General features: G+C 62.0%; 210 protein-coding genes and 9 pseudogenes (2 of these 219 running past the window's edge). 122 read left to right on the top strand and 97 right to left on the bottom strand.

Going from position 1 to position 230,686, the window contains the following annotated elements; translation table 11 throughout:
- The 3 genes and pseudogenes from AB7G19_RS12175 to AB7G19_RS12165 all read left to right on the top strand — a co-directional run.
- A protein-coding gene (locus AB7G19_RS12175; RefSeq protein ID WP_028154208.1) for an aspartate:alanine exchanger family transporter crosses the window boundary here: on the top strand, positions 1-1,567 show its 3' portion. The gene continues 122 nt to the left of window position 1, outside the view; the window shows 1,567 of its 1,689 coding nt (coding positions 123-1,689); its start codon lies beyond the left edge, outside the window; its stop codon occupies positions 1,565-1,567.
- Positions 1,568-1,682: 115 nt separating this feature from the next.
- Positions 1,683-2,007, top strand: a pseudogene (locus tag AB7G19_RS12170) (dienelactone hydrolase); the annotation flags it as partial.
- Positions 2,008-2,037: 30 nt separating this feature from the next.
- Entirely contained in the window at positions 2,038-2,256 is a 219-nt protein-coding gene (locus tag AB7G19_RS12165) for a hypothetical protein (RefSeq protein ID WP_193375960.1), read from the top strand.
- Positions 2,257-2,338: 82 nt separating this feature from the next.
- On the opposite strand, the gene AB7G19_RS12160 is transcribed toward AB7G19_RS12165, so the two are convergent.
- A complete protein-coding gene (locus tag AB7G19_RS12160; RefSeq protein WP_084795347.1) occupies positions 2,339-3,490 on the bottom strand; it encodes an AI-2E family transporter in 1,152 nt (383 codons plus the stop codon).
- 340 nt (positions 3,491-3,830) lie between these two features.
- On the opposite strand from AB7G19_RS12160, the gene AB7G19_RS12155 reads away from it, so the two are divergent.
- Complete coding sequence (locus tag AB7G19_RS12155; RefSeq protein ID WP_354096862.1) at positions 3,831-4,214, top strand: GNAT family N-acetyltransferase; 384 nt, start codon at positions 3,831-3,833, stop codon at positions 4,212-4,214.
- 383 nt (positions 4,215-4,597) lie between these two features.
- Here the strand turns inward: AB7G19_RS12155 and AB7G19_RS12150 are convergent, their stop codons facing one another.
- Both AB7G19_RS12150 and AB7G19_RS12145 read right to left on the bottom strand, forming a co-directional pair.
- Positions 4,598-5,218: a hypothetical protein gene (locus AB7G19_RS12150; protein ID WP_409364023.1), complete on the bottom strand. Its 621-nt coding sequence runs from the start codon at positions 5,216-5,218 to the stop codon at positions 4,598-4,600.
- 166 nt (positions 5,219-5,384) lie between these two features.
- Positions 5,385-5,576, bottom strand: coding sequence for a hypothetical protein (locus tag AB7G19_RS12145; RefSeq protein ID WP_080586686.1), 192 nt, complete (start codon positions 5,574-5,576; stop codon positions 5,385-5,387).
- 149 nt (positions 5,577-5,725) lie between these two features.
- Here AB7G19_RS12145 and AB7G19_RS12140 point away from each other — a divergent pair.
- The 4 genes and pseudogenes from AB7G19_RS12140 to AB7G19_RS12125 all read left to right on the top strand — a co-directional run.
- Positions 5,726-6,059 (top strand): annotated as a pseudogene (locus AB7G19_RS12140) (outer membrane protein); the annotation flags it as partial.
- 1,355 nt (positions 6,060-7,414) lie between these two features.
- A pseudogene (locus AB7G19_RS12135) lies at positions 7,415-7,893 on the top strand (PH domain-containing protein).
- A gap of 306 nt (positions 7,894-8,199) precedes the next feature.
- Entirely contained in the window at positions 8,200-8,529 is a 330-nt protein-coding gene (locus tag AB7G19_RS12130; protein WP_346283407.1) for a DUF3551 domain-containing protein, read from the top strand.
- 289 nt (positions 8,530-8,818) lie between these two features.
- Positions 8,819-9,040: a hypothetical protein gene (locus tag AB7G19_RS12125; RefSeq protein ID WP_038946060.1), complete on the top strand. Its 222-nt coding sequence runs from the start codon at positions 8,819-8,821 to the stop codon at positions 9,038-9,040.
- A 116-nt stretch (positions 9,041-9,156) separates the two neighbouring features.
- On the opposite strand, the pseudogene AB7G19_RS12120 reads toward AB7G19_RS12125, so the two are convergent.
- Positions 9,157-9,369 (bottom strand): annotated as a pseudogene (locus AB7G19_RS12120) (SOS response-associated peptidase); the annotation flags it as partial.
- Between the two features lie 263 nt (positions 9,370-9,632).
- Here AB7G19_RS12120 and AB7G19_RS12115 point away from each other — a divergent pair.
- A pseudogene (locus tag AB7G19_RS12115) lies at positions 9,633-9,819 on the top strand (hypothetical protein); the annotation flags it as partial.
- A gap of 741 nt (positions 9,820-10,560) precedes the next feature.
- Here the strand turns inward: AB7G19_RS12115 and AB7G19_RS12110 are convergent.
- Positions 10,561-10,824 carry a hypothetical protein gene (locus tag AB7G19_RS12110; RefSeq protein ID WP_085398219.1) on the bottom strand — a complete coding sequence of 88 codons (264 nt, stop codon included), beginning with the start codon at positions 10,822-10,824 and terminating at the stop codon, positions 10,561-10,563.
- Between the two features lie 238 nt (positions 10,825-11,062).
- On the opposite strand from AB7G19_RS12110, the gene AB7G19_RS12105 reads away from it, so the two are divergent.
- The 10 genes and pseudogenes from AB7G19_RS12105 to AB7G19_RS12060 form a co-directional block, all read left to right on the top strand.
- The gene (locus tag AB7G19_RS12105; protein ID WP_071913258.1) at positions 11,063-11,329 is read left to right on the top strand and encodes a hypothetical protein; all 267 of its coding nucleotides are present in this window, start codon (positions 11,063-11,065) and stop codon (positions 11,327-11,329) included.
- 166 nt (positions 11,330-11,495) lie between these two features.
- A pseudogene (locus tag AB7G19_RS12100) lies at positions 11,496-11,939 on the top strand (outer membrane protein); the annotation flags it as partial.
- A gap of 87 nt (positions 11,940-12,026) precedes the next feature.
- Positions 12,027-12,461 carry an IS66-like element accessory protein TnpA gene (gene tnpA / locus AB7G19_RS12095; RefSeq protein WP_085399365.1) on the top strand — a complete coding sequence of 145 codons (435 nt, stop codon included), beginning with the start codon at positions 12,027-12,029 and terminating at the stop codon, positions 12,459-12,461.
- Positions 12,458-12,814 carry an IS66 family insertion sequence element accessory protein TnpB gene (gene tnpB, locus AB7G19_RS12090; protein ID WP_007606730.1) on the top strand — a complete coding sequence of 119 codons (357 nt, stop codon included), beginning with the start codon at positions 12,458-12,460 and terminating at the stop codon, positions 12,812-12,814. The genes tnpA (AB7G19_RS12095) and tnpB (AB7G19_RS12090) overlap by 4 nt, the downstream gene beginning before the upstream one ends.
- A 69-nt stretch (positions 12,815-12,883) precedes the next feature.
- A complete protein-coding gene (tnpC, locus tag AB7G19_RS12085) occupies positions 12,884-14,413 on the top strand; it encodes an IS66 family transposase (RefSeq protein WP_283018506.1) in 1,530 nt (509 codons plus the stop codon).
- An 87-nt stretch (positions 14,414-14,500) separates the two neighbouring features.
- Positions 14,501-14,926 carry an IS66-like element accessory protein TnpA gene (gene tnpA / locus AB7G19_RS12080; RefSeq protein WP_283017312.1) on the top strand — a complete coding sequence of 142 codons (426 nt, stop codon included), beginning with the start codon at positions 14,501-14,503 and terminating at the stop codon, positions 14,924-14,926.
- Complete coding sequence (tnpB, locus tag AB7G19_RS12075; RefSeq protein ID WP_283017311.1) at positions 14,923-15,270, top strand: IS66 family insertion sequence element accessory protein TnpB; 348 nt, start codon at positions 14,923-14,925, stop codon at positions 15,268-15,270. The genes tnpA (AB7G19_RS12080) and tnpB (AB7G19_RS12075) overlap by 4 nt, the downstream gene beginning before the upstream one ends.
- Positions 15,271-15,339: 69 nt before the next feature.
- Positions 15,340-16,989: an IS66 family transposase gene (gene tnpC / locus AB7G19_RS12070; RefSeq protein WP_283017310.1), complete on the top strand. Its 1,650-nt coding sequence runs from the start codon at positions 15,340-15,342 to the stop codon at positions 16,987-16,989.
- On the top strand, positions 16,986-17,237 hold the full coding sequence (locus AB7G19_RS12065) for a hypothetical protein (RefSeq protein ID WP_283017309.1): 252 nt from the start codon (positions 16,986-16,988) through the stop codon (positions 17,235-17,237). Before tnpC (AB7G19_RS12070) ends, AB7G19_RS12065 begins: the two co-directional genes overlap by 4 nt.
- Positions 17,238-17,261: 24 nt before the next feature.
- Positions 17,262-17,575, top strand: a pseudogene (locus AB7G19_RS12060) (outer membrane protein); the annotation flags it as partial.
- A gap of 89 nt (positions 17,576-17,664) precedes the next feature.
- Here AB7G19_RS12060 and AB7G19_RS12055 read toward each other — a convergent pair.
- The gene (locus tag AB7G19_RS12055; protein ID WP_038945731.1) at positions 17,665-18,348 is read right to left on the bottom strand and encodes a helix-turn-helix domain-containing protein; all 684 of its coding nucleotides are present in this window, start codon (positions 18,346-18,348) and stop codon (positions 17,665-17,667) included.
- A 469-nt stretch (positions 18,349-18,817) separates the two neighbouring features.
- Positions 18,818-19,273 carry a hypothetical protein gene (locus AB7G19_RS12050; protein WP_049808110.1) on the bottom strand — a complete coding sequence of 152 codons (456 nt, stop codon included), beginning with the start codon at positions 19,271-19,273 and terminating at the stop codon, positions 18,818-18,820.
- A 478-nt stretch (positions 19,274-19,751) separates the two neighbouring features.
- Here AB7G19_RS12050 and AB7G19_RS12045 point away from each other — a divergent pair, with 478 nt between their 5' ends.
- The 7 genes and pseudogenes from AB7G19_RS12045 to AB7G19_RS12015 form a co-directional block, all read left to right on the top strand.
- Positions 19,752-20,273 carry a Spy/CpxP family protein refolding chaperone gene (locus AB7G19_RS12045; protein ID WP_038945733.1) on the top strand — a complete coding sequence of 174 codons (522 nt, stop codon included), beginning with the start codon at positions 19,752-19,754 and terminating at the stop codon, positions 20,271-20,273.
- Positions 20,274-21,073: 800 nt separating this feature from the next.
- Complete coding sequence (locus tag AB7G19_RS12040) at positions 21,074-22,126, top strand: SphA family protein (protein WP_166086967.1); 1,053 nt, start codon at positions 21,074-21,076, stop codon at positions 22,124-22,126.
- A 1,007-nt stretch (positions 22,127-23,133) separates the two neighbouring features.
- On the top strand, positions 23,134-23,898 hold the full coding sequence (locus AB7G19_RS12035) for an outer membrane protein (RefSeq protein ID WP_038953383.1): 765 nt from the start codon (positions 23,134-23,136) through the stop codon (positions 23,896-23,898).
- A gap of 321 nt (positions 23,899-24,219) precedes the next feature.
- A complete protein-coding gene (locus AB7G19_RS12030) occupies positions 24,220-24,420 on the top strand; it encodes an STAS/SEC14 domain-containing protein (RefSeq protein ID WP_085398422.1) in 201 nt (66 codons plus the stop codon).
- A 229-nt stretch (positions 24,421-24,649) separates the two neighbouring features.
- Positions 24,650-24,913, top strand: a complete 264-nt coding sequence (locus tag AB7G19_RS12025; protein ID WP_038945657.1) for a hypothetical protein — start codon at positions 24,650-24,652, stop codon at positions 24,911-24,913.
- Positions 24,914-25,299: 386 nt separating this feature from the next.
- Positions 25,300-25,758, top strand: coding sequence for a hypothetical protein (locus AB7G19_RS12020; RefSeq protein ID WP_283018505.1), 459 nt, complete (start codon positions 25,300-25,302; stop codon positions 25,756-25,758).
- Between the two features lie 472 nt (positions 25,759-26,230).
- Positions 26,231-26,571, top strand: a pseudogene (locus tag AB7G19_RS12015) (phosphate acetyltransferase); the annotation flags it as partial.
- 187 nt (positions 26,572-26,758) lie between these two features.
- Here AB7G19_RS12015 and AB7G19_RS12010 read toward each other — a convergent pair.
- Positions 26,759-27,694, bottom strand: a complete 936-nt coding sequence (locus AB7G19_RS12010) for a transglycosylase SLT domain-containing protein (RefSeq protein ID WP_283018504.1) — start codon at positions 27,692-27,694, stop codon at positions 26,759-26,761.
- Between the two features lie 769 nt (positions 27,695-28,463).
- Between AB7G19_RS12010 and AB7G19_RS12005 the strand changes: the two genes are divergently transcribed.
- Positions 28,464-29,636, top strand: a complete 1,173-nt coding sequence (locus tag AB7G19_RS12005) for a L,D-transpeptidase (RefSeq protein WP_135217228.1) — start codon at positions 28,464-28,466, stop codon at positions 29,634-29,636.
- A gap of 616 nt (positions 29,637-30,252) precedes the next feature.
- Here the strand turns inward: AB7G19_RS12005 and AB7G19_RS12000 are convergent.
- A complete protein-coding gene (locus tag AB7G19_RS12000; protein ID WP_283018503.1) occupies positions 30,253-30,543 on the bottom strand; it encodes a hypothetical protein in 291 nt (96 codons plus the stop codon).
- Between the two features lie 450 nt (positions 30,544-30,993).
- Here AB7G19_RS12000 and AB7G19_RS11995 point away from each other — a divergent pair.
- Positions 30,994-31,236 (top strand): annotated as a pseudogene (locus tag AB7G19_RS11995) (recombinase family protein); the annotation flags it as partial.
- Positions 31,237-31,277: 41 nt separating this feature from the next.
- On the opposite strand, the gene AB7G19_RS11990 reads toward AB7G19_RS11995, so the two are convergent.
- The 7 genes from AB7G19_RS11990 to AB7G19_RS11960 form a co-directional block, all read right to left on the bottom strand.
- Complete coding sequence (locus AB7G19_RS11990; RefSeq protein WP_346283430.1) at positions 31,278-31,466, bottom strand: hypothetical protein; 189 nt, start codon at positions 31,464-31,466, stop codon at positions 31,278-31,280.
- Between the two features lie 160 nt (positions 31,467-31,626).
- Positions 31,627-31,947, bottom strand: coding sequence for a hypothetical protein (locus AB7G19_RS11985; protein ID WP_038945181.1), 321 nt, complete (start codon positions 31,945-31,947; stop codon positions 31,627-31,629).
- 58 nt (positions 31,948-32,005) lie between these two features.
- Positions 32,006-32,278 carry a hypothetical protein gene (locus AB7G19_RS11980; RefSeq protein WP_283018502.1) on the bottom strand — a complete coding sequence of 91 codons (273 nt, stop codon included), beginning with the start codon at positions 32,276-32,278 and terminating at the stop codon, positions 32,006-32,008.
- Positions 32,279-32,459: 181 nt separating this feature from the next.
- Positions 32,460-32,951 carry a hypothetical protein gene (locus AB7G19_RS11975; RefSeq protein ID WP_212479564.1) on the bottom strand — a complete coding sequence of 164 codons (492 nt, stop codon included), beginning with the start codon at positions 32,949-32,951 and terminating at the stop codon, positions 32,460-32,462.
- Positions 32,948-34,798, bottom strand: a complete 1,851-nt coding sequence (locus AB7G19_RS11970) for a hypothetical protein (protein ID WP_354095935.1) — start codon at positions 34,796-34,798, stop codon at positions 32,948-32,950. The genes AB7G19_RS11975 and AB7G19_RS11970 overlap by 4 nt, the downstream gene beginning before the upstream one ends.
- Positions 34,795-35,685: a DUF7146 domain-containing protein gene (locus tag AB7G19_RS11965; protein ID WP_038945178.1), complete on the bottom strand. Its 891-nt coding sequence runs from the start codon at positions 35,683-35,685 to the stop codon at positions 34,795-34,797. Before AB7G19_RS11965 ends, AB7G19_RS11970 begins: the two co-directional genes overlap by 4 nt.
- Positions 35,686-35,732: 47 nt before the next feature.
- Entirely contained in the window at positions 35,733-35,948 is a 216-nt protein-coding gene (locus AB7G19_RS11960; RefSeq protein ID WP_080586812.1) for a helix-turn-helix domain-containing protein, read from the bottom strand.
- A 74-nt stretch (positions 35,949-36,022) separates the two neighbouring features.
- Here AB7G19_RS11960 and AB7G19_RS11955 point away from each other — a divergent pair, with 74 nt between their 5' ends.
- Both AB7G19_RS11955 and AB7G19_RS11950 read left to right on the top strand, forming a co-directional pair.
- Positions 36,023-36,502 carry a hypothetical protein gene (locus AB7G19_RS11955; RefSeq protein WP_157791232.1) on the top strand — a complete coding sequence of 160 codons (480 nt, stop codon included), beginning with the start codon at positions 36,023-36,025 and terminating at the stop codon, positions 36,500-36,502.
- 103 nt (positions 36,503-36,605) lie between these two features.
- The gene (locus tag AB7G19_RS11950) at positions 36,606-36,887 is read left to right on the top strand and encodes a helix-turn-helix transcriptional regulator (RefSeq protein ID WP_049807994.1); all 282 of its coding nucleotides are present in this window, start codon (positions 36,606-36,608) and stop codon (positions 36,885-36,887) included.
- 71 nt (positions 36,888-36,958) lie between these two features.
- Here AB7G19_RS11950 and AB7G19_RS11945 read toward each other — a convergent pair whose 3' ends face one another.
- Both AB7G19_RS11945 and AB7G19_RS11940 read right to left on the bottom strand, forming a co-directional pair.
- Entirely contained in the window at positions 36,959-37,276 is a 318-nt protein-coding gene (locus AB7G19_RS11945) for a hypothetical protein (RefSeq protein ID WP_157790252.1), read from the bottom strand.
- A 33-nt stretch (positions 37,277-37,309) separates the two neighbouring features.
- The gene (locus AB7G19_RS11940; protein WP_240537792.1) at positions 37,310-37,483 is read right to left on the bottom strand and encodes a hypothetical protein; all 174 of its coding nucleotides are present in this window, start codon (positions 37,481-37,483) and stop codon (positions 37,310-37,312) included.
- Between the two features lie 700 nt (positions 37,484-38,183).
- On the opposite strand from AB7G19_RS11940, the gene AB7G19_RS11935 reads away from it, so the two are divergent.
- Together AB7G19_RS11935 and AB7G19_RS11930 are read left to right on the top strand one after the other, a co-directional pair.
- A complete protein-coding gene (locus AB7G19_RS11935; RefSeq protein ID WP_155258249.1) occupies positions 38,184-38,747 on the top strand; it encodes a hypothetical protein in 564 nt (187 codons plus the stop codon).
- Positions 38,748-39,139: 392 nt separating this feature from the next.
- Positions 39,140-39,274, top strand: a complete 135-nt coding sequence (locus tag AB7G19_RS11930) for a hypothetical protein (RefSeq protein WP_256376473.1) — start codon at positions 39,140-39,142, stop codon at positions 39,272-39,274.
- 946 nt (positions 39,275-40,220) lie between these two features.
- Here the strand turns inward: AB7G19_RS11930 and AB7G19_RS11925 are convergent.
- Positions 40,221-40,610, bottom strand: coding sequence for a nuclear transport factor 2 family protein (locus tag AB7G19_RS11925; RefSeq protein ID WP_157790253.1), 390 nt, complete (start codon positions 40,608-40,610; stop codon positions 40,221-40,223).
- A gap of 729 nt (positions 40,611-41,339) precedes the next feature.
- On the opposite strand from AB7G19_RS11925, the gene AB7G19_RS11920 reads away from it, so the two are divergent.
- The 8 genes from AB7G19_RS11920 (at position 41,340) to AB7G19_RS11885 (ending at position 46,607) form a co-directional block, all read left to right on the top strand.
- Entirely contained in the window at positions 41,340-41,624 is a 285-nt protein-coding gene (locus AB7G19_RS11920) for an HdeA/HdeB family chaperone (RefSeq protein ID WP_223153946.1), read from the top strand.
- A 25-nt stretch (positions 41,625-41,649) separates the two neighbouring features.
- Positions 41,650-41,943, top strand: a complete 294-nt coding sequence (locus AB7G19_RS11915; RefSeq protein WP_084795025.1) for an HdeA/HdeB family chaperone — start codon at positions 41,650-41,652, stop codon at positions 41,941-41,943.
- A gap of 533 nt (positions 41,944-42,476) precedes the next feature.
- Complete coding sequence (locus AB7G19_RS11910; protein WP_084795024.1) at positions 42,477-42,683, top strand: hypothetical protein; 207 nt, start codon at positions 42,477-42,479, stop codon at positions 42,681-42,683.
- Complete coding sequence (locus AB7G19_RS11905) at positions 42,680-42,868, top strand: hypothetical protein (RefSeq protein ID WP_283018500.1); 189 nt, start codon at positions 42,680-42,682, stop codon at positions 42,866-42,868. Before AB7G19_RS11910 ends, AB7G19_RS11905 begins: the two co-directional genes overlap by 4 nt.
- 8 nt (positions 42,869-42,876) lie before the next feature.
- A complete protein-coding gene (locus tag AB7G19_RS11900) occupies positions 42,877-43,254 on the top strand; it encodes a hypothetical protein (protein WP_155258276.1) in 378 nt (125 codons plus the stop codon).
- Between the two features lie 272 nt (positions 43,255-43,526).
- Positions 43,527-43,790, top strand: a complete 264-nt coding sequence (locus AB7G19_RS11895) for a hypothetical protein (RefSeq protein ID WP_080586857.1) — start codon at positions 43,527-43,529, stop codon at positions 43,788-43,790.
- A gap of 110 nt (positions 43,791-43,900) precedes the next feature.
- Positions 43,901-44,161 (top strand): hypothetical protein, encoded by a 261-nt coding sequence (locus tag AB7G19_RS11890; RefSeq protein WP_080586859.1) that lies wholly within the window; start codon positions 43,901-43,903, stop codon positions 44,159-44,161.
- 1,285 nt (positions 44,162-45,446) lie between these two features.
- The gene (locus AB7G19_RS11885) at positions 45,447-46,607 is read left to right on the top strand and encodes an MFS transporter (RefSeq protein WP_283017267.1); all 1,161 of its coding nucleotides are present in this window, start codon (positions 45,447-45,449) and stop codon (positions 46,605-46,607) included.
- Positions 46,608-46,613: 6 nt separating this feature from the next.
- On the opposite strand, the gene AB7G19_RS11880 is transcribed toward AB7G19_RS11885, so the two are convergent.
- Positions 46,614-47,603, bottom strand: coding sequence for a Bug family tripartite tricarboxylate transporter substrate binding protein (locus AB7G19_RS11880; RefSeq protein WP_283017268.1), 990 nt, complete (start codon positions 47,601-47,603; stop codon positions 46,614-46,616).
- Between the two features lie 298 nt (positions 47,604-47,901).
- On the opposite strand from AB7G19_RS11880, the gene AB7G19_RS11875 reads away from it, so the two are divergent.
- A complete protein-coding gene (locus AB7G19_RS11875) occupies positions 47,902-50,742 on the top strand; it encodes an ATP-binding protein (RefSeq protein ID WP_283017269.1) in 2,841 nt (946 codons plus the stop codon).
- A 45-nt stretch (positions 50,743-50,787) separates the two neighbouring features.
- Here the strand turns inward: AB7G19_RS11875 and AB7G19_RS11870 are convergent, their stop codons facing one another.
- The 3 genes from AB7G19_RS11870 to AB7G19_RS11860 all read right to left on the bottom strand — a co-directional run bounded on the left by AB7G19_RS11870 (position 50,788) and on the right by AB7G19_RS11860 (position 54,441).
- Complete coding sequence (locus tag AB7G19_RS11870) at positions 50,788-51,726, bottom strand: aldo/keto reductase (RefSeq protein ID WP_283017270.1); 939 nt, start codon at positions 51,724-51,726, stop codon at positions 50,788-50,790.
- A gap of 82 nt (positions 51,727-51,808) precedes the next feature.
- Entirely contained in the window at positions 51,809-53,302 is a 1,494-nt protein-coding gene (locus AB7G19_RS11865; RefSeq protein ID WP_283017271.1) for an MDR family MFS transporter, read from the bottom strand.
- Positions 53,299-54,441, bottom strand: coding sequence for an HlyD family secretion protein (locus AB7G19_RS11860; protein ID WP_283017272.1), 1,143 nt, complete (start codon positions 54,439-54,441; stop codon positions 53,299-53,301). Before AB7G19_RS11860 ends, AB7G19_RS11865 begins: the two co-directional genes overlap by 4 nt.
- A gap of 139 nt (positions 54,442-54,580) precedes the next feature.
- Here AB7G19_RS11860 and AB7G19_RS11855 point away from each other — a divergent pair, with 139 nt between their 5' ends.
- Complete coding sequence (locus AB7G19_RS11855; RefSeq protein ID WP_283017273.1) at positions 54,581-55,222, top strand: TetR/AcrR family transcriptional regulator; 642 nt, start codon at positions 54,581-54,583, stop codon at positions 55,220-55,222.
- Between the two features lie 94 nt (positions 55,223-55,316).
- On the opposite strand, the gene msrA is transcribed toward AB7G19_RS11855, so the two are convergent.
- From msrA to AB7G19_RS11820, 7 genes are all read right to left on the bottom strand, one after another.
- On the bottom strand, positions 55,317-55,832 hold the full coding sequence (gene msrA / locus AB7G19_RS11850; RefSeq protein ID WP_283017274.1) for a peptide-methionine (S)-S-oxide reductase MsrA: 516 nt from the start codon (positions 55,830-55,832) through the stop codon (positions 55,317-55,319).
- Between the two features lie 29 nt (positions 55,833-55,861).
- Positions 55,862-56,317, bottom strand: a complete 456-nt coding sequence (locus tag AB7G19_RS11845) for a cupin domain-containing protein (RefSeq protein WP_441267835.1) — start codon at positions 56,315-56,317, stop codon at positions 55,862-55,864.
- Between the two features lie 21 nt (positions 56,318-56,338).
- Positions 56,339-56,761: an OsmC family protein gene (locus AB7G19_RS11840; RefSeq protein WP_166343305.1), complete on the bottom strand. Its 423-nt coding sequence runs from the start codon at positions 56,759-56,761 to the stop codon at positions 56,339-56,341.
- Positions 56,762-56,881: 120 nt separating this feature from the next.
- Positions 56,882-57,730, bottom strand: a complete 849-nt coding sequence (locus AB7G19_RS11835) for an enoyl-CoA hydratase/isomerase family protein (RefSeq protein WP_283017276.1) — start codon at positions 57,728-57,730, stop codon at positions 56,882-56,884.
- A 65-nt stretch (positions 57,731-57,795) separates the two neighbouring features.
- The gene (locus AB7G19_RS11830) at positions 57,796-59,109 is read right to left on the bottom strand and encodes an epoxide hydrolase family protein (protein ID WP_283017277.1); all 1,314 of its coding nucleotides are present in this window, start codon (positions 59,107-59,109) and stop codon (positions 57,796-57,798) included.
- A gap of 260 nt (positions 59,110-59,369) precedes the next feature.
- Positions 59,370-60,071, bottom strand: coding sequence for a VOC family protein (locus AB7G19_RS11825; protein ID WP_283017278.1), 702 nt, complete (start codon positions 60,069-60,071; stop codon positions 59,370-59,372).
- Positions 60,072-60,104: 33 nt separating this feature from the next.
- On the bottom strand, positions 60,105-60,773 hold the full coding sequence (locus tag AB7G19_RS11820; RefSeq protein WP_283017279.1) for a sensor histidine kinase: 669 nt from the start codon (positions 60,771-60,773) through the stop codon (positions 60,105-60,107).
- A gap of 326 nt (positions 60,774-61,099) precedes the next feature.
- Between AB7G19_RS11820 and AB7G19_RS11815 the strand changes: the two genes are divergently transcribed.
- The 7 genes from AB7G19_RS11815 (at position 61,100) to AB7G19_RS11785 (ending at position 68,766) form a co-directional block, all read left to right on the top strand.
- On the top strand, positions 61,100-63,943 hold the full coding sequence (locus AB7G19_RS11815; RefSeq protein WP_283017280.1) for an ATP-binding protein: 2,844 nt from the start codon (positions 61,100-61,102) through the stop codon (positions 63,941-63,943).
- A gap of 118 nt (positions 63,944-64,061) precedes the next feature.
- Positions 64,062-64,769 carry a hypothetical protein gene (locus AB7G19_RS11810; protein ID WP_283017281.1) on the top strand — a complete coding sequence of 236 codons (708 nt, stop codon included), beginning with the start codon at positions 64,062-64,064 and terminating at the stop codon, positions 64,767-64,769.
- A gap of 196 nt (positions 64,770-64,965) precedes the next feature.
- Positions 64,966-65,664 carry a type 1 glutamine amidotransferase domain-containing protein gene (locus tag AB7G19_RS11805; protein ID WP_283017282.1) on the top strand — a complete coding sequence of 233 codons (699 nt, stop codon included), beginning with the start codon at positions 64,966-64,968 and terminating at the stop codon, positions 65,662-65,664.
- 30 nt (positions 65,665-65,694) lie between these two features.
- Positions 65,695-65,856, top strand: coding sequence for a hypothetical protein (locus AB7G19_RS11800; protein ID WP_283017283.1), 162 nt, complete (start codon positions 65,695-65,697; stop codon positions 65,854-65,856).
- Between the two features lie 46 nt (positions 65,857-65,902).
- Positions 65,903-66,859 (top strand): alpha/beta fold hydrolase, encoded by a 957-nt coding sequence (locus AB7G19_RS11795; protein WP_283017284.1) that lies wholly within the window; start codon positions 65,903-65,905, stop codon positions 66,857-66,859.
- Positions 66,860-66,897: 38 nt separating this feature from the next.
- Positions 66,898-67,941, top strand: coding sequence for an alpha/beta fold hydrolase (locus AB7G19_RS11790; protein ID WP_283017285.1), 1,044 nt, complete (start codon positions 66,898-66,900; stop codon positions 67,939-67,941).
- A gap of 105 nt (positions 67,942-68,046) precedes the next feature.
- Entirely contained in the window at positions 68,047-68,766 is a 720-nt protein-coding gene (locus AB7G19_RS11785) for a hypothetical protein (protein WP_283017286.1), read from the top strand.
- A gap of 6 nt (positions 68,767-68,772) precedes the next feature.
- Here the strand turns inward: AB7G19_RS11785 and AB7G19_RS11780 are convergent, their stop codons facing one another.
- Positions 68,773-71,655, bottom strand: coding sequence for an ATP-binding protein (locus AB7G19_RS11780; protein ID WP_283017287.1), 2,883 nt, complete (start codon positions 71,653-71,655; stop codon positions 68,773-68,775).
- 348 nt (positions 71,656-72,003) lie between these two features.
- Between AB7G19_RS11780 and AB7G19_RS11775 the strand changes: the two genes are divergently transcribed.
- Positions 72,004-72,981 carry a helix-turn-helix domain-containing protein gene (locus AB7G19_RS11775; protein ID WP_283017288.1) on the top strand — a complete coding sequence of 326 codons (978 nt, stop codon included), beginning with the start codon at positions 72,004-72,006 and terminating at the stop codon, positions 72,979-72,981.
- Positions 72,982-73,372: 391 nt separating this feature from the next.
- Here the strand turns inward: AB7G19_RS11775 and AB7G19_RS11770 are convergent, their stop codons facing one another.
- Positions 73,373-75,694, bottom strand: a complete 2,322-nt coding sequence (locus AB7G19_RS11770) for a molybdopterin guanine dinucleotide-containing S/N-oxide reductase (protein WP_354096541.1) — start codon at positions 75,692-75,694, stop codon at positions 73,373-73,375.
- A gap of 308 nt (positions 75,695-76,002) precedes the next feature.
- Between AB7G19_RS11770 and AB7G19_RS11765 the strand changes: the two genes are divergently transcribed.
- Positions 76,003-76,350, top strand: coding sequence for a RidA family protein (locus tag AB7G19_RS11765; RefSeq protein ID WP_039157651.1), 348 nt, complete (start codon positions 76,003-76,005; stop codon positions 76,348-76,350).
- A gap of 17 nt (positions 76,351-76,367) precedes the next feature.
- On the opposite strand, the gene AB7G19_RS11760 is transcribed toward AB7G19_RS11765, so the two are convergent.
- From AB7G19_RS11760 to AB7G19_RS11735, 6 genes are all read right to left on the bottom strand, one after another.
- Positions 76,368-76,832, bottom strand: coding sequence for a hypothetical protein (locus AB7G19_RS11760; protein ID WP_063981868.1), 465 nt, complete (start codon positions 76,830-76,832; stop codon positions 76,368-76,370).
- On the bottom strand, positions 76,816-77,727 hold the full coding sequence (locus AB7G19_RS11755) for a DUF2950 domain-containing protein (protein ID WP_441267834.1): 912 nt from the start codon (positions 77,725-77,727) through the stop codon (positions 76,816-76,818). Before AB7G19_RS11755 ends, AB7G19_RS11760 begins: the two co-directional genes overlap by 17 nt.
- Positions 77,724-79,448 carry a DUF3300 domain-containing protein gene (locus AB7G19_RS11750; RefSeq protein ID WP_283018917.1) on the bottom strand — a complete coding sequence of 575 codons (1,725 nt, stop codon included), beginning with the start codon at positions 79,446-79,448 and terminating at the stop codon, positions 77,724-77,726. The genes AB7G19_RS11755 and AB7G19_RS11750 overlap by 4 nt, the downstream gene beginning before the upstream one ends.
- A gap of 141 nt (positions 79,449-79,589) precedes the next feature.
- On the bottom strand, positions 79,590-81,479 hold the full coding sequence (locus tag AB7G19_RS11745) for a sensor histidine kinase (RefSeq protein WP_283017291.1): 1,890 nt from the start codon (positions 81,477-81,479) through the stop codon (positions 79,590-79,592).
- Positions 81,480-81,622: 143 nt separating this feature from the next.
- Complete coding sequence (locus AB7G19_RS11740; RefSeq protein ID WP_283017292.1) at positions 81,623-82,855, bottom strand: HlyD family secretion protein; 1,233 nt, start codon at positions 82,853-82,855, stop codon at positions 81,623-81,625.
- The gene (locus AB7G19_RS11735; protein WP_063981864.1) at positions 82,848-83,258 is read right to left on the bottom strand and encodes a hypothetical protein; all 411 of its coding nucleotides are present in this window, start codon (positions 83,256-83,258) and stop codon (positions 82,848-82,850) included. Before AB7G19_RS11735 ends, AB7G19_RS11740 begins: the two co-directional genes overlap by 8 nt.
- Before the next feature lie 174 nt (positions 83,259-83,432).
- Between AB7G19_RS11735 and AB7G19_RS11730 the strand changes: the two genes are divergently transcribed.
- A complete protein-coding gene (locus AB7G19_RS11730) occupies positions 83,433-83,885 on the top strand; it encodes a hypothetical protein (RefSeq protein ID WP_028149181.1) in 453 nt (150 codons plus the stop codon).
- 2 nt (positions 83,886-83,887) lie between these two features.
- Positions 83,888-84,688 carry a polyphosphate kinase 2 gene (gene ppk2, locus AB7G19_RS11725; protein WP_231142794.1) on the top strand — a complete coding sequence of 267 codons (801 nt, stop codon included), beginning with the start codon at positions 83,888-83,890 and terminating at the stop codon, positions 84,686-84,688.
- A gap of 55 nt (positions 84,689-84,743) precedes the next feature.
- Here the strand turns inward: ppk2 and AB7G19_RS11720 are convergent, their stop codons facing one another.
- From AB7G19_RS11720 to AB7G19_RS11700, 5 genes are all read right to left on the bottom strand, one after another.
- Complete coding sequence (locus tag AB7G19_RS11720) at positions 84,744-85,178, bottom strand: hypothetical protein (protein ID WP_063981862.1); 435 nt, start codon at positions 85,176-85,178, stop codon at positions 84,744-84,746.
- 35 nt (positions 85,179-85,213) lie between these two features.
- A complete protein-coding gene (locus tag AB7G19_RS11715; RefSeq protein ID WP_063981861.1) occupies positions 85,214-86,911 on the bottom strand; it encodes an aspartate:alanine exchanger family transporter in 1,698 nt (565 codons plus the stop codon).
- 12 nt (positions 86,912-86,923) lie between these two features.
- Positions 86,924-89,677, bottom strand: coding sequence for a decarboxylase (locus tag AB7G19_RS11710; protein WP_283017293.1), 2,754 nt, complete (start codon positions 89,675-89,677; stop codon positions 86,924-86,926).
- Between the two features lie 183 nt (positions 89,678-89,860).
- Entirely contained in the window at positions 89,861-91,558 is a 1,698-nt protein-coding gene (locus tag AB7G19_RS11705; RefSeq protein WP_231142797.1) for a SulP family inorganic anion transporter, read from the bottom strand.
- Positions 91,555-92,229: a YoaK family protein gene (locus AB7G19_RS11700; RefSeq protein ID WP_231142798.1), complete on the bottom strand. Its 675-nt coding sequence runs from the start codon at positions 92,227-92,229 to the stop codon at positions 91,555-91,557. Before AB7G19_RS11700 ends, AB7G19_RS11705 begins: the two co-directional genes overlap by 4 nt.
- A gap of 135 nt (positions 92,230-92,364) precedes the next feature.
- Here AB7G19_RS11700 and AB7G19_RS11695 point away from each other — a divergent pair, with 135 nt between their 5' ends.
- From AB7G19_RS11695 to AB7G19_RS11685, 3 genes are read left to right on the top strand one after another with little or no spacing between them, the layout of a single operon-like run.
- Positions 92,365-94,053: an aspartate:alanine exchanger family transporter gene (locus AB7G19_RS11695; RefSeq protein WP_231142799.1), complete on the top strand. Its 1,689-nt coding sequence runs from the start codon at positions 92,365-92,367 to the stop codon at positions 94,051-94,053.
- Between the two features lie 11 nt (positions 94,054-94,064).
- Positions 94,065-94,952 carry an alpha/beta hydrolase family protein gene (locus AB7G19_RS11690; protein WP_428841237.1) on the top strand — a complete coding sequence of 296 codons (888 nt, stop codon included), beginning with the start codon at positions 94,065-94,067 and terminating at the stop codon, positions 94,950-94,952.
- 22 nt (positions 94,953-94,974) lie between these two features.
- Positions 94,975-95,559 (top strand): invasion associated locus B family protein, encoded by a 585-nt coding sequence (locus tag AB7G19_RS11685; RefSeq protein ID WP_231142801.1) that lies wholly within the window; start codon positions 94,975-94,977, stop codon positions 95,557-95,559.
- A gap of 14 nt (positions 95,560-95,573) precedes the next feature.
- Here AB7G19_RS11685 and AB7G19_RS11680 read toward each other — a convergent pair whose 3' ends face one another.
- Positions 95,574-95,942 (bottom strand): response regulator transcription factor, encoded by a 369-nt coding sequence (locus AB7G19_RS11680; protein ID WP_441267833.1) that lies wholly within the window; start codon positions 95,940-95,942, stop codon positions 95,574-95,576.
- Between the two features lie 183 nt (positions 95,943-96,125).
- On the bottom strand, positions 96,126-96,749 hold the full coding sequence (locus AB7G19_RS11675) for a response regulator transcription factor (protein WP_135216474.1): 624 nt from the start codon (positions 96,747-96,749) through the stop codon (positions 96,126-96,128).
- Positions 96,750-96,970: 221 nt separating this feature from the next.
- On the opposite strand from AB7G19_RS11675, the gene AB7G19_RS11670 reads away from it, so the two are divergent.
- On the top strand, positions 96,971-97,654 hold the full coding sequence (locus tag AB7G19_RS11670; RefSeq protein ID WP_166100662.1) for a helix-turn-helix domain-containing protein: 684 nt from the start codon (positions 96,971-96,973) through the stop codon (positions 97,652-97,654).
- A gap of 195 nt (positions 97,655-97,849) precedes the next feature.
- Here the strand turns inward: AB7G19_RS11670 and AB7G19_RS11665 are convergent, their stop codons facing one another.
- From AB7G19_RS11665 to AB7G19_RS11640, 6 genes are all read right to left on the bottom strand, one after another.
- Positions 97,850-98,293 (bottom strand): potassium channel family protein, encoded by a 444-nt coding sequence (locus AB7G19_RS11665; RefSeq protein ID WP_063981851.1) that lies wholly within the window; start codon positions 98,291-98,293, stop codon positions 97,850-97,852.
- 40 nt (positions 98,294-98,333) lie between these two features.
- Positions 98,334-99,446 carry an acetate kinase gene (locus AB7G19_RS11660; protein WP_354096559.1) on the bottom strand — a complete coding sequence of 371 codons (1,113 nt, stop codon included), beginning with the start codon at positions 99,444-99,446 and terminating at the stop codon, positions 98,334-98,336.
- 170 nt (positions 99,447-99,616) lie between these two features.
- The gene (locus AB7G19_RS11655) at positions 99,617-100,705 is read right to left on the bottom strand and encodes an AI-2E family transporter (RefSeq protein WP_283017295.1); all 1,089 of its coding nucleotides are present in this window, start codon (positions 100,703-100,705) and stop codon (positions 99,617-99,619) included.
- Positions 100,706-100,955: 250 nt separating this feature from the next.
- Positions 100,956-101,828, bottom strand: coding sequence for an ABC transporter permease (locus AB7G19_RS11650; protein WP_028149198.1), 873 nt, complete (start codon positions 101,826-101,828; stop codon positions 100,956-100,958).
- Complete coding sequence (locus AB7G19_RS11645; RefSeq protein WP_028149199.1) at positions 101,825-102,766, bottom strand: ABC transporter permease; 942 nt, start codon at positions 102,764-102,766, stop codon at positions 101,825-101,827. Before AB7G19_RS11645 ends, AB7G19_RS11650 begins: the two co-directional genes overlap by 4 nt.
- A 57-nt stretch (positions 102,767-102,823) precedes the next feature.
- Positions 102,824-104,335 carry an ABC transporter substrate-binding protein gene (locus AB7G19_RS11640; protein ID WP_283017296.1) on the bottom strand — a complete coding sequence of 504 codons (1,512 nt, stop codon included), beginning with the start codon at positions 104,333-104,335 and terminating at the stop codon, positions 102,824-102,826.
- A 231-nt stretch (positions 104,336-104,566) separates the two neighbouring features.
- Here AB7G19_RS11640 and AB7G19_RS11635 point away from each other — a divergent pair, with 231 nt between their 5' ends.
- From AB7G19_RS11635 to AB7G19_RS11615, 5 genes are read left to right on the top strand one after another with little or no spacing between them, the layout of a single operon-like run.
- Positions 104,567-105,775: an ROK family transcriptional regulator gene (locus tag AB7G19_RS11635; protein ID WP_354096543.1), complete on the top strand. Its 1,209-nt coding sequence runs from the start codon at positions 104,567-104,569 to the stop codon at positions 105,773-105,775.
- The gene (nagB, locus tag AB7G19_RS11630; RefSeq protein WP_231142809.1) at positions 105,772-106,548 is read left to right on the top strand and encodes a glucosamine-6-phosphate deaminase; all 777 of its coding nucleotides are present in this window, start codon (positions 105,772-105,774) and stop codon (positions 106,546-106,548) included. The genes AB7G19_RS11635 and nagB overlap by 4 nt, the downstream gene beginning before the upstream one ends.
- The gene (ggt, locus tag AB7G19_RS11625) at positions 106,545-108,140 is read left to right on the top strand and encodes a gamma-glutamyltransferase (protein WP_283017297.1); all 1,596 of its coding nucleotides are present in this window, start codon (positions 106,545-106,547) and stop codon (positions 108,138-108,140) included. The genes nagB and ggt overlap by 4 nt, the downstream gene beginning before the upstream one ends.
- 36 nt (positions 108,141-108,176) lie before the next feature.
- Positions 108,177-109,802 (top strand): dipeptide ABC transporter ATP-binding protein, encoded by a 1,626-nt coding sequence (locus tag AB7G19_RS11620; RefSeq protein ID WP_231142813.1) that lies wholly within the window; start codon positions 108,177-108,179, stop codon positions 109,800-109,802.
- Between the two features lie 33 nt (positions 109,803-109,835).
- Positions 109,836-111,065, top strand: coding sequence for a Gfo/Idh/MocA family protein (locus tag AB7G19_RS11615; protein WP_028149204.1), 1,230 nt, complete (start codon positions 109,836-109,838; stop codon positions 111,063-111,065).
- A 92-nt stretch (positions 111,066-111,157) separates the two neighbouring features.
- Here AB7G19_RS11615 and AB7G19_RS11610 read toward each other — a convergent pair whose 3' ends face one another.
- The 4 genes from AB7G19_RS11610 to madL all read right to left on the bottom strand — a co-directional run bounded on the left by AB7G19_RS11610 (position 111,158) and on the right by madL (position 114,661).
- A complete protein-coding gene (locus AB7G19_RS11610; RefSeq protein WP_283017298.1) occupies positions 111,158-112,306 on the bottom strand; it encodes an ABC transporter substrate-binding protein in 1,149 nt (382 codons plus the stop codon).
- 466 nt (positions 112,307-112,772) lie between these two features.
- On the bottom strand, positions 112,773-113,459 hold the full coding sequence (locus tag AB7G19_RS11605; RefSeq protein ID WP_085402438.1) for a GntR family transcriptional regulator: 687 nt from the start codon (positions 113,457-113,459) through the stop codon (positions 112,773-112,775).
- Positions 113,460-114,224 carry a malonate transporter subunit MadM gene (gene madM, locus AB7G19_RS11600; RefSeq protein WP_063981840.1) on the bottom strand — a complete coding sequence of 255 codons (765 nt, stop codon included), beginning with the start codon at positions 114,222-114,224 and terminating at the stop codon, positions 113,460-113,462.
- Positions 114,221-114,661, bottom strand: coding sequence for a malonate transporter subunit MadL (madL, locus tag AB7G19_RS11595; protein ID WP_028149209.1), 441 nt, complete (start codon positions 114,659-114,661; stop codon positions 114,221-114,223). The genes madM and madL overlap by 4 nt, the downstream gene beginning before the upstream one ends.
- 193 nt (positions 114,662-114,854) lie before the next feature.
- On the opposite strand from madL, the gene mdcA reads away from it, so the two are divergent.
- The 7 genes from mdcA to AB7G19_RS11560 are packed head-to-tail and all read left to right on the top strand — an operon-like array spanning position 114,855 to position 120,886.
- Positions 114,855-116,501, top strand: coding sequence for a malonate decarboxylase subunit alpha (gene mdcA, locus AB7G19_RS11590; protein ID WP_283017299.1), 1,647 nt, complete (start codon positions 114,855-114,857; stop codon positions 116,499-116,501).
- 9 nt (positions 116,502-116,510) lie between these two features.
- A complete protein-coding gene (mdcC, locus tag AB7G19_RS11585; protein ID WP_071911406.1) occupies positions 116,511-116,828 on the top strand; it encodes a malonate decarboxylase acyl carrier protein in 318 nt (105 codons plus the stop codon).
- A complete protein-coding gene (locus tag AB7G19_RS11580; RefSeq protein WP_283017300.1) occupies positions 116,825-117,739 on the top strand; it encodes a biotin-independent malonate decarboxylase subunit beta in 915 nt (304 codons plus the stop codon). The genes mdcC and AB7G19_RS11580 overlap by 4 nt, the downstream gene beginning before the upstream one ends.
- Entirely contained in the window at positions 117,726-118,466 is a 741-nt protein-coding gene (gene mdcE / locus AB7G19_RS11575; RefSeq protein ID WP_354096545.1) for a biotin-independent malonate decarboxylase subunit gamma, read from the top strand. Before AB7G19_RS11580 ends, mdcE begins: the two co-directional genes overlap by 14 nt.
- A complete protein-coding gene (gene mdcG, locus AB7G19_RS11570) occupies positions 118,459-119,106 on the top strand; it encodes a malonate decarboxylase holo-[acyl-carrier-protein] synthase (protein WP_283017302.1) in 648 nt (215 codons plus the stop codon). Before mdcE ends, mdcG begins: the two co-directional genes overlap by 8 nt.
- Positions 119,103-119,966 carry a triphosphoribosyl-dephospho-CoA synthase MdcB gene (gene mdcB / locus AB7G19_RS11565; protein ID WP_283017303.1) on the top strand — a complete coding sequence of 288 codons (864 nt, stop codon included), beginning with the start codon at positions 119,103-119,105 and terminating at the stop codon, positions 119,964-119,966. Before mdcG ends, mdcB begins: the two co-directional genes overlap by 4 nt.
- Entirely contained in the window at positions 119,966-120,886 is a 921-nt protein-coding gene (locus tag AB7G19_RS11560; protein WP_354098183.1) for an acyltransferase domain-containing protein, read from the top strand. Before mdcB ends, AB7G19_RS11560 begins: the two co-directional genes overlap by 1 nt.
- Here the strand turns inward: AB7G19_RS11560 and AB7G19_RS11555 are convergent.
- Positions 120,826-121,851 (bottom strand): hypothetical protein, encoded by a 1,026-nt coding sequence (locus AB7G19_RS11555; protein ID WP_283017305.1) that lies wholly within the window; start codon positions 121,849-121,851, stop codon positions 120,826-120,828. The two genes, AB7G19_RS11560 and AB7G19_RS11555, sit on opposite strands and share 61 nt — an antisense overlap.
- Before the next feature lie 348 nt (positions 121,852-122,199).
- Between AB7G19_RS11555 and AB7G19_RS11550 the strand changes: the two genes are divergently transcribed.
- The 4 genes from AB7G19_RS11550 to AB7G19_RS11535 all read left to right on the top strand — a co-directional run bounded on the left by AB7G19_RS11550 (position 122,200) and on the right by AB7G19_RS11535 (position 127,692).
- A complete protein-coding gene (locus tag AB7G19_RS11550; RefSeq protein ID WP_354096549.1) occupies positions 122,200-123,636 on the top strand; it encodes a hypothetical protein in 1,437 nt (478 codons plus the stop codon).
- A 145-nt stretch (positions 123,637-123,781) separates the two neighbouring features.
- The gene (locus tag AB7G19_RS11545) at positions 123,782-124,345 is read left to right on the top strand and encodes a hypothetical protein (protein WP_244623098.1); all 564 of its coding nucleotides are present in this window, start codon (positions 123,782-123,784) and stop codon (positions 124,343-124,345) included.
- A 141-nt stretch (positions 124,346-124,486) separates the two neighbouring features.
- Positions 124,487-126,223 carry a type I secretion system permease/ATPase gene (locus tag AB7G19_RS11540; RefSeq protein WP_354096550.1) on the top strand — a complete coding sequence of 579 codons (1,737 nt, stop codon included), beginning with the start codon at positions 124,487-124,489 and terminating at the stop codon, positions 126,221-126,223.
- A gap of 50 nt (positions 126,224-126,273) precedes the next feature.
- Positions 126,274-127,692, top strand: a complete 1,419-nt coding sequence (locus AB7G19_RS11535) for an HlyD family type I secretion periplasmic adaptor subunit (protein WP_354096551.1) — start codon at positions 126,274-126,276, stop codon at positions 127,690-127,692.
- A 55-nt stretch (positions 127,693-127,747) separates the two neighbouring features.
- Here the strand turns inward: AB7G19_RS11535 and AB7G19_RS11530 are convergent, their stop codons facing one another.
- From AB7G19_RS11530 to AB7G19_RS11515, 4 genes are all read right to left on the bottom strand, one after another.
- Complete coding sequence (locus AB7G19_RS11530) at positions 127,748-128,530, bottom strand: response regulator transcription factor (protein WP_354120297.1); 783 nt, start codon at positions 128,528-128,530, stop codon at positions 127,748-127,750.
- Between the two features lie 212 nt (positions 128,531-128,742).
- On the bottom strand, positions 128,743-129,327 hold the full coding sequence (locus tag AB7G19_RS11525) for a hypothetical protein (RefSeq protein WP_224580844.1): 585 nt from the start codon (positions 129,325-129,327) through the stop codon (positions 128,743-128,745).
- 296 nt (positions 129,328-129,623) lie between these two features.
- Positions 129,624-130,247 carry a hypothetical protein gene (locus tag AB7G19_RS11520; RefSeq protein WP_441267832.1) on the bottom strand — a complete coding sequence of 208 codons (624 nt, stop codon included), beginning with the start codon at positions 130,245-130,247 and terminating at the stop codon, positions 129,624-129,626.
- 366 nt (positions 130,248-130,613) lie between these two features.
- Positions 130,614-132,407: a caspase family protein gene (locus AB7G19_RS11515; RefSeq protein ID WP_354096553.1), complete on the bottom strand. Its 1,794-nt coding sequence runs from the start codon at positions 132,405-132,407 to the stop codon at positions 130,614-130,616.
- Positions 132,408-132,618: 211 nt separating this feature from the next.
- On the opposite strand from AB7G19_RS11515, the gene AB7G19_RS11510 reads away from it, so the two are divergent.
- The 3 genes from AB7G19_RS11510 to AB7G19_RS11500 all read left to right on the top strand — a co-directional run bounded on the left by AB7G19_RS11510 (position 132,619) and on the right by AB7G19_RS11500 (position 136,776).
- Complete coding sequence (locus AB7G19_RS11510) at positions 132,619-133,389, top strand: methyltransferase family protein (RefSeq protein ID WP_354096554.1); 771 nt, start codon at positions 132,619-132,621, stop codon at positions 133,387-133,389.
- 382 nt (positions 133,390-133,771) lie between these two features.
- Positions 133,772-135,649, top strand: a complete 1,878-nt coding sequence (locus AB7G19_RS11505) for a caspase family protein (protein WP_231142830.1) — start codon at positions 133,772-133,774, stop codon at positions 135,647-135,649.
- Positions 135,650-135,789: 140 nt separating this feature from the next.
- On the top strand, positions 135,790-136,776 hold the full coding sequence (locus AB7G19_RS11500) for a hypothetical protein (RefSeq protein WP_063981828.1): 987 nt from the start codon (positions 135,790-135,792) through the stop codon (positions 136,774-136,776).
- A gap of 17 nt (positions 136,777-136,793) precedes the next feature.
- Here AB7G19_RS11500 and AB7G19_RS11495 read toward each other — a convergent pair whose 3' ends face one another.
- From AB7G19_RS11495 to AB7G19_RS11485, 3 genes are all read right to left on the bottom strand, one after another.
- On the bottom strand, positions 136,794-137,351 hold the full coding sequence (locus AB7G19_RS11495; protein ID WP_224580845.1) for a DUF4384 domain-containing protein: 558 nt from the start codon (positions 137,349-137,351) through the stop codon (positions 136,794-136,796).
- A 108-nt stretch (positions 137,352-137,459) separates the two neighbouring features.
- Entirely contained in the window at positions 137,460-139,241 is a 1,782-nt protein-coding gene (locus AB7G19_RS11490) for a caspase family protein (protein ID WP_441267831.1), read from the bottom strand.
- 57 nt (positions 139,242-139,298) lie between these two features.
- Positions 139,299-141,023: a hypothetical protein gene (locus AB7G19_RS11485; RefSeq protein ID WP_063981825.1), complete on the bottom strand. Its 1,725-nt coding sequence runs from the start codon at positions 141,021-141,023 to the stop codon at positions 139,299-139,301.
- Between the two features lie 157 nt (positions 141,024-141,180).
- Here AB7G19_RS11485 and AB7G19_RS11480 point away from each other — a divergent pair, with 157 nt between their 5' ends.
- Both AB7G19_RS11480 and AB7G19_RS11475 read left to right on the top strand, forming a co-directional pair.
- Entirely contained in the window at positions 141,181-141,462 is a 282-nt protein-coding gene (locus AB7G19_RS11480; RefSeq protein WP_028156828.1) for a hypothetical protein, read from the top strand.
- Between the two features lie 98 nt (positions 141,463-141,560).
- Entirely contained in the window at positions 141,561-142,544 is a 984-nt protein-coding gene (locus AB7G19_RS11475; protein WP_063981824.1) for a DUF4424 domain-containing protein, read from the top strand.
- A gap of 9 nt (positions 142,545-142,553) precedes the next feature.
- Here AB7G19_RS11475 and AB7G19_RS11470 read toward each other — a convergent pair whose 3' ends face one another.
- The 9 genes from AB7G19_RS11470 to AB7G19_RS11430 are packed head-to-tail and all read right to left on the bottom strand — an operon-like array spanning position 142,554 to position 156,143.
- The gene (locus AB7G19_RS11470) at positions 142,554-144,362 is read right to left on the bottom strand and encodes a serine/threonine-protein kinase (protein WP_063981823.1); all 1,809 of its coding nucleotides are present in this window, start codon (positions 144,360-144,362) and stop codon (positions 142,554-142,556) included.
- Positions 144,359-145,135, bottom strand: coding sequence for a PP2C family protein-serine/threonine phosphatase (locus AB7G19_RS11465; protein ID WP_014493500.1), 777 nt, complete (start codon positions 145,133-145,135; stop codon positions 144,359-144,361). Before AB7G19_RS11465 ends, AB7G19_RS11470 begins: the two co-directional genes overlap by 4 nt.
- Before the next feature lie 6 nt (positions 145,136-145,141).
- Complete coding sequence (gene tagF, locus AB7G19_RS11460; protein ID WP_063981822.1) at positions 145,142-145,843, bottom strand: type VI secretion system-associated protein TagF; 702 nt, start codon at positions 145,841-145,843, stop codon at positions 145,142-145,144.
- Positions 145,840-149,382 (bottom strand): type VI secretion system membrane subunit TssM, encoded by a 3,543-nt coding sequence (gene tssM, locus AB7G19_RS11455; RefSeq protein ID WP_063981821.1) that lies wholly within the window; start codon positions 149,380-149,382, stop codon positions 145,840-145,842. Before tssM ends, tagF begins: the two co-directional genes overlap by 4 nt.
- Before the next feature lie 43 nt (positions 149,383-149,425).
- Positions 149,426-150,952 carry a type VI secretion system protein TssL, long form gene (tssL, locus tag AB7G19_RS11450; protein WP_063981820.1) on the bottom strand — a complete coding sequence of 509 codons (1,527 nt, stop codon included), beginning with the start codon at positions 150,950-150,952 and terminating at the stop codon, positions 149,426-149,428.
- Positions 150,949-152,286: a type VI secretion system baseplate subunit TssK gene (tssK, locus tag AB7G19_RS11445; protein ID WP_014493496.1), complete on the bottom strand. Its 1,338-nt coding sequence runs from the start codon at positions 152,284-152,286 to the stop codon at positions 150,949-150,951. The genes tssL and tssK overlap by 4 nt, the downstream gene beginning before the upstream one ends.
- Positions 152,287-152,334: 48 nt before the next feature.
- Positions 152,335-153,693: a type VI secretion system-associated FHA domain protein TagH gene (gene tagH / locus AB7G19_RS11440; RefSeq protein ID WP_441267830.1), complete on the bottom strand. Its 1,359-nt coding sequence runs from the start codon at positions 153,691-153,693 to the stop codon at positions 152,335-152,337.
- A 12-nt stretch (positions 153,694-153,705) separates the two neighbouring features.
- Positions 153,706-154,269, bottom strand: a complete 564-nt coding sequence (locus AB7G19_RS11435; protein ID WP_063981818.1) for a DUF6931 family protein — start codon at positions 154,267-154,269, stop codon at positions 153,706-153,708.
- 5 nt (positions 154,270-154,274) lie between these two features.
- Positions 154,275-156,143 carry a type VI secretion system Vgr family protein gene (locus tag AB7G19_RS11430; protein WP_063981817.1) on the bottom strand — a complete coding sequence of 623 codons (1,869 nt, stop codon included), beginning with the start codon at positions 156,141-156,143 and terminating at the stop codon, positions 154,275-154,277.
- A gap of 352 nt (positions 156,144-156,495) precedes the next feature.
- Here AB7G19_RS11430 and AB7G19_RS11425 point away from each other — a divergent pair, with 352 nt between their 5' ends.
- The 9 genes from AB7G19_RS11425 to AB7G19_RS11385 all read left to right on the top strand — a co-directional run bounded on the left by AB7G19_RS11425 (position 156,496) and on the right by AB7G19_RS11385 (position 168,572).
- On the top strand, positions 156,496-157,809 hold the full coding sequence (locus AB7G19_RS11425; protein WP_085402486.1) for an ImpA family type VI secretion system protein: 1,314 nt from the start codon (positions 156,496-156,498) through the stop codon (positions 157,807-157,809).
- Between the two features lie 127 nt (positions 157,810-157,936).
- Positions 157,937-158,464: a type VI secretion system contractile sheath small subunit gene (tssB, locus tag AB7G19_RS11420; protein ID WP_028156839.1), complete on the top strand. Its 528-nt coding sequence runs from the start codon at positions 157,937-157,939 to the stop codon at positions 158,462-158,464.
- Positions 158,465-158,480: 16 nt separating this feature from the next.
- Positions 158,481-159,983: a type VI secretion system contractile sheath large subunit gene (tssC, locus tag AB7G19_RS11415; protein WP_071911365.1), complete on the top strand. Its 1,503-nt coding sequence runs from the start codon at positions 158,481-158,483 to the stop codon at positions 159,981-159,983.
- Positions 159,984-160,031: 48 nt separating this feature from the next.
- The gene (locus AB7G19_RS11410; RefSeq protein WP_014493489.1) at positions 160,032-160,517 is read left to right on the top strand and encodes an Hcp family type VI secretion system effector; all 486 of its coding nucleotides are present in this window, start codon (positions 160,032-160,034) and stop codon (positions 160,515-160,517) included.
- Positions 160,518-160,697: 180 nt separating this feature from the next.
- The gene (gene tssE, locus AB7G19_RS11405) at positions 160,698-161,246 is read left to right on the top strand and encodes a type VI secretion system baseplate subunit TssE (protein ID WP_094184183.1); all 549 of its coding nucleotides are present in this window, start codon (positions 160,698-160,700) and stop codon (positions 161,244-161,246) included.
- A 1-nt stretch (position 161,247) separates the two neighbouring features.
- The gene (tssF, locus tag AB7G19_RS11400; RefSeq protein ID WP_085402421.1) at positions 161,248-163,215 is read left to right on the top strand and encodes a type VI secretion system baseplate subunit TssF; all 1,968 of its coding nucleotides are present in this window, start codon (positions 161,248-161,250) and stop codon (positions 163,213-163,215) included.
- Positions 163,179-164,243 (top strand): type VI secretion system baseplate subunit TssG, encoded by a 1,065-nt coding sequence (tssG, locus tag AB7G19_RS11395; RefSeq protein WP_063981814.1) that lies wholly within the window; start codon positions 163,179-163,181, stop codon positions 164,241-164,243. The genes tssF and tssG overlap by 37 nt, the downstream gene beginning before the upstream one ends.
- A 97-nt stretch (positions 164,244-164,340) precedes the next feature.
- The gene (tssH, locus tag AB7G19_RS11390) at positions 164,341-166,980 is read left to right on the top strand and encodes a type VI secretion system ATPase TssH (protein WP_063981813.1); all 2,640 of its coding nucleotides are present in this window, start codon (positions 164,341-164,343) and stop codon (positions 166,978-166,980) included.
- Between the two features lie 5 nt (positions 166,981-166,985).
- On the top strand, positions 166,986-168,572 hold the full coding sequence (locus tag AB7G19_RS11385) for a methyltransferase regulatory domain-containing protein (RefSeq protein WP_063981812.1): 1,587 nt from the start codon (positions 166,986-166,988) through the stop codon (positions 168,570-168,572).
- Between the two features lie 87 nt (positions 168,573-168,659).
- Here the strand turns inward: AB7G19_RS11385 and AB7G19_RS11380 are convergent, their stop codons facing one another.
- Positions 168,660-169,268 (bottom strand): hypothetical protein, encoded by a 609-nt coding sequence (locus tag AB7G19_RS11380; RefSeq protein ID WP_231142835.1) that lies wholly within the window; start codon positions 169,266-169,268, stop codon positions 168,660-168,662.
- Between the two features lie 222 nt (positions 169,269-169,490).
- On the opposite strand from AB7G19_RS11380, the gene AB7G19_RS11375 reads away from it, so the two are divergent.
- On the top strand, positions 169,491-170,369 hold the full coding sequence (locus AB7G19_RS11375) for a hypothetical protein (RefSeq protein WP_063981811.1): 879 nt from the start codon (positions 169,491-169,493) through the stop codon (positions 170,367-170,369).
- A 212-nt stretch (positions 170,370-170,581) separates the two neighbouring features.
- Entirely contained in the window at positions 170,582-171,580 is a 999-nt protein-coding gene (locus AB7G19_RS11370; protein ID WP_245328577.1) for a hypothetical protein, read from the top strand.
- A 120-nt stretch (positions 171,581-171,700) separates the two neighbouring features.
- On the opposite strand, the gene AB7G19_RS11365 is transcribed toward AB7G19_RS11370, so the two are convergent.
- Positions 171,701-172,603, bottom strand: coding sequence for a hypothetical protein (locus tag AB7G19_RS11365; protein WP_085402418.1), 903 nt, complete (start codon positions 172,601-172,603; stop codon positions 171,701-171,703).
- 117 nt (positions 172,604-172,720) lie between these two features.
- Positions 172,721-173,287, bottom strand: a complete 567-nt coding sequence (locus AB7G19_RS11360; RefSeq protein ID WP_063981809.1) for a hypothetical protein — start codon at positions 173,285-173,287, stop codon at positions 172,721-172,723.
- A gap of 373 nt (positions 173,288-173,660) precedes the next feature.
- Between AB7G19_RS11360 and AB7G19_RS11355 the strand changes: the two genes are divergently transcribed.
- Positions 173,661-174,689: a hypothetical protein gene (locus AB7G19_RS11355; RefSeq protein WP_063981808.1), complete on the top strand. Its 1,029-nt coding sequence runs from the start codon at positions 173,661-173,663 to the stop codon at positions 174,687-174,689.
- A gap of 227 nt (positions 174,690-174,916) precedes the next feature.
- Here AB7G19_RS11355 and AB7G19_RS11350 read toward each other — a convergent pair whose 3' ends face one another.
- On the bottom strand, positions 174,917-176,026 hold the full coding sequence (locus tag AB7G19_RS11350) for an IS630 family transposase (protein WP_231142782.1): 1,110 nt from the start codon (positions 176,024-176,026) through the stop codon (positions 174,917-174,919).
- A 189-nt stretch (positions 176,027-176,215) separates the two neighbouring features.
- Between AB7G19_RS11350 and AB7G19_RS11345 the strand changes: the two genes are divergently transcribed.
- Positions 176,216-176,587 carry a hypothetical protein gene (locus AB7G19_RS11345; RefSeq protein ID WP_063981807.1) on the top strand — a complete coding sequence of 124 codons (372 nt, stop codon included), beginning with the start codon at positions 176,216-176,218 and terminating at the stop codon, positions 176,585-176,587.
- Between the two features lie 147 nt (positions 176,588-176,734).
- Positions 176,735-177,127: a hypothetical protein gene (locus AB7G19_RS11340; protein ID WP_063981806.1), complete on the top strand. Its 393-nt coding sequence runs from the start codon at positions 176,735-176,737 to the stop codon at positions 177,125-177,127.
- A 278-nt stretch (positions 177,128-177,405) separates the two neighbouring features.
- On the opposite strand, the gene AB7G19_RS11335 is transcribed toward AB7G19_RS11340, so the two are convergent.
- Entirely contained in the window at positions 177,406-177,669 is a 264-nt protein-coding gene (locus tag AB7G19_RS11335; protein WP_085398219.1) for a hypothetical protein, read from the bottom strand.
- Positions 177,670-177,907: 238 nt separating this feature from the next.
- On the opposite strand from AB7G19_RS11335, the gene AB7G19_RS11330 reads away from it, so the two are divergent.
- Entirely contained in the window at positions 177,908-178,189 is a 282-nt protein-coding gene (locus tag AB7G19_RS11330; RefSeq protein WP_084795344.1) for a hypothetical protein, read from the top strand.
- Here AB7G19_RS11330 and AB7G19_RS11325 read toward each other — a convergent pair.
- Together AB7G19_RS11325 and AB7G19_RS11320 are read right to left on the bottom strand one after the other, a co-directional pair.
- Positions 178,176-178,727, bottom strand: coding sequence for a hypothetical protein (locus tag AB7G19_RS11325; protein WP_063981805.1), 552 nt, complete (start codon positions 178,725-178,727; stop codon positions 178,176-178,178). The two genes, AB7G19_RS11330 and AB7G19_RS11325, sit on opposite strands and share 14 nt — an antisense overlap.
- A 27-nt stretch (positions 178,728-178,754) precedes the next feature.
- A complete protein-coding gene (locus AB7G19_RS11320) occupies positions 178,755-179,102 on the bottom strand; it encodes a hypothetical protein (RefSeq protein ID WP_187387974.1) in 348 nt (115 codons plus the stop codon).
- A 607-nt stretch (positions 179,103-179,709) separates the two neighbouring features.
- Here AB7G19_RS11320 and AB7G19_RS11315 point away from each other — a divergent pair.
- Positions 179,710-179,922 carry a hypothetical protein gene (locus AB7G19_RS11315; RefSeq protein WP_144030618.1) on the top strand — a complete coding sequence of 71 codons (213 nt, stop codon included), beginning with the start codon at positions 179,710-179,712 and terminating at the stop codon, positions 179,920-179,922.
- 268 nt (positions 179,923-180,190) lie between these two features.
- Here AB7G19_RS11315 and AB7G19_RS11310 read toward each other — a convergent pair whose 3' ends face one another.
- Together AB7G19_RS11310 and AB7G19_RS11305 are read right to left on the bottom strand one after the other, a co-directional pair.
- Positions 180,191-180,400 carry a hypothetical protein gene (locus AB7G19_RS11310; RefSeq protein ID WP_135216245.1) on the bottom strand — a complete coding sequence of 70 codons (210 nt, stop codon included), beginning with the start codon at positions 180,398-180,400 and terminating at the stop codon, positions 180,191-180,193.
- A 557-nt stretch (positions 180,401-180,957) separates the two neighbouring features.
- The gene (locus AB7G19_RS11305) at positions 180,958-182,718 is read right to left on the bottom strand and encodes a B12-binding domain-containing radical SAM protein (protein ID WP_063981802.1); all 1,761 of its coding nucleotides are present in this window, start codon (positions 182,716-182,718) and stop codon (positions 180,958-180,960) included.
- Positions 182,719-183,043: 325 nt separating this feature from the next.
- On the opposite strand from AB7G19_RS11305, the gene AB7G19_RS11300 reads away from it, so the two are divergent.
- Positions 183,044-183,805, top strand: coding sequence for an IS5 family transposase (locus tag AB7G19_RS11300; RefSeq protein ID WP_063981801.1), 762 nt, complete (start codon positions 183,044-183,046; stop codon positions 183,803-183,805).
- 278 nt (positions 183,806-184,083) lie between these two features.
- Positions 184,084-185,001, top strand: a complete 918-nt coding sequence (locus tag AB7G19_RS11295) for a lipid A biosynthesis lauroyl acyltransferase (RefSeq protein WP_063981800.1) — start codon at positions 184,084-184,086, stop codon at positions 184,999-185,001.
- On the opposite strand, the gene AB7G19_RS11290 is transcribed toward AB7G19_RS11295, so the two are convergent.
- The 6 genes from AB7G19_RS11290 to AB7G19_RS11265 all read right to left on the bottom strand — a co-directional run bounded on the left by AB7G19_RS11290 (position 184,981) and on the right by AB7G19_RS11265 (position 190,928).
- Entirely contained in the window at positions 184,981-186,597 is a 1,617-nt protein-coding gene (locus AB7G19_RS11290) for a B12-binding domain-containing radical SAM protein (protein WP_063981799.1), read from the bottom strand. The genes AB7G19_RS11295 and AB7G19_RS11290 overlap by 21 nt on opposite strands.
- A 216-nt stretch (positions 186,598-186,813) precedes the next feature.
- On the bottom strand, positions 186,814-187,209 hold the full coding sequence (locus AB7G19_RS11285; protein ID WP_144030620.1) for a Rap1a/Tai family immunity protein: 396 nt from the start codon (positions 187,207-187,209) through the stop codon (positions 186,814-186,816).
- Positions 187,210-187,920: 711 nt separating this feature from the next.
- Complete coding sequence (locus tag AB7G19_RS11280) at positions 187,921-188,610, bottom strand: hypothetical protein (RefSeq protein WP_063981798.1); 690 nt, start codon at positions 188,608-188,610, stop codon at positions 187,921-187,923.
- 88 nt (positions 188,611-188,698) lie between these two features.
- Positions 188,699-188,896 carry a hypothetical protein gene (locus AB7G19_RS11275; protein WP_071911340.1) on the bottom strand — a complete coding sequence of 66 codons (198 nt, stop codon included), beginning with the start codon at positions 188,894-188,896 and terminating at the stop codon, positions 188,699-188,701.
- Between the two features lie 209 nt (positions 188,897-189,105).
- Positions 189,106-189,690 (bottom strand): protein-S-isoprenylcysteine O-methyltransferase, encoded by a 585-nt coding sequence (locus tag AB7G19_RS11270; protein WP_063981797.1) that lies wholly within the window; start codon positions 189,688-189,690, stop codon positions 189,106-189,108.
- Positions 189,691-189,695: 5 nt separating this feature from the next.
- Positions 189,696-190,928, bottom strand: coding sequence for a hypothetical protein (locus AB7G19_RS11265; protein WP_231142839.1), 1,233 nt, complete (start codon positions 190,926-190,928; stop codon positions 189,696-189,698).
- A gap of 266 nt (positions 190,929-191,194) precedes the next feature.
- On the opposite strand from AB7G19_RS11265, the gene AB7G19_RS11260 reads away from it, so the two are divergent.
- The 4 genes from AB7G19_RS11260 (at position 191,195) to AB7G19_RS11245 (ending at position 193,909) form a co-directional block, all read left to right on the top strand.
- Positions 191,195-191,836, top strand: a complete 642-nt coding sequence (locus tag AB7G19_RS11260; RefSeq protein WP_231142840.1) for an SGNH/GDSL hydrolase family protein — start codon at positions 191,195-191,197, stop codon at positions 191,834-191,836.
- Positions 191,837-192,018: 182 nt separating this feature from the next.
- Complete coding sequence (locus AB7G19_RS11255) at positions 192,019-192,279, top strand: hypothetical protein (protein WP_063981794.1); 261 nt, start codon at positions 192,019-192,021, stop codon at positions 192,277-192,279.
- A 1,067-nt stretch (positions 192,280-193,346) separates the two neighbouring features.
- On the top strand, positions 193,347-193,520 hold the full coding sequence (locus AB7G19_RS11250; protein ID WP_166343440.1) for a hypothetical protein: 174 nt from the start codon (positions 193,347-193,349) through the stop codon (positions 193,518-193,520).
- Positions 193,521-193,528: 8 nt separating this feature from the next.
- A complete protein-coding gene (locus AB7G19_RS11245; protein WP_231142841.1) occupies positions 193,529-193,909 on the top strand; it encodes a hypothetical protein in 381 nt (126 codons plus the stop codon).
- A gap of 188 nt (positions 193,910-194,097) precedes the next feature.
- On the opposite strand, the gene tenA is transcribed toward AB7G19_RS11245, so the two are convergent.
- The 5 genes from tenA to AB7G19_RS11220 form a co-directional block, all read right to left on the bottom strand.
- Positions 194,098-194,772 (bottom strand): thiaminase II, encoded by a 675-nt coding sequence (gene tenA, locus AB7G19_RS11240; RefSeq protein WP_063986180.1) that lies wholly within the window; start codon positions 194,770-194,772, stop codon positions 194,098-194,100.
- A gap of 499 nt (positions 194,773-195,271) precedes the next feature.
- A complete protein-coding gene (locus tag AB7G19_RS11235; protein ID WP_231142842.1) occupies positions 195,272-196,132 on the bottom strand; it encodes a carbohydrate ABC transporter permease in 861 nt (286 codons plus the stop codon).
- Positions 196,129-197,016 (bottom strand): carbohydrate ABC transporter permease, encoded by an 888-nt coding sequence (locus AB7G19_RS11230; protein WP_063981792.1) that lies wholly within the window; start codon positions 197,014-197,016, stop codon positions 196,129-196,131. Before AB7G19_RS11230 ends, AB7G19_RS11235 begins: the two co-directional genes overlap by 4 nt.
- 65 nt (positions 197,017-197,081) lie before the next feature.
- On the bottom strand, positions 197,082-198,425 hold the full coding sequence (locus AB7G19_RS11225) for an ABC transporter substrate-binding protein (RefSeq protein ID WP_231142843.1): 1,344 nt from the start codon (positions 198,423-198,425) through the stop codon (positions 197,082-197,084).
- A gap of 113 nt (positions 198,426-198,538) precedes the next feature.
- On the bottom strand, positions 198,539-199,576 hold the full coding sequence (locus AB7G19_RS11220) for a LacI family DNA-binding transcriptional regulator (protein WP_441267829.1): 1,038 nt from the start codon (positions 199,574-199,576) through the stop codon (positions 198,539-198,541).
- Positions 199,577-199,708: 132 nt separating this feature from the next.
- On the opposite strand from AB7G19_RS11220, the gene AB7G19_RS11215 reads away from it, so the two are divergent.
- The 5 genes from AB7G19_RS11215 to AB7G19_RS11195 are packed head-to-tail and all read left to right on the top strand — an operon-like array spanning position 199,709 to position 203,991.
- The gene (locus tag AB7G19_RS11215; protein WP_231142847.1) at positions 199,709-200,488 is read left to right on the top strand and encodes a glucosamine-6-phosphate deaminase; all 780 of its coding nucleotides are present in this window, start codon (positions 199,709-199,711) and stop codon (positions 200,486-200,488) included.
- Positions 200,485-201,633 carry an N-acetylglucosamine-6-phosphate deacetylase gene (locus AB7G19_RS11210; protein WP_063981789.1) on the top strand — a complete coding sequence of 383 codons (1,149 nt, stop codon included), beginning with the start codon at positions 200,485-200,487 and terminating at the stop codon, positions 201,631-201,633. The genes AB7G19_RS11215 and AB7G19_RS11210 overlap by 4 nt, the downstream gene beginning before the upstream one ends.
- Before the next feature lie 10 nt (positions 201,634-201,643).
- The gene (locus AB7G19_RS11205) at positions 201,644-202,690 is read left to right on the top strand and encodes a Gfo/Idh/MocA family protein (protein WP_063981788.1); all 1,047 of its coding nucleotides are present in this window, start codon (positions 201,644-201,646) and stop codon (positions 202,688-202,690) included.
- A complete protein-coding gene (locus AB7G19_RS11200) occupies positions 202,680-203,720 on the top strand; it encodes a Gfo/Idh/MocA family protein (protein WP_439035411.1) in 1,041 nt (346 codons plus the stop codon). Before AB7G19_RS11205 ends, AB7G19_RS11200 begins: the two co-directional genes overlap by 11 nt.
- Complete coding sequence (locus AB7G19_RS11195) at positions 203,677-203,991, top strand: hypothetical protein (RefSeq protein WP_063981786.1); 315 nt, start codon at positions 203,677-203,679, stop codon at positions 203,989-203,991. The genes AB7G19_RS11200 and AB7G19_RS11195 overlap by 44 nt, the downstream gene beginning before the upstream one ends.
- 563 nt (positions 203,992-204,554) lie before the next feature.
- Here the strand turns inward: AB7G19_RS11195 and AB7G19_RS11190 are convergent.
- Both AB7G19_RS11190 and AB7G19_RS11185 read right to left on the bottom strand, forming a co-directional pair.
- Positions 204,555-205,190 (bottom strand): response regulator transcription factor, encoded by a 636-nt coding sequence (locus AB7G19_RS11190; protein ID WP_028152046.1) that lies wholly within the window; start codon positions 205,188-205,190, stop codon positions 204,555-204,557.
- Between the two features lie 313 nt (positions 205,191-205,503).
- Positions 205,504-206,721: a sensor histidine kinase gene (locus AB7G19_RS11185; protein WP_354102843.1), complete on the bottom strand. Its 1,218-nt coding sequence runs from the start codon at positions 206,719-206,721 to the stop codon at positions 205,504-205,506.
- Positions 206,722-207,281: 560 nt separating this feature from the next.
- Between AB7G19_RS11185 and AB7G19_RS11180 the strand changes: the two genes are divergently transcribed.
- From AB7G19_RS11180 to AB7G19_RS11150, 7 genes are all read left to right on the top strand, one after another.
- A complete protein-coding gene (locus tag AB7G19_RS11180) occupies positions 207,282-208,880 on the top strand; it encodes a DcaP family trimeric outer membrane transporter (RefSeq protein ID WP_283017315.1) in 1,599 nt (532 codons plus the stop codon).
- A 411-nt stretch (positions 208,881-209,291) separates the two neighbouring features.
- Positions 209,292-210,857, top strand: a complete 1,566-nt coding sequence (locus tag AB7G19_RS11175) for an AbgT family transporter (protein WP_166343451.1) — start codon at positions 209,292-209,294, stop codon at positions 210,855-210,857.
- 201 nt (positions 210,858-211,058) lie between these two features.
- Positions 211,059-212,057, top strand: coding sequence for a glutaminase A (gene glsA / locus AB7G19_RS11170; RefSeq protein ID WP_441267828.1), 999 nt, complete (start codon positions 211,059-211,061; stop codon positions 212,055-212,057).
- A 74-nt stretch (positions 212,058-212,131) separates the two neighbouring features.
- Positions 212,132-213,790 carry an MFS transporter gene (locus AB7G19_RS11165; protein ID WP_441267827.1) on the top strand — a complete coding sequence of 553 codons (1,659 nt, stop codon included), beginning with the start codon at positions 212,132-212,134 and terminating at the stop codon, positions 213,788-213,790.
- A gap of 96 nt (positions 213,791-213,886) precedes the next feature.
- Positions 213,887-215,269, top strand: coding sequence for a M20/M25/M40 family metallo-hydrolase (locus AB7G19_RS11160; protein ID WP_439037082.1), 1,383 nt, complete (start codon positions 213,887-213,889; stop codon positions 215,267-215,269).
- A 54-nt stretch (positions 215,270-215,323) separates the two neighbouring features.
- Positions 215,324-217,153, top strand: coding sequence for an SLC13 family permease (locus AB7G19_RS11155; RefSeq protein ID WP_439037083.1), 1,830 nt, complete (start codon positions 215,324-215,326; stop codon positions 217,151-217,153).
- Positions 217,154-217,205: 52 nt separating this feature from the next.
- Entirely contained in the window at positions 217,206-219,035 is a 1,830-nt protein-coding gene (locus AB7G19_RS11150) for an SLC13 family permease (RefSeq protein ID WP_439037084.1), read from the top strand.
- A 6-nt stretch (positions 219,036-219,041) separates the two neighbouring features.
- Here the strand turns inward: AB7G19_RS11150 and AB7G19_RS11145 are convergent, their stop codons facing one another.
- Both AB7G19_RS11145 and AB7G19_RS11140 read right to left on the bottom strand, forming a co-directional pair.
- Entirely contained in the window at positions 219,042-222,107 is a 3,066-nt protein-coding gene (locus AB7G19_RS11145; RefSeq protein ID WP_439037085.1) for an efflux RND transporter permease subunit, read from the bottom strand.
- On the bottom strand, positions 222,104-223,207 hold the full coding sequence (locus tag AB7G19_RS11140; RefSeq protein WP_063986176.1) for an efflux RND transporter periplasmic adaptor subunit: 1,104 nt from the start codon (positions 223,205-223,207) through the stop codon (positions 222,104-222,106). The genes AB7G19_RS11145 and AB7G19_RS11140 overlap by 4 nt, the downstream gene beginning before the upstream one ends.
- 366 nt (positions 223,208-223,573) lie before the next feature.
- On the opposite strand from AB7G19_RS11140, the gene AB7G19_RS11135 reads away from it, so the two are divergent.
- The 7 genes from AB7G19_RS11135 to AB7G19_RS11105 all read left to right on the top strand — a co-directional run bounded on the left by AB7G19_RS11135 (position 223,574) and on the right by AB7G19_RS11105 (position 228,408).
- On the top strand, positions 223,574-224,095 hold the full coding sequence (locus AB7G19_RS11135; protein ID WP_166343463.1) for a Na+/H+ antiporter subunit E: 522 nt from the start codon (positions 223,574-223,576) through the stop codon (positions 224,093-224,095).
- Positions 224,088-224,378: a monovalent cation/H+ antiporter complex subunit F gene (locus tag AB7G19_RS11130; RefSeq protein WP_071911305.1), complete on the top strand. Its 291-nt coding sequence runs from the start codon at positions 224,088-224,090 to the stop codon at positions 224,376-224,378. Before AB7G19_RS11135 ends, AB7G19_RS11130 begins: the two co-directional genes overlap by 8 nt.
- On the top strand, positions 224,375-224,668 hold the full coding sequence (locus AB7G19_RS11125; RefSeq protein WP_028152034.1) for a cation:proton antiporter: 294 nt from the start codon (positions 224,375-224,377) through the stop codon (positions 224,666-224,668). Before AB7G19_RS11130 ends, AB7G19_RS11125 begins: the two co-directional genes overlap by 4 nt.
- Positions 224,665-225,609, top strand: a complete 945-nt coding sequence (locus tag AB7G19_RS11120; protein ID WP_166100931.1) for an MnhB domain-containing protein — start codon at positions 224,665-224,667, stop codon at positions 225,607-225,609. The genes AB7G19_RS11125 and AB7G19_RS11120 overlap by 4 nt, the downstream gene beginning before the upstream one ends.
- Complete coding sequence (locus tag AB7G19_RS11115; protein ID WP_135214208.1) at positions 225,606-225,947, top strand: NADH-quinone oxidoreductase subunit K; 342 nt, start codon at positions 225,606-225,608, stop codon at positions 225,945-225,947. Before AB7G19_RS11120 ends, AB7G19_RS11115 begins: the two co-directional genes overlap by 4 nt.
- Entirely contained in the window at positions 225,947-227,719 is a 1,773-nt protein-coding gene (locus tag AB7G19_RS11110; RefSeq protein ID WP_441267826.1) for a complex I subunit 5 family protein, read from the top strand. Before AB7G19_RS11115 ends, AB7G19_RS11110 begins: the two co-directional genes overlap by 1 nt.
- A gap of 185 nt (positions 227,720-227,904) precedes the next feature.
- Positions 227,905-228,408, top strand: a complete 504-nt coding sequence (locus tag AB7G19_RS11105) for a DUF1269 domain-containing protein (RefSeq protein WP_028152030.1) — start codon at positions 227,905-227,907, stop codon at positions 228,406-228,408.
- A 6-nt stretch (positions 228,409-228,414) separates the two neighbouring features.
- Here the strand turns inward: AB7G19_RS11105 and AB7G19_RS11100 are convergent, their stop codons facing one another.
- The gene (locus AB7G19_RS11100; protein WP_441267825.1) at positions 228,415-229,125 is read right to left on the bottom strand and encodes a Bax inhibitor-1/YccA family protein; all 711 of its coding nucleotides are present in this window, start codon (positions 229,123-229,125) and stop codon (positions 228,415-228,417) included.
- Between the two features lie 240 nt (positions 229,126-229,365).
- Here AB7G19_RS11100 and AB7G19_RS11095 point away from each other — a divergent pair, with 240 nt between their 5' ends.
- The 3 genes from AB7G19_RS11095 to AB7G19_RS11085 form a co-directional block, all read left to right on the top strand.
- The gene (locus AB7G19_RS11095) at positions 229,366-229,563 is read left to right on the top strand and encodes a DUF6894 family protein (protein ID WP_441267824.1); all 198 of its coding nucleotides are present in this window, start codon (positions 229,366-229,368) and stop codon (positions 229,561-229,563) included.
- Between the two features lie 232 nt (positions 229,564-229,795).
- Entirely contained in the window at positions 229,796-230,032 is a 237-nt protein-coding gene (locus AB7G19_RS11090; protein WP_441267823.1) for a hypothetical protein, read from the top strand.
- A 51-nt stretch (positions 230,033-230,083) separates the two neighbouring features.
- Positions 230,084-230,686: the 5' portion of an AI-2E family transporter gene (locus tag AB7G19_RS11085; RefSeq protein WP_441267822.1), read on the top strand. The gene runs 534 nt beyond the window's last position; 603 of the gene's 1,137 nt are visible here — the first part of the coding sequence; its start codon is at positions 230,084-230,086; its stop codon lies off the right edge, out of view.

Genomic DNA, 230,686 nt, shown 5'->3' with positions numbered 1-230,686 from the left:
CATACTGGTGGTGGCCGTTCTTATCGGTCAGCTCGGAACCTTTACATTCCCGTCGCTGCTGCGCGTGCTTCTGTTCAGCCTGTTCGTGTTCACGATCGGCTACCGGTCCGGCCCCGAATTCTTCGCCTCCTTGAGCATCCGCACCCTGGCGCAGGTCGCCATGGCGCTCGTGCTCGGCGGCACGGGTCTCATCCTCGTTTTGATATTTGCATTCGCGTTCAAGCTCGATCCGGGCACGGCCTCGGGACTTGCCGCCGGTGGGCTGACGCAATCTTCCATCATCGGCACGGCGTCCGGAGCGCTCGCGCAAGTCGGCTTGTCCGGTGATGCTTTGAAGCAGCAAGAAGCAAACATCGCAGCTGGATACGCCGTCACCTATGTCCTCGGCTATATTCTCACGCTCCTTTACGTGCCGTTTGTCGCACCGAAACTGATGCGGATCGATTTGAAGGCGGAGGCGGCGAAGCTGGAGGCGGAGCTTGCCGGCGGCAACCCGCCACAGAGTGAAAATCTGCACTATCGCAAATTCCAGGCGCGCGCCTACCGGGTATCGGCCGCCGCGGGACGCACGGTCAAGGACGTCGAAGAGGAAATCGGCAGCCGCACTGTCGTCGAGCGAATCGTGCGGCAGGGAGCCGATATCGAGCCGCGCCTCGACAGCATCCTCGAACCCGGCGACGACATCGTCGTCGCCGGGCGAACCGCTGCCCTCGTCGCGGCAAAGTCGGTCATCGGCAAGGAAATCGATGCCGACGAAATCCTGAAGGCAATTCCGGGCAATGTGATCGACGTCCTCGTCGACAGCCGCCATCTCCATGGCCGATCGATCAAGGAGATCGCTGAACGCGTCGGCAACGACGCACGCGGCGTCTATCTCCGCACGCTGACCCGGATGGGCCGCGAGGTCCCGTTGGGCCCGGACACCCGCGTCTATGTCGGGGACGTCATGACGCTGGTCGGCAGCACTCGCAACATCGAGCGTGCCGCCACGAAGGTCGGGCAGATCCTGCGCTCCGGCGACCGCGCCGACATCGCCTTTCTCGCAACCGGCATCGCCGCGGGCCTCCTCGCGGGTCTCGTCAGCCTCAGGGTCGGCGGCATCCCGCTGACCTTGGGCGGCGGCGGCGGCGCGCTGATCGCTGGCCTCGTCTGCGGCTGGATGCGGTCGCGCCGGCCGACCATCGGAGCGTTACCACGCGCGGCACAGCAGACACTGAGCGATCTCGGGCTCGGTGGCTTCATCGCAGCCATCGGGCTCGGCAACGGAGCCGCGGCCTGGGCTGCGATACAGGCGCACGGGGCGTTGCTGGTGGGCATGGGCCTGGTCGTCACGCTGGTGCCGCTGATCGTCGCGACACTGTTTGCGCGCTATGTGTTGCACATGAATCCGGTCATCACCTGCGGGGCGCTGGCCGGCGCCATGACCGTCGATGCTGCGGTGACCGGAGCCTGCGAAGTCGCCGAGAGTCAGACCCCAGTACTCGGCGTCGCAGTGCCCTACGCCATCGGCAACGTCGTCCTGACTGTGCTCGGCCCGATCATCGTGGCGCTCACTTATACCGGCTGACGGAGGCGACGATGCGTACGCAGTTGGCCGCAATCTTCCGACCGCTCTTGACGGCTTTGGTTCTCCTTGCCGCCTTCGGCTTGCCGGCCCTCGCCGAAGACAATGTCCGTCTCCAGCGATCATCACCTTTGCAGCAGGTCGCGGCGGTCGCGTCGACGGCAAGCCCAACAACAACTGCGCGCCGGACAGACTGGTCGAAGCGACCGCGGATTTCGGCCGTACCTCGCGGGTGCCATGCTGTGGTTCTATATCGAGAACGACACGTTCTTTGGCCCGGCGTTGTTGAAGCGCATGCATGAGGCTTTCACTGCGGCCGGCGGCAGGGCCGATATCATCTGATGCCGCCCTTCGGCAATGAGGGGCATTTCTTCGTCGGCTCGACCGACACAATTCCGATGTGGTCACCGCTCGTCGAAAAATCCCTCAACGCGCATAAATAGTTACGGAGGGTGGCGCCTGGAGACGCAACCATGATCAACGCCCCTTCAACGCCATGGCCCGGGCACGCTCGCACCTTCCTGTTGATTTTGTTCGCAGCGGCCATTGCCGGACCAGCTTCGGTCCAGAACGCCGCGGCGCAAAAGCAGGCCTCTGAGGCGAAGCCCGCCGAGATCGCCCCTCGCGGGCAGCGCGAAGCCAAAGACATCACCTTCGGAGACTGGCAGAAGCTCTATGTTGATCACTGTTGATCACGCTGATGACGGTGCCGAGGAACTGGACTGCCATCGCGTGCTCCCATGGCGGACTCGGCCATGCTCCTGGTTTCGTCGGTCAGCGATTGTTATCCGGCGAAGGGGATGATGAGACGCCTTGATGCAGATCAAGAGAGCGCGGCGGCCCATAGCCAACATCTCCCCGCTGCGGAGCGCGTTCGGTACGGATCCAGGCAACCGTCAGCTCCCAAGCCACCGACAGAATGATCGGTCCGATGAAGAGGCCGATGATGCCGTGGACGAGGGTTCCCCCGATCACCCCGATCAGGATGACGAGCGCGGGTGTGGTCAGGCCTCGCCCCATGACGAGCGGCTTTAGGATGTTGTCGAGCACAGATACGATCGCGAGAAACACCGTCAGCAGAAGCGCGATCGGGAATTCCTTGTCAGTCCAGATCCAGATAATGACCGGCAGGATGACGATCGTTCCGCCGATCTGCACGATCGACAGCAATAGCACCACGAACGCCAGTAGTCCCGCGCTGGCGATACCGGCCAGCTTGAACCCAATGCCGGCGAGCAAGGATTGGACGATCGCGACGCCGATCACACCCTGCGCGACCGCACGGATGGTGGTACCCGCGAGGTCCAGAAAGTGCTCGCTCTGGTCGGGCACGATCTGTGACAGAAAGTCACGACCCGCGGCCACGAGTTGCGGGCCATATGGAAACACGACGCCAGCCACGACCACGGACAGCAGGAACTTCACGGTCCCCACACCGGCATTGCCGGCAAATCCGAGCAAGGTCGTCGCGAAGGGCTTGAGATACGGCACCACTTCGCGCAGAAGCGAACGCAGATTGGTCGAGGCCTGATCCCAGAGATCGAAGAGCCGAGGCCCGACGAGTGGCCAATCCTTGATCGATTGAGGTGGCGACGGAACCAACACCTCGCCGGCGGTCATTTGGCCGGCAAGATCCCTGATCCCGTCGACTGCGCCCATGCCGAGCCACGTCGCGGGCCCAATGACAACGGCGAGACTGATAAGGGTTAGGATCGCTGCCGCAAGTTTCGGCCGGTCGCCGAGGATTTTGGCAAGGCGCTGAAACACCGGATTAAGCGCGACGGCGAGCACGACACTCCAGGCCAGGATTGGCACGAACGGACGGATCAGGAGCAGTGTCCAGACGATCAGGACCGCGAGCAACCCCAGCCGGATCACAAGCTGGATGACCTCGTCTCCGAAGATGATCTGGCGGAGTGTTCTCACGGACGCGCCTTCAGCCTTGGCCACGCATGTTGCGGGTGAGTGAGCTAGTTCCCCCTCTCGCGCGGAGGTCTTGATCCAGATCAAGCGACCACGACCGGCCGGGAGGCCCTTGGGCGGGATCGGGCAAGTGCGTCGCCCGGCCTCTCGACACCGGAGTCCGCATGTCGGTCACCAGTGCACGAGAGCACTTGCGCGACGGCAGTCCGGTCGAAGTTCGCGCGCTTCGGCCGGAGGACGAGGCCGACATGCTCGCCGCACTAGACCAAGCGAGCCCGCAGTCGTTGCAGCGCCGATTTTTTGCGATGAAGCGCCATTTCTCCGACAAGGAGCGCGCCTCTTCATGGACGTCGATTTTAAGAATCAAATCGCCTTGGTTGCGCGCGCGGAGGAAGCAGGCCGGAAGGCTGTGGTTGGCGGCCGCCGATATATTGTCTCCGAGCCCGGCCGGGCCGAGATGGCTTTCATGGTGGTCGATGCATGGCAGGGGCGCGGCGTTGGCTCGATGCTAATGCGGCACCTCGTCGACATCGCGAGGGAAACGGGACTGAAGGAATTGACGGCGGAAGTCCTGCCCGAGAACACATCAATGACAGACAGTCCTGGTAGCATGCTTTCCATGGGATTTTGCCCTCCCCCGAGGCCGCACCAAGTTTCCGTTGCAGGGACGCGCGCGCAACCGATCACTCCGCAAGCGCGCGATAAACTGACGCGTGGCCTATCTTGAGGGCCTTTGCAATGGCAGACGGGCCAGCGCCGCTGGCCTTCATTTGCCACTGTGTTCGCCGTATTGGTTGGCGGCTGGATGTTCCGCTACGAGCCAATCGGGCAAGGCTTCGAACACAGAAACCGCTTCACGGGCGCGACCAGTAGAGTTTCCTTGGAATGCTGGACAGATAAAGATTAGGCCGCCACTTGGACATTGCTCCTCCGCGGCCGCCTCAGTTGGCGGCCTTTTCGGTTAGGCGAGACTGGCCGAGCAGTGCGGCCCCGTGTGTATGCCGCCATCGCGATACACGTTACGCGACGCGCTCATCCCGTCCGGCTCGTTGATACGCCATCACGCAAGCTCGGATGGCACCTCGAGTTTGGCCCGCCATTTCCCGGGGTCTACCGGTCGGCAACCAATTGCACCGTTTGACGTCCACCGTTTAGCGCTCTGAGTTTGTTTATGTATTCTTCAGGCTTCAACAAATGGAATGGAGCCTTCAAACCCATAAAACTCGCTATGCGACCGATGAAATTGGTGCAGTTGGTTGTTCCCGCGTTCCACACCGGCGAGGTCGCCTGAAGACGTTTGATGTAAGCAAATACCTTTTTGGCGTCAGCCTCATTCAAGTAGACTCGATAGCTGGCTGTCAAATATTGCTCATCGAGGTCGCCGTAGCTCGCGCCCGTTTCAGAAGGCACAAACATGAGATGTCCCAATACGTACGGCAGTGTGTCGCCTGCTGGATGCAGGCCGGCAACTTCGACCGCCCTTTGGCTCGTCTTGCCGTACCAGACAAATGCGTGTCCGTAGGATGCAGCAGTGCGGGCACGAAAATCAACGTAGTAGGGTCCTTTAACTGAAGATACCCGGGCCGGCTTTGCATCCGACGTGGCTGGCGGGCTGCCTGGCGCAGCTGCGGCCGTTTTCGTAGCGGAGTTGATTGAGGTCTTGGGGGAAGTGTCCGGTCGCTGCTGAAGATCAGCACGCGCCGCGAGTTGCTGTGCACTAGCGCTTCCCACGGAAGCCGCAAAGATTGCGACTCCGACAATAAATCGCAGATCGCGGTATTCCCAGATCACCCTTGCCACGTTCAACCCTTCTTGGGCCCAACACAGCCCAAGCTAAACATTACTGGAGGTGAACGCCTCCGGCCCCGACGGGCCGAAGGCGCTTCAATCTTCGGGATTAGCCCTTGGTGACTAACGGAGCTGGCGCCGGAGCCTTGCCGATCGGGTATTTGCCGACTGGAGTTTTGCCGACGGGATATTTACCAACCGGCGCGGTCTGGACGACGGGCTGCGGACGAGGCAGATCCGCGGCAACTGCCGCTCCCACCAAAGCCAAAGACGCAGCACCCGCAATTACGAATTTCAGCATCAATCTCCCCTGAAGTTGCCCACTCCCCCTTACCGAATCTGACCCTAGCCGGACGCTCTACCCACACAACAAATAGATGCCGGTGCGGACAGTCGCGCGATCCCTTTTTTGGCGAATGTTGCAGAAGGGGCACGCTTTCTTTCAGCATATTGATCTACGTGAAGGGCGGCGCCGCCGTGACGCGCAAATCGATTCGATATATTCAACAACATCACCGGGGTCGGCCTGGCATCGGCAGGCCACACACGCTGGGGCGGCGCCCTCGGTGTCGGCTGGGAGTACGGCTTCACGCCCAACTGGTCGCTCGGTATCGAATACGACCATCTCTGGATGGGGCGTGATAATGCCAGCTTCGCAGGCGTGGTTACTCCCGGAGGGTTCATCCTCACCGGCAGCGGGGTCAGCCAAGATGTTGACATGGTCACGCTTCGGTTGAATTATCGCTTCGGTGGATACGGCGCACCGGTCGCGGCCAGATACTGATCTCACCCACCTTCGCAAACCAAAGCCCAGGCTCGCCGGGGCTTTTTTGTAGTTATGAATTTTCTGGCCTTTGCTACCTTGCGGTGGCCGCGTGCCGTTCTCTTCCAGTCTACCCCTGTGAACGGACATAGTCAGACCGCCCCGGCATGTCTCACACGGGTTTCTTGGAGTGTTCTTGCCACGCAACTCCGCGGATAAGAGAAAGCAGGCCGAAGCCGCTATGGTCTGGAGTTGGCCCCGACCGTTCACGACTAAGCCAGTGGCTGGAAAACTGGTGCGGCTTGCCGGTGTCCGGTAGCCCGGCGCTGGCGGCGCGCTGTAGGGCCTTCTAATGGCCTCACCCTTGACGCCGGTTCTGTGTCGTCGTGGCGACGGATGCCTAGCACAGCGAAATGACGCGACGTGCCAACTCTACGAACCCACAGACCAAGAAAAAGGACGTGGTGTGGCTCGCGCTCAACAGTCGCACGCCATCCGCTTCAACGAACACCTGACCGGCGGCGGACCCGACGATCTTCAAGCACGTCTGCCAGATGGGGCTGGAAGGGATCGTGTCGAAGCGGACGGCGGACTATCGAAGACGTGGCTCAAGTCGAAAGAACTCGGCGAGCGAGGCGGTGCGCCGGGAGCGCGTGGAGGATGGCGTTAGTCTCGGCGCACCCCGGCCTTCATAGTTCTGCCCAAATGGAAAACCCGACGAAGGCGAGTACAGCCACGCTGAGAACGATAATCGTAATCGCCCCCACTTCGATAATGGAAAGCCGTCTTGCCATGCGCCAATTTTTTCGGCAGTCGAGCGACAGCGTTGATCTGGATTATGTGCGGCGACCATCACGCCCAGCAGCCGCTCCATCAGCGGCTTCGGGCAACCTTGATCGCAGAATGCCGCTAGTGACAGTTTCGGGTCGTCTCAGCCTTCGTGGTTGCACCGCTTAAACCATCGGCGCGCTAGCAAGTCATTCCGGTCGCACATCTGCGGACGGCTCGACGGGTATGGCGGACGGTGGTTCTTGCGACGCACACACCGTTAACTCGTGTCCTACCCGCGCCGCAGGCAGCAGCGACTTCAGTGATCATGCCGTTGGGCGGAGGAGTAATCGGCGCAGGTGTCATGGCTTGCGCCGATACTGCGACCGATAAGGCGAAGCCGGCAATAGCAATCAACCTGATCATTCTGCACCTCCCTTAACCGTCCAAACATCCCGACCTCTCACGGCAGGGGATGGGTCCGGCTCTCGTGTGAAAGCATGCGAGCTTCCGGCGCTGGCCGTTGGAAGGCTTGAGATAGATCAAGGTCTTTCTCCGTTTAAAATGGCGCATATTACCGCGGTGATAGGTAAACTCCGGGTAGGCGTATGGGGCGCTATATCGACGAAATCCTACAGCCTGGCGAAAGGGTGCTGTATTCGACCAACGAACACTGGGTGTACTTTCTGCCTGCAATCGGGGCGTGGATCGCGGCGGTCGCATTTCTGGTGCTGTGGCGCTTGGTCGCCGTCGACGCGCTGACGTTGGTTTACTTGATATTGGCGGCGGTCGCTGGGCTTGCGGCCTTGTACTGGACGGCGACGGCTTGGTTCCACCGCTGGACCACCGAGTCCGACGTTACCAACATGCGGGTCGTCCACAAGGCCGGTTTCATTGAGAGGCGGACCTTTGAGATGCGCCTCGACAAGGTTGAGAGCGTCGATGTCAATCAAAGCTTCTTGGCCGCCTTTTGAACTATGGCGACCTCACCATTCAGGGCGTCGGCGAGGGTACGCAAACCATTTCCACCGTTAGTTCGCCTCTCGCGTTTCGCAGCGCCATCACGACAAGACCGGTTGGCACGTAAATCGCGGCATGGTTTGACAGCCGCCGCCCCAACAACGCCCCCGGAGCCCCCCCGCGCTGGCGATTTTGCGGCGGCGCTCGCGGGGGATCCGGTGGCGCTGCGGCTCTGGCTTGACCGGATTACCCTGCCCCAAAGATCAACTCGTGGCGTTCGCGCTGCTGCCCATCAATCATCGTCAGCTTTCCGCGCGGAAACCCATCTTCGCCCCTCATTTGGCGAGCAAGCCCGAGGTGGCGCCCGTTGCAGCGTTGAACCACCACAGCCGTAGCCCCAGCCACTCGCGCGAATGTGAATTGATCTGAAGCAATGGGCTTTGTCTGGCTTCGATACGCTGACGCGATGGAGTCGATCCGTAAGGAAATTCTGATGCGCATTCCAACTTTGGCGATTTGGGCAACGATCTCGGTTTTGGCGGCCGCGCCAACTCAGGCCCAAACATATGGCGGGAATGCTCCGATCTGCCTACAACGTTGGTACTGGGGCGGAGGCGAAACTTTCTACTGCGGCTATAGCTCGATGGCGCAGTGCCACGCCAATGCATCGGGCCTCTCCGCCATGTGCGTTACCAATCCATATTTTGCAAACGCACAAGTGCCACGGGAACCAGCCTATCGGCAGCCTCGTCGCGCCTACTAGATCGGACAGGGGCGCGACGACTCGGGTTGAGATGGCTGACGCCTCTGGAGAGCCCGCCCCTCGATCCGATCTCGCACGAGCCGCATACGCTGGCGCTGAAGCGAAAATCCGCTGATTGGAGGCCTGCGGCGCTGTAGGTGCATCGATCTGCGACAACCAAACGACTGAACGGGTATGAAATCCGGACAATTCTTGATCTTCAGTGTGACCGCGGCCGTAAAGAGGCCAAACGGACCCAGCGTCCTTTGGCAGTCATCTCACTGTTGTCAGCGTCGGCTACACGACCGACATGAGCTACGATCCATCCACGATAGCCACATTGCGCCGCGCGTTGGACGAGGTGCTGCTTGACGCCCGTTTCCATCAGCGGAAGTCGGCTTCGGCGCTTGAAATTGCTGAACATCTTCTGGCGCGTGCGGCGGACGGAGAACGGGACCTAGAGCGCCTGAAATGCTCGGCTTTCAAGAAATTAATCGGCGATGCCGCGCGCTTGCCGAGCTGGACTGCGTAGCGATCTCAAGACTCTTGCGGGCAGCTCTTGGGGATCGGTAAGGTCGATCGACGGCGACTTTCACTTGACGGCCTTAGTTCTCCTTCGGCGCCACGCGCCACGATCCTCAGCGCGTCATCCGGCAGCGGACGTTGCTCGGAGAAGCTGTTAGCCGGGACAAGGCGGCGGTTCTCCGGCTTCAGGCAGCCTGGCCAGTGCGGTGACGGCATTGCGGATGTTGGTGACCGGTGGCCCGCCGAACTTTGGTGGCGGCGGCATGCCCCAGCGCATCATGGCCAGCTCGCGGCCGGTGTCAGTGTTGCCGGGTAACCCGGAAACACGACCGGCATCGGTGCGAGGTTGCCGGCATAGCGGTTGACGACGCGGAACAGCGCGATGATCGCGGCTTGGTTGGTTGTGATGCTGTAGAGGTTTCACGTGCGCTTTGCGGACTACCGCTTCTTAAAGTCCGTTAGCTTGCGCATGTAGTAACCCTGTCTCTGAACGGCGAGCTTAATGTCCTCGCTGACGCTCGCTACTTCTAGCGCAATGCCCACCCGGCGGTGAGGCAGAATTCTTTCAGCATGGGGCAAGCCAGTAATGGAGCAAGTTCATGAAAAAGATGCATCTAACAAAACTTGCAATTGCGGGCTCAACTGTCGCATGCGCGGCACTGTTCTCGTTTAGCTGGTCCGAACAACGCGGTGTCTCTATGTCAGTCGAGAGTGCCCAAGCACGGGTCGGTCGACCACTGACCCCAATGAGCGTTGCAGGTGTTGCTCGCCGGCAAGACCGACGGGCTGCGTACCGGTATGGAGCCGAGGTAGTCGGCGCTAGCGTCGCCGGCGCGGCCGCCGTCGGCGGCGCTGCTGCTGTGGCGGCTACATCTCCCAACTGGGGATGGGGAGGCGGCCCTTACTACACAGGCGGAGCTCGGGCAGCCAACGCCTACTATGCGGCGTCCACGGCCAGCTCCAGCAATGGCTGGTACATAACTCCTACCGGCATGGCCTGCACATCGGAGACTTTGGTCACAGGCACCAACGGTTTGCCGTTCCGCTGCCCGTAAAACACACGCGAAGGCCGGTGAAGCGGGCATCGACTTCGGCGCGTCAGCATACCAGCGACGTTATGGCACCCTGATCTGCTGCAGACTAGCGGAATTGATCGCACGCCCGGCACACCGAGTCAGCAAGGAAACGACTAGGAGGCGGTCCAAACGGCTGCCTCCTGATCAAGCTCTTTCTGATTCTGCACGCGGATTGATGTTTCCTTTCAAAGGGCACCAACGGAGGGTGACGGTGATCAGGTTATTGGCTGTCCATCGCGATATCGATGCAGGTGATGCCACGCGCGCCGATTCAACCAGACGGCTTCATCACGCGTTGGAAAATAGATGACAGCAATTTGGTGGCCTGCTCCTGAAGCCGAGAAGTCCCCTCGAAACGAAGACGCTCCATGGCCGAAAAGTTGTGTTGAATGCTACCGCGGGCCACGATGTTGGTTTATGCACCAAGGCTAGGGGCCCGCCGGCAAATCCTCTATCGACGCACTCCGACGCGATTAACGCCGCCATTGGCATTACCGCCGACGTTATGACGGACTGCAGCGCGCGCAACGGGCCGTGGCCGGAGGGCAACGCCAGCCCGGGCAACGCAACCCACCGGATAGTCGACGTACTGGCAATACACGATCGCGCGGGCCGGTGATGGAGCAAGCGTGGCCCCTGCAAGTCCCAGAAGTGCGCTGGCAGCGATTCCTGTAACCGTCACTGACTTTATCGAAAGTCGCATCTTAGCCTTCATGATGTCCTCCTAAGGGTAGCAGAAGCCGCATTCCTACGGCTTACGATAGCGTGTGCGCGGAGAGATGAGCGACATTGACGTACATCAAGGGTGAGCTGGGCTGTGCGTTAACTCCGTCGAACATTATCCGTGTTTCCTGCCGCCCGTCACCGCGACCTTGATTCAGATCAACCAGCTTCGTGATACCCGCACCAAAATAAGAGACCGACTGGGCTAGGGCGATTAGTTGGTGCGTGCGATGACGCCGACTTGGTATGTCACCTTCGAGGTTCGTAAACGCGGCACGCTGCCGAAGCAGCGGAGCCCTCGGGAAACAAGGACCTTCGCTACGGAAGCAGAGGCCAAGGCATTCGTTCGTGCAAAGCTCGACGAAGGTCTCGTTGTATTTGCGGGCACGATCAATCCGCATGTCCCCAGGCAACTCATTCCGTCGCCCCGCATCCAAGCTTGGCTTGTCGATGAACAATGGAACGCTGAGCCAGATACAGGTCCCGACGCGGAATAAGCACGTTCCCATGCACATACACCGCTCTCAAGTGGTGCCATCTTGTTACGGGCTTAGGGTCTCATCGCTCTTAGACTTGTGGACGTTCGCAGCACTTCATAAGAGCTCGCGTTCTCTGAACGAGAGAGATCTGAGCAAGGGGATAGGGACGCTGAAAAGGCCTTCGATGGCTGCGCTCAGTCTCGCAGCGCTGAGCATGACGGCTCCTGCCATGGCCGCCGATATGGCCGTCAAGGCGGCGCCGCCGGCACCGGTGGTGGCGATCTACAACTGGAGCAGATTCTACATTGGCGCCAACGGAGGCTGGGGGCAGAGCCATGGTTGCGTGGATTTCCTGACGCCCGCCGGGACAGTCGCAGGTGGTTGCGCTGATCGTTCGGGCGGCCTTGTTGGCGGGCAGATCGGGTACCGCTGGCAAACGAACCAGTCTGTGCTCGGCTTGGAGGCGCAGGGCGACTGGGCCGAGATCAAGAACACACGCGTCAGCTTGATCGATCCATTGATCTCAACCACAGGCAAGATTGATGGCATTGGGCTGTTCACGGCTCAATTCGGATGGGCATGGAAAGCGTCGCTGTTCTATGTGAAGGGTGGCGCTGCGGGTAAGCGCTGTTTCGGTCCCACCTTCCATTGAAGGCGTCGAGCGAGGAATGATCGATCTCTGATTGGAGATCGGCTTGTGTCTAAGCTTGAACATATGCTTGAGCCCAGGACCTCGGTTCGTCTGGTCGAGGTCATCACGGAGAGCGGCCGACGCCGGCAGTTCTCGGCCGACGACAAGGCGCGGTTCGTCGAGGAGACGCTGGCCCCGGGAGCCGTGGTATCGGAGGTCGCGCGGCGGCACGGATTGTCGCCGCAACAGCTGTTTACGTGGCGCCGGCAAATGCGACAGCCGGTTGCGATCCCTGTGGCTCCCGAGCCGCAGACGTTCGTGCCCGCTGTCGTTACCCCATCGTCCACGCCGCCGGAGCGCTCACCGCGGCAGCGCCGACGCCTCCGGAAGGCGCTCGAGGGCGCCGAGAACAGCAGCATCATCGAGCTCGAGATCAACGGCGTCGCGGTCCGGGTCGGCCGCGGCGCGGATGCCGCGACGATTGCGGCCGTGATCCATGCGCTGAAGACCTGCACGTGATCGGTCCGACGGGCGCGGTGCGGGTGATGGTGGCGACCAGGCCGGTCGACTTCCGCAAGGGTGCCGAAGGGCTCGCGGCCCTGGTGCGTGAGAGCATCCAGGCCGATCCGTTCTCCGGCGCCGTGTATGTGTTCCGCGCCAAGCGCGCCGACCGGGTAAAGCTGATCTATTGGGACGGCACGGGTGTGTGCCTGTTCGCCAAGCGGCTTGAGACCGGTTCGTTCTGCTGGCCCAACGTGCAGGACGGCGTCATTCGCCTGACCGCGGCGCAGCTGTCAGCCTTGCTCGAAGGACTAGACTGGAAGCGCGTCCACGCCGCGCGCGAGACACCGTCGCCGATCCAAGCGAGTTGAACTGCGGCACAGTGAATCAGTATGCATGTCGCGCTCGCGGGATGCCGCGACGCATGGTGTAATCGCATCATGGCGACGACGGCCGACACGCTTCCGGACGATCCCGGCACGCTCAAGGCGATGCTGCTGGCCGAACGGGCGCGCGCCGCGCGGCTCGAGCAGATCATCAAGGAGTTGCAGCGTCATCGCTTCGGCCGCCGGGCCGAGACGCTGCCGGAGGACCAGTTGCTGCTCGGCCTGGAGGAGGTCGAGCAGGTCGAGGCGAGCAGTGATGCGGCGACCGATGCAGCCAATGCTGCCGAGCGATCGAGCCGAGCCGCACGGCGCCGCAGGAACAGAGGAGCGTTGCCGGCGCATCTGCCGCGGGTCGAGATGCTGGTCGACCTCGACGATCACGCCTGCCCGTGCTGTCAGCAGGCGCTGCACCGGATCGGCGAGGATGTGAGCGAACGACTGGATATCGTCCCGGCCCAGTTCCGGGTCCTAGTCGTAAGGCGGCCGAAGTATGCCTGCCGGGCCTGCGAGACCATGGTACAGGCACCGGCGCCAGCGCGGCTGATCGAGGGCGGGCTACCGACCGAAGCCACCGTGGCGCAGGTACTCGTCGCCAAATATGCCGACCATCTGCCGCTGTATCGGCAGGCTCAAATTTACGCCCGCCAGGGCCTCGAGCTGGATCGCTCGACCCTGGCCGATTGGGTCGGGCGGGCAGCCTTCCTGTTGCGGCCGGTGCATGAGCGACTGCTCGCGAGGCTGAAGCAGTCGCCAAAACTGTTTGCCGACGAGACCACCGCCCCGGTGCTCGATCCCGGACGCGGCCGCACCAAGACCGGCCAGCTCTGGGCCTATGCCCGCGACGACCGGCCCTGGGGCGGCACGGACCCGCCCGCCGTCGCCTATGTCTACGCTCCCGATCGCAAGGCCGAACGGCCGATCGTCCACCTCGCGGGTTTTGCCGGCATCCTCCAGGTCGACGGCTATGCCGGCTATCGGGTCCTGGCCGAGCGCGGTGACGTAGAACTGGCGTTCTGCTGGTCCCATGTGCGCCGGCGCTTCTACGAACTCGCCGCGGCCGGTCCCGCACCGATCGCCAGCGAGGCACTCGAACGTATCGCCGGGCTCTACGTCATCGAAGCCGAGATCCGCGGCCGCACCGCCGACGAGCGTCGCGCCGTCCGCCAAGAGAAGAGCCGGCCGATCGCCGACGAGTTCGAACCCTGGCTGCGCGCCAAGCTTGGTCTGATTAGCCAGAAGACCAAACTCGCGGAGGCCGTCCGATATGCGCTGTCGCGTTGGGACGGGCTGACGCGCTTCATTGCCGACGGCCGCGTCGAGATCGATTCCAACGTCGTCGAGCGCGCTATCCGCCCAATCGCGCTCAACCGCAAGAACGCCCTGTTCGCTGGCTCGGACGGCGGCGGCGAACACTGGGCCGTCATCGCCTCACTGATCGAAACCTGCAAACTCATCGGCGTCGAACCCCACGCCTATCTCGCCGACGTCATCACCCGCATCGTCAACGACCACCCGAACAGCCAGATCGACGAACTGCTACCCTGGGCCTATCTCGCTACCCAAGAACGCTGGCGCGTGGCCTGAGAACATCGCTTACCGCTGCGGTGACGCGCGTATCGCTCCGGCGGGGACCGCCTTGCGCGGTTCGATGGAGGATGAAGACATAGGCGTATGACTGATCATATGCCTATGCCGAAGGTTTCCCGACTTGAAGTCGTTTCGACGGGCGCTCGACGCCGTTGGACATTGCAAGAAAAGCAGCGGATCGTCACCGAGAGCTATGGCGGGCCGCGTCTGGTGTCGGTGACGGCACGACGCAACGGGCTGTCGACAAGCCAATTGTTCACGTGGCGCCGGTTGGCGCGCGACGGCAAGTTGAGCGGGGATACCGCGCCGGCGCTTGTTCCGGTTGAGATCACGCCTGGGGCGGCTCCGCTCTCGAGTGACGTGCCACAACCAGTGTCTTCACCGCCTGCGCAGCGTCCAAGGGCCGGCATTATCGAGATCGAGCTTGGCGAGGGCTGTCGCGTGCGCGTTGACCGGGACGTGGACACGGAGGCGCTGCAGCGGGTTCTTGAGCTTCTGAGACGGCGATGATCCCGATCCCGAGCGGCGTCAGGGTCTGGATTGCCACCGGCCACACCGACATGCGCCGCGGCATGCAAAGCCTGGCGCTTGCGGTCCAGGAGAGCCTGAAGCGCAATCCTCATGCTGGTGATCTCTACATCTTCCGCGGTCGCCGCGGCGATCTGGTCAAGATCCTCTGGCATGACGGGCTTGGCATGTCGCTCTACGCCAAGCGCCTGGATCGAGGCAAGTTCATCTGGCCGTCGGCGTCGGACGGCGCGGTATCAATCTCGGCGGCGCAGATGGCCTATATGCTGGAAGGAATCGACTGGCGGAATCCGCAGCTGAGCTGGCGGCCGCGGAGCGCGGGCTGAGCGCAAAATCCGCAGCTTTTTGCATTGTGGGGAGTCCCATCGCATCCAATCTGTGATTCACTGCGTCTCATGGATGCCGACCGCGACGCTGTTCCGGATGACATTGCCGCCCTGAAGAAGGCGCTGGCAGTCGAGCGCGCGAAGGGTTTGGAGATCGCCGCCGAACTCGCGGTCGCCCGCGCGAAAGCGTCGGAAGATGAAGCGCTGATCGCGCAGCAGAAGCTGCAGATCGCCAAGCTAAGGCATCAGATCTACGGCCAGCGGTCGGAGCGTTCGTCGCGCCTGATCGAGCAGTTGGCGCTGACGTTCGAGGAGCTGGAAGCCGACGCCACCGAGGACGAGCTCGCCTCGGAGCGGGCCGTGGCGAAGACGACGACGGTGCGCGGATTTACCCGCAAGCGCGCCGAGCGCCAGACCTTCCCCGAGCATTTGCCCCGGGAACGGGTGGTGGTTGATCCGCCGACGGCGTGCGAGTGCTGCGGTTCCAATCGCCTGCGCAAGCTTGGCGAGGATGTGACGCGCACGCTGGACGTGGTGCCGCGCCAGTGGAAGGTGATCGAGACGGTTCGGGAGAAGTTCTCCTGTCGCGACTGCGAAAAGATCAGCCAGGCACCTGCACCGTTCCATGCCGTCCCCCGGGGATGGGCTGGCCCGAGCCTCTTGGCGATGATCATGTTCGAGAAGTTCGGTCAGCATCAGCCTTTGAACCGCCAAGCCGAGCGCTATGTGCTGGAAGGCGTGCCAATAGCACTGTCGAGCATGGCAGATGCCGTTGGGGCGGTCTGTGCCTCGCTGGATCCCCTGCTGCGCCTGCTGGAAGCCCATGTCATGGGGGCCGAGCGCCTTCATGCCGATGACACGACCGTGCCGGTGCTGGCCAAGGGCAAAACCGATACGGGACGATGCTGGATCTACGTTCGGGACGACCGGCCGTTTGGGGGCACGGACCCGCCGGCGGCGATGTTCTATTACTCACGCGACCGCAAGGGCGAGCATCCTCAGGGGCATCTGGCCCGGTATGCCGGCATCCTGCAGGCCGACGCCTATGACGGGTATAACCAGCTCTATCTGGCGGGACGCCAGCCTGGACCGATCCGGGAGGCTGCCTGCTGGTCGCACGGACGGCGTCCGTTCTTTGCCATGGCCGACATCGAAGAGAATGCCCGGCGCAAGGCCACCGGCAAGAAGGAGATCCCGCTCTCGCCGATTGCGATCGAGGTCGTGAGGCGGATCGATGCGTTGTTCGAGATCGAACGCTCCATCAACGGCAGGAGCCCCAAAGGCCGTCTTCAGGTGCGGCAGGCGCTGAGCCGGCCTCTGGTCGAGGAGCTTCAAGTCTACATGCGGGAGCAGCTCGCCAAGCTGTCCCGGGGACACGACCTGGCCAAGGCGTTCAACTATATCCTGAAGCGTTGGGCGAGCTTCACCCTGTTCCTCGAGGAGGGGCGGGTATGCCTGTCCAACAATGCCGCAGAACGAGGCCTAAGAGGCATCGCCCTTGGACGGAAGTCCTGGCTGTTCTGCGGCTCTGATCGCGGAGGGCGGCGCGCGGCAGCTATGTACAGCCTCATCATCACCGCGAAAATGAACGGCATCGACCCGCAAGCCTGGCTGACCGACGTCCTCGCGCGGATCGCCGCCCATCCGTCGCATCGGCTTGACGAACTGCTGCCCTGGAATTGGACGCCGGCGTCAGCGAACTCCGCTCGAGCGGCATGACCACCCGCGTCAACAAGGTCCATCACGTCACCACCATCACCCGGGTCGCGAAAGACCTCGGCGAAGATGAAGATTGGCTACGAGACGTCGCCAACGAAATGGAGATCGAGGACGGCGCCATTTGGGTGTTCGGCGTTGGCGAAGACGGCGTTCAAGCGTTCACCGACTTCGGCATCGAGCGCCTCATCGAGCTCATCCAAATCTATAAAGAAAATCCGAGGTTGCTTAAGCGCTGGCCACCAGAATAATCCAATCAGGTCGCGGCCTACGCCGGATGCTTACTGACGCGCAATCGCTTTGATGTCTTCAACAACCTCACCGGAGTCGGCCTGACTCCGCAGGTCACACGCGCTGGGGCGGTGCCCTCGGTGTCGGCTGGGAATACGGTTTCTCGCCGAATTGGTCGTTCGGCATCGAATACGACCATCTCTGGATGGGGCGTGACAACACGTCCTTCGCGGGCGTGGTCACGCCAGGGGGCATCACCCTTCTCGGCAACGGGGTCAGTCAGGATGTGGACATGGTCACACTTCGGTTGAACTATCGTTTCGGCGGTTATTCGGCACCGGTCACCGCTCGCTATTGAACCGTACTTCCGCGCAGATTAGAGGTCCCGGCATGGCACCGGGGCCGCTCAATTAGGAACGGCAAAGGGTCTTCGCTTCGACCCGGCTGTCAATTCTGACGATCGAAGCCGGCGAGTTGCTGCCGGTCCAACAGTACGATCTGGCGGTGGGTGGCACCGATGAAGCCGAGGATGCCAAGCTTGCGCAGATGCGATAACGCCCGCGAAACGGTTTCCAGCTTGAGTCCAAGGTAGTCCGCGATATCACGCCGTGACATTGGCAGTGCCAAAATGCCGGCGTCGGTGAGCCGCTCGTCCATCTCAAGGATGAAGGCCGCGACGCGCTCGATCGAAGTTTTGCGTCCAAGGAGCAGCATATGGTCTTCCGCATGCTTCAGATTGCTGGTGGTCATGCGGAGCAGATGCTTGGCCAGCGCGCCATCACTGCCGGAAATTACATCGAGATTCTGTCGCCGAATGAGGCGAACCGTCGTGTCCACGACGGCTTCTGCCGTAGAACGGTGCAGGCTTCCATTCTCCAGTCCGAAGATATCGCCGGAAACGTAAAAGGCGCCGATTTGCCGGCGGCCATCACGAAGCAGCTTGTAGCTTCGTACCGCGCCTGACTTGACCTGATAGACATAATCGGCGGGTTCCTTTTCGCCGTAGATCTTGTTGCACTTCCGATAGGTAAGTTGGCTCAGGCTGACGATCGGATTGGTTTCGGTCGGTATCCCCAGTTCGCAAAGGGAGTGCGGATGAGGCACCGACACTGAGGTGATATGCATCAGCATTGGACCCATTCCTTAATCTTGTGATGATGGGCCTGGTAACCGTGCAATTCCGGTGCCGGGTTAGGGGCGTGCATGGTGACAAGATTTTCAGGGATAGTGCATTCTCGGTATTGTCCTAAAGTTCATTGCACCAAAGAACAACAATGCCCGAGTTCGGATCTGTTTGGTTGCGGCGCTGCGGCGCAGAAATCTGCCATCGGTCTGCAGCTTAAGACCGGCGCTACGGTGATTGTTGGTGGACGTGTTCAATTTGCTCCCCGACGCTTCCCCAATCCGAGAGCCTGAACACGCCGGTCGCGGCCGCCTGCGGAGTGGGCAGAACGCGGATCAACGGCGTCTGCGTTGCAAGGACGACGATCCGCCAAACCCGGCGTGCAGTGCGCAGGTGTCTCCGTTGGCAGGGAAATGTCTGTGCGATGTACGAATAGGAGCCGCGAGACTCGGCGTTTGGATCTTATCCGGACGCCGATCACCAGGTTCTGAAGCCGAACCAGCCGAACTGTCCTTGTCGTGCCGCCAGAAGCATCTGCGGCTGGACGTTTCGCCTCGGTCGAGCCGCAACATGCAACATCTTGCGTTGTCGCTTGCGATCGACGGTTTCAGGCGGGCGTGTATCCTGTTTCGGCAGCATCGCGAAAGAATTCGCCACCGCCGGGCTCAGTGGGACGGTAACGGGCGGTTCGGCCACATCCGATGAAGTTGCGACCTCGGTCGCCTCGGCCACGGGCGCAGCGGCGACGATCACCGGCGACTGGGTATCGAAGACAATACGCTCGGGCCATTTGCGATCTGAGTGGATAAGTACGGCCGGCCGGTCCGCAGCCGCCTGATCGACGGTCGGGGCCCTCGGCAGCCAATAATCTGCAACAAAGAGCAGTGCGAGCAACACTGCTCCGACCTTCCAGAAATATGCCGCCAGTGGCATGCCGGTCGCTCCGGTGCGCCCCGAAACATTGACCTGGGCTCTACGTCGTCTGTTACCTGCAGCAAGATGGCCACGAGCTGCTTGATATAGATCAAGCGCGTTCGATCGCTCGCGAACGCGCTCTAACTGCAGCCGGTAATGCGCGCAACTGCCTTCATGTACTTAAGATCAAGTGCGCGTCACCTCCGTCTGACCGATAGTTGCGAGCGGTCAGGCGATCCGAATTCAAGCAGGTCTCAAGATCGAACCTGATATGCGAGCACCATCCCAGGGCGCTCTTCTCTGCCTCTTCCTTGGAGGGGCCAAACCCCACAAAGGTCTGAACGTGCCCGGCCTCGCCGTCGGCCCTCGATACGAGATTGATTTCTGAGATGTAAAAGGACGAACACTGGGCGGCGCTGGTTCCCTGATTTAGATCAACGTAACCGCGCAGTGCGTCACCATTGTGGAGTGGGGCAACTCGCCTAGGAGATGGCCGATGTTGAAAATAGTAGTTGCCGGAACAACCGCACTCTTCCTTGCTGCATCCCCGATTGCCAACGCGCAAACCTCGCAAACCTCTTCTGCGACTCCGGAACGGTTAAATGCAGCCGACCGGAATACGCTGACGGACATGAGGATTGATCTGGTAAAGGCCGCGTTGCAGCTGACACCTGACCAGGAGAAATACTGGCCCGCTGTAGAGAGCGCCATTCGTGCCAGGGCGGAGGACCGGAAAGCCCGCCTTGCAAAAATCGGAGAAACAGTGGGTAGACGGGCCGACGAAAACCGTGTCGAAGCCCTGCGCAATCGTGACCCTATCACCTTCTTGCAGCGGCGCTCGGAAGCATTGGCTCAACGATCAGCCGATTTGGATAAACTCGCCGAGGCGTGGCAGCCACTCTACAAAACGCTTAATCCCGAACAGAGGCAGCGCATGGCGGCCATCGCGATTCTGGTACTCCACGATATGAGTGATGCCGTAGACCGGCGCCGTGCGCTGTCCGAGGACGAGGACTGAGCCAAAGCAGTTCAATTCGAACCTAATGCATAATGGTCGGAGCATACGCAGCTAACTGACTGTATGCCTAGACGATGTTTGCTAAGGGTCTTGGCTGTAGAAGCACACTTTTGTAGATGAGCCGATAGCAAGCCAAGACCGGCTCGGCCTCAGGCCGCGATCACATAGATCAGCGGCTTGATCCCGACGATGTTGATGACCCGTGTCAGGCCAGAACCGAGAGTGCCATCTCGGCGGCTACTTTTGGGAGCGTTCTAGTGAGGAAGTGGGTCCCTCCCATGCGTGCATTCATCGTGCCGAACGGATGCTCGACTGTCTCGCGACGTTGGCGCATAGCGAGCGGGTTCAGGCATTCAGGCAATAGTGTCCATTGCCCACGATCCGCCTGCTCAACGAAGCGCCTCTCTGCTTCCCCCGCAGAATCACGAGAGAATCATGGCAAAGCAGCAGCGTTTCCACACAGCCAGGGTCACGAGCCGCAATACTTGCGGTGAGCAAAATCAAGTCGGCTCTGCCGCCAACAGCAGACCTCAGCAAGACCTCCCACACTTGTCGCGATGACCCAGGAAAAGACCTCGCTCCGGCAAAGAAAACCGAATATCTCCAGCGCAAGCAACTCTTGGTCGAGCCGAGACTGCGTCATCGCCGTAATACAAATATCCCCCGCTGTTACCATTCTGTCACGGATTTCGACGCTGCTTGTGCCCTAGTATTGAATGCCGTCTAACTTGGGGCCCCGCGGTTCGCGGAGCGCTTTGCAGTAGCCGCCACTGGTTGCAAATGCCGCCCAGAGGTTTGCAATGAGATCAAACAAACCGGGAAGCCGCGTCATCAACTATGCGGCAGCGGTTGCTGCTCTCGTGCTTTGCGCTGATGTTTCGCATGCCGACCAGGGCGGTAGCTCGTTCTGGTTTCCGGGTCAGTTTGCGAGCCTCGTGGCCATGCAGCAGACACCGGGCTGGGCGCTCAGTGTCATCGATTACCATTCCGGCGTCGCCGCAACCGGGGGCGCTGCTGCGGCCAAAGAGATCCTGGCCGGCAAAATCCCCGCGAACGTCAACGTTAATCTAAATCTGAGTCTGAGCGGGCGGGCCGACCTGATCGCCCTTGCGCCATCGTATACTTTCACGACGGCGGTGCTTGGCGGGCAGTTGGTCGTAGGCATGTCCGGCCAGTACGGCAGAGCCGCCACCAGTATCGCCGGAACACTGACAGCGATAGCCGGACCGATTGTGATGACGCGCACCGGAATGCTCGAAGGCTCACTTACCTCCTACGGCGACCTCGCGCCATTCGCGCAACTGCTATGGAGCCATGGCGTCGACAATTACATGGCTTACGTCACGGGCAATATTCCCGTCGGCGACTATGATCCGACGCGGATTCCCAACATCGGGCTCGGGCACGGCGCGATCGACATTGGAGGCGCCTATACCTATTTCGACCCGGCGGCAGGAAACGAAATCTCGGGCGTCGCCGGCCTTACCTACAATTTCAGGAATCCTGATACCCTGTACCGGAGCGGCATCGATTTCCACTTCGACTGGGGCGCATCGCACTACCTCACCAAGCAGCTTTTCCTCGGCATTGTCGGATATGCCTACCAGCAAATCACCGACGATTCCGGCCAGAACCCGATCCTCGGTGGCTTCAGGTCACGCGTTTTCGGTGTCGGTCCGCAAATCGGGTACGGCTTCCCGGTCGCAGACATGCAGGGCTCCCTTAGCCTGAGGGGATACGGCGAATTCGGTGCAGCCAACCGTCCGTCAGGATGGAATACCTGGCTGACGTTCACCATTTCCCCGTCCGCGCCTGCCGCCATAGCGCGCACGAAGCATCTGGTTGTGAAATAAACCTCGTGCCAACCGGACGTCGGCTGCGATCGGCCGATGTCTCAAATGGGTCTAAATGCGAAGGACTCAACGTAAGCAAGTCGGCCTCGTTGAACGGACCTCAATGAGGCGTGTCACCACTTCGCTGAGGGGCCAGACCTGGACTCATCGCCGCAGCAAACGACATGCACGAACCGCAGTGATTTACTCAATCAATCGTCGGCGCGGGCGAGTGATCGAGCACTTTGATCACCGTCTCGTACCTTGTCGGCGCGCATCGCGCTCCGTTAGTAGACACCACGCCGCACGGCACGACGCGTATGGCGGTAATCGCGACGGTCGACACGACGCGCAGTCACGCGGGCGCGCCGATACGTGTAGGCCTGCGCTTGATCAACGCTTAACTCCACGACGCCACGCGATGTAACCTGCGGCGAGACTGGAATCGTCGCCAACACCACTGCCGCAAACAGCAGCCCGACAATTGAGTAAGCCCTCATTGCACCTACTCCTATTATCTACCATGGCCGTCAATGTCGGCCACTGTCACCAGATGTCAATGAATATGTGCAGCGCATCGAGCGACATAGTTTTCGCCAAAGCTTTGCACATGACTGCTCCAGATACTCAGGCCAGCAGGAAAAGGCGTCGAGGGGAATGGTGCACTGCGTTCATGCGCGCTGCACAAATCATGGAATGCTCATGTCTCAATTGGGTCAAAAGCAGCGGTGGACGCCAAGTTGGATCGGCGTCCGGTTTGCCCCTGACAGCCGACATGACACGCGCTCAATCGACCTTCGGCTAAGGGGCCAACAAACCGCCGCTGCCGCAAATTCTAAGACGCAAATTCCTTCGTTGATTGGTCAATAGCGCTTACTCAACTAGAGCGCGCACATTTCCAAATTTTCCCGACTGTTGCCGCTTAGGCACATCGAATGCCAGTCGGCTCAGCTAGGTTCGAGCTGGAACGCCGGACATCCAAAAAAGAACCGGCATCGTTCGGGTGAAACGTGGATGGAGCGAGAATAATGAGGAAGATTTTGTTAAGTGGCGTGGCCTTGCTGGCAGTGAGCATGGCGGCCCCCGCGTCGGCGGCTGATATGGCGGCACGCCCCTACACCAAGGCGCCGCCGCCGGTGGTCGCTCCGATCTATGACTGGACCGGTTTCTACATCGGCGCCAACGGCGGATGGGGCCAAAGCCACAATTGCGTGGATTTCGTCACGCTCGCAGGCACAGTTGCAAGCGGTTGCCGGGATCGGTCGGGTGGCGTTGTCGGCGGGCAGGTCGGGTATCGCTGGCAATCCAATCAATTTGTGTTCGGATTGGAAGCGCAGGGCGATTGGGCCGACCTCAGCAACACGCGCGTCAGCCTGTTCAACCCGACGCTTTCAACCACAGTTAAGACCGACGCCATCGGTCTCTTCACGGGCCAACTCGGTTGGGCGTGGAACGCGTCACTGCTCTACGTGAAGGGCGGCGCGGCCGTAACCAGCAATCGCCTGACAATATTCGACAACACCACCGGGATCGGTCTGGTCTCGGCAGATAACACGCGCTGGGGCGGCGCGCTGGGTGTCGGCTGGGAGTATGGCTTCGCACAAAACTGGTCGGTCGGTGTTGAATACGATCATCTGTGGATGGGACATGCGAACAACTCCTTCTCCGTGGCCGATCCGCGGCTTGCGGCCGTACTCAACGACCGGATCAGCCAAGACGTGGATATGGTCACTGTGCGCTTCAACTATCGCTTCGGCGGGTATGGAAAAGCTCCTGTCGCGGCGAGATACTGATCGCTCCAGTCTGCGCAAACCAAAGCCCCGGCTCGCCGGGGCTTTTTTGCGGGCTATGTATGGCTAGCGGTTGCTGCATCTTTGCAATGTCTGAGGTGGGTGAGAGCGCCGGTTTACAGATGTTGCGGCTGCTTTCGGTCAGCCCAATAAGCCGACGATAGTTGAGCGGCCTCGAACTTCTCAGGCCGGAGTTGCTGCGAGACCGACGCATCCTCACTCTCTCGCCGGTAGGGGCGCTCGCGAGAAAGCTAACTTTGAGCGGCTCGCCCAGGAAATCGATCCCTTTGTCGCGGCGAATGGAGAGCTGGCCGGCCTAATGATATTCGCAAAGGCCTTTCCGGGCTGGGACAGCTCAAGCTCGTCGGAGGCTATCATCGACAGGTGAAGCGCGTGGTCGTCGTGACTGACAGCGAGCTCTTCAAGGCCATACCGCGGATGGCGAAGCACTTTGTCTCGGCGCAAGTTCGTCGATTTTCGTCCGATCAAAAAGCGGAGACGCTGGCGTGGCTGGAAGCGCAATGATCCATATCGGCGTGATCCGCCCATAGTGCGCCCGCCAGGACAAGCCCCGGCTCATAGGATGGAAGTATCGGGCTTCTGTTTGATCCAGATCAACCTCCCTTTGTTAAGCAGCGCTGCACTAACACGGCCTGTGGCAAGCACCGACGCAGGCGAGACGTGCCCCTCTTATCGACGATGGCCTTGAGGGCGCAGGCTTTCACTGCCGTCGCGTCACAGATGGAGCCTTCCGATGTGGATCCTGATGTACGTCTTCTCGTATTCAGTTAGTCCGGCCGCCACAAATGACAGAGCGGAATGGAGGGTCCTTCCGACCGTGGTATTCCAGGAATTTTCCAGTGAAGAGCGCTGCCTGGCAGCGAAGTCCAAACTGGAGGAGCGCTTGAAGGAGGCGGGAGCCAGGATGAGAAGCGGTTTGGAAGACTTGAAGAGCCTGGGTCAGGCTGACCCAGCGCAGATCATCATTGCCTTCAACGTCGAATGCGTACCGAAGTAGAGGCAGTGAACCACGACCGCGCCGCGCGCCAGACGGGAAGTCCTTGTCGAAAGCAACAATCGTTCGCAGGCTAGTTCTTCGACAAGTTTGGACGGGGGAAGGGAATCGAACCCTCGTATTCAGCTTGGAAGTCAGACGCGGCCGCCGGGTACGGCAAACTGTCAGAAACCATTCGGCGGTCGCAAGAAATGTAAGCGCATAGCCGTCCGATAACTGCGGGTGTCCCACGATCGCCTCAGATTGCCGCTCCAAACCTACGAAGGGTTCATTCCGGAGGCAGGCTGCCGAGTCCTGCTACCCGCTACCCGAACGCCCAGTGACGTCGTTCCTGCCGCAACACATTCGAACGTAGTACCGGGGTCAATGCAATGTTGAGAGGCACAAACATGAAATTCCTGACGGCATTGCTCGCTGCAGCATTTTCACTGGGATACGCGGGCCCAAGCGATGCCGTGGTGAGGATTACCAACGATCGGGGTGGGTTGATCCAACGTTACTTCGATCGGTACGAAAACTTGAAGAACACGGGCCAGACTGTGATCATCGATGGCCTCTGCGCCTCGGCCTGTACGATCGTCCTAGCTAAGATCCCTTCGGAAAGAATCTGCGTAACTGAAAGGGCAAATCTTGCCTTCCACGCAGCCTGGGACCTGGGGGCTGGCGGACGCCAAATTACAAATCCAGAAGCCACACGAATAATGTATTCAATGTACCCGGCTCCGGTTCGGAATTGGATCGCAACGCGTGGTGGTTTGTCTCGTCACACAATCTTCCTGCGCGGCGCGAGGCTTAAGGCGATATTTCCTCCTTGCTATCTAGACGCTGCGGTTTTCCTGCGCTCGTAGTTGATCAGATGCTGGTCTAACCCAGCCGTTCCGCGCGAGGCGTTAACATATTGGCGACGAACCACTGTGCACCCTGAATGGGTATTGTGCCGCCGGCAGCGAACTTCATTCGATCATGCAATGAGGAGGACAAGGATTCAGGCGAGGGTCTGCGGGGCAGAGACTTCCTCAATTCGAGCGACCTCGTAACTTCCCAACGTCGGCATATTGCTGCGCGAACCGCCGGGCCTCCTCTGCGCATGGCTTAGGCTCAGGTACGTTTTTGCCTGGGTCGTCGTCAGAGTTGTCCGTAGATCTCACGGTATAAGGTGGTAATGGTTCAAGCCTATCCGGCCCACTGCGGATTCAACTAGGCCCTTGAGGTCAAAAACCGCCCAGTAGCCCTGAAAGGCGTGAATGAAACGCCAGCGATGAGTCAGTCGACCAGGCTACCGCAAACGCCCACACGAGCACTCCGAGCAAGTACGATACTCTGATCGCAGCGCCCGCTCGATCGATCCCGTTCAGACCGTCGTGGTGCACCCCTGCGACGAGACCTCCCTGCGCTGCGGCGTCCTCGACAGCGCCAGCGCGGGCATCATCCGACCGATCCTGGTGGGTCCGGAGGGAAAGATCAGAGACACGGCCGACACTCACGGGCTCGACATCGCGAGAATCGAAATCGTCGATGCGCCGCACAGCGAGGCGGCCGCCGCTAATGCCGTCGAACTGATCCACGCTGCCCACGGCGAGATGCTGATGAAAGGCAGTCTGCACACCGACGAGCTGATGTGTAGCATCACGGCCAAGGCCGGCGGTCTACGCATGGACCGGGCCACAACCAGACATCGGCATCTGATCGATCACCTCGTTAGCGCGCAGTAGGAATGGTCCGAGCGAGTCGTTGAAAACGTAAAGCGCGTCCTGCGCGACCACTGAGCGACACCACGTCTCGCGGCGGCGGTGAGGCCCCCGCTCGGCCCGCGCGTGCGGCAACTCCTACCAACCACTCAACGGAAATCTACTGGTTCGCCCGTTCGGCGTCGGCGGTAGCCATGTATTTCGATTGGAAATGCGCAACCCGCTCGCGCCACATTCCGACGAACGCCCCCGATGTCAGCTTATCCACCGATTTCCACTCGGCTTTGACGGCCGGAAGGGTATTCCGCCAGATCGCGCGTTTGCACCATTTTTCGCGTTTCTCCCTCCCTTCGCTGGTGGCACACATGGATTTCCAAGCGATGCGATCGGGTTGGCTGATGTGCTCGGCGGCGCCTTCCCAGCCTTGTTGATGGATCAAGTAAAGATCACTCAAGGTCGGCTTCTTCTGCGTCACCCACTCGAACAGAATGCCTTCGGTAATGACCTTGTAGGCTGCCGCAATGGCATTGTCGCGGGGATCAAGAATCTGCCCGGAGCCGAATTTGTTGAACTCGTACTTGCTCAGTTGAAACAGGCCGATATACGACCCCGTGCGCTGCTTGGGGTCGAAACCGGACTCGATCTTGGCAACCGCTTTCATGAAATGGAAGTCCAGACCGAAAGCGTCGGAAGCGCGCTTGATCTCCTCGACCGGCGTTCCGACCGGGATGTCCTTGAGTGACTTTAAGACGATCTCCGCCGGTTTCTCGGCAGGAGGCAGTTCGGACCAGACGTAATAGATGAGATAGCGAAAATCCTGCGTCACCGGCGCCGAGTTGGAGGCATTGCGCGTTGTCGGCCCCGGTTGGGCGACATCATGGTGGCCCAAGTCCACCGATTCCTGCACGGGCGGTAAATCGGCCGACAGCATCTGCGACGGATCGGGCAACGCAGCCACGACGATCGATTCCGGCTTATCCGAAGCCGCCGTCGTGTCGGTGGCCGTCCCCGCCGCGGGTTCGGCGGCCGTCGCCACTTCGGCGCCAGCCACAGCAGCGTTCGCGACAACGGTGTTAGCGACAACGGCGTTGTCCATTGCGATTGCCTGCGGTTCATCCGCGAGCCTGGCGTTGGCGGCGAGCGATGCTGCGCGATCCTCGATTGGCACTGCGCCGATGTTTCGGTGCCGGCCGAACCGAAGCCAGCCAGCCAGCCAACGATCCCCCCGCGAGAACGACCGTTCCGCAAAACGTCGGCACCACTGCCGTAAATCGCCGCGGGTTCATCATCCCGTCGCCTCCAAAGGCCCCACCCGAGCAATGCTGCACAGCCAAGCACGCGACGGGTGAATTTTCGGGTCGAGACATGGCCGCGCAATGGCGCAAACCGCGGTTCATCATCTTTTCCACGAAGTGTTGCCCGCATGCAACGCGCCGGCGGCAAGCAATTGTTCTGCGACGTAAGCGTGTTGGGAAGTTTCGGACCCATGCGACGCATGCGGCTAGTTCGCGGCGAGCCGGTCATGGTGAATGTCGGACCAACAGGTGCGCTTGAGTGGCCGTAGTCGGGGATGCCGTCCCTTCGAGCGGTCTGTCGTTGACGATTTATGGGATCATCTGAGCGAACCGAACCCATTGCCCAAGATCAAAGCGTCCGTCGCAACGGCCCTCACACCGTACATTGATCGGCCCGGCGATCAGCGCGACGGCTATTGCCGATTGTCTTCTTCCGGCAGATTGGCCTCGTCATTGGAATTGGTCCAATTTTCGACCCACTGCGACCAGATTTGAAGACGAGGCTATGGTCGGTAACGCCACGCTTTTTGCGTTGGACCTCGCATGCAACTTCACTGCATGAGGCACTGAATGAGGAGGCAGACTCCAATAATAGCTTTCGCCGCTTTCATGCTCTCTACAGGGATCGCACACGCTCAGTTTCCGTTTTGGCCGCAGGACAGGTTCTGGCCAGGCCACTACGCTCCGTTCAAACACAAGCACTATCACCGGCAGACAAACTCTGGATCTGCGAAGAACGCTCGGCCCGAGGCCCCTCCGAAGGGCCCGCTCCAGATCATCATCTCGATCGCTGACCAACGGGTCTCGCTTTTTGACAACGGGGCACTGATCGCACGCTCGACGGTGTCCACGGGAACTCAGGGGCATCCTACACCCCTGGGCGTATTCAGCGTGATCAGCAAACAACGATGGCACCGCTCAAATATTTATAGCTCTGCCCCCATGCCCTACATGCAGCGCATCACCTGGTCAGGGATTGCGTTGCATGCCGGTGTCGTGCCTGGGCATCCGGCGTCACACGGCTGCATCCGTTTGAAAAATGACTTTGCCATTCGACTCTGGCATCTCACGAAGCGCGGCACGCGCGTGATCATTGCGCACCACGATGTCCAGCCGGTCGAGATAACCAGTCCGCACCTCTTTAAGCCGAAAGCAGTGTCCGGTTCGCCGGAATTTCAGGCTGCCACAGTCGTGGGTAAGAGCGTTAGCACAGCCGCGGCAACGCATGGATCACCGGTGTCCAAGACCGAGACTCCAGAAGCCACTAGTCTCCAGGTTCCAAACTCGGCTGCCGCTGAAGGCACACCCAGAAAGATGGCCCCGATCTCCGTCTTCGTGAGTCGTAAGTTGAGCAAGCTCTTCGTGCGTCAGGGCTTCTCGCCGTTGTTTGATGTTGCGGTCAAGATCGAAAATCCGGAGGAGCCCCTTGGAACGCACGTGTTTACTGCAATGGAATTCCAGAGCGAGGGAGCGGCTATTCGCTGGACCGTCGTGTCGATTCCGGACGAATTTCCTCGCATCGAGGATGCCACAAAAGAACGCGAAGCGCCCGTGAAGCAAACCGCCCTATCGGTACCGTCTCCCGATAAAGCCAACGCTGTCCTCAACCGCATCGAAATACCGCGGGATACCGTTGAGAGGATCTCTAAACTTCTGACGCCGGCCTCTTCATTGATTATTTCCGACGACGGATTTAGCCACGAGACGGGAAAAGACACGGATTTCATCGTTGTAACGCATTGATGCGGCGGCGCAACCCACCGACATACGATGCCGCTGCGCAACCCGCTGGAATTGTTCGACCGCAAATCTGGTGCAAGATTCTTGACCTCCGCACCTAACCCAAAGCAGCGCGGTCCGTTCTGGGTCCAATCGCGTCAGTTTGGGCGATGACTGCGGACTTCTGCTCCCCCACATGAACAGACATCGTCACCGCCCGCCATTAGCGACGGGTTGAAGAATGTTAGCCCCCAGTGGCAATTATTTCGTTCGCCCGTCGTGCCGGACGAGGATGCCTCGTCCCAACTCGGCGATTGCAGACTAAAGAAGCTGCGGGACTCCAGAGCACATTAGTCGGGATTGTTTTGGCGGTCGGTCTTGTGAGGGCTTTGCTGAAGCATGCTTTCCAAGGAATATTCCCTCCCGTCGGGTGCCAGGAAGCAAGATCCGCGAGCCGCACGCCAGAGCGGGTTCACTCGACGAGTACGCGATAAACCGAGGCTCGGCCGATCTTCAACGTCTTCAATCGCAGACGCCTCACGGCGGAGGCATCAACAGCCGAGAGACCGGTGCGGCCTAGTCCGCTCGACCATCCATCGCAATCTGCATCAATTCGGCATCGCTCAACTGCTCGACCATCCTACTTGATCGTCGCGTGCACTGTGATGACCGACGTGCCAGAAGCCCTCGGCCCCTTACCTGTTGCCCTAATGGCAAAGGTGTCATTTCCTTTGTATCTGGCCTTTGTCTTGTATTCGTAAGTTGCAACGTTGAGCTTTTTCAGCTTGCCGTGTGCCGGCTTTTGCGAGATTTCCGAGCTACTCGCCGCGCCGCGCAACGTGATCGGGAAGATGCAACTATCTCCAGACGCGACGCTGATGTCGCCGGTCGAGTTCTCGCCCAATCCGCCAGCTCCATTGATCTGGAACATTCCGGAGCTGCCAACGCGATAGAAAAATAAGTGGGGCTGGAAGCTCCCACGATAAGCGCCACAATAAGCCAAACTGGACAACCGCATCACGGGCTCCTCGATATGCGAGCCGCTGACCATGGCTTGGTGCAGTCTTCATTCAGACCAGACGTCACGACGGTCGTTGACCTGCGCAGGCGTCCAGTCGGGGCGATCCTATTCACATAAGCATGCTTTCCGCACACTTTTTCCCTCCCCCACCCCTTTGGTCAGAATTCTTGGGCTGGTCTGATCTTGCAGCCCCATGCTTGCAAACGCGCCATCGTGCTCGGCGATGAGCTGTGAGTCATTGCACGACGAATTGGATTTCCGAAGAAAGTGGATTCCGATTTGCGGGTCCATCCGATATATTGATCCGCGTTTACAGATAGACGCTCGATCACGTGTAATTCTCGGGAGGACAAATATTCTATGCGCGCAGCCGTTTCTTACATTCGCGTATCAAAGCCGAAGCAAGGTCGCAGTGGTCTCGGCTTGGAGGCGCAGCAAGCTGCAATCAGATCCTTCTGCACACAACATGGCTTCAACATCGAAGCCGAGTATCGGGAGGTCGAGACCGGAAAAGGCGCTGATGCACTGGAGCGCAGGCCCGAGCTCGCAGCCGCGATGAAGTACGCTCGCAAGCTTGGTCGAGGCGGCAAGGCAGGCGCGGCTCCGATCATCATTGCCAAACTGGACCGTCTCAGCCGTGACGTTCACTTCATCAGCGGCCTGATGGTGCAGCGCATCCCCTTCATCACGCCGCGGTGGCCGAGAAAGAGCGCGAGCGCATCGCTCAACGTACCAGAGAAGCTCTCGCAGCCGCCAAGGCTCGCGGCCAGGTGCTCGGCAATGCCGCAATCGGGGAAGCCCGCAAGGCCGAAGCGGACCTGCACGCCGAGCATTTCCGGCCCATTATCGAGCCGCTACGCGACCTCCCCGCCAAGCGCATCTCCGCGATCCTGAATGAGCGCGGGATCGTCACCGCGCGTGGAGGTACGTGGCAAGCTACTCAGGTCATCAGAATGCTCAGTCGCTTGCGTCTTTCAGGCGACGACCTTGGGCTCAGATCGGATCATCCGACCTAACCTTCACCGGCGGGATCAGCAACATCGTCTCTACGCTCGACCCGCCGCCCGCCGCGATGCGATACAGCTCGGCGTCGGTAAGCTCGTGGATCGGTACATCTTGCCGATCAACGACCTGCACGGCCTTGCCATCCAGGCGATCGATCAGCTCATGGATGTAGGCGAGATTACCCTGCTCCGCCTTGTCGAGCAGTTGGTCTGCGACCCTCCGCAGAGCGAGCGGACGACTGCGCAGTGCCATCCGGAGTGCGTCGTTGAACGGCTTTTCCCTGTTCACACTTCCGATGGGCCGTCCCATGGCATCCCTATATCCGCTCTGACATCATTATGATTCTATACTCATTTTTTCAGTGGAACTACTGCCTGCCGCGGCCTTGCGCCTCACTCACCGGTCCGGCATTCAGAAGCTCCCCACCTGCAGGTTCGACAATCGTCTCCACCCAATCAAAGAAGCTGTCATCGTCGAGCTCGCTCAGTGTCCAGGCGTTGACCCAAACCGTTGGGCCATAATCGTCTATCCAGTCTTCAAGATACTCCACGTCGAAATCGCGTTCTATCAGTTCGGCAATTCCACCGTTCATGTCATTGGGGTTATAAAACATCACTTGGGCGAGCATTTTTCTCAGCATAGCCGGCCTCCGGCGTAAACGCACCCCGGACCCGGCTTTTTGAGGTGTCGGACTAAATCCCCTTTGCCCAAGCAAGGCTCGGCAAAGATATGAACGAGGCTGTGGGATCAGCGGCACGTCAGCGCCTCGAGGTATCGGGCAGAGGTCGGCGGACGATGCTCGAAGTTGGATCGCTTGCCCATCAGCCGGTCCTCAAGAACGTCGACAAGATGGCAACGGCCGTAGCCTTCCGATTTGCATGCCACGCCTCCCAGCAATCCGAATGCAGCCAGGCATGGCTTGTTGTTGCGGTGCCATACGGCAGGGGCTTATCAGTGGCGCCTGCGCTGCCACCGCAGTGATGACAGCTGTCGGGCTCAGAGCGAGCCGGATTGCGGTTCAACCACTCGACCACGCAGCATTCGAAGGCACGAGCTTCTGCAACGGCCCGCGGCAGGCCACCGTCGAACTCGACAATGCCGGCCCGCTCATTGAAAAAGACCAACCAGTCCTCGCCCGACCAGTTGTCACGGCCGGGCCGCAGCAGCGCCACGATCTCGGGCTTGTGCAGGGAGAGTGCGCTCACCACCGCGCGCGGCGGAGCTGAGGCTGCGCTCAGCACAAGATCTTCTCCGTCAACAACGAATTTGACGCCGGCGGCGTGAGCCGCCTTCAGAGCTTCGAATGCACTCACAGCCTTGTGCTCCAGCCCACAGTCTCGGACTTTTCCAGCGTAGGAGGCGCCGAGGAATCTGCGACCTCCACATCACCCGCCACGCTGGGTTTTGCTGACACCGCACCATCACTTCCCGACGGACCATCCATGATGACGGTGCGGCCGCCATAGGCATAGGATGCATAGGGGGCATAGGGGGCATAGGGGGTGTCGCGAAGCTCCGGGGGCAAATCGCTCCCCCTATGCCCCCTATGCCCCCTATGCCTTTCCTCCTCGCCGGTCTGTTTGAGCGAATACGTAGCCGCGCCCCATTTCCCGGACGGTGCCTGCCGGGAGAGGACAAAGCCGGCCATGCGAATGCCCGCCAGCTTTTCGGCTTGGGATGCGACATACTGACGACCCCGCCCCTGCGGGTCCAAAGCCTGCCTCACCTCATCATGCAGTTCGCGGACGGTCACCGGGCGATCCTGATGCTTGGCCCACCAGATCACGAAAAGATCTGCGACGACCTGGCGGCGCCCGTCGCGCTGTTTCGATTCACTGAGCCGCGCGACCGGGTCCTGGCAACCAAGAGCCAGCAGCGGGTCGCGGACCCACCGACACCATTGTGCAAAGCTCCCAATCGGCAAGCCGGGCTTGATGCCGCCGGCCGTCCGCCCCCACCGCCAGATCGTCAGCGTCGCGGCCAGCAGTTCCTTACGCCGCTGCGTCACCTCAAGCCGGATGTCCGCCGCAAAAGGCCGCAGTTCCGGATCTTCCGTACGCGCGTCGAACTCAACCGTCACAAACCGGCGAGCCAGATCTTCGGAAACCGTCAACCCGTTGCCGGTCAGGATCACGAACGCAGATGCGTTCAACGCGACCATCTGCGACTGTCCAAGCAACCGCACCCGCGCTGGCCGTTCCGTAATAGCGCTGGCGAGAAGGTCGGACTTGAAAGCCGTATTGTTGAGGTTGTCGAGGAACAGGGACGGACCGCCCCGCATCAGCTCGGCGGAGATGCGCTTCTCCAGTTCCTCGGCGCTTGCACCGCCCGTCACTGCATGCGGCTCCCGTCCGAAGGCAACAATACTGATACAGCGGGCCAGCAATCCTTTGCCGGCTCCGGCACCCGACACCGGAGCCGCTCGCAACAACACACCAGGAGCGAGGTGCAGGCTTGGCCGGCAAACCGCCGTGAGCAATGCGGCAAGGAACGAGGATTCGTCTCGTCCCGGCGCCTTCGATGTATCGACCGTGGCCACGCCGCCCGGCGCGGGTCCGATGGTCTCGGCGTCAGCGAAGCAAAACGTCTTGAAGGTCTCGCGGATCAGCCGCAGGGCGGCCGCCGCCTCGCCCAGGCTCGGCTTCGCGGGAACCAGATCACTGAGATCAGGGACGTTCTCGCACCACATGCCGGTGGCAGTGTCATACCCCTCGGTGCTGTTGATTGTGCCGTCTTCCCTCAACTGGGGCGCCGAGGCGATGCCGTTGAGCGGGGGCAATTTCCATTCACCGCGCCAGTCGAGATACATAACCGCCAGCGACCGCGGCAGGCGAGCATCAACCTCCTCGACCTCGCCGTCCCGCCTCGTCTTAAGAGCATACGGGCGGCAGATCATGTGTGCCGTCAGCACGAGCGCGTCGGGCGTCATCATCTGCGCGACCGTGCCCTGCTGGAGCTGGTCGAAAGCGAGGCGAACCGGGAATCCGCGGTCATAGAGACAGCTGACGCCTGCAAGCAAGTCGCGCAGTCCCGCAACCGTTCGATCGGGATTGCAGTTTTCGACAAGGAGGCGGGGCTTTGCACCGCTTAAGGATGCGGTCGGGCCACAAACCTCTTCGGCGCGCTCGATGAGCTCGACGATCTGGCGCTCGGAGGTCATGTCGCGAACTCCGTCACGGCGTGTGTGCGATCCATGAGCAGGTCGTTGAAATCCATTCCCGCAGGAGGACGTGCGACCCGGACCCGACGCCCCTCGCGCGCCCAGCGGCGCGCCGCGTTCATGGCCGCCGCCTCACCTGCCGCGTCGCCGTCAGCGAGGACGACAATATCCCGCTCGTCGTCAGGGAGAGCGAGCTTCCGGAGCCCGGACGTCGAAAGCGCCGCACACGTCCGATGTCCCGTCGCCTGCATGGCCGAGAGGCAGGTTTCGATTCCCTCGCCGATCAGCAGCACACGACCTTCCCCACCGAGGCGAACAATCCCGCCGCCGCAGGGTCCAAGCATCATTTTTGCGGTCCCAACCGCCGCCTTAGACGTACCATCGCGCGAGAGGAACGTCCGATGGATGGCAGCCGGGGCGTTATCAATCGCACCGGCCACCAACGCAACCATGGCGGGCCAGCGCGATCCCTCAGGGTGCAGCAAACCATGGTGAAAACGAATGGATGGCGGGATCGAAACAGTTACGCCGCGCCGCCGCAGATAGATCTCGACATGCGATCCCCTCGCGCTGGACGAGCTGTTCCAGACGCGTGCGGCCCACGAAGCAGACGAGCCGACGTTGGCGTCCTTCAGCCGCCGCTCAATAACACGTTCACGCCGTTCGACCTGATAGAGGTTGAACCGGAGACCCAGGCACCGGAGAGCGTCAATAACCGACCTCTGATCGCAGCCGGCGAAGCAATGCACCAGCATCTTGCCGTCGGAGCTGTATCCAATCGACAAACTCGGGGTCTTGTCTTCATGCGCAGGACAACGGCAGACGAAGCCGCGGAGGGTCCTCTTGGCCCCCCCACACGCAAGAGCAATTTGCTCAATAGAATTCACCTGCGCTCTCCCTTTAGCGCCCGAGAAATTTCCCCCTGCCCGCTTAGTTAGCCGCTCAACATTCGTTCCAGCGCGTGCCGCGGGACGATCCAGCGTCGTCCCACTCGAATTGCAGGCAACTCGCCGGAGTTGGCGGCTGCGTACGCACTGCACTTCGAGAGACCCAGAATCTTGCATCCCGCTTCTTCGACGGTGAACGTCGAGCGACCGTCCCAGCGTCGGTCAAGGACACGCGGGGCAGTCGTGTTTTCCGAAGTAGTCATATTCAGTCTGTTCCAGTTGACCCTTTATGTCAACTATTGTAGGGCTATATTCCGTCATAACGAGGGCTACGACATTGAAGCAACAGCAATTCAAAATCACCCTCGGGGACGATCTTCGCGCTAAACTTGATCGCTCCAGCTCACTCAACCTCAGGTCGACTGCGGAGGAAATTCGCCAGCGACTGGAAATGTCGTTCGACATCCAAGGTGACGGTCACACGCTCGACCTGATCTACGCGATCTTGTTTCTCGCGCATGAGATCATGCGCGACTTCGGCACGACGTGGTGGGGTGATGAGAGGGCGCGATCTGCGTTCATGGCGGCGATCGCCGACCAGGTGATGAGCTATCCGATCAATCCCGCCGATCTGGCTGCAAGTCCCCTGGTAACTTTGGGAACACCTGAGCAGCAGGCAGGGCCCGAAGATCCGCCGGAGGTTATCGGGCGCGCTATCGCTCGAAACTATCGCCGGAGAGTTCGGCCACTAGGTTTCCGATCCGACAATTTCGACATCAGCCGCTTCCGCGAGCTGATGCAAAGCGACAAAAAATGAATCGCTTCGCTTGCGGCGTGAAACCACACAACACGCCTCGCGCGGGCGAATGACGAAAGACCTGCCGGAAATTCCGCAGACCGAGCTTTAAGGGAAGTTCGTAATGACCGCAGCAAAGCCAGCACTCACCGAGACGAGCGTTGACGCGACGCCGAAGTCCGCTCCTCGCCGCATGCTCAACGAGACCCAGGTGCTGGAGATCATCCCCGTCAGCCGCACCACGCTCTATCGTATGGAAAAGACAGGTCGGTTTCCGAAGTGCACGTACATCAGCCCGAACCGGCGCGTGTGGTACGAGGATCAGATTGTGGCGTGGCAGAATGCGGTGAATGAATTTGATCCGCGTCGGGGGCGCGGTCAGGGGCGTCGGCGACGGGTTGCCTAGTTCTTCGTGCGGCCCGCACCTCCGAGAACACCATGCCAGGACATGTCGGCTCTATTCGGCCCTCATGATAATCATCGACGTGGCTCCTCATGTTTTCGCGGCAAACTGAACCCAATTCCGGTGACGAGATAAACAGCATCGCTTTCATCCACGAGTACGTCGCCGATTGTCATCGTTGTGTGCTGTAGTCCCTTGCTCTTAAGCAAATCTAGAGCCTCACCATTCGGCGACCAGTTCTCCGCTCGCATGCGAGACAAAGCATCTTCCTGACTATCAGCTTCGATATCCTTCAAGTGAACATGAGTAGCCGAGAGGTTATTGGGATCGGGCGAGGTTCCAACGACGTCGCGAAGAAACGATGGCTTCATATACCAGAGTTGATATTTCATCGTGTTCCCCTGCATAGTCGGCCGGTGCATCTATCAAGTCGACCTCTTCACGATCTCAAACCCCTTTGCCTCCAATTCCAGCAGAATGCCCTGCGCCAAGTGCGTGCATTCTTCGGGCTTGATCCAATGCGGACTTCGCCAATCCGGGTCATCTTCCCTTGGGTAACTGGTGAATGCAGAGCGAATGGCGGCTTCGATCACGTCCATGGGATTGTCTGACATCTGCATCCCTCACGCATTTGACGAAATAGATCAAAATCCCCGCAAAAGAACGAGCCCAGCCGGGGCGTTCGCCCGCAAGCCTTATCCCTTCAGAAGAACCTCACCACCATCAATCGCTTGATCTAGGTCAACGGTTCCGCTCTCGGGCTCAGGCACGTCAACAGCTTTGTAGAAGAGAAGTTAGAGATGAACTGGCTCATCCCCTTGTTCGGCGTTGCAATCGCATTGTCTGGTCAGAATGCTTTCGGCAAAAACAGGTTGACCGACCCCGTTAAGGTTGCACGGGAATGCAAAAGCGATGTGGAGCACTTGTGCAGAGGACTTCGGCCCGGTGGCCATCGCATCCTACGCTGCCTCAAGGCACGGGTGGCCGAATTGTCGCCCGTGTGTTCGGCCGCACTTAAGTCAACGGAATAACGCAACCAACGCGGTCCGCGTAGAACGCGGGACCAAGGACGCGTGACCACTCCCACTACGCCGTGTTGACCGGCGCACAACGTACTCTGGCGGCCGCAGAATATCTCCCGCAGAGCCTCCTGCGCTCTGCGGGCCGCGCCGGGCTGCACGAATTGATCGCTTACTCGACGCGGCATGGAGCGCGAAGCGATGGAGTTCGCCTGCGAACTGATCCACCCCAGCAAGGCATTCCACAGCATGGTCTGCACTCGGCTGGAGGTCATTTGTCATGAAGACCTCGACACCATTGCCCGCGCCGCACGTCGCCCCCTTCGTCGCGACGGCATTGGCGCAAGTCGAGGGAGCGCTATCGATCGGCGAAGCCCGCCTGATGGTGGGGCATCGCGATCCGCATGATGGCGTGCGCGCCGAAGTCCCGCGCGGGCTACCACTTCGCTGCCGCCATCGGCTTCGATCCTTGCTTGAGGACTACGCGCCGACGATCCCGACCGGGCCAACGATCAACACACACTCGCCGGGAGAAGCTGGGCCGCGGTCTCGAACACTTCCGCAAGGAAGGCGCGAGGTTGATCCCGCCACCGACCGCGACGATCCTTACGAGGACGAAGCCTACCGGCTGTGGGCGATCAAGCAGCAGAGCAAGTGTCCGAGAGGCCCGCGTCATTTTCGTCTGCGCCGTATCCGTTTGCTGCTGAGCCGTTTGGCGTTTGCCGCCACCTTTCTTCGATACTGCTCAACAATCTTGTTTCCAGATGCGCCAGCCATCAGGCTTGTACCGGCCTTCGCCGCCGCCAAGACCTTTTCACTCACCATGCGCTGGGCTTCTCGTTGAGCCGCTTTGCCGCCGCGCATCAGCTTCGCGATCCGAAGTCCGATCACGCGATTGCTTTCTAGCCCTAGCATCATCCAGTTCCACATGGTGCGATATTCCCAGTCGTTCGAACGGCGTACCATCAGGGATGCCATCAACGGCCACGGTGTGCGCGATGTTCAATCAAACCTGCGTGGCTGGTCAACGAGCGCAATCTGCTCGCTCATTCCCTCCTGAGCCCGCCTCGGCAACACACGTCACCAACGGACTAGCAAGAGTTCCTTCACCTTCATTCACGGATACATCCGAATGGGCGATAGCCGAAGATCACTTGATGCTGAAGAGTGAGACCGCTGCTGCTGGGGGCCAAACGGGGATGTCCGATGGGTGCGGCAGGCTCGCGCTTTGCGCACATGAAGAGAAGTCTCCGCGTTCGGGCGGTCGTTGTCGGCGTTCTGGAGGAGTTGCCGTTTATCTGCCCGGTGGCGGTCGCGATCGGCTCGCTGATCATGATCGGCATCACGCTCTATATGGATTGGTCCCAGTGAGCGGGAAGTGACGAGCGATCTTACCATGGCGGCTTCTGCAACTGACCGATCTCGAATTGCGTCGGTATTCAAATGCAGGTCAGCATTGGTGGCTTGAGCCTCAGTCCGGAAGCTGGGGATATGTCCCCTTGGGTTCTACCAGAACGAGCGAGTAGCTCATTCGAGAGACGACCAGAACACTCACGCCACCACCGCGCCCCTCAAGGAGGCCCCCCGACACAAGGCAGCTCAAACTCTTCAAGTAGCAGACGATCAGAGCCAGACTGTGCCACGGGCGGAGCGGCCATCCCGCTTTCGCTTTTGTGACGCTTTAGCCACGCTTACCGGTGAGGACCTGATCTTGAAACGTAGGAGAGTACGTCATGCCGCCGACCGATCAGTCGCGAAATCATGTTGGCGAACTGAACGAGAGAAAGAATTGCGAGAAATTCCAAAATCATTTCGAAAAGCCTCCGGGTTCGAAAATTCGCTGTTGTAAAACACGCCCCAGCCCGGAGACCGCAAATCTAGAACTGTTTGTTGCGGCGTAAACGCAAAATGGAACAGTTCAACGAAGAAACAATAAATCAGTTGCCTTTCGGCAACAGCATGAGGAGATTGCAGCGTTCTCGAAAACACGCTTTCATTGCCGCGACGTGCGCAGCATCGGCTTCACTGCGCGACGATTGCCGCCGCTCCCGCCGCAGGTATCGCAAGTAAGCCACGCGGCTCTGATCTAGCGGGAAGCCGTCACCTTGCCGCCTTGCCGATGTAGGCCCGGCTGCAATCGAGGTGCAGCGTCATTGGCCCGACGCGCTGACGGTCGTAGCCCTCTGGCGATGAGGGCAATCAACGGTGACGGTCTCGGACATCAGCCATTCCTGTTGCGCCGCGCCGCTTTTGAAGGATCGTCGATCTTAGCGTCGCCCTCATTGTGCCGTCTATCGCTTGAGGAAATGACGGCGTCTCAAGACCAGAATTGGTCCTCCCGCTGCTCATCGCCTTGATACTCGCGGAAGTCGGTCGCCTTTCCGTTCTTCATCTGCCAGACGTGGATCTCCGGAAACGACGCGGACAGCCCGTTTCGTTCTGCGTTCACGGTAACCAAGGCGACAACGAGATCGTCTTCAGCCAGCACATTGTGCACATCCATGCTGAACGCGCCTCCCGAAAGCTCCATCGTGCGTTGAAAGAAGCCTCCGACCTGATCGTGACCGGTATAGTCGCCTGATAGGGGACTATGACCGGGAACGTGCCATGTGATGCCGGCGTCGAAAACCGCGAAAACCGAGGGGATGCTTCCTATCGCAAAGTCTTCGTAGGCCTTGCGGATAATCACCGAATTCAAATCGCCCATTGTTGTCTCCCCTAAAAGGGTTAGCACTCCTACGGGACTAATCGTAGTCACGGTGAAGTACAAAGCCCGAATATAGCAACCAATCGGTCGCCTCGAAATGTCTCCTCTTGGGCCCAGCGTCATTTTCATACGGAGCGAAAGTTCGTCGCTGTCAGGCCAAGGCGGACGTTCGCCTTCGCCTGCAACTGCAACAACGGTTTTTCTCGCAGCAAATATCCAGACCTCCCGGCGTCGCGCGGTCCCCGCGTTTTCTACACGCCTCACAGGACCCGGACGACCTCGCGCAACTCCGTTCAATCCGAACTGGCAGGCGCAAAGAGCGGCGACGGCGGAGCGGCGATGAGGCACACGATGGGCTGTAAGCTTGGCGCGCGCGCCGAGATCTTCGCAAGGCGCTCGGGCGCGGCCTCGATCACTTCCGCAGCGAAGGCGCGAAGCTGATCCCGCCGCCGACAGAGCGGGACGCCTACGAGGCCGAAGCCTATCGGCTGTGGGCGATCAAGCAGCAGGGCAAGTGACCGCGACCTAGTGCAACGATATGTCCGGTGTTGGATGGAAACCGGAAGTAGTCAGCGCAGGGTCAAAACGACGCGAATGACCCCAAGCGGACTTCTGTTGATTTAGATCAACATGAGCGGCGCGAGACTTCGTTTTCTTGCGTCCTTGTAGTGGCAGCCCTCTCCAGATCCCTGTAGATCAGCATCAAGGACAACCTCGATGAGATGTAGATTGATCAGTCTGACGTTTGCTGTCTCTTTAATTCCAATCGTTGCGAATGCGCAGGTAACCATTGATATGGGCAAGATCATATGTAGCCAATATCTTGCTATGCCGCAGTCACAGTCAGATAAGTTTTCTGCCTGGATGAGCGGTTGGTTCAGTTATCAGAACAACAGGACCTTTGTGGACCTTGCTTTGCATCAACAAAATATCGCCAACGTAAAGGCATGGTGCCAATACCATCCGGCGGAAAGCGTTATGTATGGCTTGCAACAATCGGTAGGCAAAAATTGACGGCTCGGGACTTTGGAGGATCGCTATGAAATGCAGGGCTCTTGTCGTTTCTGTGATTTTGATAGGCGCGGCATCAGCGCCAGCCGCGGCTCAGATCAAGCTGGACATGAACAAGATCACTTGCGGAAATTGGCTAGGATACGGTTCAGCAGACCGAGATTTCGTAAGGTATTTCATGAGCGGCTACTATAACGCGGCTGCAAATAATAATGTTTTGGACTACGACCGCCTGCAAAAGAATTCCGAAAAAGTTGTCGCCTATTGCAAAAAGCACAAATCCGAAACGCTGCCAACCGCCATTCAAAAAAGCGCCAGCTAGGTTGTGGGCCCCGACGGCGGCGTCGCGGCCGGAGTCTTGGCCGGCCACATTGCCACTCCTCGACCGAGAGTTGAACGGGCCACTGGAACTGCGCAACCGCCTCATTGTTGCGCGCATAACCGCGCGTGCTTCAGTACGTCTCCTTTTGTTGGCCCCTTTCGGACTCGACAGACTTGGCTGATAATGTCCGCTCACGCGGCTGAAGCGGGCATTAAACATTCGCAGTTTGCGGCCTGCTTATGGCCAATCGGCGCACACGGAATTTGTGTACCAATTCGCACAAATAAAGCCGGGATTGCGCGATTGCAAATACGCTTGCGCGGGGCCGTCGCGCGGTCCCCGCAGGAACTCGCGCCCTCCACAGGACCCTGACGACCGATTGGTCATGGCCCCGGTCCTCTTTGACTGAGCGGGCCCGGAACAGACTTGCTCGAAGAGTGTTGGTCCTGCATCACCGCCCGGTCATAGGCTCTTATCGGTGATGTGAACGCCGGTTGCGCTTCCCGCCTTCCTCTTGAAGAAAGGAGCGCGCCATGAAACGGCGTCGTTTCAAGCAACAAGTGCCGCTGCAAGATCGTCTTGCGTCATTCGCCAAGACGGCGCGCGAAGTTGCGGCGCTTCTTCCCCCCGGGGCAGAAAAAGACAAACTGCTCCGCAAGGCGTCCGGGGCCGATACGGCGGACTGGCTGAACGAAAGCTTAGGGTCAACCGCCCAGCGGCCGCCCAAAGCAACTCCATGAGGGATTATCAAGCGGCTCTTGAAAAGCTTCGGAAGGATGCTGCTGAGGCCGCGCTACTCCGCGATCTTGCCACTGTCCCGACCAAGCGGGAAATGTTCGATATGTTGGCCCTGCATCTGACCAGCCTTGCCGATCATGTTGAGCTTGCGATGATCGAAGCTTCCAAGACGGCGAAGCGGGCGTAACGCCCTCAGTGCCTTGGTTCACACGGGCAGCGGCTCGCACCGGCAGCGCCACCGCGTCACCATCGCCAGCCGCCGCGCAACGCAAGCGCAGTTCTGTTCTTGGGACAAAAGCGCAAAATCTGCAACTTGATCGAAGCCGCGCGCTCGACCGCGCCAGCATCACGGCGCGGACAGGCGACCGACAGCGGACGGCAACCAACGGAGCATGGATGATGATGGATAAAATCCAACGCGCCATTTTAGAAAATCAAGTCATCCTTGCCGAAGCCCTGTGGATGCTCCTGCATTCGCAAGGTATCAGTTCGGACGCAACGCTTCAGAACGTCTCCGCCCGCATCAGGGCTACCCGGAAGCTGCTCGAAGAACACAGCGAGGAGAACCCTTAGCGCGGCGTCGCCTCATCACCCGTCGAGCGCGGCAGCACGTCACCGCAACGGCGACAGGCGGCCTACGGCACCGCCAAGGCCCGGCAGAAGGCCGTACAGCGCGCCGCCAGCGCCGGGCCATAGGGCGGACACCGGGAGGGGCAACAGCGCACAGACCCTCCGTTGATCTAGGTCAACGTCAGCGATCCTTTAGCGCTCATGCCATGTTCAGCCGCACCTGAGGCGGCTCCCGTCACCTTTCAGTGACGCAAGCGCGAAGAGGGAGGTCCAACATGCATCCGGAGAAGCGTCTTTCGATCAAGTCAGCGACTGTTGCCGGGATTGCTGCTAGCGCCCTGTTGGGGCTTGCAGGTGTCACGCTCAATCCAGCGCCAGCCCAGGCGGTCGTGTACTGCCAGTACGTTGAATATCCAGTGGGTTGCGTTGCCCGGGCAGGCGTCGTGCTGAGGCCTCGTCCGGTGGCGCGCGCTGCGGTCCGTCATAACGCCGGTGGCAATGCAAATGGCGGCGTCAATCGCGTTGGGGCGGGGCGGTAAAGACTTGTTTCGCGGTCACGAGCGAGAAAGAAGCCGTCACCGCTTCGTCCCGGTGGCGGCTTTTTTATCGCCCCCGGCGCGGGCGCAGGCGACCGATGCGGCATCACGGCATGAAACACACTTGGTACGTCACTTTTGAAGTGCCGCCGGATGGCACGCTGTTAAGACGGCGACATCCGCGCTTAACCAAGACGTTTGAAACCGAAGCAGAAGCGAAGGATTTTGCGCGAACCAAATTCAACGAGGGATTGGTCGTCACCGCGGGGACCATGATCCCCCACCTGCCGAGAACGTCAATCCCGTCGCCGGAAATTCCAGCGTGGCTTGAAGCTGACCAAGTAAATGAGAGCAGCGGGCCGACCAAAAAGTAATCTTAGACGACGTTGGCACGCTGCCGGGTGCAACTGCGCCTATTTGATCTAGATCAAGCGCCGGCTCTCGACCTCAGGTGCCATGCTCTGGGGCAACAGCAACCGGGAGCCTGACGATGAGTGAACGTTCGGAGCCGAAACAGGTCTGTCGTCGCAACGCACTCACTTTCCTTGGATACGCGGCCGTGTTTGGGCTTATGGCCTCGCCCGCAATTTTGGCGGTGTCAGAGGCGGAAGCTCAGACCACCACGGCGCCCGCCACGCCCACGACGCCGCCCGCAGACGCGCCGATGTCTGGGACAGAGCGCCGTCAGGAGCGGCGAAGCGGGCGAACAGAAAGGCGCCAGGAACGCCGGACCGGACGCACAGAACGGCGTCAAGACCGGCGCACAGGACGCGACGAGCGACGGGACGCGCGCGACGGCACCCCGACCACTACAACCACCACCGAGCAGAAAAAGTAGTCCGTTCATTAGGGCCAACCACGGCAACCGGGCCGCAGCGCAGGCCCGGGAAGGCCGTACAGCGCGCGCGGATCGCAGGGCCACCGCATGGGGCGCGCCGCGATCCTCAGGCCGTTCGAGCGGCTTAAGCTTCCCGAACTCCAACTCGCGCCCAACGGCAGGATGTGAAACTAGGGCCTAATAGGGCCCGGCAGGTTCGGGCGGGCCTTTCGTTAGTGCGACTAAAACCGAAATATACCTTTAGTTTCAGGTACTTTCACCGCTTTTAACCGGCCGAAAACAGCGCTTGCGGAAAGGACCACACGGTTTTGCCGTACGCACGGCCCGCCATGTCGCCGCAGTTTTTCCAGCCCTGTCGACGGAGCCGGAAACTTACAGACGAGACGAACCTGACAGCGCCGCTCATCCAGCACGAAGTTTTGGGCTCACGGAGAGCAATCCGCCCCGCCCTTAACCTCTCGCGCCCGACGCTGTCGCGTCCACCGCAAGCCCGGCTCGCGACAGTGACGACACAAGATCGCCCCTCTTGGTGAGCCGGGATGGACGACACATACGCCATTTCCGAATTTCGGTAAAGTGGAATATTCTTGCAAGCGCGGCTTGACACCGGCGCAGCTCGGAATGACCCGGTGTTTTGCCCTACGGCCGCGGCCGGCGGCGTGATTACGAATATCGTCCCGAACGCAACACGCTTCGGAACCCAGGTTGACGTCGCGCCGTTCTTGAGCACTATCTGCGACAATTCGAGCACGCCTCGGACATAAAGGCGCGGCAATCTCAGGGCTTGTCGATCCGCCCCGCCCTGCTTCCCCGGAGTTCCCATGCATTCTGCCGACCGGCCGGCAACGCGCCTCGCGACGCGGCTCGCCTTTCTCGTCGCGGGCTTCGGCATCGCGTGCTGGGCGCCGCTGGTGCCGTTCGCAAAGACGCGGCTCGGCGTCGATGACGGCGTTCTTGGATTGCTCCTGCTCAGCCTCGGCATCGGCTCGGTCGTCGCGATGCTTCTGACCGGAGTCATGAGCGCGCGCTACGGCAGCAAGCCGATCATCATTGCGGGCGGGCTCGGTCTGGCGCTGGTGCTGCCCCTGCTGGCGATCGCAAGCTCGCCGGCAACGCTGGCGCTGGCCCTGTTCGCCTTCGGCGCCGCGCTCGGCTCCATCGACGTCGCCATGAACATTCATGCGGTCGAGGTGGAGCGCGACGCGGGCCGCCCGCTGATGTCCGGCTTCCACGCGCTGTTCAGCATCGGCGGCTTCGCGGGATCCGCCTTGATGACTGCGCTGCTCTCGTTGCAACTCGGCGCGCTCGCCTGCACGCTGATCTGCTCCGTGCTGATGCTGGTCGCGATGCTGGCGGCCTGGCCGCGCCTGCTTCGTTCGGTGCAGGTGCAGGACGGACCGCTCTTCGTGCTGCCGCATGGCTCCGTGCTCCTGCTGGCGCTGCTCGCCGCCATCACTTTCCTCGTCGAGGGCGCGATGCTCGATTGGGGCGCGCTGCTCGTCATCGGCGCCGGCCTCGTCTCGGAGACGCAAGGCGGGATCGGCTACATCGTGTTCTCGATCGCGATGACCGCGGGGCGGCTCGGCGGCGACGCCGTCGTCGCACGCATCGGGGATCGCGCGACATTGTTCTGGGGCAGCATCATTTCGATCGCGGGCTTCGTAGTCCTGCTCAGGGCGCCCGTAGCGGCGGTCGCCATCGGCGGCTTCCTGCTGATCGGCCTCGGTGCATCGAACCTCGTGCCGGTGCTGTTCCGCCGGGCGGCCAGGCAGACCGTGATGCCCACGGGGCTCGCCGTCGCCGCCATCACGACCGCAGGCTACGCGGGCATCCTCATCGGTCCCGCCGGTGTCGGCTTCGTCGCACGGCTTGGCGGATTGCCGACAGCGTTCTGGCTGCTGGCCGCGCTGATGTGTCTCGTCGCGCTGTCGGCGCGCATGGTCACGGCGGAGGGCCGGCAGACGTCGCGCGTGGAGGCCTGAGCGGCCTCACAAATTGCTCAGCCCGATCGACTTGATCACGGGCGCCAGGCTTGCCGTTGTCACGTCGATGATGCGCTGGAATTTGTCGGGACTCGAATCGATGTCGGGCTCGATGCCCTGGGCACGGTAGTTTGCCTGCATCGCCGGATCGGCCATCGCGACCAGCGTCGCCTGTGCGATCCGGTCGATGATCGCATCGTCGGTGTGCCTGGGTGCGAAGATGCCGAACCAGCCCTCATAGCGGAGATCCGGCATGCCGGATTCGACCGCGGTCGGAATCTCCGGCGCGCCGCTCAACCGCTTTTCGCTGCTGACCGCCAGCAGCCTGACCTTCCCGGCCTCGCCCAGTTGCTTCAACTGGTCGGACATGACGCCGATGACGAGCGATATCTGGCCACCGGCGAGGTCGTTGGTCGCCTGCGAAATGCCCCGATACGGCACGTGGACGATGTCCAGCGCGCCGGCCTGCTGCTTGAAGGATTCGCCGACCAGATGGTTGCCAGTGCCGATGCCTGGTGTCCCGTAGGACAGTTTTCCCGGATTATCCCTAGCGTAGGCAATCAGCTCACGCAGATCCGCGGCAGGCACCGACGGATGGACCGCGAAAACCAGCGCGGTGCTGATCAAGCGATAGATGGCGCGAAAATCGTCGACCGAATAGCCGGGATTTTTCGAGGTCAGGGGAATGATGACCTGCGTGCTGCCATTGCCGAGCAGCAGCGAATAGCCGTCGGGCTCCTCGCGCGCGACCGTCGCAGCCCCGATCGCGCCGCCCGCACCGCCGATATATTCCACGAAGGTCGGCCCAAGCAGCGATGACATCTTGTCCACCCAGGGACGCCCGATCTGGTCCCCCGCTCCGCCGGCTCCATACGGAAGCACGAGGCGAATGGGACGAGACGGATAATCAGCGGTTTGTCCGCTGCGCGGGATCGCCGCCAGCGCCGCTGCGCCCGATAGCGCATGGACGAATCGTCGCCGCGAGAAGGAAGCCATGTTCGAATTCCGGAAGTCGGTGGTCACTGTCGAGGCGGGACCGGCTCCCGAACCATCCAGTCTCAGCAATCTGCTACCGCCGTCAATTCGCCATCCGGGTGAGAGCACCGGTGTCATCGCCCTGTCATGTCACCATAACCCTTTACTTCTTAAGGGTTATTTCGGCGGACCGACCGATCGAAGCCATGCGCGCAGGGCTACCAGCTCTGCCCACTGCTTTCGGCCAGTTTACTGTACGCCTCGTTCTGATAGACCAAAAAGTAATACATTTTGACTCCCGTTGCGGGGGCAATGGCGCGTGCCAGATCGTACCGAAGACTCGGCCATTTCTTTTGGGCCATTTCGACTATTTCCGAAGTCGCGGCTCTTGGAGAAGGAGGGCTCGCCGCTTCACGTCGGCGGCCGCGCGCTCGATATTCTGATCTTCCTCGCCGAGCGCCCCGGCGAAGTCATCGACAAGAGAGAGCTGGTCAAGCGCATCTGGGCCGACGTCAATGTCGACGAGGGCAGCCTGCGCTTCCACGTCGCGGCACTGCGCAAGGCGCTGGGCGATACCGGCAAGTCGGCCCGTTATGTCGTCAATGTGCCCGGCCGCGGCTACTGCTTTGTCGCCTCGCTCGCTCACGCGGCCCCGCCGGCCGCTCAGCCCGCCGTGAATATCGCACCTCCCCGTTCCCTTCCCTCGCCGCTCTCGAAAATGGTCGGACGGGAGGAGATCGTCGAGAAGATATCGAACGGGCTTTCGTTGCATCGCTTCATGACGGTGGTCGGCCCCGGCGGCATCGGCAAGACCGCCGTCGCCGTCACCGTCGGGCATCGCAGATCGGCGGATTTCGGCGGGCGCGTATTCTTCGTCGACTTCGGTCCACTGAGGGATGCCAGCCACATCGCGACCACCATCGCCTCCGCACTGGGACTGACCATCAGCGCGGAGGATCCGACGCCGGCCCTGCTGACATTCCTGAAGACCGGCCCAGCCCTGCTGATCTTCGACAGCTGCGAGCATGTGCTGGATGCGTTGGCGCCGCTCGTCGAGCGCATCGTTCGCGACGCACCGCAGCTTCGCGTTCTCGCAACCAGCCGCGAGTCGTTCCGGAGCGACGGCGAAAGGATTTTCCGCCTGTTCCCGCTGGATTGCCCGCCGGAGCGCGAGGACCTGGGTGTCGCCGAGGTCCTCGCTTACCCCGCGGCCCAGCTCTTCGTCGAGCGCATTGCGCAGAGCTCGGGTCCGTTCCAGCTCAGTGCGGAAGAAGCGCCGCTCGTCGCGAGCATTTGCCGGCGCCTCGATGGCATTGCGCTCGCAATCGAGCTCGCGGCCGGCCGTGTCAATGCGTACGGCATTGCCGGCACGGCGTCGCTGCTCGACAGCCGCTTCTCGTTGCAGTGGCGGGGTCGGCGCACCGCCGTGCCACGACACCAGACGCTCGCCGCGGCGCTCGACTGGAGCTACGATCTGCTACCTCCCGCCGAGAGTGCCACGCTGCGACGCCTGTCGGTCTTTGCCGGGGCCTTCGCGCCGGAGGCGGCTGCCGCTGTGGCCGCCGGCGACGGCCTCGGCGCGTCCGAAACGCTGGAGGCGATCGACAGCCTCGTCACCAAATCGCTGATCTCGCCATCCGGCTCGCGAACGCTGCGCTATCGCCTGCTCGACACCACACGCACCTATGCGCATGGAAAGCTGAACGAGCTCGGCGAGACCAGTCAGTTCGCGCGCCGTCATGGAGAGCATTTTCGCGACTTCTTCGAGCGCGCGGAGGCCGATACATCGACGCCGCTGCCGGAATGGCTGAGCATCTATGGCGCGGAGCTGGACAATGTGCGCGCCGCATTGAACTGGGCCTTCGGGCCCGACGGCGACGCCGCACTCGGGATCGCGCTGACGGCGGCTGCCGTCACGCTGTGGGTCCGCCTGTCCCTGTTCGCCGAATGCCGCGAGCGCGCCAAGACGGCGCTCACCGCGCTCGGCGACAGCGGCGGCGATGATCGCATTCGCATGCAACTCCTGTCGGCGCTCGGCTGGTCGCTGATGTATGGCGAGGGCCGCGCCCGCGAGGCGCGTCCGATCCTCGAGACGACCCTGGAGCTGGCTGACAGGCTCGACGACAAAGACTTCCGGCTGCGCGCGCTCTGGGGCTTGTGCATCGACCAGTTCAACAACGGACAGTTCGGCAAGGCCCGTGCGCTCGCCGACCGGTTTGCGAATGCAGCGGCGAACTCGTCGGACAGGACCGATCTCATGCTGGGCGACCGGCTAATGGCGGTGGCGCTGCACTATCTCGGCGATCAGAACGACGCACGGCTCCGCATCGAGCGCGTGAACGCGTCGCTGCACGTGCTGGCGGAGAAGCCGAAGATCTTCCCGCTCGACCTCAGGATATCGACGCAATATTTCCGGGCCCGCATCCTGTGGCTTCAGGGCCTCGCCGATCAGGCCCAGGCGCTCGCCGCCCGAAACATCGAGGAAGGTCGCGCCAACGGCCACGCGCTGACTTTCTGCAGCGTGCTGGGGCAAGCCGCCTGCCCGATCGCCTTCTGGTCCGGCGATTTCGAGGCCGCGGAGCGCCACGGCGCCGAGCTGCTCGAACACACCGAGCGCCACGCCATCCGGCTGTGGGGCCTGTGGGCACGGGCCTTCAACGCGGCGGTCGTCGTAAGGCGTGGCGACGTCGCGACCGGCCTGCCGCTGCTGCGCGAAGAGCTCAATCGCGCCGGCGATGCGCGTTTCCTGCCGCGCTTTCTTCCGCTGCTCGGCGAACTCGCCGCATGTTCCGGCGAGGCCCACCAGGTCGACCGTGGCCTCGACGTGATCGAGGACGTCCTGACCCGCTGCAACGACCGGCAGGAGCTGTGGTATCTGCCGGAACTGATCCGCATCAAGGGCGAGTTGTTGCTCAAGAGCCCGCGGCATGCGGGGGACGCCGAGGCGCGCTTTCGCGAGGCCATGGACATTGCCAACCAGCAGGGCGCGCGATTCTGGGAGCTGCGCGGCGCGATCAGCCTTGCGCGGTTCATGATCGGAGCCGGCCAGAGTGCAGAGGCCCTGGCAATTCTCGAACGTGCATGCGGGGCGTTCAGCGAGGGCGCCGGCATCGCCGATATCCGCAGCGCACGCGATTTGATCGCGCAACTCCGGATTTGACGAGGCCGGCCGAAGGCCTTCGGTCTTCGTACCACACCGCTCGCTTCATCCTGCCCGCGGAATGAATCCGGGCACGCCGGTCTCGACCACTGTGTTGAAGCGGACATTCGTCGTGATGTGGTCCCGCATCTCCCGCATGGCGTCTTCAGGCAGCGTCGAAATATCGAAGTTTTCCTCGATCCGCCGAGGATTGGTTGAGGTCATCAGGAAAGCCGTGCCGCGCTGGACGGCCCAGGCCAGGGCGACTTGAGCCGGCGTCTTGTGCAGGCGCTCCGCGATGGCGGTGATCACGGGGTCAGCGAGGAGGTTCGGCTTCATGGCGTGTCCCAGCGCGGCAAACGCCTGCAGCACAATTCCATGCTCCCGACAGAAGTCGAGCAGGTCCCATTCGGGCAGGTACGGATGCGATTCGACCTGCACCATGGCAGGCCTGATCCGCGCGACCTCGACGATCTCGCGCAGCTTCTCCAAGGTGATGTCCGACAGCCCGATCGACTTGCAGTGCCCCTCGTCGACGAGGCGCTCTAGCGCCCCCCATGTCTCCGCCAACGTCACGCCTGAATCATAGATCACATGGCCACTCGCGTCCCTCGGGTCCTGCTCGTCACCGGGTTGAAAGGCGAAGGGGGTATGGATGATGTAGCAATCGATCTCGTCGAGTTGCAGCCGCCGGCGACTGGCGTCGAAGGCGGGCCTGACCCGCTCCGGCCGATGATTGGTGTTCCACAGCTTCGTCGTAACGAACAGGTCCTGGCGCTGAAGCGCGCCCGCCCTGAACGCATCCTGTAGCGCATCGCCGACGGCCGCTTCGTTGCGATAGCGCTCGGCACAATCGAGATGTCGAAATCCGGCCTCCAATGCAGCCCTGGTGGCCTGCCTCGTCACGAGCGGATCCGGAATGAGCGTGCCAAATCCGACTGCGGGAATCGTCACGGCCTCATGCGTGGGAATTCTCGTGTAACGAAGTGAATCCGAGGTCGTCATGGTGATACTCCTTGTTGACTGCTGGCCGCGCGATGCGGAGGAAGCGATCGAGATTGCCGACACATTTCACGACTCTCCGGCGTTAGCCGGCGGGACGCGGCTTACGAAGAAAGAACACCAGCGGGATCACGACGAGCATGGCGAACATCAGGATCTCAAACTGATCGATGACCGCAACCGTGGCCGCCTGGCGCGTGACCATGCCGTTGAGGGCGGCGAGACCTGACTTCCCGATCGGGCCCGTGACATTCGCCGCGACACGATAAGGCATGAGATGCTTGGCGAGCGCGATATGCACGGCCTGGGTGTTGGCATAGAAGAAGAGCTGGACCACCGCGATGCCGATGGTGCTGCCATAAAGGCGCGACAGGTTGATCAGCGCACTGCCTTCAGGGCGAAGCTTCGGATCGAGCGTTCCGAAAGCGGCCCTCACCAGCGCCGGCAACAACATGCCGAGACCTGCGCCCTGGAGGAAACCTGCTTCGACGACCGGCCGCCAATCCATCGCCGGCGAATAGCCGAGCATCAGCCAGTTGGCATAGACCACCAGCGCCATGCCCCCCATGAGGAACGGCCGGTAGTCGACCTGTCCCGGAACCAGGCTCGTCAGCACCAGCGCTCCCACCAGCGCCACGCCGCGTGGAATGCTCATGTAGCCGGTGGTGTCGACAGGGTAGTTGAGCAACTCCTCCAGCATCGGGGACGTCAACGCCAATGTCGGCAGCAGGACGAAGCCGAGCGCAAAGGAGATCACCGTCGAGAGGACGAGATTGCGATCCCTGAACAGCGCCGTGCGGAGAAAATGTTCCTTCTTCGTCAGAACGTGCACGATGAAGAGATAGAACCCCAGGACCGAGGCGATCGCTTCGACCCAGATCTCCGTCGAGGCGAACCATTCGAGGCGCTCGCCGCGATCCAGCAGCATCTGCAGCCCGATCATGCCGGCGGAGAAGGTCGTCAGGCCGAAGACGTCGAAGGGCTGGCTCCGCTCTGCCCGCTTCTCGCCCAGGAACAGGGCCATCGTCAGGGCGATGAAGGCCGTCATGGGCAGGCTGACATAGAAGATCGACGGCCAGCCGTAATATTCGCTGAGCCAGCCACCAAGAGCGGGACCGGTGCTGATGCCGAGCAGCGAGCAGACCGTCAATGCCAGGCCCATGCGCGCTTGCCGCGCCGCCGGCGTCGCCTCGAGCAGAATCGCCAATGAGAGCGGCGCAAGTGGTCCGCTCGCCGCGCCCTGGAGAATCCGCGCCAGCACGAACTGGATCGACGTCGTCGCCAGCGTGTCGAGGACAAGACCAAGCGTGAAGACGGCAAGGGCTGCCTGATAGACCGCCTTGCGGCCGTAGCGTCCCGCGAGCCATTGCGCGATCGACATGGTCACGGCGCTTGCAGCGATATACGAGGAGAACACCCAGCCGACCTCGTCATTGGCCATCGAGAGCGTGGCCTGGATGTGCGGCAGCGCGGCGTTCGGTATTGAAATGTTGACGGCCTGCATATAGGTCGCCATCAGGGCGGCCGCCGAGATTGCATGATGACCGCCGGTCGCGGTCGATGGGAGGGGCGTACTCATTTGACCTCCGTCGCAAGCGCAGGCTGGAGCAGATGCAACCAGTTGCGACGATGGCCGGTGTCGACCCGCGCCGTCACGCTGATGCCGGAGAACAGTGGCCGGGTCGGATCGGGATCGTCGAGCTCGAGGCGCACCGGCAGCCGCTGCACGACCTTGACCCAGTTCCCGGTCGCATTCTCCGGTGGCAGGATCGAGAAGTCCGACCCGGTTCCGGGGCTCATGCTGACGATACGCGCCTTGAATTTTCGATCCGGATAGGCGTCGACGTCGATCGTCGCCTCCTGGCCCGGCCGCATGTGGGTCAGGCCCGTCTCACGAAAATTCGCCTCGATCCAGACGTCCCGGCTCGACATCAGTGAGAACGTGGGCGCGCCTGCGTTGACGAAACCGCCGATTTGCAGATCGTCGACCTTGGTCACGATACCGTCGTCGGGCGCCTTCACCGTGGCGTAGGAGAGATCGAGCCGCGCGCGATCGAGCTGCGCCCTGGCCGCGCGGACTGTCGGATGGCGGTCGACATCGATGTCGGGGTCACCGTTGAGCGCGACGACCGTATTGGCGATCTGCTGTTCGATCGATGCCATCCGATGGCGCGCGACCTTGAGATCGGTCTCGGCCCGCTCGTAGACCGCACGCGGCGTGAAGTCGGAGGCGACCAGCATCCTTTTGCGGTCGAACTCGCGCTCGTCGAAAGAGGCCGAGTCCTTCGCCGATTGCAGCTCCGCCTGCTGCTGGCGGTAGGTCGCCTTGAGGGAGTCGATCTGGAGCCGCGCGCTGCCGAGCCGGGCCTCGGCCTGATCGACGGCGATCTGGTAGGGCTCCGGGTCAATTCGAAACAGGACCTGGCCCTGCCGGACACGCTCATTGTCGCGCACGGCGATCTCGACCGCCTGGCCCGGCACCCGCGCGTTGATGGTGACTTTCGCGGCGCGCACGAACGCATCGTCGGTCGAGACATATTGTTCCTGCGCCAGATACATGAAGGCGCCGAACACGGCAGCCGCGGCGGGCACCACGAGCATCAGGGGCCGGCGCAGCCGCCTGGCAAGATCCGCTCCGAACAACGGCGCCGCCGCCTCGCTCCCGCGGAAGCTGCGATCGCCCAGCCAGCCGGCGATTGGCGCAAAGTTCAAACCCATCGTCCTCGTCCTTATCTCATTTACTAACGTTCGTTACAAATATTGTACCCCGATGCGGCGATCAAGCCGCGCGGCCATTGATTTTTATAACGATCCATACAAATATACGTGTGGAGCATGGCAACCAGGTTCGGACGACATGGCACGGAAAAAGAGCGAGACGGGACCGGCGCGCCGGGGACGGCCACCCGCCTACGACACTGAGACGGCCCTCAAGCGGGCAACGGAAACGTTCTGGAGGACGGGCTATTCCGGCACGTCCCTGGACAAGGTCGCGGCCGCGACCGGCATGAGTCCACCGAGCCTCTACGCGGTGTTCGGCAACAAGCACGCGCTCTATCTCGAGGCGTTGGCGCGCTATTGGGAGATCAGCCTCGCGGCAACGCGCGAGGCTCTCGCAGGGGACCATCCCTTGGACGAAGCGCTGATGCTGGCCTATGACGCGGCGCTGTCGATCTACTTTTCCGGCAAGGGATCAGCGCGTGGCTGCTTCGTGGTCGGTACCGCGGTGACCGAAGTCGCCGAGGATGCGGCGATCCGGAGCAGCGTTGCGACGGGACTGCGGGCGATCGATGCCGATTTCGAGGCCCGCTTCCGCCTGGCGCAGGACAAGGGCGAGCTGGATCGCGAGGCCGATCCGGCTGCACTCGCGATCCTTGCCGCCGCCACGATGCAGACCATCGCCATCCGCGCCCGCGCCGGCGCACGCCGCGCCGATCTGAGGGAGATTGCCCGCAAGGCGGTGGCTGTGATCTGCCGACGCCGACCGGAGACGCGTTGAGCCGCGAGGCATTCTCGTGATCGTACGATGAGGGGAGTTCGCACATTTGCACTCCTCGTCAAAAGGCCCTCGGCGGCCGTGCGCGACAATCCGGCTAGCCTCCCACGGCGGCCGCGCGCCTTGGCAGCTTCCAGTCGGGCCGGATGAAGTGGCAGGTGTAGCCATCGGGATAGCGCTCGAGATAATCCTGATGCTCGGGCTCGGCTTCCCAGAACTCCGCTGCGGGCGCAACCTCGGTCACCACCTTGCCGGGCCAAAGACCTGACGCCTCGACATCGGCGATGGTGTCTTCCGCGACTCTCTTCTGCTCGTCACTCGTATAGAAGATTGCCGAGCGGTAGCTCGTGCCCAGATCATTGCCCTGGCGGTTGAGCGTGGTGGGATCGTGGATCTGGAAGAAGAACTCCAGCATGGTCCGGAAGCTCGTCTTGGCGGGATTGAAGATGATCTCGATCGCCTCGGCGTGGCCCTCGTGATTGCGGTAGGTGGCGTTCTTCACATGCCCGCCAGTGTAACCAACACGGGTGGAGATCACCCCCGGTTGCCTGCGGACCAGATCCTGCATGCCCCAGAAACAGCCTCCGGCCAAAACTGCGCGCTCTGTCGTCATCTGATGCTCCATTGATTTCGTCGAGATAGTCAGCGCTTGTCCGCTGCCGGATGCAAGCGCGGGTCATCGTGGTCATCGTGATATTCGAGGCCCAGCGGCCCGATGGCGGAGACCTGTGTGACGTATTCGCCGGACTTCGCCCAGTGAAAATGCCAGGTCTCGCCGGGCAGCACGATGACGCTGCCCGGCGGATAGGCTTTCACCTGGTTGCCATCAAAACGTTCGCCGAGGCCGATGTAGAACACACCCGACATGACCGTGTAGATGCGATCTTCCGGATGCTTGTGCGGCATCAGTTTCGTGCCCCCGGGCACCTTCACCCGGACCACGTAAGGTCCGGGTTCATTGGGATGGCCGACCATCACCGCCAGCCGCGCGCCCGGCGGGAACGCAGGGAACGGTTGCCAAGCGATGTCCTCGGGCAAGATCGCCCGGAACCTGTCTTCATCCGGCTGATGCTGGCGAGGCAGATCTTGACGAGGCATGGCACCGCTCCCTGTGTTGGATCAGGTCAATTTGGCGTCGAGCGTGATCGCGGCGTTGAGCACCTTCGACACCGGACAGTTTTTCTCGGCCTCGCCGGCGATCTTGGCGAAACCTGCGTCGTCAAGGTTCGGCACCTTGGCGCGGAGGGTCAGTGCCGACTTGCTGATCTTGAAGCCTTTGCCTTCCGGCTCGAGCGTGATGGCGGCTTCCGTCGACAGCTCGTCCGGCGTGAAGCCGGCGAGTTGAAGGCCGAAGGCCAGTGCCATGGTAAAGCAACCGGCATGGGCTGCGGCGATCAACTCCTCGGGATTGGTGCCCTTCTCGTTCTCGAAGCGGGTCTTGAACGAATAGGGTGTGCCGGCGAGCACGCCGGATTCGCTCGAGAGATTGCCGGTGCCGTCGCGACCGGTGCCCTTCCAGACTGCTGTTGCCTTGCGGATCATCTCAATTCTCCTTGCTGGTTTTTAGGTTGGTTTTAGCACCGGCGCTCGGTAGCGGAGGAAAGCGACATTGGCACGACCGCCTGTCACCCCTCCAACCGGCCGAACGCCACAGCGGTTCCGTTAGCCGCTGATTTGACCCACATGGAAGCCCAGCCGGTTCTCGACGTCGCCGGTGCGGTGGAAACCGCGCGCCATCAGCGCCTTGATGCGGGTCTGGCTGGCGGGACGGCCGAGCGCGGCCAGGAACGCGTCCCACTCCGGCTTGATCTCGTCATCCGGCGGCAGGCTCGCAACATCGACGAGACGCTTGGTCTCTGCGATCGCCTCCTTGTCGAACGACGCAATGCGCATGGCGAGCGCCTCGACGAAGCCGTCGAGCTCGGCATCCGGCAGCGAACGGTTCACGTAGCCGTAACGCTCGGCGAGATCGCCGTGGATGTCATCGGCGCCGAGCAACACTTCGAGCGCACGGCCTCGGCCCATCAGCCGCGGCAACCGGGCCATCGGCCCGCCGCCGGGCACGAGTCCCGCGCCGACCTCCCATTGCGACAGGATCGCCTTCTCGCGGCTGGCAAAGCGCATGTCGCTCGCCAGCGCGAGCTCGCTGCCGACCCCGGTCGCACGGCCCCGGATCGAGGCAATGGAGACGACCGGCGCGCGGCTGAGGCGCACCAGCATGTCGGGCAGCGCCTGCAGGCCGGTCGGACCCGGAGGAACACCGAGAGAGTCCTCCAGCGGCGCCAGGAAGTCGTAATGCGTGATGAAGAAGCGTTCGACGGCGCTGTCGAATACGACGACCTTCACGTCCGGATCGGTCTCAATCGCGGTGATGATGTCGTTGAGCAGCGGAAGGTGCTTTGGGCCGAAGATGTTCACCGGCGGCATGTCGAAGGTGACGCGCCAGTATGTCGGCAGGCGGCGCTCCAGGCGAATGTCTTCGGTGGTGAAGATCTGTACGGGGCGGTTCATTGTTGGCACTCCTGATATGTGTGTTCGGAAAAGGGACGCACGGCAGCGCGCGTCCGCTGCTCGGTTCAGATCGACTGGCGCAGCGGACGGAAGGCGGTGCGCATTTCCGCAGAGAACAGCGCGGGCTGCTCCCAGGCTGCGAAGTGGCCGCCCTTGTCGAGGCGGTTGTAGTGCATCAGCTTCGGATAGGCCTTATCGGCCCAGCTGCGCGGCGCGGCATAGATCTCGTCAGGGAACACGCTGACGGCGACCGGGATCTTGATGTGCTTGGGCGCGAAGAACACCAGCTTGTTCTCCCAGTAGAGCCGCGCCGACGAGACCGCGGTGTTGGTGAGCCAGTAGAGCGTGATGTTGTCGATCACGTCGTCCCGCGACAGGCCTTCGGTCTTGCCGTCGAACACCCGCGCGATCATCGCAGCACTGCGTCCGTCGTGATCGAGCATCCAGGATGCAAGACCGGCCGGCGAGTCGACGAGGCCATAGAGCGTCTGCGGCCGGTTCGACATCTCGATGGCGTAGCCGAGGCCATGCTTGTAGAAATCATCGAGCTGGTCGTAGGCAATGCGCTCGTCGGCCGAGAGGTTCGGTGGCCGCGTCCCGCCGGGCTGAAGCGCCTTGGCGATGTCGTCGGGAACGGTGGCGGGCATGTTGGTGTGAATGCCGAGCAGCTCCGGCGGCGCGATCACCGCCATCTGCTCCGTGACGGCATTGCCCCAATCGCCGCCCTGCGCCACGTAGCGGTTGTAGCCGAGGCGCTTCATCAGCACGATCCAGGCGCGCGCGATGCGCTGGGGATCCCAGCCGAGCTCCGTCGGCTTGCCGGAGAAACCGTGGCCCGGAAGCGAGGGGATCACCAGGTCGAATGCATCCGCGGCCTTCGCGCCATGCGCGGTGGGGTCGGTGAGCGGGCCGACGATCTTCATCTGCTCGATGATCGAGCCCGGCCAGCCATGCGTGACGACCATCGGCAGCGCGTTCTCGTGGCGGGAGCGGATGTGAATGAAGTGGATGTCGACGCCGTCGATCTCGGTGACGAATTGCGGCAAGGCGTTCAGCCGCGCTTCCATCTTCCGCCAGTCGTAGTCGTTCTGCCAGTACCGCACGAGCTGCTGAAGCGTCGTGAGCTGCACGCCCTGCGATTGGTCGGCGACGATCTCGCGATCGGGCCAGCGTGTCGCTGCGAGGCGGCGGCGGAGGTCAAGCAGATCTTCCTCGGGCACGCTGACGCGGAACGGGCGGATCGCGCCGCTTGCAGCGGCCTTTGCCGGATGCAGCGGCAGCAGGCTCGCCACGCTGGCGGCGACCGCGGTCATTGCGGCCTGGCTCAGCAACTGACGACGGTCGGGATTGAGAATGTCGGCTCGTGCTTGCGTTGTCATGGCAGATCTCCCTTGCTTTGGTCGGTGACGCCAACCGAATTTCGAAATCGACGCGTCGGTTCGTCCTGAAGAGAGATTGGCGCAGGTCCTGGCAATTAGCTCGTTATCGGTTGTTAGGCCGCGTTAGCCGTTGCGAGTCCGCGGGATGCAGGAGAGCGAGCGACGATGACGATGCGCGCGATGCAGAAGCGGCACGGCGCGCGACGAGTTCAATCGGCGCGCGCCCTGTCTGTGAATTCAGGCGATATGTTCATTACAACTCAGGAGGGCAGCGGTTGACCGGCCTGCTCGCGGACGATGTAGTCGGCGTACCAATCCGCCCAGTTCTCGTCGTGTCCGCCGATGCGCTTCTCGTGCTCACCATGCGCGACAGCGGCACGTCGCAGGGTTGCGGCCAGATCGGCCGTTGAGGCAAATGTCGTGCCGTCACCCGCGATGCGTCCAGGCAGTCGCGTCGTGACCTCCTGGAACAGCCAGCCATTACCGTCGGGATCGCTGAACGAGGCAAACGAGCTGTAGCTGCCGCGCTTCGGGTCAGCACCGCTGACCCGGACGCTGCCGAACAGATACGGCTCGTCCGGACCGGCGTGAACGTCGCCCGCACCATGGAATGGTGCGCTCACCGCGATGCCACGGTCGAGCAGATCCTGTCGCGCCGCCGCCAGATCGGAGACGATCAGGTACAGCCCGCGCGCCGAACCGGGCGCTGCCGGTGTGACGTTCTTGCCGAAGATCACCGAACAGGCCGAACCCGGCGGCGTGAACTGGATCACGCGCCATTCGTCACCTGAGGCAAAATCGGCGTCCAATCGCCAGCCGAGGCGCGTGTAGAACGCCTTGGCGCGGTCGACATCCGACACGGGAATGACGACGATCTCGAGCTTCAGATCAACGCCACGCGGTGTCGAAGATGTGTTCGGAGACCCGGCCGCGGCGTCGCGGTCGATTTCGGTGCCGGCCATGTCGAACTCCCTGAGTTGAAATTGAAGCGAGCTTCAAGCGGCAGTGGGCATCACGATCGTCACGCGTGTGCCGCCCTGGCTCGCCTCGCCCTGCAACCGCGCGTCGATACTGCGTGCGAGCCCTTCAAGGATGCGGCTGCCGGTGCCCTGAAGCGGACCGGTCGCGCCGATGCCGTTGTCAGCCACCGTGCAGAGCCAGGCGCCGTCGCGGTTGGCCATTTCGATCCGGATCAGCGCATCGTTCCTGTTCGGGAAGGCATGTTTGGCGGCATTCGTGACCAGCTCCGTCAGCATCAACGCCAGCCGATGACACTGCGATGCCGGCAGCGCCCCGCTCTCGATCGCGGCCTCGCAGCGGATGCTGGCCGGTTCCAGCACTGCCTCGGAGAGCGCCTCGCACAGGTTTTCGAAGAAGGTCTCGACGGAGACGGCGGACAGACTGTCGATGTCGGACAAGAGCTGATAGAGCCTGCCGAACGCGACGATGCGCTGCTCGAACCGGTCCACCGCGCCCGACATGTCCCTGGTGCCCGGCCGCGAGAAGTCGCGGCGGACTGACGCACCCAGCAGCGTCAGCGTGTTCTTCATCCGATGGTGGGATTCCCGCAGCACGAGTTCCCAATCACGCGACTGATCATCAAGGCTGGCAATGTGCTGAGATCGAGCGAAATGGTCGCTCGTCTCCAAGCCGATAGCAGACATGATAGCCTCCCCATTGGACCTAGGACCTAACTCGAAGCCTATACTGGATGCACCGCGCGCGTTTTGCTCGTTAGACGTTGCAAGATTTTGTTATGATCGGCGGCACAAGTTGGCGGCCAGACCGTCCTCTCGACGGTCAAGCACGCTGACGGGTCGTCCCGATCGCTTCCCAAGCCGCTCGCGTTTAAGCGAAATTTGTCACGCATCATCCCGGTGCGGCCGAATGACTTGCCGCGCGATTTCGCCACTTTCGACCAGTTTACTCATAACCTCGTTCTGCTAGATCAGGATGCGGACAACAGCCCCTTCACTGGATTCATTGGCGCGTGGTGGACACTAACGACCAGGATGCGGCGATTTCCTTCGGGCCATTCCGGCTGTACGCAAGGTCGCGCCTGCTCGAGAAGGACGGCGCTCCGCTTCACCTCGGCGGCCGCGCACTCGACATCCTCATTTTTCTCGTCGAGCGCGCCGGCGAGGTCATCGACAAGCGTGAGTTGATCAAGCGCGTCTGGGCCGACGTGACGGTCGATGAAGGCAGCCTGCGCTTCCACATCACGACGCTACGCAAGGCCTTGGGGGATGCCGGCGAAGGCTCCCGCTATGTCGTCAACGTGCCCGGCCGTGGCTATTGCTTCGCGAGCCCGCTGGTCCGGTCCGAATCGTCGGAGACGCGGACAGGCCCGGCCGTCCCGTCGCCTCACATACTCCCGCCGCCGCTTGCCAGGATGATCGGACGAGACGACGCGGTCGAGCGGATTTCCACCGAGCTTGCGCAGCATCGCTTCGTGACAATTGTCGGCCCCGGCGGGATTGGCAAGACTTCCGTCGCGCTCGCCGTCGCGCATCGCGAGCTCGAGGCCTTCGACGGTCAGGTCAACTTCGTTGATTTCGGCGCGCTGACGGATGCCAGGCTCGTTCCAAGCACCATCGCCGCCACGCTCGGCCTGACCGTCAATTCCGAGGACCCGATGCCGGGCCTGCTGACGGTGCTGCGCAACCGTCGGATGCTGCTGATCTTCGACAGCTGTGAGCACATCATCGACGAACTCGCGCCCCTGGCCGAGCACATCGTCCAGGAAGCGCCCGAGCTGCATATTCTCGCCACCAGCCGCGAATCCTTTCGTACCGAAGGCGAACGCGTCCACCGGTTGTTTCCGCTGGACTGCCCGCCCCAGCGCGACGGGCTCGGCATCTCCGACATCCTTGCCTATCCCGCAAGCCAGCTCTTCGTGGAACGCATTGCCGAGAGCCTGGGCGAATTCGAACTGAGCGAGGAGGATGCACCGCTTGTCGCCGAGATCTGCCGGCGACTGGACGGCATCGCGCTCGCGATCGAGCTCGCCGCCGGACGCGTGAACGCCTATGGCATTGCCGGAACCGCCTCGCTGCTCGACAGCCGCTTCGCGCTGCTGTGGCGGGGACGCCGTACCGCGATCCCGCGGCACCAGACCCTGAGCGCGGCGCTCGCCTGGAGCTATGATCTGTTGCCGGCAGCCGAAAGCGCGACGCTGCGCGGTTTGTCGGTGTTCGTCGGGCCATTCACGATGGAGGCCGCGCTCGCCGTTGCCTTCAGCCAAGGCATCAGCGAGCCCGAGGCGGTCGAGGCGATCTCGAACCTGCTCTCCAAATCGCTGATCGCAACCTCACCCGCGGAGCGGCGGCTGCGCTATCGTCTGCTCGACACCACCCGCGCCTTCGTCGGCGCGAAGCTCGTCGAGAACGGCGAAGCGCCCCGTGTCGCGCGCGCTCACGCCGAATATTTCCGCGACTTCCTGCGCGACATCGCGCTCAAATCCACGGGCATGCAGACCGCGGGCGGCTTCCTTCCCTATGCCGACCATTTGCCCAATGTCAGGGCCGCGCTGACCTGGAGCTTTTCGGATAGCGCCAACCGAACGATCGGCGTGGATCTGGCGGCTTCGGCGGCCCAGTTTTTCCTCGAACTGACATTGCTGACAGAGTGCTATCGCTGGACGAAGCAGGCGCTGGTCTCTCTCGATACGAATTCGGTCGACCACCGCCAGGAGATGACGTTGCAGGCCGCGCTCGGCGTCTCCGTGATGTTCACGCAGGGCAATACCGAAGCGGTCCGGTCGGCGTTCACGCGCAGTCTTCAGCTTGCGCGGGATCTCGAGGATCTGCACTGGCAGCTCTGGCTGCTGCGCGGATTGCACATCTACCTGACCAGGGTCGGGGATTTTCACGGCGCGCTCGGCACCGGCGAGCAGGGCGAGAGCGTTGCGCGCAAGCTGAATGATCCTGCCGCCGCGCTGAATGTGGAATGGATGCTGGGCGTCGCGCACCATCTGATCGGCAATCAGGACAAGGCCGTGCAGTTCTGCGAGAGCGCGATGGTGCACAATCCCGGCTCGCAGCGGCTGAACATCGGGCATCTCGGTTATGATGACCGCATCGTCGCGCTGGTCGCGCTGGCGCGCGGGCTCTGGCTCACCGGCCGGCCCGATCGCGCGATCGAGGCGGCGAGATACACCGTTCGCGAGGCCGAACTGCTCGAACAACCCCTCACCCTCGGCATCTCCCTGATCTGGACGATCTACGTGTTCCTCTGGGTCGGCGACTGGGCCAATGCCGAAATCCTGATCGAGCGGCTGATCGACCATTCGGCGCGGCACTTCCTCGGTCCCTATCACGCCGTCGGCATCGGCCAGAAGGGCGAGCTCATGCTTCGCCGCGGCGACACCGCCGGCGGGATCGAGCATCTTCGCCGCAGCCAGGCCACGCTGTACGCGACGCGGCACCGGATCATGACGACGGTGTTTGCGACGGCGCTGGCGGAGGGCCTCGTGGCGGAGAACCAGCCGGACGAGGCCCTGCGCACGATCAATGAGGCCATTGCGCAGATTCCAGATCATGGCGAATCCTTCGACATGCCGGAGATGCTCCGGGTCAAGGGCGACATCCTTGTCCGGTCGGGAAACACCGCGGAGGCCGAGCGCTGCTTCCGAAAATCGCTCGATCTGTCGCGCCGGCAGTGCGCGCTCGGCTGGGAGCTGCGGGGGGCGATCAGCCTCGGCCGGGTCTGGCGCCAGACCGGACAAGCGGGCGAAGCACGCGCTCTGCTCGCCCCGCTCGTCGCGCGATACCAAGAAGGCCTCCAGACCCGCGATCTCGTGGCCGCCAGGGAGCTCCTGAGCGCGCTGAATTGACAGTATCTTCAACGGGATACCGTCCAAGCACCTGCTCGCAAGTCCTAACAACTTCTAACACGCCAAGCCGCATCCGCCCCGCCATGGTGGTGGCACTTCACGGTGGATATGGCGGGATATGGCGCTTCTTGACGATGTAATTGATGCCAGCGGCGGTATGGCCCGCTGGAATAGCTTGACCCGATTCACGCTCCACCTTTCCGTCGGCGGCTCGTTGTTCTCCAGCGCCGGACATGCCAGCGAATTCAAGGACGTGACGGCGGAGGGCTCGACCCGCGCCCAGTCGGTCCGCTTCACCGGCATCACCGGGGGTGAACACTCCGGCTGCTTTCAACCCGACGCGATCACGATCGAGAGCCTCGAGGGTGAGGTCCTGCGCACCTGGGATAACCCGAGCCCTACATTTCCCGAGACCGGCTCTCCTGCGCTCGCGGACGAATTGCACCTCGTCTTCTTCTGCGGCGTTGCGATCTGGAATTATCTGACCACCCCATTTCTGCTCGCCCATCCCGACGTCGTCACGGAGGAGCTTCCGCCGTGGCGCGAAAACGCTGACACGTGGCGTCGGCTGCGCGCGCAGTTCCCGCCGAACCTGATCACGCTCGCGCCCGAGCAGATCTTCTACTTCGACGAGAACGCGCTGCAACGGCGGACGGATCACGATCTGTTCGGAAACAAGGTCGCACATTATTCCTGGGCCCATGACAGCTTCGGCGGCATCGTCGTGCCGACATTGCGGCGTGTGCAGACGCTGCGGCCTGATGGAAGCGTGGTCGCCAAGCCCGTGCTGATGGACGTCGAGATCTTCGACGCCGTGTTCGAGTAGCGGTGGCGACGCGCGAGAGCTGGAACCGTTCACTGCTCTCAACGCCTAACAATACATAACGAGCTAACACGCGGCCTTGGGTGCAACATTGGGCTCACGAGCAACGAACAAGTGTCGTGCTCGACGAGACCGAGGCCGGCGCACCTCCACCACGAGGGAATGCGTCATTGCAGCGAACGCATTCAAGGAGATCGTCATGAAGATTCTTATGGTTATCACCTCCCACGACCAGCTCGGCAACACCGGACGCAAGACCGGGTTCTGGCTCGAGGAGCTCGCCGCCCCCTACTACGTGTTCAAGGATTCCGGCGCGGAGATCACGCTGGCTTCGCCCAAGGGCGGCCGGCCGCCACTCGATCCCAAGAGCAACGAGCCCGAGTTCCGCACCGACCTGACGCTGCGCTTCGAGGCGGACGCCGCCGCTGAAGCCCAGCTCGACAAGACCGTGCGCCTCGACAGCGTCAAGCAAGAAGACTTCGACACGCTGTTCTATCCCGGCGGTCACGGCCCGATGTGGGACCTCGCCGAAGACAAGGACTCGGTCAAGCTGATCGAATCGTTCCTCGCCGCAGGCAAGACCATCGCGGTGGTGTGTCACTCGACCGGTGCGCTGCGCCACGTCAAGACGCCCGATGGCAAGCCTTTGGTCGAGGGCAAGGAAGTGACCGGCTTCACCAACGGCGAGGAAGAGGACGTGGGCCTGACCCATGTCGTTCCGTTCCTCGTCGAGGACGAGATGTTGAAGCTCGGCGCGGTCTTCTCGAAAACGGCGAACTGGGGCGTACACGTCGTCAGCGCGGGCCAGCTCATCACGGGACAGAATCCGCACTCCTCCGGCCCGGCCGCGCAGACGCTGCTCGCCGCCCTGGCCAAGAAGGCGAAGTCGGCCGCGTAAGTCAGGCTCGCATCGGAGCGGTGCTCATCAATGAGCACCGCCCTGGCACTGACCGGACACATCGAGGACGATGACGAAAGCTTTACGCCGGAGCTTACGAATGTGATCCGGCGAGCGGAAGCTGCTGCGCACAACAGCGATCACGGTGGCAGCGTGCCGGTCAATCCCGTCAGAGCGGTTGCCGGCGCATGACGCGCCGGCACCTCTCGACGCGACACGCCCACATCGGAGCGATGACATGAACATTCCAGCCACCCTCGCCCTCTCGGCCGCCCTCGCCTGCACCACCGTGCAGGCCTCGGCACAGGATCTGCGGTCGAGCCGACGCTCGATCAGCTATCACACCATCGATATCGGGGGTCTCAATATCTTCTACCGCGAGGCCGGGCCCGCCGACGCGCCGACCGTGCTGCTGCTGCACGGCTTTCCCTCCTCGTCGCGGATGTGGGAACCCCTGCTGCCGCTGCTCGCCGACAAATATCACCTGATCGCGCCTGATTATCCCGGCTTCGGCAACAGCAGCGCGCCGTCGCCGTCCGACTTCACCTACACTTTTGACAACATCGCCGGCGTGATGGGCGAGCTGACGAACAAGCTCGGCCTGACCAACTACGTGCTGTTCATGCAGGACTATGGCGGTCCGGTCGGTTTCCGCATGGCGCTGGCGCATCCCGAGCGCGTCCGCGCCATCATGATCCAGAATGCCGTTTCGCATGAGCAAGGCTTGAGCCCGCTCTGGGAAGCTCGTCGCAGATATTGGGCCGATCCGGCGCATGAGCTCGAGGCGCTCAAGGCCAACTTCACATCCTTGGCCGCGACGCGCCAGCGGCACCTCGGCTCCAGCCCGCACCCCGAGCGTTACGACCCCGATAGCTGGACCGACGAATACGCGTTCCTGACGCGTCCCGGCGAGGCCGAGATCCAGACCACGCTGTTCCTGGATTACCGGACCAACGTCGCCTCCTATCCGAAGTGGCAGGCGTGGCTGCGCAAGACGCGGCCGCCGACGCTGGTGGTCTGGGGCAAGTACGATCCGTCCTTCGCCGTCGCCGGCGCTTCGGCCTATCGCGACGATGTGCCGGATGCGGAGGTCCACATCCTCGAAGCCGGCCATTTCGCGCTCGACGAGGCGACCGACGAGATCGCCACGCTGGTCCGCGACTTCCTTGCGCGTCTGGACGGGCACAAGGGCTGACGGCGACTTGCACAATGCACTGACCACAGGAGGCACGCATGACCGACAACATCAGCCACGAACGACGTCGTTTCGTCGGCAGGGCTGCCATGGCGCTCGCCGCGACCCAGCTTGCGCTGAGCACGACGGCTACGGCGAAGCCGGCGAAGTCCGCCACCGTCGTCAAGCCCGGCGCCAACACCGCGTTCGCGTCCCTGAAACAGATCGACGCCGGCCTCCTCAATGTCGGCTATGCCGAGGCGGGTCCCGCGGATGGCCCGCCCGTGATCCTGCTGCATGGCTGGCCCTATGACATCTACGCCTTCGTCGACGTCGCACCGCTGCTCGCTGCAGCCGGGCGTCGCGTGATCGTGCCTTACCTGCGCGGCTACGGCAGCACGCGCTTCCTCTCCGACGCGACGATGCGGAACGGGCAGCCGGCGGCGATCGCGGCCGACATCGTCGCCCTGATGGACGCGCTCGGAATCGACAAGGCGACGATTGCTGGCTTCGACTGGGGTGCGCGCACCGCCAACATCATCGCTGCGCTCTGGCCGGAGCGGGTCAAGGCGATGGCCTCGGTGAGCGGTTACCTGATCGGCAGCCAGCAGGCCGGCAAGATGCCGCTGCCGCCGAAGGCCGAGCTGCAATGGTGGTACCAGTTCTATTTCGCCACCGAGCGCGGCCGCGAGGGCTACGACAAGTACCGCCACGATTTCTCGAAACTGATCTGGCAGCTCGCTTCGCCCCAATGGCATTTCGACGATTCCACCTTCGATCGCAGCGCGAAGGCGTTCGACAATCCGGACCATGTGGCGATCGTGATCCACAATTATCGCTGGCGGCTGGGCCTCGCCGAAGGCGAAGCGAAATACGCCGACGACGAGGCGAAATTGGCGCAGGCGCCCGTGATCGCAGTGCCTACGATCACCATGGAGGGTGACGCCAACGGGGCACCGCATCCGGAACCGTCCGCTTACGCGAAGAAATTCTCCGGGCGCTATTCGCACCGGACCATCAAGGGCGGTATCGGCCACAATCTGCCGCAAGAAGCGCCGAAGGCCTTTGCTGACGCGGTGCTGGGCGTCATGGCCGAAGCCTAGGCGCCGGACCTGCCAACGGCACTTAACAACGCTTAACGGGCGATCGTCTACGCACGGGGGTATCTCTATTGGGGCGACACCACCGATGCGAGAGGAAACGGCCGGATGATTCCGCTGCTGGCGAATGCGATCGAGGCCCATGGCGGGCTCGATCGATGGAATGCCCACGAGCGACTCACCGCCACGATCGTGACGGGCGGCGACCTCTGGATATTGAAGGGCGTCGATCAGGACCAGGCGCCGCGCACGATGCGGATCGAGCTGCATCGTGAGCGGGCTTCCGTGGAGCCGTTCGGCAAGCCCGGCCAGCGCACCGACTTCAGCCCGGAGCGGATTGCCATCGTGGCCGCGGACGGCCGCATCGTCGCGGAGCGCAACAATCCGCGCGGCTCGTTCGCGCGGCACGATATGCGCACGCATTGGGATCCGCTGCATCGCGCCTATTTCAACGGCTATGCGCTCTGGACCTACATGACTGCGCCGTTCCTGCTGGCGGCGGACGGGTTCGACGTCCGGGAGATCGCACCCTGGCGCGAGGGCGCAGAGGTCTGGCGCGGATTGCGGGCGACGTTCCCAACCGTGATCGCAAGCCACAGCGCCGAGCAGGATTTCTATTTTGGCCCCGACATGCTGATCCGCCGGCATGATTACCGGGTCGAGATCGCCGGCAACTTTCCGGCAGCTCAGTACGTATCCGATCCCGTCACCGTTGACGGCTTCAAGCTCCCGACCCGCCGGCGCATCTATCTGCGCGGCGACGATCTGATGCCGCTGCGTGAGGAGCTGATGGTGTCGATCGATCTCGCGGATTTCCGGTTCGACTGAGCCTTGTCAGGCTGATGCCTCGTCCAGCACGAGCCGTGCGGCCTTCAAATCGGCCGTCTCGAATCCTTCCGAGAACCGGGCATAGGTCGCGGCGAGATCGTCGAGCGGATTCTTGATGCCCTGCCGAAGCCGAAGCGCCGCAAGCGACATCTCCGTCCGCAATAGCCAGGACAGCGCGCCCTGCTGCTCGGCCAGCGCGAGCGATGCGGCGAAGCTCGCTTCGGCGGCACCGAGATCACCGGTGCGCGCCTCGAGGTCGCCACGCCGGCGCAGGAGCTCGGGCATGTCGAAACCTCCGCCGCCCAGCTCGACGCGAGCGATCGTCTCATGCAGGACTTGCAGCCCTTCCGTCAACCGTCCCAGCGCAGCCAGTCCTTGCGACAGATCCGCGGCGAACGCGGATGCGTAGAGCTCGTAGCGATCCGCATGCAGGCGCGGCAGCGCGCTCCGCAGCAGATCGACACCGCCGGCCAGCTCGCCGCGGGCGATCATGGTCTGCGCGCGAAAGCCGGTCGCGACGGCTTCGTACGGCGCGAGTCCGTGCAAATTCGCATGGGTCGCGAGGCGCCCCGTCATCGTCTCGACGGCGGCCCAGTCGCCGACCCAGCCGAACACCGAGGATGACCAGCACAGCGCAATGCAATGCATCACCACGTCGCGCGGCGCGGCGGCGCCGACGAGCGGGCGGACGCAATCGAGTGCGCGGTCGGGGAAGCCGCGCAACCACAGCACCCGCGCGAGCGGAATCTGCGGCGTGCGCGAATAGGCGAAATGCCCGGGCTCCGTCCCGCGCAGCGCGGCGTCGTCGCGCACGCCTTCGTCGAGATGGGCCAGCGCCTCAGCCTGGTCGCCGGCGAGATGATAGGACACGCCGAGAAGCGCCTTGCTGCCTGCGATCCCCGCGGTATCGCCGATCTGGCGGGCGATGCGCTCGGCCTGGCGTGCGGTCGGCACGAGGTGCCTGTAGTCGCCGGTGCGGCGATAGAACATGTTCAACCGCGACAGCAGCCTGAACGCATTGGCGTGATCGTCGAGCGCTTCGGCGATCTCCAGCCCGCGCCGGAGTGCGGCCTCGGCCTGCTCGCTGTTGCGCTCCGTGAACATGAAGGCGTGGCCAAGCGTCGACTGCAGCTCGAGCTCCCATTTGCCGCCCTGGTTGGCATCGTCGAGCATCGCGAGCGCGCGGCCCGACCAGATGCGCGCCTCGTTCAGCAGGTTGAGCTCGACGAACAGCCTTGCGGCGCTGCCGGCGAGCGGCACGCGCAGGGCGGCACCGTCGTGGTTGGCAAAACTCCATTCCAACGCCGCACGGGCATCTGCGAGCAGGCTCGCGCGCGCCTGCAGGCGCGAAGCCGGGTCGTCGCCGCCCTGCTCCGCCATGCCGGCTTCGAGCGTGCGCTGAACATAGGCCGTGTGACGGCGCGCGATCGCTGCCGCTTCGCCTGCGTCGACCAGCTTCTGCATGGCATAGGCGCGCGTGGCATCCAGCAGGCGATAGCGTCGCGATGCACCATCGGGCTGCGCCGACACCAGCGACTTGGCCACGAGCTGCTCCAGCGCATCGACGACACGATCACCCGGCGTTCCCTCCTCCGCGGCGACTGCGATCGCCCCCTTGAGCGTGAAGGGGCCTGCGAAGATGGCGAGCCGCTGAAGCACGGTCCGCTCGCTCTCGCCGATCAGGCCAAAACTCCAGTCGAGCGTCGCGCCGAGCGTCTGCTGCCGTGGCGGCGCCGTTCGCCGTCCGCGCCATTCGAGCTTGAGCCTGGAGTCGAGCAGCGCGGCCATCTCCCGCAATCCGTAGACGCCGACGCGCACGGCGGCGAGCTCGATCGCGAGCGCGATGCCGTCGAGCTTGCCGCAGATCTCGGCCAGGACGTCGGCATCCTCGTCCGTGATATCGCCGCGATGGCCTGCGGCCGCGGCACGATCGATGAACAGCTGCGCGGCCGGATAATCCAGCACTTCGCCGGCGCTGAGGCGCGCCCCTTGCGGCGGGCCGGCCAGCGGAACGAGCTCGAAGATCTGCTCGCCTTCCACCAGCAGCGACTCGCGGCTGGTGGCGAGAATCGCGATGTCCGGCGCCTCGCGATAGATGTTTTCGGCCAAACGAGCGACCTCGTCGATGACGTGCTCGCAGCTGTCGAGGATGAGAAGCAGCCGCCGTCCGCGCAGAAAATTGACGATGCTGCCTGAGGGATCATCGTGATGCACGACGAGGCCCAGAGCGGCGGCTACCGTGCTCGCGACCAGCGTGGCGTCCTTCAGTGGGCCGAATTCGAGGAAATGAACGTGGCCCTCGAATGCCTGCCACATGTCATGCGCGAGCGCGGTCGCAACCGTGGTCTTGCCGATGCCGCCCGGTCCTCGCAGCGTGACGAAGCGGTCGCTCAGCAGACGCGCCGACAACTCGGGCAGCACGTCGTCCCGACCGATCATCCGGTCCAGCCGGTGTGGCAAGGCCGCCGGCGCCGCCGTTCTTTCAGGTGCACGCGGCGCGAGTGCCGGAGCGGCGTTGCGCTCGCCACGTTGCACAGGCGCGACGAAGCAATAGCCGCGGCTCGGGACGTTGGTGATGTAGCGGGCCCCGTCCTTGCCGTCGCCAAGCACCTTGCGCAGCTCCGCGACATGGACGCGCAGGCTGATCTCCTCGACCGCGAGGCCGGACCACGCGTAGCTCAGAATCTCGTTCTTCGGCACCACTTCGCCGGCACGGCTGAGGAGCAGGCGCAGAATGTCCATCGCGCGGCTGCCGAGCTTGACCGGCGCTCCGTCCCTCTCGAGCAACCGCGACCGCAGCGAAAACGGTCCGAACGAGACTGCGTCGAAATCAAGGCTCGCCCCGGCGCCATTGCCGGGCGAGCCATGTCCTGCCGGGGGTTCGGTCACTTCTGACTCATCTTGACGGCCATTTCATTCAAATGCGCGGCGACTATACTCGCCGTCGATGCGCGGTCCAGCAAGGCACCGTGCCGGCCTCATACCGGCACATCGATCGCCACGCGATGTTCTGCAATGTCCTCACACCGCACCGATCTGCGCAAATAATTGAAATGCTGGACAAAATCAAACGTCCTGCGGCGGGCTGTCACACTTCATGCGCTCGCACAAAATCTAACACCTCCTAATCATCACTAACGGGCTTCTTGCCTGGCTCACGCCTATCCTCTGATCGTGGAAAGCACTGAGAGTTGGCCGATCGCTGCAAGCGGCGACGAGGCCAGGAGAGGACGAGCGATGTTCAATGACTTGCAAGCAGCGCATGCCTGGATCGAATTTCCCGCCAGCCGGTGTGATCGCGAGGCTTCGCACGGGATGCGAGCAATCGCGCAGGAAAACGGATGGCGCAACATCGACCGCGGCCTGAACGCGGATATCACGATTTCGCGATGGGAGGATTCTCGGGCCATCTCGTCGCACGAAGCGACGACGCCGGCGGACCGCTATTTCGTCGCCATCGCGCTGAAGACCGCTCGGGTAAAGCTGACGCGGGACCGTCAGATCATCTTCGACGGCACCATGCCCGCGGGCACGCTGTACGTCAGTGCGCCATCGAAGCTTCTCGGCGTGCAATTCCAGTCGCCCTGCGCTTTCCTGCACTTCCACATCTCCACCGATCATTTTTCGGCGGCGCGGCCGGCGACCGAGGGCCTCAACGACCTCGTCCTGCTGCGCGACCCGCTCGCAGCCGAGCTCGCCAAGGCACTGACCGAGCATGGCGATACCGCGGACCAGCAGTTCGCGCGCTGCATCGGCGAGACCCTTGCGATGCATCTGACCCGGCTCGAGCTGCCACGCTCAAAAGTCAATGCCTTGCCGAAATGGCGGCTACGCCGCGTCGAGCAATATATCGCCGATCACTTTGATCGCTGCATCAGCCTGTCAGAGCTCGCCAATGTCGCAGGCCTCTCGAGGATGCATTTCGCGGCACAGTTCCGCGCCGCGACCGGCTACCGTCCGCGCGAATATCTGCTCAATCATCGCGTCGAGCATGCGAAGACCTTGCTCACGACGACCGAGCGGCCGCTGGCGGAGATCGCGCTTGCCGTCGGCTTCAGCACCCAGGCGCATTTTTCGACCGTGTTCAAGCGCATCAGCGGCGAGTCACCGGCACGCTGGCGTCTGGCCAGCAGGGCCGTGCTGCCTGCTACGGAGGCGCTTTCGCGGCGGCGCCCTGCCGCGGACATGGACTGGATGGTCGGCGCAGCCGCGTAGTTCGTGCGGCGGCAGGCGAATTGGGATCGAGGGAACTGGAATCGAGGGACTTGGAATCAAGCGACTTGAGATCAAGGCACTTGGCATCACGCCATCTGCACTTCGACCGGTTTGCGATTTCTTTGGCGTGAGTGCCCTGCCACTCGCGCCGGCTCGAGCCCTTTTCCTCCCGGGTCTGCGAGCCACTCGGGGCCGTCCCTGCGCCCACACAGGGCGGCCCCCTTTCTTTTGTGTCTCTCGTGTCCTGGACGCGCTACGGCACGGGCACGAGAGCGCAGTATGACTCACACTCCCTCCACGTCGTCGTTGCGAGTGCATTTCGCGTAGACCGGATGGAGCGCAGCGTAATCCGGCGCCTTCGCACTACGGCGCAGCAGTCCCGGCGACGCGCCTACACCGGATCGAACGCGCGGATCGGCGGCAGATTGCCGGTGAACTTCTCCACCTCGACCGTCGTGAGCTGGCCGGTGCAGCCCTGCGCGAAGGACGAGGTGCCGATGTCGCGGGTGAGCACGTTGGGATTGCCGTGAACGCAGAGCGGCGCTTCGTCCTCGGGGTCCATCGGGTCGTACCACGCGCCGGTCGGCAATTGCACCACGCCGGCTGCGATGCCGTCGGTGACATGGACGGCGGCAAGACACGCGCCGCGCTCGTTGAACAGGCGGATGATGTCGCCGTCCTTGATTCCGCGTGCATCGGCATCGCGTGGATTCATGCGCGCGACCTCGCGGCCGCGATGCTTCGCGCCCAGCGAATGGCCGCCGAAGTCGAGCTGGCTGTGCAGGCGCGTCACCGGCTGGTTGGCGACGAGGAAGCACGGCGCGCCGGGTTTCGGCATGTCGGTCTTGTCGAGCCAGACCGGATGGCCGGGGCAATCGGCATCGCCGTGCGCAGCGATCTTGGCTGAATAGATCTCGATGCGCCCGCTCGGCGTCGGCAGCGGATGATTGGCCGGATCCTCGCGAAAGCTGCGCAGCCGGCCGCCGTCGTCGGGCTGTTGCGGCACGACCAGGCTGCCGCGCCGCCAGAATTCGTCGAAATCAGGCGCCTCGAGGCCACGCGCTTGAAGCGAGGCGCGAGTCGGCTCGTACAGATGTTCGAGCCACTGCCGCGACGTGCGCCCTTCGGTGAAAGGTTCGCGCGCACCCAGGCGCTCGGCGAGATCGGCAAAGATGTCGTAATCGTCACGCGCAAGGCCGAAGGGCTCGGCGATCTGGTGCATCGCGACCATCAGGGGATCGTTGGTCGAATAGCCGATGTCCTCGCGCTCCAGCGTCATGGTCGAGGGCAGCACGATGTCCGCGTGCCGCGCCGTCGCGGTCCAGGCGAGCTCGTGCACGACGAACGTATCGAGCTGCGCAAAAGCCTTGCGCAAGCGGTTGATGTCCTGATGGTGATGGAAGGGATTGCCGCCGGCCCAGTAGACGAGGCGGATGTCCGGATAGGTACGCGTCTCGCCATTGTAGCGATAGGTCGTGCCGGGATTGAGCAACATGTCGGCGATGCGCGCGACCGGAATGAAATCGCGCACGCCGTTGCGGCCCTGCCCCAGCGTCGGTCCCGGCACGTCGTTGACGCGGCGGCCGTAATAGCCGATCGCGCCGAGCGAATAAGCATAGCCGCCACCAGGCAGGCCGATCTGGCCGAGTGCTGCTGCGAGCACCATGCCCATCCATACCGGCTGCTCGCCATGCTCGGCGCGCTGGAGCGAATGCGAAACGGTGATCAGCGCACGCTTTCCGGCGGCGCGGCGCGCGAGCTCTCGGATCGCGTCCGCATCGACGCCGCAAATTGCGGCGGCCCATTCGGCATGCTTGGCCTGCCCGTCGCTCTCGCCATTGAGATAGCGCAGGAACACGGGCCAGCCTTCGGTGTAGCGATCGAGGAAGGCCTGGTCGTGCAGGCCTTCGCTCACAAGTGTGTGGACGATGCCGAGCATCAGGGCGGTGTCGGTGCCGGGCAGGCACGTCATCCATTCGGCGCCGGCCTCGACGGGAAGATCGTCGCGCAGCGGGCTGACTAGGATGAACGCGCAGCCGCGCCGGCGCGCGGCTTCCATGGCGCCGCGCTCGACATGCTTGCTGATCGAGCCGCCGGCCACCATGGAGTTCTTCAGCGCCATGCCGCCGAACGCCAGCACGATGTCGGTGTTCTCAGCAATCTGCTCCCAGGTGACGTTGCGCTTGGTGATGTCCTCGTAGCCCGCAAGGATCTGCGGCAGCAGCACCGAGGACGCGCCCGAGGAATAGGTATTCACCGAGCGCACATAGCCGCCCATCGCGATGTTGAGGAAGCGATGCACCTGGCTCTGGGCATGATGGAAGCGGCCCGCGCTCGACCAGCCGTAGGAGCCGCCGAACACAGCGCCCGGCCCGCGCGTGTCGCGGATGCGGCCGAGCTCGTCGCCGAGCAGATCGAGCGCCATCTCCCAGCTGACGGAGACGAACTCATCGCGGCCGCGGCGATCGTCCGGGCCGGGTCCGCGCTCGAGCCAGCCGCGGCGGATCGCCGGCTGGGCGATGCGCGCCTGATGACGCAGCGCACCGGGAAAATTGCCGATGATGCCGTTCGGATCGGGGTCGCCCGCATAGGCCCTGACCTCGAGTCCGGCTTCGCTTTGACGCGCGGAAAACACGCCCCAATGCGAGGTGTGGGGCTTGAAGCCGTCAGACAGGTCGAGGCCAGGGTCGGGAAAGCCAATCGTATCGTCCATCGTCTGATCCTTGTTCCGCGCGGCACGGGCCCAGCCGCTGCCGCGTCGATTCCGGTGGCAGTATACCGATCCGCATCCCGATGTCGTCGGGATCAGGGCCGTCGGAAACGCCGGGCTCCCGCGCGCAAGTACAGCTTGATGACCGTCCGACCGCGCGGCCAGCGGCGATTCTTCAGACAATTTATTCTTTATTTTCAATATCTTGTTGGATGACCTTCGGGACACCCCGGTCGCGAAATCTCTTCAAACGACATCGACATGGAAATGTGCGATATGCCGCCCATCCCCACAGCAGCATCGGTCTCATCATGATCCAGCGCGTCTTGCCCTACGAAGGACTCCTCCACGAGGTGGTCGAGCATAATGGCGTGCTCTACATCGGCGGGATCGTCCCCGAGGACACCAGCCTCGATATGTCGGGCCAGGCCAACGACGTCCTCGGGCAACTGGCGCGCCTGTTGAAGACGCTCGGCTCCGATCTCGCCAACGTCTTGCAGGTGACCATCTTCATGACCAACCTGAAGGAGAAGGCGGAGTTCAATGCGGCCTGGAAGGCGCACTTTGCGGAAGCTCACCTGCCGGCGCGCGCTGCGATCGGCGTGGCCGATCTCGGTCCAGGCGTCAAACTCGAGATGACGGCCATCGCGGCCCGGTAACCCCAGGCTCGAGGCGCTCACTTCCAGGCGATCGTGATCGCGCTGATGTTGGAGGCGAGCTCAAGTCCGGCCTTCGGGCCTTGCAATACGATCGTCACGCCCTTTTCGTTGCGCAGATGGGCGCCGTTGACGCCGCCGACGAGTGCGAAGCCGCCGCCGACGGAGCTATAGGTGCCGACGAAGTCGCCGACATCGCGGATGCCTGATGCCCGGCCATCAAATCTGCCGACGGTCGCACCGGCCGTGATGCCGACGCTCAAGCCGGAGACCTTGAAGGGATAGTTCCGACCGCGGTAGTTCAGCACGCCACTGCCGGTGCCGCCTCCGACCAGCAGGCCAGCCTTGACGAACCTCACCTGGACATGGCCGCTCGCTTGCGCGAACGACGGCGTGGCCGGCATCGCGAGCAGGAGGAGCGCGAGCGCGGCAAGGCCGATTGCGGTCGCGCGCCGCATGCGTTCCGGTTTATGGCTTCGCGGCATCGACCTTCTTCCAGGTCTGGTCGGGATCGAACAGCGTGGTGCGCTCGGCGATGACCGCCGTGCGGTTGCCGAGATCCTTCTGGTAGACGGTGCCGGCATGATTGACGAGAAACGTCATCACGCCGGAATTGCCGTATTCGGCGGGCCAAGCGATCAGTCCGAAGCCCCCGATCATCTTGCCCTTGACGACGTAGTTGAGCGCGCCACCGGCCGCGTCGGAACCCTGGCCTTTCAGTATTCGGAAGTAGTAGCCGTGATAAGGCGCCGGTCCCTCGCCTGTGCCTTGCTTGTAGCCTTCGGCCGAGGCCTCCGCGACCAGCGCGCCGAGCGGGCTCGGATCACTGTCGTCACGCCAGAACAGGCCGTCCTTCTTGCCGGGCGTGGAAAGGAAGCGTTGCGCGTAGACACCCGCGCCCTCGCCGCGATCCTTGTCGGCATATTCATTCTGGGCATCGACATAGGCGAGCGCGGTCTGGATCGCGTCGAGCTCGTTGCGGCCGATGCGGCGACGAAGCACCTCGATCCGCCCCTCGTCGGTGTCGAACGCCCAGCCTGTCTTGGTGTTGACCAGCGGAATCGGGAACGGGAAATCGTCCGGCCCCAGTATCAAGGTCGCGGTCTTGTTGCCCTCCGCCTTGAGGGCGTCGTACATCGACGTGAAGCGTTGACGGATGTCGTTGTCGGCGACCTCGTCACCGGACGAGACGATATCCTCGGCGGCCCTGCCGAGCACCTTCAGAATGTCGCCCGGCGCGCTTTTGACTGCGGCCGCGAGTGCGGCGGCCGCATCCTCCGGTGTCTTGTAGGATTGCTGTGCCTGTGCCGCCGAGCCAAGCATGGCGAGCGCCACCACGCCCGCCAGGATCGCCCGATGGAGCGATTTCAGGCCGATCATGGCGTCACCTCCGCAGGGATCTTCGCGCCGTCGGCTAGCCAATCGCGGTAGGTGCGGAATGTCAGGCCAAGCTTGTCATAATAGACGCGCAGATAACCATCGCTGCCGCGCGTCACGGCGTCAGGCATCACCTGCTCCACCTCCTGCGCCATCACGCCGACATAGGCCTTGTCGCTGCCGATGTAGCTGAAGCGATAATAGCCGAGGCCGTTAGAGAGATGGCCGAGCAGCGTGATGTCGTGCTTCAGCGCGATGTCGGAGCGCCGGCCACCGCCGCCACCGCCGCGGCCTCCTCCTCCGCCTCCACCACGGAAGCCGCCACCACCACCACCATGCATGGCCATTCCGCCACCGCCGCCGCGCCCGGCATAGCCCCCGCCGCCACCACCGCGCGGCATGCTCGCCATGCTGGAGCGTCCGCGCGCCGATGCTGCGGCCGCCGCCCGACCGGAGGAGACGTTCATCGCGCCGCCGCGATTGCCGTCACCGCCACGATTGGCGGCAGCGCCGCCGCCGGCACGGTTGGCAGCCTTTGCACGATCGCCGCCGCCCTTACCCGCATTCTTGCCTGCATTCTTGGCGCGATCTCCACCACCCTTGGCACGATCTCCCGCGCCAGCGCGATCGCCGCCGCCGGGCCGGTCGCCGCGATTGCCGGCACGATCGCCGCGATCACCGGCACGATCTCCTGCACGGTCACCCGGACCGCCACGATCACCGGCACGGTCGCCGGCGCGATCTCCCGCTCGATCTCCCGCACCCTGGCTCGGACGCAGCACCTGGTTGCCGTCACGGCCGCGGAAATCCATCCGATCCGACGCGCCCGCCCTCACATTGTTGTTGCCGAAGCGTTGCTGGGCGTTGGTGTTGTTGTAGCGCACGCCGCCGCGATGCGCCGGATTGTGCTGCCAGCCGTTGGCGATGTTGGTGGTGCGATGATTGACGTAGACGTTGCGGTTGCCCCAGTTGCAGCCGCCACCCCAGTAATTGCCCCAGCGCCCGATCGCCCAGGCCGTGCCGAAGGCGATACCGGCTGCGACCACGCCGGCGCCGATATAGGACGGATAGCCCCAATAATAGGGCGGATACTCCGCGTAGGGCCAGGCGCCGTAGACCGTCGCCGGATCGTAATAGGGTACGTACATCTCGGCGGGATCGGCCTGCTGGATGACGACCACCTGCTTGCCTTCCTGGCTCTGAACGCTGACCTTCTGCTGTTTGGTCGTGACCAGCTTCTTGTTGTCATAGGCCTTGTTGCGCAGGCGCTGGATCGCATCCATCACATCGGGCTGCTGGGCGAGAAAAGCGTCGCCCAGCTTCTGGGTCCATTCGAGCTTGTCGCTCATCATCGACAACACATCGGCGGTGCTCGCCAGCGCCTTGACGCTGTCGTCCCAGGCCTGCTTGTCGACCTCGGCCTTCAGCGCATCGCCCTTCAGCGTCTTGCGCTCCTTCAGCCAGCGATCGGCTTGCACGACTTCCAGCGGATAGGTCGATGCCGCCAGCACATTGGCCAGCAGCTCGTCGGGATAGAGCGCGATTGGCGCCACCAGCGCCTCGAGCTGCTCGGGTTTCAGGAGTTCGGCGCTCGGCGGAGGCGGACTTGCGGGCTGTGCCTGCGTGCTTGGCGCCGCCGGCTTGTCAGCTGTCTGCGCGGTTGCGGTGATCGGCATCGTCAGCATCAACGCAAGCGCCATCAGAATCTTGCCGCAACGAAACATACCTTCCTCCATCGAACTTTCCGGCCATCAAGATCGGGCCGCGGCATGGGCGTTTATTGATCAAGATCAACGAAGGGCTGCTTCGCCGCCGTGTTGCGGCGCGAGAGCAATGCCGCGCTGCCCGAGCACAAAACGTCTGCGCTAGTGGATGATCGGGAGCCTGATCGTGAACAGCGCGCCGCCCGACGGCTGGTTCTCGGCGGCTATGGTGCCGTGATGGGCCTCGACGATGGTCTTGACGATTGCAAGCCCCATACCCATGCCCTGAGGCTTCGTCGTGAAGAATGGAGTGAAGATGTTCGCGAGGTCGCCGACCGCAATGCCCGAACCGGTATCGGCGATCCGGATCTCGGCGTAGCTTCCGGCGCGCCCGGTCGATACGCTGACCTCGCGCTTCTTCATGTCCGCCTCGGAGACCGCATCCAACGCATTGATGATCAGGTTGAGAACGACCTGCTGCAGCTGTACGGGATCGCCCTTGACGTGCAGCTCCGCGGCGGCTGGCGCGTAAGCCAGCGTGATCCGGCGCCCGTCGGCGAGCGCCGTCACCAGGCCAATTGCTTCCCGTACCGTGTCGTTCAGTTCGGTGTCCTTGATTTCAAACGGCCGCTTCTTCAGGACGCTGCGAAGCCTGCGGATGACCTCGGACGCCCGCTGATCGTCGCGCCTGATGTCAGCTAGAATCTGGCGGATCTCGTTGATGTCGGGTGAAGTGGCTTTGAGCATGAGCTCCGCCGTCTCGGCATTGGTCAGAATGGAGCCGAGCGGCTGGTTCAGCTCGTGGGCAATCGACGTCGTCAACTCGCCGACGGCCGAGTACCGGTTGGCGTGGGCGAGTTCGGCCAGGCGCTGTCGCGACTCGATCTCGGCCAATTGACGGCGATGGCGCTCGTTCAGAAGCCCGCCGATGAAGCCGGCCTGTATCAAAATCACGGCCGTGATCAGCAGCATCTGCCAGCGATAGCGATCCCAGACGGTCGACTCACGAAACAGGATTTCGCTCCCCGGCGGCAGACTGGTCTCGCTGATCCCCCAGCGCTGCAACTCCCGCCAATCATATTTCGGCGGCCCGAATCCGATCGGCTCGTATTTGATGCGGGTCGGCTTCTCGCCACCGAGGACGAGGATCGCGGCACTGACGGTCTTCGAACTGGTTTCGGCGACGGAGTGCATGGGACCGCCGACGCTGGCGTCGCCGAAGAAAGGCTCCTGATACGAGAAGATCGGCGCGTTCGCGACAGCATGCAGCCTGTGCAGGGCGATATCACCCTCGTGGACATTGCCGGCGGCATCGACCAACATCAGCCCCCAGAACAGCGCGGAATGAGGCGGAAGCGCCGATGCGCGCTTCAGGATCTCCTCAAACGGCAGGTCGGAGTACCAGACGAGGTCGAGCCGGCCTTCCAGCGGTTTCAACTCCCGCTTCACCTCGTCCATCCAGAATTTCTCGAGGGGCGAGGCACCGACCACAATGGCAACCGTTTTGGTATCGGGCAAGAGCTTGAGAATGTTCTCGAAGGCCGCCACGAAATCATTGCGGACGGACACGACCACGTCATTCTCGGTGAGATCCGGGCGGTTCACCAGCCGTTGTTCGACCACGGTCAGCACCGTCGGCGCTTCCGGAAAGAGCTTCGCACGGTATCTCTGCACGAACCGCGCCGCGGGTGCGCCGATGCTCAGCACGATGTCGGGCGGCTTGCCCTGGTAGAGCGAACTGAGATATTCGACGAAGGGCGCTTCCGGGCCCGGATTGTTGAAGCGCGCGCTGAGCAGCGTGTGCTCCTGGACGTCGAGCGGCCAGGGCGATTGCCGCCCGAGTTCGGCCTTGATGCTCCGCGCATATTCACTCCAGGGGCGAAACTCGCGCCCGAAGGAATGCAGGATCAGCACGCGCTTTGGCTCGCTGCGCGCAGCCGAGCCGGGCTCAGCGGCTCGCGCGGGCCCAGACAGCATGCACGCGGCGAGCAACAGGCCGAGACCCAACAGCGTGGTCGCAACCAGCCACTGCTTGACCGACGCCCTGGTCATGCGCCCGCTCCCCTCCGCCTCGGCCGCGCTCCGGCGCCTCCGGACCACAATTCTAGCGAGAACTGGGCCGCTTCGACAGTGCCGAGGACGCGGTCAAGCTGCACGCAGGACGGTCCGTTCGCGAAACAATTCGACCTGGGACCTCAGTGCCCACTCAGCACCAGCGTCTTGATCGGCAGCAGCAGCGCCTGGATGCGCAGCAGCATCGCATGCACCAGCCCGACGCCGTCGACGACATGCAAGGCAATGGCGCGGCCGGTGCTGGTCTCCTTCGCCGAGATCTCCTCGTGATTGCTGGTATAGGCGTTGACGATGCAGCTGCTGCCCGGCGTCACGCCTTCAAGTCCACCTTTATAGAGTGGCTCCATGAAAGCCAGGATCGTGCCAGGTTGCGCGACATTCTGCGCCTCGATGAGCAGCTCTCCGCTTCGGAACTGTCCGGCCGCGATGTAGTCCTGCACACTGGTGATAACCATCGGAATGATGACCCACGGCTTCGATATGCAGGTCGCTTCCGCCACCATGCCGACTTGCAAAACCTGAGCCTCGATCTGACCAAAGCCCGCCTGTAGACCCCGCCGGCCGGCGCCCTCCGGCACGAGCACGCCCGCCGGTCGCATCAACTGATTGACCACGTCGCCGACGCGGACCAGGAATTGCTCCACGCGACCGTCAACACCGGCTCGGACAAAAGTCTTGTCCAGATCCACCTGCGCCTCGGCTAGCGCCGCTTCGGCACTGGCCTTCTCGGCCGGCAGGAGCGTCGACACGCGCAAGGCCGCCGACTGCCTGGAAGCCGTGGCCGCGTCGACCCCCGCCTGCCGCTGATTGACGAGCACCTGCAGCTTTTCGATGTCGCGCTGCGGCACGATGCCGGGATTGCGACGCTGCAACTCGGACTTGACGTCGAGTTCATCCTTGGCCTGCTGAAGGTTGGCCTTGGCTTCCTCGATCTGCGCGTCGGCCTTGACCACGTCGGATTCCGCGGTCGTCAGGGACGCATCAACCTCGGCGACCTTCCGCCTGGCGGTTTCCAGAGCCGCGCGTTGCTTCAAGCCGTCCAGCCTGAACAGCACGTCGCCCTTCTTCACCGCCTCGCTGTAGCCGATATTGACTTCCGCGACCCGGCCAGAGCCCTCGGGCAGGATCGGCACGGTACGGTAATAGAGCGTCGCCGAGGTCGTTGACGGGTGAAAGTAGAAGATCATGGTGATGAGCGACACCGTGAGCATCAGGCAGCCGGTGATGCCCCATCGCAGCTCGTACCAGATGGAAAAGAACGTGATCTCCTTGCCGAAGCGCTTGCCCTGCGCATAGCGGCGGTAGAGATAGTCGGGCAGGATGGTCAGAAGGGAGCAGAACATGAGCTCAAACATGGCTGCGCTCCTTCTCCTTGGGGACTGACTTCTCTGCCGGTGGGGGGCTCGGTTGCTCGGGTTCGCGCCCGTCGCCCGGAGCGGCGTCAGCGATCCTCTCGACGGAGCCGGCAATGCTGCGCAGCGGCGTGCCGAAATCGGGCAGGTCGATCATCGCGAGCAGCAGGCCTGCCACCCAGAAAATGTGCAAGTGCGTAAAGAGCGAGATGATGCCCAGCACCGCCACGATCTCGAATTGCAGCTTCTGCGACTTGTGCGCCATGCGCTCGGGCAGGCTGTGCAGCTTCCAATAGAGCGTGCCCACCCAGAGCACGGTGCCGATCAGGAAGATCCCCATCACCACCATCAGCGGGTCCACCCCGCTTCCCGGCGCGAGATAGAACGGCAGATGATGCGGGGCCATCGGATGAAGTTGCTCGCTCAACGTTCTCTCCTCGACAGGCGCGTTTCCACTTGAATGCGTCGAATGCAGTGTCGGTATCGGGTGGCGCAATTGCTTGATTTGGATCAACGGGCCTGGAACGGCCCCACCTAGCCTCGCCTGAAAGTTGACGTGCAACAACAGGAGCCGCCTGCCATGCCCGGCATCGATGATCTCATCCCCAGCGCCACGCAGATCCGCAAGGAAGCAGCCCTCAAGGAGGCAGCGAAGGCCGACGAATATGCGCGCCTTGCCGCCGCCGCCGAAGCCGAGAAACACGCCCTCATTGAACGCCTCAGCAAGCCTTCTGGCAAGACCGAGGACGAGAAGATCAAGCTCGCCTCGACGATCATCCAGCGTGCGGTGCGGAACGGCTTGACCGAGGTTCAGGTCTATCGCTTCCCCAACACGCTGTGCACCGACAAGGGCCGCGCTATCAATCAGATGGAAGCGGGCTGGGAGAACACCCTGACCGGAATTCCGAAGGAAATCTTCCAGCTCTGGAGCGATTACCTGAAACCGCGCGGCTATCGCATCGCGTATCAGATCATCGATTTTCCAGGCGGTGTTCCCGGCGACATCGGCGTGACCATTTCCTGGGGTGATTGAGCATGGCCAAGGACGCGCCCGTGGAGCGGATGAAGCGGAAGGACTATGAGAAGGAGCTCGAAAAACTCCAGGTCGAGTTGTGTCACCTTCAGGAATGGGTCAGAGCCCAGAAACTGAAGGTGATCATCATCTTCGAGGGGCGCGACGCGGCCGGCAAGGGCGGGACCATCAAGGCGCTGACCGAAAAGGTGAGTCCGCGCGTGTTCCGTGTCTGCGCCCTGCCCGCGCCCTCCGACCGGCAGAAATCCCAGCTGTTCCTGCAGCGCTATATCGAGCAATTCCCGGCCGGCGGTGAGATCGTGATTTTCGACCGCAGCTGGTACAACCGCGCCGGCGTTGAATACGTCATGGGCTTCTGCTCGCCGACCGAACACAAGCGCTTCCTGGAATTGTGTCCGCTGGTCGAGAAATTCGCCGTGGACGCCGGCATCGTCCTGATCAAGCTCTGGCTCGAGGTCGGGATGGAGGAGCAGGAGCTCCGCTTCAAGGCGCGTATCGAGGATCCGCTGCGGCAGTGGAAGCTGAGCCCGATGGACACCGAGTCGTTCGGGCGCTGGTACGATTACTCGCGCGCGCGTGACATGATGTTCGAGGCGACCGACACGAAGCATGCACCGTGGCGACTGATCCGCTCCGACGACAAGCGGCGAGCGCGGCTCAACGTTATCTCGCACATCCTGAGAACTATCCCTTACAAGGAAGTCAAGCGGGAGAAGGTCAAGCTTCCGCCACGGTCCCACAAGGGACGTTACAACGACCAGGCAAGCCTGCGCGGCCTGAAGTTCGTCGAGGAACGCTACTGAAACGCGAAACGGGCTGCGATGACGCAGCCCGTTTAGCTTGAGCGCCCTCCCGGGCCTATTTCAGCCGGATCGTGACGCCGCCAACCGCAGCCGATACTTCCGCGCCGACCTTCGGCCCGCTGAGCTGGAGGATGACGCCATTGCCGTTCTGCAACTGAACGGCTCCGGCGCCCGCGGCAACCGCGCCGCCCGCGCCGCCCGCCGCGTAGGAGCCTTCGATCGACTCCGGCCCCCTCAGATTGAGTGCGCGCCCGACGAGCTTGGTGGTCGAGGCGCCGATCGTGAAGCCGACGCTCATGCCTGAGACGGTGAAGGGATATTTCTTGCCCCGGTACAGCAGAACGCCCTCGCCGCCACCGACGCCGACGATGAACCCGCCCTTGGTGAAGACCACGGCAACCTGGCCGGTGTCGGCACGCGATGACGTACTGAAACCGGCGACGCCCGCGAGCGAGACGGCCAAGGCGGCATAGATGGCGACTTTTCTCATGTCTCACGTTCTCCTCTTGTTATGACGTCGAGCTATTAGGCCAGGATCATCGCAAAGTAACCGAACACGGTGAGCAGGATGCCCGACACCGCGTAGCCGACCGGAAATCCGATCCAGGGCACGGAGCTCTGGATCTCCACCGCGGCCTCGCGGCACGGGCCGGAGTGCGACCGCGCACCGGCAACGCCGCCCATCAGCACGGCCGGGTTGATCTTGAAGACGTGATAGCCGATCGCCCAGACGATGAACGGCGGGATCGTGCAGGCGATGAAGCCGGCGACGAAGATCTTCAAGGCAACGGCACCGGTAAGCTGCGCCAGCAATCCGGCACCGGCATTGACACCGACGATGGCGACGAAGACCACGAGACCGAGGTCCTCCAGCACGTTGCGCGCCGCGTTCGGCGTATTGCCGAAGAAGCGCAGCCGCGAGACCAGCGACGACACGATCACGCCCGACAGCAACAGACCGCCGGCATTGCCGAGACCGATCTTGGCACCGAAGGCCGGAAATTCGATCATGCCAATCAAGAAACCGAGGATCATGCCCGCGGCCAGCGTCAGCAGGTCGGTCGACGTATTGGTCCGCGCGATGCGTCCCCACATCTCGCCGAGTTCGTTGACGGCCGACTTGAGGCCGACTACCGAGACGATGTCCATCCGCTGCAGCTCGGTCTTGAGACCGGCGGCAAGTGGTACACCACCACGCTCGACCTTGGTGACCTGCAACTGGCCGGCGATCGCCGTGTCGCGGAAGGATTCAAAGGTGCGTCCGACCATCTCCTTGTTGGTGACGAGGATGTCGGCCTGATCCATGGGAATGCCCAGCGCCGTGGTGTCGGCAACCTCGGGGCCGATCAGGCCCATCTTGTCGGTGAGATGCTCCGTCGAGCCGCCGAGCGCGACGACGTCGCCCTTCTGCAGCACGAACGCAGGATCGGCTCCCTGCGGCTCGCCGCCGCGCGCCACGTTGACGATCCGGTACTCCGGATGGATCGAGCGGAATTTGGCGATGCTCATGCCGACCTGCGTCGGATTTTCCAGCCGATAGGCACGCAGACCGAACTGCCGATAACCGGTCAGGCCGCCGCCCTCGAGATCCTTGACGCCAAACTCCTTCTCGTACTGCCTGGCCGCCGCCTTGGCATCGACGCCCCACCACCGCGGCAGGTACTTGCAGATCAGGATGATGCCGACGGTACCCCAGATGTAGGTGATGCCGTAGGACAGCGCGATCATGCCCGACGCATCCTCGGGCTTCATGCCTTCAGGAAGCTTGACGACGCCCGAGGTGATCGCCTGCTCGGCCGAGCCGATTGCGGCCGACATGGTCTGCGACCCCGCCAGCATGCCGCCAGCCGCGCCGATCGGAAGCGCGAAGAGTCTTGAACAGATGACGACGAGCGCCAGACCAAGGACGCTGGACACCAGCGCCAAGATGCAGAACTTGAGGCCATCGCCCTTCAGGCTGTTGATGAAGGACGGCCCCACGCGCAGGCCGACGCCGTACATGAAGAGGTAATAGAACAAGCTCTTTGCAAAGTTGTTGAGCTCGAGCTTCACGCCGTAGGTCGAGGCCCACACCGCCAGCCCGGCGCCGACCACGATGGCGCCGGCGACCATGCCGAGGCCGTAGCCCTTGATGCTGGCCCGGCCGATCCAGACGGCAAGGCCAACGACGAAGAACAGCAGCAGAAACGGGTTCTGCTGCAAGAACGTGAAAAAGCCTTGCATGACCGTCCCCTGTTATGATGCGGCCTTCAGCTTCGGCGTGGCGCCCGGCTTGGGCCGGCCGATCTTCGCCAAGGCTTCGGTGCGTACGAGCTTCAAGCCTTCCTTGGCGTCGTAGCCGTGGATTTCCTTCACATCGAGCTTGCGCATGAAGTCGATGGTTTCCTGGGTGATGACCTGGCCCGGCACCATGATCGGGAAGCCCGGCGGATACGGGATCACGAAACTGGCCGAGACGAGATCGGGGCCGGCCTTCAGGCGGCGGTCGATCTCGGGATCGCCGAGCCGGATATATTCGCATCCGGCTGCGTCATAGGCCGAGTAGAAGCCGCTGCGGATATCGCCCTCGTTGGTCTTGGTGCCGGCATCGCCGCGGAAACTATCGTGGAAATGCGAGAAGTTCGGCAGGTCGGGCACGTCGGTCATCAGGCTCTTGACCCGCGCCTCGAATGTCTTCTTCGCATTGGCGCCACCCTGGACAAGTCCGCGGTCGACCTCGCCCGCGATCTCGGCCAGCACCCTCACCAGATGCGCGACGTCGCTGCGGGTGTTGTTGATGTTGGACTGGAACAACACCGAGTTGCGCGAGGTCTTGTTGATCTGGATGTTGTACTCGTTCGCCAGGATGCCCTTGAACTGCGTGCCGTCGTAACCGGCGGTGCCGCACACCAGCGTCATCCGGGTCGGATCGAGGCAGAACTCGTCGTCGTCCAGACTCTTCAGGATGTTCGCCCAGTTCGTGCCGGCCGCGAGATAGTCGGTGAAGCCGCTCTGGCGGTATTGCGCGGGTACCATCGCGTCCGCACCAAGGATGCGGAAATATTTCGAGATCAGGGGATTGTTGTTGACCGCATTACGGATAGCGAACGCGATCTCCATCGCATTGGCCACGAGACCATAGCCCTCGAGCTCCATCTGGCGCCGCGACACGTCGAGGCTCGCGATGAGCTGCTGGTTCGGGCTGGTCGATGCGTGCGTGAACACCGCCTCCTTGAACTGCTGCTCGACCGTATGGAATTCGACGTCCTTGACCGACAGCATCGAGCCCTGCCGGATCGCCGACATCGACTTGTGGGTCGAGTTGGTCTGGTAGACGCGCAGGCGGATCTGACGCGGATCGGGAATCAGCCGGGTCTTGAGCAGCACCTCGTTCGACGGGTTCTTGCCGAGCTCGGCCTGCTGCTTCTCGTAGGCCGTGACCGATTTCGGGTCGTGCATCCAGGCCTCGATCTCATTGGCGGCACCCATCGCGGTCCGCCGCCGCAGGTATGGCGAGAAGCGTGCAAAGCCGAACCAGGCTTCATCCCAGAGGAAGATCAGGTCGGGCTTGATCGCGAGGCATTCCTCCATCACCCGGCGGGTGTTGTAGATGTGACCGTCGAAAGTGCAGTTGGTCAGGTCGAGCATCTTGACGCGGTCGAGCCGGCCATCCGCCTTCGCATTCAGCAGGGCCTGCTTGACCGTCTTCAGCGGCACCGCGCCATACATCGAATATGCCGTCATCGGGAACGCTTCGACATAGATCGGCTGGGCGCCGGCCAGCACCATGCCGTAATGGTGCGACTTGTGGCAGTTGCGATCGACGATCGCGATGTCGCCGGGCGCGAGCAGCGCCTGCACCGCCATCTTGTTCGAGGTCGAGGTACCGTTGGTGACGAAGAACACGCGATCCGCGCCGAGCGCACGCGCCGCCTTGTCCTGCGCCTTCTTGATGTTGCCGGTCGGCTCCAGCAGGCTGTCGAGGCCGCCGGTGGTCGCGCTGCTCTCGGCCAGGAACAGGTTCAAGCCGTAGAACTCGCCCATATCGCGGATCCAGTCCGACTTGAAAACCGATTTGCCGCGCGCGATCGGCAGCGCATGGAACGTCCCGATCGGACGCTGCGCATACTTCTTGAGATTGTCGAAGAACGGTGTGTCGAAGCGGTCCTGGATGCCTTCGAGGATAGACAGATGGAGCTCCAGGAGTTCCTCGATCGAATAGAATATCCGCCGGACCACACTGGCTTCGGGGTCCCCCGCCATCGCCTCGACGTCGCGATTGGACATCAGATAGAGGTCAAGCTCGGGACGCACCCGCTTGATGATATGCGCGAGCCGCAGTGCGGACGCATCCGATTCGTCATTAAGGCCCGCGGTGGCGGTCATGGTGCGCAAGATCGGCGCGTCGTGTCGCGATCGCAGAGTGAAGCCTTCGTTGATGACGACGGCTGCGATGTTGGGGTTGAGCATCGTGGCGCAGAATGCGTCTTCGAGGCTGCCGACGATGACCGGCTCATAGACGAAGGAATCGACCGGACGCCGCAGCTTGCGCCATTCATTGACGAGCGCGGGCCATTTGCCGGACGAGAGGCCGGTGACAATCAGGGTTTCGAAGTAGGGGCGATGTGCGGTGTGCTGCCCGAACACCTGCGGCACCAGATCGGAGGCGTCACCATTATCCTCGTCATTCACATTCCAGTCGCCGGCATGCTGGCGGAAGGACCTCGTCGTCAGGGCCTGCGTCAGCCGTGTCGCAAGGGCGAGCGACGTTGCCGCATCGCCAGTGGCGGCCGCTTCCCGCAGAGCCCCCATCAGTTGCAGCCCGGGATAGCCGTGAAACTCTTCCGTCACGGAGAGATCGGCCAGCGCGGCATCGTATTTCGCACGATCGCCGCCGCGCGCCCAAACCTTTGCGGCTTCCACGAGATCGCGCCAGTCGTCCGCCCGTCCACCGGGGCCAGACAGGAACTGATCGATGCGCTTCTGCGCGGGCTTGGCGTCTTTGGACATGTTTCACTCCCGATCCATATCAAGCCGTAGGGCATGAGTGATGCCGGATCGTGAGTGCAGCGCCGCTTGCTCCATTGATCCAAGTCAACGGTCGCGCGATATGCCGGGGCCGGGAGCATGGCCGGCGACGCCTCTTTGCAACGCAATAGGCCATCGCTGACCGATTGGAGGGCAGCTGAGAGATCAGACCGTTCCTCGGGCATCGTTGGGCTGAGCATCGCCAAGAACGCTGTCCAGCGACCGCAGCCAGTCGCCGCTGTCGGTCTTCTCCGCCAGCCCCTCCGCCCGCAACAGATCGCGCAGCTGCGCATGCGCACCGACGATGCAGAAGGCGATATGCCGGGAGGCGAGCTCGTCGTAAAGGTCGCGTAACATGCCCGCGCCGGCCAGATCGATGTAGGGCGATGCGGAGAGGTCGCAGATTACCAGCTTGATATCGACCGATCTGAGCAAGGCGTCCAAAACTGCCTCCCTGATCGTTTCGGCATTGATGTAGAGCAGCGAGGCTTCGGGCCGGAACGCGATGACGCCGACGAGCGGCTCGACACCCTCATGCCGCGCATTGTCGGAATAGCGGCCGCTACCCGGGAGCCGGCCGAGGAACGCCACATTCGGACGTGAGGCGCGCGCCAGCAGCAGCACGATCGACGCGATGGCCGCCAGCAGGACGCCTTGCAGGATTCCCAGGAGCAGGACGGACACCAGGGCAATCGCCGCAGCATAGAAATCGATCCGGCTGACATGCCACATCCGCAGCAGCGCACGGACGTCGACCAGCCTGTAGACCGCGGCAAAGACGATGGCCGCCAGCACCGCCTTGGGCAGATTCGTCAGCAGCCCCGTGAAGAACAGCAGGCACAGTGCGAGCGTCGCCGAGCAGATCACCAGCGCCAACGGCGTGCGCGCGCCCGCATTGTCGTTGACGGCGGATTGCGACAGGCCGCCGGCGACGGGATAGCCGTGGCCGAAGGCGGCGACCAGGTTCGCCGCCCCCAGCCCCAAAAACTCCTGCCGGACATCCAGAGCATAGCCGTGCTTGGCGGCAAAGCTGCGAGCCGCAGAGACACCCTCTATATAGGCCAGCAGAACGCATCCCGCGGCCAACGGGAAAAGTTCGTCGGGCTCGAGCAGACCAAACCTGGGTATTCCAATCGCCGGCAACCCTTCGGGGATCGTCCCGGTGACCGGCACCCCGAGGGACGCAAGGCCAAGCAGCGTCGCAAACACGATCGACAGCGCCATGATCGTGAGTCCGACCGGCTTTCCCGGCAGACGCCGTTCTCCGAGCAGCAGGAGCAGCAGCGCGATCGCCCCGATCGCCAGAACGAGCGGCTTCGTGTCGCCGAGCTGACCACTGAGCTTGATGGCGCGATCGAAGAAATTGTGACCGCCTCCGGCGACGCCGAACAAGCTCGGCAACTGGCTCATGATGATGGTGAGCCCGGCGCCGGCCTTGAAACCGACCAATATGCTGTCGCTGACCAGGCGAACGAGAACGCTGAGCTTGAACAGCCAGGAGATCAGGCACAACAGCGCCACCGCGCAGGCGGCAAGGCTCGCGATCTCGCCATATTTCGCCGCGTCTCCGCCGGCCAGCGCCCCGACCGTGGCCGCAATCATCAGCGAGATCGCAGAGGTCGGACCGACCGCAAGCTGGCGCGACGACCCGAGCAGCGCGTAGCCGATCCCGCCAAGCATATAGCCATAGATGCCGATCTGCGGCGGCAATCCGGCCAGCGTCGCGTAGGCGAGCGACACCGGAATGGCGTAGGCCGCGAGCGTGATGCCGGCGATGGCATCCGGACGCAGCCAGGCGCTGCGATAGTCCGCGAGCCAGGTCGCCGGCGGAAAGAACCGCGATATCCGCCCGAACGCGTTCATATGCGGGCCTCGGCGCGGCGGGCTTCACAGCCCAGGAGCACGGTCAGGAGAGCGATCACGGGGACACCAAGCGCCAGATTTGGAATCTGCTTGGTCGCGAAGGCACCGACGGCGGCCCCGAGGCCGAAAGTGCCGCATAGTGCGGCAAAAATACCAGAGCGCCGAAACGAACCGCCTCCGGATACCGCGGCGAATACGCCTTCAATTGCCTGCCGCATGTTTCCGGTGATCATCACCGAGCTGTAGGCCACACCTTCGACCCTGGTGAAGACCGCGGTCTGCATGGCGGCGACGAACGAGATGCCCAGCGTGCCGGCGAGGTCCGGCAGGCGATTGTGCAAGATGCCGATGGCAATCAGCAGCAGGATTTCGATCAACGTGCTGATGGGGCTGGCACGGTCTCCGGTCGCGCGGCGAAGCCACGCTGCGACCACGATACCGACCGCAAAAGCGAGGATCGGTGGGACAAAATGCAGCGCTTCCGGCCAGATGCCGATCGAACCATAGACCCAAAGCAGAACCAGATTGGCCGTCTGCGCGTTGGCCATCACGCCGTGGATGATCCAGGTGTAGGCATCGAGATAGCCGCCGGCGAAGGCGAGCAACAACGCAATTTGCACCGTCTCGTCGCGGCGTATCGACGAAGCAGCGGCGATATCCATCGTGCTCATGTCCGAAACATCGGCTCTCCCAACTCCTGCATGGGTCCATAGGCGACAGCTTGCCTTGGGGGAGGATTGATCTGGATCAAGCGTCGCCTGGTTCCATGAACCAGATTCGGCGGAAATTGCTGGAGGGCATGCGCCATGGGCACCGTTAGGTGGATCATCTCCACGGCTCCGGAGATCTTCCTGTTGCTCGCCATTGCGATTGGTACGGTGCTTGGTCGCGTCAAGGTTCGCGGCTTCTCGATCGGAACGACGGCCTGCATCCTGGTCGTCGCCGTGCTCATCGGCCAGCTCGGGACCTTTACGTTCCCCTCGCTGCTGCGCGTGATTCTGTTCAGTCTGTTCGTGTTCACGATCGGCTACCGGTCCGGCCCAGAGTTCTTCGCGTCCCTCAGCATCCGCACTCTGGCGCAGGTCGTCATGGCGCTCGTGCTCGGCGGCACGGGTCTGATCCTCGTCCTGATATTCGCCTTCACGTTCAAGCTCGATCCGGGCACGGCCTCGGGACTTGCCGCCGGTGGGCTGACACAATCCTCCATCATCGGCACCGCCTCTGGCGCGCTGGCGCAACTCGGCCTGCCCAACGACGCCTTTAAGCAGCAGGAGGCGAACATCGCCGCCGGCTACGCCGTCACTTACGTCCTCGGCTACATCCTCACACTCCTGTACGTGCCGTTTGTCGCGCCGAAGCTGATGGGGGTCGATTTGAAGGAGGAGGCGGCGAAGCTGGAGGCGGAGCTTTCCGGCGGCAATCCGCCACAGAACGAAAATCTCCATTATCGGAAGTTCCAAGCGCGCGCCTATCGGGTCTCGACCGCCGCGGGACGCACGGTCAAGGATATCGAAGAGGAAATCGGCAGCCGCACTGTCGTCGAGCGAATCGTGCGGGATGGAGCCGACGTTGAGCCGCGCCTCGACACCATTCTCGAATCGGGCGACGACATCGTCATTGCCGGGCGAACGGCGTCCCTCGTCGCTGCAAAGCCGGTCATCGGCAAGGAGATCGATGCCGACGAGATTCTGAAGGCTATTCCGGGCAACGTGATCAACGTCCTCGTCGACAGCCGCGATCTCCATGGCCGGTCGATCAAGGAGATCGCCGAACGCGTCGGCAACGACGCACGCGGCGTCTATCTCCGCACGCTGACCCGGATGAGCCGCGAGGTCCCCCTGGGCCCGGATACCCGCGTCTATGTGGGCGACGTCATGACGCTCGTCGGCAGCACCCGCAACATCGAGCGCGCCGCCACGAAAGTCGGACAGATCTTGCGCTCCGGCGACCGCGCCGACATCGCTTTTCTCGCAACCGGTATCGCGGCGGGCCTGCTCGCAGGCCTCATCAGCTTCAAGGTCGGCGGTATTCCGCTGACCCTGGGCGGCGGCGGCGGCGCGCTGATCGCGGGCCTCGTCTGCGGCTGGCTGCGGTCGCGCCGGCCGACTATCGGCGCTTTGCCGCCCGCCGCGCAGCAGACGCTGAGCGATCTCGGGCTCGGCGGCTTCATCGCCGCCATCGGTCTCGGCAACGGAGCCGCGGCCTGGACTGCGATCCAGGCCCACGGGGTGTTGCTGGTCGGAATGGGCCTGGTCGTCACGCTGGTGCCGCTAATCGTCGCGACGCTGTTTGCGCGCTATGTGGTGCACATGAATCCGGTCATCACCTGCGGTGCGCTGGCGGGCGCCATGACCGTCGATGCTGCGGTGACCGGAGCCTGCGACGTCGCCGAGAGCCAGACGCCGGTGCTCGGCGTCGCTGTGCCCTACGCCGTCGGCAATGTCGTCCTGACCGTACTCGGCCCGATTATCGTGGCCCTCACCTACACCGGCTGACGGAGGCGACGATGCGCAGGCAATTGGCCGCAATCATCCGACCGTTCGTGATGGCTCTACTTACCCTCGCCGCCTTCGTCCTGCCGGTGCGCGCCGAGGACAATGTCCGCATCCAGGAGGAGATCTGGGCGCTGCCGCTGCCGCTTCCGATGTTCGCCTATGTGGTGCGGCCCGTCGGCGACGGCCCCTTCCCGCTCGCGATCATGAACCACGGCGTGTCGCTCAAGCCGGTCGATCGCGGCTTCTTTCCGCTGGTGGAATTCCGCGATGCAGCGAAGTGGTTCGCCAAACGCGGCTATTTCGTCGTGGCGCCGGTCGGCACCGGATATGGCGCAGCCGCCATCGACATTCCCGAGCACGGTCTCTACGGGCCGTTCTTCGCCAAGGTCGGCAAATGCACCAACCCGAACTTCCGTGACGCCGGACGTGCGTTGGCGCTGGCCGATCTCTGGATCATCGACTACATGATCGCCGAGAAACGCGTTCTGCCAGAGGACGTCGTCGTCATCGGACAGTCCGCCGGCGGCTGGGCTTCCATTGCGCTCTCGAGCGTGAACCCGCCGCAGGTCAAGGCGATCATCACCTTTGCGGCAGGTCGCGGCGGACGCGTCGACGGCAAGCCCAACAACAACTGCGCGCCGGACAGACTGGTCGAAGCGACCGCGGATTTTGGCCGGACCTCGCGGGTGCCGATGCTGTGGTTCTATATCGAAAACGATACGTTCTTCGGCCCGGCCCTGTCGAAGCGCATGCATGCAGCATTCACGGCGGCTGGCGGCCGCGCCGAATATCATCTGATGCCGCCCTTCGGCAACGAGGGCCATTTCTTCATCGGCTCTCCGGACGCGATCCCGCTGTGGTCGCCGCTGGTGGCGAAGTTCCTCGACGCGCAGAAATAGAGTTCAGGTTCGGAGGCACATCATGCCGAGTCCCCGCAATTGTCTCTCTGGCCTGCTGGTCGTCGCGGTCGCCGGAAGCGCGACATGTGCCGGCATCGCCGCGCCGAAATCCGCGCAGGCCGATAAACCCGCCGAGGTCGCGACGCGCGGCCAGCGCGAGGCAAAGGACATCGTCTACGGAGACTGGCAGAAGCTCTGCTTCAAGGCAGGCGGTGCGCCGACGCTGTGCCGGACGTCAATCACCGGCAAGTTTCCAACCGGCCAGACGGCCGTGCGCGTGGACCTCATCGAGCGCGAGGGCACTCCTTCGGCAAGGCTGCAGCTCTTCGTGCCCGTCGGCATGTACCTGCAACAGCCGGCGAAGCTGACCGTCGACCAGGGCAGCCCCCTCCGCATCCCCTACAGCTGGTGCCTGACCAACGCCTGCATTGCGGCCGACGTCGCGCCTCCCGCGATCATCAAGGAGATGATGTCAGGGAAGACACTTGTCCTCGAGGTCGTCGATTCAAACCTGCTGGCATTGACGACCTCGGTGCCGCTGGCGCAGTTCGCGTCCGTCCACAAGGGCGCACCGGCCAGGACGTTGGAGCAATATGTCGACGAATGAGCGGCCGTGCTGCGTTACGCAGCCGACGCACGCGCCACCGACTCGATCAGGGACTCCGCCGTGAACGGCTTGACCAGATAGGCAATGCATCCGGACGCGACCGCGGCGGCGCGGTTCGCCGAGCTGTCATTTCCGGTGATGTAGATCACCGGTGCTGTGACACCCTCCTCGGCCAGTTGCCGGCGCAGGTCGATGCCGGACCTTCCGTTCAGGTCGATATCGAGAACGATGCAAATCGCCTTGTCGAAGCTGCCGTGATGGAGCAAGGCTCCAGCAGAGTCGAAGAGCGTCGCGGCAAAGCCATGCTCGCGGAGCAGCCTGTTCACGCTGGTCCGGATGGAGGGATCGTCATCGACGACAAAAACAGAGTCACGCTCTGGCAAGGAAGTGCCCCTTCGAGACGAATGACTGATCACGGCGGCGCCGGCGCCATATTCGCCTGGTCTAATTGCGTGTCGGGCAAACCGCCGCATTCGCCGCCCTACATGGCAGCACCACACCAACGAATTTCATATTGTCTCTTGGGGAAGTCACACCGCGGGAACTGTGCCGTGACGACAAATCAGCTAATCGTCGCTCGTATCGAGCATTCCAAGCCGCTCCGCGATCGAAACGAGCTCCGCCAGCGAACGAACCTGCATCTTCTCCATCACCTGGTGACGGTGCGCCTTCACGGTGCGCTCGGTGGTTCCAAGCTCATGCGCGATCTGCTTGTTGATCCTGCCGCGGACGATGAGATCGAACACCTGACGCTCGCGATGCGTCAATGCGGCGAGGTGAATGCGGAAGGTCTCGAGCCTTCCGCGATGCGCCTGCGCGGTGTGCTGGCGCACCAGCGCGCGCTCAATCGCAGCGATCAACTGCTCGGAGGATACCGGCTTGGTCAGGAAATCCTCCGCGCCGGCCTTGATGGCCTGCACCGTGGTTGGCGTGTCGGCGTGTCCGGTCAGGAATATGATTGGCAGCGTCGAGCCCGACGCGACCAAGCGGGTCTGCAAGTCGGGGCCGCTCAGCCCCGGTATCCACACGTCGAGCAGGATGCATCCCGGCTGCGCGTCATCAGGCGCCGCATCCAGTAAATCCTGCGCCGATGCGTAGGTCGCAACGTCGTAGCCAGCGAGCTTCAACCGGCGCGCGATCGCCGTCCGGAAGGAATCGTCGTCGTCCACCACGTGAACAAGGCCGGGCACGCATCACCTCTTGCTGAATTCCGACAGCTTCTCAATCCGCGCAACAACCTCCCAACAGGCGTCCACGCTGTCCCTTGGTACAATGAACCTTGGGACAATGGATGAGAATGCCGCCTTAGTCGTAAATCAACTTCGACGGGAGTGGGACGGCGCGGCGCATTCCCAGCGGCGAGACTTTTCGTCTGACAGACCAATTCGGCGATGAGCTGAGGAGTTGGCCTATGTTCGTTCGCATTACAGCGGATTCGACGCCGCGTCCCAACTCCCTTCGTGACCTCGGCATGACCAGCGATTCAAATGCGCTCGTCAGTTTAAGCCAATTTACCTATAAAAAAGGCAGCGAAATCTACGGGGAGAGAGAGCCCGCCGAATATGTCTATCAGGTGACGTCCGGTGCGGTGCGAAGCTACAAGCTGCTGTCGGACGGCCGCAGGCAGATTGGCGCCTTTCACCTCGCCGGCGACATTTTTGGCCTGGAGAACGGCAACGAGCACCGCTTCACCACGGAAGCGATCGTCGACACAACGGTGCGCCTGGTCAGACGGCAAAGCCTCGAAATGGTGGCCGAAAGCGATGCGATGGTCGCCAGAAACCTCCTCAGCATGACCACGAACAACCTCCAGCATGCGGAGGACCACATGCTGCTGCTGGGACGCAAGACCTCGCTGGAGCGGGTCGCGGCGTTCCTGCTCGAGATGGACGGGCGGTTGACGGCGTCCGGCGTCATGGCGCTGCCGATGTCGCGGCGCGATATCGCCGATTACCTCGGCCTGACGCTGGAGACGGTATCCCGCGCGCTGTCACGGCTCCATGAGCTCGGCGCCCTCGGCTTCGTCGGCAACACCCAGCGTCAGATCGTGCTGCTGGATCGGCACCAGCTTGCAAGCCTCGACCTGCAGCCTTGAGCGGGCCGACACCGGCGAATGGCACAAACTGCACATCACACCGGTACCGTCCGATGCTAGCCTCTTCCGATGTGGAACGAGACCGCATTTCGGATCGCAGTCGTTTTGTTCGGGACGCTGCCGGTGGCGTTCACGGCCATGATCCTTTTCATGGGGTGAGTTCGGCTCCGACCGAAGCCTCCATCGGTATCAGGATCATTTAAGGCCAGGCGCCTGGGTTACACCGAGGTGCTCGAGAGTCTTGCGCAAGACCTCGAACAGGATGGCGGCCGACCAGCCGAAAAGCAGGACACCATTCATAGCCGTCAACGGGCCGATGAGGCGCCATTCGCGCACCGGCGTGATATCGCCGTAGCCAAGCGTGGTGTAGTTGACGAAGGCGAAATAGAGCGCATCACTGCCCGGTGCGGCGGCCTGAACGACTTCATACATCAGAGCCCACACCAGAACCTCCAGCGTATGCGCGACCTGCAACACCACGGCTGTCGCGACCATGACACCCATCAGGTGCGCTCTTGGTCTCCTGGTTTGCCGCAAGCCCGCGCCGCGGGCGATCCCGACGGCGACGATGGTCACCAGCGCATGGATTCCGATATTGATCACGCTGACCAGCGTACCGACGAGGAATTGAAGAAGCATCGAGCGCCGCCAATCCTTTTCAGCTTTCCGGGAAGCTGCCTCAACGTGGCGACGGCCCGTTCAACAAGAGCGCCAACGTGTGCCGCGCGATGGTCAATTCATCGTCGGACGGGAGCACGTAGAGAGGGATACGACTATCGCGGCGCGAGATCAGCCGTGCGTTATGGGCGTTGGCCTTCGCATCCAGTATGGCACCGAGCCAGCTCAGCCTTTCGGCGATGCGCGCGCGGATCGCGGTCGAGCCTTGGCCGATCGCGCCGGTGAAAACAAAGGCGTCAAGCCCCTCCTGCGCGGCCGCGAGCAGGCCGGCGTTGAGGCCGGCGCAGTAGGCGAGGTGCTCGACGGCCTGTTCTGCTCGCAGAAAACGAGCCGCCGCACCGTCGTCACCCGGATTGGTGAACAGAAATGCGTCGCCGGGATCGATTTCACCTGCGGAATAGTCCGACGGCGATGCGCCAAAAGCATAGAATCCATTCGTGCTTTCGACGCTGCAGCCTTCCTTCAGCGCGCACATCGAGCTGGTGTCGTCGAGGCACGCAACGATCACGCGGCGCGCGGCAATCTCGGGGGCCTCAAGCGCCAGAGTTCGTGCGATCGACTCGTAGCAAAGACCGTGAGCCCCGTATCGCCTTGCGTCACCTGCGCAGAGTTGATGCGCAATAGGATAGCTGCCGTTCTCCACGACCTTGCCAAGATGGAACGCAGTATCGAAGCAGGCGACTTGCGGTAGCGCCGGATGATTGGCCTGCATGATACGGATTGGCGCAAGATTATACGGTTGAAGCAGCGGCGCGAGTGCAATCAGCCGTTCCAGACGCGCCATCACGGCGTCATCGATCAGGGCCGGCCGGGCGTCATCCGGTCCTCCCTGAGCGACGCGATGTCCCACGGCCAACGGCTGGATTCCCAATTCGTCCCGCAGCCAGCTATCGACAACCGCGCATGCCGCCAGGATGTCATCGACGTCGTCGTTCTGATAGGTGCGGTGCGCCAACGGATCGCCGTTCGCTCTGCTCGCCCTGAGGCGCGGATGGCGGCCGAGCCCGTCAAGCCGTCCCTTGATTTGCCGTTCCAGCCTCCCCTCGCCTCGCACGGAGAAGAGCTGGAAGTTCACGCCTCCTGCCTTCGCATCGATGGCAAGGATCGCATCCATGGCGATCAGTCGACGGCCGTCATCGCCGGCGACGTTTGCCCGAATGTGCAATCCCGCTGCGACGTTTGATGGGCCATCGACATGCCTGAGGTCAGATCTGCCTACGCCCAATCAAGGCGCACCGGGAGTCGAGAGGATTGACTTAGGTCAAAGGTGATGCGCGCGAAGATTCAGGTCTCTTCCGGCCTTTTCGGCGCAGCGGCGCGGTCGTTCCGGATCCAAGCCGCCGAGAGTTCCCAGGCGACCGACAGGATGATCGGCCCGATGAAGAGGCCGATGATTCCGTGCGCGAGCGTTCCGCCGATCACCCCGATCAGGATCACGATCGTCGGCGTGGTCAGGCCGCGCCCCATGACGATGGGTTTCAGGATGTTGTCGAGGATGCCGACGGCGCCGAGGAAGACGGTCAGGAGCACCGCCGTGGTCACGTCCTTGTCCATCCAGATCCAGACGACCACGGGGAAGAGAACGAGAAAGGGGCCGATCTGCACGATCGACAGCAACAGGACGAGGAATGCCAGCAGGCCGGCACTCGGGGCGCCTGCGAGCTTGAAGCCGATTCCGGCCAGTAGCGACTGCACGATTGCGACACCGATGATGCCCTGCGACACCGCGCGGATGGTCGCGCCGGCGAGCTCCAGAAAATGCTCGCTCTGCTCCGGTACGACCCGGAACAGGAAGCCGCGCACCGCGTCGACGAGCTGCGGACCGTAGGGAAAGAGGAAGCCGGCGACGAATACCGACAGCAGGAACTGGAGCGTGCCGACACCGGCATCACCGGCGAGCGACAGCATCATCCCGGCAAGCGGTTTCAGATACGGCATCACCTCGCTCAGCGCCGCGCGAATATTGCTGTTGGCCTGGGTCCAGAGATCGTAGAGCTGGGTGCCGATCAGCGGCCAGCTCTTGATCTGTTCGGGCGCCTCCGTAAGCGTGAGATCGCCGCTGCTGATCTGGCCCGCGAGATCCTTGATCCCGTCGACTGCGCTCATGCCGAGCCAGGCCGCAGGACCAATGACGATGCCCAGCGTAACCAGCGTGAGAATGGACGCGGCGGTGCGCGGGCGGCCCCCGAGGCGCTTGGCAAGCCAGCCGAAGACTGGATAGAACGCCACCGCGAGCACCGCACTCCAGGCCAGGATTGGCACGAAGGGGCGGATGATGAGGAAAGTCCACAGGATCAGCAGCGCCAGCAATCCGAGCCGGATCACGAGCTGGATGACTCCGTCGATAGACCGATGCTGGCGAAGAGTGTTCAAGGCCTGTGTCCGGGCAGCGCTCCTGCTGGAAGCCTAGCGGCCCCTATCCCACGGCGGGCTTGATACAGATCAATGGCGCGCCAAATGCTCGCGCCAATACACGCTAGTCTACGACGGGCACGTCATCGACCTGTGTCATCGGATCTGCGCGCTGCAGCGCTCGGACAAGACAGGCTTTGCTCTGCCGCCTGAAATCAAACAGCCCTAGGCCACGCCGCGGAGTCTTCAGCGGAACAGGCTCGTCTTCCATCTAGTGCCTGGGATTGAGGGCATCATTCAGGCCGTCACCCATCAGGTTGAAGCCGATGACGAGCGCAATGATCGCGAGCCCGGGCCAGAAGGCCATCCATGGCGCCTCGCCGAGAAATTGCCTGGCAACGTCAAGCATGGCGCCCCATGAGGGGGCCGGAGGAAGCTGGCCAAGCCCCAGAAAGGCCAGGCTCGCCTCGGCGAGAACTGCGATCGCCATGGTCAGCGTCGCCTGCACAATCGTCGGCGCAAGCACGTTCGGCAGCACCTGTCCGGTCAGGATGGCGAGATGGCCGAGGCCCTGGGACCGGGCCGCGGCGATGTAATCCTCGGTGCAAACAACCAGCGTCTCGGCACGCGCAACACGAACGAAAACCGGTACCGCGGAAATGCCGATGGCAATCATCGCATTTTGCAGGCTGGGGCCCAGGAACGCGGCGAGCGCAATCGCCAGCACCAGAAAGGGGCAAGCGAGCAGCGCATCGGCGAAGCGCGAGATCACCATGTCGGTGAGGCCGCCGAAATAGCCGGCCATGAGACCAAACGGAAGGCCGATCAGCACCGCGACCGTCACGGAGACGATGCCGGCGGCAAGCGAGGCTTGCGTGCCGAAGATCACGCGCGACAGCACGTCCCGACCGAGATCGTCGGTGCCGAACCAATGTGCCGCACCGGGTGCCGCGCGAATCGCCATCCAGTCCGGCGAGTTTGGATCGTACGGCGCAATCCACGAGGCAAACACCGCCAGCACGACGAAGAACAGGATGATCGTGGCCCCGATGACGGCGGATGGTTCGCGCAACAGGCGACGAATTTCCGAAGGAGCGGCGGCGCGTGCCTGACTTGCGACCGGCACCGTCTCAATCGAGCTCATGACCTGAGCCTCGGATTGAGCAGCACATACGCCACGTCGGCAATCAGGCTCATCAGGAGGAATACGGCTGCTGTGCAGAGCACGACCGCCTGAACCACGGCATAATCGCGGCTGAACACGCCGTCGACGACCATCTTGCCGAACCCCGGGATGGAAAAGACCTGCTCCGTCAACACCGCGCCGGCCAGCAGTTCGCCAAATTGCAGTGTGCCCAGCGTGACCACGGGAATCAGCGCGTTCGGCAGCGCATGACGCAGCACGATGGTGCTTTCGCGGACGCCCTTCGCGCGGGCGGTGCGCACGTAGTCCTGCTTCATCGCCTCGATCATCGCGCCGCGGACATGGCGCATCATGATCGCAGCGGTGCCCGTGCCGAGCACCAAAGCGGGCATCAGCATCGAAAGCAGGTTGCCTCCCACGCTCTCGGACGGCGGAACGAAACCTCCGGCCGGAAGCCAGCCGAGATTCACCGAGAACAGAAGGATCAGCATGATCCCCAGCCAGAAATGCGGGATCGACAGTCCGGCAAGCCCGAACAGACTGGCGCCGTAGTCGAAGGGCGTCCCGCGCCCCAGCGCCGCGAAGATCCCGATCGGCAACCCGACGAGCAGCGCGACCAGCATCGACAGCATCGCGAGCTCAGCGGTCACCGGCAATTTTTCCGCCAGCATGGTGCCGATCGGCAATCGGGTGCGTACCGACGTGCCGAAGTCACCGTGCACCAGGGCTTTCAGCCAGACGGCGTATTGCACCGGGATCGGATCATTGAAGCGATACTTCTGCCGAAGATACTCAACGACTTCGGGATTACGCTCTTCTCCGGCGAGCGCCAGCGCAGGATCGCCGGGCAGCAGTTTCTGCAGACCGAACACCATCATCGACACCAACAACAGGGTCGGCAGCAGGACGGCAAGCCGGCGCAGAAGCAAACTCTTCATCGGGCCAGACTGGTCCTCACCAGGGCGAGCGCATCGGCGGGCGCGAGGCGTTGCGCATCAATTCACGGGCCTGACACCGACCAGACGCAACAGACCGTCCGGCACCATGACGATGCCGCCGACCGATTTGCGGGCCGCAAAGAACCAGTTCGGGTGATGGAGCGGAATCGACGAGAGCGCCGTCAGGTAAATGTCCGTCGCTTTGGCGTAGAGTGCCTTGCGCTTGGCTTCGTCAGCCTCGCCCCGGGCCTGGTTCAGGATCGCATCGAGATCCTTGTTGCAGTACTTGTTGACGTTCTGGGAGCCCGCGCAACTGAAAAAGGCGACCAGTGTCGGGTCCGGGTCAGCGCGGCCGCTCCAGTTGCCGATATAGGCTTCGAAATTGCCGTTCATGTAGCGCTCGATGGCCGTGGTCGTTTCCATGGGCAGCAGCTTGACGTCGAAACCGGCCTCGCCCGCCATCGACTGTATGATCTGTGCGACCCGGGAATCGCCGGCCGTATTCTCGTACTGGATCTCGACCGGCACGCGAGTCATTCCGGCGGCGGCAATCATTGCCTTGGCCTTGGCAACATCGCGAGCCGGCGCCTTGCGCGCGCTATCGTAGAACGGAGATGACGGCGGGATCATCTGGTTATCCGCCAGGAACTCGCCGTTGAAGGCGACGCGGTTGATGACATTGCGATCGATCGCCAGCTCAAAGGCCTGACGCAGCGTCGAGTTCTTGCCGAGTGGCGTATCGGCCTTCGCGCCCGCGCCGACATTGAACATCAGATGCGAGACGGCAAGTCCCTGGCCGGAATGCAGGGCGAGGTTGGGATCGTCGCGCACGGTCTTGAGATCGGTCGGCGCGATACGCTCCGCGAGATCGAGATCGCCCGCCCGGACACGCGACAACCGCACGGTCGAGTCGGGAACGTAGTAGTAGACGACCTCGTCATAGCCGACCCGTGCAGCGTCCCAGTAGCCGGGATATTTCTTGACCCGAATGAGGTCGCGCGACTTGCGCTCGGCAAATTGATACGGACCGGCACAGACCGGCGCGGCTGCAAATTCCCCGGCTTTCTCCGTGGCGGCCTTGGGCGAGACCATCATGCCGGCACGATCGCTGAGATTAGCAAGCAGCGGCACGAACGGCTCCGACAGGTTGAACTTCACCTTGTCCGCGGCAAGCGCTTCGACGCTCGCGACCGGCGCCAGCTCCGCCTTGCGCTTGGAATCCGGCATCGACTTCATGCGCTCGATATTGAACTTGACTGCCGCTGCATCGAACGCGGTGCCATCGTGGAACGTGACATTCTTGCGCAGCGTAAACGTGATCGACTTGCCGTCCGCGGACCACTCCCAAGCCTCCGCCAGCTGCGGCACGATCTTGAGGTCGGGGGAGATATCGACAAGCTTGTCGCACAGCGCCGCAAACACGAAGCGGCCGGAGTATGTGCCGCTGAGTGCCGGGTCGAGCGCATCGGGATCGTCCTGGATGCCAACCCGCAATGTCGCGGCACTCGCCGAAACAAGGCCCGATGCGATCATCAGAATTGCCGCCAACGCCGTGCCCGTCCGCTTCATACGGAATTCCTTTCGTCGCACGCCTATCCCAAAGCTTCCAAGGCTCTGCTGTTGAAGGTCAAGACAAGCACGACTGAACCTATTTGTAAACATCTCGAACAAATCACCCTAGGATATGGAACTAAATTACAACACATCGCTCTTGGAGGCGAAAAATCCTTACACCACGCCCCTTGACGGCAGATCAGGCGAGGTATTAGTTCGGCATATTGACTAATTGGATTGAGGCCCATGCCAGACGCCCCCTCATCGCCCGTTGCGCGACAGCAATCCGTGCGCCTTGTGGTTGAGCGCCTGCTGCGTGATCGCTCGGTATCGCGCGCCGAAATCGCCCGCAGCACGGGCCTGTCCAAGCAGACCATCTCCGAAGTGATGCGTGATCTCGAGCGCGACGGCTGGGTCCATGAGGACGGTCAAATCCAGGGCAGCGTGGGGAGAAGCGCCGTCACCTATGCGCTCCGGCCGGACGCCGCCTTCGTGTTGGGTATCGACCTTGGCGGCACAAAACTGCACGTCGCACTTGCCGATCTGCACGGTGAGATCGTCGCCGAGAGCATCGAACCGACATCCTGCGACGGCGGCGCTGCCGTGGTCGCACAGATCGATCGCATGAAGGATGCCCTGCTTCAGCGTGCGTCCGTATCGGCGCAACGCTTGCGCGGCGGCGTGATGGGAAGTCCGGGGATGGTCGACCCCGCGTCGGGCAGCATCGCCATCGCGCCCAATATCCCCGGACTGGATAGCCTGGACGTGAGGGCCGCGCTGCGCGAACGGCTCGGAATCGACGTCGCCATCGAAAATGACGTCAATCTCGCCGCAATCGGGGAGCATTGGCGCGGCAACAGCCGCAAGGCGCGCAGTTTCGCCTTCATCGCAGTCGGCACCGGCATTGGCATGGGCATCTTTTCGGACGGTTATCTCGTGCGTGGTGCACGCGGGGCGGCCGGCGAGATTGCCTACCTGCCGCTTGGGGGCGATCCCTACGATGCGCGTGGCCTTCGGTTCGGCACCCTGGAAACCGCGATCGGCAGCGCCGGCATTGTCGAACGCTACATCGGGCTCGGCGGCGCGCCCGGCAGTACCGTGCGCGATGTCTTCGATCGGCTCGCGGTCGAGGAGGCGGCACGAGTGACGATCGACGAAGTCAGCCGGATCCTCACGACCGCGATCCTGGCGGTGCACAGCATCCTCGATTCGGAAATCATCATCATGGGCGGCAGTATCGGCGCGCGGCCCGAGTTGAAGGTCCGGATCGATGAACATCTGGGACGCTGCATGCGCGAGCCTGTTCGTATCGAGCTCAGCGCGCTCGGCAATCGCGCCACGCTGATCGGCGCGATCGGCAGCGCGATCGACCTCGTGCATCGCTCGCTGTTTGGCATCGGCAAGGATGCGGGCCCACTGGCTCTTCCTTTCACGGCAGCAGATGTCGCGGCATGAGAGAGCAGGCGCCGAGAATCGAGATTGTCGGCAATGCCGCCGCCGTCGCGGAACGAGCAGCCGCGCTTGTCATCGCGCGGCTGCACGATCGACGGCCGGTTACCCTCGGTCTTGCGACCGGAGCGACAATGGCGCCGCTCTATGCCCGCCTTGTCGCCGCGACCCGCGCCGGCCTCATCTCATTCCGAACGGTGTCGAGTTTCAACCTCGATGAATATGTGGGCGTCGCCCCCCAATCGGCCGGAAGCTTCCATGCCTACATGCAGCAGCATTTGTTCGGGCATGTGGATATGGAAGCCGGTCGGGCAAAGATCCCCGATGGCACGGCCGACGACGTCGCCGCCGAGGCCGCGCGCTATGAGGCGCAGATTGCGGCTGCCGGGGGCATCGACCTCCTGCTCCTCGGCATCGGCGCCAACGGCCATATCGGCTTCAATGAGCCAGGTTCGGATTTCGCTTCACGTACCCGCGAGGTCAGACTCGATGAAGCAACCCGCATCGCGAATGCCATTAATTTTCCCGATCCGGCGTCGGTTCCCGAACGTGCGATCACAATGGGCATAGCAACAATCCTGGAGGCTCGGAGCATCCTCCTGATCGCCAAGGGGCCGGAGAAAGCAGCCGCACTCGCAGCCGCGATCGAGGGTCCGATCACAGCAGCTTGTCCTGCCTCGGCACTCCGCCTGCACGGCAACGTCGATATCCTTTGCGATGAACCGGCTGCCGGAGCCCTCGCCACGCGGCCCCACAACAACAATCGGAGAAGGGCATGAGCTGGGGACAGCGCGATTTCATGGTGCCGGGGCGCTCACTGGCGGTGGGCGACCGGGGCATGGCCGCGACCTCTCATCCGGCCGTCACGCTCGCTGCGGTCGAGATCCTGCGCAGTGGCGGCAATGCGGTCGATGCCGCCATTGCCGCGATCGCCCTCCAGGGTGTCATTGATCCGCATATGACCGGCATCGGCGGCGACTGTTTTGCGATCTATGCTCCCGCCTCCGGCAAGCCCGTCGCTGTCAACGGCTCGGGCCGAGCGCCGGCGAAGGCCGAACTCGGCTGGTTTCGGCAACGCGGGCTGGCGTCGATCCCGGACGATTCACCCCATGCAGTCACAGTTCCGGGTGCGGTCGATGCCTGGTGCCGCCTCTCTGGCGACTATGGTTCAAAAGGCCTGGACGAGGTTCTGGCGCCGGCGATCCGCGCGGCCGAGACCGGCTTTGTGGTGACGCCCCGCGCCGCGCTGGATTGGGCACGCTACGCCGATCGCATCGAACGACATCGGACTGGCGTACCGGTCTATCTGCCCGGTGGCGCTGCGCCCGCCGTCGGTAGCAAGCTCAATCATCCCGCACTCGGCGCGACGCTGCGCCGGATCGCACGCGAGGGGCGCGCCGCGTTTTACGAAGGTGCCGTCGCCGAAGAAATCGTCGCGACATTGAAGGCGCTGGGCGGAATGATGCAGCTTGAAGATCTCGCAAGTGCCCGATCGGAGTACGTCGAGCCGATCAGCGCCGACTACCGCGATCATCAAATCCTGCAATGTCCGCCTAACGGACAGGGCGTCGCGGCGCTGCTGATCGCCCGCATCCTTGCCGGCTTCGACATGGCCAATCCGGCGCTCGGCGAGGCGGATCGCATTCACCTCCTTGCCGAGGCAACCAAGGCGGCCTACCGGCAGCGCGACGCGCTGGTAGCCGATCCGGAATTCCGTCCGCTCGATGTCGACTCGCTGCTCTCGGAGTCGTCAGTCGCGGCATTGCGCTCCTCCATCGACCGGAAGCGTGCCGGCGCATCAGCAGATTTTGACATGCCTGTTCATCGTGACACGGCTTACGTTGCGGTCGCCGACCGCGACGGCAACATGGTATCTTTCATCAATTCGCTTTTCTTCGCGTTCGGCAGCGGCATCTACGCTCCGCGCGCTGGCGTGCTATTACAGAACAGGGGTTCGGGATTCTCCCTTCTCGAAGGACATCCCAATGCGATTGCGCCGCGAAAACGTCCCTTTCACACCATCATTCCGGGTCTGCTGGCGAAGCATGGCAAGCCGATCATGGCCTTTGGCGTGATGGGTGGACAATACCAGGCGGCGGGACATGTGCAGATCCTGAGCGGCGTGCTCGACCGTGGGCTCGACATTCAGCAGTCCTCGGATGCGCCGCGCAGCTTTGCGTTTGATGGTACGCTGAGCCTCGAACCCACGATTCCCGGCTCCGTCGCCGACGAATTGATTGCGCGCGGTCACCGCGTGATCAGGGCGGACGAACCGCTCGGAGGCTGTCAGGCCGTGCACGTCGATCTTTCCAGGGGCGTCATTCTCGGCGCGTCGGACCATCGCAAGGACGGCATTGCACTGGCGGCGTGACCAGGATGAGAAAGACGTGATGTCGGATCGGGCAGCATGAGCGAGACAACGGAGGCGATCCTGTCGATCGAGCGGCTGACGCTGGCGCTGCCCGCCGGCGGAGATCGCGCCTCTGCCGTCGAGGACGTTTCGCTTGCCCTGTATCCGCGGCAAATCCTCTGCGTCGTCGGTGAATCCGGCTCCGGTAAATCGGTCTGCGCCTCTGCCGTAATGGGCCTGCTGCCCAGGGCTATTCGCCCGGTTGCAGGGGCCATACACTTTGAGGGACGCGATTTGCTGAACCTCCCCGCAGCAGAATGGCGGACGTTGCGCGGGCGACGCATTGCGATGATCTTCCAGGAACCGATGACAGCGCTCAATCCTGTGATCAGGATCGGCGACCAGATCATGGAAGCGTTCGAGGCGCACGGACAATTCACGCCAACTGAGCGGCAAACCCACTTGCGCGCCCTCCTCGAAGAGGTAGGCATGCGCGACCTCGAGCGGATCATCCATAGCTACCCGCATCAGTTGTCGGGTGGCCAGCGTCAGCGTGCCATGATCGCAATGGCCCTTGCGCTCGAACCATCGATCCTGGTCGCGGACGAACCAACCACGGCACTCGACGTCACGACACAGGCACAGATCCTTCGATTGATCCGGGACATTCAGCAGCGGCGCGGCATGGCGGTGCTGTTCATCACCCATGATTTCGGCGTCGTCGCCGACATCGCGGACCGCGTCGCGGTCATGGAGAAGGGTCGCGTCGTCGAACAGGGATCCGTGGAGGACGTGCTCGAACGCCCGCAGCATCCCTATACGCGCCGGCTGCTCGCCGCGGTGCCCGGCGGGACCCCGCCGGTCCGGGCCCGGGTCCAGGACGAACCGATCGCCTGCGCCGCGACCGGACTTGCGAAGATCTATCGTGGCAGCGACTGGTTCAGCTCGCAGACCGAGGTCGCAGCCGTAAAGAATGTGACCTTCGAAATCCGGCGCGGCGAGACGCTCGGCCTCGTCGGAGAGTCCGGCTCGGGCAAGAGCACGATCGGTCGGCTGGTGATGCGTCTCACCGACGCCGATGCGGGCGTGGTCCGTATCGGCGAACTCGATTTCTCCAAGGCTCGCGGTGCCCGCCTGCGGGCCGCCCGCAAGCATGTCCAAATGGTGTTCCAGGATCCCTTCGCCTCGCTCAATCCACGCCGCCGCGTCGGGCGAATTATCGCCGACGGGCCGATCGCGCACGGCGTCCCGCCGGCGCAGGCCTTCGCGCGTGCCGAGGAACTGCTGGCGCTCGTGGGTCTCGACCCGAGCGCCGCGCGACGCTTTCCGCATGAATTCTCCGGAGGGCAACGCCAGCGGATCGGAATTGCGCGCGCGCTGGCGCTCGACCCGGAGGTGCTGGTGGCCGACGAACCGGTGTCAGCGCTCGACGTCTCTGTCCAGGCGCAGGTGCTCACCTTGCTCGAGACATTGAAGGCGCGGCTGCGGCTGGCAGTGCTGTTCATCACCCACGATCTCAACGTCGCGGCCCAGGTCTGCGATAGGATCGCAGTGATGCGCCTCGGAGAAATCGTCGAGATCAGGCCGACGGTAGATCTGCTGGAACGGCCGGAGCATCCCTACACGCAGGCACTGCTGGCCGCGATCCCGGGCAGGCAACGCAGAACGTCCACGTCGGTCTGAACCACCACATTTTCATTGAAGGAGGTCTCTGACATGCAGAAGCTCACGGAACTTCCAATGCTGCGCATCGGCCTTGTCGGCAGCGGCTTCATTGCCGCGTTCCATCTGCAGTCCATGCTCGGCGTGCGCAACGTCAGCGTCGGCGGCGTCTACAGCCGTTCCGCCGAACGGCGGACGCGCATTGCCGACAAGGCGCGCAATCTTGGCCTTGGGCCGGCGCATGTGTTTGACAGCATCGAGGCGATGGCAATGTCCGGCGAGGTCGATGCGCTTTGGCTGCTGACGCCGAACGACAGCCGTCTCGACATCATGCGCGAGATCCACCGCGTGACCAAGGCCGGGGCTCCCCTGCGCGCCATTGCTTGCGAAAAGCCGCTCGCCCGCACGCTTGCCGAAGCACGGGAAATGCGCAGGCTCGTCGAAGATGCAGGCCTGCTTCACGGTTATCTGGAGAACCAGCTTTTCTCGACCGCGGTGATGCGCGGCAAGGACATCATCTGGCGCCGAGCCGTACCCGGAAGTGGACGCCCCTATCTCGCGCGTGCCGCCGAGGAGCATTCAGGACCGCACGAGCCATGGTTCTGGCAAGGCGACAAGCAAGGAGGGGGCGTGCTCTCCGACATGATGTGCCATTCAGTCGAGGTCGCACGCTTCATGCTGACCGCGCCCGGCGCAAAGCGCGACTCCTTACGGCTGGTCAGCGCCAGCGCCACGACGGCCAATCTCAAATGGACGCGCCCCCACTACGCTGCCGACCTCAAGAGGCGAATGGGTGTCGATTTCACCAAACGTCCGGTCGAAGATTTTGCGCGCGGGATACTTACGATGGAAGATACCGACGGGCATCAATTGATGATCGAGGCGACAACCTCATGGGCATATGTCGGTGCCGGCTTGCGCATCCAGCTTGAATTGCTTGGTCCCGAATATTCGATGGAGTTCTCCTCGCTCTCGACTGGCCTCAAGGTCTTCCTCTCCCGCGCGATCAGCGGATCAGAGGGCGAGGATCTCGTCGAGAAGCAGAATTCCGAGCAAGGTCTGATGCCGGTGGTCGAGGACGAAGCCGGCATCTACGGCTACACCGACGAGAACCGCCATATGGTGGAGGCATTCAGGCGAGGCATGAGTCCGGCAGAAACCTTCGATGACGGGGTCGGCGTCATGGAAATGCTTATGGGGCTCTATCGCTCCGCGGAGCTTGGCCGGACGATCCATTTCCCCGATCCCGAACTCGAACACTATGTTCCTCTCGTGGCTCGCTGACGGCATGAAGCCTTGTCCTTCAGGCCGAGGAGTCGAGATCACCGACGAGAAGCTCGGCTTCAACATCGTGTCTTCCCGAGGATGGCGCGCTGCTATTTCGCCAAGCGGAACTTCCCACCCTCGACCTTGATCAAAAAGGCTGAGCGTTCATCATAGCCGTTGTGGTCGGTCTTGCTCATGTTCGATAGCCCGTTGTTGAGATAGACGTTCTCCCCGCGCTCGAGTTCGTCCCGCAGAGCTGCACGAAACTCGGGCGTGCCCGGCTTCGTCGTCTTCAGCGCGTTCGGAGCAGCTTTCCCGATCAGCGCGACGACATCCCAGAGGTGAGCCGCGAACATATTGGGCTTCTGACCGTTCACCGCCTCATAGGCGGTCACGAACTGCTCCGTGGCGTGACGGAACGGATCTCCTGCCGGAAGATCGGCCGCAATGGTAAAGGCCTCACCGGCGAAAATAGCGCCTTCGACGGTCGCGCCTCCGAGCTTGATGAACTCCTCGCTGGCCACGCCATGCGTCTGAAAGATCTTTCCGGTGTATCCGCGCTCACGGAGCGCCTGTTGCGGCAGGACCGCCGGGGTACCAGCAGAAGCAATGAAGACGGCGTCAGGATTCGTCGACATCACCTTCAACGCCTGGCCGGTGACGCTGGTATCCGCACGCGCGTAGACTTCATGTGTGGTCACCGTCAGACCCAAGGTCGGCGCAAGGCGGCTCACCTCCTTATAGTAACCTTCGCCATACCCATCCGAAACACCGATAAATCCAAGCGCCTTCGCGCCGGATTTCGCGATGTATTTCAGAATGGCGCTCGCCATCAGGTCATCGTTGGGGACGACCTTGAAGGCCCAGGCCCGTTTGTCGTCCAGCGGCTGAACGATGGCGGTGGCGGCCGCAAGCGATAGCAGCGGCGTCTTCGACTCCAGCGCGACGTCGAGCATCGGCATGGTCACCGGCGTCAGAGAAGACCCGACCAGCACGTCGACCTTGTCCTGGATCACGAGCCGGCGCGCGTTCTGGATCCCTTTGGTGGAATCAGACTCGTCGTCCAGGATGATGTAGGTCACCTTCTCTCCGCCGATCTCTTTTGGCAGAGCTGCGACAGTCTTGAGCTGGGGTTGCCCCAACGCAGATCCCGGGCCGGTGGCCGAAATCACAATTCCGACTTTAATTTCCGCATGCGCCGCGTATCCATAAAGTACGCAGGCCACAACAAGACAAACTCGCGTAAAACCGATAGTCATGTAGCTCCTCCCTGTCCGCCCCGGTGCTTCGGCCAGTTGCATCGGACCCGCGGGGCAGCATCAAGGACCCGGAGGAGATCGTCCGATGTTCGAGCCCTGTCCCGGGGTTACGAGCAACCAGGCGAGCGACCCTAAGCGGATCGCAGGGCTGTGTCTGTCCCTATGCCTAGGGACAAGGACCCGCGTATCAAGCCAGGCGCTGGCCCAAGCCGCAGGAGTACGGTTCATTGCGTATGTTTTGCTTCGGACTATTGGCCTAACAGCTTCCTGATACCTGCCAAACCGGCACGCAGGAACGGATCTGAGTGGATGTAGAAATATTTGACGCCGCGCTCAAGCCAGCTCGGCGCGATGCGAGCGCGGCGCGCCTCGATCAGGCAGAATGGGGATGCGACCTTACCAATAGTCCATGCCTGCGGCCGCCGGATGCGGTCAAGCTATCGGCCCGATCGTGCGATCGGGCTACTCAGCCGAGGCGATCATCGATGTAGCGCCTGAGCGCGGACGCGGCATTCAGCATATGCGCACGCATTCGGCGGGCTGCGGTCTCTCCGTCACCTTCCGCGATCGCCTGCATGATGGCGTCATGCTCGTCGCGGGACTTGCGAATGCGATCGCCCTGCCGCAATTGGGTGCGGCGGAAGGCGCTGAGCCGCGAACGCACGTCCTGCGCCTGCTCGGCGAGAAATGAGTTGTGCGTTGCGCGGTAGATGCATTCGTGGAATTCGCGGTTGAACGCGTCATAGGCATCGACATCGTTGGCCTCGACCATCTTGAGCGAGGCGTCATGAAGCTCGATCAGATGGCTGCGCTCGAGCGGCGTCATGCGGTAGGTCGCGAGCCTGACGCACATGGCTTCCACCTCGGCGCTGGTCTCGAACATGTCCATGATGCGCTCCGGCGTCATGCGCGCAACGACGAGGCCGCGGCGGCCGCGCACCTCGACGAGGCCGCTGACCACGAGCTGGCGAAGCGCCTCCCGCACCGGCGTGCGGGAAGCTCCAAAACGATCGGCAAGCTGCTGCTCTTCCAGGGCCGAACCGGCGACGAGCGCACCTGAGGCAATCTCGTCCGTAAGCGCATTCCGGATGCGATCGGAGAGCAGCCCGCCATCGTCCTCCGCGTCGACCGCGACCTTCAATACTTCTGCCATTCAGCCTCCCGTGATCGCGCGCACCGCGAAGTAAAGGATCGAGGGCGCGACCAGGCATCCGAGCCCGGTGTGGAATGTCGCCGTCAGCGCACCGTAGGGCACCAGACGTCGGTCCGTCGCCGCCAACCCTCCAGACACGCCGCTGACCGTTCCCATCAAGCCGCCAAACACCATCGCGCTACGCGGATTGTTCAGGCCGATCATCTTCGCCACAAAGGGCGTGCCGATCATGACGATCACTGCCTTGAATACACCGGTCGCAATCGAGAGCGCAATAACCGGTGAGGATGCGCCGATCGCCGCACCCGTGACCGGGCCCACGATGTAGGTGACCGCACCGGCGCCGATCGTCGTCAACGATTCCGCGTCAGTGTAGCCAAACGCCGCGGCGACGAACACGCCGAGAATGAACGGCACCACCGTTCCCAGTCCGAGTGCGACCGCACCGATCACCCCGGCCTTGCGCGCATGGACGACATCGACCTCGAAGGCGGTGGCGACGATGGCGAAATCGCGCAGCATCGCTCCGCCCATCAGGCCGATCCCGGCCAGGGCCGGCAGGTCGGCCACGCCCTTCTCGCCGCCGGTGGAGATGCCTCCCCAAAAGGCCAGCGCAAGGCCCAGCATGATCGCAATCGCCGAGGCGTGAATGCGCCCGAAGGTGAGATATTTCGAGATCGCTCCGGAGATCCACATCAGGATTCCGACGACCGCGAACGCAGTGATCAGCGCATTGGCGGCGAGAATGTGAGACATCATGATCATCCGATCCTCCCGGACTTGAAGTGGGGCACAGGTGCAGCGAGCGCCTCGGCCTCTCGCGCCTCGATCTCGTCCATGGTCTCGACACGACCGCTGAACCGGCCGATCAGGGCCACCATCGCGAAACACACCGCGACCGCGCCGATCCCCGCAATGACGACGATCGGACCGCCTTTTGCCGCGGCGACCACATTCTGCTGCGCGGCCATGGCGACCACGATCGGAATGTAGAAGCTGCCCCAGAACTCGACGCCGGTCTTGAGCCCGTGGCTGAGTATGCCGTGCCGCACCAGCCAGAGCCGGGCCGCGATCAAGAACATCATGGCGATGCCCACGCCGCCGACATTGGCCTTCACGCCGAGGGCGACGCCGAGCAGGTCCCCCAGCAGGCCCCCTAAGAGGGTGCAGATCGCGAGCAGCGCTACGCCGGAAATGGTCACGGGCGCCTCCCCTCGGCGAGCAAGGCACGATCCCCAGGACGTGGACTATCTGCATGCATTCGCATCGCAAATTCCCTCCTGTGTATGCGAATATCCATCACTTATGGGTTAATGTATACATTAATTGACAAAGGTAGGCAATACGCATACATTGGGGCAATCGAAAGCCAACCCCGCATGCCAAGGAGCCGAAATGAGCGATTGGGGTATTCAAAAGGCCGCCCTGGCGGAGCGCCTGGCGGCCGGCGGCCAGCACGCGAAGGGCAAGATGGTGCCCATTGCCAACCTGCCTGCATTCCTGAGGGCGGTGATCCGGTCAGGGGACCGGGTGTGCCTGGAGGGCGATAATCAGAAGCAGGCCGACATCCTCGCCTCGGCGCTCGCGAACCTCGACCCCCAGGATGTCCATGACCTGCACATGGTGCAGTCGGGGGTGGTCCTGCCCGCCCACCTCGACATCTTCGACAAGGGAATCGCGCGGCGCCTCGACTTCTCCTATTCGGGCCCGCAATCGGCCCGCATCGCGCGCATGCTGTTCGGCCGCAGGATCGAGCTCGGGGCCGTGCACACATACCTCGAGCTGTTCGCCCGGTATTTCATCGATCTCACGCCGAACGTCGCACTCATCGCGGCGGTGAGCGCCGACAAGGACGGCAATCTCTATACGGGGCCGAACACCGAAGACACGCCGACGGTGGTCGAGGCGACGAGCTACAAGAACGGTCTCGTCGTGGCGCAGGTCACCGAAATCGTCGACAAGGTGCCGCGCGTCGATATTCCCGGCGACCTCGTGCATTTCGTGGTCGAGGCCGGCCGCCCCTTCTATGTCGAGCCGCTCTTCACCCGCGACCCGGCTGCGATCACCGAGACCCAGATCCTGACCGCAATGCTCGCGATCAAGGGCATCTACGCACCCTACGGCGTGCGCCGGCTCAACCATGGCATCGGCTTCAACACCGCCGCGATCGAGCTGCTGCTGCCGACTTATGGCGAGAGGCTCGGCCTCAAGGGCAAGATCTGCACCCATTTCGCGCTCAATCCGCATCCCACGATCATTCCGGCGATCGAATCCGGCTGGGTCGACCAGATCCACTGTTTCGGCTCGGAAGTCGGCATGGAGGATTACGTCGCGGCGCGTTCCGACGTCTTCTTCACCGGGCCCGACGGCTCGCTGCGATCGAACCGCGCCTTCTGCCAGACGGCGGGCCTCTATGCCTGCGACATGTTCATCGGATCGACGCTCCAGATCGACCTCGAGGGCCACAGCTCGACGGTGACGACCAGCCGCATCGCCGGCTTCGGCGGCGCGCCCAACATGGGCTCCGATCCGCGCGGCCGGCGCCACCCGAGCGAACCCTGGCTCAAGGCCGGCGCCGAAGCCGATCCCGACTCCAACGCGGCGCTGCGCCGCGGCCGCAAGCTGGTGGTGCAGATCGGCGAGACCTTCGGCGAGCGCAATGCGCCGCTGTTCGTCGAGCGGCTCGATGCGCTCGATCTGGCACGCGAGCTCAAGCTCGATCTCGCGCCGGTCATGGTCTACTCGGACGACGTCACCCACATCGTCACCGAGGAAGGCATCGCCAACCTCTTGATGTGCCGTAGCAAGGACGAGCGCGAGCAGGCGATCCGCGGCGTTGCCGGCTACACCGACATCGGACGCGCGCGTGATGCGAAGCTGGTCGAACAGCTCAGGCAGCGCGGCGTGATCCAGCGCCCCGAGGATCTCGGCATCGATCCGCTCGACGCCGACCGGCGCCTGCTGGCGGCCCGCTCGATCAAGGACCTCATGCTGGCCTCCGGCGGTCTCTACCGCCCGCCCAGCCGCTTCCGCAATTGGTGAGGAGTTTGCATGGAAAAGCTCAGCTTCAGACTGACGGCCCCGAGATGCGCCGGCGGCACCCGCACCCAGGCGATCGTCGGCGTCGTCGCCTCCGGCAATCTCGAAGTCCTACTGGAACGCGTCTCGCCGGCAGATGTCTGCACCATCGACATCGCAACGGCCGCTCATGGCTTCGGCATGGTCTGGGACGCCGTGGTCCGCGACTTCGTCGCGCGCCGCTCTGCCGGGGGCTTACGCATCTCCATCAATGACGGCGGCGCGAGGCCTGACACAGTGGCGCTGCGCCTTGCGCAAGGCGTCCGCAAGATCGAGGAGCCGGAACGATGACAGCGACCACAGCCGACAATGCCTCGCTGAGCTGGTACGAGGCCAGCGCCCGCCAGCGCATCGACACGCTCGTCGACGCCGGCAGCTTTGCCGAACTCATTGGCCCCGAGCTGCGCGAGATGAGCCCGCATCTGGCAATCTTCGACCTGCCGGAACAGTTCGACGACGGCATCGTCGTCGGGCGCGGCCGCCTGGACGGCGCGCCCGTGCTCGTCGCGGCGCAGGAGGGACGCTTCATGGGCGGTGCCTTCGGCGAGGTCCATGGCGCCAAGCTCACGGGCCTCTTGGGCGCCGCGCGTGCGCTTCATCACGACGTACTGATCCTGTTCGACACCGGCGGCGTGCGGCTTCAGGAAGCCAATGCGGGCGAGCTCGCCATCGCCGAGATCATGCGCGAGATCATCGAGGCACGGCGCGCCGGCGTCAACGTCGTCGGGCTGATCGGCGGACGCGCCGGATGCTACGGCGGCGGTAGCCTGATCGCCGGCACCTGCTCGCGCCTGATCGTATCCGAACAGGGGCGGATCAGCGTCAGCGGCCCCGAAGTGATCGAGACCAACAAGGGTATCGAGGAATTCGACTCGCGCGATCGCGCGCTGGTGTGGCGCACGATGGGTGGCAAGCATCGCTACCTCATCGGCGGCGCTGATGCGTTCGTCGACGACGAGGCGCAGGCGTTTCGTCAGGCGGCGGTCGACGCGCTCAAAGCCAACAGGCGATGCGACGTGGCGGTGCTCGAAGCCGAGCAGACGCGCCTCGAGCGGCGATTGCAGCGTTTCGGCGAGGCCGAGGACGCCGTCGAGATCTGGCAGACGCTTAGCATCGACCAGCCGACCCAGATCCCCGCACTTCCGACCGGCGCATTTCTTCGCGCGGCAAGCAACAGGGAGAACGCCGATGACGCTCGATGACATCCTGGCCAGTCTCTTTCCAAACGGCAGCAAGATCGCAACCACGGGCGCGATGATCGCGGGACAGGCGATTCTGCCCGATGGAGGTCCCATCCACGTGCTCGGCATCACGCAGGGTCAGCCGCTCGGCGTCGACGAGGCGATCGTGCTCGCAGGGCGCGTGATCGAGATCGTCAAATCCGGCGATCGCGCGCCGATCCTGGTCCTGGTGGATTCCGCCAGCCAGCGCATGAGCAAGCGCGACGAGCTGCTGGGGCTCAGCGAGTACCTGTCGCATCTTGCCAAGGCCCTGCTGCTGGCGGAAGCCGAAGGACATCGTACCGTCGGCCTGCTCTATGGCGGCAGCGCGGCCGGTGCGTTCATCGCCACCGCGCTCGCCACCGCTACGCTGGTGGCGCTGCCCGGTGCGCATCCCGCGGTGATGGACCTGCCGTCGATGGCGCGGGTCACCAAGCTGCCGATCGATGTGCTGAAGGCCAAGGCGGAAGCGACGCCGGTGTTCGCGCCCGGCCTCGACAACATGGTGCAGACCGGCGGCATTCACGCCGTCTGGGATGAAAATGCGCCTTTGGCGCCGCAGCTTGCGGCCGTGCTGCAACGGCCGCAGGGAGAGGACGATCGCGCGCGGCTCGGCGCCGAGCGTGGCGGCCGGCGGAAGGCGGCCGAGATCGCCGACCGGGTTGGCACACTCGCGGCAGCCGCGCATCAGGAGGCGCCACATGGCTGAAGCCCTCCAGCGCCATACGATGGTGACGGCCTCGGCCACCGGCTGGGCCGCCGCGATGAGCCGAAATCCCGCGCTCGCCAGCGAGCCGATTATCAAGGGCTGGGCGCGCGCCGGCCGCCCGCTCGTGGTTCGCAGGCCGGCCTGCAACGATCCCGCAGGCATGATTCCGCTCGGAATGCCGCTGCCGCCGAGCCACGGCAAGCGGCGTATCGCCGTCGCGCTCGCCCCCGGCGAACTCATCACGCATGCTCCGCCGCCATTGCTGGCGGATGCGGCAACATCGGCGCCCGCGTCGTGGCGCCAGACCATCGACCTGCTCGTCCGCCTTCTGCCGGAGACGCGCACATTCGGCAGTCTGGCCTGGCAGCATCTCACCGGCCTGCCCTATCTGTCCGATGGATCGGACCTCGACCTGCTCTGGCCGCTGTCGTCGGCGAGGCACGCGAACACCCTACCGTCCGACATCGCGCGGATCGCAGAGACGGCGCCGATGCGGCTCGACGGCGAGATCGTCTATCACGCCGGCGGCGTGCAATGGCGCGAGCTGACCGGCGCTAACGAGGACGAAGTCCTCGTCAAGGGCGCGGCCGGCGTTCATGTCACCACGCGTGCGGCGTTTCTCGCGGGTGGCGCGTCATGAATGTCGCGCTGAGATGGCAAGCGCCGCCGCAACGCGCGCTCCGCGCGGAGCAGCTCGGTCATCTCGCATCGCTGTGCCTGAAGCTCGAAGTAGAGACCTATCCGAAGCCGGGGCTCGTCAGCCACGTCGACAACGGCGCGCATCGCGATATGGACGCCGGGCTCCTGTGCCGAAGTGCCGACACGCTGGCTCCGTTCTTCCACGACCTCGCAGCCGCGGGCGCCGAGGGCGCCGGCATGGACCGGTTGCGCGCGATCGGGGTTGCGGCGGAGCGCGCGATGTTGGCGGCGACCTCAGGTGTGAACACGCATCGCGGCGCGATCTTCGGACTGGGTCTGCTCTGCGCCGCGGCCGGGTATCGCGGCGCTCTCGGCATTCGCAAGCCGCTCGGCGAATTGGTGTCGCAACGTTGGGGCGACGCCATCTACGCAGGCCCGATATCCCTGCGCAGCCACGGCGCCGTGGCGTCACGTCGCTACGGCGCCGGCGGCGCCAGGGCGGAAGCGGCTTGTGGCTTCCCCTCCGTCTATGACATCGCCCTTCCCGCGCTGCATGCGGCGCGGACGATCGCGCCTCGGGATGAGGAGGCGGTTCGGGTTCAGACCTGCATGGCGCTGATCGCAGATGTTGCCGACACCAATCTGTTGCACAGGGGCGGAGTTGACGGATTGCGCTTCGCGCAGGCCAGCGCATCCGCGTTCCTTGCCGCGGGCGGAATCGGTTGCCCAGGCTGGCGCAAACACGCCGACGGCATTCACCAGGCGTTCGTCGCGCGCAATCTCAGTCCGGGCGGATCGGCAGATCTGCTCGCCATGGCTCTGTTTGTGGACGCTCTCTTCGTTGATCGGCTGGCCCCCTGATGCTTGCACTGCTCTGCGGCGGACAAGGCACCCTGTCGGACAATATCTTCGATCTCGTCGCCGATCGGCCTGCTGCGGAATCGGTCTTCGCCGCTGCGACCGCTTGTCTCGGCGAAGATCCGCGGAAGTTCATAAGGACGCGCCGCGCGGACGAGCTGTCCGCCAACCATGTCAGCCAGATCCTAACCGTCACATCGGCGCTCGCGATCCACGCCTGTATCGCGGACTTGCTGACTGAGGGCACCGCTGTCACGGGCTACAGCGTCGGCGAGATGGCGGCCTGGAGCGTTGCGGGAATATGGACCGCCGCCGAAGCGTTGCGACTGACCGATATCCGCGCCCGATTGATGGACGGCGTGGCGGGGCCGGATGGGCGGCTCGGCTATGTCCGCGGGCTCGAACGAGCCACGCTCGAACACCTGCTCGAGACGCACCGCTGCGAGATCGCAATCAGGAATCCCGGCCTTCTTGTCGTGGTTGGAGGCGCGGAGTGCGATGTCATCGCCCTCTGTCAGGAGGCGACGACACAGGGCGCCGCCCGCGCCGGTCTTCTCGCCGTCAAAATCGCCTCGCATACGACGCGTCTCGAACCGGCCTGCACGCCCTTGCAGCAAGCGCTTGCGACCAGCAGACGCGCTCCTGTCGCAGACCATCGAACCCTCCTCGCAGGGGATGGCGGCGAGCGCATCTTCTCCGTGACCGATGCGACAGCAAAGCTCGCATGCCAGATCGCGCGCCCGATCGACTGGGCGGCGACGCTGGAGGCTCTCGTAGAGCTCGGGGTCGATCAAGTCCTGGACCTCGGTCCAGGACACGCGCTTGCCGAGATGACGCAAGGCTTCCATCGATCGATCCGCTGCTACGCCGCCGACGGATTTCGCACGATCGATGGTCTGCGAAACTGGGTTGTTTCCGAATAGGCAGGGCGCCCGGCGGCTCGCGATTGAGCGAACGCATGAAATTTCTCGAGAGAACTCGCCCTCGACAAGAGAAGCCTCCAGATACTCACCGCGATCGGTGCTGAAAGCTGTGGTGTTGAGCGACGCCAGGCATTGCCCCATAAGCCCTGTTGGGCCCAAACCAGGGAGCCGCGCCGCCAGGGAGCTCGAGGCCCATTCTGCCTGCTGGCGTCAACTCGCCGCTGGCAAGCGAATAATAGCTGGGGCAGCAGCGCGGCCCACCGAATGGTTAGACTCGCGCTCAAGACGGAGACAAGCCCCAAAGCCATCAGCAGCATGCCAAGCCAGGTCCAAACCCGTCCGTCATCGCCCGCCTCTGCGGCGGAAAAGGCGAGCGGCGCCGCCGAGGCGGCAACCACGTCACTGGCGGCTGGCGCCGCCGCAAGGAGTGCCTCCACGTCGACCTGGCGCGGCGTGAACTCGTCGGCCGTGAGCGGGTCGCGTTTGGAAAGGGGGGCCGGCGACGCGCGGGTTGCGATCCCGGTGGCGAGGACGGGATTGGCATCAACCACCTGCGCGGGCACGGACGGGCTCGGCCGGGACGTATCCGCAGGTGCGGAGCGCGGCAGCTCCGCGCGCGCATCCACCACCGTCTTCCGCTTGCGCGCCGCGGTCTGGTTCTCTTCGGCCGCGGCGACACGATGTTTGGTGGCGCGTTGCTGAACCGGCTTCTTCGCCCTCTCAGTTCCTTCGGCGATCTGGAACCAGCATCTGCGCTGGCCTTCCACCCGATAGACCCAGTGCTGGCCATCGGCGGTCGACTTGCCGGGCCGCGTCAAGCACTCTGCTTCCGCGGAAGCGGGCGCAGGGGCTGTGGCGGGACCGGCATTGAAGAGTTCGGAAAGAGGCGTCGAAAACGCGGATGATGTCGAGAGACCTGCAATAAGCGTAAAAGCGGCGCAATAAACTCGCAAATGACCGGACATGGAAAACCCCGGTGTTGCGCCCCTGCCCGGACGGGAGCGTTGGCCGTGACCTAGGTCGCAATGCGACTTAAATCCGGCAACGCCGTGGATTCATTTTGGCCGCAGGCGATCTGGCCGTCAGCTCGATTGTCCATTTTCGCCATCCTCTCAAGGTCGCACTTTCAAGCATCGGCCCACGCAAAGTTGCAAAGGCTGTTTACCCGAACGGATGTAGCCGATGTTACGGGTGCCAGACGAAGCGCTATATCCGAACTGACGACTGGGCATTCGACCTTCCCGGGATGACAGTCTGTCCGGAGTGCAGAACCCGTCCGATCGCGCGGAGCGATTGCGATGAGGGAGGCTACGATGGATTTTTCGCGGATGTCGGATGGAATCCGGCTGCATCACGCCTCCCATCGCCACGATGGGTACGATGGTGACGACGAAGCGGGTCCGGCACCGAGCGCACCGTTCCTGACTGACGCGGTTGGCGGTGGCGCCCTGGTCCATGGTCCCCGCCCGTTTGCAGGTCAATTTGCAGATTCTGGAGCGCACCCCGCGAGCGCGAACACCCAGCACAATGACTCCGACCCGATTCAATCCAAACATCCCACGTCGGTGGGCGACACGGGCGGCCACGTCGGCAACCACGCTGCGGCGGGCCTGGATGTTTCGTCCAACACGCCCGCTTCCGGCGCATCACATCCCGGGATGGGCATTGCTGCGGTCGAGAGCGGAGCCAACACGGCCGGAAACGGCGGAGATGGCTACTTCTACGGAAGCATCATTCACGCGTCCCTGTTGATCTATCAACCGATCAACATCTCGGTGAGCTTGGGATACGGCTCGGTCGCCCTGGCCAACCAGTCCAACAATTTGAATGTCGATCAATCCGCTTTTCAGATGGCCGGCGTCGGCGGCCATGGCGGCAATGACAACATTGCATCAGGCGGCAGCGTCAGTACGTCCTTAGGCGCCGGCCTGATCGCGAGCGGCGACAACGGCGCCGGAAACGGCGGCAGCGGTTATTTCTCGGGTGCGATCGTGGACGCTCCCGTGGTGATCTATCATCCGATCAATATTGCGGTGGCGGCCTCGGGCGGCACTGCGCATGCAAGTCAATCGAACACGGTGGATATCGATCAATCGGCCACTCAGATCGCGGGCGTCGGCGGAAGTGGCGGAAATGGCAATTTGGCCGCCGGCGGCAGCGTCATGACGCTCGACCCCAGCTGGGGATCAAGCAACGGAGGCGGCGTCTTTGGCGTTCAAACGGGCGGAAGCCAGGCCGGCAATGGCGGTGACGGCGTGTTCTACGGTGAACTCGTCCATACCTCGTTTGTAGTGTACAACCCGATCAACATCGCAATCGCGGGCTATGGCTCCAGCACTTACGCGGTCCAGATAAATGATGTCTCCGTGGATCAATCCGCGGTTCAGATCGCTGGCATTGGCGGGCACGGCGGCAACGACAACGCCGCAGCGGGCGGCCATGCAAGCCTTCTCTCCCATAATCTGTGGGGCGGTTCCGATACGATCGCGACCGGCTCGAACAGCGCAGGCAATGGCGGCAACGGCTATTTTGCCGGCAGTCTGATCGACGTCAGCGTCGCGATCTATGCACCCATCAACATCGCAATCGCGGGTCCGCATTCGACGGCCGTAGCCGATCAGGTCAACAACGTGCACATCGACCAGAGTGCGGTCCAGATCGCCGGCGTTGGCGGGGACGGCGGCCACGGCAATCTCGCACTGGGTGGCGATGCCGCGCATCTCTTGTCGGATCTTCACCTGGTGGCATAGCGAAACGTCGCATCGCTCGCATAGCCGATCGCATCGCGGCACGCGCCGTCGCCACTCTTCGCATGCAAAGCCCGCGCAGAGGCGCCTCTCCTGACGAAGTGTCGTACTTTCGTACGTAGGCCCACCAAACCGGATGGTGTCCGATTTGACATCTATCGCCATCGCGCGTGGGCGGACCAGACTTGCCGCGCGCGTCCGCCTGATCGGGATGGATGTTGCACGACAGCCAACAAACCGACGGAGGCCTCAAATGATGCCAAAGGCAATCAACATCTCGGATACGATCAAAGTCAAATCGATCGACACCGGTGGTCAAAGTGCCGGAAATGGCGGCGACGGTACTTTCAAGGGAGCCATCATCAGCAAGCCGACTGTCAACTACGATCCGACCAACAAGGCGGAAGGTGCCGACGTGCACGTGAACACCGGCGATCACGTCAAACAGACGGCGGATTGGGATGCCGGCGGCGCAAACGCCAAGGCCTCGTATTTTTCGAAGGCCCATGGCGGAGACGCCGAGTCGAACGGAAGCCAAAAATCCTACAGCGGCTACGATACCTCCAAGGTCTACGCCAATACGGATGCCACCCAGATCAACAAGGTCATGGTGGACCAGCACCAGGAAGTTGTGGCCGGCATCGGCGGCGATGGCGGAGACGGCAACTTCGCATGGGGTGGCGGAGTGACCTTCCATCTCGATACGCTCTAACCAGCCGCTCGTCCGACTGGCGGGACCGGCGGCCGCGGCCGCCGGTCCTGGATTTCACGCCAATGATCTACCGATGCCGTTGCCGGATTGCGTTGGCCATCGGTCAAGTGCGCCGGACCTCGATTTCAGGCGGTGACGATCATGCTGATGCCGCCCATTCGGCTGCCTATCCTGCCGCAGATCGGGACGCCACTGCACGCGGCCCTCCGGTCCTGCGCGGGACCGCTCGGTCTCGTATTCGCGTATAGCTGCAGCTACAACCTGCTTCTGTTTGCGCCCTCCATCTATCTTCTTCAAATCTACGACCGGGTGTTGTCGAGCCGGAGCGGCGACACCTTGCTCCTGCTCACGCTCATTGTCGCGATCACGGTGGTCGTCGGCGGGGTGTTCGATGCATTGCGGCGCGCCGTCCTGGGACGCCTTGGCGCCTGGCTCGACGATCGCCTTCGTCCTTGCGTGCTTTCGGCCGGCCTCGAATCGGCGCTTCGCAGCGATTGGACGCAAGCGTCGGGCGCGTATCGGGATCTCACCGTGCTGCGCCAGTTCGTCGAGTCCGGCGCTTGTCCGATGCTGTTCGACGCGCTCTGGGCGCCCTTGTTCCTCCTTGTCCTCTTTCTGATCCATCCCCTGCTTGGCGTGGTGGGCGCCTGTTGCGTCGCCTTCCTGTTCGCGCTCACGGTTGCCGGAGAGCTGGTCACCGAAGACGTTCTGCTCAGATCCGGCGCCGCGCTGTCCAGAAGCTGCGGCCGCCTCCAGACTGCAGCGAGCAACATCCACATGATCCGCGCCATGGGAATGTTCGATAGCGCTGCGCGCATGATCCACCGTGACGCGCAGCACGCCCGCAGAGAGCACGATGTGGCACTCCGGCGAGGCGAGATCGTCTCGCTGGCCACCAAGCCGGTTCGCGCGCTGTCGCAGGTCTTGATCATGGGGGCTGCCGCATGGCTTGTCCTCGATCACGGGAAGAGTCCGGCCATCATCTTTGCTGCCACGCTGATGTTCAGCCGGGCGCTCGCGCCGGTCGAAAGTGCGGTCGCAGGCTGGAAATCACTCGTGACGGCCGTGAGCGCCTGTCAGCGGCTCGGCGCACTTCTCGCCGCATTCCCCGCCGCCCGGCAGCAGAGCGCGGAGGTTTCTCCGCTGCAGGCGCCAAGCGGCCTCGTCGTCGACAATGTCGGCGTGAGGCTTGCGGGGACCAACCATCTTCTGCTGAACGGTGTCTCGTTCAGCCTCATGCCCGGAGAATGCCTTGGCATCATCGGTCCGTCCGGGTCAGGCAAGTCCTTGCTCGGCCAGGTGATCGCCGGGCTGTCGATGCCAACGCATGGCCGTATCCTCCTCGACAATACCGACGTCTCGCTGCTTCGCGAGGGCCGAAGCGGCGACCGCCTCGGATATCTCCCCCAGGACATCAACCTGCTCGGCGACACGATCAACGACATCATCGCACGCCTTGAGGATGCCGACCGGCGGAAAGTCATCGAAGCGGCCAAGCTCGTCGGTATCCATGGGGCGATCATGGGCCTGCCGCTGGGGTACGACACGGTGGTTCAGAGCGAAGCAACCTTCTCGCGCGGGTATCGGCAGCGCCTCGGTCTTGCCCGCGCCTTTTTCGGCAGTCCACGCCTCGTCGTTCTCGACGAACCCAACGCCAGCCTCGACTACGGGGGCGAGCGAATGCTGCTGGATGCCATCGAGCGCATGAAGCTCGCAGGCGTCATCCTTGTCGTCGTCACTCACCGGATGGGTCTTCTCGCAGCCACGGACAAGATTGCCATCATGGAGGGCGGTGCGGTCGCCGCGTTCGGCGACAGCGAGGACATCTTTGAACGGCACCTGAGCCGACCCCAGGTCACTTCGCAGATTGCGCCATGATCTGGAACTCTCTCACCATATGGACGCATCCCGCCGTATTGAGACTTCCCATGATCTGGGACCAGCTCATGCGAGCGCCGGCGAGCCCCCCGCCCGCCCGGCGATCTGGCGTCGTGGTGACCGCAATCGACGATTTCGAGCCTCTGGAATTTCCATGGTGTTCGACGCCCACGCCGACCTCTCCGCGCGGAAGGCTTCGCGGCATCACCGTCGCGGGCAATCTGCTGGTGCTCTGTTTCATGCTGGGGCTTGGGACATGGGCGAGCCTCGCGCCTCTCGAGAGCGCCGCGATCGCGTCCGGCGTCGTGGAATCGGAATCGAGCCGCAAGACGATCCAGCATCTGGAGGGCGGTATCATCAGGAAGATCCTGGTTTCGGATGGCGATATCGTGCGCAGCGGCCAAACGCTGATCGAGCTGGACGACACCCGGGCCGGCTCGGAGATGCAAAGCCTCCAAGGCCAATTCTGGGATGCCGCTGCTCGTGCCGCACGGCTTCAAGCCGAGCAGCAGAGATTCGAGAGGATCGCAATCCCGGACGCGCTGGAACAGGACAGCAGGCAGAGCGAGGTGGCGGCCGCTGCGGTGTCGGCGCAGCAGTTCATTTTTCAGGCACGCCTCCAGGTTCACGAGTCGCAGCTTGCGGTCATTCGCGAACGAAGGCGTCAAGTCGAGAAGGAGATCGAAGGTCTCAAGGCTCAGGAAACCGCCACCGGGCAGCGGGTCGACATCGTTCGGGAGGAACTGGATATGGTCGCGACCCTCGTCAACAAGGGACTCGAACGGCGGCCGCGGCTTCTGAACCTGCAGCGGGAGCTGGCCGACGTCGAGGGCCGCCGCGGCGAGATCGCCGCGCAGATTGCCCGCGCCGGGCAGGTCATCAGCGAACAGCAGGCCACCTTGTTCAAGCTCGAGAGCGAGAGGCAGAACGAGATCGCACAGTCGCTTCGTGAAGCACAGAACCAGATATTCCAGCTCCGCGAGCGGTTGCTTGCGGCCAGAGATCAGCTATCGCGAACGGAGATCAAGGCGCCCGAGGACGGCGTGATAACCGATCTGCGGATTCATACGGCCGGCGGCGTCATCGGAGCGGGCGCTCCGCTCATGGACCTGGTGCCCCGGCAAGACCGTCTCATCGTGACCGCGCGCCTGAGGCCCGAGGACATCGATGTGGTTCATCCCGGCCTCAATGCCGAGGTTCAACTCGTACCGTACAATCAGCGTCGCGTGCCTCGCCTGAAGGGAACCGTCGTGCACGTATCCGCAGACCGGCTGCTCGACAAGCGTACCGACCAGCCATACTACGCGACCAGGATCCGGATCGACGACGGACAGATCGTCGCGAACGACATCCAGATCGTCCCCGGCATGCCGGTTCAGGTGTTCATCACGACGGGGCGCGGCACCGTGGCTCTCTACGCGCTCAGGCCCCTGCTCGACAGCTTCCGTGGTGCATTCAGAGAGGACTGAAGCGCGATGAGATTGGGGTGAATCGTCATCGCGCCTTCCGGGTCCGGATCATGCATTAGGTCTCCGGCATGAGAGCCACGCCGGGGACGTGATCGCGACTCGGCGCGGGCAACCGGCCGCGCCAGCGGAGCACGGCCTCCGTGCGATTGTGCGCGGCACATTTCCTCATGATATGCTGAATGTGCATTTTGACCGTGCTTTCCGACAGGCCCAATTTGGCGGCGATCAGCTTGTTGGGCAGGCCGAGCTCCAGTTCCGCCAGAACCTGTTGCTCACGAGGCGTGAGATCGGTCACGCTCCTGTCGATAGCCGCTCTGGCTCCCTCGTTCATCAGATATGCGGGCGCGAGCCCGCGCGCATCCGGCGGCTCGAAATCCGGTATCCTGTTCATCCCGGCCACGGGCAACGGCCTGTAGGCGCCGCCGACAAGAACAAGGCGCAGGCCGGCTATGGCGATCTCGATCGGTAGCGAGGTGGAAAGAAAGCCGCGCACGCCCCGCTGCATCGCGGCCTGCACGGTCGGCTCGTCCTCGTGGTTTGACAGGACCACAGTGGCGGCGTTGGGACAACACTCCGCAACGAAGGCGAGATCGTCCTCAACCGAGGGATCGCCGATCGGCTTGTCCGCGATACTCAGCATCACCAGACGAACATCGCGGGCTGACGTGCAGTCCAGGCCTTGGACCGATGCCATGTCGAGGATCTCAAGTTCGTCCAACTCCCGCCTGAGGACGTGCAGAATGCATGTACGAGGCAACAGGAGCGGCTCGATGATCACCAGAACCGGCAAGTGAAGCGATTCATTGAGCCGTTTTGAAGCGTTGGTTATGTCGTGCATGATGTCCTCGAGATGAAAAGAACTTCCGCGATATTCCCATTCCGTATTGCGTCTCCCCTGCTGCTGCATTCATCCTGAATGCATCATCACGAGAGCGGCGCAGTGCCGCGTTAGTGCCGTATCCACTGCGGGATCACTCGACACCTGGGGGGAAATTCTTTCCGCTCAAATCATCTGGGCGTGTACTGCGCGGTGGCGCAGTCGACGCATCCCTAATTGCAGATATTTCGATACGCCGTTGATGCCGCCGACCCTGACTTGCCGTCGACGACATATGCTTCATCCTCCTTCACGAGATACAGAAACGGCCTCTCGCCAGTCTCGCCGCCTGACGCGCTTCTTCCTTTCACGCGGCCGCAAATCGTATCCACGGGGCGTCCAAACATGTTCTTTCGCATTGCGCGCTTCACGTCGCTGAGTTCGACCGTTTCCGGCCCCCTCATCTGCGTCGCGATCGCAACCTTCGCCTTGTCCAGAGCAGGGTCCGGCATTTCCGCGGGCCGTTCGGATGCCGGGACGCTGATGCTCGTCCGCGGGGACGCCGCTTTGGCAAGGTCGGTCGATCCGCGTTTCTTCGGAGATTTCGGAGATGATGTCTTGCCGGGCCTTGCCGGCGTTGCGGAACTCGATCTGACAGCCGCAGGCTCTTGCGCCAACGCCGTCGGCATTGGCTGCGCGGGTTGGGCGACAGCGAAACAGGGTCGTGACGCGCATCCGAGGAAATACCCTCGGGAAGGCGCAAACCAGCCAAAGCCGATCAGGACTCCCGCCAGCACTCCGACAAAAAGCAGTCCCATCCGATTCCCCTCCTCCGGGAGCTCGGCTCGCACTCGTAACTAGGACTAATTCCGCGCTGGTGATCTATCTGTTGCGCAAAAGCATTAAGCGCCCATTAAGCGCGCGCCGTTGTCCGGCCCATGCCTGGATGGGCGGATTAGATCGGGCTCCAGACCCGTGCCGAAATGACCGCGCCGATTGCCACAATGTAGTCGTTTTTCTGAATTCGGCGGAGATCGCCACGCGAGGAGGACGTTCCCCCGCTTCGGACACGCGATCTGCAGGACGACGGCGACTTCGGCGGTCGGCCGACGACTTATCCGCCAAATCGCTTGATCAGCTTTGAGCCCTTGGCTGCATCGATCTGCTGGCCAGTCAAGTCGGAGCCGGCGCTCAATCCTTTCGTCATGAGGTTCTTGACGCGTTGCGCCGCCTGCTTCTCATTGGAATAGTCGATCTCGACATGATCGAGGCTCATCAGATGGCCAAGCTCGTGAGCCCAGGCGCGTCCATTGGCGTGGTCATTGCCATACCACTGGACGAAGCTTGCCGGCTCGGGTTCGCTATTGGGGTATGAACTTCCGCCGGCGGATAGATTTTCAATCGAATTGACGAGGTAGATGTGGATGGCATTGTCCGGATCGTGCCGAGAGGCAAGAACACCCAGCAATCGCTGATCATTGCTGCGCGCGCTCTTTGCCATGTCGAGCGGCTTCTCCATCAAGCAATCGCTGATCACGAACGCGATCTTGGCCTTTGACCAGATCGTATTGACCACGTCGAGCGCCTTCTTGGCCGTGTCGCTGCTCCATTGCCCGGGCTCAACGACCCCCCTGTCGGCAAATGGCGTGATGTAAATCCTCAACGGAATGGGCATCAGCTTCTCCGAAGTCCGAAATTGCGATCGTATCTCCCTGCGCCGTCTTTCGAAGATGGTCACAGCCGGAAAGACGCTGTCCGGTCCTCAGCTACGGCAACAGCTGCCGGTCAGAGGGCAATCAAATATGCTCACTTCGCGTTCCTTTGCGCTTTCGCGGCAGCAATCGCGTGAGCGGTCTGTTTGACCCTTGTTAGCCACAACGGCGACTAACGAGCCACGTTTCTCCCGCCTCATCGACTGAACATGAAACGGGTCAGACGAGCATGTGACCCGGTGCGCGGGTCGGCCAATCCAGCTGGAAAATGTGTCGCGAAGACCCGGAAGTCTTCGCAAGGAAAGACTGGGGCCGGGCTTACGTTCAGAATGGCCGATGCAGACTCGAACGGCATGCTTGAACACGGCGCTACACGATATCGGCTGAAATCTTCAGGGCAGGAAGAACATGAATGGCATTCCGCCGCCTTCCGGCTTGTTGCTTGCGCTGGCCTCAGGTCTTGCGGGTCTTGCAGGAGCAGCCTCCCTCTCCCTTCGTTCAAGTCTTGCGGACGGGGCCTGACGGACCTTGCGCTTCTCGCATTCATCGTCGCCATTCAGAAAGTAACCCGCAGCGCAGGTAATCTTGACACAGCGATCGCCGTCACGCTTGAGGCCGGATCCGCAAATCAAAGGACAAACCCGCGCCGGCTTGAGCTTGATCGCATCGAGCGCATCGGCGCTCGCCATCTTGGTATCGAACTTGGTGCCGGCGCTTTGATTGAACAGCTCAAGCGAGCGCCGCGACGCCGCATCCCACTCCCCACTGGCCGATCCCGTGAGGCAACCGACCCGGCGCAATTCGGTTTGCACCGATTTTGCCAGCTCAGCCGGCGAAGGTGGCGGCACGGGAGCCTGTGGATTGGGGAGCGCTGCCACTTTTGTGTCCGTGTTTGCCTTCGCCTCTTGCGGCTGCCCTGTTGCTGATGGTGCAGCGTTCTTCGCGGCAGGTGCCGTTTCAGCCGCGACACGCCTTTGTTCGGCTTGAGCAGCCTGATGCTGCGCGGTTTCCTTGGCGGCCTCGGCGGCGGCCCGAGCTTCCTGCGCTGCCTTCAGATCCGACGCCGCCTTGGCAAGTTGCATCTGTTGTGCGCCCTCGTTGACGAGCCGCGCCTGCTCCTGCTCGGCCTGACGCGCCTTTTCGGCCGCAGCAACACGCTTCTCCTCCGCATCGATTTTGGCGAGCTGAAGCTTTGCGAGACTTGCGTAGTAACCATCCGGATATTGGACGATGAAGAAGTTCAGTGCATCCTTGTTGCCAACCTGCAGCGCGAGCTCGTAGTCGCGCCGTATTTCGGATCGCAGCGTTGGCGATGGAGCAGCTTCCTTCGCGGCCTCCTTGGCTGGTTCTCCGGCTGGTTCCCTGGTTGGCTCCTTGGCTGTTTCCTTGGCTGTTTCCTTGGCGGGCACCAGCGGCACGTCGTCGCCGCCAAGCGTGCCGTAAACATAGGGCTCCTGCCGATTGCCCGTCGCTTTCATGACGTCGTCGCGAACGAAGCCGAACACTCTGCGCAAATCCAGACCCGGAGTCCCGATATATTTGACCAATGCGGCAGCGTAGGGACTGTTCTTGCTGTTGCCGTCCGACGCTGTCGAGCCAGCCTTGGCGGCGAAGGCAACCAGAGTATTCGCCGTCGCCGGCTCAATTCGGGCAAGGCCCCGGCTGATGGACCGCGAGCCGACCGTCCGTTTCATCTTTTCGGAGAAAGGATTGTTGCGGCAAGCGTCGAGGATCACAAGTCGCAGCTGCCTTGCCGGTTCAATGGCCAGCATGACGCGATCGAGCGAAAACGCCTCATCGTACACATCCGTATCGCGCTCGAGGGTGGCGTCGACCGGGATCAGATAGTTCGTACCTTCGATCTCCATACCATGACCGGCGTAGTAGATGACGGCCACATCTGCGTCGCGAGCCTGATCGGCAAAATCGCGCAGCGTGCGCCGCATCTCGATCGCCTGAAGATCCCGGCGGGTTTGCACAACGTCAAAACCTGCGTTCTTTAGTGTCGCCTCGACAATCGCAGCGTCATTGACGGGATTCGAAAGTGGCGCCGCGTTTTTGTAGGCAGAATTGCCAATGACAAGTGCGACGCGATTCCCCGCCCATGCCGGCTGACAGAAGAAGAGCAGCAGCACAGGAAGAAGGAACAAGATTCGGCGCAAATTCACGAATCCGTGCAAACCCATGGCAGTACTACTGTTTAATTATGCGCTTTATCATTCGTGTCGCCACGACAGGTTCGGTTCAATGACAACTCGACGATCCGGAAGGTCCGCGGAATGTGGAACCGCACGGGACCGGTTGGTGTGGCCGCGCCCGGAGATGTGGCCAGCCAATTGACCTCTCCAGGGGCCTGGCGTCTAGTGAGGCAGATTTTGAGCGAGCGAGATCACTGCTGTGACTGACGCGAAGGTCGGCCAGGAGGGGACAGCCAGGAACCGGATCGCCGGCGGCGTCAATCCCTGGCTGGACTGGACCTCCAGGGTGGCCATCGTGATCGTCTATGGCGGGTCTGCTCTCATTGGCGCCGCCAGCATCCATCGCCTTCCGTTGGGCAGCGTGGACAACTTGCTGATGATCGCAGCCAGTATTGCCAACGTCCTGTTCCTCGGACTCGTTGCACTGACAACCATGACCCGGCTGGTCCCGACAATGAAGTCGATGGGCGTTGAGATGCGGGTCTCGGCCTTGCTGGGCGCATTTCCGACCGTCGCACTCGCTTTTCTTCCGAAGGCAGAGCTCGGCCCGATCTGGTCGGCTCTGTCCACGACGTTGATCCTGGTGGGGATCTCGCTTTCTATCGTGGTACTCCGCTGGTTGGGCAAATCCTTCAGCATTCTACCGGAGGCGAGGCGCCTTGTGACGGAAGGGCCTTATCGAGTCGTCCGGCATCCCCTCTACCTATGTGAGGGGATTGCGTTGGTCGGTGTCACACTTCAGGTCCTTTCACCACTTGCCGTGCTCATCGCCATCGTAGTTGCGATGATTCAGTGCCGACGAATGATCAACGAAGAGCGGATTCTAAGACTGGCCTTCCCTGAATATGACGTCTATGCCGCGGCAACGCCCTTTCTGATCCCTGCAGGTCTGATCCCCGCGAGACTCGGGCGGCGAGCTCATCAGGCCGGACCGGAGCTCTCGACCAAGGCGATCGATCCGCAGGCCTGACACCGCGCTTCACGTCTCCTCGATGTGCGGCTCAGCGGAACTCGAGTTTGAACCAAGCCGGAGGCCTTGTGCCGCGCTGCCACGAGCAGCCTCCAGAAAAATAACCGTTTTATATCAATATCTTATGTTGTGATCGCGCCCTCAGCAGAGCACTGGCGGGCGCCTATCATCCACATGAATCGGCGGACAGCGCCCGGCGCAATATCTTCCATGCCTTTTGAACGCGTCCGCATTTCGCAACAACACATAGGAATGGATCGGGCTCGAGTTTGGTACTGTATGCAGATAGGCAGCCGCCGGTAGCGTACGAATTCAAAAGTCATTTCTTATGCGGCCATCTTCGCGACGTCACCATTCTACGGGCATAGGTTGGGTGTTCGCCATGAGAGTGTACAGGCACCTTCGAGTTTTGCTTCTTCTCGCCGCTTCGCTGTTCCTGGCCTGTCAGCCAGCCTGGGCGACAAAGCGCGTGGCTTTGGTGGTCGGCAATGCCAACTATCAAAACGCCCCTCTGCTCCCAAACCCGGCCAACGACGCTGCGGCCATCACCGCAACCTTGAAGGGGGCAGGTTTCGATGTGGTTGACTCAAGACTTAACCTCGCCGCGACCGATATGCGGCGGGCCTTGAGAGAATTCGCCGATCAGGCCCGCAATGCCGACATAGCCCTGGTGTACTACGCTGGCCACGGTATCGAGATCGACGGGACAAACTATCTGATCCCGACCGACGCCAGACTCGAACGTGACACGGACATCTATGACGAAGCATTCTCGCTCGACCGCGTCCTGCTGGCGATTGAGCCTGCGAGGCAACTACGCGTGGTGATCGTCGACGCGTGCCGCAACAATCCGTTTGCCGACTCGATGAAACGTACAGTTGCCTCGCGATCGATCAGCCGCGGACTGGCCAGGGTCGAGCCCACCGTCTCCAACACGCTGATCGCGTTTGCCGCGAAAGCGGGACTGACCGCACTCGATGGCAACAGCCAGAATAGTCCGTACGCGACGGCTCTCGTGAAGTACATCGCAAAGCCGGGGCTCGACTTGCGAAGGGCTTTCGGCTTCGTCCGCGACGATGTCTTGCAAGCCACGGGCAACCGACAGGAGCCCTATGTCTACGGCTCGCTCGGCGGCGAAGACGTTGCGCTTGTTCCGGCTACCAAGGCCGAGGAGCCGGTACAGGCGGCCAACCCCCAGTCGGAAATTCGACGTGATTACGAATTGGCCTTGCAGCTCCGCAACAAGCCTGCTCTGAACGCGTTCCTGACCCAACATCCGGACGGATACTACTCAAATCTGGCCAAGCTGCAGCTCAATCAGCTCGACGCCGAGGACGCACGTGTCGCGGCCACGGCGAAAGCGCAGGAGGCCGAGCAGCAGCGAGCTCGCCTGATGTCCCAGGGCGCCCAGCGTGCCGACCAGGAGAAGGCGGCCGCGGAGCTGAAGGCTGCGGAAGAGGCCCGGATTGCGGCCGAGAAGACGAAGCAAGCGGCGCAGGAGCAAGCCGCCGAGGCGGAACGGAAACGTATTGCGTCCGAATCTACAATCGTCGCTGCACTCTCCGGGAATAAGCCGGCTGTTGAGAGTACCGTCGCGGATAACCCAGCGGCCGCTACGCCCGCTGAGGACAGCAAGACGCCCAAGCTTGCCGCGCTGAGCGACGAGCCGCGCCAGACCGATATCGCAAAGGCCGATCTCTCCAAGTCCGTAGATATCGCCAAGTCTGTACAAGGCGAATTGAGCCGCGTCGGCTGCTTCACCGGCGCCGTCAATGGCCAATGGAATGCGGCCTCACAGCGCTCGTTGGCTCTCTTCAACCAGCACGCGGGAACCAAATTCGACGCCAAGCTCGCAAGTCTCGACGCGCTTGACGCAATCAAGCTCAAGCCGTCCCGGGTCTGTCCCCTGATCTGTGATCATGGCTACAAGGCCGACGGTGACCAGTGCAGCAGGATCACCTGTGCCGAGGGTTCGTTCCTCAACGACGACAATGAATGCGAGAAGCGACGCGGGAAGAAACCGGTCGCAAAGCGCAACACGGACGAGCGTCCGTCACGTGCGGATCGTTCGGCCCGCGAGAGGCCGGCGCCGGCAGCCGACGTTCCGCGGCGACAAGCAACTGCGAGGTCCGGCGGCGGCGGTGGTCAGGTCGTTTGCGATCAATCTCTGTGCCGTCAGGTCCGTAGTGGCTGCCACCTCGAATACCGTGGCGGCGGCGGCCCCGGGGGCAACGTGGGTAATGTCGAGTCCTGCAACTAGCAACGCGCAAGGCTGCCACGGCGTCATGGAAGGCCAGGAGGCCGCGCGGATCTTGGTGTCGAGAAGGTGTGACGGGCGGCAGAGCTTAACACTGGGTCATCCAGGTCCGTGCCTGGATTGGCCGAAGCGGAGCGACCTGCGTGGTTGCGTGTGAGCTTGAGCAAAAGGACGCCAACGCCTTTCCCGGGGTGACGCTCTTCACGAAGCGGCAGGCCCCCGGCATGAAGCCGACGGCGGTTTATCTTCCGCCAAAGCACCCAACAGCTGCCACCAAGTTCGATGTCGTGATCTGGCTTCACGGCTTCTATGTCAAAAACCATGAATTCCTCTTCCACAGCGATCCAGCGCGGCTGCGCGAACAGGTCCGGGATTCCGGCAAGGACGTAGTGCTTATCGCGCCGTTCCTGGGCTACGAATATGCCGTTGGCGACACCTTTGCCGGAAACTACAGCGTGTCTGACCTGGCAACCGCGAACTGGGGCGAACGCTATCTCGAGGAGATCCTTGGAGCTCTTGCCAGGTTCCTGGGTCTCTCCTCGACGTCCATTCCTCAGCTCCAGATCGGCAAGCTCATCATCGCATGCCACTCCGGCGGTGGTAACGGCATGCGCAACCTCGTCGGGAGCCTTGGAAAGTATCAGGGCAAGCTGACGGCCTGTTGGGGATTTGACTGCCTCTACGGTGCCAATGCGCGGCCCGATGATGCGACCTTCTGGTACCAATGGTTGTCCGGACAGAGCGGCCGGGCGCTCGAGATCGTGTATGGTCCATCAACTCTGCCGCAATCGGTGAAGCTGGACCTGATCGGGCGTGGGCTGGCGACGACCGATGGCAATCAAACTCAGCCTCAGCGCCCTGCCCTCAAGAACCTCAGCGTAAGCTTGGGTCATTACGATCTATTCCCGGCATTTGGCCAGATGGTCAGGGTCAACGATCTTGACCCGGCTTTCGTGGATCGCTTCATGATACCGCAGGTCGCGGACCAGCCGCGGCATAAGCCAGCGCCGCAGCGCGGGGAATTCCTCCAGCACGCAATTTCCAACGTTCGCAGCGCTTTTCCCTTTCCAAAGGACATTCATTACATGATCGCCCGGGGTGGCTTCTTCAGCCGACTGAGCAAGCTATAACCCAAGCTTCACAGGGCTCACTTGATGGAATAGGATTTGACGTCGAACGACCAATTGTTCGTCACCAGCTTTCCGCTGCTGTTGTCCGGCACGCGCAGCTCGCTGGTCCAGGCCGATAGATAGCTCAATGCGTCGGCCTGACCTTCCAGCTTGCGGGGCATGTCCGGCAAATCGAGCAACTGCACGCGTCGCTCGCTCAGGATGGCGATCATCACTGCGGACCCTGTTGGCGGTGCGACGACGTATTCAAAACCACGCTGTCGCGCCGCCGGGGCAGGAACAACAAATTCGACACCCGGCTTGACGAGATTGATGTCGCGTTCGTTCGACTGCGCCAATAGCTCGGGGGTCGGAAAGATCTGGGACATCCGCCCTTCCGCGTCGACGTCGACCAAAATGAGATATCCAGTCTTCCTGGCTGTAACGCCGAACGAGACCTTGCCGCCGACGTTGACGGTCTGGCTCGGCAGGATCTGAAGGGACACACTCGCGGTATTGGTCTGCCCGCGCACCGCTTGTACCGGCCAAAGCCAACGTGCGTACGTCGTGCCGACATGCAACGACGCCGTCGGCAATGGTGCTGCGGGCGCAGCTCCGCTACCCGCCAGTAGCAGCAGGAATGCGAGCCATGGTCGCGCCTGGCGGATCGGCCGAGATGACGGCATGGCCTGCTCCCCTAAGAGTCAGGGGGCACTGAAGAAGCCGATCGAGGCGATTCGCGCGTCTGCGGGCAAGTAACGCTCGAGACTCTTGATCACTTGCCCCGAGGCGCGACGCCGGTTGAACTGCATTAGGGCTGTCTCAAGATCTACCATGCGTTGCTGCGAGGTCACCGCAACGATCTGTTCCGCACCGAACGGCTCGCCGACCCTGAGCGGTAAGCGCAAACTCGCCGATCGGGCCAGCGCCGCATCAGAACCCACCGGATACAACAATTGGATGGTGCCATCGCCAGACACATTGAACAGCAGCACCGCCCTTGACGCCACATCAGACAGGTCAACTTCGACAGTCTGGCCAGCACGCTGTTGGCGATCGTCTGGCCAGATGCGCATGATCTGCGGCGACCGGGTCGCAATGCGTTTCAGTTCACGAATTGCCGCTGTCCGATCGACTACCGTCGGCAAGTTCGCAACGTCGATCCCGTAGGCGACCACGTCGCCCCACGCGATCACGTCGTGCGACACGGGATCCCAGATCAGGTCGGGATTGTCCGTCGGTTGAACCGCCTGCACGGGAACATCCTTTGGCTTCACGCTTGCAAAATAGCTTGTCTTGCCGTCGAGCGCCGCCAGCCGGATTGGTGCAGCGAGGCGGAGAGGCTCCGGCGCGTCGCCGGTCGGAAGTTCCTTGGTCGCCGCCGCGGCAAGGGTCGGAGTGGTTGGTGCCTTGGCCGTGACAGCCGGTGGCGCGGGCGCCTGTCCCTCGACGGCCCCCCCGGATCCGGCCGGACCAGAGGCAGCTCTCGCGGCCGGCCCCTGAATCAGCACGACACCGCGCGTCAATTCGAAGGCGACGTCGGTATCCGGCGTCTGAGGCGGCGATGATATGGTCACGATGTTCTGGCGCTGGTCCGAGAGCTGATAGACCACCTGTCGAACATTGCTGAAGAGCTCCTTGAGCGTCACCTTCCCATCGTGATTGATGTCTGCGCTCCCCTCCACCGCCCGCGCGACCGCATAGCTGAGAGCCCCGCGCAAGCCATCGATGCCAGGGATGCGGACTTCCGGCGCCTTGGTGTAGCGGTCCACCGCAGCCAGGAACGCCGTGTGGTCAAGATCGAGTTCTGACTTCGGATCGTTGCTGTCCGACACCGGCTTCAGTTCGTCGACCAGCAACGTGTAACGCGGGACCTGCCGGAAGCTCATCTCAGCGGCACGCGGATCGATATCGCGCACCATACCGCCACCGTGGCAGGTATCAGCCACGAAGATCACCCTCGCCCCGCGCAGCTCGAACTGCCGGATGAAATGGTTGAACTCACTGCCTAGAACACGTTCAACCGACCCGGTTGGCGTAGTTTCAAAGCCTGGCAGCAAGAACACGTTTTCCATTCCGTCCGGCTCCGAGCCCTTGACGCGCTCCGGTTCCTGGGTGCCATGACCGGCGATCGACAGAAAGATGAGGTCGTTGCTCTTGGTCCGCTCCACCAGTGCACTGATCTCGCGCAGGACGCTTGCCCTGTCGGCCTGGGCGTTCGTCAGTACGACGACGTCGCCAACCCCCATGCCTTTCAAGCTGGTCACGATGTCAGTGGCGTCAGCGACCGCGCCCTTCAATTTCCGCACGTGCTGATAATCATCGATCCCGATCACGAGCGCGCGCACCGCCGCCCCGTCCGGATTGCTGATCGACAGTCCTCCTGCCGCATATGCGTGAGGGGTTATCAGCCCGATCAACGCAGCGAGCCCGATGGTGGCGCATAGCTGCCTGATCCCGCAATAAAATCCTCTGGGCATCCGCATCGTGATCCACCTCGACATCATGCCTACCCGTTTTGTAGCTCTGGCGACACACCGGGTTCAGCGCCTTTTGCTTGCCGTTTTGCGGCCCGCCGGCGATTGTTCGGTCTCCTGATAGGCGCTCGCTGAAACTGCCGTCTGATCGTCCGCGAAGGCTCGAAAGCGGACCGGAACGTAGCCGCGCGAAAGCAGGCTCGCCAACGGGTAGACGTTGCGGCAGACGCGGCCGTTGCAGCCGCCGGTCGAGGATTCCATCACCTCGGCCTTGCGATCAGGCGTGAACCGCAGGAACAACATCACGTGCGAGCCCGGCTTGTTCAGCGCATCGCCCGGCCTCAGGTCCCAGGGATTTGCCACGGGGGCTGCGATCGCGGGGATAGCGGCAGTCGTGTAGTGGACGGACAGCCCCCACGCGGCGCTGACGAAGGCCGAACAGTCGACGCCAGCCACATCCGGCCGTGGCGCATTGCGAGTGCACACATTGCCAGCCAGCGTTCCGCTCTCGATCCGCTGCCGGAAGTTCGCGAGCGAACCGTGGCAGCCCCAGCAATAGGGTACGCCGCGGACCTCCTGATTCACCTTTCCCTGCAGATACCACGGCCGACGAACACGGCTGAAGCCGCTGCATTGGCTGTCGGGATCGTTGCCGTAATTCGCCTGCGTCAGCTTCCACTGGATGCCCTCGAACGCAAACGCTGTCTCGATCGCCTGCTGGCGATTGGACGGTCTCACGGCGGCCGACGCGTCAAATTTGACGCCGGATTGCGGTGCCGGCGCGGCTGCCGTTCGCGACGGCCGCACGTCGATAATCGAAGCGTTGGTCAGAGGCCTGAAGCCCACGCCGACCACTTCAATACCGTCCGGTTTGGTCCGCAGGAAATAGACATCGCCATCGCCCGAAACCGTTACGAATCGCCGGGTCAGCGGCGTGTTTTCCAAAGGAAGCTCATAGATTCCTTCGAGACGGCCGTTCGCGGCATAGCGTGCGACGAACGTAGAGGCATTCTTTCCCGATGGCGGGACGTCCTCCGCCAACACATAGAAGCGGTCACTGTTGTCAATCTCGAGAAACTCTACCGTGCCGAGCTGGTTGCGCACCCGCAGGCCGAGCTGGCCGATCGTCTCGTTGGTGACCATGGTCTGGATTTCGACCCGTACGCTGGCATTGCCCTTGTCCGGAATGATGTCGGCGATCACCGAGCCCTTGCTTCGAGTAGCAACATATTGCCGGTCGGGCTGCCGCGTCGTCTTGATGATGGCCGCGCGGGTGTTCTGGTCGAGCAGGTCGGTCGCGCTGCCTGGCGCCTGTGATCCCATCTGGGCAAAAGCGGAGACGGCGACCTGGTCGTCCGTGCCGCGGCTCGAGACCTCTTCAAGCTGGATCACATCACCACCGAGGCCGCGCGTGGATTGCCCCGGCGCCGCCTTCAGCGTCCGTACGCCGCCGTCCCAAACCATGATGTCGTCGTTGTGGACGACGAGATCCGTCGGCTGGACGTCTTTCGGCATATTGAGGACGTCAGGATCCGAGCTCGGCTGTTTCGGATCAAATTGGAGGATGCGACCGTTGATCTGATCGAGCACAAACAGGTTGCCCTGCCCATCGGCGCTGAGTGCTTGCGGTCCCGCGAGTTCCACGTCCTCGCTGGCCGGGACGATGCCGACCATGGAAGCAGCCGAACCGCCGGCAAAGCTGCGTACAACGGTATCGTCGGCGTACGCCTTGGTTCCAAGAATGCCAGCGCCAACAATGAAGACCCAGATCCAATGATTTGGACGAAGCATGTTCGCCTCAATGTACCCCGAACCGATCGCCGCGTCGGATCGACTAATCCGAGATGCCGTTGATGCGGCGCGTCAATTAGTGGTGAGCAATCTCAATCACGTTCAATCTATCACTGGACGGTGATAGTCCGAATGTCTTCAGCTTGCGGTGCAAAACATGGCCCGGAATAGATTTGAGCAGGTGAGCGAAGTCCAGCCCGACGCGATCACGCTTGTCCTGAAACGCGACAATGACGGCATCTCCGGATCGATCGTGCTGCCGGCCGCCGCGAGCGGGGGACGGCTGACCACCGACCAGGTCAGCGCGCAGTTGCCGGCTCAGGATGCTTTTCGCGGCGCGATCCGGCTGGCAAACGACGTAAAGCTCGCGCTCGTAGTGTGCGATCCAGACGGGGTCTGGAAGTCCGAGTGGGGCGATCTTTATCAGCCGATCGATTGACCCGCATCGGATGGAACCAGCATATGCTGCGACGCCGCATCGAGACTAGCTTGTCGAACGGACCCTCCCCCCGACCATCGTTCCGGATACGGGCCTTGATGGTCGCGCTGCTGGTTGCGACGGGCTGGCCGGCACGCGCCAACGACTCGGCTGCGGAATTGTCGATCGGCGGGCTCCAGTTCGTGCGCACCAATGACGTGGCCATGGAGAGCGAGAACCTTCGTATCGCGCTCGACAGGATTAGCGTTCGCTACCAATTCGCCAACGTCACCGCCAGGCCGGTCACGCTTACCGTTGCCTTTCCGCTGCCCGACATCGACCTGTCGGAGGCTGAGAACATCGCACTGCCGTCAAATGATCCGATCAACTTCGTCGACTTCGAGACCAAGGTCGATGGCAGCCCGGCGCCGCTGACCGTCGATCAGCGCGCCATGGTCGGCAACAGGGATGTCGGTGCCCTGCTCCGCGAACTCAAGTTGCCGCTGCTGCCGATTGGTAGCCGCGAGATCCGGGTGAACGACCTGCCCGAGGCGACCCGGGCCCGGCTCGTGGACGACGGACTTCTGATACCTGCGGGAAAGAGCGACAACGGCCGGCAGCAATATGCGCCGGGTTGGGTTATCAAGACCTCGGCCGTGCGCCAGCAGGTGTTTCCGCCCATGCGCACCGTCTTGGTCGAACACCAGTACCGGCCGAGCGTCGGCTCCAGTCCCGACACCATCCTGCGCTCGAGCCTCCGCCGCAGCGGCGCACTCGCTCAGGAAGTCGCCCGTTACCGGAAAGAGTACTGCGTCCAGGATACGTTCCTCGCCGAACTCGACAAGCGCGCGGGCAGTAACCAAACCAACAGCGCGAAGCTGCAGGAGCGGCGCATTTCGTATGTGCTCAAGACCGGCGCGAATTGGGCCGGGCCGATCCGCTCGTTCAAACTGACTATCGACCCAGGCGGCAGCGACCGCTTGGTGAGCTTCTGTCCCGGGCGGCTAAAGGCATCGTCTGCTACTGGAAACATGCTTGAATATACAGCAAGCGACTTCAAGCCGGATGCCGACCTGAAAATCCTGGTGATCGGAACATTCTGAGCGTGCCGGTCAATTGGTGAGCAGCACGTAGCGCGCGGCCGCGATGACGGTCACCTTGTTGCGCTGAGCCTCGCTTAGCGCCTGCAGAAAGAACGTGTCGGCAGCCATCGGTCGCGGCTGGCGCAATGAGTCCAGAACCTGCGGAACCGCCACGACCAACAGCAATTGCGGACCGCTCGCGCGCGCTGTCGGGAGCGTAAACGAAAGTGAGTCGATGCCCGGCTTCAGAAGGTAGGAGAGGCTCTGGACTTCGCCGCGATCTGACACCATGAGCAGCTCGACCACGCGGTTGGCAAAGTTCTCAATGGTCCCATTGAGGGTTTCGCCGCCCTTCAGCTCTGTCGCTGACAGGGTGATGCGTGGCATTCGCGCCTGATCGCTCCCGACCTGACTCAAGAACTTGACGGCAGGGCATTGCGCCTGGGTCACTTGCCTGACGCCGACCGAAGCTTCGAAACCCTGCTCACGCCGAAACGCTTTGTCGAAGGTGTCGAATGGGGCGGTCGAGGCACCGAACCCTTCGATGACAGCCGCATTTGGGCTCACAGCAATCGGCAAGACAAAGAAGCAGTCACCGCCAGAATATTGGGCCACGTATTTGCGGATGCGCTCAGCTCGCCCCGGCCCATCGAGCGCCGGAGACGGCGTTGCCGTCGGCTGCGCGGACAACTTCTCTGTCTCTTGGCGTCCGGGCTGTGGTCCAGCGGGCTCGACCTTCGGCGGCACCATTGTTCCAGCGAGTTTCGGAGGTGGCGGCAAAACCGCTGTGCCGGGCGCTGACCAGACCAGCTTGTAGAAGGCATATCCGCCACCGCCGACCAGCAGCAACAATGCCGCCACGCCCGCCCCCAGCCAGAGGCCGCGCGCGCTCCGCGCGGTCGACGGCATCCTGTCCTGCGACGCCGGCGCCGCGCTTTCCGGCCGCCGTAGCGGATCGAAGCCATATAACGGCGCGGCCGGTGTCTGGGCCGAACCGGTTGGCGTCCAGTTGGCGACCTCCCCCATGGTCGGGCGCAATGCCGGATCAGGCTGCAGCATCCGCTCCAGCAAAGGCCGGATTCGCATATCCACCGCACCGAGATCGGGCATACGCCGTCGCTTCTCCACCAGTTGAAACTGGCTGCCGCCCATGTCGAGTTTCTGCCCGGTCAGCGCATGGAACAGCACAAGACCGAAGCTGTAGACATCGGATTTCGCAGTCACGTCATTGCCGTACAACCCAACCTGTTCCGGCGATGCGTAATTGTCCTTGCCGGCGAAGCCCGAGCCGATGATGGTCTTGTCACCCATCTGGGTCGACCGCGCGATGCCGAAGTCGATGATCTTGGCCCGCCTGACGTCGTCGAGCGGAACGATGATGTTGTCCGGAGAAACGTCACGATGGATGATGCCGTGCTCATGGGCGGCCTCCAGTCCCGATGCGACGCGCTGCATCAGCCTGATCAGCGCCTCGAAGGCCAACGGCCCATCATCGAGCATGTTAGAGAGCGAGCGGCCATTCACGAATTCCATCGCGAGATAAGGTCGCTGCAGCACCGGCTCCACGGTAAACAGGAAGTAGCGAACGATCGCGTCATGCGGAAGATTGTGGAGTGCCGCGGCCTCTCGACGGAACAGCGCGAGCGCCGCCTCGTTGTCAACCATGTCGGGCAGCAGCATTTTCACCGCAACAGGCGATCCAGTCTGGATCTCACGGCATTTGTACACCTCACCCATGCCGCCCGCGCCGATCACCGCTTCGATCTCGTAAATGCCGTTGAGACGCGTGCCGGGCGGCACGCCGTGATAGGACGATCGGAACGGATCGTTCGGGGTCATGGTTGCGGCTCCCGATTGAGCGGAGATCTTGTCGCCTCCTGAGATCGTGGCGTCAGCAGTCGCACGATCACAATCGTCACGTTGTCGAGCCCGCCACGATCAAGAGCCAGCGCGAGCATGTCATCGCAAGCCGCCTGGGCGCGTCGCGTAGCCGCGTGCTGCAGGATCTCGTCGTCCTGCACGTGCCTGGTCAGGCCATCGCTGCAGATCACGAAGATATCCTCCGGCTCGGCCGGGCCTGTCACCACCTCAAATTCCGGATCATCGGCGACACCGACGGCACGAGTAATGGCATTGCTCGGCCAATCATTCACGTCTTCGCGCGAAAGCGCACCTTCGGCGATCAGTTCCTCCAGTTCGCTGTGATCATGCGACACTTGGCTAATTGCGCCACGACTGATCAGGTAGACCCGGCTGTCACCCGCCCATATGCAGGCATAGTAGCTATCGCGAACGAGCAGAACCGCCGCTGTGGTCCCGACGGTGGCCCCCTGTCGTTCATGACTTAGCGCCAGTATCTGCTGGTTTGCGCTGAACAGCCGTTCCTCGCATTCCGCCAGCAGGTCTGCGGCTGATTCTGGCGTGCCGATCGCGTCAAGCGACTGCACGACAATGCGACTGGCGAGATCGCCGGCCTCGTGACCACCCATACCGTCGGCGACCGCCCAAAGGCCGACGTCGGTTCGTACCAAACATGAATCCTCGTTCCGCTCCCGCACCCGTCCGGCATGGGTGACGCTACCAACATCGAACAAGGATGGAATATGCACCATCGCGTGTCATCCATTCCCGGATGCCGCGTGGCCGAGATCACCGGTCAGCAGCGTGATGTAGTGAAACGGATCTGGTAATCCGCGGCAACTCAGCGCCATTGGCGGAAAGCCTTCCCCTCCGGCGGTCCACCAGAAGCTGGCCGCGGCGTAGACCTGTGGGTTGGCGGCGCAAAGTGCTGCAAACGACCCCGCGAAGGCGTCGACCGCCGAAGCCCTTCCCATTGTCGCACTACCAAGCGACGTGATCGCCGGACCGCCGGCGATGGTCTCCTGCAGTCGTGGCACCGCAAGCTGATCCAATGCATCGGAGATCTGCTCGAAGGTTGCCGCCCGATCCAGGGTCGAAAGCATGAACGCCTCCACTTGCCCGAACCATTCGTCCTGCGGATCAATGCTCGGCGGCGGCAGCGAGACGGCCTCGCCGGTCACCGCATGCAGGGTCAAGGGATAGTATCGCCCCACCCCGTCGAGCGAGGGCATGATCGCACCCGCCACTGTCGTGCCGCAGATCGCGGCGCCGAGCCAAAACCGCCAGACCGGAGCGGTCAGAAAGGCCTGCTGCCATCCTGGGCCAAGCTGGTGGCGACTTGCTGACAGCGCGGCCTGTACCCACGGCTCCCAGGCTTCCAGGAAGCTGCGCGGGGTCGCGATCGCGATGAAATCGCGCTTGGCGCCGATCTTGCCGAATAGCCCGCAACGCATGGTCATATCCCGGTCGGGCAACGAAACTCGCGCAGCACTGACAGATTCAGCGGGTTGCGCAACGACCCAGTCGAAATTTGATAGTTGAGCTCGCGCCCCGCGACGATGAAAGTCGCGCTGGCCGTTTCCGCTTTCACAACCAATGAGCCCGCCTCTAGCATCCGAAATAACGACCAGGGACCAATGCGCTCGAGCACGGATGGCGCGCCGGTGTCGTTACTAACTGAAATTGCCGTTCGCGGCGCTGGGCCCGGCCATAGGACGGTCGTTGGCGAGTTGCTCTGAGGCGGTGGTGGTGGCGGTGGCGTCGGTTGCGGACCGCCGAACAAGGACGACGTGGCCGGTCCGGGAATGGTTGGGCTCGCAATCGTGGTGCCGCCGATCTCGGTCTTAACGGTCACGCCTGGCCCCGGTGCCCCAGGAGGCCGGATCGCGAAAGAAACGGCGGGCACACCGCCGCCCGTCTGGAAGAACGCATCCCGGATATAAGCCGCATTCTGGAATTGTTTGAGCGTGTCGGGCGAGAACGACCGACCAACGGGGCTCTCCTTGCGCCAAGCCCAGTCCGACCGCGACGTGTCGGCATAAGGTGCCAGGTACTGGGTGAAGAACTTGTCCATAACGCCGTTCGGACTGAACAATTTGGCAAAATCCGCCAGCGGGACTTCCTGGCCGCTGCTGCGGACAAACGGGTAGCGGTTGGTCACGGTCTGTTGGCAGACCGGCGTGACCTGATCGCGCAACGTTTGCAGGATTTGCCCAGCGGTTGAAGCCGCGATGCTGCCTTCGAACTCCGCGGCTGCAGCGCGCAGCATGTCGGAGAATGGCGGCGGCATGCGCGAGGCATTGTTGCGGAGCGCTGCGACCTGGGTCTGAAGCGCAGCCGTGGCCTGTGCTGTCAGTTGGGGATTCTCGATGATCAACGTCAGGTTCTGCGCGATGTCGTTCAGGTTCGCGACGGTCGAGTCGATCGGCCGGCGGGTGCTCTCGCCTTCGAGCGCCGCGTGGTAAGGTTTGAACTGTGCCTCGATCGTCGCGCCAGGCGGTCCATCCTGGGCATTCGTGAAGAGTGCCGGCGCCGGTGCGGCAGCTGGCGCCGAAGCGTTCGCCGGCTTCGCCCGTTCCTTGGTCAGCACCGTCTCATCGCGCACCGATTCCAGAATTTGCCGCATCGGCGAGGTCGGCGCCGAAAGCGCCCGCAGCACCTCGTATTTCGGCTTGTCGGCGAGCAGCTTCTTCAGGCGCAGGCTCCCGAGCGCCGTTCGCCAGGTCGTCACGAAATCGTTGGAATAGATGTTGAGCAGATCGCCGGCCAGATTGTCGTACTGCTGGTCGATGGCCGACTGCTGGCCTGCATCACCCAAAACCCATCGCTCCCGCTTCATCCGCTCAGACAATCCGGACAGCCGGGCGACGAACTTCTGATGGAAGCCGTTATACGTGAAGAACTCAGGTACCCGCACCGCGTCCAAAGGCTGCCCCGTCGTGGTTTCGAACACGACACCCATGTCGGGTCCGCCATGGCGGCTAGCGATCCAGTCGCCAGCGGTCGATGCGCGAGCCTCCGATTTCAGAAACTCGTAGGCACGTTGCGACACGCTCAGGCGCGCCAAGGAGCTCTGGGCCTGCTTGATCAACCGGCCGTCGAGTTCGACCAGCGGCTGCTGCTCGGTCTCGAGGTCGAACATTGCCACGAGGTTCTCGTCGAGCAGACGCCGCCCTTCCGCGTTGGTGGCGCCAGGATAGAGGTTGTCCGCCCAGTCACGTTGCATCCAGGAGCGGATCAGCTCGCGGTCCGGCGACTGCAGGCCGCCGACCATCAGATAGACCTTGAGCGCCTCGTAGACGAAGGCAGGTTCGTTGATGCGCGCATTGAGCTGCTCCTCGAGGCGATACAGCAGGCGCGGCCGGAACATGCGCTCAAGCGCCGTATGATAGGCCGCCTTCGAGGGCGACAGCAGCCGGGCGTGCTGACTGAGCCCGTAGCGAGCCGACAGAGGCACCGACTCGCCGCGCGATCCGTAGCCTGCCGGGGCGTTGCGCAGCCGGTAGAGCAGCGGCAGCACCTTGTCGAGATCATGATCGGCAATCAGCGTCTGCTTGATAAGTGGTGCGCCGGCGGCCGCATACTCGCTATCCGCCTGCAGGCTTTGCTCGATCAAATCGGAGTTCCGCTTGTAGCTCATCAGCCAGGCTGCGATCAGTCCGATCGAGACCAGGCCGATCAATGACAGGGCCGCGGTTTTCAGGATCAGCGCGCGGCGCACCGCGGCACGGTCGGTCGAGACCCAGTCGGCCTCGCCGATGATGACCTTGGAAATCAGATCGGCGAGGAAGAAGCTCTTGCCCGTGCCCGAATAGGATCCGGAACCGACCTCCTCAGCGCCGAACGTACGTGCCAGCGACCCGATCAATTGGTCGATCGGCGTGCCCTGCTGCGTACCCGAGGTGAAGTAGAAACCGCGCAGGTTCGCGTTCACGTGATAGCGCGTCGGCTCGAAGATCTGGTTGAGGAAGTCGTGGATCTGGGGCTTGAGCCGCGCCATCTGTGCCGGAAAGCCGAACAATTGCACGCGGTGCTGGGGCGTCGGCTCGTCCTGCAGACGGTCGAGCGTCTCCTCGCTCAGGCGCTCCAGCAGACGGTCGAACTCGACCGGGATCTGCCCCACCAGATTCTGGGTCTTGTCTGCGGTCTGGAACGTGGCACCCCAGACCTGGCGGCGGCCGGCCTCGCCGAGATAGGCGAAATACTCGGTGAAGCCGGCAACGAGATCGGCTTTGGTAAATAGCGCGTAGACCGGGAAGCTGACCTTGAGCCTCTGATGCAACTCGAGCAGGCGCATCCTAATGGCATCGGCGTGAAGTGCGAGTTCCTGCTTCGGCAGCGTCAGGATGTCTTCGATACTGATGGCGACAAGGACGCCGTTGATCGGCTGGCGCGACCGGCTTTTCTTCAGGATGTCCAGGAACGCCAGCCAGCTATCCTTGTCGGCCTTGCTGTTGGAGTCCTGGGTCGTGTAGCGGCCGGCGGTATCGATCAGCACCGCCTCCTCGGTGAACCACCAATCGCAGTAGCGCGTACCGCCGACCCCCGCGATCGCTGCGGGCGTCGCCCCGCGCGCGAGCGGAAATTTGAGCCCGGAATTGACCAGCGCCGTGGTCTTGCCGGCTCCGGGCGGACCGATGATGACGTACCACGGCAGATCGTAGAGATAGCCCGACTTGTTGCCGCTGGCGGTCTTCAGCGTCGCGAGCGCATCCTTCATGCGCTCCTTGAGCACCGGTTCATCGCTGACGGGCTGGTCCGCACCAGCGATGCCATCGGCAATCTCCTTGGCACTCTTGCGCCGCTTGAACAGATTGAGGCCAACAATGCCTGCCACGACCGTGGTGAGCAGCAGAATAGCGATCTGCCGGACGATATGGTTCTCCAGCGGCCGCCAGTCGCCGAACGCGATGAAGGGACCGGCGAGATAGATCACCGCTCCGAGCGAGCTGAGCCCTACTCCGTAGAGAACGATGCGAAGAATGTCCTTGGCAAGCATCTAACCGTACCTGTCGCAAACCACCTGACCCGGCGGTATCTGCCTATTCGCTGCGTTCGATAAAGATCTCGACGCGCCGGTTCTTGGCGCGTCCCTCGGGTGTCGTGTTGCTACCGATTGGCGCATCTGCTCCTTTGCCCTCGACGTCGACGCGCGAACCATCGGTCAAGCCAGGCTTCAGTGCCGCGGCAACCGCCTTGGCGCGCTCGACCGACAACTCGAAATTTGTCGGGAAGCGGACTGTGCGGATCGGCGAACTGTCGGTATGGCCAACGACCCGGATCCGTCCCGGCTCCTTGTCGAGGGTTGCCGCGACGCGGAGTGCGATCGGCTTGAAGCCGTCGAGGATGGTCGCCTGGCCCGACGCGAACAACGCCAGGTCGCAGACCCTGATCACGATGAAGCTCGGGGTCTGGTCCGCCGTCATGGCACAGGCGGTGTTCTCCTTCGCGAGCGCGTTGCGGATGCGTTGCAACTGGGTGATGCGATCCGGTGGCGGCGGAGGTGGCGGCGGCGGCGGCGGTGCAACGATCTGGCGCTTGAGCTCGATCGGGCCGGCCGGATGGAGCGCGAGCGCCACCTCGGCAGCATTCTCTGCCCGGCCAGCGAGGAGCGTCCGCAGGACGAAGTAGGACCCGGTCAGCAGCGCGGCCACGACAGCCGCGACGAGCCAGACCGGAACGCGCAGACGCTGCCGGCGCCCCGCCAGCGCTTGCCCGCGCCAGTTGGGCGACAGGTCGCTCATCGTCTTCGGCCGGACCCGGCGCAGCAATTCATAGAGGTTACGCTGGATCAGCTGCAGGTTCGCAAGTCCGCCCCCTGACGTCCGGTGAATGCCCTGAAAACCAAGCGCAAGGCAGGCGTGCTGAAGTTCGAGGACCGGATAGTTGACCAGTGGATCAACCTTCAAATGGTCGAGAATCTCAAAGAAACGGACGCCGCCGACACGCTCGCCGAAGAACCGGCTCAGCATCGAATATTGCGTCCAGACGTGGCGCTCCTCGGTCGGGATGTGCTGCACGATATCGTCGGCAGTGGCACACAGGATGTATTTCGCTGTGTTGGCCTGGTGCTCGGATATGCCCGCGGAACGGATGTCCTTCTCGAAGAACTTGATCGCGTCTGCAACCTGCTCCATCAAACTCGCGAATGACGCGCGCATGAGCGCCACCCGCAACCGACCAAGCAGCTGCAGCAACGGGCCCGCAGCGCGCATCACTGGATTGGCATTTGGCGCGACGAGATCGTCGACGCGCAACGGCGGTCCCGGCGGTAGCATGGGCTGCTGCGCCTGGGCTGGCGCGGGTGTCGATATCCATTCCTCAGCGGGATGGCTGGCCGGCGCGGAGGCGTAGTTCGAGCCCTGCGGGACAGGAGAAAATGATGACGGTGGCGCCGGCGCGCCGGGAGAGGGTACCGGTGATGGCGAATAGCCTGGACGTGCCGCAGGGCCCTCGCCCGGCGGAGGCTGAGAGGTCGGCGCCGGCGGCAACTTCCCGCCGGGGTTGGGACGGATGATCGTCCGTTCGCCCCGACCGAAAGGATTGACCGGCTTGTCCCTGTCGCTCATGGCCTGTCTTCCAGGATGGCCCAAAGATACAGCTCAAGCTCCGGCCAGTCGCCGGAGAAATGCATTCCGATCGAGGCCGCCGTGCTGAACTCGGGCCACAGCGGCGACTTGCGGTCGAGATAGAAATAGACGTGATCCGTGATGGCCCGGATGTGCGGCGGCGGCGTCGGCAAATGCGCCAAGGTCAGGCCCGGCAGGTTTGCGTGCACGATCTCGTTCATCTTGGTGTTCGGCCCGACCTTGAACAGGTGCGGGAAATCGTTCTGGATCTCCACGAGCGGCCGCCGTGCGGCAACCTCCAGCACCAGGGTCGCGTTTCGGAATAGCGCGCGATCGCGGATCGGCGACACGAACGCATTCTGTGCGCGCTCGATGATCTCCAGGCGGATTGCCCGCCGGCCCAATCGCGCGCTCAAGAAGTCCTGGATGTCGCTCACCAAGGGTGTGAAGACGTTCTCGAGATCGTCGTGATCGTAAGCCGGATAGTTGCGCGCCCGCCGTTCCGCCGTAGAAAATGTCGCAAGTTCGCCCGCGAATCTCAGCAATTCCTCGTACAGGCGCTCGGGGTGCACGCTGCCGGAGCGCTGGAAATGAGTCAGGACGGGAATGGTACGGTTCAGCACTTGCAGGACCAGATAGTCGACACTCTGCAACCCACCGCCGGATGACGGATCGACCGCGTAACGCGCCAGCTCGTCGAGTTTCGTCTCAACCCAGCCGATGATGCGGTTGAGCCAGCCATCGATGATCGGATGCGCGGCGCAGATCAGCATCGGCGGCACGAATTTATCGTCGAACAGGATGTTCTTGTCGCGCACCTCGAGAATGCGCGCGATGCCGAGGCCCATGTATCCGGGCTTGCTGCTCTTGCGCAGTTCGAACGACAAGCGCGGATAAGCGATGTCGATCTCTTCCTCGATGCGTAGCGCAGAGGTCGAGTCAATGAAGGTTTCCGAACTACGAACATAACGACTGGCGCTGTCGGTGCGATCCTCGTCGACCTCGCGGGTGTTTGGCGCCGCGACCGGCATCATCAGCCAGACGACCTGGCCTGCCGCCGTCTCCGGCACATCGATCGCTTCGGGAATTTGGCTGTCCGCAGGGATATCGAACGGCGTACCGTCCGGCATGACGCCGGACGCATTGCGCACCGCGAACTTGCTCTGTTCGGTAAGATCCTTGTCGATCTCCAGCTGGGCAAAGCCCCACGGGTATGGTGTCGTGTAGCGAACGCGCTTTTCCAGCAAGTGTTCGATGTAGCGGTCGTTCTGCTGCAGATGATGCGGCCGCAGAAACAGACCTTCCGACCAGAAAACTTTGCTGTACCAAGACATTCCTACATCCACTTAGAAATTGTCGGCAGCCGCGTGGTCGCCGATAGTTTACTTTGAACCGGGCTTGTCACCGCGGTCGTAATAGTTCGAGAAATGCAACATAAAGGTTTCGATCGGCGCGCTGTTGTCGCGGCCGAGATGCGCCTTCCACCGCGTCAAGAACTCGTCCCAGAGTTTGCCCTTGTTCGTGCCGAGCCAGGAGCTTGCGCCACGCTGAAGCTCGAGCTCGCGGGCCATCAGCGTCGGATCTATGCCCGCAATCAGTTCATGGACAGCGTGCTGCATCGCCATATAGGTCTTCAACTGATGTGACTTGAGATCACTGAAGCCCTGCGCAAAGGCGCGCTGTGTGTCGAGGTAGCTGCGCGTCGGCGGCCCAAAGAGAATGCGCATCGCTTCTTCCGAGGTCGGCGAGAACTTCAGCGGATTATTTTCGAGGGCTTGGACGGTGGTTTGGCTAGTGCTACGGGTCAGCTGCTTGGCTTGGGTCCGCGCCTGCAGCAGCGCCATCAGATTATCCACGGTCATACGCAAGATGACGCCAAGCTGTTCGGCGAGTTCGGCATCGGACTTGCTGGCAAAGAAATTGTCCGGCAATCCTGCAGCGCGCGCCACCAGTCGCGCGAACTCGGGACCGCCGACTGGCTTGGCCGTGACAGGTCCCTCGTCTGCCGCTTGCGCCGGGCGCGATGGCGATGCTGGCGGCTGGGCAGCGGCTGGTTCATCATCAATCCATACCGACGGCCGGCGTGGGGTCGGCATGATGGGCGGGCGCTCGACTTGCGGTTTCGGCGCGTTGGCTGGACCGGCTGCCCAGTTCATGTCGTCGTCCTGCTCGGACGGTTGGTACGGAGACGCCGGCTGTGACCGTCGGAATGGGTCTACACCAGGTGCCGGGACGCTCGCCGCCCAATCCAGGAACCCCGGATTGACGGGCCGCGCAGCCTCGCGTGGCTTCTTCAGCAGTTGCGGATCGATCGGCGGCGGAATGTCACGATCGGCTGTCCAAAGCTCTCCGTAGTCGGCATGCTGCTGGACCGAGGGTTCGCGCAGTTGCGCCTCGTGGTTTGGGCTGCCCCCGCCAGTCTCATTCTCCAGCGAAACTCCGATGATGTAGTGGCCGATCGTGAGTCGGTCACCGTCGCGCAAGCGGTGCGGCCCCCGCATGCGCTGGTCGGCACCATTGAGAAAGGTGCCGTTGGTCGAAACGTCGTGCAGCCAATAGCCACCGTCGCGAAAGTGCACCTCGCAATGCTTTCCGGAAATCGTCCGCGCCGGATCCGGCAGCGTCCAGTCGAGGTGACGGTCCCGGCCAATATCGACTGAACGCCTGCCGGTGACCGTAAACGACACAGGTCCGCCATCCGGAAGGTTCGGTTCGTTCTCGATATTAAAGCGAAGCACCATCACATCGTCTCGTTAGCGCGGAGGGCGCGGTTCGCCGCGTGCCAATTGAATACCATCCTCTAGGCATGACGTCATTATCCGGTCCCGGGCGTCACGGGGGAGCCGGCAGAGGCCGATCAGCAGTGCTGCACGCACCGCCCGCGCGGCCTGATCTGGCTTAGCTTCCACGGGCGCAAATTCCGGGGGAACCACGCTTCCGCCGGACCAGCCGGCCGCCAGCGCCAGCCATGTCGCCGGCTGCTCGGGATCATTGGCATTGCCGACAGCCAGCGCCTTGTTCCGGGACTGCTCGTCCGGTTGCCGGACCCAGGTCTCCACAATATTGAGCGACCTGGTATCGCTGGCGTCGAAATGGTCGAACATCAGTCGCAGAGAGCGACATCCCCAGGCAACTGCTACGCGCCTGGGAAGCAGATAGGCACAGTAAGACACGGCCGGGTGCCAATTCCGCGCATCGGCGGCCTCCTGAAGGAAGTCCAGCGAAGGCTTGTCAGCGTCGGCTTTGCCGACATCATAACGCGCCAAGGGATAGGCCTGAAACAGATCCTGAACCGTACCGAACCGAACTTGTCCCATGACCGTCAACCAACAAGGGTTGGAGTACCGTGGGCGACCAGCGGACCACCGGCAGCAAGCGCCATGCCGGCCTGCGCCGTCATGGCGATCGTCGGCGCGTTGATGACGATGCCCGCCGGGGTCAGGATGATCTGACTAGGACCCACCTGTAGGGTGATGTTCGCATTGGCCATGAGCGTGATGCTGAGGCCTGCATTGACAGACTGGTCCATGGCCAAAGTGATGTGCTGACCACCCAACTGGATATCGAGCTTATCATTGCCGTTCTTGAGCGTGGTGTTGCGCGTGTCGCCGCCAAATGCAGCTTCGCCGATGGTACGTGTCTCGGTGTCGCGGACCGTTACGTCGTGGTCCTTCTCGGCATGCACCGTGATCTTCTCGGATCCCTTCTTGTCCTCGAAGCTCCACTCGTTGAAGCCGCCGCCACCTTTGGTGGAGTCCGACTTCAATCCCCCGATCGTCTTCTTCGACGGCAGATCGTAGGGCAGCTTGTATTCGTCGTTGTACACGGTGCCGATCACCAGGGGCCGGTCCGGATCCCCCTCCAGGAATTCGATAACGACTTCCTGTCCGACGCGCGGGATGATCTGACCGCCCCAGCGCTTGCCAGACCAAACCTGAGCCACGCGCAACCGGCACGACCGCTTCTTCTTCCGATCCCAGAAAAAGCGGACATAGATTTCGCCCAGGGACTCGACGTCGATTTCCTCGCTCGAATTATCGTCTTTGGTCACCACCTTGGCCGTCTGGATGCCGTTGATTCTTGGCTTCGGCGTCATCATCAGCGCTCGAAACGGCCGATCGCTAGGCAAGAACTCGTAGCTGCCGAAATAGACGTGTTGCCCTGCGTCGCTCGGACCGCCGGTGCGATAGGATTCGATCGAGAACGAGTGCACAGCTCGCACCACGAGGTATTCGACGTTCTGCGAGTCCTTGGAGTGCTTTTCGAGCTTCGTCAGCCCGCCAGGGAACAGGTTGACGGCGTCGCCATTGCCGCGGCGACGCCGATCCATCGCTTGCTCTGCCTGGAGCTGGATCTTCGCGTAGCGCTCCCCGTCGGATTTCTCCTTGAACTTCCCGGGATAGTCGTAAAACTCCATCTCCGACCGAGTGTAATGCTCGGAGCCCTTGGCGTCGCTGATCATCTGAGCGTTGGGCTTCTGATAGTTGTAATCGTTGAGTTCGATCTTGCCGGTACGAAATCGCCGCTCCGATACCCATTCATAGATGTGCTGCTCGCCTCGCCGGTCGGCACCCGCCAGCGGGATGTAGGGAATCGTAGCAAGACCATTGATCGGACTGTGCGACGATTTGGAGTCCGCCAACACCAGCGTGTGCTTGCCGCCCTCATGCTTGAAGAAGTAGTAGATGCCGTGCTGCTCCATCAGCCGGCACACGAAGTTCATGTCGGTCTCGCGGTACTGAACGCAATATTCGAGCTTCGGACAAGAACCCTCTTCGGTGAGTTTGGATTCATAGTCGGTGAAGCCGCGTTCGTTGAAGACCTCTTTGATGATGTCGGGCGCCTTCTTGTCCTGAAAGATCCGGCAATCGGTGGTTCGCGACAACAGCCATAACCAGGGCCTCAGCACGATCCGGTAGCTGAAATAGTCGTTCTTCACCCCGAGCCACTGGGCCTCCGTCAGAATGCCGCTGAACTCGCGCTCCTTTTCATGCAGCTTTATGGTCAGCGTGCACTGCTGGCCGATAGCGCGGTCGAAGTCGAGGTCGGCATCCTCACTGAGACACTCGATGCGATACTCGAACAGTTCGCTGAGACCTTCCGAGCCTTCGAATCCGGCAAAAACCAAAACGTCCTTGCCAAGAGGCGTCTTGAGTTCGCAGAGGCGGGTATCCTGAGTAAGCTGGCCCATGTGGGCTTAAACTCCCTCCTTCGATCGAATGACCCGCTGCAAAAAAGCTGATCAGACGTTATGCAAGAACGACGGAAATCCTGCGTGCCGCCGGCTGTGCCGGCAAGCCCGCCCCAGGGCTGGGCTTCCTGACGTTCCACAACGGCCGCCAAAGATCTACCCCGGGCCATCAAGTAGTCGGCTCCAAGAGCTTGCCGGTTCACGCGAAAATGGCATGATCTTCGGGAATGAACCAAGGTCGGCAGGCATCTGACCCATAGGTATAGATTCCGGATCATGCGCCCCCGCGCGATCCCCTAGTCGCCACGGGCTCGGCAGCGGGGCCGTGATCGAGCAGATGGACGGTCCGCATATGCTTGACGTCGCCTCCCTGACGCAGCCCATTGCCGCTGACGATCCCTGCGGACCGGATCTCGACGCCATCGGAGACGTCCAATATCTGAACTTCTTCGCAGGTGCGGAATCGCTGCTACCGATGTCGTTCTTCGAGGTCGTCAATGCCAACGGAGAGCGTGGACGCTTCGATCCAAAAGCGGTCGATTTTGCCGGCCAGTTTGCCGCCGCGCAGCCCATTCTGGCGCGTACCCGCGATCTGCGTCTGAACCTGCTGCTGGCCAAATTTTCAATCCTCAACCGCGATCTCGACGGCTTTCTCTGCTGCCTGAAGGCGACCAACCTGCTGCTGCGCGAGCAGTGGGAAGCGGTGCATCCGAAGGGCGAGGACGGCGACTACGCACTTCGCGCCGTCACAGTCGAGGCAATCGACGTGTTCCCGACCGTGATCAACCCGCTCCAGTTCCTTCCCCTGATCGAGAACCGCAGACACGGCAACCTCAACTACCGTGCCTATCAGATCGCTCACGGCGAAATTCCCGCCGGCGACGCCGACGCCGACGGGCCTGATCTGGCGGCCATCGAGCGCATCGTCAGCGAGACAGATCTCGACACTCTCAAGGCAGCCAGCGGGCGGTGCTCTGCGGTCGCTGCTGAAATCGCGGCCATCAAGCAGACCTGGCACGAGAAGTTGAACGCGGGGCAACCGATCAGCCTCGACAGGCTCTCTGGCTTGGTTAACGGCATGGCTGCCTGGCTTGCGGGTCTTGTCGCGTCGCGCGATCCGGCCGCGATCGCCGCAACCGCGGAAGATGTCGGTCCTGTCGATGCACAGGCGCCGTCAGACACGACCGGTGTGGTGACTTCATCCGCACAGGCATCTGCAGCGCTTGCAGCAGTGGCAGACTATTTTGCCCGAATGGAACCGTCCAACCCGGCACTGTTGCTGGTGCGTCAAGCGCAGGAGATGGTCGGCAAGTCATTTATTGAAGTCATGCGGATGCTGGTGCCTGCGCACGTGGGGAGCGCTGCGATCAACATCGGACGCGACAAGGTCTTCGACCTGCCGATCGAACGGATGGCGGAACTCGCCACGTCATTCTCATCGACGGCCGAGAACAACACCCAAGACATTGTATTTTCAGTGGAAAGCAGAACGCAAGCCTTGGGCCTGCTGGCGAAGGTGGCGTCGTTTTTCCGAACCGCAGAGCCGTCCAGCCCCATCCCCTTTTTGGCAGATCGCGCGCGCGACCTCGCGCAACGAGACTTTCTCAGCCTTTTGAATGATGTTCTTCCTGAGGGAGCGCTTAAAACAATCGACAGATCGCATTGAACCCAGCTTTCGCTCGAGGGCACTAAATGGACACAAGGATGTTTGCCGACCGCAGCAACTTGAAGTCCCCTAGCCGATCTGCGTCGCGCAAATTCGACGTCTAAAGCGATTTCGTAGTGAGGGAACCATGGCTACAGATAGCGGTCAAAAATTCATTCGTCGAAATCGCGCACCACGCGTGCACATCACATACGAAGATCCTTACGACGCCGAGCGGCTGATCGAACTGCCGTTCGTCATGGGCGTCCTCTCCGACCTTTCCGGCAATAACCCCGGCGTCGAGAAGACGAAGGTCGAGGAGCGCAAATTCCTCGAGTTCGATATGGACAATTTCGACAGCCGCATGGCGGCAATCCAGCCCGGCGTGACGGCGCGCGTCGCCAATCGTCTCAGCGACGGATCAGACGAAAAACTTTCGGTCAATCTGCGCTTCAACAAGATGGCCGACTTCACTCCCGTGGCCGTCGCCCGCCAGGTGCCGGCTACAGCCAAGCTGCTCGAGGCGCGCGAACAACTTGCCAACCTGCTGCGCTACATGGATGGCAAGGTAGCCGCCGAGGATCAGCTGAAAAAACTTCTGGCCGATCCTCAACTGATGGCAGCGCTTCGGGAACGCGCGATCAGCCAGTCGACCGAACCTGGCACCGAGAGCTAAGGAAGGAACGGGGACCATGGCAAAAGAAGCTGTTCACAAAGAGAGCACCACCCAGGTCAAGACCGTCGAAGCTGACGAGTTTGCCACTCTGCTGAAGCAAAGCTTCAAACCGCGCACCGAACGCGCAGCGACCGAGGTCGACAACGCGGTATCCACGCTCGTTCAAGAGGCATTGAAAGACTCGAGCGTCATCAAGTCGGACGTGCTCGACACGATCGAGGAGATGATCGCGCGGATCGACCAGAAGCTGACCGCGCAGATGAACGAGATCATTCACGCACCCGAATTCCAGGCGATCGAAAGTACTTGGCGGGGCCTCCACTACCTCGTCTTCAACTCGGAGACCGACGCCAACCTCAAGATCCGGGTCATGAACGTCTCGAAGACCGAGCTGTATCGTAATCTGCGGCTTTACCCCGATGCGCGCTGGGACCAGAGCCCATTGTTCAAGCAGATCTACGAATACGAGTTCGGCCAGTTGGGCGGCGAGCCGTTCGGCTGCCTTATCGGCGACTACTATTTCAGCCACCTCCCCACCGACGTGCAGTTGCTGCGCGATCTCAGCAAGATCGCCGGCGCCGCACACGCCCCCTTCTTCAGCGGCGCCGAGCCGACGCTGATGGGAATGGACTCGTGGACCGAATTGTCCAACCCTCGCGATATCGGCAAGGTGTTCGACACGCCGGAATATGCCGCATGGAAGGGACTGCGCGACCAGGACGACTCGCGTTATCTCGGCCTGTGCATGCCGCGCGCGCTGGGTCGCCTCCCCTACGGCGCGAAATCGGAGCCTGTGGAAGAGTTCGCCTTCGAGGAGGAGACAGACGGGCACACCGGCGACAAATACGGCTGGATCAACGCGGCCTATGCGATGGCGGTCAACATCAACCGCGCCTTCAAGGAGTTCGGCTGGTGCACGCGCATCCGCGGTGTGCAATCCGGCGGAGAGGTCATCAATCTGCCGACGCACACATTCCCGACCGACGACGGTGGCGTCGATCTGAAATGCCCGACCGAGATCGCCATCAGCGATCGCCGCGAGCACGAACTTGCAAAGGCGGGTCTCATCCCGCTGATCCATCGCAAGAACACCGACAAGGCCGCCTTCATCGGCGCCCAGTCGCTTTACAAGCCGAAGAAGTATTTCGGCGAGAAGGGCGTGGATGCAACCGCGTCCGACAACCTGTCGTCACGTCTGCCCTACATGTTCGCAGTGTCTCGCTTTGCGCACTATCTGAAGTGCATGGTTCGCGACAAGATCGGATCCATGAAGGAGAAGGATGAGCTGACGGTCTGGCTGCAAACCTGGATCAACGAGTACGTTGATGCCAACCCAGCCCTATCGTCAGAAGCTCAGAAAGCGCGCAAGCCGCTGGCCGCTGCGAAGGTAGAGGTCATAGCAAACGAGGAGAACCCGGGATATTACAACGCGCGCTTCTTTCTTCGTCCGCACTTTCAATTGGAAGCGATGGATGTCGGCCTCAGTCTGGTTTCACGCCTGCCAGGTCCCAGCTCCTGACGCTGCAGCATCGCAACCGTACACACAGAAATTTGAGAGGACCATGCTATGGCTGTCGACATCTTCCTGAAACTCGATCCGATCAAGGGCGAGTCGCTGGACGACAAGCACAAAGACGAAATCGATATTTTGAGTTGGTCGTTTGGCGAGAGCCAGACCGGTACCTTCCACAGCGGATCGGGCGGCGGCGCCGGCAAGGTCAGCGTGCAGGATCTTCACTTCACGCACTTCGTTGACAAGGCCACGCCGGAACTTTTCAAGGTCTGCGCAAACGGCAAGCATATCGACAGCGCGATCCTGACGGTCCGCAAGGCCGGCGAAAACCCGCTGGAATATCTCAAGATCGAGATGAAGCAGGTTCTCGTGACGAGCGTATCGACAGGCGGATCGCACGGCGAAGATCGCCTTACCGAAAACGTGAGTCTGAACTTCGCGAAGGTCAAGATGATCTACAAGACCCAGACGGAGAAGGGTGGCGCCGGAGCTTCGCCGACGTTTGGCTGGGATGTTCCTGCCAACAAGGAATGGGCCTGATTGTCGGCCCCTCGCCTGGCGCCGGTTGCGATTGGCGAACCGGCGCCAAGCGGTGCGATTTTGATCGCACCTCTCGTCCGGCCCGGTTGCGGGCCCGAAAGCCTGCTGGGCGACGCCAAGTCGGACACCAACGCGCGCCCCCCGGGATTGCATGCGAGTTGGGCGTCATGGGGACCGTGAATGACCATTGCACGAAAGAAGGATCGGCTCTCTCCCCCACTGATGCTGGCATTTCGCTCAGCCCATGAAGCGCGCGACGCACGCAAGAAGCTCAATCTACGCGATGAGTCTGGCGAGCGGGTCATTGCAGGGCGGCGGAGCGCGGGCCGATTTCCAATCTCGGAAACGTTGCTCCGGCGCGAGGTCTCCCATGACCTCGAAACGCTCCTCAATACCATTGCCCTGGAATCGACCCTGGATCTGAACGGCCACGATTGCGTCCGAACCTCAATCCTGAACTTTGGCTTCCCTGATATTGCCCACCGTTCGATCGACGAGGTCGCCGACGACGAGCTCACCGACGCGTTGCGCGAGACGCTCACGACTTATGAACCGAGGCTCGATCGCAACACCATCCGGGTCCGACGCGACGGCTCGGTCGGCCCCGAGCAACTCAAGCTGCGCTTCATCGTTCACGCCGACCTGAAGGCCGAGCCGCTCAACGTCCCCGTGGAGTTCGTCGCCGACGTCGACCTCGACAGCGGCGATATCCAGATCAACCGACTTTAGCATGAACCGCGAATTCCTGGATTTTTACAATCGTGAACTGTCACTGCTCTACGAGCAGGCCGGGGATTTCGCCGAAGAGTATCCCGGCATCGCAGAACGCCTCGGTGGGCTGATCCGGGATCGCTCTGATCCCATGATCACGGGATTGCTGGAAGGTGCCGCATTTCTCGCCGCTCGCGTTCAGCTCAAGCTCAAGCACGAATTCCCGGAATTCACTGCAAACCTGCTCGAGCAACTGGTTCCGAATTACCTTGCCCCGACTCCGTCGGCCATGCTGGTCACGGCACGCCCCCCCTATGCCGACCCAGCGCTACGCGATGGCAAGAAGATCGCGCGCGGCGCCTATTTCGACGCCACCTATCGCGAGAGAGAACGAAGTCTCTCCTGCCGATTTCGACTTTGCCGCGATATCGCTCTTTGGCCATTCGACGTCACCGGCGCCGAATACTTCTCGACGGCAGGCGCGCTGCAGGCGCTCGGGATTCCCGTCGGCGGCGACGTCATCGCCGGGCTCAGGCTGTCGTTGACCCACCGTACCGCGGCCCGGCTCGATGAGGAGCTGCCGGACGCGGAGGCCAGGGCCAAGCCGGAAACCTGGTTTGCAGGCTGCCGCACGAGCGAACTTCCGATCTACCTTTCAGGCGCGGAATCCGACGCCATTGCGCTTTACGAGCAATTGATCTCGAACTGCAAGGGCGTCTACTTCCGGCATCTCGATGATTTCGGCGATCCGGTGGTGACTCGTGCGCCCCATGACTGCGTGCAGCAGATTGGTTTCGACGAGGACGAGTCGCTGTTTCCCAACGACAACCGGGTCTTTCGCGGCTCGGAGCTGCTGCGGGAATATTTCATGTTTCCACGCAAGTTCCTCGGCTTCAACCTGACGGGACTTCGCAGCGTGATGCCACGGCTGCGCAGCAAATCGATCGATATCGTCTTCGCTTTCGATGAACACAATTCACGGCTTGCCGCCGCGGTGCGGCCCGATACCTTCAGGCTCTATAGCGCGCCGGCAATCAACCTGTTCGAGAAGACGAGCGATCGCATCCCCGTCAAGTCGAATACGCACGAGTACCATGTGGTGCCCGATCGCAGCCGCTATCTGGAATACGAACCGCACCAGGTACTCGAAGTCTACGCGCACTTTCCGGCCGACAAGGACAAGCGGCCGGTGCGCCCGCTGTATTCGGCCGCCGTCGACCGGACCAGCGGATCGGTCGAGGGGCTTTATTTCACCGTTCGACGGTTGCCCCGGCGCCGCACAGTGGGAGAAAAGACGTACGGCGCATCATCGGACTACACCGGGACGGACATGTTCCTGTCTCTGCTGGAGCCCGGTGAACTTAGCGGCGAAGGTGCGGTCGCCGAACTCAGCGTCCGGGCGCTGTGCTCCAACCGGCATCTCACCGAACACTTGCCGGTCGGCCAGGGCGGCGCCGACTTCCGCCTGTTGGACGATACTTCCCTTGATCTGATGTGCGTCGCCGGTCCCACCCGACCACGCGAACCGATCGTGGCCCAATTGCGCAGCCGCAGCGAGATCGCGAACAGCGGAATCGTCAGCTGGCGGCTGATCAACATGCTGAGCCTGAACTATCTTGGCCTCGTCGAGCGCGGTGGCGGCAAGAACGCCGGAGCCCTGCGCGAAATGCTGTCCTTGTTCGCCGATCAGTTCGACGACGCCACGGAACGCAAGATCCGCGGCGTGCGCAGCATAGAAAGCCGGCCGGTCGTACGGCGGGTGCGCGAGCGCACCGGCAGCGGCGCAGCGCGCGGCCTGGAGATTACCATCACGCTCGACGAGAAGGCATTCGAGGGCAGCGGCGTGTTCTTGCTCGGAGCCGTGCTGGAGCGCTTCTTCGCCGACTATTCGGGCTTCAATACCTTCACACAGACGGTCGTCTCGACGCCGGAGCGCGGCGAGATCATGCGTTGGCCGCCGCGCATGGGCACGCGGAGACCTCTATGACGCTGATCGACCAGATGAAGGCGGAGCCCTGGCGGTTCGATTTCTTTAATGCGTTGCGCCAGCTCGAGCGCGCCAACTCGGATCGACCGCGGATCGGTGACAGCGCTGCACGCCGCGAGGAGTATATCGACCTCGGCCAAGTGCCTTATCTGGAGTTCCCCGCCTCCAACCTTGCGGCCGTCGACGACGTGGGTGGCCGGCTCAGGATACTCGTCAAATTTCTCGGTCTCCTGGGGCCGCAGGGCGCGCTGCCGCTTGCCACCACCGACGAGAGCCTCAGTTGGTGGCTGATGCGGGATGACGCCTTCCCGCGCTTTCTCGATCTGCTCAACGGACGCTTTCTGCAACTCTTCTTTCGCGCCTGGGCCGATGCGCGGCCGATCGCTCAGCACGACCGTCCGGCGGATGATCGCTTCATCGCCTATGTCGGCTCCTTCGCCGGCCTCGGCTCCGACGTTTTCGCTGATCGAGACACCGTACCGGACATGGCGAAGCTCAGCTTTGCCGGACTGATCTCCCCCAGAGCGAAGTGTGCGTCACGGTTGACGCGGTTCCTGCAGGGGCTGTTCGACGTCAAGGTCGAGATCGACGAATTTGTCGGCACCTGGCTGTCATTCGACCCAAGTCATTGCAGCCGGCTCGGCGGAACCCATGCCAGGCTCGGCCGGGACGCTCTTCTGGGCTCACGCGTGTTCAGCGTCGAGGACAAGATCAGGGTGCGGGTCTTTGTCAAGAATTTTACCCAGTACGAACAGTTCTTGCCGACCGAAGCGCGCAACTTGTCGGAGCCTCTGGCGGACGCCGTGTTCTTCTATATCGGCGACGAATTGGAATGGGAGGTGGAGCTCGCCATTCCAGCGGGAGAGGTCGTCCCGGTCAGGCTCGGACAGAGCGGACGACTTGGATGGACCACCTGGGTCTCGCCGAACTGGACTTCCACGGAAGAATATCGCCGCGATGCCCGCTTTCAGCTCAGCGAGCGCTTGAGCGCCCGTCGGGCCGCCGCAGCCGATGCCTCGGCGATTTGAACCTATCCGTAGCGCCGATTGCCTAAAGCTATGGGATTCGATGAAATTTCCGCTTGATGCCAGGCATCCGCGGATGGATTAAGCAGGAGGATCCGCCGTGACCGACATCAGCATTGAGGCTGTAACGGGCAAGCTGAACCGGGCCGGCTATGATGCCTTCATACAGGCCCTGCGCCACGCAAAGAGCGCCGGCAATCGCAACGTCGAGCTAGCGCACTGGCTGTTTCATATCCTGCAGCAGGAACGCAACGATCTCAGCCTCTCGGTCGATCATTACAAGCTCGACCGGGCACGCTTGTTGTCGGACCTTGCCGGCGTGATCAATGGCTTTCGTAAGAACGAAACCGACATGCCGGGCGTCGCCAATCCGGTCATCGATCTGCTCGATCGGGGCTGGCATTATGCCACGCTCTTCTTTGGCGAGACCCAGATCCGCACCGGTCATCTGCTCGTGGCGGGCCTGAAATCGAATGATATTCGTCGCACGCTGAACAACCTCTCGCAGGAATTCGCCAAGGTCAACGTCGACGCACTCGCCGCGGAGCGCCGCAATGTCTGGGCCGGCTCCGACGAGGAAACCATGCGGCCGATGGACGGTTCGGGCCTGGTCGGCGCAGGCACGGAAGGCGCGGCCCAAGCGGGTCCCAAGGGGACGACGCCGCTCGACCGGTTCTCCCAGGATCTCACCGCCAAGGCCAAATCAGGTGAGATGGATCCGATCCTTGGCCGGGACGAAGAAATCCGCCAACTGATCGACGTGCTGATGCGACGGCGGCAGAACAATCCAATTCTTACCGGCGAGGCTGGCGTCGGCAAGACCGCAGTTGTCGAGGGATTCGCCCAGCGAATCGCCGCCGGCGACGTGCCGCCACCGCTCCGCGGTGTAAGGCTTTGTGCGCTCGACATCGGCCTGATGCAGGCCGGTGCTTCCATGAAGGGTGAGTTTGAGCAGCGCTTGCGCTCGGTGATCGACGAGGTCCAGAGCTCACCCACCCCGATCATACTGTTCATCGATGAAGCCCATACATTGATCGGCGCCGGCGGCGCGGCCGGCACCGGTGATGCGGCCAATCTCCTGAAACCTCCTCTCGCCCGTGGCACGCTGCGCACGATCGCCGCCACCACATGGGCAGAATATCGCCAGTATATCGAGAAAGACCCCGCGCTCACGCGACGCTTCCAGCCGATCCAGATCGATGAACCGGAAGTGGAGACCTGCTGCATCATGCTGCGCGGACTTCTCGGTCCGATGGAAAAGCACCACGGCGTTCGCATCTCCGATGCTGCGATCGTCGCAGCGGTCAACCTGTCCCACCGCTACATTCCTTCACGGCAGTTGCCGGACAAGGCGGTCAGCCTGCTTGATACCGCCTCGGCGCGCGTGGCCATCAGCCAGAGCGCGACGCCAGCCCTGATCGAGGATGCACGCGTTGCGATTACCGCTCGTGAAGCCGAGAAATCGGCACTCGTCAGCGACAGCGATCTTGGGCTTAAGGACAGCGACCGCATCACGGCGATCGACAACGACATTGCGGCACTGAAGGACAAGCTGACGAACCTTGAAGCCGATTGGGCCGCAGAGCAGGAACTCGTCAAGGACATCCGGAGCATCCGGGAGATTCTGTCCCAGCCCAAAGAAGGCGAAGATCCGGCTGCCAGGCGCGCGGAGTTGCGCGGCAAGTTCGACACACTTGAGAGCATCCATCCGGAGAAGCGGATGGTCTATGCCCATGTAGACCAGCAATCGGTGGCGTCCGTTGTCTCTGACTGGACCGGCATCCCGGTCGGCCGGATGATGCGCGACGAGATCGAAACCGTGCTGAAGCTACCGGAGATCCTCAACCGCCGCGTCGTCGGCCAGTCTCATGGGCTGACGATGATCGCCAAGCGAATCGAGACCAGCCGCGCCAAGCTTGACAACCCTTCCAAGCCGATCGGCGTGTTCATGCTGGCTGGTCCATCCGGCGTGGGCAAGACTGAAACCGCCCTGGCGCTTGCCGAGACCCTTTACGGCGGTGAGCAGAACATGATCACGATCAACATGTCGGAGTTCCAGGAAGCGCACACCGTCTCGACCTTGAAGGGTGCACCTCCCGGCTATGTCGGCTATGGCGAAGGTGGACGCCTCACCGAGGCTGTCCGGCGCAAGCCCTACAGTGTCATCCTGCTCGACGAGGTGGAGAAAGCTCATCCCGACGTCCACGAGATCTTCTTCCAGGTGTTTGACAAGGGAACCATGGAGGACGGCAACGGGCGGCGGATCGACTTCAAGAACACCTTGATCATCCTTACCACCAACGTCGGCACCGATCTGATCATGGGCCTCTCGCGCGATCCAAAGTATCGCAACGAGCCGGAAGAGCTCGCCAAGATGCTGAGGCCGGAACTGCTGAAGGTGTTTCCCGCAGCGCTGCTCGGACGCATCGTCTCGATACCGTACTTCCCGCTATCCGACGAGATGCTCGCCGGGATCGTTCGGTTACAGCTCGACCGGATCGGACGACGCCTCCGCGACAATCATAACGCGTCCTTCGACTACGATGACGCGGTCGTGGAGCACATTGTGTCACGTTGCAACGACCCGGATTCCGGCGGGCGAATGATTGACAACATCATCACCAACACCCTGCTCCCGGAGCTGTCGCGCGAGTTCCTTAGCAAGTCGCTTGCCAAGGAAGAAATCAAGCAAGCGCGGGTCTCGATCGAGAACGACAAGTTCGCATATTCGTGGAACTGAGGACGATGAACATTCAAACCGAGCATCGCCACCCGAACGCCGGTCCCACGCCATACGACGAGGTCTACTACCCCGGCCACGTCTACGGGCTCACTCATCCGAACCATCTTGCTACCATTGCTGCCGTTTACGGCATACAGTCAGCGCCGGTCGAGCGTTGCCGGGTGCTGGAGCTTGGCTGCGGCGTTGGCGGCAACCTGTTGCCGATGGCCTTTCAATATCCAATCAGCGAATTCGTCGGTGTCGACCTGAGCGGCGTGACGATCGAGCGCGGCCAGCGAAACATCGCCACATTGGGCCTGAGCAACATCAAGCTTCTCCATTGCGACATCATGAATGTCGACGCAGGCTTCGGGGAGTTCGACTACATCATCGCACACGGCGTGTATTCCTGGGTGCCGCCGGCGGTGCGCGAGAAGATGATGATGATCTTCAAGCAGAACCTGGCTCCCCGCGGGGTCTGCTACGTCAGCTACAATGCGCACCCGTTCTCGCATCTTCGCGACATGGTCCGCGACATGATGCGGTATCACACCCGCCGTCTCACCGGCATGAAGGAGAAGGTCGGACAGGCCCGCGCGATCCTGAAGTTCCTGAGCGACGGCTCGAAGGCCAACTCGGTGCACGGCGCAGTTATGCGCGACCAGTACAACCGCGTCCTCAAGTCCCCCGACGAGCTTCTGTTTCACGACGATCTCGATGATGGTGCCGAGGCGTTCTTGCTGCATGAGGTCGCCGAGGACGCAAGCCGCCATGGCCTGCAATATCTGGGCGATGCTGATTTTTCACGACGCTATCTTGCCGGCTATTCCGAGGAGGTTCGCGCGACGCTGCAGCGCTTCCCGGAAAGCGAGTTCATGGCGCGCGATCAATATCAGGACTTCATCGACGGCAACGGCTTTCGGCGCACCTTGCTCTGCCACGACAGCATTTCGCTGTCCCGCCAGGTCGACCTCGATTTCGTCACCCGGTTCCATTTGCTGAGCACGACCAACCCGGTCGACCCCGACGCCTGCGTGACCGACGATTCCGCGATGGAATTCGAGAACCAGGACGGCAGCAGGGTCACGGTAACCAATCCGCTCTTGAAGGCCGCGCATCTATGTCTGGGCCGGGCCTGGCCGCGAGCATTATCATTCGACGAGCTGCTCGATGGGGCCCGCGCGCTGCTGGGCGACCGGCGGGCGGATGATGACCAAAAGGTGTTGACGGAGGCGATGTTCATCCTGGCTTGCAGCGGCGAGGTTTCGTTCCTGCTGTCGCGTCCCTTTTTGTTGAAGGAAGCTACCGAGCATCCGCAGGCGAGCCTGCTCGCGCGAAGACAAGCGCAAACAGGTCCGCTCGTCACCAACCTCCTCCACCAAACGGTGCAGTTGGAGGACGACCGGACCAGGGATTTCCTGCAATTGCTCGACGGAGCGCGGACCATCGACCAGATCACGGCCGAAATGACGGAAAAATTCGGCCCGACCATCCGGATAGACCAGAAGGATAATGCCGGGCAGCCTGCCGAGCCGTTATTGCTGTCAACGCGAGAAAGCGTTCAGCGCTCGCTTGCGATGGTCGGCAAGCTGGGCCTGCTGGTCGCGTGATGCGCTCAAGTGCGTCGGCTCCGTTGGCGATGAACGGCAGGAGTTGGAAGCTCGTGCCATTTCCTGCAGCGGATGCGGCCCGGCACTCTAGCCGTCGTGGGTATATTGCTGGCCGAGGAGCCATCCCGTGAGAATACCGCCGGGTCCGCTGGCATAGACCGGATCAAGGCCAACACCTGCGCGCAGCATCTTCCATTCATGCTCGCCGACCCAGGGAATCCCGGGATCGCCCTTCTGATACTGGGACAGCAGCGTTCGGGCGACCTCTGCGGCATTGGCGTAGATCGGCCCGTTGGCCCAGCGAGGGCGGGGCAGGCCTGTCATGCGGCAATAGAGCGCCGTGCAGACGTAGGCAGACGCCTCTTCGGCATTGGCATCAAGGCCTGTACGCAACAGATCGTATGCCGCATGCAGGCTCTCGTGGACGATATAGGCCTCGTCCATCCGCCCCGCTGCCGACACGACCTCCAGCGTGTTTGCCGCAACCGCCGTGCCGTCCGCCCTGGTTCTCGCGACATCGTTGTATTGTGCAGCAACGCCTGCCGCGAGATCCGTCGGAGGTCTGACGGTGACCTGCCCCAACCGGATCGCGCGGGCGACGTGATGGAACGTTTGCGGCGCAATCGTCACATGGCTGCCGCGGATCGGAAACCGGAAGCGCATGCGTGCGACCGCCGGGCCATGGAGTACGTCCAATACCCTGCTCCGCAGTGACATTTGATCGTCCTCGTTGTTCGCACTACCCCACGGTTGGTGGTCGCCGTTTCCGATCAGCAGGTTCAAACAGTCATTGCACCGGCGCGATAGGAATTCGAATAACCTGGGCCGGGCGGCAGCTTGGTCGAACGAGCCGGCATTGAACCCGAACCCGTCCGGGCGAGACCAATTTGGGGCGAGGATTGCCTCGGAGTGCGCCCCATGACGACGACCGATCCGACGACGACCGACACTTACCGGAAGATCGCGGCACGACTGACCATGCTGCGGCCGCAGATCGATTTGAAGAATTATTTTGCCGGCCCCAACCCGGATGTGCGCCTTTATGACGAGAAGCCCTACATCCGGCACCAGCTCGAGAAGTATGGTGTCGCTGCCGCGACGACCACGCTCGACGGCGTCACCTTCCTGCCCAAGGACTGGGAAGAGCTGATCAAGAAGCTGCGCATTGCCAAGACGACGGACGGATTCGACGCCTTCGCCGAAGGGCAAAGCCCGGAGAAAGCGTCGCATTGGGCCCTCGATCTGTCGATGGCGGCAACGATCGGCAAGGGGTTCCGGGAGATCTGGCGCCCAAAGCTGTCGGACAGGCCGCTCTCAACGCGGGATCTCCCGGGCCGCCATGGCTTCGGGCTCGGGCGCGACCGCGGACAATGGAGCGACGCCTACAGCTCGCAATTCGGCAAGGACCCGCAGCCCCAGGACATCACCTCGTTGCATTTCGCCGTAGCACCTGATCGGGTGAACGTGCACATCGACGAAACAGGCTTCGTATTCGAAGGCGTGGACGGCGCCCTTACGGTCGGACCGAACTTCGTGCATCACGCCGGCAATGAGCTGTTCTGGAAGAGCAACAAGCATATACCGCAATGGGCCGCGGAGCACATCGATCTGATCCTGCCGAACAGCGCGAACGACTTTTCGCGCGTGGGCATTTCGGTCGACATGTACCAGCGCAAAGACTTGCGCGTTACGGTCACGGGCTCCTGCGGACTTTTCGGCGGTTTCGAGTGCTCCGGAACCGTGAGCATCAGCGGCACGCATGATCTGCTCGGCTCGAAGCCAAAAGGCCGGCGCTAAAGCGGATATCGCTCGTTCGACATTGCTTCGTGTCTACGCCTCCAATCTACGAATGAGGCTCTTCGATTTGCCACTGCCAGTTGGTGGCCCGAATGAATGGAACCATCGAACCGCCTCGAGGTAGCGGCGACCAATAAGTATTGGTGGCGAGAACGCGTAGTTCCGCAGGAATCGGCGGGGGAGGTCTTACATTGCCGAACCAGGAAAGGCCGTTGAAGCCCGTCGTCGAAAGCTATGTACCGCCCGCGGGAATCCGGCATGCGGTGACGGCAGGCGAGACCTGGATATCCCTTGCCAAGCGGATCGGCATCGCCCCCTGGGACCTCATCGAGTTCAATTTTCCGGGCGTCAAGCTCGTCAAGCAGCGCGATTTCCAACAAGCCACACGCCAGGTGAACTGGTACCTGGCCGAGTATGTCGGCTGCCGCGCGATGTCGCCCGATCGCCAAAATTTTGCGTTTTCCTCCGGTACGACGGGCGGGAGAGGTGGATGGCGAGGGGGATTCATCTATCTGCCGCCAGGTACGCCGCCTCCCCCGCCGATTGCGCCCACTCCACCGGTTGCGCCCACCCCAGCGGCTCCGACCCCGCCGGAATGTGAAGGAAGCCGACCCAACTTCGCGCGCGTGCTGGACGTGAGCGAACGGGATTTCGCGCGCAACGTTTTTGGCCCGACGCTGCCGCCGTGGGAGACAATTGCGATTACCAATGGCCTGGGAGCAGGCGGAAGACCGTGGACGAACGATGGACCGTTCTTCAGGGGAGGCAATCCCATGGTGCCGAGCATGCGGTATGCCATCAATCTTGGCAGTGTCGCGTTCAGTAACCTGGCATCGCCTAGCCCCACCTTCGGTCTCTTGTGCGACGACTTCGGTCGCATTTGCGACCTCTTCGTGCACGAAATGACCCATGTGTGGCAGGCGTTCAACGATTCAAACTGGACGATGGCGCGCTCGTTCTGGGCGCAGACAATCGGTTCCGGCTACGAGTACACGCCGGGCGATTCCTGGGACTCATACAACGTCGAGCAACAGGCACACATCGTTGAAGATTGGCACAAATACAAAATCAGTTCTCCGATGCTTGCCGAGGAGCGCTATCCGTACGTCCGGCTCGTGATCCGCTCTGGACGCCTCACTTTTCCTCGCGGGCTGGATCTTGTGGCATTGAAAAAGGACCTTCAAGATCTGCGCGCAAGGCACCTGGACTAGAACCCGCTGCAGGGGAGTGGTCGGGAGTCTACTTAACTGAAGCACCGACACGCCGAGCATTCGACGCGGTGCGGTCGCGCATTCTTCCTCTCAAAAGTATTTTTCCGACTTGCGTGCTGGTCAGCTTCGCAGCGCAAGCACACGGAGAAGAATTGCGCGGCCGCCATGCGACAGGCGATCGTGAAACAGTTCGGAGAGCCGGTCTCCACGCTTCCGCACCGAAAACCTCTTCCGGAGCTCATGGGCGCGAGACAGCGAGCAATAGAGAAAATCACGACGTAGCCGGCGCAGGCGGCTGCCATAGCCTCTAACATCGGCGCTCGCGTAGGCCTCCATCAGGGTGCGCATCAAATAGTCATCGCTCGGATCAACATAAGTTTCGTGGGAAACGCTCGATGAACGCATCGACACGGGTTCATCGCTCGACAGAAATAGGTTCCTGCGGGTCAGCCCATCCGATACGCCCGTCGCTTCTTTTGTGAAATCTCCATAGTTCACAAAAGGCAGCGCTGCGAGTTGCCGGCGCAGATTTTCGAGCGTCGCCGACGGGATCCGGACGCCGTTGCCCGCGCTGGTGTCGAGCTTATTGGCGCGCACCGTGGCGTAGAGGTCGCCCCAGAATTTGTCCCAGGGGGCGGTGCCGTTGCGGTTAGACGACGGATTCTTGCGAACGCTATATGTGGTTTGAGTGAGGTAGGCCGCCAGTTCGCCCATGTGGCGCGTAACAGCGCCGTCAGGATCATAGACGTCGATCATGGCGTGGACGCACTCATGCAGGAGCAGCGCCCGATCGCTATCATTTGCGGGCGGCGACTTCTTCTGCGTCAACAGAACATCCGTAACCTGATCGTAGAAGGCGAGATCCTGAGTGCCGCCCTTCACCAATATATTGCCGGCGCGAATGTGATCGCGAACTGTCGTCAAGTATTCGCCCTTGATATGGATCTTGTCGACGTAGAACTCGATACCAAGCGCGACCGAGTCACTGAGTGTGTCCAGGACGTCGCCTTCGGTCAGTGGCATGACCTACCTCCCTTGCGTGGTCGAGCAATAGTGGTCCGGCCAGGCTCCGCAAGCGCTGAAACGCTGTACTGCACCAATAGGAGCCGCCCGCCCCTCCGTTCGCGTTGTGGAAGGTGGCTAGATCGTCCCGCCGCCGCCGCCGAAGATTTCGACGACCACAGCGCGATTGGCGGCCCTGTTCATCACGGTCGTGTTGTCCTTCAGATACTCGTAGTGTGAGGCGGGCTTGACGGAGAAGACGCGCGAGCGGGCGCTTGGGCCGAACAGGTGAAAGACGTTCTTGGCCCGGCCCGTGCGCAGGAAGCTGTTGTTCCGTTCGCCGCCGGTGCTGTCGCTGTATCCGACGATCTGGAACTGCAACGACTTGTCGGTCTCAAATCGGATGAGCTGCGCTGCCAACAGCGGATCGCGCTTGGCGATGTTCTTGAGATGCCGCCAGTCGACGCCGAAATCCCAGATGATGAGATATTGGCAGATGCCGGCCGGCGGGACCAGACTGACGTCCACACCGAGATGGCCGACCTCGGTGCGGGACGTCGCGACTTCATTGGCCACGTAGGGAAAGACGGCGGCGCTGTGAACCTTGGCAAGCGGCGAGCACTGCGGTTGCGTCGCCATATTCGGCATCTGTTCCACCGGGCCCGGCGGCGTGTATTGCGGCAGTGGCTGCGGCGCGCGTCCCATGGCAATTTCTCCCATTGCTGGCGTGGCCTGCCCAAAGCTGAGCACTGGAGGGAGCGTCGGCTCCCACCACGGCTATGACTAGTAGTGACGTGAGCGGTCGGGGAAGTTCAAAGGCGAGGTGCGGGCGCCCTCAACAGGGCCATTAGCGGACATTGATTGGCCTTCCGCGCTCTCCGGAAAGCGGGGTAGGCTACGCCTATTGCCGTCCGTGCCAAATTGTTGCGGAGGAACTGGCCATGAAACTTCGCCGCCGAAATTTTCTGCATCTCGCCGCGGGGACCGGCCAGATTGTTTTCCCGCCGCCGAAGGAGGCTCTCATTTCCGCGCGCAAGATTTCGCGTTGACGGACCGAACTAAGACAGGAGAACCAGACATGGCCGCCTTTCAAGAGGTTTTCCGCCGCTCCGGCATCGATGAGCGCCGCAGCCCGCCGGGCATGGTGGTGCCGTTCGGCGGCTCCAACATCGTGGCGCTGATCGATCCCGGAAGAAAGCTCAAAGTCGATCCTAACGCCCATGCCCTCGGGATCAAGGAGATCGATGGCGCCGATACCCTTAGACGCGTCATGCAGGCCAGAGAAACCTTCTCCAAACCCGATATCGATCCGCAGCTCAGGGCGGCGTCACTTCCCGCCACCTTCAATGGCGATGCACGGTTTTTCGAGATCAATGGCCGGATTAAGCCGATTGGTTTTCCCGGCCTGGAGGTGGTGGCCCGTTCGGCCGGCCGGAAGATCGAAGCCAAGCTCTATGTCGTGGTGCTACCGGAAATCAAGATCAAGGTGGCGTTCCGCAATGTCATGGTTCCGGGGAGTGGCGGCGCTCCGGCGTTTCACGCCAAGAAGCCCTGCAACGAGCAAGACGAATTGCTGACGATGAACAATATATGGAGGCCGCAGGCCAACATCCGCTTCGAGCGGGTGCCAAGCGACTGGCTGGTCATCGACGACTCGCAGGCTGCCATCAAACAGGAGATCGCCAATGCGACTGGCATGAAGGATGCGAGCCTGGCGACCTTTCCCGATGTGATCGACGTCGAGAAACTGAAGGGCATCTTCGTCAAACACAAAGTTCAGGGCGCCCATCTAACCATTTTCTGCGTCGATAAGGTTTGGTCCAATGGCGGCCTCGCCAATGGCTCGTTTGCTCGCGGGCTGGACCTTGCCTTCATCAGCTCGCAACGCGGGCCTAACACGTCTGCCCATGAATCCGGCCATTTTCTCGGCTACTACTCGAAGAGCGCGAGCAAACCTTGGGACAGCCAAGGCCACACGCTGGAGACCGATCCGAAAACCGGAAAAGAAAACAGGGCGGAAGACATCAAGATGCTGATGCGCGGGGGAGGCGCCGGGTGGAAAATCCCGTTCAATCTCGTCAAGGAGTTCCGCGACTTCCCCGGCTAGCATCCGAAGATCAGACAGAAGCTGGAAATCACTCCAGACGTTGAATGTCGCCTTGGGTCAGAAGCTGCCCCGACGGCCCCGAAACGCTTACTTTGCCACCTGGCAGGCAGAGCGTGTCATCGGCCATCATGACCGCAATACGCTGCGCTTACGCCTCGATCCCAAGGGAGATTCGACAGACCTTGAGCCGGGCATGAGTGTCTGGCTTGAGAACTAGTCACGTGAATCTAAAGTTCGCCACATAAAGTCCGCTGAGCTTTATAGCAGAAGCGTTTGACGGAAGCCAAAATCTGGTCTGCGGACTTGGTCCATTTGAATGGCTTCGGTTTTCTGTTGTGCAGGTCGATGAAGGTACGGATGTCGGCCTCGAGCTGCCTGACGGAGGTGTGAACACCTCGCTGGATCTGTTTTCTGGTGAGTTCAGCGAACCAGCGCTCGACCTGATTGATCCATGACGCGGAAGTCGGCGTGAAGTGGACATGATAGTGCGGCCGACGGGCGAGCCACGCTTTGATCTTAGGTGTTTTGTGGGTGGCGTAGTTGTCCATGACGAGATGGACATCGAGGCCTTCAGGAACTTGAGCATCGATCCCTTTTAAAAACTTCAAGAACTCGACTGCCCGGTGCCGCTTATAGCATTTGCCGATGACGAACCCCGAGGCGACATCGAGCGCGGCAAACAGCGAGGTCGTACCATGCCGCACATAACTGTGCGTGCGCCGTTCCGGTACGCCCGGCATCATCGGCAGGACCGGCTGCTCGCGATCCAGGGCCTGGATCTGGCTTTTCTCATCGATACTGAGGACAAGGGCTCGGTTCGGTGGGGACAGGTAAAGGCCGACGATATCGCGGACCTTGTCGACGAACAGCGGGTCGCTCGACAGCTTGAATGTCTGGCTGCGGTGCGGCTGCAGGCCGAACGCCATCCACATTCGGCGGATCGTGGTGTGGGAAAAGCCAGTTTCCTCAGCCATTGAGCGGATCGACCAGTGCGTCGCGTCGGGTGGCGTTGTACGCAATGTCCGCTCAATTACCTCAGCAACCTGATCGTCGTTGATGGTTCGAGGGCGGCCAGGGCGGGCCTCGTCAAGCAGGCCATCACAGCGATCCTTCAAAAATCGGCGACGCCACTTGCCAACGGTGTGTTCGTGGAGGCCGAGTTCGGCAGCCACGGACTTGCTTGGCAAGCCATCCGCACACCGCAGGATCGCGCGGCAGCGCTCAGATAGCGATCGGGCAACGCGATGACGACGAACTTGCCTCTCCAAGTACGCCCGCTCCTGCGGACTAAGCACCAACGGCGCGATCGGCCGGCCTCGTTCACCTGCATTCGCCACGAGCTCTCTCCTCTGTAGAGATTCGAGCTATCAACTAATGTGGCGAACTTGCGTTCCAGATGACTAGGCTGTGTACTCATTAAGCAGCTGGCCGCCTTATGTCCGCTCAACCCCTAACAGCGGCGGGAAAGCGGACGTCTGCCGAGGTCGCTGAAGGGCCGATATTGTTGCAAAAGTCGATTTTCGCCGATGACCAAAATTCTGCGGGCCGTGGGCGCGACTTTCGCGTACAAGATGCGAGGGACCTCACGGCCTCACGCAAAATTCACAGGCGACTTCGGTAACGCGATTGAGGTCATACGAATCAGCGATCGCTCGCTGCTTAGTGTTTTCGCGAAGAAGCTTGAGCCCTGCAACTTTCGACTTTTGCAACACAATCGGCCAAGAGGCGACATCGCTCACTTGGTTGTCGTTTCGAAATCTTTGCCGACTTCCGATAACATTGGCGCTGTTACCTTCTTTCAGGTGCCGCCCGAAGCGATCCGCCAGCCTCACTTCAGCCTCGACGTAACACCGAGCAAACACACCAAAGAGCGCGACGCAGCAACATCTCTCGACTGACTTTGTGCACGGTTGCGTGCATAAACTCCGTGATTCACGTTGAAATTTGGTCACGAGTTAGGTCAAGCCCCTTGATCTTTGTCAATGTCGGCATCAACCGACGGGCCTCCTTAAGCAAAGGGGGCGAGACAGGATAGGAGCAAAACGATGAAGCGGATGATTTTCAGAAATTTTGCAATTGTAACTTCGGTTATCGCCTTTGCGACACTGTTCACCGTTGACTGGTCTGAGCAGCGCGGGATTTCGCTGTCAGTTGAGAGTGCCCAAGCGAGGCGGCTCTATGTCAGCCCGTATCCCTATAGTCACTACATACCCGATCAGTCCGGTCTGCCTTGGTACGCAGTGCGGGCCTACTACGCTGGCGGCCCCTGGTGTGGTGCCGGCGGCACGACCGGGTACGGCACGGCTGTGGGGGTCTTTGGGCGTGCTTCCTACACCTGCTACGACGGTTGGGATAGCTACGCGAAGCTCAATGGCATTGGTTGCACGCCCGGCACCTTGATCAAGGGCGGTGACGGAATCATGTACGTCTGCCAGTAAGCACGCGGACCACAAGGAGAGGCGGCGCAATCGTCGCCTCTTTCAATTCGAAAACGATATCCGACAGCCAGGGTCACGGGCGGACGTTGAGATCGGGGGCCCAACTCGGTCGGCTCGTCACGCGAAACCGGACCACTGCGCCACGCTCGGCCGGGGCCGCCTATGGGCCAATAACCGACATGCAAAGGGAGGCACGCTGCATGGCCGAGAAGTAGTGTTGAATGCTACCGCGGGTCACGAGGTTGGTTACCAAGGCTGGTGGCCCGCAGGCAAATCCTCTATCGACGCACTCCGACGCGATTAACGCCACCATTGGCATTGCCGCCGACGTTATGACGGACTGCAGCGCGCGCAACGGGCCGTGGCCGGAGGGCAACGCCAGCCCGGGCAACGCAACCCACCGGATAGTCGACGTACTGGCAATACACGATCGCGCGGGCCGGTGATGGAGCAAGTGTGGCCCCTGCAAGTCCCAGAAGTGCGCTGGCAGCGATTCCTGTAACCGTCACTGACTTGATCGAAAGTCGCATCTTAGCCTTCATGATGGTCCTCCAAGGGTAGCAAAAGCCGCATTCCTACGGCTTACGATAGCGTGTGCGCGGAGAGATGAGCGACATTGACGTACATCAAGGGTGAGCTGGGCTGTGCGTTAACTCCGTCGAACATTATCCGTGTTTCCTGCCGCCCGTCACCGCGACCTTGATTCAGATCAACCAGCTTCGTGATACCCGCACCAAAATAAGAGACCGACTGGGCTAGGGCGATTAGTTGGTGCGTGCGATGACGCCGACTTGGTATGTCACCTTCGAGGTTCGTAAACGCGGCACGCTGCCGAAGCAGCGGAGCCCTCGGGAAACAAGGACCTTCGCTACGGAAGCAGAGGCCAAGGCATTCGTTCGTGCAAAGCTCGACGAAGGTCTCGTAGTATTTGCGGGCACGATCAATCCGCACGTCCCCAAGCAACTCATTCCGTCGTCCCGCATCCAAGCTTGGCTTGTCGATGAACAATGGAACGCTGAGCGAGATACAGGTCCCGACCGGACGCCGATCACCAGGTTCTGAAGCCGAACCAGCCGAACTGCCCTTGTCGTGCCGCCAGAAGCATCTGCGGCTGGACGTTTCGCCTCGGTCGAGCCGCAACATGCAACATCTTGCGTTGTCGCTTGCGATCGACGGTTTCAGGCGGGCGTGTATCCTGTTTCGGCAGCATCGCGAAAGAATTCGCCACCGCCGGGCTCTGTCTGACGGTAACGGGCGGTTCGGCCACATCCGATGAAGTTGCGACCTCGGTCGCCTCGGCCACGGGCGCAGCGGCGACGATCACCGGCGACTGGGTATCGAAGACAATACGCTCGGGCCATTTGCGATCTGAGTGGATACGTATGGCCGGCCGGTCCGCAGCCGCCTGATCGACGGTCGGGGCCCTCGGCAGCCAATAATCTGCAACAAAGAGCAGTGCGAGCAACACTGCTCCGACCTTCCAGAAATATGCCGCCAGTGGCATGCCGGTCGCTCCGGTGCGCCCCCGAAACATTGACCTGGGCTCTACGTCGTCTGTTACCTGCAGCAAGATGGCCACGAGCTGCTTGATATAGATCAAGCGCGTTCGATCGCTCGCGAACGCGCTCTAACTGCAGCCGGTAATGCGCGCAACTGCCTTCATGTACTTGAGATGAAGTGCGGCGTCACCTCCGTCTGACGGAGAGTTGCGAGCGGTCAGGCGATCCGAATTCAAACAGGTCTCAAGATCGAACCTGATATGCGAGCACCATCCCAGGGCGCTCTTCTCTGCCTCTTCCTTGGAGGGGCCAAACCCCACAAAGGTCTGAACGTGCCCGGCCTCGCCGTCGGCCGTCGATACGAGATTGATTTCCGAGATGTAGAAGGACGAACACTGGGCGGCCTGGGGCTCGGCGCGTGTCCCCTGGATCACCCCGAGAGCGACAATGGTCGTCATGAGGACGGCTCGCTTCATTTTCACCTCCGACAAAGCGAATCCATTGCGGCTATCCATCTGATCGCGACAACTTCATTCGGCGTGCGTTGCCCGCTGTGTGCCCCCCGAACATCGGACCTGGCTGTCCGATCGGGCAAGCCAACCAACGCCAATCGCCGCTCAGGGACTTGAGATAGATCAAGCTCGGCCCGACGAGGGGACGCAGGTTTCGATAGGGTCTGGTTGCCAAGGTGACAGATAATGAGTGACCGGATCTCCGCAGTCCTCTTTGCGTTGGCCTTTGCTTTGGAAATGGGTGGAGCGACCGGCGGCTTAAATTGAAATATTTGTTCATGGTCGTTTACCGCTGCGCGAGGTCGGCGGAGGAATCGATCACAAATTCCGGCCCGCGCTCGTCACGCGCCGTTGCGCGTGTACGCGCCATCGGCGGCTAAAATTCTATTCACAGTCCGGAGAGAGGTTTTCAACGGCTTTGCGAAACGCGGCCGGTTGCCGACATCAGCATCACGCCGATCGACGAAGCGTGATTGCGCCACCCCTGCGCGAGGGGAATGCCAACGCCTAACTGTCATTCATGTCAATGGACAGCACGCGCATCGTGCACGCCAGTAAACAAGAGGATACCATGACCAGCTTCAAAGTTTTGGGCGCAGCGCTCGTTTTTTCCGCGCTCCTTGCGACGCCCGCCTCGGCATGGGAACCCGCCGCGGCATTAGCCGCGGACCCGACCTTCTCCATCTATTCGGGCATGCGTGGCGACATCAATTCGGGCATGCATGCAGTACGGCCACATCGCGGAAATCATACCACCGGCGTCAAGCGCTTTCGATCGCGCTGATCGCCCGGATACCAAACCTGCACCAATCTTGTCCGCTATGCCCGACTGAGCAGACTTTAACGGGAGCCGCCGCCACTTGCGCTCCTTTCAGATCATTCCAATTAGGATGAAAAGATCGACCTCTGTCAGGAAAGTGGCACTCATAATGGCGACCGTAAGGAACGCGTCGCCCGCTGGTAGAGGGGTCATAGCATGCCTCGCGCGCTGCGACGACTGGAACCGGTTCTGGCTCTCTGCCCGCGCCAACACCCTTGCCTATCGCGCTCCGTTAATAAACACCACGCCGCACGGCGCGACGCGTATAGCGGTAATCGCGACGGTCGACACGACGCGCCGTCACGCGGGCGCGCCGGTACGTGACGGCCTGCGCTTGATCAACGCTTAACTCCACGCCGCGCGGTGTCACCTGCGGCGAGACCGGAATGATCGCCAACATCACTGCTGCAAACAGCAGTCCGACAATCGAGGAGACTCTCATTGCACCTACTCCCTATTGTCCACCATGGCCGTGTCACCAACAAAAGCTGTCTGGTCTGTGTGCCTATTTGTCTTGTCGGCCTGAGATCGCCCTATTCCGCCAGGATAGAGCGCGAGAGGCTCCAACTGAGGTCGCCTTAGGGCCTGTTCCGGCAGAGAGAACCAAGCCGCCTAAGAGTGCATCGTCTCTTTCTGCGGCTCCATATCGGAGCTTGCAGCATTGGGGCACGAAAAGGTCGCGCAGGATGTTCCTTTTTATACACCCCGGTTGATTTTCTTGCGGCCAGCCGCCGTTGCTGCGCGGCGAAATAACAGCCATCACGAGCAGGCGCGGCTTCCGGTTTGGGTCATGAGCGGCGGTTTGGAAGTCGGCCAGTCACTTCCGGTCTACCCCAATAAGCTGACGATTTCAGAGCCAAGCCGGACTTCGCGTGAGGACCAAAAGCCGAAGTGGATGTTTTGGGGCTGTTCGCTGCAAACGGACGTCGCTTGTCCGTGAATCCGTGAGGATACGATGGTTCGCGGCGACTCGAGAAATCAACTAACGCGAGTTGGCAACTACCGCACGGCCAACTTAGGTTTCTGCGCCTCTTCGATATGTCGCCGCTGATCGAGAAATGCCTGGCTGGACCGGGTCTTGTACAAGTCCAGATTCTCGGTCTCGTCGGGCAGCAGTGTGATCGCCTCATCGACATAGGTGAGCCGGTGCGGATCCGACTTGACCTTGCGCGCCAGCCGGTGGAGGCGCAGCGCTAGCGATGCCCATTGCGCGGCCTTCACGACGGTCTCGGCGGCATAGCGCGGATAGAACGACCAGGCCGGCTCGACCGGCAGATGCGGACGCCGCTCGTCGCGGCTCTTGAGCCGCAGCACCCCCCCTTCGAGCGGATGGACCCGCTCGATGGGATGGTAGCCTTTGAAATAAAGCGCGTAGGTCCCGATCTTGCCGACATTGTTGCCCATGGCCGCGGCACGCCGCATCAGGGTCTCGATGTGCTCCCAGCTGTAATAGGTGTTCCAGGCGAGCTCACAGGCCCGCTCCCAGTCCGCCTTGGACATGGCGGGGTGGTCGACCGTGACGTGGTCCAGGTCGTATTTGTTGAGGTCCGTATCCATCGCGACGCCCTTCATATAGAGCGTCTTGTGATCCTCCGAGCCCGGCAGTGGTGTCAGGAAGAAGAACTCCAGCATGTCGATCGGCAGCTCATGCTTGACGATCTCGATGTCGCGAACGATCGATTCCGGTGTGTCGTTGGGAAAGCCCAGAATGTAGCCGCCGACGGTCATGATCCTGGCCTTCTTCCAGGCCAGCATCATCTCGCGATAGTCGGTGATCTTGTTCTGCCGCTTCTTGGCGCCGAGCAGACTGTCCGGGTTGATGTTTTCGAGGCCGATAAAGCATCGCCGGACGCCGGCCTTGGCGCATTTCTCGATGAAGTTCGGTAGCTTGTGGCAAAGCGTGTCGACCTGGATCGTGAAGCGAAGGTCCCAGCCCTCCTTCTCGCGCAGCGCGATGATGCGGTCGAGCAGGCTTTCCCAATCCTTGTTGCGCGCAAAATTGTCGTCGGTGAGGAAGAAGGCGAAGACGCCCTGGGCGACGTTGGCGCGGATCACGGCCTCGATGTCGTCGGCGCTGCGGCGTCGCGACTTGCGGCCCTGCACGTTGATGATGGTGCAGAACGAGCACTGGAACGGGCAGCCACGCCCGGCGTCGAAGCTCGTGGTGTGGCCGATAACCCGCCGGATCTGCTGGCGGGGAATGATCGGCAATGGCTGGCTCTCCAGGTGCGGCAGATCGTCGATGTAGTTGTAGAGAGGCTGCAATCGCCCGGCGGCCGCGTCCTGCAACAGCTCCTCCAGCCGTCCCTCGGCCTCGCCTGCGAAGACCGACACACCGAGGTCCATCATCTCCTGAACGCCGGGATCGCGCTCCGGCAGCATCGAGAGGGTGCCGGACACATGGAAGCCGCCGATCGCAACGTGGATTCCGAGCTTGCGAAACCGTCTCGCCAGATCAAGCGATCGGGGAAACTGATTGGACTGGACTCCGACCAGCATCACCATACCGGAATCCGCGGCCTTGATTGCGCGCGCCAGATCCGCGACACGCACCTTCCAGTTGGTCTCATCGATGGCGTCGATCTCGATGTCGAAATCGGGCCCGAGAACCTGGCGTTCACGACAATCGAGCGCGATGCCGTAAAGGCAGGCCAATGAGTTCGAAGGCAGGCCGCCGCGCCACCATCGAATGACGTAGCCATCGTCGTCGTAATGTGACGGCTTGATCAGAACAAGCCGGAAACTCCTGCTCTTGCTCATAAGCAAGGGGTAGCTCGATGTCGGTCATAGGCCAACTGCTTTCCGCGAGGTCCTCGCAAAAAACGACGAACTGTGGCACGAACAACATCCTATCCGAGTACCTCGGCTAACCGCACACGGCGCAATCGCATGTTCGGCACAAATTGGGGTGCGCAGTCGCCAGCTAGTCATGCGCCAGACGTCCGTTCCGGGTCAAACTCGACAAAACTCAGAGTGAGCATAATGCGTCCGCTTTCGGGCACATCGCGGCCATCCCGTCGGCTGGCGCCCATTGAGCCTGACTGCCGAGCCATGATTCAAATCCCCTAACGAAGGGGGCCGAATCATGCGCTACGAACTCTCCGACGAGGAATGGACTGCCATCAGGCCGATGCTGCCCAACAAGCCGCGCGGCGTACCGCGGGTGAATGACCGTCGCGTCCTCAATGGCATCTTCTGGGTGCTACGATCCGGGGCGCCATGGCGCGATCTACCAGACGCCTTCGGCCCGTATACCACTTGCTACAATCGCTTCGTTCGTTGGCGACGAGCAGGTGTGTGGGCGGCGATTATGAAGGCCTTGGCAGCCGCTCACGATGCCGCTGTGCAAATGATCGACACGTCGATTGTCCGCGTGCATCAACATGGAGCCTGCATCGACCGGAATAAAAGACAATGCATGGGGCGATCACGGGGCGGGTTGACCAGTAAGATTCATGCGGTCGTGGATACAAACGGCCTACCGGTCCGAGTTGCGCTGACGCCTGGGGAAGCCCACGACAATCGGCTTGCTGGAAAACTCTTGTCTCGCATGAAGCCTGGATCGATGCTGCTGGCGGACCGTGGCTACGACGCCGATTGGATTAGAGAACTTGCGATCAAGAAAGGAGCATGGGCCAACATCCCGCCGAAAAGCAATCGCAGCGAACCGATCTGCTTCAGTCCCTACCTGTATCGCGCTCGCAATCGAGTTGAGCGGTTCTTCAACAGGATCAAGCAATGTCGTCGGGTAGCGACGCGCTACGACAAACTTGCCGCCAATTACCTTGCCTTCGTGCAACTCGCGTCAATCAGGCTATGGCTCGGCGCTAATGAGTCCACGTCCTAGCGAGGACCCGAGCTCCGAAGTATCGCTTCGGCTGCTCACGTCTCAATCGGCTTCGGAGCTGATGTCGCGATTGGACTGCACCCCACGCCTGGGTACGCTCATTGTTACGCGCGAAGCACTCGATCGAACCCGCACGATTCATCCTCCGTTGCAGGCGAACTCGAGAGGCGCGCCCTGCGCAACTCGTCGGTGTCTTTGATCGCATCGCGTATCGGTGGCATGATGATGCGCGCTGAAGCCCGTGGAAGCCGAAATTGTAAGCCAAGGTTGTCGTTGCAATGCGGACCAGGCTCCAACTTCGCGACGTGACCAAGCCCCTGGGCCAAGCGGCGGTGGGCGCGTTGACGATCGGAATACTGCGTGCCGCTCGCCATTTCGATCCAACCAAGACCGCCAACTTATTCGCTCGGATCACTCGCTCAATCGGGCCCATGATGCGGGAGCAAAAGATCGGTCGAGCCAATCTAACCGCCGCATTTCCGGAAAAATCGCCTGCAGAGATCGAGACCATTCTCGCAGGCGTCTGGGACAATCTCGGTCGAGTCGGCGCCGAATTCGCGCATCTTGATCACATCTGGAACTATGATCCCGCACGGCCCAAAGCTAGCTGCATCGAAATCGACAGGCGCTCATATGAATTGTTTACGCAGCTGCGGCTCGACGGCAAACCGGCGCTGATCTTTGCGAGTCATCTCGCTAACTGGGAACTTCCGGCCCTGGCAGCCGTCGCGCACGGGTCGGATACTGCGATCCTGTATCGCCGACCCAACATCGCGTCCGCCGACCGCATCATCCAGGATATGCGCGCCGTGAAAATGGGCACGCTCATTCCCGCGGGTCGTGATGCGCCCCTAAGACTTGCCGAGGCCCTTAAAAGTGGCCAGCACGTTGGAATGCTGGTCGACCAGTATCTGACCAACGGCGTCGAGGTTACTTTCTTCGGCCGCAAGACCAGGGCCAATCCGATGCTTGCGCGACTGCTGCGGCAGATTGAGTGCCCGATTCATGGTGTGCGCGTCATCCGTCTGCCCGGACAGCGCTTTCGTGGCGAACTGTCTGAAGAAGTGAAGCCGGTCCGCGATGCCGCCGGACAAATTGACATTCAGGGAACGATGCAGGCGGTCACATCGGTCATCGAGGGCTGGATCCGCGAATATCCCGATCAGTGGCTGTGGCTACACCGTCGCTGGAGGTAGCACTTGACTGACTGCGGTAGCCCTTAGTGGAGGTACATGGTCCAGCTCGGCAATGCGGCGGTCAATCTCGCCGATCACGCGTTCCGAGAACGGCCCGAGGTGCATGTACAACGCCATCAGCATCACGATGTACCGTAGCGCGCCCGGATTGGTCTCCGCGACTTCGACGAAGGTCTTCCAGAACGGCTCGCGAACCTTCGGCAGGGCCCGCATGATCTTGTGTACGCTGTCGATGCCGCCAAGCCTCTTGCGCACGTCGCCATCCGGCAGGTCCCGGCGTCGGTCGGACCGGTCGAGCATGGCGGCGAGACGCGACAGCCGTCCTGCATATGCTGCCGGACTGTAGACGTGCCCGAGCACAGCCTTGTAATCGGCAAGGATGTCACGAAGCGGACGCTTAGTATCGAAATTGCATCCGAGCGTGCACTGATCGCCCGTCTGCTCGACATTCATGAGGTCATGGCCCTGGTGCAAGCGGCCTTCCGCGGCCAACCGCCGTGTAAGCTGTGTCCCAGGCAGCGCATAAAGCAGTCCAACGATGGAGACTGGAATGCTCGCCTCCTCGATGAGGTCGGCCATCGCCTGTCCTATCGAGGCCTTTTCGCTATCGAACCCGACGATGAAGCCAGCGGTGACGAACATGCCGTAGCCGTAAATCTTGTGAATGCACTCGGCGATGTTGCGCCTGGTGTTCTGCTTCTTCTTCATCTGCACGAGCGTCTCGGGATCCGGGCTCTCGATGCCGACGAAGATCGCGAAGAAGTTCGCATCCTTCATTGCCTGCAACAACTCGCTGTCGTCCGCGATGTTGATCGAGGCTTCGGTTGAGAACTCGAATGGATAGTCGTGCTCCTCCAGCCAGGCTTTGAGCCGCGGCATCAGGGTGCGGAGGTTCTTCTTGTTGCCGATGAAATTGTCGTCGACGAAATCGACATGCCCGCGATAACCGTGATCGTAGAGCGCCTGCAACTCTGCGAGAATCTGATCGTTGGTCTTGGTACGCGGCACGCGACCATATAGCTCGATAATATCGCAGAACTCGCAAGTGAACGGGCAGCCACGCGAATACTGCAAGCCGATGTATAGATAGTGATCGAAGTTGAGCAGATCGTAGCGAGGCATGGGGCTCAGCGTGACATCTATCGTGAATTTCTCGGCGATGAACACGCCCTTGCGTTCGCCGCTTTCCCAGGCGGCGATGAACTGCTCGATGACCTGCTCGGCCTCGCCGATCACCTGGAAGTCCGCGTCCGCGTAAAGATGCGGGCTGGAGGAGACGTCCGGCCCACCAACACATACCGGCTTGCCGCGCAGGTGGGCGAGATCGATCAGATAGATGGCATCAGGCTGCTGGTTGAGCATACCGCCGATCATCACAAGATCGGCCCAGTCGAGGTCCGCATCTGTCAACGCCTCGGTATTGCGGTTGACGAGCCGGATGTCCCAATGCTTCGGCAACATAGCGGCGACGGTGATCAGGCCGAGTGGCGCCGTTGGATACTTCGCGCCGACGAGTTCGCAGGCCTCCGCATAGTTCCAAAACGAATTCGGAACGAACTTCGGATAGATCATCAGGACGCGGCAGGGGATTGTCATGCTGTTCCAGCCCGGGCGTTGATGGCACAATGCCCCGCTGTTGATCGGGGCTCAAGGGGTCGCTTCGCTCGTCGATAAGGCGTTTGAGTGCTGGTTATGGAGGTGAGCACTGCGGTTCAGCTCGCGCACCTCGGCAGTAGTGCATTGCGAATCAATCAGGTCGGACGCGAACATCGCGGACCGTAAGGCTAGTATTAGTATCAGCAGATACGCGTTCTAATTGGATTTTTTTGGGGCACGCTTTTTCGGTCCAGTTCCGGCACCGTCCCCACGGCAGGGCCAAGCATCCCTGAATGCTTCGATCGCGACGGTGATCCCCGGTTCATTCACTCGATCCGGATTGTTATCAAGATACTGCAGAAAAACCTTCGCACTTTGCAAAGGGCTGCCTTGCGCGGGGGGGCATGCACGCACGTCAGCGGGCAGATTTGGTGAAAAGAGCATCGCGGTCTCGATCATTCCCTCACATGCGCCTGCGGACCGAGCTTCGTCCTGATTGCGAAGCGAGTTCTTGACAAGCAGCTCGCAAGACTTTTGCGCGTCGGTTCCCTTATCGACAACCGTGGCACTGGCCTTCCCGATGATCGCTAGGATAAGGCCGGCAACAATCATATGGACCCGCATCCACGTCCCCCGAATACCGGCGCGATAGCTTGCAGGCATTGAGTATGCCGCAATAGAGCGGCCGCCCGCGCCGTTCCAGGCGGCTCAGACGGCTTAGCTCAAAAAAAGCGTCTGATCCACCGCGCTCGAATAGGAGCGAAGTGAACTCACCTCTTCCATTTCCACAAAGCTAAAAGAGCCCTTGTCGACTTGACAACACGCAGCTTTACGCGCCGTGACCGCCGCAAAGGTCGGCTACACCGCGATCATGATCGCGAATCAACATCGGCGGCGACAAGCGTGCTGATGGTACAGATCTCGATCCGGCGCGGAGAGCATCTATTATCCTGCCGTGTACGCGACGTGCACTGGTCGATTGATGTCGATGCTCGGCCTCGACGCAGAACCATTGCCTAAGCGGTGATCTTCGTCTGCGACGACAAGTTCTGCGAACCTTCCTCAACTACGCCAAGGAGGACTTCACCCTCAGAACGGTTTCCAACAAGAGCTTAGCCACGACCAAGCGGAGGTGGAGCTGCCTTGCAGCGCAGCGCCACGGACGTTCCATGATCTCCCGGCCTATTCATCAACTAGGCGAGGCAGCGCACGAAGGTTGGTCGTATCGAACCGCATCCTCAAAGAACAAGCTCGCTTGAATTTCTTGAAGACCTCACACCCATCCAGACGCAAGGAAGAGTGGATGAACTCAATCCGAGGATTTTAGCCTCGACCTGGTTCAAGCTGCACCGTTTTTCGTCCCCCGTTCAGCTCTCTGAGTTTGTTGACGTATTCCTCAGGCTTTAGCAGATGAAACGGAGCGTTGAGGCCCATGAACGTCGCTATGCGGCCGATAAAGGCAGTACAGTTTGTCGTTGCTGCATTCCAGAGCGGCGAAGACTCCTGCTGGCGCTTGATATAAGCAAAGACCTTCTTGGCGTCTGCCTCAGACAAATAGACACGATAGCTGGCCGTCAGATATTGCTCGTCAAGATCACCGTAGGTCGCACCCGTCTCAGAAGGGACAAACATAATGTGTCCCAGGATATAGGGCACCTCGTCGCCGGCCGGAGCCAGACCAGCGACCTCGACCTGCTTTTCGCCCGTCTTTCCGTACCAGACGAATGCATGACCGTACGTTGCCGCCGTGCGGGCACGAAAATCAACGTAGTAGGGACCCGTGGCGGCAGCTCTTCGAGCTGGCTTTACATCGGATATCGCCGGCGTAGCAGCAGCCATGGTCGCTGCATGCTTCATCGCCGAACTGGGGAGAGCGTCCCGTTGCTGCTGGTCGGTACGCGCCACGAGTGGTTGCGCGCTACTGATCCCGGCCCCCAAGCCTACAAAGGCCGCCAGCATGGCGGCCTTTGCAAGAAGCCCCAGACCCGGATATTTCCGAATCACTCCCGCCATCTTCGAATCCTCTTGGATCCAAGATCCGATGCCACAGGTAATCTGCTACCCCAAACGAACGCCGCTGGCGTACGAATGAATAGTCAGATCAACCCTTGGTCACCAACGGAGCCGGGGCAGCGACCGGGTATTTGCCCACGGGGCTCTTACCCACGGGATATTTGCCGATCGGAGCTTTGCCAACCGGCGCCGCGACGGCAACCGGCTGAGGCCGTGGCAGGTCCGCAGCAGCTGCGGTTCCCACGAAAGCCAAAGAAGCGATTCCAAGGACAACGAATTTCAACATCGGTTCTCACCATTGTTCGGAACGATTGGATTCACCTGACACGCATAGGAATAACCCGACACTCGCCACGGCACCAACGAATAGACCGGGGAGTCCGCGGTTCCGACCGCTTTTTCTGCCGCATGTTGCGGAAATGGCACGCAAATTGAGGCATCTGGTTCCAAATCAGTCTCGTGGGTACCACAGGTCGAGACGTGCCGGGACCTACCTCAGAGTATCCACGGGAAGACCCGACCGGTCCGCGCCATATAATCGCGATAGCTGTCGCCAAACGTCTGCAACATCATTCGCTCTTCCCTTGCGACGCGGCCAAAGAACAAGATCCCGAAGCCGGCAAGGCCCGCGAAACCGGCGATCCAATTCGGCAGCAGCAATGCCTGGGCGATGGCCCACAGCCAAAATGCCGAATACATCGGGTGTCGAACTCTCCGGTAAATCCCTTCCGTCACAAGCTCATGGTTCTCCCGCACGTCGAGACTTATCGACCAATTCCGGCCGAGTGCACGGTGTGTCAGGTGAAACACGCCCAAAGCCGCAATCGCAAAGAAAGACCCCAGCCAAGCCAACCAGGGATAAAAACTGTGATCTGCGAAACGAGGCATTCCTGTCGCTACGTAGGCGAGCGGCACAAGTCCGAGTCCCGAAAGAGATATGAGCAGGAGCGCAGTTTCCAGGGGGCCGCGAGCGCTCCGCACAACCCTCGCACGGCGGGAACGCCGCGCGTACTTATAGCGTATGAGGTACCAGCCGATCACCAACGCAACGAAGATGACTTTTGAAATGGTGGGCGTCATTTGAATCAGGCTGCCGCGCCCGGATTTCCCAGCAGTTCGCTTTCCGACACCGGCGCGCCCGCAACAAGGCCTCCGTCGTCAGCGATCATCGACACAGCGCCATCCGGGGCGAGCGTCTGGGATTTGGCTGAAATAGGTCCGCATGTGAGCATGAAGTAGTCGTACGATGTTCGCCTGTCATTTCCACTGACGAACTGGCAGTGCACGCGGAAGAAATTGAAGCGGATGCGTTGATACATGTCGTCGTTAAGCATTCGACTAATCTTCACGACCCTGACGGTCGCCTCGTTTTCTGTCGACAAGCCCATTTCGGCCATCGGCCGGCATTTGTAAAAATTCAACGCGTCCGTGAGGGCCTGATAGTCGCCCCAGAAGATCGCGCGGGAATCGGCGACGCGTTCCACCGCCCTGCGAAAGCGCACTGCCTTTGGGTGCAGGCCGATCTTGAGTATGGATGATCCAACGCTCAAGAATGTGACGGGAATCTTTTTCCGACCGAGCGCAGGGTCCCGCTTCAAGGCGCGATCAAGTAGATCAACCGCTAGTACGGCGCCAAGGCTGTGCCCTACGACCACAATTTCGTCTGCGGCAGAGTTGCTCGCCGCAACCACGAGCTCGGCGGCCAACCTGTCCAGCCTCTGCTCTATCTCCGAATTACCGAATCGAATGTACTCGCAAGAGAAAATCCAATCGTCGAACAAGTCGCCCAGGTGCAGCCAGCGCCACGGACCCGCCAACACGGCTGCGAGCCCGAAGAGGCCGCCACCGGTAGCAATGGGAATTGATCCAGTGATCTTGAATGCAGCCACGCCAATCAAAAAGGCGGCAGCGATGAGCAATCCGAACGTAACGAATGGATAGAGAAAGAAAAGTGCGTAGCGCCAATTGGTCTGCAAGTAACGCCAAAGAGTGCCGGTCAGAACGAAATCCAGAAACGCAAGAATGCCGACGGAAATGCGTGAGCCGATGCTTCGCCCCCCGAACACTTCAATTACATCGTGCCATCGGACCAGACGGTAATCGGTTTCGACGAGCCAATCGGGGCCGATTGTCGTCACGTTCCATTGTATCTGGTCGGCGGAATCATGCGAACCGTCGACGGTCGCTTTCACTGACCAAGTACGTTGGAACCTCGCAATTTCGCGCACAAAGCGTCGTTGCGCGCTGGCATGCGACGTGATTGGATCATAGCCGCCGATATGGAATACCAACCGTTTCGCTACAGGCTTGCCGGACATTGCCTTATTCCCGGACTCATACGTGCTGCTCGCTCCCCACGCGTCAATCGACCTGCAATCAAAAACAGACGTTTGAAGCCAAGGGTTGTCAAGAGAGAATCGACCAGTTATTGGGGAACATGGGTCGATTTGTTCTACCATGCGTAAGCCGAACCGCTCGAACAATAGCGTCGATCGGTGCTGCTGTGATTGTCGGTTTGTCCAGCACAGCGCCCTCTCAAGCGCAGGACGGGGCATCATCTGGCGAGAGATGCCTTGCTGCAAATTTGGATGTTTCGCTGGGCGCACAATTGCCCCGCACGGCGGCGCGTTTGAGATCTGGTGAGCCGCTAAAGATTGTCGCGATCGGATCATCGTCGACGGTGGGGCTCTGGGTACTTCGGTCCGCGGCCACATATCCGCAGGTGATGCGCCGAGAACTCTCGAGGCTTAGATCCAATGCAACGATCGAGGTCATCAACAGCGGTCGAGTCGGCGATACGATTCCGAACAACATCGCGCGGTTCGAGCGTGACGTTTTCGCGCACACGCCTGATCTCGTTATCTGGCAATTAGGTACTAATGACGTCGCCTGGGGTGGCCGGCCGGACCAAGGGCTCAAAAGAAGCGTTGTTGAAGGGGTAAGGGCACTTAAGGCGGGGTCTGCCGATGTCGTGCTGATGGATCTGCAATATGCGCCACAGGTGCTCGCTTCCGCTAGCTACTCAACGATGGAGGGCATCATCGCTGATGCCGCGAAGCAGGAACGGGTCGGCCTATTCTCTCGTTTTGCGCTGATGCGTAACTCGATCAATGCCGGAGTTGCGCAAAGCGAGCTTGTAACGTGGGACGGATTGCACAACACCGCCGATGGTTATGATTGCATTGGACGAGCCCTTGCCCGAGCCATCTCAACGAGCGCGCGTTGAGAGGCCCTAGCTCAGGCGAATCGAAGGCTGCGGGCTCGCAAGAGTTTGGGCACCGGCCGTGACAGCGATGCCGAGCGTGCAGATGCCCACCAACGCGAACAAAGACCAATTATCGTCGACAATCACCGCATCTCTCGCAGCGGTGACAGCAATTCGCGCCGACGCTGTCAGGAGGTGCGCTCATGCACCATTATGCCAGCCAACTTGTTGACCTGTTACTGGTGCTTGTCGCCGCGTGGATGGTGCCGGCCACCATCTTTATTATCTACGCCTATTTCGCTCGTCTTAAGAATCCGGTCAGCGAATCGATCTTTGGACGTGTGGTGATCATATCCTTGTTCATCATAACCACGTCGATCTGGCTCCCGATAATTCTGACCGCCATAGTCCTATCACTGATCGGTCATTTGTGGTTCCGCTTCAGGGGACAACTACGCAAATAGCTACATATTGCTAGAGCCGAAAAAGATGGAGTCGAATTAGAGCGGCCCCTCAGAAAACTAAAAAAGGGAAGCGAAGCAATGCCCGCATTTCTCCCTGCTCTGACGATAGCTGCTGTCAATTTTATAACAATCGCCACGGCTGCAGAATGGCGACCGCAGTTTCTCTCAGCGTGCCGAAACGGTTGCGCGCAGCAAGGCGGTTTTTCGACGGACGCTTGCTTGCAGATTTGCATCTGCATGGCGTCAGAGTTGGAAGCGAAGTTTAGTATCGAGACTCTCGGCTCCATTGATCCCCCGAGTGCTGAGCAACTACACCAAACTAACGAAATCAGAATGCTTTGCGTCCGGCGAGTACTAGGACGTTAGAGCTGTTGCCATTGGCACGGTGGTCATCAGCTTGACCCTGACGTAGCTCTCCGTCTTTCCATAGCCGCAAACTTGGCTGCCCCGGCCGTTCGAGGACAATATCGCGCCGACGGCGCATCCGAGTTCTCCCTTGCGAGACCATCTCAGCCCTGAGCTCGAAAATGGCCTTTGCGCCTGGTGGATGCGATCGCAAACGGACATGGCGATCCTTCCATTCTCGACCCCGATCGACTGCCTTGGATGCCGAACGAAAGAGGATATCCAGCCGGCCGCCCAAATGCCTTACTCGGCGAAGCCGCCTACCTACGTTCCCCCAGACGGCATTTCGAGTTTACGGTTTCCCTGGCCTAGCTCCTGCGGGGGGCACTCTCTCCCTTCGTGAGAAAGGCTGATCGGGAACAGTTCAATAAGATCAATGCATCGCGGCGGTGCATGGCAAAACAGATTTTTTCCGGCCGCCGCGAGATAGGAAACAGGTGGTGATGCGCGGGATGACGAAGGGAGGATCGAGCAGCGGATTATTTAGTCGCCGGGATCCCTAACGCTCGCGACACGCCTTAGTGGGATTATTTCGCACATTGACCGAGGCGACACCGCGAGAGTTGAAATAAAAAGTGAATAGAAGAGCGGGGATATTCCTCAAAGCTGACTTGATCTCTCCCTTCGCTGGCTTTGCGCAACTAATTGATGAGTAAGTAGTGATGACTGATCAGCAATTAGCCTTGGAAGCGATTAGCGACGCGCAACTTATATTGGAAGAATTCCTTCGGCCCCATCCCAAGGATCATGCGCGTATCCTTGAAGAGTTGGTGGAAGTTCTCGAGCGGCCTGCTTTGATCGTTGCTGTAAGTCGATTGCAGCAACACGGCAATTGAGCGCGCCCATGAGCAAACCGCTTCAAGCGTTTTCTTTAACCGTCGGCATTGTTGCGCTCTCATCGCTCGAAATGACCAGCCTGCATGCCAAGCAACAATGCAGCGCCGCAATGCCGCCAAATCCGCAAGGGCAATGGTGGTCCTACCGTATCATCGACGGACGAAAATGCTGGTACGCGGGCAAACCCATGCTGTCGAAAGCATTGCTGGAATGGCCTACAGAGCAGCGTCCCCAACCCGGTTCTCGCGGAGAAGCTACAGGTATCCTCATTGCTAACAAGCCCGGCAATCCTTTGGATGCACAAGCGTTGGCACTGAAAGAGGGCGCTGACACGTTTGAAGAACGATGGCGTGCTAGGATCTCCATCTCCAACACTGGACACGACTGAACAATACTAATGACTTAGCGATCCTGCATCTCGCCTATCGTTGGCGAGGACTTTCGCGCCTGTTCCAGGCCGTGTGCTTCGTTACTCCAGCAATTCCGCGCACTGCGTTCCTCTAGAACAACGCGCCTCCGCAACTCGTGCGCAGCAGCCGTCAAACGAGTCCCTGCAATCAACCGATTGCCGAAGGGCTATTCAACACGCTGGCCCACACGCCAGCCCATTTCCCAGAAGTCCGCCTCAAGCCGAGTGGCTTCCTTGAAGATGGCAATCAGTTCTGCCTCGCGAGCCGGCGTGGCGTAGAGATCGGCGAGATGCTCCAAATGCGCACGCGCATTCGCCGCGACCTCCTGGTATGGCACGCCAGCGTACTCGTCGATCCAAATCCGATAGGAGTTCGTCCTAGCGTCCGCATCGGGTCGCGAGGCGAGCCGCGTTGCGATCTCCGCGTACCCGATCACGCAGGGGGCAAGTGCCACCTTGAGTGCCAGCAGATCGCCGCGCATTCCGGCATCGAGCACGTAGCGTGTGTAGGCCAGCATCTCGACCGCCGGAGGAGTTTGTTCAAGGTCACTCGGGGATAGCCCCCAACCGGCACACAGCTTCACATGAAGGCTCATTTCGACATCAAGGATGGCCGACAGGCCGGCCGCAGCTTCACGCATGTCGGCAAGCTTGGGCGACTTGTAGACCGAGAGTGCATAGGCGCGCGCAAACTCGATGAGGAACAGATAGTCCTGAGCAAGGTAGTGACGAAATGCGGCTTCAGGGAGCGAGCCATCTGCCAATCCGTTTGTGAAGGGATGCTCGGTGTAGGCCCGCCACTCAGCAGATGCTTCTGTCTTTAGACGCTCGAAGAAACTCACGATCCATTCCCGCCTGGCTTGCTTTCCTATGAACTTTTTACTCACGACCTATCAACGCGAACCAAGACGCTGACTTGGCAGACCGCAGCGACTAGCGGGTAGGATGCGAATGGAATTCGCTTGCCGTCGGTCGCCGGGAATGACTGGCGTTATCACACTATCACCAACAGAACGAAATGCGCGGGAAAATCAACGGAGGCGGCCATTGTCCCGCCGCTCATGGCGATCTAGTTGCAGATTCGAGTCTTGCCGGGCCCACCAATCACGTCAGTATCTTACTTGATCTTCGTTTCCCTCAGCGCGACTACCGTACCAGATACGTGCACTTTTCGTTCAAGTTCGCACATCGCAAATCAGCTTGATGGCGCTAGACCGACTTGGATGATGGCGAATGTAGTCGTCGCCCACTCATCGGTTAGAGATGCTCCGACAGAGCCGCCGATTAAGAGACGGATGATTTGCTAGGAAAATCTACGCCTATTCCGATGCTGCCATGGCGTCACTCCTTCAAGCCGCTGGAGGCCACGCCACGTACGAAATTTCGACGCATCAGCGAGAAGAACAGTGCGCTCGGAACCAGCGCCAGCGCCGCGGCCGCGCTGAGGCGACCGATGTCCACGGTGAAGCCGGTCTGAAACAAGGCGAGCCCAACCTCGAGCGTATAGGTTTCCTTGTTGGTCATGACGACGAGCGGCCACGCGAAGGCAGTCCAGGCCTGAAAGAACGCCAGCACGGCAAGAGCGCCCAACGGGCCGCGCATCAGCGGCAGCACGATCCGCAGGAAGATCCAGAGCTCCCCCGCGCCATCCACCCGGGCAGCCTCCAGCAGCTCGTCAGGGATCGACGTCATCACATATTGCCGCACCAGGAAGATGCCGAAACTCATGATGAGATAGCCGACCAGGAGCCCGGGCCAGGTGTTCAACAGGCCGGCGGACTGGACGTTGAGATAGAGCGGGATCATGTAGACTTCGAAGGGAACGACCGCCGTCGCGATGATCACGCCGAAGATGACCGGGATCCCCGGTAGATCGAACTTGCCGAGCACATAACCTACGATCGCCGATGTGGAGACGATGCTCGCGGTCGAGAGTGTCGCGAAGATCAGCGAGTTGCCGATCCAGCGAAACAGCGGCGTTTCGCGCAGGACGCTGACGATGTTCTCCAGCGTCGGCTGGTGCGGGATGACGGTCGGCGGCCACGCCAGCAGCTCCGGCGGCGTCTTGAACGCGTTGCTGATCAGGAAGACCAGCGGCAGGAGCATCATCAGGCTGACGACGCCAAGAACGGCGTCGATCACGAGGCCGACGGCACCGTTCTGACCAACGACGGACGGATGCTCGCGTTCGTGCTCGCTCATGCGCGACTCCTGTCGCGGAACAGCCTGAACTGCGCGCTGGTCAAAATGAGGACGATGACGAGCAGTACGACGGCTTCGGCAGCAGCGTAGCCGACCCGGTAGTTACGAAAGCTGTTTTCAAGCATGTCGAGGACGAGGACTCGGACGAGACGCCCCGGCGCACCCTGGACATCCGATGCCAGCACGAAGGCCTGCGCATAGATGTTGTAGGACGAGATCAGCGTGATGACCGACACGTACAGCATGACAGGCTTTAGCAGCGGCACGGCGATGTGACGGAAGGCCTGAAACGACGAGGCGCCGTCGAGGCGCGCGGCCTCGTAGAGCGCCTCCGGGACGTTCTTCAGTCCGACCAGGAAGATCAAGACGGCATAGCCGATCGCCTGCCAGGAGCAGAGAACGATCAGGCACACCAGCGACAGGACAGGGTCGAACAGCCACGACTGGGCCGGAATCCCGACAAGGCCGATCAGGGCGTTGAGCGGTCCGAGCCGGGCGTCGAAAATCCATTTCCAGGCCATCGCGGCCGGAACCAGCGAGACGACGTGCGGCAGGAAGACCGAGGCCTCATAGACGCCGCTGCGCCGCAGCCCCTGCCGGGTGTTGATCAAGGCGGCGAGCGCAAGCGCGACGGGGATGGTGATCGCTACGACGCTAAAGGCGATGATGGTGGTGTTGAAGATCGCTTCGAGAAACAGCGGGTCGCTCGCCAGCTCGACGAAGTTGGCGAAACCGACGAACGGCTTGCGCCGCGAGATGATATTCCACTGGAAGAGGCTGAGCCGCAGCGTCTCGATGATCGGATAGACGCGGATACAGCCATAGAGGCCTAGGACCGGAAGCAACGCCAGAACTGGGAACAGCCATTTCGGCGTGGTGCGCATATATCCTCCGGCAAGCGCCGGTCAGCCGCCGGCGCCTGGATTGAGTGGGTCCTTGTCGATGGAGTCTAGGGTTTGGCCAGCAGGTCTTCCCGGGCCAGGATCTTGTCGCTCTCCTCAGCCGCGGCCTTCAGGAAAGCATCGATCGCGGCGTCGTTGCCGGCCAGCGATTTGTCGGTGAACGCCTTCTCCAGCCGCGCCGCGAGCCGGGTGAGGATTTCGCTGGCAGGGCTGATCGCCGGGACCGTGAAGAAGACGTGGCCGGGCGGCGTGTTGACGAAGGCGTCGAGCTGCGGGATTTTCTTGAGCACGGCGGAGTAGTCGAGGCCTTTGCGGTTCGGGACCCAGGCCGTGTTCTCGAGCAGCCAGAGCAGATTTTCCGGCTCGTTGGCCTTTTGCACGAAATCCCAGGCGATCTGGCTCTTGGGTCCCTTGTTCGGCACGTAGAGATCGACCGGGACCATCAGCGTGCCCTTGGGCAGTGGAGCCGTGGCGTATTTGAGATTGGGCGCCTTCTTGGCGACGTCGCCGATCACCCAGGATTCCCGGATGAACATCGCGGTCTGGCCGAGCTCGAAGGCCTCCGCATCCGCCTTCATCTCGGGCGTCACGGTACGGTAGACCACGACGTTGTCGAGATACTGCTTGAGTGCGGCGCGGCCGGCTGCGTTCGCATAGGCGGCGCGCCATTTTCCGCCCTTCTCCTGCAACAGCGTTCCGCCGTGATTATAGAGGATGGTCCAGTACTTCTCGGCGATGCCCGAGCCGCCGCCGCTGAGACGCAAGCTCCATCCGCTCACCGTCGGCACGCCGGAAGCATCGCGCTGCGCGAGCTTCTGCGCATAAGCGGTGTAGTCGGCCATGGTCTTGGGCGGACCGTCGAGGCCGGCCCTGGCGAACATCTCGGTGTTGTAGAACAGCGCGCCCTGCCCCTGGAATAACGGCACACCGAAGATCTTGCCCTCGTACATGGCGGTCTTCACGCGCGTCATGTCGTAATTGGCTTTGACGAAATCGACGATCGACGCCGGCGGCTCCGGGATGAGGCCGGCCTCGAGATACCGTGCCGCCTCGACCTCCATCTCGATGACGTCCCCGGCCGCGCCTGATGGAAGCGACAGTGCCAACCGCTTCTCGTGCTCGCGGAGCGCAATGGCCTCAACGCTGATTTCGAGATCCGGGTATTTGCTCTTCAGCTGGTCGCCGACGCGCTTGTAGAACGGGGCCAGATCAGGCCACCCGCTCCAGATGGTCAGCTTCTCCGCCGAAGCAGGAGACGCAAACGCCGGCACGGCGACAGCGAGCGCCAGCGACAGCGCGGCCGACATCCATGACCGACGCCCCGAATTCGCCGGGCGAATGTTGTCCTCGGAACGCGTGATGTAGCCGAACCTGCCGACGGGTCTCATCATGAGGGTCATTCTCGCAATACGGAATGGGACAAATCCTGCGAAAAAGCTCGCATGCAACCGGTTGCGTGTCAATTGCGATCCGTTGCCGCTTTCGAAGGCCTTTGATGAAATCGTCAGCGGCCTCGCCGCTTCGCTGGCGCCGGCCCGGTCGAGGCGCGAATGACGAGATGGGAATTCAGCTTGTGGCGAATCTCGCCCGACACGCCGCCATTCATCTGGCTGAGCAACAGGCCGACCGCGACATCGCCGGCGTCGGCGCAGCGCGCCGACACGGTGGTGAGCGGCGGATAGGTTGTTTCGCCGAGGACGTCGTCACAGCCGACGACACTGAACGATTTGGGCACCTCGACACCGAGCGCAGCTAACCCTGCCATCAGGCCTTGAGCGACAAGGTCGTCGAACGCGATCGCCGCGGTGACGCCGCTGGCGACGATCTGGGTGGCCGCCAGCCGGCCGGTGTCGTAGGAGGGTGGACGCGCGGGCACGGCGATCACCTTGAGCCCGCGCTTCTCCGCCTCGCGCCGGACGGCATTGCGCCGTTGCTGGTTCGACCACGACGTCGTGGGGCCGCTGACATAGGCGATGTGCCGGTGCCCCAGCTCGGCCAGATGTGCGATCGCAGCCGCCACACCCGGCGCGGTGTCGATCAGGACCCGCGTAATGCCTTCGATATCGCGATTGATGAGCACCAGCGGCCGGCGCGTCGCATGACGGCGGATATGCTCCTCGTCCAGGCGCGACGAGGCGAGGACCAGCCCCTCCACCTGGCCGATGAAGCGGCCGACCAGCAACTCCTCACGCACGGGATCCTCGTCCGAATTGCCGAGGAAGACGCACAGCCCGGCCTGGTCGGCGCGCAGTTGCGCCGCCCTGATCAGCGGTGGAAAGACCGGGTTCGCGACATCCGAGACGATGAGCGCGACGTTGCCGTGGCGTCCGGTCGAAAGCGCACGCGCGACCTGGTTCGGCACATAACCGAGCTTGCCCGCGACTTCCTTGACGCGCCGGACGGTCTCCTCGGTCAGCATCTCCGGCCGCGAGAAGGCGCGCGATACGGTGGCACGCGAAACCCCGGAGGCCTTCGCGACCTGACTGATCGTCGGCACGACCGATGGACGTCCCTCCCCGCCGCTATCGGAATCGCGTTTCACCGCAGGCCGCCTCCTCTGCATCGCCTTCACCTAGACATGCCCCGGCCGGGCCCGGGGCGCAAGCTTGACATGCAACCGGTTGCATCACATTCTCTCCGCTCGAGGGTAAAGTGCAGGCCCGGCAGACCATGGATGAGCATGACGGCTTCGGTGACTCCCTCAATCGCGACGTTTAAGACGCGGGATGCGATGGGCCGGGCGGCCGCCGCGGACGTCGCTGCGGCGCTCCGCGACCACCTCGGACGGCAGAGCAACGTGCGGATGATCTTCGCGGCGGCACCGAGCCAGGCGGAGATGCTGGATGCCCTTGCTCGCGAGCGCGATATCGACTGGCGGCGCGTCACAGCCTTCCACATGGACGAATATCTCGGACTTCCCGCGGATGCGCCGGAGCGCTTCGGGGCTTGGCTGACGCGTCACTTGTTCTCGCGCATCGCTTTCGGCGCGGTTCACCTGATCGGGCAGGAGCCGGATCCGGAGCGGGAAGCAGCACGCTATGCGGCCCTTCTCGGCGAAGCCCCGATCGACATCATCTGCCTCGGAATCGGCGTGAACGGTCACCTCGCCTTCAATGACCCGCCGGTCGCCGATCTGCACGACACCAAGTCGGTCAAGATCGTCGAGCTCGACGCAGTGTGCCGGCAGCAGCAGGTTGACGATGAGTGCTTCCCGACGCTCGGAGATGTTCCGGCACATGCAATCACGCTGACGATTCCCCGGCTCCTGGATGCCGACCGGCTGTTTTGCGTCGTGCCCGGCGCGTCCAAACGCGCCGCCGTCGAACGATCGCTATATGGTCCGATCGGGACCGAGTGCCCGGCGAGCGCGCTCCGCACGCACCCACGTTGCGCGCTGTATCTCGACCAGGATTCCACGCCGCCGCAGCTCTCACTGACACCGGTACGCGCATGACAGATCCGGCAACGCGCGTTTCGGGCCGCGATCCGGAGACCGGACAGAATCGCACCATCGTCATTCAGGACGGCCGGATCACGGACATCGTTCCCGGCGGTGACGATGACGGGCTGTGGCTGTCGCTCGGCCTGTTCGATCTGCAATTGAACGGCTTTGCAGGCTACGATCTCAATGGCCGCCCTGATCTCCGGACGGTCCGCGATCTCGTCACGGCCGTCCACAACAGCGGGGTGTCGCGTTTTGCCCCTACGCTCATCACGGCATCGCATAATGCGATCATCGATGCATTGCGCGCCATAGCGCAGGCGCGTGATAGCGATCCGTTTCTCAAGCACGCAATGCCCTTCGTGCATGTTGAAGGCCCGCACATCGCGCCAGAAGATGGTCCGCGCGGTGCGCATCCGGCCGAACATGTCAGGCCGCCGAGCCTCGGCGAGTTCGATGCGTGGCAGGCGGCCTGCGGAAACCTCGTCGGCCTCGTGACGTTGTCGCCGCATTGGCCGGAAACGGACGCCTATGTGCGCGGCCTTCATGCGCGCGGCGTCCGTGTTGCCCTCGGCCATACAAACGCCGCACCGGATCAGATCTCCGCCGCCGTCGCGGCGGGCGCAATGTTGTCGACGCATCTTGGCAATGGCATCGCCGCCACGCTGCCACGACATCCCAACCCGATCTGGTCGCAACTGGCGGAGGACAGGCTATGGGCGAGCTTCATCGCCGATGGCCATCACCTTCCCCCCGAGACCTTCAAGTCCATGCTGCGCGCAAAGGGGCTGGAGCGAGCGATCCTGGTGTCCGATGCCGCCGCGCTCGCGGGTTGCACACCCGGAGTCTACGACGCGCCGATCGGCGGCAAGGTCGAGTTGAAGGCGAACGGCCGGCTGGAAGTCGTCGGCACATCATTTCTGGCGGGCGCAGCCGTCAGCCTCGTGTTCGGAATAGCCACGGCAAGACGCATGGCCGGATTGACCCTGGCAGAGGCGCTGAGGCTCGCAACTGTCAATCCGCGTATCCCGTTCAACCTTCCTGCGCTGACGGTGGGAGCGCCGGCCGATCTGCTGCGCTTCCGTCTCGGCGAGGATGAATCTCTCGTGCCCGAGACGGTCTATGTCGCGGGCCGACCCTATCGTTGCAACTCTTGAGGACTGAGACATGAACCGGCTTCGCATCGGGTTGATCGGTCCGGGAGCGATCGGCGAAACACACGCGCGGGCAATACGGGCGCTCGACGAGACCGTCTTGTCCGCGATCGCCGGCGGCACGCCTGAGCAGATTGCTGCGTGCATGAATGGCGAGGACGTTCCGGCATTCGCGACCACCGAGGCGATGCTGGCGAATGCCGGGATCGACGCGGTCGTGGTCTGCACCCCGAGCGGCGCGCATCATGACGTCGCGCTTGCTGCGATCGAGGCGGGGCGGCACGTGCTGGTCGAGAAGCCGCTCTGCGTCGATCCGGCCGAGGCTGCGTCCCTGGTCCGCGCCGCCGAGCGCTCGCAACTGACGTGCGGTGTGGTTTCGCAGCGCCGTCTCGAACCGCAGCACCAGGCGATCAAGGCTCTGCTCGACGCGGGTCATCTTGGACAGCCGCGCCTGATCGAGGCGGCGATCCATTGGTACCGCTCCGACGCCTACTATGCGGAGAAGCCGTGGCGCAGCGAAGCGGAGCATGGCGGCGGCTCGGTGTTCAATCAGGGTGTTCACAATCTCGACCTGATGCTCTGGCTGTTCGGAGCCGTCGATAGCGTTCAAGGCAAGACGACGACGCTCGGACACGCACACGCCGTCGAGGACACGACGGCGGCGCTGCTGTCTTTCGCATCCGGCGCGCTCGGCGTGATCGTGACGAGTACGGCGCTGCCTCCGGGACGGCCGGCCATGCTTCGATTGTTCACGGACCGCGGCAGTTGCGAGCTCGCAAACGACAGCATCGTGCGCTGGGATTTTCCCGGCATTGCGGAGCCGCCAAGTGCGGCCGGGGTTGGCAGTGCCGCCAGCGATCCCAAGGCCATCGGGATCGGCGGACATATCGCCCAATGGCGCGACTTCGTTCGCGCCGTCCGGGAGCAACGGCCGCCTGCGAGCACGTTCAGGGATGGATTCGAAGCTGCGAGACTGGTTGACGCCATCTATCGCTCAGCTGCCGAAGGTCGCGCCGTCAGCCCCAATGAGATCGCAGCGGAGGCCATTCATGCCAGCTAGCTCCGAGATGCTCGACATCGCCATCATCGGCGCAGCCCACCCGCATGTCGAATACGTGCTGTCAGAGATCGCTGTCAGAACCGACGTCAGGGTCGTGGCCGTCGCCGATCATGACCCAGCGCGGCGCACCGAGCTCGAACGACGTACCAAGACGCCCGGCTACGCCGACCCGAATGCGCTTCTGGATGCGCATCGGGTTCGGGCCGCAGCAGTCTTCACCGAATTCGGTCTTCGCGCGCCAATCGTCGTCGAACTTTTACGCCGCGGCATCTTCGCGATCGCCGACAAGCCCATGGCTGTGACCCTGGCCCAGCTTGCGCTTATCGAGGAGACGCTCGCCGGGCGCAATTTGCTCACTCTTCTGCTCGAGAAGCGGTTTTATCCGGTCACGCTCGCACTCCGATCCGTGATCGACAGCGGCCAACTTGGAGACATTGTATCCATCACTGCAACCGGGCCGCACAAGCTGGTCCCAAGCCGACGTCCAGCGTGGATGTTCGAACCATCAACTTATGGCGGCATCCTCGCTGACCTCACGGTCCACGATATTGATCTGGCCCTTTGGTTGACGGGATACACCAGCGGCACAATCAGCGGCTGGATTTCGTCGACCCCGGCTGCCGGCACGACGAACTTTCCCGCGCTGGGGCGTGCTATTCTCGCCTGCGATGGCGGACCGGAATCGCGATCGAAGTTGACTGGATCCAGCCCGAAGCATCGCCACGGCACGGCGACTACGCCATGCGGATCTCCGGGACAAAGGGTCGTGCTGACGTTCTGTTCGCGGAAAATCGACTGCTCGTCGAGACGGCGACGAGACCCCGGCGCGAAATCGACCTGCCCGTGGGCGCCTCGCCCGCCAGCTTCGTCTTTGATCATCTCGCCCGCGGCGAGACCTTGCAGATTGCGGCCAACGAGGCCCTGCGCGCCACGCGTATCGCAATACTTGCTCAGGAGAGCGCGGCCAACGGCGGAAAACCCATGCGATGGGGTTAACCAATGGCGAGCTGCTGCTCGCAGTGTTCGATGAGACTGGCGAGACCTTATTCCCGGAGCTGATGGCCGAGCTCGACGAAATCAAGCAGACGACCGTGTGCGGCTTGGTCTTTCGACGCGACCATTCGCACCGGAGGTCACCTACCCTGCTGCCCTGGATCACAGCCAAGCAGGATCTTCGCTACCTGCGCGGGGTCGTGAAAAAGATCGTCCGTGCAGTCGATCTCCGTGAAGAGCTGTCCTTTACATCATTCCGCCACGGCGGCTTTTACCGAGGGAGCCGACAGCGATCTGACGGACGCTGAACTCAAGCCGCCGGCCGCCATCGCCCGTCGCGGCAGTTGCCGACCTAGGCAAAGCGCACACGGAAACAGCTAATTTCCGGCACGAAGAAACGGCGAGAAGAAAGAACAAAGACAGCCGGTTTGTCGGAATAGCCACGGCGCGTCTGTCGGAATGACGATCGTAACAAACCCCTAAGCTATTGAAAAGCTTGGTGGGCGCACCAGGGCTCGAACCTGGGACCCGCTGATTAAGAGTCGGCCGCGGTTTCAATGACTTGCCGGTCGCATCCCAAGCTTATGCGGCTGAAAATGGGCGTCCGTCGGACGATCATAATCCGTCATTGCGCTGCCGGTCAGCCAGGTGTGCCGAGCTCGACGTTGTATCGTCGAATTCGGGAGATCAACGTCGTGCTTTCGAGCCTCGGGCCGCTGGAAGGAAATGCCCGGATGCTCCTGGAGCGGGTCTGCCCAAGTCCGGACCTTGACAGCACCGCTGTCGCTCCAGCGAAAATCGCGGCGTTTCCAACGGGAGAACGCGTTGTCGCTGATCGCTAGCGAGGCGGCGACTCGCATTGAAAGCTCCATCAAGGATTGACGAGCTTCCTGCGAACGGCGTAGCGGACGAGCTCGGCCGTCGATGACATTCTGAGCTTGCGCATCGCTGACGCGCGGTGGGTCTCGACGGTCTTTACGCTCAGCTTCAGGATGACGCCGATCGACTTGTTGGTGTGTCCCTCTGCAATAAGCTGGACAACGCCCTGCTCGCGCGCGGTGAGCAGCATGTCGGACGTATTTTGCTTGCCGGCCTGGTATTCGTGGAGCAACTTCTCCAACAGAACGCCCGTGAAGTAAGGTCTGCCATCGAGCAAGGCCTCGATCGCGAAGATCAGGTGCCTACTGGCGTCCGATTTGAACAGGAAGCCGCGAACGCCAGCCAGGATGGCTTCAGTCAGCAATTCCTCATTCTCGTGCATCGTCAGGATCAATACTTCGGTGCGCAGGTGCATCGACTTGAGGCGGCGGCTGACCTCAAGTCCGTTCATCAGCGGCATCGAATAGTCGGCTATCACGACGTCCGGACGCGTCTCCACCGCCACGGCCACAGCCTGCTCGCCGTTGGTCGCCTCTCCGCTGACGATCCAGTCTGAGCGGGTCTCAACGATCGCTCGGAGCCCGGAACGTACGACTTCATGATCATCCGCAATCACGATGCGTTTCACGGCGTCGTTCCCGTATGCGGGCCCAGAACCTGTCGGGCAATGGATGGAGATTTCCAGCAGTCAAGTGTGCCAATCTACCGATTATCCTTCAATGGGTTATCCTGCAAAACCCTGATATCTCCGGGCGGATGTACCAAACATCGGCGTTTCCAATCAGACATCGACGGGTCTTGCCCGCGCGCAGCCCAAATCGGACCGCTACACGATCATCGTCGATCAGCCTTCATTTCGTGGAGGGAACTCCGGGAACCGACGGACAGAGACTGCCTGCCCTCGGGGTCCCTGATCTCCGTCATTCCGTGCACACGCTGGCTTATGATTTCAGTGACGCGCGCCGGCTGCGCCTTTTGGTCATGAGACCATGCGGGAACACCGCGCACAGCGTCGTGCCGGTGTGTCGCGGTGCAGGATTGGACCGGATCTCGAACGTGCCCCCAAGCTGCTTAAGTCTCGCTCTCATGGCGGGAATGCCGACACCGGACGATATCGCACCGTTGCCACGTTTTGTGTGATCGACCGGAAAACCGCGCCCGTTGTCGCTGATCGTCAGATGGAAGTGACCCTCGATTGCCTCGACGCCGATTCTGACCTCCGTCGCCTTCGCGTGGCGGAATATGTTCGTGAGCGCCTCCTGAACGACCCGCAGCACCGAGAGCTGGCTCGCGTAAGGTAGCTGATCGACGGCGGTGGGAATCCTCGTGCTCACCCGCAACGACGTACGTGCACCAAACCCCAAGGCATGCTGCTCGATCGTCGCCTTGAGTCCCCGGTCCGTCAGATCCTGGGGGTGGAGCAGATAGGTCAGAGAGCGGATTTCCTTGAGTGCCGCGTCGATCGACGCGTCGATATCATCGCAAAGCCGCTCGACGCCGCGCGGGTTATCGAGGCAAGTGCGGACACGCATCACACCAAGACTGGCGGCAACCAGCTCCTGGCACGTCGAATCATGAAGCTCCGATGCGATCCGCTGGTGGATGTCCTCGCGGATGGACATCAGGCTGACGTCCCCGTGAAGGAAAGCAGCCTCTTCAGTCACACAGTCGAGCCCCTCCTTGTGGAGTAACCGATGACCGCCAATCAACCGGGCCGCATTGCCGGCCATGGGATGGAGGATCGGAACAACGGTTGTCTCGACATCCCGCAGCAAGCCACCGAGCATCAGACTGTGCTGGATTTTGGTCTCGGCTCCTTCCGCAAGACATGCCTGGAGTATTTCACAGAGACGCTCGGCGTCTTCCTTGGCAAGACATTCGAAGACGTCCAGCTCTCGGACCTCCTGCTGCGACATTCCAAGGAGAGCCTCGAAGGCCTGATTGATTGCCTCGTACACGAAGCGCCCGCCACGTGAGGGGCGGACCGCGAAAAGGAGCTCTTCGGAGTGTGTCCAATATGAGCGATCGCCAGTTGCGTCCTGGCCAATCAGGTGATCGTCGATAAAGGGACGCGCCGGCTCGCAAGCAGGAGAACTGTGTGGCTTCACGGTACGCACCCAACTTTCCGGGTCGTTTTCGAGGTCGAACTCAACGCTCAATCTCGAAGCTCCCCCTCTCCAGTCGTCCCAACATCGATCACTGGACTACAGGAAACGCCCTAGGGGAGAGACCGGATTATACGCTCGATCTTACCCTCAGCCAGCAGGTTGTATTTTCCGAGGACCAAAACCTCGCATGGCTGACATGAATTCCGGCATGTGACTGTGCAGTTCGTGCCACGCAAATATGGCGGCGACACCCAAGACGCGACGATACAGGATGCAGCGCACAGTGGTGGGATTGTGAGCCATTTCGATTTCACGCACCCGTCCCTATCCTGAGATCGCTTTCTGCGCTGCAGGATGATGTTGAGCCGACCGAGCGCGATGCAACTGCGCTGCGGTACAACCGAAATGGCACAATCTCGCCGAAAATTTCGACCTTCGATGGAGCCGGCTTGCGATCGCTGAAATCAAGCGCAAAACTCGATGTGCCCTGAACGTGCCAACAGGAGGCTTGCGTGCGAACATTCCGAGCGCTTTGTGGCGTTGCATCAATCGCAATATTTGCCGGTCCGTCTTTGGCGCAGACACCCGCCAGTCAGGAGCAGAAACCTTCCATGGAAGAGTTGATGCGCCGTCTCGATGCGCTGCAAGCCCGCGCAACAGAAGGTGACAAGCTGATCAGCGCGCTGCGCCATCGCGTCGACGAACTCGAAACGCGCGATAAGCATTCGAAGTCCCAAGCCGCCACCGCACGTCGTGACATCGTCGCACCGACCGCCGGGCAAAAGCCGCCTGCGATTCCGGTTGCGTCGACTGAGCCGCGAATGACTGCGAGTGCTGCGGTCCCTCCACAAGCCGCGGCGGCGCCCATTCCGGGCCTGCGTCCGCCCGAACCGATGGGCAGTCAGTTCGACGGCGAAGGCGAGGACGCGCTGCGTTCCGATCTCCCGGGTTTGTCCTTGCGCATCCCGGGTTCGCAGTCCGAGGTGCGATTCTACGGTTTCGCGAACGTCAATGGCTACCACGACTTCAATGGCCGCAATCAGTCCGATGCGCCGACAGTGCAAACCATTCCGCTTTCCGGAAGCCCCGCCGACATCCAGGGAGGCGATACCGGATTGTCCGCCCGGTTCAGCCGCATCGGTATGGATACGCGCACGGCGACCGCCTGGGGCACTCTCGAAACCCGCTTTGAAGGCGACTTCGGCGGGGGCACGGCAGCCTCACCCAATGCGGTCTTTCGGCTCCGCCAGGCCTGGGGCGAGGTCGGCAGCGAACAGTTTCGTGTCCTGGTCGGCTGGGCGAACAGCCTGTGGAACGAGGGCGTCTATGAAACCGTGAACTTCTCGACCAATCTCAACCAGTCATTCGTGCGCCAGGCGCAGGTTCGGGCGACCGCGACATTGGCTCCGGGATTGACCGGGCACGTTTCGATCGAGATGCCGGATACGCAGTACACGTCCGCGGCAGGCGTATTCACGCAGATCAGCACCCCGGCTGGCTTTGGTGGATTGAGCCCGTCATTTGCCTCCGTGCCCGATCTACTCGGCCGGCTCGAATACCGGAACGATGGCCTGGGCCTCGACCTGCGCGGCCTGCTGCGCGATCTCACCATCCGCACGGCTGGTACGGCGGCGGCGCCGCCAGCGGTCGAGCGCAATACCGCCGGTTGGGGTGTCGCAGGTAGCGGTCGCTTCCCAATGCGATGGCTGTCACCAGCTTTCGGTCCGGACGAGCTGGTTGGCATGGCCTATTACGGCCAAGGCATCGGGCGCTATTTCGGCGCCAATACCTTCGGCCAGGATGCGCTGTCCAACATCGGCCTGCCCGGCGTTGTCGATCCCAGCCTCGACGCCCTGCCGACCTATGGCGCGAGCGCAGGCTACCGCCGCTTCTGGACACCGCAATTACGCAGCAATTTCGTCTACTCCTACGCATGGCAGCAATATCCGTCCTATGCGCAATTGTTCGTGCCAGGATCTGCCTCGGCGACGTCGTTGAACAGCACCATGCAGCAGGGGATCGTCAATTTGATCTGGAGCCCGTTCGCCGAGCTTCGTGGCAACAGCGTCGGGACCGGATGGCTCGACGTCGGTCTTGAATATGTCTACTCCCATCGGGACGTGTACGGCGGCACCGCAGCAACAGCCCCGGTCAGCACCGGCTCTGGTACCGCCAATCGCATCCTTGGCTCGGCCACTGTGCGGTTTTGAAGACAGTCTTGTTGCTTCGCAGGCAGACATGGAAGCCTTGCTGACACAGACGTTCGTTCGGGTCGGTAATTGCCCCGGAACAATCTAGGCGCATTCGGTATTCAGCCGGATTTTGATGCGCCTTATTGATTGTTCGTAAGGCAGCGTGTGAACGGACAGATCGCGAAAGGATGAGCAATCCTCTCCCGAGAGGCCTCCGTGCCTCCATGGTCCTTTCAGATCGTCGCCGCACTCGCGGCGATGGCGCTGACATCTTCGTCAGAGGAGTAGCGGGGTCGTCGCGTTGATTACGAGATCAGCGGTTTCGAGCGCGCATTGGCGTCCGATCCTTCCTCGCTGTTCTCATAGCACGGATCATCATGGTACCAGCGCCGCTCCAGCCGTCGCTAATGGAGCGGGAGGATTTCCGACATGAGCGCGCGCAGTGACGCCACGAACACGCCGCCATCGAAGACGATGACGCAAAGAGCCCTCGACACTGTCGAACGTGTCGGAAACAGCGTCCCGCACCCGGTCGTGATATTTCTGATCCTCATCGCCATCGTGTTGGTGCTGTCTCACTTACTCTACATGTTGGGGGCAAGCGTCACCTATCAGGTCATCAACCCGGATACTCACAAGATCGAGACCGCGACCTCTGCCGCCAATAGCCTGCTGACGGCGGATGGAATTCGTCATATTTACACCCGGCTCGTGCCAAACCTCATGGGTTTCACCGCGGTTGGGCTGTTGATCGTCGCCATGATGGGCGTCGGCGTCGCCGAGGAAGCCGGCCTGATCAACGCGTTGATCCGAAAACTCGTGGCCGTCTCTCCGAGTTGGGCACTCGTTTACATCGTCGCGTTCGTCGGCATCTTGTCCAGCATTGCCGCAGACGCCGGCTATGTGGTGTTGATCCCGTTGGCCGGCGCCGCCTTCTTGAGCGTTGGCCGGCATCCTCTCGCCGGGCTCGCTGTGGGATTTGCCGCAGTCGCCGGTGCATTCACCGTGAACATGATCATCAAGCCGCTTGATGCCGTTCTGACGGAAATCACCAACGACGCAATCCACATGGTCAACCCCACCACGTCGCTGGATCTGACCGCCAACGTCTCGTTCTCGATCGCCTCCGTTGTTGTCCTGACCATCGTCATCGCGCTCATCAACAACCGGATCATCGAGCCACGGCTGGGCGCTTACCAGGCCGAGAAGACCGCCAATACTCAGCCGGAGGCGAACGGAGGGCAGCTTTCCGCCGACGAGTCGCGTGGGCTGAGGTACAGCGGCTTTGCGCTGCTCGGGGTCGTGATCCTGTTCCTTCTGTTAACGGTTCCGTCGGGCGCGCCCCTGCGCAATCCGACGACGGGCGTCCTGATCGGCAACTCACCATTCATGAACGGCCTGATCGGGGTCATCATGGTGCTGTTCCTTGCAACCGGGATCGCATACGGCATCGGCGCGAGAACGGTGAATAGCTCCGCGGCCGTCATCGCGGCCATGACCAAGGCGGTGGCTTCGCTGAGCGGCACCATCCTCCTCTTCGTCGTCATCAGCCAGTTCGTCGATTACTTCAACTATAGCAACATTCCAACGTTGATGGCCCTGACGATGGCCGATGTCTTGAAGAGCGCGAATATCGGCACGCTGTGGCTGCTGGTTGGCTTCATCATTGTCGTCATGATCCTGGACTTCGTGTTCACGCCGGCGATCGCCAAATGGGCCATCTTCGCGCCGGTCTTCGTGCCGGTGTTCGTGCAGCTTAACGTCGATCCCGCGGCCGTCCTGGCCGCCTACCGCGTCGGCGACTCGCCGATCAACGCGATTACCCCGCTCAATGCCTATTTTGCCATGGTGGTCGGATTTGCCCAGATTTACGACAAGAAAGCGGGCGTCGGGACGGTTGTCGCGCTGATGTTGCCGTACACTCTCTGGATGGCCATCATTTGGACCGTGCTGTTCGTCGTCTGGTACCTGCTGGGCTTGCCTTGGGGATTATGAGGCGCAAGGCAGCCCTAACCCGGAAAAACCCCGAGATGTCCGGGTAAATGGCCTGATTGTTCACCAAGGAAAATCAACGTTAGATGACGGTCCGTTGGGCCTCGTTAAAGGCAGTGAACGAAAACGGCGAGTGAGGGCGTTTGACCCGACACATGTCGGGGCTCCCTCGGTGCTTCTCATTATGGAGGCTTGGAACGCGCAATGAATGCGAACGCCGATGCCGACAACAACTATTCCTACGTATCAACCGGACACTTGCCGGCCGAAGCGGAAGTCATCTCGCTGATCGACGAGGTGTACGCGCGCTACAAATCAAATACGGACGGCAAGAACTCTCAAGTATATCCCGCTCTCGCCGAAGTGCCGAGCGACCTGTTCGGCGTTTGCGTGGTCGGCACCAACGGCGCGGTCTACGCCGTAGGGGCGGCCGAATACGAATTCTCCATCATGAGCGTTTCCAAGCCGTTCATCTTTGCATTGGTCTGTCAGGCCCTCGGCGCGGCGCAGGCACGTCAGAAGCTTGGAGCGAACGCGACCGGCCTTCCGTTCAACTCGCTCGCTGCCGTCGAACGAAGTCCCGATGGCCGGACAAATCCCATGGTGAATGCGGGCGCGATTGCAACGACAAGCCTCGTACCGGGAACGACGGCTGATGCGAAATGGAAGTTCATCTACGACGGATTGTCACAGTTCGCCGGACGTCCGCTTGCGCTTAACGACGAGGTTTATGCCTCGGCGACGGAGACTAACTTCCGAAACCAGAGCATCGCCCGCCTGCTCCAGAGTTTCGAACGGATTTACTGTGATCCGGCAGAGGCGACCGATCTTTACACCAGACAATGCGCGCTGAATGTGAGTGCCAAGGATCTGGCGGTGATGAGTGCGACTTTGGCGGACGGTGGCGTGAACCCCATCACGAAAGTGCGCGTGGTCGATCCGTCGGTCTGCCACTACGCACTGGCCGTCATGACCACTGCCGGAATGTACGAGACATCAGGCGATTGGCTTTACGATGTCGGGCTACCGGGCAAGAGCGGCATCGGCGGCGGGATCGTCACGGTCTCCCCCGGAAAGGGCGGTCTGGGGACTTTTGCGCCGCCGCTCGACAGCGCCGGAAACAGCGTCAAGGGACAGCTTGTAGCGAAGTATCTGTCGCAGCGGCTGGGCATGGATTTGTTCATGTCCAACCCGGAAGCGTAGGTTTGCAATTGTCGTAGATTCAGCCCGCACTGACTGTGGCTGGACTTCGGAAAAAAATGACAAGGGGACACGCCATGACGATGGCATCTGCGACGACGGTTCACTCCGTTGAAGAAGAGAATGCATCCTGGGTGCCGATGATCACCATCGCCCTCGGCCAGATGATCATGTCCTTCAACGTCGCCTCCTTGCCAGTTGCGCTGGGAGGGATGGTCAACAGTTTTGGCGTTCCGCCCACGACTGTCGCCACCGGTATCGTGGCTTATTCGATGCTTGTAGCCGGCTTCGTCATGCTCGGTGCGAAGCTGACACAGCGCTACGGGGCGACGCACGTATTCCGCGTTGCCGTTGCCGTGTTCGGCGCCGCGCAGGTATTGATGACGTTCAGTCCAAACGCGGATCTCATGATTACTGCGCAATCCTTGTCCGGCGCGGCTGGTGCGGTGATCGTACCGTCGTTGGTCGCGCTTATCGCGGAAAACTACAAGGGGCGGCAGCAGGCAACAGCCGTTGGCGCATTGGGTTCCGCGCGCGCCGCTGCGGGCGTTCTGGCGTTTGTCATCGGCGGTACTCTAGGCACATTCATCGGATGGCGCCCTGCGTTCGGGATTCTGATCGCCGTATCGGCTGTGGTTTTCCTTTTGAGCTTTCGTCTCAAGCCCGATGAGGCGCGTCCGGAGGTCCGGATCGATTTCGTAGGTGTCATTCTCGCTGCCGCAGCCATCATTCTGATCAGCTTCGGTTTCAACAACCTCAATCGGTGGGGGCTGGGATTGGCGGGGCCCAATGCGCCATTCGACCTCTTTGGCGTATCTCCCGCCCCGATCATGATCGTGATGGGTATCGTGCTCGGTCAGGGCTTTCTGAGTTGGACCCACAGACAGCAGGCTGCGGGGAAGACCCCGCTTCTTGCGCTCGAGGTGATCGACTCCCCGCAGGAGCGGGCGGCGGTGTATGCGATGTTTGCTGTCGTAGCACTGGAAGCGATGCTCAATTTCTCGGTTCCATTATACATCCAGATCGTGCAGGGGCGCACGCCGCTGGCGACAACAATCGCCATGATGCCCTTCAACCTCACCGTCTTCTTCGCTGCGATGCTGATCGTGCGATTCTATGGTCGGTTCACGCCGAGGCAGATCGGACGCTATGGCTTCATACTCTGCACTGTGGCGCTCCTTTGGCTCGCCTTTGTCGTGAGGAATGATTGGAGCGCCGTCCCGGTTCTACTTGGGCTGGTGATTTTCGGCATTGGACAGGGATCGCTGGTCACACTGCTGTTCAACGTGCTGGTCACGGCTTCGCCGAAAGAGCTCGCGGGCGACGTCGGCTCGCTGCGCGGCACGACTAACAATCTCGCCGCGGCCGTCGGCACAGCGGTGGCCGGGGCACTCCTCGTCGGCCTGTTAAGCGCGGCTGTTTTGCGGACCATCGCCGAAAATCCAAAATTGCCGCCGGAAATACAGGCGCAGCTGGACCTGGATAACATCACCTTCATCAGCAATGACCGGCTGCAGAGCGTGATGGAGCAAACCACGGCCTCTCCGGCTCAAGTGGCGGAAGCGGTGCGCGTCAACACTGTCGTGCGATTACGCGCTTTGAAAATTGGCCTCCTCATCATGGCTGGCGTTGCCCTGCTTGCGATTTTCCCGGCAGGGAAGCTTCCCAACTTCCTGCCAGGCGAAATTCCCGACCCGGCGCCGCGTAAGCGCGGAAGGAACGAACAGCAATCGTAACCTCGTGGCAAGGAACAGCGTTCGCGACGACGGACAATGTGGCGATCGCGCCCGCGCATACTGACCAACGGCTCAGAAGACCCTCCGGAGGGCTCCATGACCAAGCTCGATGATGTCCTGTCCAACGTCGACGCAAATCTCGATGCGGCTCTCGAGCGTCTGTTCGCGATCCTGCGCATCAAGTCGATTTCGACCGATCCGGCTTACAAGGCCGAATGTACGGCCAATGCCGAATGGCACGTGGCCGACCTCAAGAGCATTGGCTTCGACGCCTCGGTGCGCCCGACACCGGGGCACCCGATGGTCGTGGCGCATGACCGCAACGTGCCCGGTCCCTCGGCGCTGTTCTACGGCCATTACGATGTGCAGCCGGTCGATCCTCTCGAGCTCTGGGATCGCGATCCCTTTGATCCGTCTATCCAGACGATGCCCGATGGCGCGAAGATCATCACGGGCCGCGGTGCCGCGGACGACAAAGGCCAACTCATGGCCTTTGTCGAGGCCTGCCGCGCCTGGAAGGCGGTCACCGGCAAACTGCCGATTCCGGTTTCGATCCTGCTGGAGGGCGAAGAGGAATCCGGTGGCGTGAATCTGCCGGGCTTTCTCGATGCCCATGCCGCGGAGCTGCGCGCAGATATCGGCCTGATCTGCGACACCAACATGTGGGACCACGAGACGCCGGCGATCCAGACTATGCTGCGCGGACTCTGCGGTGAAGAGGTCATCATACACGCCGCCGACCGCGACCTGCACTCGGGCTTCTATGGTTCGGCCGCGGCCAATCCGAACCGCATCCTCGCCCGCATCCTCTCTGACCTGCACGACGACAACGGACGCGTCACGCTGCGCGGCTTCTATGACGGCGTACCGGAACTTCCCAAGGCGCTGCGCGAGCAATGGGACAGCCTGAACTTCAGCGCAAAGTCCTTCCTCGGCGCCATCGGGCTTTCAATTCCCGCCGGCGAGAAGGGCCGCGACGCGCTGGAGATGGTCTGGTCGCGCCCGACCTGCGAAATCAACGGCATGGGCGGCGGCTACCAGGGGGCCGGATTCAAGACCGTGATTCCCGCCGTGGCATCGGCAAAGGTGTCTTTCCGCCTGGTTTTCGATCAGGACCCCCATGCCATCCGCAAAGCCTTCCGGGAGCATGTGCATGCACGCGTCCCGGCCGATTGCCGTGTGGAATTCCTGGAGCATGGCGCGGGTCAGGCGATCCGCTTCCCGATCGAGGCCCCGGCCTTCGGCAAGGCGCGCGACGCACTGACGGCCGAATGGGGCAAGCCCGCAGTCTTCATCGGCGGTGGCGGCTCCATTCCCGTAACCCATCAGCTCAAACAATCGCTGGGCATGGACGTGGTGCTTGCGGGCTTCGGCCTCGAGGATGACCGCATCCACAGCCCGAACGAGAAGTACAATCTCAAGAGCTTCCATAAGGGCATCCGCTCCTGGGCACGTATTCTGGAAGCGCTGTCGCGGTAGAGCGGCACGGGCAAGCAGCGCTGGCTCCGGGCCAGACCGCCCTCGCGAGGTGCGATGACGCCGCATATACTCATTACCTTCGCCATCATCGCCACGATGGTGCTGCTGTTCGTCTCGAACTGGGTGCCAGTCGCGGTCGTGGCGCTAAGTGCGACACTCGTGCTTTACGCGACCGGCATTCTGGAGCTCCCCGAGGCGCTGGCAGGTTTCGGCGACACCACGATACTCTTCATTGCTTCGCTCTTCGTGGTGAGTGCCAGCCTGGATTCGTCCGGCGTCACCACGTGGGCAGGCCAGGTGCTGATCCGTTACGCAGGCGAAAGCCGGACACGCCTGTTGGTGCTGTCAATGTTGCTAGTGGCCTTTCTCACGGCGCTGATCGGCTCGGGTGGCGCAGTGGCTGCCCTGCTGCCCATGCTGGTGATCGTCTCCGTCCGGCTCAAGCGGCCGCCTGCGCAACTCATGATGCCTCTCGCCTTCGCCTCCTATTCGGGTTCGATGCTGGTACTGACCGGAAGCCTTGTGAACGTGCTGCTTTCCGACGCGGCGAGCGATGTCGGTCTCACGCCCTTCGGCTTTTTCGAGATGACCGTGATCGGCGTACCGCTCCTGGCAGGCACCGTGGCCATCGTGATTCTTTTCGGCGATATGCTGCTGCCGGTGCGCACTAGCCGGGAGATGCCGGAGGACCTGAGCCACCATTCGCGCATGCTGACCGAGCAATACAAGCTGTTTGACCAGGTGTACCAGCTCGAGATCACCGCCGCCTCGCCCTATCGCGGCACGTTGCAGGCGGTGCTGGAATCGCGGCTGGAGCGCGAGAACCACCCGGAGCTCAGCTTCATCGCTATTCGCCCTCGCCGCCAGAACAGCATCTCGTGGCAACATTCTCTCGTGGAAGGCGATCGGCTCATCATGCGCGGTGAGCAGGCGGCGATGGACGCGTTCGCCGAGCAGCATGGCCTGACGCCCTGCCAGGAGACGATCGGCAAAATGCGGGAGGCACTGTTCAACGATAGCCATGGCTTTTCCGAGGTGGTGCTGCCGCCCCGCTCTCGCCTGATCGGTGAGACCGTCTTCCCCGGCATGGTCACCGAAAGTGGCGATCTGATTATCCTGGGCGTTCAACGCGGCGGCGAGAATCTCGGACCGGGCGAAACCGTTCTTGCGGCGGGTGACACGCTGTTGCTGCAAGGCCGTTGGGAAGCGCTCGAGGAGTACGGGCGAGATCCCAACGTGCTCGTCGTTGCTGCCCCTGACATGATCCGCAGCCAGGCCAGGCCCCTGGGCACCGGCTCCATACGCGCCATTGTCATTCTCGCGGTCATGGTTACGCTGCTAGCGACGGGCGTCGTGCCAAGAGTCGTCGCTGGATTGGCGGCGGCCTGCGCGGTGATCCTGTTGCGCGTACTCAAGATCGAACGAGCCTATCGGGCGATTAACTGGAACGTGCTAATCATGATCGCTTCGCTGATCCCGCTCTCGACCGCCATGTACAAGACGGGTGCAGCCTATCTCATCGCCGATACACTCGTTGCCATTGTCGGCAATGCGAGCCCGTACGCGCTGCTGGCGGGGCTGTTTTTGCTCACGGCGCTAATCGGCCAGTTGATCAGCAGCACAGCGACGACACTCATCGTCATTCCGATAGCGATTGCCTCCGCGGAAGCCGTCGGTGTCTCGCCGCGCACCGCGCTGGTGACTGTGGCGGTGGCTGCGGCCGCTTCCTTTCTTACGCCAATCGCTGCCTCAGCGAGCCTCATGGTGCAGGGCCCCGGCGGCTATCGATTTGGCGATTTCTGGAGGATGGGTCTACCGTTGCTGCTCTGGTTCTTCCTGGTAGGCACGTTTCTCGTGCCCATCCTCTGGCCATTCGCAGGATGAGCAGTTTGCGCAGGATGATTGGTTTGCGTCTTAACCGACCGGGTATTTCCGTATGAACACCAATCTTGCTTTGGTTCTTCTGCTGCTTGCGGCCGCGATCGTGATGTTTATGGCCAATCGCCCGCGCATGGATGCGGTCGCGCTGCTGATGATCGTGATCATGCCATTTACTGGGGTGATTACCATCAACGAGGCACTGGCGGGGTTCAGTGATCCCAGCATCGTGCTGATCGCAGGTCTCTTCGTGATCGGAGAAGGGCTGGTGCGCACCGGCGTGGCGCGTCGCCTCGGCGACTGGCTGAATGCGACTGCCGGCAGTAGCGAGACGCGCATGCTGGTGCTGCTGATGCTCGCGGTCAGCGGGCTCGGTGCATTCATGAGTTCGACGGCCGTGGTGGCCATCTTCATCCCGGTCGTGCTGCGCATCTGTCAGAACACGGGTGCCGCGCCGAGCCAGCTGATGATGCCCTTGAGCTTTGCGGCCCTGATCAGCGGCATGCTCACCCTCGTTGCGACGGCGCCGAATCTCGTGGTCAACGCCGAGCTGATCCGCCAGGGTGCGGCAGGCTTCGGCTTTTTCAGCTTCACGCCCTTTGGGCTCACATTCCTGGCGCTCGGCATTGCCTATATGCTGTTCGCGCGGCGGTTTCTGCCCGTCTCCGCCAAGCGTGTGGACGGCGAGCGCCGTCAGCCGAACTTGCTTGATTGGGTAACGCAGTATGGCCTCACCGATCGCGCCTTGCGCGTACGCGTGCTGACTGACTCGCCGCTGGTCGGCAAGCGCCTGGAAGAACTCCCGCTCCGGAACAGTGGCGTAAATCTGCTCGCCATCGAGCTTCCCGGCCGCTTCGGGTCCGAGGCGATCCGCCCGAACGCAAGGACCGAGCTCGCCGCGGGGCAGATCTTGCTGCTCGACGTCATCGCGCCCCCTGCCGAAACCAACCGGATGCTGAATGACTATATGGTCGAAAAGCTCCCTTTGGGCGATTGCGGCTACTTCACCGATCGTTCGCAGGAGATCGGCATGGTCGAAGTCATCGTCCCGGCGGAGTCCAAGCTGATTGGCCAGAGCATTTTGCAAGCGCGGGTGCGCAGCGAAATGGGATTGACGGTGCTGGGGTTGCGGCACGGTCGCGAGGTCGTGAGCCAGGGGCTGCTCGATGAGACCTTGAAGGTCGGTGACACCCTTCTGCTGACCGGCTTCTGGTCTGACATCCGCAAGCTGCGATCCGAATTCTCGGATCTTGTCGTCCTGAACCTACCGACCGAGCACAAAGAGGTTCTCCCGGCCGCGAACCTCGCACCTCAGGCTCTGGCGGTGCTGGCTTTGACGGTCGGTATGATGGTCAGCGGTCTGGTGCCGAACGTGCACGCGGTTCTGATCGGCTGCTTGCTTATGGGGTTGCTGGGCTGCGTGGATTTCAACAGCGCCTATGCCTCGATCAACTGGAAGAGCCTGGTTCTTATTGTCGGCATGCTGCCCTTTTCGCTGGCGCTGCAACGAACCGGTGGCGTCGATCTCGCCGCCGACGCGGTGACGCATCTTGCGGGCGAGGCATCACCGCGAGTGCTGTTGGCGCTGCTCTTCGTGATCACGGCTGCCCTTGGCCTGTTCATCTCGAATACGGCAACCGCGGTGCTCATGGCGCCAGTAGCGCTCGCTGTCGCGAAGGACATCGGCGCCTCGCCGTATCCCTTCGCGATGACTATCGCCATCGCGGCCTCGGCCGCCTTCATGACGCCTGTGTCTTCGCCGGTGAACACCTTGGTGGTCGGACCGGGCAATTACGGTTTCGGCGATTTCTTGAAGATTGGTGTCCCTTTTACCGTCGTCGTGATGGTAACGACTCTGGCGCTGGTGCCTTGGCTGCTCCGATTTTAGCGGCCGTCAGGCCGGGTGCGATCCCGCGGACGGTTGCTCTTTCTCGTCCCGCGCAAACCAGGCTACATACAGGGTCGGCAGGAAGACCAGCGTCAGAACGGTGGCGACCAGGAGTCCGCCCATGATCGCGAATGCCATCGGTCCCCAGAATACTGTTGGCGCGATTGGAATCATCCCGAGAACAGTCGATACGGCCGTCAACATGATCGGCCGAAAACGGGAGCTGCTGGCATCCACCGCAGCGTCCCAGGCCGTCTTGCCCAAAGCGCGTTCGGCGTCGATCTGACCGATGAGAATGACCGCGTTCTTGCTGATCATGCCCAGCAGCGCGAGCACGCCGAGAATGGCGACAAAACCCAGGGGCCTGCCGGACAGCATCAACGCTGCAACCACGCCGATAAGGCCGAGCGGCGCCACACTGAGCACCATGAACAGTCTCGGAAAGCTCTGGAGCTGCACCATGAGGACGGTAAACATGACGAACAGCATCACCGGCACCACTGCCAGCACAGACGCCTGCGACTTCTGACTTTCCTCCACGGTACCACCCACGACGACGCTGTACCCCGAAGGAAGGCTCTTTCTGAAGTTCTCGATCGCCATCGAGAGAGACGTAACCACGCTCTCCGGCAGCTTGTCACCGGCAATGGCAGCCTGAACCGTCAGGGTCGGAATGCGGTCGCGCCGCCAGACGAGCGGAAACTCCTGGTCATATTCGAAGGAGGCGAACTGGCTGAGAGGAACAGTCTGCCCACCCGGCAGCGCCACCTGCAAGTTGCGCAGACCGTCCAGCGAGCCCCTCTGCTCGTTGGTCGCGCGCGCCACCACATTGACCAGATAGATATCGTCGCGAACCTGGGTAATGGGTGTGCCGGATATGACCGTATTCAGGACTGTCGCGATCGCTTGCGAACTGAGGCCGAGAAGGCGAGCCTCGTTCTGGTCCACGCGAATACGCACTTGGCGATTGGGTTCCATCCAATCGAAATTCACCTGCTTGGTGTCCGGACTGGAGGCTACGATCTGTCCGACTTTGAGCGCGATTTCGCGCACCCGTTCCACGTCGGGCCCACTGACCCGATACTGCACCGGCCATCCAACCGGCGGTCCGAGCTCAAGCGGAGAAACGAACGCAATCGCGTTAGGAAACTCCTGCGCGAGCAGCTTTTCGAGCTTGGAATGCAGGCGCTCGCGTGCAGCGACATCCTTGGCGATCACCACGGCCTGCGTGAAGAAATCGTTCGGGAGTTGAACATTAAGGGGCAAATAGAAGCGGATGGCGCCGCGCCCGACATAGGTGCTCCACCGCGCCACATCGGCATCGGTCGAAAGGGCAGCATCCAGGCGCTTTGCCGCAGCCTCGCTCGCGTGGATTGACGAGTTCTGCGGCAAGCTCAGGTCCACGAGCAATTCGGGACGGTCCGACGATGGAAAGAACTGTCGCGGGATGAGCGGCAGCGCAAGCACCGAACAAACGAAGAGCGCCAAGGAGATCGCGATCGTCAGCCATTTCGCGCGCATCGCGAAAGTCAGGAAACTCCGATACATGCGGAAGATCCTGCCCGGATCCGCCGTACTTGTCTGCTTCGGCGGAACAAGGATCGCTGCTCCGAGCAGTGGCGTGAAAATGACCGCAACGAACCAGGAAACCAGCAGTGCGATCGTGACCACGGCGAAGAGCGAGAACGTGTATTCACCGGCGGAACTCGCGGCAAAGCCGACCGGTATAAAGCCCGCTATCGTCACCAGCGTGCCCGCGAGCATCGCCATTGCATGGGTCCGATATGCGAAAGTTGCCGCCTCGATCTTACTGGCGCCCTCTGCGAGCCGACTGAGCGTCGCATCGGTCGTGGTCATCGCATCGTCGACCAGCAATGCGAGCGCAATGATGAGCGCGCCAAGCGATATTCGCTGCATATCGATGCTGAGAAGTCCCATGATCGGAAACACGATCGCCAGCGTGAACGGTATGGCCAGCGCGATGATCAAGCCGGGTCGTACGCCCAGGCTGATGAAACTCACCACCATGATGATGCCGATCGCCTGCATCAGCGAGACCGTAAACTCGCGGATCGCCTGGTCGACGACAACAGGCTGGTCCGCGACCAGGCTGGGCTCGATTCCAATGGGTAAATCCGCGGTGATTTGCGCCATTGCCTTTCTGATATTGGCGCCGAGCGCGAGAATGTCGCCGCCATCCCGCATGGCGATTGCAAGGCCTATTGCCGGTTTGCCATTGATCCGAAACATCGGCTGGGGCGGATCCGTGTAGCCGCGTCGCACCTGCGCAATATCGCTCAGGCGAAGCATGCGGCCGCCGGCGGAAAAATTGATGTTGGCGATGTCCTGCTCCGACTGGAAGCTGCCTGATACCCGAATCGAGATGCTTTCCAAGCCGGTCTGAATCGTTCCTGCCGGACGCACGATGTTCTGCGACTGGAGCGCCGCAATAAGAGCGGACCGATCAATTCCGAGGGCCGCGAGCTCCTTCGTGGAGAACTCGACGAAGATCACTTCATCCTGTTCGCCCAGAAGCTCAATCTTTGACACGTCAGGTACGAGAAGCAGCCTTGAGCGGATGTCCTCGACCCGATCGCGCAACTCACGCTGAGTGAAGCCGTCACTGGTAAAGCCATAGATGATGCCGAACGTATCACCGAATTCGTCATTAAATCCCGGCCCGATCACGCCTGCGGGTAGTGTATGACGCATGTCTCCGATCGTCTTTCGTACGTGGTACCAGGTGTCGGCTACCTGTTTCGCATTCGCGCTCCCCTTCAGATTTACAAAGACGGTCGCGACACCGGCTCTTGTGAAGCTCCGCAGGAAGTCCAGATGCGGTGTTTCCTGCAAGTGACGTTCGAGGCGCTCAGTCACCTGCTTCATCGTCTCTTCCACAGTTGCGCCGGGCCACGCGGCCTGGACGACCATGGTCTTGATGATGAAGGCGGGATCTTCGTTGCGCCCCAACCGGAAATAGGACAGCGCTCCCCCGACCACCGCAATCATCATCATATAGACGACCAGCGAACGGTGTTTCAGAGCCCAGTCGGAAAGATTAATTCCGCTCATGGCTCGGATCCAAGAATCCGGACCTTCTGACCCGGATGCAACGCCTGAACGCCGGCGGTGACAACTATTTCGCCGATGTCGAGCCCCTGGGAAATGATGGCCTGCGCTTCATCGAATCGCAGCACGTCCACATTGCGCACCGCGACCGTGGCGGTGGCCGGGTCGACGACCCATACGGCGGGCTGCTCGTTCATCCTGGTCAGTGCGGAAGATGGAATATCGATCATCGGCCCTGCAGTGGTACTCACTCGCCCTATTACTGACGCACCCAACCGCATCGCGGCTGGCGGATCCGTCAGGCCGACCTTGACCTCGAAGGTTCGGGTCACAGCACTGGCCTGTGCAGCGACTTCGCGAATGCGCCCTTGCGCCGTTATCGACGGATCGTCAGCCAAGCTGACAGTAATCTCTGGATCGGTGGAGGCCGACCTGATCAATTGAGCGGGGACATCGAAGATCGCATCGCGACCGTCCTGCCGTGCGATCCTGGCGATCATCTGCCCGACTTGGACGACCTCGCCAGCGACCGGACCTGTGGCTGTTATCACACCGGGTGCATCAGCCTTGAGTTCGGTGAAACCAACGAGGTCATGCGCAGAACTCAGTTGCGCTTCGGCCGCATCGACTTGCGATTGCGCGGTTTGCCGTGCCTGGGTTGCGGCATCATAGTTGACGCGCGTGGTCCACCCCTGCGCCAACAGCGTCTCCTGACGATCGAAGTGATTGCGCGCCTGGGTCAATTGCCCCTGAGCGGCGGCAAGGGAGGCCTGCGCCTGCCGCAGCGTGCTCAGTTCATTCTGCGACTCCAATCGTGCCAGCACCTGGCCGGCCTTGACCCGGTCGCCTATCTTGGTGTCATTACTCAACAATCGTCCCGAGATCCGGAATGCGACATTCACCTCGTCTTCTGCCTCGACCCGTCCGGAGAATGTCAGCGGCGTTGTGACCTTGCGTTTTTCTACGGTCGCTGTGCGTACGATCCGCGGCGGAGATGCGTCCTTGGTTTCGGTTTCCCGTCCACATCCTGCCAGCATCAGCGAGAACGCCGTCACCAGCGTCGATGTGAGGATGTTTCGGGGCGCGGATCGGCTGCCGTGCATGAACATGACCTGTTCCGTTCCGGGAGTGAGATCTTGCCGGGAGGATTGCTCAGTCCGCAGTCGCATTTTCCCCGGTACCGCCATCCGCATTTTTGCCGAAGGAGTCCGCCGTCAACATCGGTAAATCTACTCGGTGGCGCCGGATGGAATCCGTGCTCGGCCATCAGCAGATTCCTGAGACATGATCAGGCAATCACCCGATGTCGCCGGTTCCGTCCACGACGCATGATGCAATCGTCAGGTGAAGCAGTCGCGACCCCTGCCGCGGCTCCGCCGTTTAAATTCTCGTCTGGGGCGCGCAAACGCGCTTCCTCAAAGCACGGCAGACCCGGACGACACAATCCGGGAGCAACCGAGGAAACCGGGATGACAGGGTCCTCAGGTGATCGATATGGGCGTGCCGTCGTCGCGGTTGGAGGATCGTGGCGAACTGCGACTTTCAGAGCCGCATTTTTCCTTTGCCTCTGGCTCGTGCTTGCCGGCGCCAATCCGACAGATATTCCTGCCGCGGCGGCAGCAATCGCGGCAGCAACCTGGACAAGCCTGCATCTGCTGGAGCCGAGCAGATCCCGGCGGTCAATTCCTGCCATGGTCCGCCTGGCGCTGCTTTTCCTATACCAATCGGTGGTCGCCGGCGTAGACGTCGCACGCCGCGCGCTCGATCCCCGGCTGCCGCTGCGGCCGGGATTTGTGTTCTATCCGACCGGCCTCTCACGCGGGATGCAACGGAACGTGTTCACGACACTCACCAGCCTTTTGCCTGGCACTGTGCCAACCGGGGAGGAGAGCGGGCAGCTCGTCTATCACTGTCTCGACGTCGAGCAACCGGTCGTTGCCGAACTTGCCGCGGAGGAAGCGGCGTTGGTTCGGGCCCTCTACAATGACTGAATTCCTCACTGCCGCAGTCGGCTTGATCCTGGCGATGCTGGGGCTCGGGCTGGTCTCCATCTTGCGTGGCCCGACAGATGCCGACCGGATGATGGCGGCGCAACTGATCGGGACTGCCGGCATTGCCGTCTTGCTGCTGCTCGGCACCGTGACAGGCGTGCCGGCGGCCGTCGACGTGGCATTGATACTGGCACTGCTCGCCACTTTCGCATCCATCGCATTCGTCAAGAAGGGGCTCTCCCGCCTCGAAACCGATGGGGCCGATCCGGGGGAGGACAGATGAGCGTCGCACGCGACATCATCACGGTTGCGGGAGTGTCCGCAGGCGTATTCTTCTTTTTCGCCGGCACCGTCGGCCTTCTTCGCTTTCCCGACACCCTGACTCGTCTGCACGCGCTCAGCAAGGCCGATAACCTCGGCCTGGGTTTCGTCGTGCTCGGGCTGCTCCCCCAAACAGGAGGCCTGCGTGACGGGCTGAAGCTGATCAGCATCTGGATGTTCGTGCTGCTCGCTGGCGCCACCGTCTCCCAATTGATCGCGCGCACGGCACGTCAGAGCGGGTCAGGCAAATGAACATCGCAACAGTGTTCGAGATCGCGCTCGCCGCCGTGGTGCTGGGCCTCGCCATCTGGACGATCGCCGTCCCCGATACTTATTCGGCCACAGTCGGTTTTATCGCCTACGGACTGCTGGTTGCGCTGATCTGGGTCCGTCTTGACGCCGTCGATGTCGCGCTGACCGAGGCTGCAATTGGCGGAGGCCTGGGCGGCGTCGTGCTGTTGGGTGCGGCGGCCCGGCTGCGCGATACCGAGGCGATGACAACGGAAGGGCCCAGCCTGATCGTGCGGTTGAGCGCGGCCATACTGTCCGCGTCGATCGCGGCAGCGCTGGCCGTCACGATCCTGCTGCTGCCCGATCCGGCGCCAACGCTCGCGCCCGCCGTCGTCGCGAATGCCGGGGCGACCGGAATGACCAACCCCGTCACCAACGTGCTCATGGCATTCCGCGGAATGGACACGATGCTCGAGAAGGTCGTGCTCCTGCTCGCCATCGTCGGTGTCTGGTCGCTTGCGTCGGACCAGGCCTGGGGCGGTCGTCCCGGACCACGCCACCAGGCTGATCCAAATGGTGTTCTCGCCTTTCTTGCGCGCCTGTTGCCACCCGCCGGCATCGTCGTCGGCATCTACATCCTGTGGACGGGCGCTGATCACCCCGGCGGAGCATTTCAGGGCGGCGCGGTTCTCGCATCGATGTGGCTGCTGGTGATCATGGCCGGGTTGGTGGATACCCCGCCCGTGCGCAGTCGATGGCTACGTCTCATCCTGGTGGGCGGCCCCGGCCTGTTCCTTGCCGTCGGCCTTGGCGGGCTCTGTTTTGGGTCGGCGTTCCTTGCCTATCCCGTTGCGTTCGCCAAGCCGCTAATTCTGAGCATTGAGGTCGCGATGCTCCTGACGATCGCGACGACGCTCGGCCTGCTGCTCGCCGGTGCACCTGAAAGGAGCGCTGAGCGATGAGCGCCGTGACGGTTTTCGGACTATGCGCCGCCGCGGCGGTCGGGCTCGGGCTCTACGGCCTGATTGCCAATCCGCAACCGCTTCGCAAGATCATCGCATTCAACCTGCTCGGCAGCGGCGTGTTTCTTCTGTTCGGCATCGTCGGGCGGCGAGGCGCCGCAGCGGGCTTTGGCAACGACCCGGTGCCGCAGGCCCTGGTGATCACAGGAGTCGTGGTCGCGTTTTCCGCAACGGCTCTGGCGATCGCCTTGTTGCTGCGGCTTTTTCAGATCGCAGGCTCCACGACGCTCAACAATCGGGCGGCGGCGAGCCCGCGCTCCGATCCGTCCGGTCACTGATGCTGCCCCCCGCCCCCGCGCTGGTGACCACCGCCGGCGGCTTCCTGCTGGTGCTGTCGATCGTCGTGCCGGTCGCGGGCGTCTTGCTGGCGTTTGCTCTCGGCGAGCGCTACGTCCGGCAGGTTGCCTCCACGGTCGTACCGGTCGGGTTGGCGATTGCTGTCGCCGTTCTCGTGCTCTTGCCTCGGAGCGACGGCCACCTCGCCTACCTACTCGGCGCCTGGCCACCCCCGCTCGGCGTAGCCCTCCGCGCGGACGGATTGTCGGCGGTCATGCTCGCGACGACGGCGGTCGTGATCTGCGCGGTCGCCATTTTTGCCGCAACCGATTTTCGTCCTCAATCTGTCGAAGCGCGCGCACCTTTCGCATTCTGGATCCTGCTTCTGGCAATCTGGGGCGCGCTGAACACGATCTTCGTCGCGGGAGACCTCTTCACGCTGTATGTTGCGCTGGAATTGCTGACGTTCGCCGCAGTGCCTCTGGTCTCTCTCGACGGTCGCGCGGAGACGCTTCGGGCCGCGCTGCGGTATCTGCTCTTCGCACTGCTCGGCTCGGTCCTCTACCTGATGGGCACCGCGCTGCTCTATGGTCTCTACGGCACCCTTGATATCGAGTTGTTGTCGCATCGCGTGAGCGCGGACTCCGGCGTGCTCATCGCGGCAGCCTTGATGACGACCGGTCTCCTCGCCAAAACTGCACTCTTTCCGTTGCACCTCTGGCTGCCACCCGCTCACGCCGGCGCACCGGCCGCAGCTAGCGCGATCCTGTCCGCCTTGGTCGTGAAGGGATCGTTCTTCATCCTTGTGCGGCTCTGGTTCGACGTCATGCCGGGCTTGCCCGGCTTGGCTGCCGCACAATTGCTCGCGGCGCTGGGAGCCGGAGCGATCTTGTTCGGAAGCGTAGTCGCTCTCCGGCAAGAGCGCCTCAAGCTCCTGATTGCATATTCGACGCTGGCTCAGATTGGATATCTCTTCCTGATGTTTCCTCTTGCGTTCGGCGCGTCCGGGAAGCTCGAAAGTGACCAGGCCCTGGCGGGCGGCCTATTGCAGGCGGTTTCCCATGCGACTGCCAAGGCGGCGATGTTCATGGCCGTCGGATCAATCTACACCGGGCTCGGCCACGATCGCATCACCGGACTGCGAGGTGTCGCACGGGCCCTGCCCTTGAGCGTCCTGGCGTTCGCGATTGGCGGCATCGCCTTGATGGGTGTTCAACCGAGCGGAGCGTCACTCGCGAAGGAGTTATTGCTCCAGGACACGGCGAGGACGGGGCAGTGGTGGTGGGCCGTCGTGCTCCAGGCCGGCGGAATGTTCACGACCGCCTATGTCGTACTAGTCCTGTCCCATGCGTTCGCGCCATCAGACCAGCCGATTACCCTCATCGGCCCAGCACCGCTCAGCCGGGACCTTGCTGCACTTGCCTTGGCCCTCTGTTCTCTGTTCCTTGGCTTGCTGCCCTGGGATTCGTATTTGCCAGTCCCGTATGATGCCACATCGAAGCTGTTCGGCATCGACGCGCTATCCAAATTGCTCCTGCCTGTGCTGGGAGGGGCGGCGCTCGCGATCCTGCTCAGCCCGTGGCCACACCCGCTGGGCTCATCCGCGGCCTGGAAAGCGCACATGAGAGTGGTCGGTCCGCTCCGGCGCGGCTGTCTTAGATTCGGCAGCCTTATCGAAAGAGGCGACGAAGTTCTCCGTCAATGGTCCGCCGCGGGCATCTCCCTGCTCCTGGTGTCGCTGCTGCTCGCCGCGTCGATGTTCGCAGCAAATTGAAGACTCAGAACAGCCGGATCGCGCAGATCGGGTCGAGGGATTCCCCTGCTCTAATGATCCGGAACATTCTCTCCCGCCCAAGGGTTTTCTCGGATGTCGAGCTTGCAATTCGCCGTTTAGTCTCCGCGCCATGCAGTTGGCATCAGTCTTCCCGCGGTCCCTGCGGGAATGCCCAGGAGGTCTCCATGTCCGATCTGGTTGCGATCGTATACCCGACCGAAGCGAAGGCCGAAGAAGTCCGAACTCGGCTGCTCAAACTGCAAAAGGAATATTTGATCACCATCAGTGACGCCGTGATCGCCGTCAAGGCCGAGAACGGCAACATCAAGCTCAACCAGCTCGTCAACACCACAGCGACGGGCGCGATTACCGGCAGCTTCTGGGGACTCCTGGTCGGCGTGCTCTTCCTCAATCCGATCATCGGTGTCGCGGTCGGCGCTGCGTCCGGCGCGCTTGGAGGCGCCTTGTCCGATTTCGGCATCAACGATTCCTTCATGAAGGAGCTGTCCGCTTCGCTCCACACCGGCAACGCCGCGCTCTTCGTCCTGATCAAGAACATGACGGCAGACAAGGTATTGAAGGAAATCAAGGATGCCGGCGGAGTCGTGTTGAAAACGTCCCTGGACGAGACCAAGGAAAAGATCCTGCGCGATGCGCTCGCCAGCGCGGCGGAGCGGCCGGCAGCCTGAAGCCGCCTACCGCCTACCGCCGAGCAGGCGCAGCAGCATCATGAACAGATTGAGGAAGTTGAGGTAGAGCGACAGTGCCGCGATCACCGACTTGCGGCCTGCCGTCGTCGCATCGTCCCTGCTCTCGTACATCGCCTTGATCCGCTGCGTATCATAGGCCGTGAGTCCCGCAAAGACGCCAACGCCGACGATCGAGATCAACCAATCAAGCCCCGTCGACCTCAGGAAAATATTGACCAGGCTTGCGACGATGACGCCGATCAGGCCCATGAACAGGAAGCTGCCGACCGCGGACAGGTCGCGCCTCGTGGTGTAGCCGAAGACGCTGAGTGCCCCGAACATCGCGGCCGCGATGAAGAACACGCGCGTGATCGAGGCGCTGGTGTAGATGTGCAGCAGCGTCGAGAGCGAGACGCCGACCAGCGCGGCATAGACGAAGAACAGAATGCGCGCCGTTTCCACCGACAGCGTATTGATGCGCGCCCCGATGAAGAACACCAGCCCGAGTGGCGCCAGGATGAAAACCCACATCAACGGGCTCTCGAGCAATGCGGGACCCATGAGCTGATACGTCAGCCACGCCACAATTGCAGTCAGGCCCACGCCCGCGGCCATATAATTGTAGATGCGCAGCATGTAGGCGCGCAATCCGGGATCGATCGCAAGCGCGCCGCCACCAGTGCCTGAGGCAGTCAGATTCGGATCATAATTCGACATCGCTTGCCTCCTCGGATTGGTCCACATGAACAAATCAAGCTAGCGGTCCGGCCCCTGCGGGGACATCGGATGATCACCCGAGCGCCGGAAGATATATCACCCTATCTCGGGATACCCGTATCCGTCAGAGCGACTTACCGAAACGTAACCTTGGGTTGCCCCTGGCTTCTCATCCTTTTTGCCTGGACTCTTACACCTTTGTCACTGGAAGCTGGTCACGCACCGGCCTAATCCGTTCGCATGCGCTACTTCTTTCACATCGTCGACAAGAACGGCCTTTGTCCGGACGGAATTGGATGCGAGTGCGCCGACCATGACGCCGCCGTTCTGCACGCCGGGCATATCGCGACTGAACTCGCTAAGGCAGGCGAGTTGTTCCGCGCGAGCTTCGTGCTGGTCGCCCCGGCCGCTGCGCCCGGATCGGCAAGTCCTCATTAGAGGCGGTCGACCGATTTCCTGCCTCGCCCTCTACATAGAATCCCTGATGCGCCGACCGAGAAGCTGCCTCTAGTCTCGTAACCGAGGGTGGCCGGCCTACCCCGTTCAAATTCGACCCTTCCGCCCACCTCATCTCCGGGGTTGAGGGCTCGCCGCACGCGTCCGCGTCTATGCGTTGGCCGTCGGCGCTATCTCGATCTGAAGTGTTGTTGTGGGTCAGTTGGAGACAAACATGAATGTCCGGACCATTTGCGGTGCCTTGATCCTTGCCGGATCGATTGCGACCGCGCAGCCGACCAGTTCTCAGGCGCAGACGACCGATCCGGCCGCATCCGTGCCAAAGCAGGTCACGACACCTGCCCCAAGCACCGCCGCGCCAAATACGAATACGAACCCCACCAAGCATCGCTACTGGCGTCATCGCGGCGGCTCGCATCCCCATTATGGCAGCCGCCGTGTTCGCACCTGAGCCCCGGCGCGACAGTTCGTCATTGCAATCCGCCGCCGAGACACCTGATCGATGAGCGACGTGAGGACAGGACAAGAGCAACCGCGCGAGGTCGTGGTCCGTGAGCCTCCAGACCAGGGCATGACCGACAGGCGGCGCGGCTTTCTCGCAACGGGTCTCGCTCTGCTCGCCACTTGCGTTGCTCTCTTCCTCGTATGGCAAACCGCCTCGAGTCTTCTCATCATCTTCGCAGGCGTACTGTTTGCTGCCTTTCTGGATGCCGCCGCACGCGCACTGGCGCTACTAATTCCACTCAATCGTGTCTGGCGGCTGACATTCGTGCTGCTGCTGCTCACCACCTTGGTCGGACTAGGCCTCGTCTGGGGAGGCGGCAAGCTGCCGGAGCAAACACGCATCCTGCTGAAAGTCATGGACACCCAGTTCGACGTCTTGCAGCAACGCCTTCTGACCTACGGCGTCGATCTGCTTGGTCCGGAATCGGGGCGCGATTTTGCGCAATGGCTGCTGTCCGATCAAGGCCGGTTCTTCAGCCACGCCCAGCTCGTCGTTGGCAGAGCGTCGAGCTTTCTGACCGGTGTGCTGGTGATCGCGTTCCTCGGTATCCTCTTCGCCTTTGATCCCACCAGCCATCGCGAGAGTCTGGTGATGCTGGCG

The organism is Bradyrhizobium sp. 215_C5_N1_1 (assembly GCF_052075935.1).
Lineage (GTDB): Bacteria > Pseudomonadota > Alphaproteobacteria > Rhizobiales > Xanthobacteraceae > Bradyrhizobium > Bradyrhizobium barranii.
This window is presented reverse-complemented; position numbering and strand designations above follow the sequence as displayed.

Coding starts and splice junctions, on each gene's coding strand:
- AB7G19_RS12165 (WP_193375960.1), top strand. CDS start 2,038: ATGATCAACGCCCCTTCAACGCCATGGCCCGGGCACGCTCGCACCTTC.
- AB7G19_RS12155 (WP_354096862.1), top strand. CDS start 3,831: ATGGACGTCGATTTTAAGAATCAAATCGCCTTGGTTGCGCGCGCGGAG.
- AB7G19_RS12145 (WP_080586686.1), bottom strand. CDS start 5,576: ATGCTGAAATTCGTAATTGCGGGTGCTGCGTCTTTGGCTTTGGTGGGA.
- AB7G19_RS12130 (WP_346283407.1), top strand. CDS start 8,200: ATGGGCTTTGTCTGGCTTCGATACGCTGACGCGATGGAGTCGATCCGT.
- AB7G19_RS12125 (WP_038946060.1), top strand. CDS start 8,819: ATGAGCTACGATCCATCCACGATAGCCACATTGCGCCGCGCGTTGGAC.
- AB7G19_RS12110 (WP_085398219.1), bottom strand. CDS start 10,824: ATGAAGGCTAAGATGCGACTTTCGATAAAGTCAGTGACGGTTACAGGA.
- AB7G19_RS12105 (WP_071913258.1), top strand. CDS start 11,063: ATGACGCCGACTTGGTATGTCACCTTCGAGGTTCGTAAACGCGGCACG.
- tnpA (WP_085399365.1), top strand. CDS start 12,027: ATGCTTGAGCCCAGGACCTCGGTTCGTCTGGTCGAGGTCATCACGGAG.
- tnpC (WP_283018506.1), top strand. CDS start 12,884: ATGGCGACGACGGCCGACACGCTTCCGGACGATCCCGGCACGCTCAAG.
- tnpA (WP_283017312.1), top strand. CDS start 14,501: ATGACTGATCATATGCCTATGCCGAAGGTTTCCCGACTTGAAGTCGTT.
- tnpB (WP_283017311.1), top strand. CDS start 14,923: ATGATCCCGATCCCGAGCGGCGTCAGGGTCTGGATTGCCACCGGCCAC.
- tnpC (WP_283017310.1), top strand. CDS start 15,340: ATGGATGCCGACCGCGACGCTGTTCCGGATGACATTGCCGCCCTGAAG.
- AB7G19_RS12065 (WP_283017309.1), top strand. CDS start 16,986: ATGACCACCCGCGTCAACAAGGTCCATCACGTCACCACCATCACCCGG.
- AB7G19_RS12055 (WP_038945731.1), bottom strand. CDS start 18,348: ATGCTGATGCATATCACCTCAGTGTCGGTGCCTCATCCGCACTCCCTT.
- AB7G19_RS12050 (WP_049808110.1), bottom strand. CDS start 19,273: ATGCCACTGGCGGCATATTTCTGGAAGGTCGGAGCAGTGTTGCTCGCA.
- AB7G19_RS12045 (WP_038945733.1), top strand. CDS start 19,752: ATGTTGAAAATAGTAGTTGCCGGAACAACCGCACTCTTCCTTGCTGCA.
- AB7G19_RS12040 (WP_166086967.1), top strand. CDS start 21,074: ATGAGATCAAACAAACCGGGAAGCCGCGTCATCAACTATGCGGCAGCG.
- AB7G19_RS12035 (WP_038953383.1), top strand. CDS start 23,134: ATGAGGAAGATTTTGTTAAGTGGCGTGGCCTTGCTGGCAGTGAGCATG.
- AB7G19_RS12025 (WP_038945657.1), top strand. CDS start 24,650: ATGTGGATCCTGATGTACGTCTTCTCGTATTCAGTTAGTCCGGCCGCC.
- AB7G19_RS12020 (WP_283018505.1), top strand. CDS start 25,300: ATGAAATTCCTGACGGCATTGCTCGCTGCAGCATTTTCACTGGGATAC.
- AB7G19_RS12010 (WP_283018504.1), bottom strand. CDS start 27,694: ATGGACAACGCCGTTGTCGCTAACACCGTTGTCGCGAACGCTGCTGTG.
- AB7G19_RS12005 (WP_135217228.1), top strand. CDS start 28,464: ATGAGGAGGCAGACTCCAATAATAGCTTTCGCCGCTTTCATGCTCTCT.
- AB7G19_RS12000 (WP_283018503.1), bottom strand. CDS start 30,543: ATGTTCCAGATCAATGGAGCTGGCGGATTGGGCGAGAACTCGACCGGC.
- AB7G19_RS11990 (WP_346283430.1), bottom strand. CDS start 31,466: ATGCTCGGCGTGCAGGTCCGCTTCGGCCTTGCGGGCTTCCCCGATTGC.
- AB7G19_RS11985 (WP_038945181.1), bottom strand. CDS start 31,947: ATGGGACGGCCCATCGGAAGTGTGAACAGGGAAAAGCCGTTCAACGAC.
- AB7G19_RS11980 (WP_283018502.1), bottom strand. CDS start 32,278: ATGCTGAGAAAAATGCTCGCCCAAGTGATGTTTTATAACCCCAATGAC.
- AB7G19_RS11970 (WP_354095935.1), bottom strand. CDS start 34,798: ATGACCTCCGAGCGCCAGATCGTCGAGCTCATCGAGCGCGCCGAAGAG.
- AB7G19_RS11960 (WP_080586812.1), bottom strand. CDS start 35,948: ATGACTACTTCGGAAAACACGACTGCCCCGCGTGTCCTTGACCGACGC.
- AB7G19_RS11950 (WP_049807994.1), top strand. CDS start 36,606: ATGACCGCAGCAAAGCCAGCACTCACCGAGACGAGCGTTGACGCGACG.
- AB7G19_RS11945 (WP_157790252.1), bottom strand. CDS start 37,276: ATGAAATATCAACTCTGGTATATGAAGCCATCGTTTCTTCGCGACGTC.
- AB7G19_RS11940 (WP_240537792.1), bottom strand. CDS start 37,483: ATGGACGTGATCGAAGCCGCCATTCGCTCTGCATTCACCAGTTACCCA.
- AB7G19_RS11935 (WP_155258249.1), top strand. CDS start 38,184: ATGAAGACCTCGACACCATTGCCCGCGCCGCACGTCGCCCCCTTCGTC.
- AB7G19_RS11930 (WP_256376473.1), top strand. CDS start 39,140: ATGAAGAGAAGTCTCCGCGTTCGGGCGGTCGTTGTCGGCGTTCTGGAG.
- AB7G19_RS11925 (WP_157790253.1), bottom strand. CDS start 40,610: ATGGGCGATTTGAATTCGGTGATTATCCGCAAGGCCTACGAAGACTTT.
- AB7G19_RS11915 (WP_084795025.1), top strand. CDS start 41,650: ATGAAATGCAGGGCTCTTGTCGTTTCTGTGATTTTGATAGGCGCGGCA.
- AB7G19_RS11910 (WP_084795024.1), top strand. CDS start 42,477: ATGAAACGGCGTCGTTTCAAGCAACAAGTGCCGCTGCAAGATCGTCTT.
- AB7G19_RS11905 (WP_283018500.1), top strand. CDS start 42,680: ATGAGGGATTATCAAGCGGCTCTTGAAAAGCTTCGGAAGGATGCTGCT.
- AB7G19_RS11895 (WP_080586857.1), top strand. CDS start 43,527: ATGCATCCGGAGAAGCGTCTTTCGATCAAGTCAGCGACTGTTGCCGGG.
- AB7G19_RS11890 (WP_080586859.1), top strand. CDS start 43,901: ATGAAACACACTTGGTACGTCACTTTTGAAGTGCCGCCGGATGGCACG.
- AB7G19_RS11885 (WP_283017267.1), top strand. CDS start 45,447: ATGCATTCTGCCGACCGGCCGGCAACGCGCCTCGCGACGCGGCTCGCC.
- AB7G19_RS11880 (WP_283017268.1), bottom strand. CDS start 47,603: ATGGCTTCCTTCTCGCGGCGACGATTCGTCCATGCGCTATCGGGCGCA.
- AB7G19_RS11870 (WP_283017270.1), bottom strand. CDS start 51,726: ATGACGACCTCGGATTCACTTCGTTACACGAGAATTCCCACGCATGAG.
- AB7G19_RS11865 (WP_283017271.1), bottom strand. CDS start 53,302: ATGAGTACGCCCCTCCCATCGACCGCGACCGGCGGTCATCATGCAATC.
- AB7G19_RS11860 (WP_283017272.1), bottom strand. CDS start 54,441: ATGGGTTTGAACTTTGCGCCAATCGCCGGCTGGCTGGGCGATCGCAGC.
- AB7G19_RS11855 (WP_283017273.1), top strand. CDS start 54,581: ATGGCACGGAAAAAGAGCGAGACGGGACCGGCGCGCCGGGGACGGCCA.
- msrA (WP_283017274.1), bottom strand. CDS start 55,832: ATGACGACAGAGCGCGCAGTTTTGGCCGGAGGCTGTTTCTGGGGCATG.
- AB7G19_RS11845 (WP_441267835.1), bottom strand. CDS start 56,317: ATGCCTCGTCAAGATCTGCCTCGCCAGCATCAGCCGGATGAAGACAGG.
- AB7G19_RS11840 (WP_166343305.1), bottom strand. CDS start 56,761: ATGATCCGCAAGGCAACAGCAGTCTGGAAGGGCACCGGTCGCGACGGC.
- AB7G19_RS11835 (WP_283017276.1), bottom strand. CDS start 57,730: ATGAACCGCCCCGTACAGATCTTCACCACCGAAGACATTCGCCTGGAG.
- AB7G19_RS11830 (WP_283017277.1), bottom strand. CDS start 59,109: ATGACAACGCAAGCACGAGCCGACATTCTCAATCCCGACCGTCGTCAG.
- AB7G19_RS11825 (WP_283017278.1), bottom strand. CDS start 60,071: ATGGCCGGCACCGAAATCGACCGCGACGCCGCGGCCGGGTCTCCGAAC.
- AB7G19_RS11820 (WP_283017279.1), bottom strand. CDS start 60,773: ATGTCTGCTATCGGCTTGGAGACGAGCGACCATTTCGCTCGATCTCAG.
- AB7G19_RS11810 (WP_283017281.1), top strand. CDS start 64,062: ATGGCGCTTCTTGACGATGTAATTGATGCCAGCGGCGGTATGGCCCGC.
- AB7G19_RS11805 (WP_283017282.1), top strand. CDS start 64,966: ATGAAGATTCTTATGGTTATCACCTCCCACGACCAGCTCGGCAACACC.
- AB7G19_RS11800 (WP_283017283.1), top strand. CDS start 65,695: ATGAGCACCGCCCTGGCACTGACCGGACACATCGAGGACGATGACGAA.
- AB7G19_RS11795 (WP_283017284.1), top strand. CDS start 65,903: ATGAACATTCCAGCCACCCTCGCCCTCTCGGCCGCCCTCGCCTGCACC.
- AB7G19_RS11790 (WP_283017285.1), top strand. CDS start 66,898: ATGACCGACAACATCAGCCACGAACGACGTCGTTTCGTCGGCAGGGCT.
- AB7G19_RS11785 (WP_283017286.1), top strand. CDS start 68,047: ATGATTCCGCTGCTGGCGAATGCGATCGAGGCCCATGGCGGGCTCGAT.
- AB7G19_RS11775 (WP_283017288.1), top strand. CDS start 72,004: ATGTTCAATGACTTGCAAGCAGCGCATGCCTGGATCGAATTTCCCGCC.
- AB7G19_RS11770 (WP_354096541.1), bottom strand. CDS start 75,694: ATGGACGATACGATTGGCTTTCCCGACCCTGGCCTCGACCTGTCTGAC.
- AB7G19_RS11765 (WP_039157651.1), top strand. CDS start 76,003: ATGATCCAGCGCGTCTTGCCCTACGAAGGACTCCTCCACGAGGTGGTC.
- AB7G19_RS11760 (WP_063981868.1), bottom strand. CDS start 76,832: ATGCCGCGAAGCCATAAACCGGAACGCATGCGGCGCGCGACCGCAATC.
- AB7G19_RS11755 (WP_441267834.1), bottom strand. CDS start 77,727: ATGATCGGCCTGAAATCGCTCCATCGGGCGATCCTGGCGGGCGTGGTG.
- AB7G19_RS11750 (WP_283018917.1), bottom strand. CDS start 79,448: ATGTTTCGTTGCGGCAAGATTCTGATGGCGCTTGCGTTGATGCTGACG.
- AB7G19_RS11745 (WP_283017291.1), bottom strand. CDS start 81,479: ATGACCAGGGCGTCGGTCAAGCAGTGGCTGGTTGCGACCACGCTGTTG.
- AB7G19_RS11740 (WP_283017292.1), bottom strand. CDS start 82,855: ATGTTTGAGCTCATGTTCTGCTCCCTTCTGACCATCCTGCCCGACTAT.
- AB7G19_RS11735 (WP_063981864.1), bottom strand. CDS start 83,258: ATGGCCCCGCATCATCTGCCGTTCTATCTCGCGCCGGGAAGCGGGGTG.
- AB7G19_RS11730 (WP_028149181.1), top strand. CDS start 83,433: ATGCCCGGCATCGATGATCTCATCCCCAGCGCCACGCAGATCCGCAAG.
- ppk2 (WP_231142794.1), top strand. CDS start 83,888: ATGGCCAAGGACGCGCCCGTGGAGCGGATGAAGCGGAAGGACTATGAG.
- AB7G19_RS11720 (WP_063981862.1), bottom strand. CDS start 85,178: ATGAGAAAAGTCGCCATCTATGCCGCCTTGGCCGTCTCGCTCGCGGGC.
- AB7G19_RS11715 (WP_063981861.1), bottom strand. CDS start 86,911: ATGCAAGGCTTTTTCACGTTCTTGCAGCAGAACCCGTTTCTGCTGCTG.
- AB7G19_RS11710 (WP_283017293.1), bottom strand. CDS start 89,677: ATGTCCAAAGACGCCAAGCCCGCGCAGAAGCGCATCGATCAGTTCCTG.
- AB7G19_RS11705 (WP_231142797.1), bottom strand. CDS start 91,558: ATGAACGCGTTCGGGCGGATATCGCGGTTCTTTCCGCCGGCGACCTGG.
- AB7G19_RS11700 (WP_231142798.1), bottom strand. CDS start 92,229: ATGAGCACGATGGATATCGCCGCTGCTTCGTCGATACGCCGCGACGAG.
- AB7G19_RS11695 (WP_231142799.1), top strand. CDS start 92,365: ATGGGCACCGTTAGGTGGATCATCTCCACGGCTCCGGAGATCTTCCTG.
- AB7G19_RS11690 (WP_428841237.1), top strand. CDS start 94,065: ATGCGCAGGCAATTGGCCGCAATCATCCGACCGTTCGTGATGGCTCTA.
- AB7G19_RS11685 (WP_231142801.1), top strand. CDS start 94,975: ATGCCGAGTCCCCGCAATTGTCTCTCTGGCCTGCTGGTCGTCGCGGTC.
- AB7G19_RS11670 (WP_166100662.1), top strand. CDS start 96,971: ATGTTCGTTCGCATTACAGCGGATTCGACGCCGCGTCCCAACTCCCTT.
- AB7G19_RS11665 (WP_063981851.1), bottom strand. CDS start 98,293: ATGCTTCTTCAATTCCTCGTCGGTACGCTGGTCAGCGTGATCAATATC.
- AB7G19_RS11660 (WP_354096559.1), bottom strand. CDS start 99,446: ATGGATGCGATCCTTGCCATCGATGCGAAGGCAGGAGGCGTGAACTTC.
- AB7G19_RS11650 (WP_028149198.1), bottom strand. CDS start 101,828: ATGAGCTCGATTGAGACGGTGCCGGTCGCAAGTCAGGCACGCGCCGCC.
- AB7G19_RS11645 (WP_028149199.1), bottom strand. CDS start 102,766: ATGAAGAGTTTGCTTCTGCGCCGGCTTGCCGTCCTGCTGCCGACCCTG.
- AB7G19_RS11640 (WP_283017296.1), bottom strand. CDS start 104,335: ATGAAGCGGACGGGCACGGCGTTGGCGGCAATTCTGATGATCGCATCG.
- AB7G19_RS11635 (WP_354096543.1), top strand. CDS start 104,567: ATGCCAGACGCCCCCTCATCGCCCGTTGCGCGACAGCAATCCGTGCGC.
- nagB (WP_231142809.1), top strand. CDS start 105,772: ATGAGAGAGCAGGCGCCGAGAATCGAGATTGTCGGCAATGCCGCCGCC.
- ggt (WP_283017297.1), top strand. CDS start 106,545: ATGAGCTGGGGACAGCGCGATTTCATGGTGCCGGGGCGCTCACTGGCG.
- AB7G19_RS11620 (WP_231142813.1), top strand. CDS start 108,177: ATGAGCGAGACAACGGAGGCGATCCTGTCGATCGAGCGGCTGACGCTG.
- AB7G19_RS11615 (WP_028149204.1), top strand. CDS start 109,836: ATGCAGAAGCTCACGGAACTTCCAATGCTGCGCATCGGCCTTGTCGGC.
- AB7G19_RS11610 (WP_283017298.1), bottom strand. CDS start 112,306: ATGACTATCGGTTTTACGCGAGTTTGTCTTGTTGTGGCCTGCGTACTT.
- AB7G19_RS11605 (WP_085402438.1), bottom strand. CDS start 113,459: ATGGCAGAAGTATTGAAGGTCGCGGTCGACGCGGAGGACGATGGCGGG.
- madM (WP_063981840.1), bottom strand. CDS start 114,224: ATGATCATGATGTCTCACATTCTCGCCGCCAATGCGCTGATCACTGCG.
- mdcA (WP_283017299.1), top strand. CDS start 114,855: ATGAGCGATTGGGGTATTCAAAAGGCCGCCCTGGCGGAGCGCCTGGCG.
- mdcC (WP_071911406.1), top strand. CDS start 116,511: ATGGAAAAGCTCAGCTTCAGACTGACGGCCCCGAGATGCGCCGGCGGC.
- AB7G19_RS11580 (WP_283017300.1), top strand. CDS start 116,825: ATGACAGCGACCACAGCCGACAATGCCTCGCTGAGCTGGTACGAGGCC.
- mdcE (WP_354096545.1), top strand. CDS start 117,726: ATGACGCTCGATGACATCCTGGCCAGTCTCTTTCCAAACGGCAGCAAG.
- mdcG (WP_283017302.1), top strand. CDS start 118,459: ATGGCTGAAGCCCTCCAGCGCCATACGATGGTGACGGCCTCGGCCACC.
- mdcB (WP_283017303.1), top strand. CDS start 119,103: ATGAATGTCGCGCTGAGATGGCAAGCGCCGCCGCAACGCGCGCTCCGC.
- AB7G19_RS11560 (WP_354098183.1), top strand. CDS start 119,966: ATGCTTGCACTGCTCTGCGGCGGACAAGGCACCCTGTCGGACAATATC.
- AB7G19_RS11555 (WP_283017305.1), bottom strand. CDS start 121,851: ATGTCCGGTCATTTGCGAGTTTATTGCGCCGCTTTTACGCTTATTGCA.
- AB7G19_RS11550 (WP_354096549.1), top strand. CDS start 122,200: ATGGATTTTTCGCGGATGTCGGATGGAATCCGGCTGCATCACGCCTCC.
- AB7G19_RS11540 (WP_354096550.1), top strand. CDS start 124,487: ATGCTGATGCCGCCCATTCGGCTGCCTATCCTGCCGCAGATCGGGACG.
- AB7G19_RS11535 (WP_354096551.1), top strand. CDS start 126,274: ATGATCTGGGACCAGCTCATGCGAGCGCCGGCGAGCCCCCCGCCCGCC.
- AB7G19_RS11530 (WP_354120297.1), bottom strand. CDS start 128,530: ATGCACGACATAACCAACGCTTCAAAACGGCTCAATGAATCGCTTCAC.
- AB7G19_RS11525 (WP_224580844.1), bottom strand. CDS start 129,327: ATGGGACTGCTTTTTGTCGGAGTGCTGGCGGGAGTCCTGATCGGCTTT.
- AB7G19_RS11515 (WP_354096553.1), bottom strand. CDS start 132,407: ATGGGTTTGCACGGATTCGTGAATTTGCGCCGAATCTTGTTCCTTCTT.
- AB7G19_RS11505 (WP_231142830.1), top strand. CDS start 133,772: ATGAGAGTGTACAGGCACCTTCGAGTTTTGCTTCTTCTCGCCGCTTCG.
- AB7G19_RS11490 (WP_441267831.1), bottom strand. CDS start 139,241: ATGCGGATGCCCAGAGGATTTTATTGCGGGATCAGGCAGCTATGCGCC.
- AB7G19_RS11485 (WP_063981825.1), bottom strand. CDS start 141,023: ATGCTTCGTCCAAATCATTGGATCTGGGTCTTCATTGTTGGCGCTGGC.
- AB7G19_RS11480 (WP_028156828.1), top strand. CDS start 141,181: ATGGCCCGGAATAGATTTGAGCAGGTGAGCGAAGTCCAGCCCGACGCG.
- AB7G19_RS11475 (WP_063981824.1), top strand. CDS start 141,561: ATGGTCGCGCTGCTGGTTGCGACGGGCTGGCCGGCACGCGCCAACGAC.
- AB7G19_RS11470 (WP_063981823.1), bottom strand. CDS start 144,362: ATGACCCCGAACGATCCGTTCCGATCGTCCTATCACGGCGTGCCGCCC.
- AB7G19_RS11465 (WP_014493500.1), bottom strand. CDS start 145,135: ATGGTGCATATTCCATCCTTGTTCGATGTTGGTAGCGTCACCCATGCC.
- tagF (WP_063981822.1), bottom strand. CDS start 145,843: ATGACCATGCGTTGCGGGCTATTCGGCAAGATCGGCGCCAAGCGCGAT.
- tssM (WP_063981821.1), bottom strand. CDS start 149,382: ATGCTTGCCAAGGACATTCTTCGCATCGTTCTCTACGGAGTAGGGCTC.
- tssL (WP_063981820.1), bottom strand. CDS start 150,952: ATGAGCGACAGGGACAAGCCGGTCAATCCTTTCGGTCGGGGCGAACGG.
- tssK (WP_014493496.1), bottom strand. CDS start 152,286: ATGTCTTGGTACAGCAAAGTTTTCTGGTCGGAAGGTCTGTTTCTGCGG.
- tagH (WP_441267830.1), bottom strand. CDS start 153,693: ATGGTGCTTCGCTTTAATATCGAGAACGAACCGAACCTTCCGGATGGC.
- AB7G19_RS11435 (WP_063981818.1), bottom strand. CDS start 154,269: ATGGGACAAGTTCGGTTCGGTACGGTTCAGGATCTGTTTCAGGCCTAT.
- AB7G19_RS11430 (WP_063981817.1), bottom strand. CDS start 156,143: ATGGGCCAGCTTACTCAGGATACCCGCCTCTGCGAACTCAAGACGCCT.
- AB7G19_RS11425 (WP_085402486.1), top strand. CDS start 156,496: ATGCTTGACGTCGCCTCCCTGACGCAGCCCATTGCCGCTGACGATCCC.
- tssB (WP_028156839.1), top strand. CDS start 157,937: ATGGCTACAGATAGCGGTCAAAAATTCATTCGTCGAAATCGCGCACCA.
- tssC (WP_071911365.1), top strand. CDS start 158,481: ATGGCAAAAGAAGCTGTTCACAAAGAGAGCACCACCCAGGTCAAGACC.
- AB7G19_RS11410 (WP_014493489.1), top strand. CDS start 160,032: ATGGCTGTCGACATCTTCCTGAAACTCGATCCGATCAAGGGCGAGTCG.
- tssE (WP_094184183.1), top strand. CDS start 160,698: ATGACCATTGCACGAAAGAAGGATCGGCTCTCTCCCCCACTGATGCTG.
- tssF (WP_085402421.1), top strand. CDS start 161,248: ATGAACCGCGAATTCCTGGATTTTTACAATCGTGAACTGTCACTGCTC.
- AB7G19_RS11385 (WP_063981812.1), top strand. CDS start 166,986: ATGAACATTCAAACCGAGCATCGCCACCCGAACGCCGGTCCCACGCCA.
- AB7G19_RS11375 (WP_063981811.1), top strand. CDS start 169,491: ATGACGACGACCGATCCGACGACGACCGACACTTACCGGAAGATCGCG.
- AB7G19_RS11365 (WP_085402418.1), bottom strand. CDS start 172,603: ATGCCACTGACCGAAGGCGACGTCCTGGACACACTCAGTGACTCGGTC.
- AB7G19_RS11360 (WP_063981809.1), bottom strand. CDS start 173,287: ATGGGACGCGCGCCGCAGCCACTGCCGCAATACACGCCGCCGGGCCCG.
- AB7G19_RS11355 (WP_063981808.1), top strand. CDS start 173,661: ATGGCCGCCTTTCAAGAGGTTTTCCGCCGCTCCGGCATCGATGAGCGC.
- AB7G19_RS11345 (WP_063981807.1), top strand. CDS start 176,216: ATGACCAAAATTCTGCGGGCCGTGGGCGCGACTTTCGCGTACAAGATG.
- AB7G19_RS11340 (WP_063981806.1), top strand. CDS start 176,735: ATGAAGCGGATGATTTTCAGAAATTTTGCAATTGTAACTTCGGTTATC.
- AB7G19_RS11335 (WP_085398219.1), bottom strand. CDS start 177,669: ATGAAGGCTAAGATGCGACTTTCGATCAAGTCAGTGACGGTTACAGGA.
- AB7G19_RS11330 (WP_084795344.1), top strand. CDS start 177,908: ATGACGCCGACTTGGTATGTCACCTTCGAGGTTCGTAAACGCGGCACG.
- AB7G19_RS11320 (WP_187387974.1), bottom strand. CDS start 179,102: ATGAAGCGAGCCGTCCTCATGACGACCATTGTCGCTCTCGGGGTGATC.
- AB7G19_RS11315 (WP_144030618.1), top strand. CDS start 179,710: ATGACCAGCTTCAAAGTTTTGGGCGCAGCGCTCGTTTTTTCCGCGCTC.
- AB7G19_RS11310 (WP_135216245.1), bottom strand. CDS start 180,400: ATGAGAGTCTCCTCGATTGTCGGACTGCTGTTTGCAGCAGTGATGTTG.
- AB7G19_RS11305 (WP_063981802.1), bottom strand. CDS start 182,718: ATGAGCAAGAGCAGGAGTTTCCGGCTTGTTCTGATCAAGCCGTCACAT.
- AB7G19_RS11300 (WP_063981801.1), top strand. CDS start 183,044: ATGCGCTACGAACTCTCCGACGAGGAATGGACTGCCATCAGGCCGATG.
- AB7G19_RS11295 (WP_063981800.1), top strand. CDS start 184,084: ATGCGGACCAGGCTCCAACTTCGCGACGTGACCAAGCCCCTGGGCCAA.
- AB7G19_RS11290 (WP_063981799.1), bottom strand. CDS start 186,597: ATGACAATCCCCTGCCGCGTCCTGATGATCTATCCGAAGTTCGTTCCG.
- AB7G19_RS11285 (WP_144030620.1), bottom strand. CDS start 187,209: ATGATTGTTGCCGGCCTTATCCTAGCGATCATCGGGAAGGCCAGTGCC.
- AB7G19_RS11280 (WP_063981798.1), bottom strand. CDS start 188,610: ATGGCGGGAGTGATTCGGAAATATCCGGGTCTGGGGCTTCTTGCAAAG.
- AB7G19_RS11275 (WP_071911340.1), bottom strand. CDS start 188,896: ATGTTGAAATTCGTTGTCCTTGGAATCGCTTCTTTGGCTTTCGTGGGA.
- AB7G19_RS11270 (WP_063981797.1), bottom strand. CDS start 189,690: ATGACGCCCACCATTTCAAAAGTCATCTTCGTTGCGTTGGTGATCGGC.
- AB7G19_RS11265 (WP_231142839.1), bottom strand. CDS start 190,928: ATGTCCGGCAAGCCTGTAGCGAAACGGTTGGTATTCCATATCGGCGGC.
- AB7G19_RS11255 (WP_063981794.1), top strand. CDS start 192,019: ATGCACCATTATGCCAGCCAACTTGTTGACCTGTTACTGGTGCTTGTC.
- AB7G19_RS11250 (WP_166343440.1), top strand. CDS start 193,347: ATGACTGATCAGCAATTAGCCTTGGAAGCGATTAGCGACGCGCAACTT.
- AB7G19_RS11245 (WP_231142841.1), top strand. CDS start 193,529: ATGAGCAAACCGCTTCAAGCGTTTTCTTTAACCGTCGGCATTGTTGCG.
- AB7G19_RS11235 (WP_231142842.1), bottom strand. CDS start 196,132: ATGAGCGAGCACGAACGCGAGCATCCGTCCGTCGTTGGTCAGAACGGT.
- AB7G19_RS11230 (WP_063981792.1), bottom strand. CDS start 197,016: ATGCGCACCACGCCGAAATGGCTGTTCCCAGTTCTGGCGTTGCTTCCG.
- AB7G19_RS11225 (WP_231142843.1), bottom strand. CDS start 198,425: ATGATGAGACCCGTCGGCAGGTTCGGCTACATCACGCGTTCCGAGGAC.
- AB7G19_RS11215 (WP_231142847.1), top strand. CDS start 199,709: ATGAGCATGACGGCTTCGGTGACTCCCTCAATCGCGACGTTTAAGACG.
- AB7G19_RS11210 (WP_063981789.1), top strand. CDS start 200,485: ATGACAGATCCGGCAACGCGCGTTTCGGGCCGCGATCCGGAGACCGGA.
- AB7G19_RS11205 (WP_063981788.1), top strand. CDS start 201,644: ATGAACCGGCTTCGCATCGGGTTGATCGGTCCGGGAGCGATCGGCGAA.
- AB7G19_RS11200 (WP_439035411.1), top strand. CDS start 202,680: ATGCCAGCTAGCTCCGAGATGCTCGACATCGCCATCATCGGCGCAGCC.
- AB7G19_RS11195 (WP_063981786.1), top strand. CDS start 203,677: ATGGGGTTAACCAATGGCGAGCTGCTGCTCGCAGTGTTCGATGAGACT.
- AB7G19_RS11180 (WP_283017315.1), top strand. CDS start 207,282: ATGGAAGAGTTGATGCGCCGTCTCGATGCGCTGCAAGCCCGCGCAACA.
- AB7G19_RS11175 (WP_166343451.1), top strand. CDS start 209,292: ATGAGCGCGCGCAGTGACGCCACGAACACGCCGCCATCGAAGACGATG.
- glsA (WP_441267828.1), top strand. CDS start 211,059: ATGAATGCGAACGCCGATGCCGACAACAACTATTCCTACGTATCAACC.
- AB7G19_RS11165 (WP_441267827.1), top strand. CDS start 212,132: ATGACGATGGCATCTGCGACGACGGTTCACTCCGTTGAAGAAGAGAAT.
- AB7G19_RS11160 (WP_439037082.1), top strand. CDS start 213,887: ATGACCAAGCTCGATGATGTCCTGTCCAACGTCGACGCAAATCTCGAT.
- AB7G19_RS11155 (WP_439037083.1), top strand. CDS start 215,324: ATGACGCCGCATATACTCATTACCTTCGCCATCATCGCCACGATGGTG.
- AB7G19_RS11150 (WP_439037084.1), top strand. CDS start 217,206: ATGAACACCAATCTTGCTTTGGTTCTTCTGCTGCTTGCGGCCGCGATC.
- AB7G19_RS11145 (WP_439037085.1), bottom strand. CDS start 222,107: ATGAGCGGAATTAATCTTTCCGACTGGGCTCTGAAACACCGTTCGCTG.
- AB7G19_RS11140 (WP_063986176.1), bottom strand. CDS start 223,207: ATGCACGGCAGCCGATCCGCGCCCCGAAACATCCTCACATCGACGCTG.
- AB7G19_RS11135 (WP_166343463.1), top strand. CDS start 223,574: ATGACAGGGTCCTCAGGTGATCGATATGGGCGTGCCGTCGTCGCGGTT.
- AB7G19_RS11130 (WP_071911305.1), top strand. CDS start 224,088: ATGACTGAATTCCTCACTGCCGCAGTCGGCTTGATCCTGGCGATGCTG.
- AB7G19_RS11125 (WP_028152034.1), top strand. CDS start 224,375: ATGAGCGTCGCACGCGACATCATCACGGTTGCGGGAGTGTCCGCAGGC.
- AB7G19_RS11120 (WP_166100931.1), top strand. CDS start 224,665: ATGAACATCGCAACAGTGTTCGAGATCGCGCTCGCCGCCGTGGTGCTG.
- AB7G19_RS11115 (WP_135214208.1), top strand. CDS start 225,606: ATGAGCGCCGTGACGGTTTTCGGACTATGCGCCGCCGCGGCGGTCGGG.
- AB7G19_RS11110 (WP_441267826.1), top strand. CDS start 225,947: ATGCTGCCCCCCGCCCCCGCGCTGGTGACCACCGCCGGCGGCTTCCTG.
- AB7G19_RS11105 (WP_028152030.1), top strand. CDS start 227,905: ATGTCCGATCTGGTTGCGATCGTATACCCGACCGAAGCGAAGGCCGAA.
- AB7G19_RS11100 (WP_441267825.1), bottom strand. CDS start 229,125: ATGTCGAATTATGATCCGAATCTGACTGCCTCAGGCACTGGTGGCGGC.
- AB7G19_RS11095 (WP_441267824.1), top strand. CDS start 229,366: ATGCGCTACTTCTTTCACATCGTCGACAAGAACGGCCTTTGTCCGGAC.
- AB7G19_RS11090 (WP_441267823.1), top strand. CDS start 229,796: ATGAATGTCCGGACCATTTGCGGTGCCTTGATCCTTGCCGGATCGATT.